Genomic DNA, 229951 nt, shown 5'->3' on the forward strand with positions numbered 1-229951 from the left:
AAATGATGCGCGTTCCAACATGCATGCCGGTGGTCGCCCTGAACCGACGGAGCTGACTGCGCGTGAAAGAGAAATCTGCGAACGGATTGGTCCGGCGCTGCGCGAACGCGGCTTCCTTTTCGTCGGCATCGATGTCATCGGCACCTTTATGACCGAGATTAACGTGACCTCTCCAACGGGTATCCGTGAAGTCAGGAAGTTCGGCGGCGCGGATGTCGCAAGCCTGCTTTGGGATGCCATCGAGAGGAAACGGGAAGCTCAGGGCTAACACTGCCGCACAGGTTTGTTCTACTACCACAACCTTATGCAACTTTAATGCAGCGTAAGCGAGAAATTGTTCGCTGCATGTTCTTGTTTTATTCATGGTGATGTGCAAGGTTGCAACCACGGCCTGAAAACACGCATGATCTGCGCAGATGAAGGTCGCAGGCATAGGGGCAGTTTTCATGGTATCGCGCGTCAATACGGTTGCGTTTCAGGGCATAGAGGGTGTGCCCGTCGAAGTTCAGGTCATGGTGGCGCCCGGTAAGGTCGGTATCCAGATGTTGAGGTGGATTAATTTATAATGTAGATGCTCTTTCTAAGGAGAGAGCATGAAACCTAAAGCATATTCTTATGTCCGCATGTCAACTGATGTTCAGCTCAAGGGCGACAGCCTACGGAGACAGACCGAAGAATCAAAACGCTACTGCGAGGAAAACGGCCTAGAACTCGTTGAGGATTTCAAACTTCAGGACATAGGTGTCTCTGCTTATCGAGGAAAGAATGTCACGCAAGGTGAGCTTGGTAGATTTCTCTCCCTTGCTGAAAACGGCATGATCCCAGAAGGATCGTTTTTAATAGTCGAATCACTTGACCGCATCAGTCGCGAAAAGCCTCAGACGGCGGTTGCGCTATTTCTTCAAATTCTGGAGTCAGGAGTAGATATTGTCACATTAACCGATCGGCGGGTATATAAGTCCGGTAGCGCCGACGTTGCTGATATACTTCTCTCGGTCGTGATCATGGCTCGCGCCTATGAAGAATCTCGGACCAAAGGTCTACGGGTCGGCGCGGCATGGGAGAACAAGCGAAATAACATCCGAGAGACGAAACTCACGCAAGTCGCACCCGCATGGCTGAGTTTATCTGAAGATCGACGAACCTTTAACGCTATCCCCGAGCGTGTCGCGGTTTTACAAGCCATTTTCAACAATGCTGACAATGGCAAAGGTTCATATCAGATTGCTCGAAAACTCAATTTAGACAAAATCCCGACATTCGCTCCGTCAAAAGGCTGGCATGAATCATATGTCTCGAAGCTTCTGACCAATCGCGCCGTGCTTGGTGAGTTTCAGCCTCACAGATATATTGAAGGTAAACGTACACCGGCGGGTGAACCAATCACGGATTATTTTCCTGCCGTTGTTTCACTAGACCAATTTGAAAGGATACAGGCTGGTCGCGCGGTCAGAAAGAATCGAGGGAGTGGTCGCAAGGGCCGTAACAACGTTAACCTCTTTTCAGGCGTGGCGACTTGCGGTTACTGCAATGGACGAATGATGATCCTAGACAAAGGCTCTGGACCAAAAGGCGGGATCTACATTCGGTGTGAAAATGCCCGCCGTGGAAATGAATGCTTGGCAGCGGCGTGGCCGTTGAAGCACCTAGAAACTGCGTTCCTCACCTTCGTTAAGGAGCTGGATCTGCCGTCGTTAATCGTCGATTCTTCGGCTAAGGCCGATAGATTGATCGCAGAAGGACGACTGGCGGCGATTTCCAACGAACTAACGAAGAAGAAAAAAATGCGAGAGAGCGCATTCGATCTTCTGTCGGATGAAAGCGTCGGTACAGACTTCGTTCGAGAGAAACTTGCTGATCTGGCAAGCGAGATCCAGCGGATCGAGAAAGAACAGGTAGAACTCAAATTTCAGACAATGCAGGAATTTGCCCGACAAGATCATAGCGACCTTAACATTCAGAAACTTGTTGAAGCGATATCAGCTGGGCCAAAAGAAAATTTGGATAGTCGGATCGGGATTGCGGATTGGATTCGTCGCAACGTTCCAAAGATGATGGTATATCCTGACGGACACGCTGGTCCCCAGCGCGAAATTGACCGGATGGCCTCAAGTTTGGATCCACATGTCGCTGATCTCCTGAACACTTCGATTTCTTTTGCAAGGCGAAATGAAGCACTAGTTGACGGCTCGCATAGGCGGTTCGTGGTGGGATTTGGGGGGCATAGGTTCCGAGCAGTCGAAGTTGACCGAAATGATCCCACCAAACAAATCGTTATGGCGTTTTCCAACGACGAAAACTGGGGAATAGAAAGGGGAGGTTAATTCCAGTTTGAGCACGCAGTGATTGATCCAAACGACTTTAACATATTATCGCATGGAGGATGGGACATATCGGTGCGTTTATAGAAAGTTGAATAAAATCGCGATTAATTTAATCGCTGAAGTTCGCTTAAATGGCGGAGAGAGTTTTTGACGCTTTGCGGATGAAAGATGCCACCTCTCGCTGATTTAACTCCCGCCTCATTGAGGTAACGCGCGATGGCTGAATAAGTCATCGAAGTCCAACCTTCTGGAAGATGGGTGTGCAGATCAACTGCCCGACGCTCAGCCTCCCTCCGATTGAGCCGCGCTAAGCATTTTCCGTGGATACCTAATTTGGTGCCTCTTCGTTTTGCTTCGGCTAAAGCGGCTTTGGTTCTTGCTGAAATTAGCCGACGCTCTTCTTGAGCTAGAGCGGCAAAAATATGGAGCTGAAATGCCGAAGCGGTTGGCATATCTGCAACGACAAACCCGACATCGCTTTCCATCATTTTGGCGATGAAGCTAACGCGTCTCGAAAATCGATCGAGTTTCGCGATCAGTATCTTCGCTCCGAATCTTCGAGCGGTTTTGATCGCTTCCGCCAAATGAACCCGGTTGTCTCGCTTTCCCGAAACCGTCTCCACAAACTCACTGACGAGTTCGTCATCAGTTTGCAAGAAGCTTGCAATCGCTTCCTTTTGCGCTGCCAATCCGAGGCCAGAATGCTGCTGCTTGGATGTCGAGACGCGGTAATAGGCGATGTATTTCATGTTGCTCCGTCAAACATAAACGTTGGTATATGTTTGACGGTCGTCTAGAAATCGATCTGGCTCAACAAGGTTGGACTATTTTTTAAAATATATTCCATGTAGAGGTGGATGTTGATGCGCCTTCGTAGCAGTATCCCAATGATTCCAGCCTTGCAGAAACATCTGACCGTGTATCACATGCTTTCGCAGTCATCGGATCGTCGCCAGACCCGCCACGACAATCGCCATTAAATTCTTGCCATTGCTCAATCAAGGTAGATACGTCGTCGGTAGAAGTCGGAGATGTCGATGGGGTGGGGCAAAAAAATCTTTTGTTCCCATCAATATGTATGTTGCCGTCAGCCATCCGATCCAAGATGAATGTTGTCTGACTTGCCTCGCCGAATTCTTGACAGTCAGCTTTGACCCTCAAACGGTTTGCATCTAATTGCGTTATTTTCGATATTACGCAGGAGTTCTCGCCCGTGGAGAAAGCTCGAAGGTCGTCATTTAACTCAAAGTCGATCATTTCCAGCTCGTTTTTTAGAAGAGCTTCGCAATCATTTTTGCTTCGGACGTATGCCCCCGCCTTTATCGGCAGTGTATTAAAATGATCGGATTGGTCACTAGACTCAACTTTGGGTAAATCTTGCCCTAGAGGTACGGCAGGGTCGGCATGCGAAGGTGAACTCTGTTTCGCAGTTGATGCGTCGGGCAATTTTTTGTTTTGAGCATCAAGAAATTTTTTCTGCACATCTAATATTTGAAAAGCCGCCAAAACGCTTGGGCAAGCACCTATGGCAATAAGCATCGGGGCTTCAGATATCGCTTTACTGCGAAGGGCGGACCGTTCACTTTTCGAAAGTTTTGATGCTTCTTCGAGTTTTGCAATTCGATTTTCTGCGAATTCCATAAGTTGTGAGGAAATTTCTCCTGACAGTTTACATGCCTTAGCTCCCTCGATGGTCGTATATGCTGAAGGCAGACTATTAAACATCTCATCCAAGGAGGCAGCCTTCAAAGCTCCAGCAAAGCATGGCGATAAGCATAGAAGAGCGACTAAGCGCAATGACATTCGGGTCGCCCCCAATTAGCTTGAAACGAGGACATCATGGCTGTTACCGAGACGAATCTTAGCGTTATGCTCCCGAGCGACCCTCGCCATCTCGACGCTAACAACGCGGCGACCGATTGGCCAAAGCGACAGCGCCGCCAATTTAAACGACTGGATGCCAAACGGGATCGTTATTATAAAGACGCACGCGATTACGCCAGCTAAGACATGACTAAAAAACAGAACCCAGCCAAATGTTAGAAGCCAAACAATATTCACTATAAATCCGATGGTTCCAGTGGCAGCCGTTCCGGCGGTTAGTCCCTTACCGTCCAATTCCCGAACGTGAACAATTTCCTTTCCAAAGGGAAAGGCGGAAAGTTTTGCGATCTCGAACGCTGATCGTGATAAGGGCAGGCCTATGATGGAAATTGCTGCAATGAGACCGCCTAAAAACCAAATACATGCAACGATGGCTCCACCGAAGCAAAACCAAATAATATTTCCAAACGCTCGCATTGAAGCCCCCAAGTGAGTGCAGGCCCTATGCCCGCTCAAGTTGGTAATAGAGCAAACGCAACTCGAAATCCACAAAATCGTAGCATCATACGATTATTTCATGATTTCCGTACTCAATGCGGGTTCCTCGAAGCAATCGCTTTCGCAAATGTCGCCTATGACTATTGCGAAGCAAATTGGGTCCAAGATCAGAGAATTCAGACGTGCGCGGGAGATGACGCAGGCTCAGCTTGCAGAGTTTTCGATGCGAACCGTAGATGGAATTTCTCAGATAGAGCGAGGTGTAAATACGCCGAGCCTTGAGACGTTGCTAGCAATTTGCTCATCCCTTGGCGTGGGTCTCTCTGATCTAATCGAAGTCGACAGTGTTTCCGATAATCGGTCAAAGCGCAGCGCACTCGTCGCGGAAGCTAACTCGATGTTGAACACCATGAGTGAAGCTGAGCTAGCTGTGGCTGTAGACCTTATGCGGGTTGTAAAGCAGCGCATGTCGCGATAGCTAGTTGCGTCTATAATTATGCGATTTTCTTGGCAATTTCGCTCTGAAAATGCTATGGAACAGCTTGTCTCAAACACATCCCCCTAAATAAAATCACCAATCCAGTTCCACTGCTCCCTGACGTTTTTACTCAGGCTCCCCCAGTGTTACCCACATCACCCCGCATCAGGCTCTTGCAAATGAGCCTTTCTATAAACACGTCCACAGGAAAGGAAATGCGATATAAAGAAACCGCTAATGCATACGCAAATTGGATTGACGAACGTATAAAGAACTTCACCGATCCAGATCGTCCCATATGGCAACCACTGGAATCTTATATGCAGTTCCATGCCTTGTTCGTCACCTTTAGCTTCGATAGCAAAAAGATTGCCGGACGTAAGTCCGAGATGAGCGATAGCTCATCTCCAATTTATAATCACAAGCTTTCACCCGAATTTCTCAATACAGACAGGTTATATAAGCGGATGTGCCGCGAGCTTCTCGGATCGAATTTCACGCGGAAGAGAGATTGCCAGCCACTCATGATCGCAGCAGCTGATGGGAATGGAACTCGGTATTGGGGAACGACAAGCGATCTGCAGAACCTCCACATCCATTCGATTTGGGTGTTCAAACCTGGACAGATCGAAAAGGCGAAAAAGAAATTCGCGACGATCGACATCCAGACGTGCGATTATGATTTCTCCGATGTGGATGTCCGCGATTTCACCAATTATATGGCCAGCGTTGGAAGGCCGAGCAAAATCGCTTCGTACACGAGCAAGTTCTTGGGTTTCAACGCGATGGACATGTTGATTGGGGAAGATTTCGTGATTTACCCAACGATCTAATATTAGATAAATCGAATAATATGAAGTTTGTATGTCTTTTTTCTTGAAACAAGATTCGGCTTTCTGATAGCCATTTTCCAGCAACCTGATCCACCAGCAAAATTCACAAAAGGTTGCTTACAGCATTCGCAAATATCATCGGCTTTCAGCCACCATACAGTTTTCACGCCCATCAGTATTAATGGGCGAACATAAAGGCTTTCTTATGCTTAAATACAGAAAGTTTACGGCGCTATACACCCTACCAGAAATGCTAAATGAAGTTATCGACTTCGCCAAGGCAAATAATATCTCCGTATTAGCCGTGCAGAAGGAAGGATTTAGATCTCATCGTCGTGATACGGAAAACAGCATCACCATGGTCACCGATCTCAGGGATGACACGTCAGTCGCTCCAGTTTGCCAAGCTGCTGCTTCACTGATGCCTAACCTGTTGGTCTTGGCTGTCGACCCGGATAGAGCGGTGGGACTGTTTACGGCCACCCCGAATGAGCAGAAGATAATACAGGAACTTCTCTGGCTTCATTATGGAAAAGCCGGACTCATTCAGCTTCTATTCTCGGCGTCTGTTTCGTTTGATGCAGGAGCCCTAGCTCCGTCGTCTCACCTAGATGTCATGGGGGTAGCGGCATGAAACTCCGTGTTATTGAGGTTTTGGATGCCGGTTATCTTCACGCCGAGCGAATTGTGCTTGCTGCAAATCGCAGATGCGAAACTGACCGCTTCTGCTTGACCACGTGCTTAGAGTTGAGAGGCAAAAGCGTAGCCTTACAGCAACCGTCGGTAATGCGGCTTCCCAAGGATTTCCTGCAGGTGGGGGATCGACTTGTCGTCTGGACCAGAAGAATGAAACCGTTCGCAGAATTCGATGAATGGGATTCGCGTACGCAACACATCAGCTGGGGCTTGAGGCGCCCGCTGTTCGAATTTGAGAATACCGGCGTTCTGGTTCAGGAAATCTTGGGTGAACCCGTGTTCCGCTCGAACTAGCTGCTGCGTTTCTGGCTACCTACCTGCTTTATTCTGGTTGGGCTTTTTGCGAAGCCCTTCCTGATTTCGCCAGAAATTTTGTCCAGTTGAGTGTCGAAATGCCTCTCTGAGCAGTGGAGGCGTACAGTAGCCAAAGCATCTAAAACCTCACTGACAGTATTACAGCTTATCGCAAATTTCCCTTGCGAAAGTTCCAAGTCTCTTCGGCCATATCGAACGGCTAGTGAAAACGAGCCGTCTTGGTTTTCTTGAAACCATCTGCCTCGTTTCGATCGTCCCGCACTGAACTCGTTCACGATCTCGATCTGCTTGTCGATCTGCATTAGCAGCCGGCGTCGTCGTTTAGTCGCCGCGTCAGCTGGTGAACGGTTCACAGCGTCAATCAAGGTCAGGTTCTCAAAAGCCATTTAACACTCCATTCTTTGCAGCCCGCTTCACTGATTAGGGAGTGAAGGACAACAGCAATGGGTCTGACCGGCTATCTCTGTTCAATGCACCAAGGGTTGTCTTTGTCTTATGCCGAACGGCATTTGAGATATACACTCTCTGTCTTCCGTTGCCTCATCGCCAAATTCTAGTGACGGTTAAATAGATTTGGCGAAAGGGTTTACTTGGTGAAAAGGTCCATTGAATTTAACTGCAACTTCAGGGCTGCACGCAACACTGATTTTAGCGCACTGAGTTATCTGGCATCTCTTTGTTGGCACGAAACGTATAACGGCGTGTTGCCAGCTTCGAGTGCAAAGAGGTTCGACGATGAGCGAGGTGGAGAAGATTATGCGCGCTGTTTGCTGCCTGTCACCCAAGTCGCAGTGGTCAAAAATGAGATCGTCGGCATGATCGCGAACACCTCTGGCATCGTGACCGGTCTTTATGTTGACCACCGGTTTCGGCGAAATCGGATCGGATCAAGTCTTCTACACAACGCTTGTTTGAAGGGCGCAGACACGCTTAGCGTTGTATCATCGAATCGCGCTGCCATCTCATTTTACGAGCGTTGTGGATGGGTTCGCTGGAAAAAGCTATCTGGCAAAGTCTGTGGAGCCGAAGTGACTGAAGAGTTAATGGTGCTCAAACACCGGAGGCAAGATAAATGGAGATGACGTCAACGGTCACAACTGTGGCAGATTTTGGCAGGCGGACTGAGAGCCGGAAGTGATTGGCGCTTATAAAAGAAGGCGCGAACTACATATGACTGAAGCAAAACTCCGCAATCGCGAGCGACAATATCCGACTCTTTGCCGAAGTCACTGATGAGAATACATCTAGTCACTTAGGATAATGTGGAAAAAAATAAGCCTCTGTAAATCACTATATTTTTTTGTCTTTGCCTCACGAATTGTGCGAGAAAGGAGAGGCAATTAGAATGGCCTGGCGCGATGCTAGCACAAGTCAAAAACAGTTTCCTCAACGGTTCGATAATGGCCCCGGTTAGAGTGAGGCGATTTGTCAACAAGGAACACTGATGGACCCTGAACAGCACCTCCCCCCGCGAAAATCCGATTACATCGTTCTCGGGTATCTGGACTATACAATTTCTAGTTTCCAGCATTACGTGAGGCTTAACCTCTCGACATCATCAGGATCACTAGTCTCAGGATTACCTGTCCAAGGCCGGGACTTTAAGGAAAACTACCCACGAGAGTTCGCTGCCATTACGGAAATTAATGCAGCATATTCGGCTGTACTATCGCCGATATTTCAGGGGCACAGACCGAAGATTGTTGGCGGCATCGCCTCTTACGGCTCTCTAAGATTTCGAGACGGTAAAATAGAGGTCAAGGCCCTTTGGCTGGCAGCGGTAGTTACAACTTACGTGGGCGTCCAAGGGTACCCAGACTTCCGAGAAGGCATCATCAAAATACACGAAGACATATCCTACGCAGTGGAGAAACTTGGCTCGGCGCTCGATCTGGGCGATACAAAATTTGTACCAAGAACTCCCGAAGACATACGTCGCGACGCAATACAGTGCCTACCCCCTCAGAATTCTCGTTTTAGGAAGTGAATAGATGGGGACGGAAGGTTGAGGGCAACCCAACAGTAGAAGCTGGCATGTCTCGGTATTGACGATCGGATACACAAGAATCAAACGAAAGAGCTGCCCATTGCCTTACACTGTCAGATACAGTTTCTTCACTCGGGTAAGCTTTCACATCGAGGCAAGTCACAAGCCTATCTCTACCGCAATTTGTTTAGTGACGCGATACATGAGGGTACGCCTGTAGTTGTTGAATAGGAGCAGTTTGGCATTATCGATCCTGCTCTGGTAACCCCCGCGGCTAAGAAGCGGAAAATTAGATTAAATTTTACGCCTGATCTCTCTTTTTAGTTGTGGCTAACTCGTGAAAATGAAAGCCAAGCCCCGAAATATTGTTGCGGGAATAAGGAGCGCGCTTTATTGCATATTCGTGATGTCTAAAAGTCGACGGGGGGGCCCGAGTGTCTGAATTAAACATACAATTGGTTTCTCAATTGCGAGCAATAAAGTCTCCAACCACAAGGAACCAGTTAAGAGGTATAATCGCTGAGAAAGGCAATAAAACTCTTAGTGAAAAAACTAACAGGTTCATTCATCAGCTAAAGTATCCAGACAACAAAGCGGCAGTGAACCTTCTCAGTTTGCTTCAACGAGAGGGGCATATTACTGTGTCTCTGCCTGTGCCGCCGTTGCCACCTACAGTTGGTGACATCGTGTTTGCAGATAATATGCCCGAGAAGGCCTTTATAAGCTATGCGGGCAAATTATTGAGTAGCTACGAAGCATTTCTTGTAGACTATATTAATTTTACTCGCCAACTAGACGAATTGGTGGAGATTGGTTCTGATAGTGAAGTGGCCAACCTGTTGTCATCAAATTTTGCAAAATTTGGTTACTCGATAAATCTTATAACGAAGATATTCAGTTTAAGATATAGAACGCGAAATTTTCCTCAGGTTGAGGCATCAATTATTGAGTTTGTTTCGCCTCTTAACAACAAGAGGCGAAGCATACTTTTTCCCGCCATTGAAGATAGCTTTGATGGATCTAGGACATACTTCGATGTAAGGCGGACTTACACGCGAATTTCTACCGGTGATCGGCTGCCGCGCCATGTCAGGCTATATCTTATGGATCTGTTTAGCCCCCTCTCCAGAAAAGAGCAGGATGTGAGTGAAACAGCGCGAGCCTACGCAGGTTATTCTGTCATTGATCTCTGCATGTACCTTCTCACAGCGGAGAGGTTAGCTCATGCATCGGAGCGTTCGTTAGAAAGCGGGCTATTCCGAACTGTGCCAAGGGTCGTGCGGGAAGCTTTTGAGCGCGCGCGTTTCCCTTCCAGCAAATTTCCTCCAATGCCAGAGGATCTCGCTGATGAGGTAAAATCTGACACTCTATTTCGGCATTCAGCAGCTCTCCTAAATTACGATGCGGCTATCGAATTTCGCTCCAAAATTGAATCGTCGCTTAGTGCGCGAATGGACGGTATATTCTCCAGCCCAGTTTCCCAGCCACCTGTAGAAATCGAGGCGACCCTCAGTGCAGTTGAAATAATACGAGGTCTAAGTCTAGTAAACATGGATAGCAATAAATCTATTGCGCCAACAGGAAGAATGGAACTTTCTGGAGTGTTCTCATACGTTGTTACAAATCTAACAGAACCGTTGGATTTAACCGGTGAGGAACTTCTGGCGGCGCTCAATGCGTGTGAAAATATTCCTTCTTTGCTAACCGCAGTAGAATTACATTCTGCATTACCAGAAAAATCTCAAGACCTACTTTATGAGCTTCTGAGAACGACAATAATATTCGATGCCGATCAGAGCTTCATCACTGACTACTCTGTGCGACAGGCGACTGAAAAAATAGTCGAAAGTGGCTACAACAAGGATGTAATGGCGTTATTAAAAGACCTATATTCAAAGGCGCCATCAGTTGGAGAATACTATTTCGGCTTCTGGGATGACAGTTTTTTAACTCAACTTTATGGTCTATACGACAGTGTGGAGGCCGTATCGGAGACCAGAGAGCGGATGCTCTACTGGTATGGTGACTACACAGACAGCGAAATCCACAGGGAGCGCGCTCGATCGTTATCTCTGGAAAATAAGCTGGTTCGCCTTAGAAATGAGATTGACGCCAACCGACTGCACGTGGATACCGCGCGTCTTCGACACTGGATGCAGGACGAAATCGCGCTTGATTTGAGATCTTTAATAACGTCTGGTGACACAAATTTGCGGGCAGACGCGAATGTTAGTGATGTTCAAGACGAAATTCTTCTTCTGAGTGACCCGGGATTACATCTCGCAAGGATCGTTTCAAAAGTCTTCCGTGAATTCTGCTCTAACAGATCGTTTGGGCTTGATTCTTACATTGGTCGTAGGATTAGACACGGCACGTTCTATGGAACTATAACCGCCGATGTACGCACAATTTTACAGAATTTTGTTTTGAAGGAGCGTGAAAACAACCCTCAGCTGGCGCGTTTCGTCGCCCAACGCTTACGCGACCTAGAAGCTGACGTTCGCCGCTTCGCGATTGAACGTCTCCAAGTGCGGTCGGAAGCGAAGCCAAAGGGACTAATTGTTCCAAGTCTTGATAATGATGCAAAGCTCAGTCATCTGAAATTAATTTACGATGATGTCGAACCTTTACTGAATGATACGACCAATGTGCCCGAGATTATGGAACTATTTCAGCAGCATTGCTGGATACTCGTTTCGCCAGACTTGAATAATGTCAGAGAGCAACTGGAGCGATACAGGACCGAAAAGTTGTTTATTGACAGCCGCGATCTCCCTCCGGCCTCGAGTAATGCCATTAGCTCGGCCCGACTGGCCATCCGCGATGCTAATGCTCTAGTCCAGCAGCGTGTTGCTCAAATTTCGAGCTGGTTTGCGCAACCGCCAGAGACCTTGCCCTCCGCCACGCTGGAGGAGCTATTTCAAATTGTGGTCGATGAGGCCAGAACGCAGGTGAGCGGCTATGACCCCGAGGTCGAAATTGATGACGAGGCACAAATACGATTGCTCGGGCATCGATACCAATATGTTTATGACGCTCTATACGTCGTAGTAAAAAACGCCGCTTTCTACGGCGTTAAAACTGGTCGATTGAAATTTTCTACGCGGAAAAGAATAGAGCGACAGCGTATGGTAGTGAGTGTTCAGATATCTAACTGCATTGTTGAAACGGATACGATGAACTCGGTTCTAGAACGTATAGAACTTGCCATGAGTAAAACGATCGACGGTGCGATGGTCACGGAAGGAAAAAGCGGGATTCCAAAATTAAGAAGTCTCGAGAAGGAACATAAAGAAATCAGCGGCGTAGGCTTTTGGGACGACGGGGAAATGCTGACTTGTGGCTTCGAATTGCTGTTGGTTTCCGCATGATTGAGGTGTTACTCGTGGAAGATGATCCCTACAAGGAAAAGGGATTACGGGAGGCCATGCTGGAGATCCTACATGAGCCTAAGACCGCTTTGGCAACATCTGTTCAGACAGCCGTGACCGCTATTCGCTTAAGAAGCTACAAACTCGTTGTTCTAGATATGGCATTGCCGAGCCATGATCGCTCGTTAGGAAACGGCAATCCTCGGCAAATGCCTTCAGGCGGACTGGAAGTTTTGCTCAATTTGAACGAAAAAAAGCGCCCCGATGCCGTGATTATCGTTACGCAATATCCGGAGATTGAAATAAATAACCAGCTCGTCCCAATCGATCAGGTTCCAATCTTTCTATCGGCATTCTTAGATGTTCAGTTGAAAGGCGTTATTTTCTACGACGAGTTTGACCCAGGTTGGAGAAAAGAATTTCAGACGATACTGCGAGGATGCTTTGCCTAACATACTGGTTATAGAAGACGATGACGAGAAGTTCGCTCAGATTTCAAAAGTGTTGGAAGAACGATTCGCTGCCCTTTTGAACATAACTCGCGAGGATTGCTTGGCGGGAGGGGTAAAAGCGATTTCGACGGGCGAGTATGATTTGATTGTTCTCGATTTGTATTTGCCTATGCTCAACAAAAGGGACGAGCCGGTAGACGTAACCGACCAGTTAGTTGATGTCCTGAGAAAATCTTCGCTTAATGTGAGATCGGAAGTGGTCGCGCTTTCGGCGCATGAGGAGGCTGTCGATTCCCGCCGTGTCGATTTTGCCGAGGCCGGGATTGTGCTTGTTCATTACTCAGAATACAGCCAGACATGGAAGGAAGTCCTGAGCGTTCTGTGTCAGCGGGTGAAGACAAGTGAAGTATGTTCATTTGTCATTGTGTGCGCTCTGCCACTCGAGAGGAAAGCATATCAGTACGCTGGAGCTGAGCTTGGAAAGCTCGTGGAGATAGGTGGGCTGGATTGCTTAAGGATAACTATTGGTTCGCACCGCGGTGTCTGCGTCATTTTGCCACGAATGGGCATCGTTGACGCGGCTGCTGTAACTGCGAGAGCGATAGAACTGTTCGATCCGAAAGTCGTTGCGATGTCGGGTATTTGTGCCGGCTTTTCAGGTAGGTCCAAAATCGGCGACGTGATATGTGTCGATCTCTGTTGGGAACATCAAGCCGGAAAGTGGAGCGGAACAACTTTCACGCTCGAAGAATATCAAGTTCCAATTGACGAGAGTATAAGGACAAAGCTCAGACAGCTGGTCGCAACGACGGATAACTTCAAAACATATCGTGAGAGCATGCCGATAGACGGCGACGTTCAAAAAGGTACGGTGCACGTCGGAGCGCTCGTCAGTGGCTCTGTTGTTGTCTCTTCTGAAAAGATGCAGCAAGTAATTGCTGATCAGCATAAGCGGCTTCTGGGATTAGATATGGAAGTCTACGGCGTTGCAAGAGCCTGCCAACTAGCCGAAGGAGCGATAAAGTTTATTGCGGTAAAAACGGTGGTCGATCTCGCAGATGAGCACAAGAATGACGGGATACAGCCCTATGGCGCAGCACTATCCGCAAAAATTGTCACGCACTTGGTTCCTATTTTGCTAGCTAAAAATTAGCGACAGGTGGCGTCGCGGCAATTTTTCAATAATCCGCCACAGCATCCAGATCGTCGGGTTGCCGGATAAGGCAGTGGCCGAAAGCCGTGAGCGCGTGCAGGCAGCACTTCATGCTTCGGGCCTGGCTCTGCCTGCCAAGAAGGTAACAGTCAATCTCGCACCCGCTGATTTACCCAAGGAAGGCTCACATTTCGATTTGCCAATTGCTCTCGGCCTCATGGCAGCACTCGGTGCCGTGCCGGGAGAGGCGTTGAGCAAGTTCGTCGTTCTGGGTGAGCTTAATCTCGACGGCACGATTGGAGCCGTTTCCGGTGCGCTTCCCGCTGCGGTCGGCGCGAATGCGCTGGGAAAAGGGTTGATCTGCCCTGCCGATAGCGGGCCGGAGGCGGCATGGGCCGGTGCCGATATCGATATTCTCGCCCCGCGCAGCCTGATTGCGCTCGCCAACCATTTCCGTGGAACGCAGCTTCTTTCGCGACCCGTACCGGCCATCCGCGCCAATCCGGCCAATCTGCCGGATCTCGCAGATATCAAGGGCCAGGAGAGCGCGAAACGCGCATTGGAAGTGGCAGCTGCCGGAGGTCACAATCTCATCATGGTCGGCCCGCCCGGCTCTGGAAAATCGATGCTGGCCTCTCGCCTGCCGTCGATCCTGCCGCCGCTTTCGGCATCCGAACTGCTGGAAGTCTCGATGGTGCATTCCATTGCCGGTCAACTTTCGGGCGGCAAGCTGTCGGATCGTCGGCCATTCCGCACGCCTCATCATTCCGCCACCATGGCTGCTCTTGTGGGCGGTGGCTTGCGTGCAAAGCCCGGAGAGGCGTCACTTGCCCATCACGGCGTTCTTTTCCTGGACGAGTTTCCGGAATTCTCGCCCCAATCGCTCGATGCGCTGCGCCAGCCGCTGGAAACGGGAGAATGCATCATTGCCCGGGCCAATCATCGGGTCAGTTATCCGGCTGAAATCCAGCTTGTCGCGGCCATGAACCCTTGCAAATGCGGTATGGCGGGGGAACCCGGGTTCACCTGCGCCAGAGGCCCGCGCTGCGTCTCGGATTATCAGGCGCGCATTTCCGGCCCGTTGATGGACCGCATCGATATCCGCATCGAAGTGCCCGCCGTCTCCGCAACCGATCTCATTCGCCCGATGGCGGCAGAGGCGAGTGTGGATGTTGCCCGCAGGGTCGCAAGGGCGCGGGAAAGACAGGAGGAACGTTATGCCGACGCAGGCTTCAAGGGCATAAGAACCAATGCCAGATGTTCGACCGCGCTGATCGAGAAATTTGCAGAACCTGACGCCGCAGGCCTCCAGCTGCTGCGCGATGCTGCCGAGAAGCTGAAATTTTCAGCGCGCGGCTACCACCGCATATTGAAGGTGGCACGCACACTGGCCGATCTCGATGAAAAATCTGTCGTCGGACGCGTCCATCTGGCGGAAGCGATTTCATATAGAATTGCAGGTGACAGGCTCGCCGCGGCGGCTTGACGATTGTGTCAGGGAGCAGGTCGCGTTTGCTCGCCCTCAATTAAACGATCACGTACATGCGGGAAATAGGAAATTAAGGCAGGCCGCGGTGAACCCCATTCCTGCGACCGTTTTAGGCGACTTCGGCACGATCAGGGGTGTGAATTAGGCTTTCATAAACTGCTTATACGTTTGGAGCGGCTCCGATTTTGTTGTCTATGCGCGACTAAGAGTGAGAGAAACTGGAGGATCAGAGAGTGGCCTTTGGCGCACTGGTTTCTGACGTGAGGCAGCACAGTCTGGCGCTGGATTTTTCTGATGGTCGATATCTGGGATATCGGCTGGTTTACAACCTGAGTGCTCCTGTTCCGAGAAAGGACCGCTGTACAGTTTCAAACATACATAGAATTTGATATAATTTCTGAAGATTTTTCTTAGCCTCCGATGGTATAAAGGCATTGATCGAGGTGGGGTCTAACAATGGTTGTGAAAATGATGTTCGCGAGCGCGGTTGCTATGGCAGCGCGCACCGTTCCGTTGATGCCGGTTTACGGCTCGAAGAACAGAGCCGGTTCTGTGGTCTCCGCAGCCGCTGCCGGGCTGGATATGCAGCCTGCACCCATCAATCCAGACTGGATCATTTCCGGTGAGCCGCAAGCCCGCATGGCCGATCATTCGCGCAGCGGCGACCGAGCGTCTTACACGGCGCTGTGGGATTGCACGGCGGGCACATTCCGCTGGTTCTTCGCCTGGGACGAGACCGTCAACATACTTGAAGGCGACGTTCATGTAACGGCGGATGATGGTTCGATACACGTGCTGCGCGCTGGTGATGTGGCTTATTTCAAGGCAGGGACATGGGCCACATGGCGCGTGGACAATTACGTCCGCAAAGTCGCCTTCCTGCGCCGCCCTTTCCCGGTACCAGTCGCGCTTGCTTACCGGGTCAAGAACAAGCTCTTTCCCGCAAAAACACCATCTTTTTGAGATTGAGTTGCCGTGCCGGATGGCGCAGGTCATGGAAAGCGAAATCGATGTCCTGAAGCGCATGCGCAGGCCAACGTGCTAAAGCGATGTCTCTTTAGAATTACGGCCCGTTCCAACCAACCCTCCCGCGAATCCGCAAGACCTTAAATCATCCGTCGCGCTAGCCGCTTCACATCGCGCAGCGATGCCAGGTTGGCTGGTCAACTTTCCGCCATAAGCGATCAGGCTCGTGCGTATCTGGGGTTTTCCTGTTGCCAGTCGCCTGTGTCCTTGCGGGAGCTACAGCGGCAGATAGTTCCCATTTTAGGGGTCGTTTCAGGCTGGGGGGCGAAATGACATTCTAACTAGCCACGTCCGCTATTGGCCGATACCGTTGAAAAAGTCGGCGTTGCTGTCGGTGCGAAGTTCTGATTCACTCCTTCTACGAATTTAAGAGGATGTGCCGATGATGGGAGAGCGGATGGTAGCGCAGGAAGCGCCGTTTTACGGGTTCAGCATGGAGCGTCACGTCCCAGCGAGCCATCTTCTGCGGTCTATCGACCGCTTCGTAGATCTGTCTGGTCTTAGGTCTCACTTGCGCCCTTTCTACAGCGAGATCGGGCGGCCCTCGATTGATCCGGAGCTGATGATCCGCATGCTGATCGTTGGTTACTGCTTCGGCATCCGTTCGGAGCGTCGACTGTGTGAGGAAGTGCATCTGAACCTCGCCTATCGCTGGTTCTGCAGGCTAGGCCTCGAAGGCGATGTCCCGGATCACTCGACTTTCTCCAAGAACCGGCATGGTCGTTTTCGGGATAGCGATCTGCTGCGCGAACTGTTCGAGACGACAGTGAGGCGCTGCATTGAAGAAGGCCTTGTCGGCGGCGAAGGCTTTGCCGTCGATGCGAGCCTGATCAAGGCGGATGCGAACAAGCAACGGTCAGTGAAAGGATCGGAAGCGGTCGACTGGAAAGCCATGGCCGAGACCCGCCGCTCGGTTCAGGAATATCTCGACACGCTGGAAGACGCGGCCTGGGGTGCAGCCAGCGAAGCAAAGCCGAAGTTCGTATCGAGGTCGGACCCAGCGGCTCAATGGACCGGAGCGATGAAAGGCCACGCCTTCTTTGCTTATGCTACCAACTATTTGATCGATTTGGACAATGCCGTCATCGTTGATGTTGAGGCAAGCCGCGCGATCCGGCAGGCGGAGGTCGGCGCGGCACGCACCATGATTGACCGTACTCAGGATAGCTTCGGTCTCTATCCGGAACGGTTGGCCGCTGACACCGCCTATGGTTCGGCAGAGATGTTAGGCTGGCTCGTCCACGAGCGCGGGATAGAGCCGCATATTCCGGTCTTCGACAAGTCCGAGCGGCGTGATGGTACATTCGAGCGTGCCGACTTTGCTTACGACCACAAGCGTGATCTCTATACCTGCCCTGGCGGCAAGGAGTTACGCTCTCGGCAGATTACCTACAAAAGCGAACGTCCACTCGTGGATGAAGATGGCATGGTACGTTATCGCGCCAGCAAACTCGACTGCGATGCCTGTGCCCTAAAACCTCGATGCTGCCCAAACACCCCGGCGCGCAAGATACCACGCTCCATCCATGAGAGCGCTCGCGACATGGCGCGCGATATCGCCAAGACCGAAGCCTATGTTACGTCGAGGCATCAGAAGAAAAAGGTAGAGATGCTTTTTGCTCACCTCAAACGCATCCTCAGACTGGATCGCCTGCGATTACGTGGACCGAACGGAGCGCGTGATGAGTTCCACCTCGCTGCCGCAGCCCAAAACCTCCGGAAACTCGCAAAACTGATCCCGTCGACAACGCCAAAACCGGCGTGAAGGGAAATACATCTCGGCATGTCCCGCCGACGAAAGCGTCGGAGCAAGATCAGTATGCGCCTTTTTCAACGGTATCTGCCAAAAGCGGTCATTGTTACTACTCTTGTCCGATAAACGGAGTCGTGCTGACGGACTCTCGGTTTCATAAATCAGCAATCTCTGTTGTTGGCCCGAAACGGTTATTTTGGATTCATCACCGCTCGCGTAAGAGGAAATGGCAAACACAAGGTCTGCCACCTCAACTAAGAACGAGAGATGTTCAAAGCGTTACGCCGACACTCGACAGGAAGCTGTCAATGCGGTGATCAACCACGCGCTTTGTTTCGGCCCAAGCAGGAACCGACTGCAGAAGGTTGTCGTGCCACGCCATAAGATTGGGAAACTCCCGAAGCGGAGGCCTCGAACGATCAATCTGAGAAAACGGACCTGCAATGTCGATATCGGCAAGCGTAAGTGTCTGGCCAACGATGAATTTGCGGCCTTCTAGGTGCTGATCAAGCACTTTCGCTGCGACACGAAGCTTGCCCTCAGCAAACTCGATGATGGTTTCATTCTTTTGCAGCCCCATGACCGTCTTGCCCACTCGCTCGTCGAACAACGCTGTTGCAAAGACGCGCCATTGCTCGCCCGACCAGAACATCCACTGAAGTACCTCAAAACGTTCTTCCGAGGTCGTTCCAACCAATGACGAATTTGCCTTATTCGCGAGATAAAGATTAATGGCGGCTGCTTCGTAGAGAATGACTTCACCGTCGACAAGAACAGGTGTCAGGCCGTGCGGATTGAAGTTTGATTTAAATTCAGCCGTCTGGCTCTCGCCTTTAAACAAATCGACCATGACGTGTTCGATTTCGATACCCATGACTTGGGCCGCCGTGGTAACCCGCCGTAAGCTACCTGATCCGGGGTCCCCATAAATTTTAATTGTCATAAATTTTTCCTTTGCCTCGAAGACCCTCAAAAGTCTTGCAAGTAAGGTTTGCCACATTCTCAAACGGAATTGAATTTCGTAAATTGGCATAGTATCAATTCCATATAGGAATATATCGCTGGAATAAGGGGAGCTGAGATGGACAAGCTCGATTCAATGCGCGCTTTTGTACGCGTCGTCGAAAGTGGAAGCTTTTCACAGGCAGCGAGAGACCTAAACTTGAGCCAGCCGACTATCAGTAAACAGCTTGCGGCACTCGAAGCACGTCTTGGAACGCAGCTCCTTTCTAGGAATTCTCGAACGCTCGCCGTCACGCTCGCTGGCCAGGAATATTATGAGGCCACGTTCCGTATCCTAGAGGATATCGATTCAGTCGAGGAAAAGGTTCTGGACAGGCAGTTGTCACCCTCGGGTCTAGTCAGGGTGACCCTCTCGCCGGCCTTTGGGAGGATGTATGTTATCCCGCGGCTCCTTGCCTTCAAGGATCGCTTTCCAGACGTGGCAGTCGAAATGGAAGTCTCGGGCCGGCACGTTGATCTTGTGGAGGAAGGAATCGATGTCGCGATCCGAATAGGTCAACTGTCAGATTCAGGCTTGGTTGCTCAACGTATCGGCGATATGCGACTGATCACCTTGGCATCAGCAAGCTATCTCGCACGGCACGGACGGCCGCAAACGCTTGACGACTTACAATCGCACCAACGTATTGGCTATGTCCACCACGGCAATGTCGTCGGTTGGGATTTTACAGCCTGCGGTCGGCAGATCACTTTAGACGGCGGGGGCGCGTTTCGTACAAACGACGCGGAACATGTCCGCGGTGCAGTCCTTTCCGGTCTGGGCATTGCCCATCACGCGAGTTGGTTGTTTACAGATGTCTTGGCCTCCGGCGAGGTTGTCCGCATTCTCAACGAACACGCGCCGCTGCCTTTACCAATTTTCGCGGTGACTGCTTCTAGGCGTCGTATGCCTTCACGGGTGCGCCAGTTCATAGAATTCTTGACCGACCTTTGTGCCGAGGAGGAGGAATTACGGATCATTAAATGAGCTGTGACCGCAATTGGCGCAAAGCCGACGAACACTTGGGTTCCAAATAAGCTAAAGCCTGTATGGAACAGCCATCGGCCCATGCGGATCAAGGCTTTCTGGCACCAAAAGCCAAGAGGGTTTAATTGCGAAAACAGCAGGGCGCCTACAGGTCATTCCGCTCTGTACCGGAACTAACCCCTCAACAAAGAAACGCTCCAAAGCGCACCCTCTCACAAAAAAGAATCGTACTCACTGCACGAAGATGCGGACGCTCGAGGCGCGGCCATCGGCGTCGATGACGGTGAGCGTGGAAAAGCCCTGGCCTTCCGGTGTCCACTCGTTGCTGCGGCGGCGGGTGAGGTCGGGGAGGGGTTTGCCATTGGCCAGCCAGCGAAACGGCGCGCGGCCACCCTGCAGTTTCAGTACAAGTGGCGAGATATCGCCGTTCTGATCCGATAGCTCAACACGCGCGCCTTCGGGCGGGTAGACGATAAGGGGTGAGGATTCTCGTTTTGAGGCGGTGAGCAGGCCGCTGGATGTGGTGGTGAAACGACGCTGGTTGGCGGGAAGGTCCGCGTAGTTCAGCCTCGCCATGCCGCTTGGTGCAGGAGCGAAGGGCGCGATGGCGACGCCGGATTTCGCAAAGGCATCGAAGAGAATGGGTGCGGCAGTGGCATAGCCTGCGATACCCGGAACGGCGCCATTATCGGCGCGTCCAACCCACACGCCAATCACGTAACGACCATCGAAACCGACGGACCAGGCATCGCGGTAGCCATAGCTGGTGCCGGTCTTGTAAGCGATACCGCGCTGCTTCATGCCGAGCGGCGGCAGAACGCCGGAGAGGATATCGGTGATGTTCCAGACAGCATTTCTAGAAAAAATCGGGTCCACATCCAGAACCTCCGGCTTGCCCCTCACGCCATCGCCCAGCCTTACCGGCTGGCCCTGATTGGCGAGGCTGGCATAGAGCTGCACGAGATCGACAAGGGAAAGCCCGGCGCCGCCAAGCGCAATTGCCAGACCCGGCGGTTCGGCCTTTGGAAGAGAGAGGTTTACGCCTGCGCGCCGGAAGCGCACCATCAGTGCAGCCGGGCTTACCGCATCCAGCAGCTTTACCGCTGGTACGTTGAGGGAAAGCTGCAGAGCCTGCCTGATGCTGACATCGCCTTGGTACTGCATATCGAAATTGCGCGGTCGATAGCCGGAGAAATCCGCAGGACGATCCTCGATGATCGTTTCCTGTGCAACGAGACCGTTCTCGATGGCAAGGCCGTAGATGAATGGCTTCAGCGTGGAACCGGGAGACCGGATCGCACGGCTCATCTCCACCCAGCCGCGCCTCGACGTATCGAGAAAATCCGGTGAGCCGACATCGGCGAGGATATCTCCGGTACTGCTATCCGCCATAACGATGGCAACCGAAACCTTTTCGCCGATCTTTGTAGCAGCGTCTCGCGCCAGTGTCTCAAGCTCACTTTGAATACTGCGTCGAAGCGTAGAGCCGATGATGTGCTGGCGAGGAAATTTCGCCCGCGCGGCTTCGGCAAGATGCGGCGCATAGGCCGGAAGCTCCAGACGCTGGGGAGGAACGGCGGCGGTTGCAGCGCGCGCGGTTTCGCCTTCCCCCACGACGCGGGAAACCGCAAGTCGCTGCAAAACACGCTCCCGCGCCTCTTTTGCCGCCTGCGGAAAACGATCAGGGCGGCGTTTTTCCGGCAGTTGGGGCAAGGATACCAGAAGGGCCGCCTGCGCCGTGTCCAACCTGCGCGGCTCCTTGCCGAACCATGCAAGGCTTGCTGCTCGCACGCCCTCGATATTGCCGCCATAGGGGGCGATGTTGAGATAAAGATCGAGAATATCTGCCTTGCTCAGCCTGCGCTCGATCTGCACTGCGCGCAGCATCTGGCGAAATTTTGCGCTGAAGGAACGGTCCGCGCGCGGCTCAATCAATCGCGCAACCTGCATGGAGAGCGTCGAGGCGCCGGAAACAATGCGGCCATTGATCAGCAATTGCCAGGCGGAGCGACCCAACGCTCGGATATCGATGCCATGATGGTCATAGAAGCGCTGATCCTCATAGGCGATCAGCATCCTGATGAATTGCGGATCGATATCGGCAGCACCTGTCTTCAGCCGCCAGCGCCCATCCGGTGTGGCGAAGGCGCGCAGCAGATTGCCGTCCGCATCTACTACTTCCTGAGAAACGAGCCGTGCCGTGTCGAGTGGCGGCGGATAGGTGCGGTCGAGATAATTCAGACCATAGATGGCGATCCCGGTCAGGCAGGCCGCCATCGTAAAGCCAAGGAAGAAGCTGCGCCAACCATTCATTGCTGCGCTGCGCGCACCTCCATGCGGCTGGTTGCGGTGCGGGCCGACAGTTGCGGACGGTACATGTCTTCCACCGTTGCCGCCGGGTTGTCATAGGTGCCGGGCGTGACAGCGCGCACGACATAGGCGAGCGCGATTTCCGAACTGTCACCGGCTGTGCGGTCAAAGGCCGCAACGAAGCGGTCGTAACGGAATTCCGTGTGGGCCGCCTCCGTTTCCGGCAGCCAATCGAAATTCGCCAGTTCCGCACTGTTGACGAGGCTCGGATTGTCGATTTCGAAACCGGCAGGCAGAAGATCGGTGACGAGAATGCGCGCCTGCCAGTCGTTTTGCGGAACGGCTTTCAGCACCACGACATAGCGCTGGTTCTGCTCCACATCGCTCACATTCACCTCCTCGCCATCCAGCGAATAATAGGTTTTCTCGATTGTGAAACCCTCGCCGCCTGCTGGCAGCGGCTTGGAAGGCGGGGCCACCGTCGTCACGACAGCGGTTACCGGATCTGTCGACGCATTGGTGATCCTGACGGGAGATTGAAGCAGCTCATCGCCGCTCATGCGCTTGGCATAGCCGCCCTGTTGCAGCGCGCCGTTCACATCCAGCCGGATATCCTTGTCCTCACCCTTCAGTGCACGGGCGGCAAGAAGCATCCACGCCTGTTCCTGCGTGCTGGTATACGGCTTGGCCTCCCAGGCTTTGGAAACAGCGCCCGCCAGTTGCGGCACGACAGCCGGAACCGGGCGGCTTTCCGCAGCAAGCGCCAGAGAGGCCGCACCATCGCGAAGCACGGACCCGTAATCGGCCCGCGCCAGCGTGACGCGTGTCGTGGCCGATGCCATGCTGAGCGATGCGCCGAAGGCGGATTTCGCACGCGCCGCATCGCCATAAAGCGAAAGTGCCGCAGCGACCTGCGCCTTTGCAAGCGGTGTCGGAAAGTCGGTCAGCGCCGTGTCGGCGTAGTAACGCAGATCGTTGATTGCGGCCTTGCGGTTGCGCGCCAGAACGTAGAGCGAATAGGCAATCTCGTTGCCGCGATCCTTGACGTTGGTGTCATAGGCAAGACCGTTTTGCAGGTTGGTCAGGGCCTGCACCATGGCGTTTTCCGGCACATCGTAGGATTGTTCGCGGGCACGCGTCAGGAAGTCGGTAATATAGGCGTCCAGCCACAAATCGCCTTCACCCGGAGACCAGAGGCCGAAACCACCGGCGCTGGATTGGAAGGACAGCACGCGGTAGATTGCATCCTGAACGCGTTTGCGAATATCGGGATCGTCAGCGCCACCGCTCTCCTTCATCAATTCTGATGCGTAAAGCAGCGGAAGCGCCCGGCTGGTGGTTTGCTCGGCGCAGCCATAGGGATATTTGTCCAGCATCATCATCAGCGCTGGAATATCGAAGGCCGGAGAGCGGGTAACGTTGACCGCAACGGAAGAGCCGACAAGCATGCTTTCCGCCAGCAGATTGCCGTCCACCGTCAGGCTGCTATTGGGCGCAATCTTGATGTTACGACGCGTCGTTACAGGCAGAACGGAAGGGCGAACGGGAATGATCACGGCCTGCTCCAGCGAAATTCCGCTTGCATTGCTGACCTTGATCGATATCTGGCTATCGCCCGGAAACTCGCCGGTCAGCGGCACGGTGAAGGATGCCTTGCCGCCCTTTTCGAGCTTGGTAACCTGTGAAAATTCGCCTTGATCGACCGTTACCGCCATGTTGCTGGTCACGTCGATCTTATAATCACCGGCTTCGCCATCCGTGTTGGCAATGTCCAGCCTGAGTTGCGAGATATCGCTAGGGCTCAGGAATTTCGGCGCGCTGGCGGTAACGACGACGGGATCGCGGATGATGACGTCGGAAACCGCGTGGCCGATGCCGGTTTTCGTCCAGGCAACAGCCATAATCCGTGCGGTGCCGTTGAACTGCGGAATATCGAAGCTGATCGTCGCCTTTCCCTGCGCATCCAGCTCCACCGGTCCGGCGAAGAATGCGACCAGCTTTTCCTTCGGCGGGCTGCCCTGAAGAGCAACCTGCCCGCCATCGCCACCGGTTCTCAAGCGCCCGGTCGCGCCGAGGGAACCATCGATGAGACGTCCGTAAAGATCGCGGATTTCGAGCCCAAGCCTGCGCTGGCCGAAATACCATTCGTCAGGTTTCGGCGGCTCATAACGGGTGAGGTTGAGAATGCCGACATCGACGGCGGCAACCGTGACATAGGCCTTTTCACCCGCGCCAGCACCAGCCACCTGCAACGGAATATCGAGCTTCTGCCGTGGAAGCGTCTGCTTTGGCAGATCCATCGAAACAGAAAGCTTGCGCTCGCCGGGGTCTACAGCAAGCCATTTCACGCCGATTGCGCGCATGGGCATGCGGCTTTCCTGCGCATCGCCGGGGCGGAACAAAGTGGCCGTTACATAAGAGCCAGCGCCCCATTCTTCCGTCACCGGAATCTCGACTTCGCCGCCCTTGTCGCCGATTTCGACATTCTGGACGGAAATAAGCTTTTCGGAGCCAGCAGCGACCATCAGCTGCCCGGCAAAACGGGAGGTGACCTGGAGCTTGGCGGTGTCGCCCACCTTGTAACTCTGCTTGTCGAGTGCAATTTCCAGCGCATCCGGCGTCTCGGTGGAGCTTGCGGTCACGAACCAGCCCGCATCGAACTCCGCGCTCGATATCGCGCCCTCGTTCTGTGGTGCTTCCACCTCCAGCCGGTATCGGCCCCAGCTCACGGGTACGGAAATCTCAGCCCCATCGGGGGTGACGGACAGCGTGCCGGTTTCCACCTGTTTTGTATGCTCTACCGGCTCGTAACGCCAGGAATTGCCCTGACGATACCATTGGTAATTGCGCTCCACCTTGATCAGTTTCCAGATGAGGCCGTTCATCGCCTGTCTGGTTCCATCCAGCGCAAGACCGATGATGTGGAAGCGTCCGATGGAGTTTTCGGCAAGATCACCGGAAAACTGCGGCTTGATGCCGATCATGCTGCTTTCGGATTTGATCGGCAATGTCAGCGAGCGCTCCACTGCCCGCCCGCCCGCTTCGCGCATACGCACGGTGATGTTGGCGGAAAGGAACTGGGTGGTGGAGGGAAGGTCACCGAGTTCTACCGGGAAGCTGGCCTTGCCGTTCTCATCCAGTGCTGGAAGCGCGTCCAGCGTCGTGCGGCTTTCCTCTTCCGTTTCTTCATCGGCAAGACCGAAGACATAGCCTTCGAAAGCAGGGTTGGTGCGCGTCGGTTTCAGCGCGATTTCGCCTTCCAGTTCAAGCCCCGCTGCCGGTGCGCCATAGAGATAGCGACCGTCCACATCGATTTGCGTATCGCCTGCCGGATCGATCTCCTTCGATGCGCTTGTCAGATCGAACTCGGTGCGGTCCGGCACGAAATCATCGACAAGGAAGGATTTCTCGCTGATCGCGCTGCCCTTCGGGTCGGTGTAGATCCGCATCGTCCAGGTGCCGCGCATGGCGTTTTCCTGAAGCGGAAGATCGATGGCATGGCCGCCAAGCGCCTTGCCATCGCTGACGAAACGGCGATCCTCGACGCCATCCGGGCGCGAGAAAATGAAGGTCAGCGGCAGGTTCTCGATGGCGTTGCCTTCGATATCCCGAGAGAGGGCGGCGGCGTGAACCGTCTCGCCCGCACGGTAAATACCGCGCTCGGTCCAGCTGAACACGTCGATTGCGCCCGGTGCCGCGCGTCCGGTCACACCGCGGTCGGAAAGATCGAAGCCGGCCCGCGTCATGTCGAGGAATACATAGTCCTTCTCGCCATTGCGGGCGGTGATGATGGCAGGCGCCTGACCAGCCGAACCGCGCATCAGGCCAGCGGAGAATGTCGCGCGGCCTTCGCCATCCGTCGTCGCTGAACCCAGTACCTCATTGTTTTTTGCCAGCAGTTGCAGCGAAACGCCTTTCAGCGGTGCTGCCGTGCTCAGCGCCCGCACGAACACGTTAAGACCATCCGTTCCGGCATAGGTGGTGATGCCGCTGTCGGAGACGAGGAACCATTGCGTTGCGCGCGAATCCCAGTTTTCCGGCGGCGTGCCGGGCGGAACGGCGGTCAGAACATAGATGCCGGGCTTGCGGTCCGGCAGAGCCTCGTCCACCGGGAAGCTGGTCACGACATCCTTGTTCAACTCACTCTGAATATCGATGCCGCCCTGCCAGACGAGTTCTCCAAGCTCCGTCTCGATCTTCTCGGCACTATAGCCGTCCATCTGGGTCAGGAACTGCGAATTCGCCAGAAGCGACGTAATGTTGCGATCCCCGACGCGGTAAAGCTTCAGATCGGCCCGTTCGATATTGACGGAGACGAGCGGAATGCCGCGCCGTGCCGTGCCGGGCAGCACGAAATTATCGCCGGTAAAGCGCACCGAGCCCGATCTATCACGCACATAGATATCCAGATCGACCTGTTTCTCCAGAGGCTCCTCCACGGAGGAAGGCAACCCGGCGCGCAGCGCGATCTTGTATCGCTGCCCATGCGTCAGGCCTTCCACGCAAATCTCGCTGCCCTTGGCTTCAAGGGCTTTGGGGGCTGCGCCATCCAGGGTGACGAAGGAGGAGTAGTCGACACCGTTCTTGACGAGCGGTTCGGAGAACTGAATGCAGGCTCGAGGCGCAACGCTGTCGGTATCGACGGTGTTGTTGGTGACGCGGAAGCCCTGGCGCGTGCGCAGGTCGTTATAAATGGTTCTGGTCGCAGGCACGTCGGACAGGGCAAGACTTGCCTTATAGGCATTCAACGCAGCGCGGTAGCTCTGGCTTTTGGCAAAGGCTTCCGCCAACCGGTTGAGAGCCTGCGTTCGCTGTGTCTGCGTCCGGCTCAGCTGATAGGCATTCAGCGCCGCTGCCGGGGCTTCGCCCAATATCTGGTAATTGTCCTTGACGCTGGCTTCGACCGAGGAAAGCTCTCTCCACAGCGCACCGTCATCGGGGGTGAGCGAAAGCGCCGCTTTATAATTTTCGACCGCTTGAGGAATGTCGGTGCCTGCCTGCTGGCGGGCGGCAGAAAGCAGCGCATCCGCACCTTGCGTCTCGTCAGCTTCAGGCAAGCCCGCCTTCAGTTTGCGTGCCTGCTGGTAAAGGCTGTCATCGACAAAGGAAAGCCGCTGCGGCGCGCCGATATCCTGTTCGTTTGCGCTCGCCACTTGCACGATCTTGCCAGCGACAGCTCCGGGGAAGGCGTTTAGCTGATTATAGTCCGATTTCAGAAAGCACCACTTCACCTTCGGATTATAGGTGAAGGCCTTGCACGCCTTGTCGTTGATGCAGATGGTCTCGCATTGCGGTTGCGAAACGTTTTGTTCGGTGCGCAGATCGAACCCGAAATAATCCCCATTCTGCGTCGTCACAACCTTCCGCGTCGCATCCTGCGCCATAAGCGGGGAAGCAGACAGCGTTGCAAGCGTGATGGCAAGTGCGTGAAAAACGGCGCGGACGGACATCGGTCTCTCCCCCAGAACGCAATGATCGGCGCGACTTTGGTCCCAATCGGGACGCTTTGTCAACGCGCAGATCAGAGCGCGTCGATAGCCGACTACGGACCTGTCACCGTTTCACCGGGGAATGGCGGAAGAATAATGTGCTTGCTCTTCGAGTACATCGCGCCAAAAAAAGACCGCCCGAATTTGGCGGTCTTTATTGAGATGAGGAGGGTCAAGCTCCGCCGTTTCTGACGCGCCGCATCACTCCGAAAGAAAACGCTCTGCCAGTCGCGCCCACATGGCAGCACCCACTGTGAGGCTGTCGTCGGCGAAGTCGTATTTGGAGCTGTGGAGGATGGCGGAGGTCATGCCGTTGCCGAGGCGCAGGAAGCTGCCGGGTTTGTGTTCGAGGAAGTAGGAGAAATCCTCGCTGCCGGGGATGAGAGGGCAGGTGGCTACCTTGTCGCTACCGATCAACTCTTCCGCTACGAGACGTGCGAAAGCCGTCTCGGCTTCCGAATTGGCGACCACCGGATAGCCGTGTTCGTATTCCAGCTCGATTGTCGCGTCATAGGCTTCCGCCATGGACTGTGCGAGCTTGGTGATGCGGCGCTGCAGAAGATCGCGAACCTTGGGCTCGAAACAGCGCACGCTGAGTGCCAGTTTTGCAAATTCCGGAATGACGTTGACCGCCTCACCCGCATGGATGGTGCCGACGGTCACGACGGCGGTCTGGGTGGGATCGATATTGCGCGAGACGACCGTCTGGAGCGAGACGACGAGGTTGCAGGCAACCACGATGGGATCGATCGTGAGGTGCGGACGCGAGGCATGGCCGCCCTTGCCCTTGACGGTGATTTTGACCGTATCGGACGACGCCATCATAGGCCCGGAGCGCGTCAAAATCGTGCCTTCCGGTGCGCCGGGGTGGTTGTGCAGGCCGAAGATCGCGTCGATCGGGAAGCGCTCGAAGAGGCCATCTTCGATCATGGCCTGCGCGCCGCTCGGCTTGCCGCCTTCTTCCGCAGGCTGGAAAATCAGGGTCACGGTGCCGTCGAAACGGCGGGTGCGGGCTAGGTATTCGGCAGCACCCAAGAGAACCGTCGTGTGCCCGTCATGGCCGCAGGCATGCATTTTGCCGGGCGTGTTGCTGGCATAAGGCAGCCCCGTCTCTTCAAGGATAGGGAGTGCATCCATATCGGCGCGGATGCCGATGCTCTTGGTTCCCGTACCGTTCTTCAACCGGGCCACGACGCCGTGACCGCCGACATTGCGGGTAACCTCATAGCCCCAGGCTTCCAGCTTTTCCGCCACATAGCGGGCGGTTTCCACTTCTTCCTGCGAAAGCTCTGGATTGGCGTGCAGATATTGGCGCGTCGCCTTCAGTTCGGCCTCCATGGGCTCGAAATCGGAAACGCGGGCATATTGATTGTCGTTCAGCATGGGGTCCACCAAGATCTTGAAAAGGACGCCAGCCTTTGAGGCTGGCGCCAAGTTGGGGAGAAAGCGTATCACTTACAGGAAGCGCGAGAGGAAAGCCTGTGTGCGCGGGTGTTGCGGGTTGCCGATGACCTCTTCCGGCTTGCCCATCTCAACGATGTGGCCTCCATCCATGAAGACCACGCGATCTGCCGCTTCTTTGGCAAAGCCGATTTCGTGGGTGACGACGATCATGGTCAGGCCCTGACGCGCGAGATCCTTCATCGTGGCGAGAACTTCGCCGACGAGTTCCGGGTCGAGCGCGGAGGTCGGCTCATCGAACAGCATGAGTTTCGGCTTGATGGCGAGCGCACGTGCGATTGCGACACGCTGCTGCTGCCCACCGGAAAGCTGACGCGGATAGGAGGCGGCCTTTTCCGACAGGCCTACCCGTTCCAGCAGGCGCATGGCATTTTCGGTTGCGTCCTTGCGGCTTTCGCCATGAACGCCGACCGGGGCTTCGATGATGTTTTGCAGCACCGTCATATGCGGGTAGAGGTTGAACTGCTGGAACACCATGCCGATCTTGCGGCGCTGGCGCGCAATGCCGTTGGAGGACAGCTTTTCCAGCCGGTTGTTCTTCACCCGGTAGCCGATCTGTTCGCCATCCACGGCAATCGATCCCTGCTGGATTGTCTCCAGATGGTTGATGCAGCGCAGGAAGGTGGATTTGCCGGAACCGGAAGGCCCGAGAATGACCACGACCTCTCCCGGCATCACATCCAGATCGATGCCCTTCAGAACTTCGAGTTGATCGAAGGATTTGTGAACGTTGCGCGCCTCGACGAGAGGCTTTGTGTTTGCAACTGCGGTCAATGGCTTGCCTCCTCTTCCAGAGCGGGCTTTGCAACAGCTGCATTGCGGCGGTCACTGCGGCCATAATAGGCCTCGATGTAATTCTGACCCACATTGAGGATGGAGGTGATGAGCAGGTACCAGATCACCGCGACCAAAAGCATCGGAATGATTTCGAATGTTCTGTTGTAGATCGACTGGACCGAATACAGCAGATCGGCCATCGCAATCACGCTGACGAGCGAGGTTGCCTTGATCATGCTGATCAGCTGGTTGCCCGTTGGCGGAACGATGGAGCGCATGGCCTGCGGAATGATGATGCGCCACAAAGCGCGCGCCTTGGTCATGCCGAAGGCTTCAGCCGTTTCCGCCTGTCCGCGGTCTACCGAAAGAAGCCCGCCGCGAATGATTTCCGCCATATAGGCCGCCTCGTTCAGCGCCAGGCCAACGATTGCAGCGGTCATCGGGGTGATGACGGAGTTGGTATCCCAGCTCGCAAGTGTCGGCCCGAAAGGGATAGCGAGCGAAATTTGCGGAAACAGGGTGGACATGTTGTACCAGAAGATCAGCTGGACCAGCAGAGGCGTGCCGCGGAAGAACCAGATGAACAGTGATGCGAAGGAACTGGCCAACCCGTCATTCGACATTCTGGCAATAGCGATGATCAGACCGAAGATGACGCCGAGGATCATGGCGACGACGGTCAGCCCAAGGCTGACGTAAAGTCCGCTGATGACGACCGGATCGAAGAAATACTGCGCAACGACCGGCCAGCCGAAGTTTTCGTTGTTGGCAACGATCCAGGCGAAGTTGACGACGACGAGCGCGATCACGACCCAAAGCACAAGTCTGCCCGTGCGGAACGGGGTGTGGGCTGTCGCCACATCCCGCAGATCGGTGCCACCCGAAGGCGGCACTTTCATGTCTACGGAGCTCGTCATTTTGGCAACTGGCCCCCAAGGTTGATGCCGGGCTGCTTGAGGATGTTGTTTTCAAGGCCCCATTTTTTCATGATGGTCGCATAGGTTCCGTTGTCCATCAGCACCTTGATGGCATCGAAAAGAACCGGACCGAGTTCCGAACCCTTCGGGACGACAGCGCCCTGATAGAGGTCGTCAAAGCCGTTCTTCTGGCCAACGCCGGTCAGTTCCAGCTGGCCATTGGCCTGGGAGACGAAATAGGTCAGCGGCGCCTGAGAGGAGAAGAAGGCATCTGCGCGCTTGGAGCGAACCGCCAGGATGGAGCTTGGCTGGTCTGTGTAGGACTGTACCTCGATTGCGCCCTTGCCATCGGTCTTGCACTTTTCGGCCTGTGCCTGGATCACGCGCTCCGCCGAGCCGCCCGCCATGACGGCGATGCGCTGGCCGCAGGATGTATCGAGCGAGGAGATGCCCTTGGGGTTGCCTTTCTGAACGGCGAAGACCACGAATTCCTGCACCCAGTCGACGAAATCATTGGCCTCTTCGCGGCTCTTGAAATCGCCCACGGGACCGAAGGCAAACTGGTAGCGACCGGAATTGACGCCCGCCAGAAGCGCTGGCAGGCCGCCGACGGTTGCGTGCTCGATCTTGATGCCCAGAACTTCGCCCAGCGCATCGGTCAGGTCGGCGCTTGCACCTTCCATCTTGGTGCCGGTCACGATTTCATAGGGAGGGAAGGAGCCGTTATTGACGGAGATCATCTTTCCTTCGGTGCGGATTTTTTCCGGCAGCCGGGCGCGAAGTTCCTCGTTCACGCTCTGCTTGGGAATGGCAGCCGTCTCGGCAAGAGCCGGTCCGGCAAGAATGAGCCCGGCGAGGGCGGCGGAAGCAATGAGTTTCGAATGCATTTTGGTATTCCCCTTTTTGTGTGCAGCGATTTGAATTGCTAAGGCCTGAATGTGATCGTCAGTTGCCCTCGGCGTGATGTGGAAACAGTTCTGCGGGCGTGAGCAGACGCGGCAGGATGCCCTGAGCATGAAGCTCGTTGGCGAAATCGGCGATCATGACTTCGTTCTCCTTGAAGCCGCTGACATTCCAGTTCGGCGGCAAATCCGCGGCACAACGGCGAAGTTCATCGATCATCCATGGCGTCGTGTCGGCGTATTTTTCGCGCTTTTCCAGCCACATGCGCTGGGAAGCGTCGATCAACTGGCTAAGCTCGTCCATCACCCACGGATTTTCGCGCACGATATGCGCCTTGAAACCAATCAGATGCATGCCCGGCACGTAGCCGACGTCGTTGAAATAGGCGACTTCCGAAGCCCGGTAATCCGGCAGGACCTGGCGGAACGGCGAGTCCTGATCGAAGAAGCCCTTCGGCATGAAGGGGGTGAATACGGCATCCAGCCCGCCATCCTTCAGCAGATCCACCATCGGGCGTTCGCCCGGTGCCGCCTCGATCCGGCCCGGACGACCGAACCCATCCAGACGGTCGGTAATGGGATGGGCTTCCGTCAGACGGCCAGCATACCACATGGCGTCTTCCACGCCCACGCCTTCGCGACGGCATGCCGCGCGGGTCCAGGTATTGCCGGAATCGCGCCAGCCGGTCACGCCGATCTTTTTGCCTGCAAGATCCGCAAGCGAGCGGATCGGGCTATCCTTGGTGGTGATGATGCAGCGATGGCGGAAGCCGCGCATGATGAAATTCGGCATGCCGATGACGCTCTCGTCGCCATCGTGGCGCATCTGCGCATAGCGGCTGAAGGAGGTTTCGGCAGCGTCATGCGCATCGTCTTCAGCAACATTGGAGATGAGTGTGCCGACGCGATCGACCTCGATCTGAAGCTTCGGAGATGAGACATCTCCCAGAACGAGCGGCGTCATATAGTCCCAGTCGCGAAGTGCGAGACGAAGTTTCAACGGCATAATTTGGTACTCGTTTATTTTTTCGATGTCTTAAGAATAAATGTACACTTAACATCGTACAAATGTTATTACGTTATTGAACATTTAAAGTGAGAAAAAAGTGGGCGACATTACCGAGGCTCGATGGCTTGCCGAAAAAATAACCAACAAGACGATCCGCGGTATTGCGCTGGAAACCAGCGCGCTGGTGAGAGCCGGTGTTCTGCCGGTCGGAACGCGGCTGCCTGCCATTCGTGATCTGGCTTACGAGCTTGGGGTCAGCCCCGCCACCATTTCCGAAGCCTGGAGCGAACTTCGCCAGCAGAAGATCGTCAGCGGTCGTGGGCGTAACGGGACTTGGGTCTGTGCGGAACGCTTCGTTGCGAAGCCGGAGCGTCTGGCAAGTGCCGGTCATTATGGCGCCAATGTTCTCGATCTTTCCATGGCGGTGCCGGATCAAACATTGCTGCCGCCGCTTGCCAAGGCGATGGTGCACGCCACCTCGGTCGGCGATCTGAACAGCTATGAGCGCAGTCGGATCGTTCCTGAACTTCGAGATGCGCTTGCTGGCGACTGGCCTTATGACGCCGAAGCCTTTCTGGCGATCAATGGCGGATATAATGGCGTCTACACCACCATCCGCGCGCTCGTGCGACCGGGATCGGTCGTTGCCGTCGAACATCCCACCGCCATGCGCCTTCTGGACATTCTCGAAGATCTCGGCGTGAAAATCGTACCCATCCTTTCGGACAGCCAAGGGCCCTTACCCGCCTCGCTGAGACAGGCCATGGCCGAGCGGCCCGCCGCCTTCCTCTTCCAGCCGCGACTGCATTCGGTCACGGGGCAAACCGTTACGCCTGAGCGGATGCAGGCGCTGGGCGATGTTCTGGCCGATGGCGATACGCTGATTATCGAAGATGACGGTATTGCGGATATTTCAGTCTCAAAGCCGGTGTCTCTCGGTGCACGCTTTCCGGATCGAACGGTACGCATTCTGTCTTTTTCGAAGACACTGGGGCCGGATCTGCGGCTGGCGGTGCTTTCCGGCTCGAAGGCTATCGTGGAGCAGATACAATCTTACCGCGCCTTCAGTGCAGGGTGGACAAGCCGGGTTTTGCAGGCTGCCGTTGCCTGGCTTATCAAGGATGAAGAAACGTCGCAGATCGTGGCAAGCGCTCGCGCAGCCTATCAGGAACGGCGCGATGCACTGGCGCGCGAACTGCTTGAGCGGGGTGTGAAGACCATGCCGGGTAGCGGCCTTTGCCTCTGGGTGCCGGTGGAGTCTGAATCTTTCGCGATGGTGACGCTGGCGGCTCGAAACATTGCCGTCGTGCCCGGCAACAAGTTTTCCGTCCTGCCCAGCGCTCATATCCGCGTGGCCACCAGCAAGCTTTCGTCCGGTCACGCGCAGGTAGCCGAGTCCATCGCACTCGCTCATCGCATCTAGCACGAGCTTGCGGCTAAAAATGAGGGCCGTCATCGTAACGGCCCTCATCAGATCAGGTTTCAGCGGCCGGTCTCTTTGCGCCATTCCTCGTAGTTCTTCTGGTGCTCTTCCTTGGTGCAGGGGTAAAGGCCGATGATTGCTTCACCCTTCTTCACCTGCTCCAGCACGAAGTCCTCGAAGCTTTCCATGCCGGCGCATTCGTCTGCGAGTTCTTCCGAAAGATGCGCGGGGATGACCATGACGCCGTCCTTGTCGCCCACAAGCACATCGCCGGGGAAGACCGCGACATCGCCGCATGCGATCGGCACGTTGATGTCGAGCGCTTCATGCAAGGTCAGGTTCGTCGGTGCGGAAGGCTTGGCGTAATAGGCGGGCATGTCGAGTGCGCCGATGCCTTCGGCATCGCGAAAGCCGCCATCGGACACGACGCCCGCAGCGCCGCGCAGCGCCAGCCGCGTGATGAGAATGGAGCCCGCGGTTGCCGCACGCGCATCCTTGCGAGCGTCCATCACCAGAACATGGCCAGGCGGGCAGGTTTCCATGGCAACCCGCTGGGGATGGTCGGCGTTGCGGAACACGGTAATCGGGTTGCGGTCTTCTCGGGCTGGAATATAGCGCAGCGTGAAAGCCTGCCCCACCATCGTTTCGGACTTCGGCGCAACCGGCACCACGCCCTGAATGAACTGGTTGCGCAGGCCGCGCTTGAAGAGAGCGGTCGCAATGGAAGCGGTGGAAATCTTCTTGTATTTCGCCCGCGTCGCGTCGCTCAGCACATAATCGGTCATCGTCTGGTCCTCTCAATAAATATCCGGTTCACCGGCAGATTTGCCGAAACCCGTTTCCAGAAAATCGAAATCGCAGCCAAGATCGGCCTGCGTGACGTGGCGGGAGAACATCCAGCCGTAACCGCGCTGGAAGCGCGGCTCAGGCGCCACCCATTCGGCCTTGCGGCGGGCCAGTTCCGCCTCATCCACCAGCATGTCGAGACTGCGGTTGGGCAGGTCCAGACGAACGATATCACCGGTCTTCAGAAGTGCCAGCGGTCCCCCGACATAGCTCTCAGGAGAAACATGCAGGACGCAGGCGCCATAGGAGGTGCCGGACATGCGGGCATCGGAAATGCGCAGCATATCGCGATGGCCCTTTTTGATCAGCGCCTTGGGAATGGGAAGCATGCCCCATTCGGGAAAGCCCGGTCCGCCCAGCGGCCCTGCATTGCGCAGCACCATGACATGATCAGGCGTAATATCGAGGTTCTCGTCATCCACGGCCTTCTTCATCTCCGGGTAACTGTCGAAGACGAGTGCCGGGCCCTGATGGACATGATATTTCGGATCGCAGGCGGCAGGCTTGATGACGGCGCCGTTGGGGCAGAGATTGCCGCGAAGCACGGCAAGCGAGCCTTCATGATAGACCGGGTTCGACAGCGGGCGAATGACATCGTCATTATAGACTTCCGCGCCTTCCAGATTTTCGCCCATCGTCTTGCCGGTTACCGTCAGGGCGGAAAGTTCGAGACGGTCTTCCATCTGCTTCATCAGCGCGCGCAGGCCGCCCGCATAATAGAAGTCTTCCATCAGATAGTCCTTGCCCGATGGCCGGACATTGGCAATCAGCGGCGTCACGCGCCCCAGCGCGTCGAGATCGTCCAGCGTGAGGTTCACGCCCGCGCGGCGCGCCATCGCGATCAGGTGCACAACGGCATTGGTGGAGCAGCCGGTTGCCATGGCGATGATCGCCGCGTTGCGACAGGCCGCATCGGTGATGATACGGTCCGGCGTCAAATCCTCCCACACCATATCCACGATGCGACGCCCGCAGGAAGCGGACATGCGCTGGTGGTTGGCATCGACGGCGGGTATCGAAGATGCACCGGGCAGCGTCAGGCCCATGGCATCGGCAATCGCCGTCATGGTGCTGGCCGTTCCCATCGTCATGCAGGTGCCTGCCGAGCGGGCGATGCCGCCCTGAACGCCGAGCCATTCCTCGTCGGAAATATTGCCTGCGCGGCGTTCATCCCAGTATTTCCAGGCATCGGAGCCGGAACCGAGGATCTTCCCCGCATAATTGCCGCGCAGCATAGGGCCAGCGGGAAGGTAGATCATCGGAATGCCCGCCGAGATCGCGCCCATGACGAGGCCGGGCGTGGTCTTGTCGCAACCGCCCATCAGCACGACGCCGTCCAGCGGGTGGGAGCGGATCATCTCTTCCGTCTCCATGGCCAGCATATTGCGGTAGAGCATCGACGTCGGCTTGGTGAAGCTCTCATCCACCGAAAGCGACGGCATCTGAACCGGGAAGCCGCCCGCCTGGCTAACGCCGCGCTTCACATCCTGAACCCGCTCCTTGAAGTGGGAGTGGCAGGTGTTCAGCTCCGACCACGTATCGAGAATACCGATGACGGGCTTGTCGCGAAAATCCTCTTCGGCATAACCAAGCTGCATCATGCGGGAGCGGTGGCCGAAGGAGCGAAGGTCATCCGGCGCAAACCATCTCGCGCTTCTAAGCGTTTCAGGTGTCTTACGTTCTGTCGTCTTAAGTTCTGTCGTCTTGTGTTCTGTCATGGGGACTGCCTCTTGGATGCCTGAAGAAAAGCTGGCGCTATTCCTTCATGCCCCATTTCTGAATGGTGTGACGCTCAATCGTCTGGAAGACGAGGTTTTCAACGATCAGGCCGATGATGATAACGGTCAACAGACCGGCAAACACAGCCGGAATATCCAGCAGGTTGCGGTTTTCGAAAATGAACCAGCCAAGGCCGCCCTGACCGGAGGAAACACCGAAGACGAGTTCTGCGGCAATGAGCGTGCGCCATGCAAAGGCCCAGCCGATCTTGAGGCCTGTCAGGATCGATGGGAAGGCGGCAGGCACGAGGATGCGCAGCACATAGGAGATGCCAGTCAGACCGTAATTTGCGCCAACCATGCGCAGCGTGCGTGAGACGCCGAGAAAGCCTGAGTGTGTATTGAGCGCCACCGCCCAGAGAACGGAGTGGATCAGCACGAAGACGAGGCTTGATGCGCCGAGCCCGAACCAGATCAGCGCCAGCGGCAGCAGCGAGATGGCCGGCAGCGGGTTGAACATCGCCGTCATGGTTTCGAGAAAATCCGTACCGATACGGGTATTGATGGCGAGAACCGTCAAGAGCGCGGCCAGCACCGTGCCGACCGCATAACCCATGAACAGGATTTTCAGCGTCGTCCAGATGCGCGATGGCAAAGTGCCATCGATAAAGCGGTCCACCAGCGTCGTCAGCGTGTCGCTCAGCGTTGGGAATAGCAGAGGATTATCGAGATAGGAGGCATAGATCTGCCAGATGATGGCAAGCGTTAGGATCAGCAGCGTCTTGCGCAACGCGCTGATGCCCCAGAGCATCTCGAATGGGCTCAGCTTCTGTTCAACGGGTTTGATATTGCTGTGAGGCTTGGTGCTCTCCACCTCGGAAGCGAGGATGATGTTCGGGGACAGCATGGCTCTACTCCTTGTGGCCGGGTTCGTTGGAGAACAGCAGATTGTGGATGTCACGCTCAAGGGCTGCGGCACTGCCATCCTCGTGGCTCACCTTGTCCACATCCACCACTTCCGCCTTCACGCGGCCCGGATGCGGAGACAGCAGCAGGATGCGGTTGGAAATCTTGATCGCTTCCGCAATCGAATGGGTAACGAAGATGACGGTGAATTTCGTGTCTTCCCAAAGCTGCAGAAGCTCGTCCTGCATCTGGCGGCGTGTCAGTGCGTCGAGAGCGGCGAAAGGCTCGTCCATCAGCAGAATATCCGGCTGCATCGCCATGCCGCGCGCAATGGCCACGCGCTGCTTCATACCGCCCGACAGCGTATGCGGATAGCTGTCCACGGCGCGCGTCAGCTTCACCTTGTCGATATAGTGCCGGGCGATTTTTTCGGCCTCGGCCTGCGGCAGCTTGCGAGCGACCAGTAGCGGGAACATCACGTTTTCCAGCACGGTCTTCCACGGCATCAGCTGGTCGAATTCCTGGAACACCATCATGCGGTCCGGGCCGGGTCGCGTGACCTGACGGCCATTGATGTGGATCGTTCCGGCAGACGGCGTCATGTAACCGCCGACGGCCTTCAACAGCGTGGACTTGCCACAGCCGGATGGACCGAGCAGCACGAAGCGGTCGGATTCACGCACGGTGAAGCTCACATCTTCCGTGGCCGTGATCAGCAGATTGGGTGTCTTGTAGCGCAGCGTCACGCGGTCAACGGAAAGAAGCGGCGTCTTCTGGGCTTCCGGCGCAAGCGGCTCGGCGGCAGCAATGCTTGCCTGCATCATGGATTTACTCCTCAAGAAAGGAAGCAGCGGCGGCACGCGCCGCTGCATGGGGCGCTTTCGCTGCGATCAATTGCCGTTGAGATAGGCGCTGTCGGGCAGGTAATAATCCGTCCATGCCTTCGGCATGCTCTTCAGCGTGCCGATCTTGTGCAGATGTTCGGCAAACTTCATCGTACCCTGCGGGTCTGTGCGCCATTCATCCATGCCCGGCTCCTTCATCATCGCCAGCAGGTCGTCGACGCTGGTCTTGTCGCCGGAAACGGTCTTGTAGGCATCGATAGCCGACTTCGGGTCCTTCTTGATGAAGGCGATTGCTTCTTCGGTCGCAGTACGCAGCGCTTTCACCAGCTTCGGATTGGCATCCGCGAAGGCCGTCGTGGTGAAGAATGTCGCCTGGGTCAGCGCACCGCCAAGAATTTCACGCGAGTCCGTTACCTTGTGCACGCCCTGCTGCTTCAGCTCCACATACTGGAAAGGCGGTGCAGAGAAGTGGTTCTTGACCTCGTGATTGGGGTTGGCAATGGCTGCCACGGCATCCGGGTGGCCAAGCTGCACGGTGTTGGGATCGAATTTCTTGACCTGATCATCACCATACATCTTCGCCGCCGCCATCTGGAGCAGAATGGCCTGAGTCGAAACGCCGACGGTCGGTACGGCGATCTTGTCAGACGGGCCGATATCCTTCAGCGATTTGATGCGCGGGTCGTTGGACACCATGATGACCGGCTGGGCAGAGCTGGTGATGATGCCCTTGACCTTGCCGCGCGTGCGATCCCAAAGCAGCAGCAGGTTGCCGGTGCCGGTGTTGACCACGTCCACATTGCCAGCAAGCAGCGCATCCGTCTGCGCGCCGCCGCCAGAGAAGGTGCGCCATTCCACCTTCACCCCTTCGATGCCCTCCTTCGCAGCTTCCTTCTCGATCAGCTTCTGCGTCTCCATGACGTGGCTTGCGAGATAAAGGATGCCGGGCTGGCGGGTGATCGAGATGTTGGTTTTTTCCTGTGCCTGGCTCGGACAGGCAAGGCCCAGCGCGATGGCGATAGCGGTCACGCCGCTGAGAAGCAGTCTCATGGATTCCTCCCGTTTGAAATGTGCGGCGCTCGTTCGCCGCCCGCTTTCACTCCCAAAGCGGATAAATGCATTGAAGCACTAAAACATCAGTGCATCAACCCCGAAGATGTGTTTTAATGTTTTCGAACCGCAACAGGGCAGGTGAGCATGAGTGGAATGATAAGGGGCGGGCAGCTGGATCGCTCGCGACAGGTGGCTCTGCAGGTGCATGAAATTCTGCGCGACAGGATACTGAAAGTGCAGCTCGTGCCCGGCACCGTCCTGTCGCGCGCATCGCTTCAACTGGAATTCGGCGTCAGCCAAACGCCTGTCCGCGATGCGCTGATGCGCCTGCAGGAAGAGGGCATGGTCGATGTCTATCCGCAATATGCGACGGTGGTGGCGAAGATCGATATCGATCACGCCCGGCAGGCCCAGTTTCTGCGGCTTTCGATAGAGCTCGAAGCCGTGCGACGCCTGACAGAGGAGGCTCCCGCCGAGACCGCAGCCGAGCTAGGAGACATTTTGGCGCGTCAAAAAGCTTTGGCGAGACCGGAGACCTACGACACCTTCGATAGTATCGACCGCGAATTCCACCGCAAGCTCTACGAAAAGACCGGCATCCTCCAGCTATGGTCAAACGTCCGGCGGCAAAGCGTGCATCTGGATCGCCTGCGCCGCCTCAACCTGCCCATGCCCGGCAAGATGCATACGGTGCTCACCGACCACGAAGCGATCGTCGCAGCAATCGCATCCGGCAAGCCGGAAGCTGCAACGGCGGCACTGAGGACGCACCTTTCCGGGACGCTGTCGATCATTGATGTGATCAGCGCGGAGTATCCTGACTATGTGGAAGGTGTTGGTCTCTGAGCGCTACCAGTTCTCCACCATGTAAGCCGGAAGCTGCTCCTCGAAAAATTTGGAGAAGGTGGCAATGCGGGGTGGCAGTGTCTGATAAGGTGGGTAATAGAGCGTCAGCCAAAGTTCCGGCGGTGCCCAGCCCTGAAATACTTGGACGAGGCGGCCTGAGCCGATATGGGCGGCGATGTGGAAGCCGGGTAAGAGGGCGACTCCTGCGCCATTTGCTGCCATGTCTGCAAGTACCTCGCCACTATTGGCGCTGAAGGCACGACCTGCGGCGATGGAAATGCTGGAGCCGCCATCCGAAAGTGTCCAGTTTTCCCGGCGGCTTTCGCCGCTATAGGCAAGGCAATCGTCGGGGTTCAGTTCGCTCGGATGCTTCATCGCCGTAAATCGGCTGCCGGGGGCGGCAACGAGGATGCGCGGCACCGCGCGTATCTTTCGCCAGATTGTGAACTTGTCGGAAGGCTGGGACGATATGCGGATGGCCAGATCGTAATCATCATCGACAATGTTCACCAGACCATCGGATAGCGAGATTTCGAAGCTCATCCTGGGATAAAGCGCGCGAAACCCGGCAAGAATAGGCGGAAGTACTGTCGTGCCCAGCCATGTCGGTGCGCTGATGCGCAATCGACCCTGATCGGCCTTATGGGCATTCTTTACATCGCGCCTTGCATTTTCCAGCGCCTCGACTGCGGGCTGGATCTGGGCCGCGAAGACTGCGCCATCCGTCGTTAGCGAAACCTGACGCGTGGTGCGCACGAAAAGCTGGATGCCGAGATCATCCTCAAGTGCTGCGATGGCGCGCGTGACGGCAGCGGGTGTCATGTCGAGTTCGCGCGCTACCTGCGCGAAATTCCGCTTCTCCGCCGCAAGCAGAAATGTCTTCAGGACCTTGTAGTCGTTCATGATGGATTATTTCGTTTTGGGCAATTTCTGACGGAATACTATTGCGAAGTGATGGCCGGATCAATTGGAGAGCGCGTCACGAAACACGCTGCGATCTTCCGATATTTCAAAGAATGGTTATTGCAGCTATCCCATTGGGCAAATATCCTTCGGTCTCAGTCATTCATCATATGGAACATTCATTGGTCTGCGATCCATCAAAGGCGCGTCAATCCGTCAAGTCCGACCGGGTTTCTCTGCGGCGGCATGCGGCGCATACCAGTCTGGAAACGTTGACGGCCCATTATGTCAAGCAGTCCTTCAAGCCGCATTCGCATGAGGAATATGTGATCGGCGTTATCGAGGCGGGCAAACACACTGTCTGGTGCAAAGGCGAATTATACAAGGTCACTGCCGGAACCGTGGTGACGATGAATCCCGGAGACGTCCATTATGGCGGCGCGGGTGACGAAACAGGCTGGAAGCAGCGCATGATTTATGTGAGCCGTGACGATATTGCGCGCTTCGTCTCGGACATCATCGATACGGACAAGATGCGTGTGCCGGAGTTTTGCCGCACATTCCACGATAACCCGGCACTGGCGAGCAGCTTCATCCGTTTGCATGACGTGCTGCATTCTTCCCCCCTTGCTCTATCCCGCGATGTCGCGCTGGATGCTTTGTTGCGTCAGGTTGTCGGCACTCTTTCGCCGTCATCGATAGAGGCAAAACCACGTCCCGACAGCGGGCGCATCGGTGATGCCATCGATTATCTTCACGCCCGGGTGGAGGAGGATGTGACGCTGGACGAGCTCTGCGGCGTTTCAGGCTTGCGCAGGCGTCAGACGATTGAAGCGTTCAAGCGAAAGACCGGCCTTCCGCCCCACGCTTACCACCTGCTGCAAAAGGTGAATGCCGTCAAAGGCATGCTGCGGAACGGCGTCTCTGCAACACAGGCTGCCGCCGAAGCGGGTTTTGCCGATCAAAGCCATATGACCCGCCACTTTGTCGGCATCGTCGGGATCACGCCCGCCGCCTATGCGCAGTCAGCCTTTATGGTCTGATGACCGCGTTTTCGTTCTATCTCCCTCGTAGCAATGTTTTCTAATTACCCCTGAAGCGTAGAGCAGGGGACTGAAAATTGGAAAGCATGAAGACGGGTGTGGCTGCATCACAAAAACAGTCGGGATTATTTCTATGGGCTGATCTCGCAGTGCTGGGCATCGCCATCGTCTGGGGCGCCAGCTATCCTGTGGCCAAGGATGCTTTGATGTTCGCGCCGGTGCTGGTGCTCATCTTCTACCGGTTTCTGATAAGCTGCCTCGTGATGGGCGCGATTGCCAGAAAGGAACTTGCGTCGACCGCATGGGGAGACATCGCCCGCGGCGCCGTTCTCGGCAGCATCCTCTTCCTCATCTTCGTTGCTGAAACCTACGGCGTCTCGCTGACATCGGCCACCAACACGGCACTGATCATCTCGCTTTGCGTCGTGTTCACGCCGATCCTGGATTATGGTCTGTCCAGAAGGCTTCCACCGTTCGGCGTCTTGGTCGGTGCGCTTGCGTCCTGTGCAGGTGTTGCGGTTCTCACTGGCGGCGCGGCGAGTTTTACATTCGGCGATCTTCTCGTGCTTGGTGCAGCGGCTTTGCGTGCCATCATGGTGGTCACGACCAAGCGTTTGATGGCGCGTCGGTCCATGTCCTCTGCCGCACTGACCACGATACAGGCCTCGACCGTCGCCTCGCTGACGCTGGTGCTTATTCTGCTTCAGGGCGGCGGAGGCTCGCTTGCTGTCAATGCCGATCTTCGCTTCTGGGGCGCCATCGCCTTCCTCTCGCTCTTCTGCACCATCGCGGCATTCTATGTTCAAAATGCCGCTGTGCGTCGCTCGAGCCCAACCCGCGTGACACTGCTGATGGGCACGGAGCCGCTATTCGGCTTTCTGCTTGCCCATATTCTTCTCTCGGAACCTCTGTCTGTTCCAACCATCTTCGGCGCGGCAATGATCATCGGCGGAACATTTCTGGGCATGACGGCCGAAAGCAAGACTGCTTGACGTGTTCGGAGCCCAAAGATGATTGGGGTTAACCTCTTAAGGACGGCTTGACGAATAGGTCCCTGTTGCGATCACGTTCATATTAGCCTTCATTTCCCCCTTTACTCGGTGCGGCAGCTTGGGTAGGCAGCGTTGATGCTACTTTAGAGGTGCGAGATAAACATGATGTCGTCGGCAGGAGAACGGACGAGATGGGCGCAGGAGATGCTCAACCGTCTTCCCACCACGGATTGCCCTGAGGCTGAAGAATGGCCTGTCGCCCTCAAGACCACGTTCGGCAGCATGGTCGCTGCTCCCCATCAGATCATCCTGTTCTGGGGGCCGGATTATATCGCGCTCTACAATGAAGCCTATGCGCCCGCTATCGGCCTGAACCACCCAAACGCCTTCGGCCGCCCGGCGCGGCTCTACTGGAGCGAGCTTTGGGACGATCTGAAGCCGCTGCTTGATCAGGTCATGAATGACGGCGAGGCCGTCTTCATCAAGGACCGACCCTTCTATGTGGAGCGGTATGGCAGGCCGGAAACGGTCACATTCGACATTTCCTACTCGGCAGTGCCGGATGAAACGGGAAAGACGGCGGGCGTCCTGTGCATCGTCAACGATACGACGGAGCGGGTGCAGGCCGAGCAGCGCCTGAAGGAAAGCGAAGCGCGCTTCCGCAACATGGCGGACCATGCACCCGTTATGATGTGGGTTGTCGATGACGGCGGCAAATGCACCTATCTCAACACCAAATGGTACGAGTTCACCGGTCAGTCGGTCGAGGAAGCGGAAGGTTTCGGCTGGCTCGATGCCACGCACCCGGACGACAAGGACGCGGCAACGAAAATCTTTCTCGATGCGCTGGCAAAGCGTGAGGCGTTCCGCCTCGAATACCGTCTTCGCAGACGTGATGGTGTCTATCGCTGGGCAATCGATGCAGCGGAGCCGCGCTTTTCATCGGAGGGCACGTTCCTCGGCTATATCGGTTCCGTCATCGATATCGACGAACGGCACGAGATGGAGCGCAAGCTGTGGGACAGTGAAAGCGGGCTGCGCGCGCTGACGAACTCCATCGACCAGATGGTGTGGTCGACGCGCCCGGATGGCTATCATGATTTTTATAACCAGCGCTGGTATGACTTCACGGGCACCGAGCCGGGCTCGACGGACGGTGTCGGCTGGAACGATATCTTCCATCCCGACGATCAGGAACGCGCCTGGACTGTCTGGCGGCATTCGCTTGCAACGGGCGAGCCCTATCACATCGAATACAGGCTGCGGCACCGTTCCGGGCGCTATCGCTGGGTGATCGGGCGCGCCAATCCCGTGCGCGATGCCAATGGGCGGATTTCCCGCTGGCACGGCACATGCACGGATGTCCACGAACTGAAAACCGCCGAAATGCAGCGCACCGCGATCCTTGGTTTCGAAGAGGAAATATCGGCGCTTCAGGCGCCCGGCGATATCGTGAAGGCTGCGGTGCGAACCGTGGGAACATTCCTCAACGTGGCGCGCGCGGGTTACGGCACGATCGACGAGGCCCGCGAAACAGTTTTCATCGAGCATGACTGGACTGCAAGCGGCGTTGTCAGCCTGCGCGGCGTGCAGCACTTCCGCGATTACGGTGCCTTCATCGACAATCTCAAACGCGGCGAAACCGTCGTCGTCAGCGATGCACATGCCGACATCCGCACGCGCGACCAGCGTGATGCGCTGGATGCGATTTCCGCGCGGGCAAATATCAGCATTCCGTTGCGTGAGCGAAGCGGTTTGGTGGCTGTGCTTTTCGTCAATCAGGCCGACGTCACTGACTGGACGGACGACCATTTGTCTTTCCTGCGCGATATGGCGACGCGGCTGCGCAACGCGGTGGAGCGCCGCCGCGCGGAAAACGAATTGTTGCAGCTGACGGAAAGTCTGGAGCAGCAGGTCATTCAGCGCACTGAGCAGCTGCGGTCTTCCGAGGAACGGCTGCGCCAGAGCCAGAAGCTGGAAACCATCGGCAAACTGACCGGCGGTGTCGCGCATGATTTCAACAATCTGCTTCAGGTCGTGGCGGGTAATCTGCAACTGCTGCAAAAGGATGTGTCCGGTAACGAACGGGCGGAGCGCCGGGTGGTGAACGCCATGGCGGGCGTGACCCGTGGTGCGAAGCTGGCAAGCCAGCTGCTGGCCTTCGGTCGCCGTCAGCCGCTCGATCCCAAAGTCATCAATGTTGGTCGCTTCCTGCGGGATATGGACGACATGCTGCGCCGCTCCATAGGTGAAGCGGTCGATATCGAAACCATCATCGGTGGTGGGCTGTGGAACTGTCTGGCCGATCCGGTGCAGGTCGAGAATGCGGTGCTCAATCTCGCCATCAACGCGCGCGACGCGATGAACGGCCATGGCAAGCTGACAATCGAGGTGGGCAATGCCTTCCTTGACGATGATTATGCTGAAAAGCACGATGAGGTGACGCCGGGCCAATACGTCATGATCTCGGTCAGCGACACCGGTTCCGGCATTCCGCCGGAATTGCTGGAACAGGTCTTCGAACCCTTCTTCTCCACCAAGGCGGAAGGCAAGGGCACGGGGCTTGGTCTTTCCATGGTCTTCGGCTTCGTCAAGCAGTCGGGCGGGCACGTCAAGATCTACTCGGAAGTGGGACATGGAACGACGGTGCGGATGTATCTGCCCCGCGCCCATGCACGGGAAGACCGAGAGATCGCCATCAATACCGGGCCCGTGGTCGGTGGGTCGGAAACCATTCTCGTTGCCGAGGATGATGACGAGGTGCGCGCAACCGTGGTCGAGACGCTGACCGATCTTGGTTACAAGGTTCTCAAAGCGCCCAATGCGGAATCGGCGCTGGTGGTCGTTGAGGCGGGGATGCCCATCGATCTTCTGTTTACCGATGTCGTAATGCCGGGCAACATGAAGAGCACGGAACTGGCCCGCAGGGCCAAGGAACGCCAGCCGGATATCGCCGTGCTCTACACATCGGGATACACCGAAAACTCCATCGTCCATGGCGGCAGGCTCGACCCCGGCGTGGAGCTTCTTTCCAAGCCCTATACGCGTGAAGCACTGGCCCGCAAGGTGCGCCACGTTCTGGCAAATCGCAGCCAGCGGCTGAACGCCATTGCGCATCCCGTATCTTCAGCTGTGCAGACGCGCCGGGACACCGACAGTTTAAAAGTCCTGCTGGTCGAAGACGATGCCCTCATTCGCATGAACACTGCAGAGATGCTGCGCGAGCTTGGGCATGTGGTGATAGAAGCCGGCTCCGGCAAAGAAGCCTTCGACCTCAGTTCCGCCGAAACCATCGATCTCCTCGTGACCGATATCGGCCTGCCGGATATTTCCGGGCGCGAACTCGCGATAGAGCTGAAGCAGAAGAAGAACGATCTTCGCATCATTCTGGCAAGCGGACACGCGGCTGAAAGCGTCGATATACCGGACGGTGTTGTGATGATTACTAAGCCCTATGGAATTCGGGATCTGGCTGCTGCGATCAAGGAAATCCTCGGACAATAAAAATGGCCGCTGGAGCACGGCTCCAGCGGCCTTCTGTAAAACACATGGATTGCCGATTAACCCGAGCCAGGGTTGACCTCATCATCCTGCTCATCCGGCAGGGAGCCGGCCCCGGGTGTTTTGCTATTATCGGTCAAGTGCTTCTTGGCGTGGGGGCCTGCAGGCGGATTGTCCGTAGAGGCCGCGTTCTTGTCGTCGCTTTCCTCAACCGCTTCGCGGGCGTTCTTGTCGCTCATGGTAAAGCCTCCTGATCTCAACATGTCGGATCGTCATGTTCTTAAACGCTGCTATCTGAGCACGGTTCCGTCAGCGGCTAAGCCAAGTGGCTGATGTCGTTGGTAAACCCGCAAATGCAGTTCTTTAGAGCCTTTCAGCGTTTCCTTGAAACACAGAAACGCTCTAAGTTCTTGTTTAACGCATTGTCCTGACGCAAAACCGCTTTGCACTTTTGCTGGAGATGCTCTGGCTGCCTCTGCGGGTCATCCGGATTTTCAACGCGCAGCCCAGTTCGCGCCGCGGCGGAACATGGTTTTCATCTGCACGACTTCGAATTCCTTGGCCTGATGGCCGAGTGCGGAATAGAAGACGCGGCCTTTGCCGTATTTGCGTTTCCATACGACAGGCATGATGACGCCATCGATCCAGTAGGCGTGGTCGCCGGTGAAGCGCGTCGTTGCCAGCACCTCGTTGGATGGGTCGACATGCATGTAATATTGCTCGGACGTGTAAGGAAAATCGCTGATCCCTTCCATCAGCGGATCGTCGGGCCGGGTAATGTTGACCTCGTAATTGATGATGTTTCCGGGATGCGCCACCCACTGTCCGCCGATCATGAACTGATACTCGACGCATTCGCGGAAGCTGTCTCCCGCGCCGCCATGGAAACCGGCAATGCCGACACCGTTTTCAACTGCGCTGGCGAGGTTCTTGATCTCTTCCTTCTCTATCTTCGACATGGTGACGATGGGTACCACGAGGCTGAGATCGTGCACGGAGGGGTCGGCGAAGGCCTCGGTGCTGTTCTCCACATAGACCTTGAAGCCGTCTTCCTCCAGCATGTCCTTGACGATGGCCGCGCATTCCTGCGGCTCGTGGCCGCTCCATCCGCCCCATACGATCAGTGCTTCTTTCATTGTCTTCCTCCTCGAAATTATCTGTCCAACCGGCCATCGGTCAGTGAGTCCGCCAGCGGAGCGGGACGCTCCGCAGTAGTCGTGATGGATATGGTCGTGCCGGTGTCGGATGCCTTCTGGAAAGCTTCCATGACTTCGAGAACATGCAGCGCCAGATCGCCATTGGCGCGATGCAGCCTGTTCGAACGGAGCGCATGGGCAAGATCGGCAACGCCGATGGACCGGTAATTTCCGTCCGTATAAGGCGAGGTCAGATCCTGCGTCTCGAACTCGCCACCTTTCTTCAGCAATTGAACCTCTCCGCCGAAATAGTTCGGATCGGGCACGATCAACGTGCCCTCGGTGCCGTAAATTTCCAGCGGCACATGCTTGTGGCCTGCAACATCGAAGCTCATGCCCATTTGCACGACAGCACCATTTGCGAATGCGAGTACGCCTGCCACATGCGTTGCTACATGAACCGGAATTTTCTCGCCATTACGAGGTTCGCTGGTGATCAGCCGTTCCTTCCGCGGAGCGATGGCAAAACCCGCGACCTTTTCCACCAGGCCGAACAGGTTGACGAGATCGGTAATGTAATAGGGCCCCATGTCCAGCATCGGACCGCCGCCGACCTCGTAATAGAAGGCGGGGTTGGGGTGCCAACGCTCGTGGCCTGGGCACATGAAGGTTGCCGTTCCGCCAACGGGAATTCCGATGACACCGCTGTCGATCAGGTTTCGCGCGGTCTGATGACCGCCGCCAAGAAAGGTATCGGGTGCCGCGCCGATGCGCAGGCCCTTAGCCTTCGCCGCATCGTAAAGCTGCTTGCCCTCGGTGAAATTGATGCCGAGCGGCTTTTCGGAATAGGTGTGTTTGCCTGCTTCCAGCGCCCTCAGGCCAACCTCCACATGCGCCTTCGGAATGGTCAGGTTGACGATGATCTCGATTGACGGGTCGGCAAGAAGCTCATCGACGCTTCGAGCTTTCAAGCCGAATTCGGCGGCCCGTGCTTGCGCCATCTCGCTATTCATATCCGCCACACCGCGAATATCGAGGATCGGGAAGGATGCCATTGCCTTCAGATAGGCGCCCGAAATATTGCCGCATCCGATGATACCGATGCCGACCTTGTCCATGTGATTTCCTCCCTCGATGCTAAACAATCGCCAAAACGAATCCTCTTGGCGAATAGTGCTATCAAGAAATCATAGGATCACAAAAAAATATCACGCATAAGATGCGTGATGTCACTGACAATTTGTATGATGTCAGTCTTCGATCTTGCGGGCTTCCGAAATCAGCATGATCGGCACACCGTCGCGGATGGGGTAGGCAAGCTTCGCCCGTTCCGAGATCAATTCATGGTGCTCCCGGTCATAAGTTAGCCGCCCCTTGGTTAGGGGGCAGACGAGGAGATCAAGGAGCTTGGGATCGACCTTGCTGAGTTTCTCATCCATGCGACGCACTCATTGCAGGATCGTTCCGCTTTCCGTTCCGCCCTGGGCGAGAACGATTTCCATGATGGCGATCAGCGCATCGGCGCGGGATTTCAGGTCCGGTGCCTCCAGCAGCGCCTGCTTTTCCGCAGGGCCGAATGGCGACATCATCGAAAGGGAATTGACCAGCACGTGATTGCTTGCGCGCTCGACGCTATCCCAATCGGCTTCCAGCTGGTTGGAATCGAGAAAGGCACGGAAGACGCGCAGCAGGTTTTCCCGGTCGATAGTTTCGTCATCATCCTCGCCGGAGAGGTCCGAAATGAAGGGTGCGTGTTTGAAGACGCGGTATGGCGTGCCGCTCGTCGCCTCCTCCAGAAGGCGGAAACGGCAGACGCCGGTCAGCGAAATGATGTACCGGCCATCGCCTGTTTCGGTAAAAGACGTGATGCGGCCTATGCAGCCGATGGGGCTCAGCGCACCGCCATCCGTGCCTGCCTCTGCGGCCTGCAAGGCAGGCTGCACCATGCCGATCAGCCGGTGGCTTGCAAGGGCGGCATCGAACATCGCCAGATAGCGCGGTTCGAATATGTTGAGGGGCAGGTGGCCTTCAGGCAGCAACAGAACGCCGGGCAGGGGGAAGACAGGAATGGCGTTCGGTAAATCGCTGGCCTTCAAATATCTCGCATTTCCGACATGCATCGGATTGATCCCTTTGTCTCATCGTTCCCGCCCCCCTTAAGATGAGGAGCGGTGCCGCAAACCGCAAGACGCATTCAGGAAAACAATATGGATGACAGCTTGCGGCGCGCCGAAACGCTGGCCGGGTCCTTGAAGCCCCAGATTTCGAAAAACTCCACCAGCTGCTTGCGCGCTGCGTCGTCCTCGAAGGTGCGATCCTTGCGCATGATCGTCAACAGCTCGTCCGCTGCCTCGTCTCGCTTGCCCTGCACGTTGTAAATCTTGGCAAGCTTCAGGCGGGACGCATGGTCGTCGGCGTTGAGTTCAAGCGCCTGCTGAAGGGCGGCGGGATCGCCAAGCTTGCAGGCTTCTTCATATTGCGCCAGCTTCTTCGAAGCGGCCTGAATGGCTGCATCCTTGGCCAGTTCTTCCGGCAGGGAAGACAGAAGCTCGCTTGCGCGCTCATATTGACCCACTGCAATCATGCATTCCGCAATGCCTGCAACAGCGGCTGCGTTTTCGGGATCGGTCTGCATGACGGCACCAAAAAGCTGGGCGGCGCTCTGGTGATCGCCTGCTTCAAGCAACTGCTTGGCTTCTGCCAGCGCGGCGTCGATTTCAGCCTGCTGATCATCGGTCGCGGGACCGGCAATCTTGTCGATGAACTCACGGATCTGGCTTTCGGGAATTGCGCCCATGAAACCGTCGACCGGCCTGCCATCGACAAAGGCAACGATTGCCGGAATGGACTGAATGCCAAGCTGGCCGGGGATCGCCGGGTGGTCATCGATGTTCAGCTTCACCAGCTTGACGCGACCGCCTGCTTCATTGACCACTTTTTCGAGCGCGGGTGTCAGCTGCTTGCAAGGGCCGCACCATGGCGCCCAGAAATCCACCAGAACCGGCTGACGGCGGGATTCGTCCATCACATCCTTGGAGAAATTTGCGGTCGTCGTGTCCTTGATATGAGAGCCCGCTTGGGGAGCGGCCTGCTGCCCGCCGCCGAAGCTGGTCGATGCAGTCATCTGCCCACCCATCGAGGCGCCGTAAGGATTGTCCGTTCCGCTCATATCAGGTCTCCAATATCATTTCGTGCAATGGCGTTGTTGATCGCAAAGATCGTGGTTTATTCGGTCACTTTCAAGATCAGAGGCTCATGTCCCGTAGCCTTCAAAAAGCGCACGAGATCGTCGCGCCCGATGGTCGTCGTCGCGTCGTTGGAAAGCGGATGGCCGTTGATCAGATCGTGCTTCATCAACTCGCTGTCGAGGACGAAGGTGACCTGATTGTCCGTATCGTTGATCGCGCCGAAAACAGTCACGGAACCGGGAACGACGCCGAGATATTCCAGCATCTTTTCCGGCTTGCCGAAGGAAACCTTGCTGGCAGCATCGATGAGCTTATGGACGGTCTTCAGGTCCACCACCGCGTTTTCCTCGACCGTCAGCACGAAATACTGATCTTTCTTGTCCTTGACGAAGAGGTTTTTGGTGTGTCCGCCGGCAATGAGATCGCGCAGGGATTCCGATTCCGCCACGGTAAAGACAGGCGCATGCCGCGTGGTATCGTGCTTGATGCCAAGGCCATCGAGAAAGCTGAAAAGATCCTCTGCCGTCTTTTGGGCGTGCTCTGTCTCGCTCATCTTTTGCCTTTGCCGAATTCTGTTCCTGCCAATCTGCATAGGCCCGCAGGCCTTTATTTGCAATCCGTCGTGGTGCATCTGCCGATCAAAAGACCAGCCTTTTCCGAGGCTTGAGCGCGGAGGGAAAAATTTCTGCATGTTTTTGTCATTTCCCTGTTGCATTTGAAAATCGGTTGAGCGATATAGCCCCCGTCGCCGCAACACGGCGCCCACGGCTCAGCGATCTACCCCGAGCCGTTGGATTTTTGAGCGGGTGTAGCTCAGGGGTAGAGCACAACCTTGCCAAGGTTGGGGTCGAGGGTTCAAATCCCTTCGCCCGCTCCAAATCTCTCAAAAACAGATTATCAGTAACAGTGCCGCAGTCCATTGTGCGAATATTCGCGTTTGCAATCAAAAGCTTAACGCGGATCAGCATTCACCTTCATGACAAAAGATATCGCGAAAGACGCAAGATTTCCTCTTGCATTTGAAAGGCGATTGAGCGATATAGCCCCCGTTGCCACTTGACGGCACCCGCGGCTCAGCGATCTACCCCGAGCCGTCGGTTTTTGAGCGGGTGTAGCTCAGGGGTAGAGCACAACCTTGCCAAGGTTGGGGTCGAGGGTTCAAATCCCTTCGCCCGCTCCAAATCTTCTCAAGATTATAGATGATGCTGAATGTGGCGCGCATTCGCGCGCGCCGTCTCAGTCTCAGTCGAGATTCGGATGTCGGTTGACAAAGCGTTCACGCTTTTCCTTCAGCGCTTCCACCTGGCCCTCAAGCGAGGCGATTTCCTCATCGATGTCTTCGACGCGCTGTTCAATGTGGGAATATTGCTCGGCCAGCAGGATTTTTGCTTCCTTGGCGCTGGAGGCATTGGGCGTATCTCCATAAAGCGGGCGGTTGGCGGTTTCCTTCAGGAAAAACGATGTCACGATGCCGACAAGGCCTGCGACCATCAGGTAGTAGGCGGGCATGTAGATATTATCGGTTGCCTCGACCAGCCACGCTGCCGCTGTCGGCGTCAAACCCGCTACGATGATCGAGATGTTGAACGCGATGGCAAGAGCGCTATAGCGAATGCGCGCGGGAAAGAGTGCGGGCAGGGTGGAAGCCATGATGCCGATCAGGCAGTTCAGCGCCACCGCAAGGATCAGCAGACCCAGAAAGATCGCAACGATGCTGCCGCTCGAAATCAGGCTGAAGGCAGGAATTGCCAGTACCATTACGGCCACGCTGCCGATCATCAGGAAGGGACGGCGCCCGATTCTGTCGCTCACGAGACCGACTGTCGGCTGAACGAAAAGCATACCGATCATCACCACGATGATGATGAGAACGCCGTGATCCTCGCTATAATCCAGCGTCTGGGAAAGATAGGTCGGCATGTAGGTAAGCAGCATGTAATAGGTGACGTTCGTCACCAGAACCATGCCGATGCAGATCAAAAGCGAGCGGCGATAATCGCTCATGATCTCCCTGAACGGCACCATCGGGCGGTTTTCTACCGTCTCCTTGTCTTCCTTCTCCATGCGCTCCAGCTGCTCGGCAAAGGCCGGGGTTTCTTCCGCCGCATGGCGAAGATAAAGGCCGATCAGGCCTAGCGGCGCAGCAAGGAAGAACGGAACGCGCCACCCCCAGTCAAGGAAGCTCGCTTCACCTAAAATGGTGCTGAGCAGCACGACAAATCCGGCACCCAGCACGAAACCGGCAATCGAGCCGAAATCCAGCCAGCTGCCCAGAAAGCCCCGCTTTCTGTCCGGCGCATATTCCGCAACGAAGATCGCAGCACCCGTATATTCGCCGCCGACAGAGAAACCCTGTGCCAGCTTGCACAGAAGAAGCAGTATCGGCGCCCAGATGCCGATGGAGGCGTAGCTCGGGATGAGGCCGATGCAGAAGGTGCTGGCGGCCATGATGATGATGGTCAGCGACAGAACCTTCTGCCGCCCGAACTTGTCCCCCATGGCACCGAAAAAGATGCCGCCCAGTGGGCGCACAAGGAAAGGCACGGAAAAGGTGGCGAGTGCCGCGACTGTCTGAACGGCAGGCGACGCATCGGGAAAGAAAACCTTGCCGACAGCATAGGCGACGAAGCCGTAAACGCCGAAATCGAACCACTCCATGGCGTTGCCGAGAGCAGCAGCGGTAATGGCCTTCTTCAGCTTAACGTTGTCGATGACGGTGATGTCGTCAATGTGCAGAGGGGCTTGGGCGCTCGTATCGGTCAAGATTTTTACTTTCTAAAAAAACTTGCTGAATTCTCGAAATTCCGGCGTGTAAATGCGCAAGGGTTTCAACAGGTTCCACCTCTCACTGTCCGCTTGGGGACAAACTTAGGAATGGTCGAAAATCTTGATGCTCACCACATCGGATAATCGAAAGGTGGCTTGGCCAAGGTCGGAGCGCGCTGGGAGAACCAAACGCGCCAGCTCAATCCAGAGCGCGCGTTTCAACAATAAACCCGGCCTCATTTCTGGATGGGGCCGGGTTCTCAGCTTTTGAAAATTTCAGAGGGCCGTTACGGCTTACTTGGTGGCTGACTTACGGAAAAACTCCATCTGCGGCTTGTTCGGGAGTTTTACCACTGTCGTTTTGTCACCGATATCGAGCACCTGCTCTGCGGAATTGTCGAATTTCGGCCATTCCGGAAGATCGCCCCCGTTGGGGTTTCCGGTTTTCACGAAATTCGCAATGTAGTTCTGCCAGAGAGCAGACAATTCCCGATCCCGATCCGAGAATTCGCGATCGAGCAGATCCAGGGTGCCGAAGACATAAGGAACCTGCGATCCATGATAAGCGCCAAGCAGGGACGCCGGTGAGTTTTCCTGGAATGACTGTCCGTCCCAGAACGGGCTCTTGCGGGTCCAGTAATAGAGATATGTCGGTGCCTTACCCTTTGCCTGATCCGCAGCCGCGTTCCAGGTGTTGACGCCGAAGTTTCCGTCACGCGTAAAGCCTACGCGCGCCGCCGTTGCGGTCGCATCGTCTTTTACGCCGTAGAGCGTGCGCATCTCCGCGACCCGATCCTGCCCCACTTCCTTGGTGGCTTCTTTGACGAATTCTTCCTCTGTCCTGTTATAGATGTTTTCGTAGAATTCGTCCTCGCTCCAACCGACGAAGTACGGCACCTGCTTCTGCTCGCCAGCAGCCCAAACGTCGTTGACTGATTTCTTGAGGAAGTAGCCATCGACCACGGGACCGGCAAAGCGGGTTTTCGTATCCGACCATAGAGAGAGCAGCACTTCGGCAGGCATCGCTCTGAGCTGGCTGATCGACTGGTCGCCGATCATCCTGGAAAATTTCCGCCCTTCATCCTCTACCGTTTTGAGAGGTTTCGTCGGTGCCGCGGCAACGCCGCCACTCTGGGCCAAGCCGCCGTCAATCAGTCCCTCGGTGAGAGGGGAGGCCATGAGGTTGTTCACGCTGATTGCACCAGCAGACTGGCCGCCCACCGTGACTTTGCCCGGATCGCCGCCAAACGAAGCGATATTCTTCTCGACCCATTTCAGTGCTGCGACCTGATCGAGAGAGCCGTAATTGCCAGAGCTGTGATTGGCAGATTCGGCGGTCAGATCGGGATGGGCGAAGTAACCGAAAATGTTGAGCCGGTAATTGATCGATACGACGATCATCCCTTTTTGAGCGAGACGTTCGCCGTTGAATTCCGGCTTCGATGCCGCGCCGGACGTATAGGCTCCACCATGGATCCAGACGAAGACCGGAAGCTTTGTGGAAGGTGATGTGTTTGCCGGTGCCCACACATTGAGGTACAGGCAATCTTCGCTCATGGGCAGATTTTTATTGCCATAAACTTCGATGCTGATCGTTCCGGGGGTCCGCAATGTCTGCATGCACATGGCTGGCTGAGCATCGGCCTTGCGAACGCCGTCCCATGCGACCACGGGCTTCGGCTCTGCCCAGCGCAGTTCACCAACAGGTGGCGCGGCATAGGGTACGCCAAGATAAGCTTTGACTTCCGCATTCTGGGCCCAGCGGCCCTCTACCTTTCCTCCCTCGATCTGCACGGGGTCTCCGGTCACACGCGCCAAAGCGGGCGTTGACGATGTTGCGATGATCGCAACGGCAATAGATGCAAGAAATTTGTCCAAGATGCTCCTCCAAGATCACGTAAGACGAGAGGAAGATGTTCTATATTTTGATATATGACAATATGATTCTTGAAGAAAATTTTGATGCCGCTCCTGGTTGTCTCATGTGATCACTCTCAAGAGCGACTTAATCTTTGTTTCTTCGAAAATATGCTAATGTCTGGTTTTGCTGCCACCAGCAGGGCAACGAACAGAATATTGCGATATAGTAATATTTAATACAAATGAAAAGAAAAGGCCGCTCCTTGTGGGGCGGCCTTCCTGCATGATGCGACGCTGTTATCGATGGTTCAGATCAGTTCATCTGGCTGACGAAACGTGTTTCGAGATAGGCTTCGACCGCTTCCGAGCCGCCTTCCGTGCCGTAGCCGGAATCCTTGATGCCGCCGAACGGTACTTCCGGGATGGCGAGGCCGTTATGGTTGATGGTCAGCATGCCCGCTTCGACGCGCTGGCCAAGGGCGTGAGCGGTCTTGACCGAGCCGGTGAAGGCGTAGGATGCGAGGCCAAACGGCAGGCGGTTTGCTTCTTCCAGACCTTCCTCCAGCGTCGAGAATCGGTTGACGATGGCAATCGGGCCGAAGGGCTCTTCATTCATGATCTTTGCGCTGGTGGGCACGTCGGTCAAAACGGTGGGCTCGAAGAAGTTGCCCTTGTTGCCGATGCGCTTGCCGCCGGTTTTCAGCGTTGCGCCGTGGGAAACGGCGTCGTGGATCAGGTCTTCCATCGCCGGAATGCGGCGCTCGTTTGCCAGAGGACCCATGGTGGTGTCGGCCTCCAGGCCGTTGCCGATCTTCAGGCTTTCGGCATATTTCACGATACCATCGACGAAACGGTCGGCGATCGTGTCCTGAATGAGGAAGCGCGTCGGTGCGACGCAGACCTGACCGGCATTGCGGAATTTTGCGCCAGCAGACACTTCGATAGCCTTGTCGAGGTCAGCATCATCGAAGACGAGTACCGGTGCGTGGCCGCCAAGTTCCATCGTGGCGCGCTTCATGTGCTTGCCAGCGAGTGCAGCCAGATGCTTGCCGACCGGCGTGGAACCGGTGAACGAAATCTTGCGGATGACCGGATGCGGAATGAGATATTCCGAAATTTCGGCAGGCACACCGTAAACGAGGTTCACCACACCGGCTGGTACACCGGCATCCACGAAAGCGCGGATGAGTTCGGCAGGCGATGCCGGCGTCTCTTCCGGCGCCTTGACGATGATGGAGCAGCCCGTTGCGACGGCGGCGGAAAGCTTGCGCACGACCTGGTTGATCGGGAAGTTCCACGGCGTGAAGGCCGCGACCGGACCAATCGGGAACTTGATGGCAAGGTTGGAAACGCCACCGAAGCGGGCCGGGATGATCTGGCCATAAGTGCGGCGGGCTTCTTCGGCAAACCAGTCGATCGTGTCGGCGCCGTTGTTGATTTCCGCCTTGGACTGGGCAATCGGCTTGCCTTGCTCACGCGTCATCAACCACGCAATATAGTCGATGCGTTCGCGAAGAAGATCGGCTGCGCGGCGCATGACCTTCGAGCGTTCGAAAGCGGGCGTATCGCGCCAGACCTTGAAGCCCTTGTCGGCCGCGGCAAGCGCCAGATCGAGGTCTTCCTTTTCTGCATGCGCGATGGAACCGATGATTTCATCCGTCGCAGGATCGGAAACGGCAATCGTCTTGCCGGAGAGCGCATCGCGCCATTCGCCGTTGATGAGAAGTTTGACGTCGGGATAGCTGTGCATGTGTGAATACCTTCGTGACTTTACCGACCGGCAGGGCGCCGATGCATGTGTTCAATCAGCAACTCGATTGCCGCGTCAAGCGGGCCTGAGCGTTTTCGGAGCAAGCCGAAAACGGTGATGAGGTCTTTATATTAAGTCCCCAGCCGCCGGATTCAACCGGGTACACCCTCGATAAGTATGATTTATTTGCAATGCACAAAGCCCGGCTCAAGGCCGGGCTCTGTGGAAATTCAAGGATCAGAAGAAAGCCTGAAGGCCTGTCTGGGCGCGGCCCAGGATCAGCGCATGAACGTCATGCGTGCCCTCGTAGGTGTTGACCGTTTCAAGATTCTGCGCGTGGCGCATGACGTGATATTCGATTTGGATGCCGTTGCCGCCATGCATGTCACGGGCCTGACGGGCGATATCCAGCGCCTTGCCGCAATTGTTGCGCTTGATGATGGAGATCATCTCAGGTGCCATCCGGTGCTCGTCAAACAGACGACCGACGCGCAGCGATGCCTGAAGGCCGAGCGCGATTTCCGTCTGCATGTCTGCAAGCTTCTTCTGGTAAAGCTGCATTCCGGCCAGCGGCTTGCCGAACTGCTTGCGATCCATGCCATATTGATGCGCGCGGAACCAGCAATCTTCGGCAGCGCCCATGACGCCCCAGGAAATGCCGTAGCGGGCGCGGTTGAGGCAGCCGAAGGGGCCTTTGAGGCCGGAGACATTCGGCAGAAGCGCATCTTCGCCCACTTCCACGCCGTCCATCACGATTTCGCCGGTGATCGATGCACGCAGCGAAAGCTTGCCACCGATCTTCGGTGCGGACAGGCCCTTCATGCCCTTTTCCAGAACGAAGCCGCGGATTTCATTGTTGTGCGCCTCGGACTTCGCCCAGACCACGAAAACATCGGCAATCGGCGCGTTGGAAATCCACATCTTGGAACCGCGCAGGCGGTAACCGCCCTCGATCTTCTCGGCGCGCGTCTTCATGCCGTTCGGATCGGAACCGGCATCCGGCTCGGTCAGGCCGAAGCAGCCGATCAGTTCGCCGGACACGAGACCCGGCAGATACTTGTCCCTCTGCTCTTCCGAGCCATAGGCATAAATGGGGTAGATGACGAGAGACGACTGCACGCTCATCATCGAGCGATAGCCACTGTCGATGCGCTCCACTTCACGGGCAACGAGGCCGTAGGCGACATAGCTTGCATCCGCCGCACCGTATTTTTCCGGCAGGGTCACGCCCAGAAGCCCTGTCTGGCCCATGAGGCGGAACAGTTCCGGCTCCGACGTCTCGGAGAGGTAAGCTTCCTGCACGCGCGGGAGAAGTTCGGATTTCGCGAAAGCGGCGGCGGCGTCGCGGATCATCCGCTCGTCGTCGTTCAGTTGGTCTTCAAGCAGAAAAGGGTCCTGCCAATTGAATGATGCACGTTCGCTCACGATCAAGTCTCCACTTTTGGTGCAGTGATTATTGGCAATCGCGCTGCGTGGGGCAAGCCATGTTTACTCATTTTGCTATTACCTATAGGAATGCGCCATGACATCTCTCAGCCGCAAACTCCTGCCCTCCACCAGCGCTCTGGCCGCCTTTGATTCGGTTGCCCGGCTTGGCAGTTTTTCGCTTGCGGCAGATGAGCTTTCGCTGACGCAAGGGGCGATCAGCAGGCAGGTCATGTCGCTGGAAGAACAGCTTGGCGTGAAACTTTTCGAGCGCGGCGCGCGCGGTGTTTCGCTGACGTCGGAAGGCCAGACTTACGCAAAAGCCATCGGCATCGCGCTTGGCGATATCCGCTCCGCCTCGCTTCAGGTCATGACCAAAACGCATGGCAACACGCTGAATCTGGCCATGTTGCCGACATTCGGCACGCGCTGGCTCCTGCCGCGCATTCCCCATTTTGTCACTGCCCATCCCGAGATCACACTGAATTTTGCCACGCGCATCGGCCAGTTCGATTTCGAAAAAGAGGGGCTGGATATGGCAATCCATATCGGCCAGCCGGATTGGCCTCAGGCAGAGAGCGTTTTCCTGATGGACGAGATGGTGGCGCCGGTGTGCAGCCCCGCCTTTCTTGAAAGCCACCCTGTTTCCAGCGCTCAGGATATTTGCAGCCTGCCGCTCCTGCACATGGCGTCCAGACCGGGCGCATGGGACCATTGGTTCAAGAGCCTCGGCATTGCGGCGCATCACGCACCTGCCATGCGTTTCGAGCAGTTTTCCAGCGTGGCGCAGGCCTGCACCGCCGGTCTCGGCGTTGCCCTGATGCCGCTTTTTCTGATCGATATCGAGCTGAAGGCGGGGCAACTGGTGCAGGCATTCGATCATCAGGTGAAGAGCCCAAGCTCCTATTACGCTGTCGCGCCGCTCTCGCGCATCAATCACGCGCCTGTCGTGCTGTTCAGGCGCTGGCTGCTGGCTGAAAGCGAAAGTTTTCGCGCGCAGGCCAGCGCTTGATTCAGCCCCTGGTTTTAAAGGGGTTTTGGCTTTCATCCGTCTTTCTGGTCATTATTTCATCCTGCATAATTTTTGACTTGCGCGGCTTTGATTTCTCATCCTAGGATCGCTGCGACAGAAGAACGGCTTTGCGGGTTTCAAGCCTGCAAGTCGCGCGCGGTGGCATTCCGGCGTCTGCCAAGATTTTGGTTTTACACGGAAAATCTCCGCATCGTCTTTGGAATATCTTCACATGCAATTGGTTTTTGATGGTCATAATGATGTGCTGCTTCGTTTGTGGCGCGGGGCCAAAATGGGCGGCGATCCTGTCAAGGAATTCGTCCGGGGAACATCCGAAGGCCATATCGATGCGCCGCGCGCCAAGGCTGGTGGATTGGCCGGTGGTATCTGCGCCATCTATATTCCCTCGGGCGATCTCATCTTGCAGGAGCCAGACGAAAACGGCCACTACGTAACGCCGCTTGCCGCCCCATTGGAACGTCAGCCTTCACTCGATATCGCACTGGAAAAGGCATCCATCGCGCTGCAGCTGGAACGGGCTGGCGGATGGAGGCTTTGCCGCTCCACCGCCGATATTCGCAAAGCCATGGAAGACGGCGTCTTTGCGGCCGTGCTGCACATGGAAGGCTGCGAGCCGATTGCCGAAGATCTGGATGCGCTGGACGTGTTTTACGCCGCGGGTCTGCGCTCGCTCGGTCCCGTCTGGAGCCGCCACAATGTTTTCGGGCATGGCGTTCCCTTCGCCTTCCCGATGTCGCCGGACACGGCGCCGGGACTGACCGATGCGGGTTTCGAGCTGGTGAAGCGCTGTAATCAGCTCGGCATTCTTGTCGATCTGGCGCATATTACCGAGAAGGGCTTCTGGGACGTTGCGAAGACGACCGATCAGCCCTTGATTGCCAGCCACTCAAATGCCCATGCCCTGACCGGCGTCGCCCGCAACCTGACCGACCGTCAAATGGATGCGATCAGGGAAACTCGTGGGCTCGTCGGGCTCAATTACGCCGTCACCATGCTGCGCCCGGATGCCCGCGACGATGCCGACACCCCGCTTTCCGACATGGTTCGCCATATCGATTACATGGTGGAGCGGATGGGGATCGACTGCGTGGCGCTCGGCTCCGACTTCGACGGCGCGACCATTCCGGCGGAAATCAGCGACGCCAGCGGCAATCAAAATCTGGTTGCCGCACTGAAATCAGCAGGATACGCTGATGAAGAACTTGCTAAAATTTGCCGGGAAAACTGGCTGCGTGTTTTGGCTCAGGCATGGCATGAGCCGAACTGAAACGAGTGATATCAACCTACTATAAAAAGGGGAGAACAATGACCAAATCGCTCAATAAAATGGCCCGCATCCTTGCCACAAGCGCTGCGCTGTCCCTGATCGCACTTTCCGCACCGCAGGCTTTTGCGGCGACGCCCGCCGATACGCTGGTCGAAGGCTTTGCCATCGATGACATTATCACGCTCGATCCCGGCGAGGCATTCGAGCTTTCCGCCGCAGAAGTTACCGGTAATACATACAGCAAGCTGGTAAACATCGATCTCAGCGATACGTCCAAGGTCGTCGGCGATCTGGCCGAAAGCTGGACGACATCGGAAGACGGTCTGACCTATACGTTCAAACTGAAGCCAAACCTCAAATTCGCTTCCGGCAATCCGGTCACGGCGGAAGACGTGGCCTTCTCCTTCGAACGCGCCGTCAAGCTCGACAAATCCCCTGCCTTCCTGCTTACCCAGTTCGGTCTCAAGGGCGACAATGTTACTGAGAAGGCGAAGGCCGCAGACGCCAATACCTTCGTACTGACCGTCGACAAGCCCTATGCGCCAAGCTTCGTGCTGAACGTTTTGACCGCAACCGTCGCATCGGTCGTGGACAAGAAGCTCGTGATGGAAAAGGCGAAGGCCGTTACGCCGAATGCCGATTATAAATATGACAGCGACTTCGGCAACGAGTTCCTGAAGACCGGTTATGCCGGTTCTGGCCCCTACAAAATCCTTGGCTGGAAGGCCAACGAAGCCGTCATCATGGAAGCCAATCCGAATTACTATGGCGAAAAGCCGAAGCTGAAGCGCGTTGTCTATCGCCACATGAAGGAAAGCTCCGGCCAGCGTCTGGCGCTTGAAAATGGCGATATCGATGTGGCGCGCAACCTGGAGCCCGGCGACATGGAGGCCGTTTCCAAGAAGGAAGGTCTCGCAGTTACCTCCGCTCCCAAGGGCACCGTTTATTACTTCAGCCTCAACCAGAAGAACGAGAACCTGAAGAAGCCGGAAGTCGTCGAAGCCTTCAAATACCTTGTCGATTACGACGCCATCGGCGCGACGCTCATCAAAGGCATTGGCGAGATTCACCAGACCTTCCTGCCCAAGGGCCAGCTCGGTGCGCTTAACGACAACCCCTACAAGCTGGATGTTGCCAAGGCCAAAGAATTGCTGGCCAAGGCCGGTCTGAAGGACGGCTTCACCGTAACCATGGATGTGCGCAACACGCAGCCGGTAACGGGCATTGCCGAAAGCGTTCAGCAGACGCTGGCGCAGGCTGGCATCAAGCTCCAGATCATTCCGGGTGATGGCAAGCAGACGCTCACCAAATACCGTGCGCGCACGCATGACATCTATATCGGCCAGTGGGGCTCGGACTATTTCGACCCGAACTCCAATGCAGAGACCTTCACGATCAACTACGACAATTCCGACGAAGGCAAGAACAAGACGCTTGCATGGCGCAATGCCTGGGATGTGCCGGAGCTGACGAAGGAAACGCAATCAGCGCTTCTGGAAAAGGACAGCGCCAAGCGCGCGAAGATCTATGAGGACCTTCAGAAGAAGGTTCTGGAAACCGGGCCGTTCGTCGTCATCTTCCAGCAGACGGAAGTTGCCGGTTATTCGGCAAAGCTCAAGGGCCTGAAGCTCGGTCCGAGCTTCGACACCAACTATGTTTACAACATCTCCAAGGAATGATCCGGCAGGATTGGTCCCTTGAGCATTGTTGAAACATCGCAAAGGCCAAGGCGCGGCAAGAGCCGCGCCAACAAGCGCCTTATGGCCGTTCTCGGCTTCATCGTTACCGTCGTCACGACCTTTCTGGGTCTGCTGGCGGTAACCTTCTTCATCGGTCGCGTCATCCCAATCGATCCCGCGCTTGCCATCGTCGGCGACCGCGCGCCTGCCCATGTGGTGGAGCGCGTGCGGGAGGAGCTGGGCCTTAACCTGCCGCTGTGGCAGCAGTTTTTTATCTATCTGAAGCAGGCGCTTTCCGGTGAGTTCGGCACTTCGGTACTGACCACCAATCCGGTGATGCAGGATATTAAACGCGTCTTCCCGGCAACCATCGAGCTTGCCACACTCGGCACCCTGATCGGCGCGATCTTTGGTATTCCTCTCGGCGTGCTCGCCGCCGTCAAGCGCGGCAGCATTGTCGACCAGATCGTGCGCGTCATCGGTCTCGTCGGTTACTCGGTGCCGATCTTCTGGCTGGGCCTTCTGGCGCTTCTGGTGTTTTACGCCAAGCTGAACTGGGTCGCCTATCCCGGTCGCATCGATATCGTCTATGAATTCACCTTCACGCCGGTTACCGGCTTTTATCTGCTGGATGCCTTGTGGCAGCGGCAATGGGATGTGCTGTGGGACCTGTTCCGTCACATCATCCTGCCCGCCGGGCTTCTCGGCTATTTTTCGCTCGCCTATATCAGCCGCATGACGCGCTCCTTCATGCTCAATGAGCTGGCGCAGGAATATGTCGTGGCGGCGCGGGCGAAAGGCCTGTCGGAACCGCGCATCATCTGGTTCCACGCGTTGCGCAATGCCGCCGTGCCGCTCTTGACCGTAATCGTGCTGTCCTATGCCGGGCTTCTCGAAGGTTCTGTCCTAACGGAGACGATCTTCTCCTGGCCGGGGCTTGGCCTCTACATCACCAATTCCCTGCAGAATGCGGATATGAATGCCGTTCTCGGTGGCACCATTGTCATTGGCGCCGTCTTCATCGGCATCAATCTCCTGTCCGATCTGCTCTACCGGACGCTCGATCCAAGGACGCGCAGCCGATGACCGATACAGTTTCCATCCTCAAACCCTATAGTCGCGAATGGCTGCTGTCCGACCGGCCGACCTCGCGCAAGCAGGCGCGGCTCGGGCGTGCCTATGTCATCTGGCGGCGCTTTTCCGAAAACCGGCTGGCGCTTGCCGGTCTCGGCATCATTCTGGCGCTCATTCTGGTCGCGATCTTTGCCGATGTGCTTGCCCCGCATTCCGCCGTTCAGGGCGATTTGCGCAACGCCCGCCTGCTGCCGCCCGGAAGCGAAGGGTATTGGCTCGGCACCGATGATCAGGGCCGCGATATTCTCTCGCGCCTCATCCACGGTTCGCGCCTCACTCTCTTCGTGGTCGTGCTGGTGGCCATCATCGCAGCACCCATCGGGCTCATCGTCGGCACGGTTTCTGGCTATGCCGGTGGCTGGATCGATGCGGTGCTGATGCGCATTACCGATATTTTCCTTGCCTTCCCGAAGCTGGTTCTGGCGCTGGCGCTGGTGGCAGCGCTCGGGCCGGGCATCGAGAATGCAGTGCTTGCCATCGCCATCACCTCATGGCCGCCTTATGCCCGCATCGCGCGCGCCGAAACCATGACCTTCCGCAATTCCGATTTCATCGCGGCGGTGAAGCTCATGGGCGCTTCGCCGTGGCGCATCGTGCTGAAACACGTCATGCCGCTCTGCCTCTCGTCGCTCATCGTGCGCGTGACGCTGGATATGGCGGGCATCATTCTCACAGCCGCCGGTCTCGGCTTTCTCGGCCTCGGCGCACAGCCGCCGTTGCCGGAGTGGGGTGCGATGATTGCCTCCGGTCGCCGTTTCATTCTCGATCAATGGTGGGTGGCCGCCATGCCGGGCGTCGCCATTCTCATCGTCAGCCTCGGCTTCAATCTGCTGGGCGATGGCCTTCGCGATGCGCTCGATCCGAAGGAGGCTGGCCAGTGACGACACCTCTTTTGACGGTCGATAATCTGCGCGTCAGCTTTCCCACCCGCACCGGGCTTGTAGAAGCGGTGCGCGGCGTTTCCTTCTCGCTCGGTAAGGAGCGGCTCGGCATCGTCGGTGAATCCGGCTCTGGCAAATCGCAGACCGGCCGCGCCATCATGGGGCTGACGCCGGGACACGCGAAGATCGAGGCGGATGCGCTGCGCTTCGGCGATATCGATCTTCTCAAAGCCTCGGCAAAGCAACGCCGCGCCATTCGCGGCAAGCGCATTGCCATGATCTTGCAGGACCCGAAATATTCCCTCAACCCGGTCATGACCATCGGTCGCCAGATCGTGGAAACGCTGAAGACTCATGAGCGTGTCGGCTCGACCGAGGCGAAGAAGCGCGCGCTCGACATGCTGGAGGCGGTGCAGATCCGCGATCCCGAACGCGTCTTCAACCTTTATCCGCATGAAGTCTCCGGCGGCATGGGCCAGCGCGTCATGATTGCCATGATGCTGGTCTGTGGCCCCGAGCTTCTGATTGCCGACGAACCGACATCGGCGCTTGATGTGACCGTGCAGCTGGAGGTGCTTGATATTCTCGACAGACTGGTGCGGGATCGCGGCATGGGGCTCATCTTCATCTCGCATGATCTGCGTCTCGTTTCCTCTTTCTGCGACCGCGTCATCGTCATGTATGCAGGCAAAGTGGTGGAGGAGCTGCCATCGGCCAACCTCCAGAATGCCCAGCATCCCTATACGAAGGGGCTGTTGAACTGCCTGCCGAAAATCGGTGAGGACAGGCATCCGCTGCCGGTTCTCGAGCGTAAGGCGGAGTGGCGCCTATGACGACTGTTCTTTCCGCCCGCGATATGGTCGTGGATTTCGAAGGCTATCTGGCGCTGGACCGCGTCAGCATCGAAGTCGCCAAGGGTGAATCTTTCGGCCTCGTCGGTGAATCCGGTTCCGGCAAATCTACGCTTTTGAGAGCCATTGCAGGCCTCAACCATTTCGATGAAGGCTCCCTCATGGTGGAGGGACGGACTTACGACCGCAAATTCCGCGACAAGTCCTTCTACCGCGATGTGCAGATGGTGTTTCAGGACCCCTATGGATCGCTTCACCCGCGCCAGACGGTGGATTCGCTGCTTCTGGAGCCGCTGGTCATCCACGGTCTGGATGACAGGGAAGGGCGCATCACCCGCGCTCTGGATGAGGTGGGTTTGGGCTCCGGCTTCCGCTTTCGTTACTCCCACCAGCTCTCCGGCGGTCAACGCCAGCGCATCGCCATTGCGCGCGCCTTGATCCTTGAGCCGAAAATCCTGCTTCTGGACGAGCCGACCTCGGCGCTCGATGCCTCCATTCAGGCGGAAATTCTCAATCTGCTCGAGCAGGCCCGTAAGGATCGCGGCCTCACCTTCCTCATGGTCAGCCACGATCTCGGCGTCATCAGCCATATGTGCGACCGTCTGGCCGTGATGAAGAGCGGGAAGATCGTCGAGACGCTGGATGTGAAGGCGCTGGAAACGCGGGATTTCGGGGCGGATTATACGCGGCAGTTGATGGTGGCGAGCGAAGGTTTTCGCCGCGATTGATTGATGGCTTTGACTTTGCCCAACCCACTGCCGTCATCCTCGGGCTTGACCCACTACTGTCCGGTTTAAATTTCAGTCCCACATCAGCACCATCTGGTTTGGGGATTTGGACGGTTGTGTGGGTGGTTTAAGGAGTTGGTCGGATCGCCTTTTGTGCATGAGGTTGAGGCGTACGAGGCGGGTGAAGGTGAGCGGTTGCGTGATGGCGCTCTGGCAGGCCTGCGCCATGCGCAGCACAAGATAGGCGATGAGGGCGACATAGGTCTGGATGCGCACGGCGTTTTCGGATGCTCCGAAGAAATGGCGTATCCTGAGGTTCTGCTTGACCCATTTAAAGAACAGTTCGATCTGCCAGCGCTGTTTGTAAAGCTCGGCAATCTCTTCGGCTGGCGCATCCAGATCGTTGGTGACGAGCCGGATGGTCCTGCCCGTGTCGATCCGCACCGCGATCTCGCGCAACGGTTCGGAAAAGGGATTGCGTCTCGAGCGCGCCATGCGTTGTGCCAACAGCCCGATCCTGTCGCACAGGATGTGATCGCTCTCGCTTGGAGGCTGTTCGGTGGCGGCCTGAAGATGCGTGTTGGTCTTCAGCCGTGTGACGAAGCGGCAGCCTGCCCGGTCCAGCGCTGCCCACCACGCGAAATCATAGTAAGCCAGATCAAAGACATAGGTCATGCCGGGTTCGATCGGCATGGCCTTTGCGGGCACGATGTCGTTGGTTCTCTGGCCTGTCATGGTCATCGCCATGGTGATGTCGCCATTCGGATCGTAGGCGACATGCAGCTTGGCGGCTCTGCGCCCGCTGACCATATCGGCCCAGCCATCGCTCATGGAGGAGAGGGCGACGCGGGTGGCGTCGAGCAGGCGCACCGCATCGCGGATATGGCGACGGGTTCTTCGGCTGGCGGCAGCCGCCATATGGGAGAACAGATCGGCAAAGACGCCCGCAGGCCTTGTGGCATTGGCATCGGCAAGGGTGGAGCGCGCCACGCCGTGGGCACCCAGATGATAAAGCTGGTTGCGGTGGCTCGACAGCCCTGCCTCGATCTCGCGCAGGCTTTGCGCGCCGGAAAGCTGGGCAAACAGAAGCGCCAGCAACTGGTCCTTCATCGAAAACCGCCGAACCCTGTGATCGCCCTTGTACTTATCCACAAGCCCTTCGAAGACCTGCCAGGGAACATGCTTCTGTATTTGATGAAAAACGCTATTCTGGTGGCGCATGACGTTGATCTCCTGTTCGTGTCCAGATCGCCGCGAAACGTCTGAAACCGAGTAGAATCAATGTCATGCGCCTTGTCCAGAAATTTAAACCGGACAGCAGTGGGCTTGACCCGAGGATGACGGCAGTGGAGTAGGTGTGGTCTACGACTCCTCCGAGAAGCGGGCTGAGAGAAGGACGAAACATGCACCTGCGCGCATTGATGTATTTCGATGAACTCGTCCGCACCAATTCCATGCGTGCAGCGGCGGAGAATCTCGGTGTCGCGCCAACGGCCATCAGCCGCCAGATCGAAAATCTGGAAGAGCATTTCGGCACGCAGCTGGTGGAACGTTCCAGCCGCGGCGTGAAGCTGACGGCGGCGGGGGGGCTTTTGGCGGCCCGCGCGGGTAAGACGTTGCGCGAGCTGAATCTCGTGCAACAGCTGATGGACGACCTGAAGGGGCTGGAGCGGGGCGAGGTCACCATATTCGCCAATGGCGCGGCGGTAAACCTGCTGGCACCCGTGCTGTCAGGCTTCAGCATCAAATATCCCAGGCTGCGTTTCAATGTGCAGATTACCAGCGCGCGGCAGGCCATCGATGCCCTCAACTCGGCTGAAGCCGATGTGGCGCTGATGCTTTTCGGCCCCAAAGTTTCGGAGGTGGAAATCCGCGCGCGCAAGGACATCGTCTATGATGTCATCCTGCCTGCCGACCATCCCTTAGCGAGTGCGAAAAGCGTTACTCTCAAGGAAATCGCAGCCTATCCTTTGGCGCTTCCCGAAAAAGGCTTCGCTGCACGGCAGGCTTTTGACGAGATTTTTGCCTCTGCCAAAGTCGCACTCGACCCGGTCTTCACCATCAGCTCGCTGGAGCTTTTGCGGGAACTGGTGCTGGATAAAGCGGCGATTACGCTTCTGCCGTCGCTCTCGGTATCGCGCGACATCCGGGCCGGGCAGATGGTGGCGGTGCCGCTTGCGGGCACGAAGGGCGTGCGCACCGAAATCCAGCTCTGCACCGCGCCGGATCGCGATCTTTCCTTTGCAGCATCCACCTTCATTTCCTTCGTGCAAGAGGTGATGAAGACGGATGGCCAAAAATAGCGGCTTGATTCTTCCACGCTGTTTCGTGTAGCGCTTTTTGCAACACGGTGAACACATAATGTTTTCACCGTCGGAACTTCTTCGCGCACACGCGGTTCTGGCCATTCAGTGGCGCCGCATCACAGGGGACAGGGATGGCAGCTTATTCGATTTCGAGGTCTTGGAGCTTTACACGCCGGGTTTTGCTTGGTGCGGCACTCGTGTTTTCGCTTGGGTCCGCTCCTGTCTTAGCTGCGCAGAAAACCAGCATCATTCTCGGTATGGGCGGCGAACCGGCGGGGCTGGACCCAACCATCTCCGCTCCGGTCTTCATCGGGCAGGTGACATGGCAGAATATTTTCGAAGGCCTCGTCACCATTGACAGGGACGGTAAAATCCAGCCGCAACTTGCCAGTCGCTGGGATGTTTCGGAGGATGGAAAAACCTATACCTTCCATCTCAGGCAGGGCGTGACCTTTCATGATGGGGAGGCATTCGATTCATCCGTTGCCAAATTTTCCCTGGATCGGGCGCGCGGAGAAAATTCCGTCAATCCGCAGAAGCGCTTCTTCTCTGCCATCGATACTATCGAGACACCTGACGCGAATACGCTTGTGCTGAAGCTGAAGCAGCCTGCCGGCAGTCTGCTCTATTGGCTGGGCTGGCCTGCTTCCGTTATCGTTGCCCCGAAGTCCGCCGAGAATAACAAGACGACGCCCATCGGCACCGGTCCGTTCAAATTCGTCAATTGGGCCAAGGGCGACAAGGTCGAACTGGCGCGCAATCCAGACTACTGGAACAAAGACATCGACGTCGCTCTGGAAAAAGCCACCTTCCGCTTCATCACCGACCCGCAGGCACAGGCCGCTGCCCTGAAGGCGGGGGATGTGGATGCATTTGCAGAGTTTGGCGCACCGGAACTGATGGGCTCCTTCGATGGCGATGCCCGTCTCGGCACCTTCATCGGCAACACGGAACTGAAGGTGGTGGCGGGTATGAACAATGCCCGCAAGCCCTTTAATGACAAGCGCGTGCGCCGGGCTCTGATGATGGCCGTAGATCGGTCCATGGTCATTGAAGGCGCATGGTCCGGTTTCGGCACGCCCATCGGCAGCCATTACACCCCAAATGATCGCGGTTATATCGATACGACCGGCGTGTTGCCTTACGATGCCGAAAAGGCAAAAGCGCTGCTCAGTGAAGCGGGCTATCCCAACGGTTTCACCTTCACCATGAAGGCGCCGCAGATGGCCTATGCCCAGCGCACATCGCAAATCCTTCAGGCCATGTTCGCCGAGATCGGCGTCACCATGAATATCGAAACGACCGAATTTCCGGCGAAATGGGTGTCCGATGTGCTGAAGGGCGCGGATTACGATATGACCATCGTGGCGCATGCAGAGCCGATGGACATCGACATCTATGCGCGTGATCCCTACTATTTCAACTATAAGAACCCGACTTTCAACGAGATCGTCCGTAACGTGGAACTGACATCCGATCCAGTCGTGCAGGATAAGCTTTATGGCGATGCGCAGAAAATTCTGGCCGAGGACGCCCCTGCGCTATTCCTCTTCGTCATGCCGAAACTTGGTGTTTGGGACAAGAAGTTGCAGGGTCTGTGGCAGAACGAGCCCATTCCTTCCAATGTTCTGACGGATGTTCACTGGGAAGACTAGACGCGTGGGTCGCCGATATCTCGCTCTTCCACCACCTCATTCCTGTGCTTGTCACAGGAATCCAGTCGGAGCGCGTCTGCGCGCCGGGATGACTTTTTTCAGCCCAAGGACTTGGACTGGCTGGATTCCTGTGACAAGCACAGGAATGAGGGAAAGTAGGGATGGCGATGCGTATCCTGCGCATGGCGGGGGGCCATATAGGCAATGATCCCCCTCATCCTAAAACGCCTCATCGGCCTCTTCCTCACACTTCTGGTCGTATCCTTCCTCATCTTCTTCGTCATGGGTCTTCTGCCGGGTGATCCGGCGGCGATCATGCTTGGCACGTCTGCGAGCCCGGATACGCTGGTGGCGCTGCAAAAACAGATGGGCCTAGATCAGCCGCTGCTGCTGCGGTATTTCAGCTGGCTGGGCGGCTTGGCCATCGGAAATATGGGCCAGTCCTATACGTATGGCGTGCCCGTCGTCGGTCTTATCCTCGAACGGCTGGCCGTAACATTGCCGCTTGCGCTGATAGCGGTTACGCTTTCGATTGTGATCGCCGTTCCGCTCGGCGTGCTTTCCGCTCATAGACGCGGTGGTACTTTCGATATGTTATCGAGTCTCTTTTCTCACGCCAGCATTGCGGTGCCCGGTTTCTGGGTTGGGCTGCTGCTGATCATCCTGTTTTCCACCACGCTCGGCTGGATGCCCGCTGGTGGTTTTCCGGGGTGGCAGGCTGGTTTCTGGTTGTCGCTGAAGTCGCTCGTGCTTCCGGCTCTCGCGCTTTCGCTTGGGCAGGCAGGCGTGCTCACGCGTGTCTGCCGCGCAGCCGTGCTGGAGGTGCTGAACGAGGATTTCGTGCGGACGGTGCGGGCAAAGGGTATCAGCGATGCGGCCGTTCTTTGGAAACATGTTCTTCCCAATGCGCTGATCCCGGTCATTACCATGATTGGCCTGCAGTTTACCTTCCTCATTGCCGGGGCAGTACTGGTTGAAAATGTTTTCAATCTGCCGGGGCTTGGCAGGCTGGCTTATCAGGCGCTGACCCAGCGGGATATCGTGGTGATGCAGGCGGTCGTGCTGTTCTCCTGCGCGCTCGTCATCGTCATGAACTTCCTTGTCGATCTCGCCTATCTCGTCATCGATCCTCGTTTGCGGGGCGAAACGCGATGAGCCCTTCGATCAAGCGCAGAATCCCGCTCACTGCAGGCGCAGTCGTTACGGGAACACTGTTTGCAATAGCGCTCCTGTCCCTTGTCTGGACCCCGGTGTCGCCGACGAAAATTCAGATACTGGCAAAGCTTAAACCGCCTTTGACGCAAGGGCTTCTCGGCACGGATCACTTCGGTCGCGATGTCCTGTCCATGTTGATGGTCGGGGCGTGGAATTCGCTTTCGACGTCGATTGTTGCCGTTGCGATAGGCGCGTCCATCGGAACTTTGCTGGGCGTGGTGGCTGCGGCGCAAAGAGGCGTTTTTGAAAGCCTGATCATGCGGCTCTGCGATATCGTCTTTGCATTGCCGCCGATCCTTTCGGCCATGATGCTCGGTGCGTTCATCGGCTCGGGCCGCTTCACCGCAATCGTCGCCATCGGCACTTTCATGGTGCCGGTTTTCGCGCGGCTGACCTGTGGTGCTGCGCGACAGATCTGGGCGCGCGATTTCGTGGCCGCTGCGGAAAGCATCGGCAGAAGCAAAGCGGGCATCACGCTCTCGCATGTCCTGCCCAACATCGCCCATCTGGTCATCGTCCAGATCAGCATCCAGCTTGGCCTCGCGATTCTCACCGAAGCGGGATTGAGCTTTCTGGGCCTTGGAATGCCGCCGCCCGCACCCACATGGGGAAGGATGTTGTGGGAATCGCAGACCTATCTCGCAACTGCCCCCTGGCTTGCCATCCTGCCAGGGTTTTCGATTGCGCTTGCGGTGCTCGGATTCAATCTGCTGGGGGATGGCCTGCGCGAGGCGCTCGATCCGCGCTCGAGACGATAGAAACGGGTTACGTTGACATTTTATCGCAAAAAATGTCAGCACTTACGGGAATTAACGTAAAGGCAGGTGCATGGCCAGGCGATCCGATAGCGGTGGGCGGTTAGACGATGCGGCGAGAGCTGGCTGGCTCTATTACGTTGCGGGCCGCACACAGGATGAGATTGCCGCGGCCATGGGAATTTCCCGCCAATCGGCACAAAGGCTTGTCTCGCTGGCAGTCGCCGAGCGCCTGATCAAGGTTCGGCTCGATCACCCCATTGCCGCGTGTCTGGAAAAAGCGCAGGCGCTGCGGCAGCGTTTTTCTCTCAAGCATGTCGAAGTGGTGCCGAGCGATCCCGCTGGCGTTTCTTCGACGGTCGGTATCGCCGAAGCGGGTGCTGCGGAAATTGAGCGATGGCTCCGCACGCCAGAGCCCATCGTACTTGCAATCGGCACGGGGCGAACGCTGAGGGCGGCTGTCGATCAGTTGCCACCAATGGAATGTCCGCAGCACCGCATCGTCTCCTTGACCGGCAATATCGGGCCGGATGGTTCGGCGGCCTATTACAACGTCATCTTTTCCATGGCGGATGCCATCAAGGCCCGGCATTTTCCCATGCCGCTGCCGGTGCTCTGCCCTTCGGCGGAAGAGCGGGAATTGCTGCATGAGCAGTCCCTTGTCCGCTCCAACCTGGCACTTGGGGCGGCGGCGAACGTTACCTTCGTCGGCGTCGGCGAATTGGGCGAAAACGCACCGCTTTGCCTCGATGGCTTCATTGCCGTGGATGAGATGAAGCGCCTGATCGCTGAGGGGGCTGCCGGAGAAATCTGCGGCTGGTTCTATGATGGCGACGGCAGGATCATGAACAATCCAATCAATGATCGGGTGGCCTCCGTGCCGGTGCCGTCACGAGAAACGTGCACAGTGATCGGCATTGCCCAAGGCAAGCGAAAATCACCCGCAATCCTTGCTGCGCTGCGAGGTGGGTTGCTGAATGGCATCATCACGGATGAGAACTCCGCCGAGTATTTGCTCGCCAATTGAGCAATAATTTGCAAATAAAATCAGTATTTTAGCTATTACTTGTGCATCGCAGCGCAGGATGATGCTTGACTTTTGATGCCCAAAAGTGAGTAATTGCCCTCGAGCAAAGCGAATGCTCATAATTTTCTTCTGGGAGGAAGATCATGACATTGAAGACACTTCTGCTGGGCGCGTGCTCGGCTCTCGCCTTTTCGGGCCTCGCTTCCGCAGAAACGCTGACCATCGCCACCGTCAACAACGGTGACATGATCCGCATGCAGGGCCTGACGAAGGAATTTACCGACAAGAACCCGGACATTCAGGTGGAATGGGTCACGCTGGAAGAAAACGTCCTGCGCGAACGCGTAACGACGGATATTGCCACCAATGGCGGCCAGTACGACATCATGACCATCGGCAACTACGAAGTTCCGATCTGGGCAAAACAGGGCTGGCTGCTGCCACTGGAAAAGCTCGGCGACAATTATGACGTTAACGACATGCTGCCGTCCATCAAGGGCGGTTTGACGGTTGACGGCAAACTCTATGCGGCACCGTTCTACGGTGAATCCGCCATGATCATGTACCGCAAGGACCTGTTTGAAAAAGCCGGTCTGAAGATGCCGGAAAACCCGACATGGGAATTCATCGGCGATGCGGCCCGCAAGATCACCGACCGCAAGGCTGACGTCAACGGCATCTGCCTGCGCGGCAAGGCGGGCTGGGGCGAGAACATGGCCTTCATCACCGCGCTGAACAACTCGTTTGGCGGTCGCTGGTTCGATGAAAACTGGAAGCCGCAGTTCGATCAGCCGGAATGGAAAAGCTCCCTCCAGTTCTACGTGGATCTGATGAAGGATGCCGGTCCGTCCGGTGCAGCTTCCAACGGCTTCAACGAAAACCTGACGCTGTTCCAGCAGGGCAAGTGCGGCATGTGGATCGATGCGACCGTTGCTGCGTCCTTCGTGTCCAACCCCAAGGATTCGACCGTTGCGGACAAGGTTGGCTACGCGCTGTTCCCGACGCATGGCGAACTGAAGAACCATGGCAACTGGCTGTGGTCTTGGAACCTTGCCATTCCGAAGAGCTCGAAAAAGGCCGATGCGGCTGAAAAGTTCATTTCCTGGGCAACCAGCAAGGACTATTCCGCACTCGTCGCTTCCAAGGAAGGCTGGGCAAACGTTCCTCCGGGCACGCGCACCTCGCTCTACAAGAACGCGGACTACGAGAAGGCAGCGCCATTCGCCAAGACGACGCTCGCGGCAATGAACGCAGCCGACATCACCAAGCCGACTGTCAAGCCCGTGCCTTACACGGGTGGTCAGTTCGTGGCGATCCCTGAGTTCCAGTCGCTCGGCACCACCGTCGGTCAGCTTTTCTCGGCGGTCGTTGCAGGCCAGTCCTCGGTTGACGATGCGCTTGCAGGCGCCCAGTCCACCGCAACGCGTGAAATGACGCGCGCCGGTTACATCAAGTAATCCTCCCGAAGACCGTCGTCCGGCAATCCGCCGGGCGGCGGCCACTTGGACAGACAGTCACCAATAAAAGAAGAACGACACCGCCTGCGGGTTCAACCGCGCGCGACATTGGGAGGGCAGCTTATGGCGACGCAAAATACCAGAAATCTGGCGCGCGTGATGATGGCGCCCTCCGTCTTCCTGCTTCTGATCTGGATGATCGTGCCGTTGGCGATGACGCTGTGGTTCTCCTTCCAGAACTACAATCTTCTGAACCCGGCCAATGTCAGCTTTGCTGGCCTGTTCAACTACAAATTCTTCTACACCGATCCGGCCTTTTTCCAGTCCATCTGGAATACGCTCGTCATCGTCGGCGGTGTTTTGCTCATCACCATCATCGGCGGCACCGCCATTGCGCTTCTCTTGGACCAGCCGATCTTCGGTCAGGGCATCGTGCGCATTCTGGTGATCTCGCCTTTCTTCGTCATGCCACCAGTCGCTGCGTTGATCTGGAAGAACATGATCATGCACCCCGGATACGGCGTGCTTGCGGACCTGAACAGGTTCTTCGGTTTTCAACCCATCGACTGGTTCTCGACGTTTCCGCTTCTGTCCATCGTCATCATCGTGGCGTGGCAGTGGCTGCCCTTTGCAACGCTGATCATTCTGACCGCCCTTCAGTCTCTGGACGGAGAGCAGAAGGAAGCAGCGGAGATGGATGGCGCGAATTTCTTCAACCGCTTCATCTATCTGACGCTGCCGCACCTTGCGCGGGCGATCACGGTCGTCATTCTCATCCAGACCATCTTCCTTCTGGGTGTCTATGCGGAAATTCTCGTCACGACGAATGGCGGACCGGGCTATGCCTCGACCAACCTGCCGTTCCTGATCTACCGCACCGCGCTTCTTGGCTATGACGTGGGTGGCGCATCGGCTGGCGGCATCATCGCCATCGTACTCGCCAACATCGTCGCCATCTTCCTGATGCGCGCCGTCGGCAAGAACCTCGATCGCTAAGGAGACGTATCATGGCTCGTAAAGTCTCTACCCGCTCAAAGATCGGCTTTTCCATCGCCGCATGGGTGGTTGCGCTCATCCTTTTCTTCCCGATCCTCTATGCCTTCCTCACCTCCATCAAGACGGAGCCGGAAGCCATTGCGGGCTTCAGCCTCTGGCCATCGGGCACGCTGGAAAACTACATCACGGTCAATACGCAGCGCGATTACTTCAAGCCCTTCATGAACTCGGTGGTCCTTTCGGTCGGCTCCACGATCCTGGCACTCATAATCGCAATTCCGGCAGCCTGGGCCATGGCGTTTTCGCCGACCAAGCGCACCAAGGACATTCTGATGTGGATGCTTTCCACCAAGATGATGCCTGCAGTTGCCGTGCTGGTGCCCATCTATCTGATGTTCCGCAATGCAGGGCTGCTCGATACGCGCATCGGCCTTATCATCATGCTGACCATGATCAACCTGCCGATCGTGGTGTGGATGCTCTACACGTATTTTCGTGAAATTCCGGGTGAAATTCTGGAAGCGGCCCGCATGGACGGGGCGTCGCTATGGAACGAGATCATTTACGTTCTGACGCCGATGGCTGTTCCCGGCATAGCGTCCACGCTTCTTCTCAACATCATTCTGGCATGGAACGAATCCTTCTGGACCATTCGTCTCACCACCACCAATGCAGCACCGCTGACGGCCTTCATCGCCTCCTTCTCGTCGCCGCAGGGCCTGTTCTGGGCAAAGCTTTCCGCAGCCTCGATGATGGCGATTGCTCCGATCCTCGTGCTTGGCTGGTTCAGTCAGAAACAACTCGTTCGCGGCCTGACCTTTGGCGCGGTGAAATAAGGAAAACAACAATGGGCAGCATTTCGCTTAAAAACGTTTCCAAGGTTTTCGGTGACGCCAAGGTCATTCCCTCCATCAATCTCGATATCGAGGATGGCGAGTTCGTCGTCTTCGTCGGCCCGTCGGGCTGCGGCAAGTCCACGCTGCTGCGCCTCATTGCAGGTCTCGAAGATGTCAGCGGCGGCCAGATCGTCATCGATGGCAAGGACGTGACCGAAAGAGCACCCGCCGAACGCGGACTTGCCATGGTGTTCCAGTCCTATGCGCTTTATCCGCATATGAGCGTGCGCAACAATATCGGCTTTCCACTGAAGATGGCAAAGATGGAGAAATCCGCCATCGACAAGAAGGTCAATGATGCTGCGGCCATCCTCAATCTGACGGATTATCTGGACCGCCGCCCGTCGCAGCTTTCCGGCGGCCAGCGCCAGCGCGTTGCCATCGGTCGCGCCATCGTGCGCGAACCCTCCGCCTTCCTGTTCGATGAGCCTTTGTCGAACCTCGATGCTGCCCTTCGCGGTACGATGCGACTTGAGATCAGCGATCTTCACAATCAGCTCAAGACCACCATGATCTACGTGACCCACGATCAGGTGGAGGCCATGACCATGGCCGACAAGATCGTAGTGCTGAACCGAGGCAATATCGAGCAGGTCGGCTCCCCGCTCGATCTTTATCGCAACCCGGCCAATCTCTTCGTTGCAGGCTTCATCGGTTCGCCGCGCATGAATTTCGTCAAGGGTGCTTATGCTTTCGGCAAACATGCCGATACGGTGGGCGTGCGCCCGGAACATCTAGTGCTTTCCAAGGAAAGCGGGCTGTGGAAGGGCAAGGTATCGGTTGCGGAACATCTCGGCTCCGACACCTTCCTGCATATCGATGTCGAGGAAATCGGCATGATCACCGCGCGTGCGGGTGGCGAGTTCGCCTGTCAGCACGGCGACACCGTCTACATCACACCGGATGAGAGCAAGGTCCACAAGTTCGACAATAAGGGCCTCGCCATCTGAGAGCAGCGCTCCGGCCATAAAGCCTTCGGCAGTGAGCCGATACGGAATGAACCCTGGGCGCAATTCCCGGCGCCCGGTTCGGTTGGAAATTATTCGAGGATTGTCTCATGACGTGCAAACTATCCCTTGCAACGCTGGCTCAAGCCAAGGCGACGGCAGCAGTTCCGTCCTATTCGCGGGACGATCTGTCCGCTGGCATCGTCCATTTCGGCGTCGGCAACTTTCACCGCGCGCATCAGGCGATCTATCTCGATGATCTCTTCAACACCGGGGCGGATCATGACTGGGCCATCATCGGTGCGGGCGTCCTGCCTTCGGACGCCGTGATGCGTGAAAAACTTGCCGATCAGGATTTTCTGACGACGGTGGTGGAGCAGGACAATAATCGTACCGGCGCTCGCGTGACCGGCCCGATGATCGATATTCTGCCGGTTGGCGATACCAAGGCCATCATCGACGCCCTGTCCGATCCAAAAATCCGCATCGTCTCGATGACGATCACGGAGGGCGGATATTTCATCGATGCATCCGGCTCGTTCAACCCGCAGCATCCTGCCATTGCCGAGGATGGCAAAAATCCGGCGTCACCGAAAACGGTTTTCGGCCTGATCGTCGCGGGTTTGCGCGCCCGCCGCGACAAGGGCTTGCAGCCCTTCACGGTCATGTCCTGCGATAATATTCCGCATAATGGCAAGGTCACCAAAAACGCGGTAGTTGGTCTCGCGGCGCTCTCCGATCCGGCTTTCGCCAACTGGATTGGTGAGAACGTGTCCTTCCCCAATTCCATGGTGGACCGGATTACGCCCGCAACGGGTGATCGTGAAAAAAGCATCGCACGCGATGATTTCGGCATCGAGGACAATTGGCCGGTCTTCTGCGAAGAGTTCAAGCAGTGGGTGATGGAGGATAAGTTCCCCGCTGGTCGCCCGGCGCTGGAAAAGGTCGGCGTGCAGTTCGTGCCAGATGTTGCGCCTTATGAGCATATGAAAATCCGCATCCTGAACGGTGGCCATGCGGCGATTGCCTATCCGGCAGCGCTGCTCGATATCCATTTCGTGCATGAGGCGATGGAGCATCCGCTGATCCGCACCTTCCTTGCGAAGCTGGAGAAGGAAGAGATCATCCCGATCATTCCGCCTGTGCCGGATACCAATCTCAACGAATATTTCGACCTGATCGAGCGCCGCTTCCTAAACCCCAAGATCGGCGACACCATTCCGCGTCTGGCGCAGGATGGCTCGAACCGCCAGCCGAAATTCATCCTGCCATCGACGGCGGATCGTCTGGCGAAGGGCGATGATATCGTTGGCCTCTCGCTAGTATCGGCCCTGTGGTGCCGCTATTTCTACGGCACGTCGGACAGCGGGAAGGAGATCGTTTTCAACGATGCCAGTGCCGAGCGCTTGCAGGCCGCGGCGATCAAGGCGAAGGACGATCCGATGGCGTTTCTGGCCTTGTCCGATATATTCGGCGAGGTTGCGAATTCCGACCTCTTCCGCAAGCGCTTCGCCCATGCTCTAAAGACGCTGTGGAGCCAAGGCACCGCTAATACGCTGCAACTCTATCTGGATAATAAACTCATCGAAAGCTGATCTTATGCCAAGCGAAACCGGCCCCCTGCTGATCTTCGACTGCGACGGTGTTCTCGTCGATAGCGAGCCGGTTTCAGTCGCCGTCCTCATCGATATGCTCGCCCATCAGGGCGTGGAAATGACCGAGGAGGAAGCCTATCAGCGCTTCCTTGGCCGCAGTATCGCCAGCATGACGGCAACGCTTTGGGAGGAATACGGTATCGAAACCGATATCGATTTTCTCGATCATATGCGCAGCGCCCTGTTCGAGCGGTTTCGGCTGGAACTGAAGGCAATCGAAGGCATGGCGGAAACGCTGGATCGTCTCGAAATGCCGCGTTGCGTCGCGTCCTCAAGTCAGCCGGAGCGCATTCGTTATTCGCTGGGACTGACCGGGCTGCTGGAAAAGTTCGAGCCGCATATTTTCAGCGCGACCATGGTCAAGAACGGCAAGCCCGCGCCCGATCTGTTCCTCCATGCGGCAAGCCGGATGGGTGTAGAACCCGCCAATTGCATCGTCATCGAAGACAGCCCGGCGGGCATTCTGGCGGCAAAAGCTGCCGGTATGTGCGTTTTCGCTTTTACAGGGGGCTCTCACGCACGCTTTCCCGCATTTCGAGAGCAGATTGCCGCTCTGGAGCCCGATCTGGTGTTTGACGCCATGCCGGATTTGGTCCAACTTGTCGGCAACCGAAAAGGCCGCGATGGCTTTGGGTTAGAGGCGGGCTAACGTGCAAGCGATGAAACGGAACCGTCTCATCCCCGCGGTCTCGCAAATGAGGGATGGGAAACTAGCTTAATGCGTCAATATCTCGTTGCGGTCGATGTCGGAACAGGCAGCGCGCGTGCTGGCGTGTTCGACCGTAACGGCATTATGCTTTCCCGCACGACGCATCCCATCATCATGCACCGGCCCAGAGAAAATCATGCCGAACATGATTCCGAGGATATCTGGAACGCGGTGTGCCTCTCCGTGCGCGGAGCCTTGGCGCAGGCTGCAATCCCGGCGCAAAGCGTGGCTGCCATCGGCTTCGATGCGACATGTTCGTTGGTGGCTCGAGGAAAATCCGGTGAGCAGGTCTCGGTATCGACCAGCGGGGAAGATCGGTTCGATACGATTGTCTGGCTGGATCATCGCGGCATTGCGGAGGCCGATTTCCTGACGGCATCCGGGCATCCTGTTCTGGATTTCGCAGGCGGATCGATTTCACCGGAAATGCAGATGCCGAAGCTGATGTGGCTGAAGAAGCATCTGCCGCAAAGCTGGGCGAGATCGGGCCATTTCTTCGATCTGGCGGATTTCCTCACTTGGAAGGCGACCGGCAGCACGGCGCGTTCCAACTGCACACTCACGGCTAAATGGAATTTTCTGGCGCATGAACAGCAGGGCTGGCGACGGGATTATCTTGAACTGGCCGGGATCAGCGACCTCTTGCAGCAGGGCTCGCTGCCGGATGTGACCGTCGAACCGGGCAAAGCCATCGCCCCCCTGTCTGAAAAAGCTGCGCAAGAGCTTGGGCTCGATACCGGATGTCAGGTGGCAGCTGGCATGATCGATGCCTATGCGGGCGCGCTTGGCGCACTTGGAGGAAGCCTCAGTGCCGACGTTGGGCGCAATGTGGCGCTGATTGCCGGGACCTCCAGCTGCCTCGTGGTGCTGACACCGCAGCAGATGCAGGGCCACAGCCTTTGGGGGCCGTACTGGCAGGCAGTGCTTTCCGGCCATTGGCTGGTCGAAGGCGGGCAGTCGGCCACGGGTGCGCTGCTCGACCATATCGTGCGGATGCATCCGGCGGGAGGGGAGCCCGATGCGGCCTTGCATGGCCGGATCGTCAAACGCGTACAGGCGCTGCGCGAAACGGAGGGCGAGGCCTTCGCCAGCCGGCTTCATGTTCTGCCGGATTTCCACGGCAACAGATCGCCGCTCGCCGATCCGCATGCCCGGGGTGTCATCAGCGGGCTGACGCTCGACACCTCATTCGATAGCCTCTGCGCGCTCTATTGGCGAACAGCCGTTTCCATCGCGCTCAGCACGCGGCATGTTCTGGAGGCGATGGAGGGATTTGGCTATGAAACCAGCACGCTTCATGTGGCGGGAGGCCACATTCACAATCCGTTGCTGATGGAGCTTTACGCCGATGTCACCGGCAGACGGGTCGTCGTGCCGAGAACCAGCGATGCAGTTCTGCTTGGCACGGCGATGAATGCTGCGTCAGCGGGGCATGTCCATAAAAGCCTCGTTGAAGCGGGCACGGCCATGTATCCGGGCTTTGAAGAGCTGGCACCGAACGTGGAACGCGCGAAAATTTATGAGCGCGATTACAAGCGCTTCCTCGCAATGTATCAACATCGCGAGGAACTTGACCAAATCTGAGCCTTGAGGCGGCTAAATCACCGGATAGAGCGACCAAAAGAACAGGTCGTGTTCCTGATCGCGGTCGCGCTGTTCTGCATCGTCCTTCGTGGTCTGCTCCCGCTTGGAAACAGTCTCGCGCTTCAGTTTCTCTTCCTGTGCCCTACGGCCCAAGCCGAAGAGATCGAAGGAAAGCATGTTGAAACCAGCAACCATTTTCATTCCTCCAGTCACCAAACTTAACGATGTGTAAAGTTTCGCGCGTTGCCATGATTTCGTCAAGATTGTCTAGGGAATTTGTATTGTACCGTTGTGGATGAAAATCGAAGTTTCATTTCAAACTGGCGGCTCTTCGTAGCGCATTATTCCATGCTGGTATTTCATTCGTCCTCGCGCATCGTCAAAACCGCTTGCCTCCCGCAACGCGATCATGGATTGTCGCCGCGCTGCGTGAACGCTTAAATTCGATGTTCAAGGAAAGACCATGCCTGCCCAATTCAATCCGCTCGTTGCGGATCTTCTTGCTCCCCCGGTGCCCTCCGTTTTTGCCTGGGCGCGTGCTTATGGAGGAGGAGGGCGCGGGCCTCTGATCGATCTTTCGCAGGCTGTCCCCGGCTATGCTCCGCATGCGGATATTATGCACTGGCTCTCTCAAGCCGCAGCCTCGACCGCCTATACGGGCTACGGCCCGATAGAAGGCGAGGCGGAGCTGCGTTCGGTTTATGCAGCACATGAGGCCGAACTTTACGGCGCAAAGTTGGCGTCTGAGAACATCCACATCACATCCGGCTGTAACCAGGCCTTCATGTGCGCCGCGATGGCCGTAGCAGGTGCGGGGGACGCGGTGGCGCTGACCAACCCGTTCTATTTCAATCAGGACACGACGCTCGAAATGCTGGGCATACGCCGCGTTCTGATCGACTGCGACCCTGCCGATGCCTTTCTTCCGAAGGTGGAAGCGGTGGAAGCTGCGCTGAAGAGCGGGGTCAAGGCTCTCGCTCTCGTCACGCCAAATAATCCGACAGGTTCCGTCTATCCGTCGGCCCTGCTCTCCGACATTTTCGCGCTGTGCCAGCGCTATGATGCATGGCTGATACTGGACGAGACCTACCGGGATTTTCTTCCGCTGGAAAACCGCCGTCCGCACGAATTGATGGGTGTGGAGGGCTGGGAGAGCAATCTCATCATGCTCTACAGCTTCTCGAAGTCCTTCTGCATTCCGGGCCATCGTCTGGGCGCGATCACGGCGGGCGCGGAAACCGTCACCCAGATCGCCAAGATCATGGACAATCTCCAGATTTGCGCAGCGCGTGCGCCGCAGGCGGCTGTTGCCAAGGCCATTCCGGCTCTCGTGGACTGGAGAGATGATAACCGGCGCGAGATTGCCGCGCGGGCCGATGCCCTGCGCAGCGTCATGACCGCGTTGCCGCAATGGAAGCTCGTTTCCGTGGGCGCTTACTTCGCCTTCGTCAAGCATCCCTTTGCAGGTGTGTCTTCCGCGCTCGTTGCGGAGCGGCTGGCAAAGGAAGCAGGCGTCGTCTGCCTGCCGGGAACTTATTTCGGCAAAGATCAGGGCGATTATCTACGTTTTGCTTTCGCCAACGCGGATGCACAGACAATCGCCAAACTTCAGGAGCGGCTCTCCAGCTTCACGCTTTAGCCGACTATAGCGCGGGCTTCGTCATGGCCTTCAGTGCATCTTCCGCTTCATAGATGGCGCAGACGATGTGATAGAAGGTACTGGCGGGTGACGGTTCATCGATCATCGGCGCATCCGCAGGCCATTTGTCGAACCACAGGCCTCTGATCGGCGTGTCGAGGAAAGGCTGAAGCGCGCGAATGGCGTTCAGCGCGGAAGAGAGATAGGTGTAACGCTCCTCACCCTCCGTCGCTGTGGCAAGCCGGATCGAGGCTTTCAGCCATTCCGTCTGGGGCCACAGGCGGGCCAACGGGTCATGCATGCTGAAATCATCCAGCAGGCTCATCACCGCCACCTTGCGGCGCGGGCATATGCCGTGCGTTTCGCCGATTTGGAAAAGCCGCTTCGCTTTCGAGATCGCGTCGAAACTGTTGCGCAGCAAGCCCCAGCGAACGAGAAGCCAGGCCCATTCGAACTGGTGACCGGGCTCCATGATCCGGCCTTTTTCGCCGGGTGCCGGGTTCCAGTCATGGTCGAAGAATTCGCGCAGGCCGCCATTGCTTCCATCAATGAATTTGGTCAGCGCAAGATCTGCGATTTCGTCGGCTAATTCTCTCCATGGCCCTTCGGGATCGACGGTCTCCCAGGCAAGCATCGCTTCGAAAAGATGCATGTGCGGGTTGGAGCAAAGCGGCTCGCGAGGTGGATTGGCTTCCTCGAAACCCTGCACAGGATGCCTGTAGGCATTCCGGAGAACGGAAAGAATGTGCAGCGCGCGCTCACGCATGTCGTTCTTCCGTTCGGGAAAGACGGCAGCGGTCTGTGCTGCGGCAAAAAGGGCGAATGCCTGATTGTACAGATCGAAGGACGGGTCGATCAGCTTGCCGGAGGCATCTGCGAGATTGCCATAGAGACCGTTTTCAAGACGATATGTCTTGTCGAACCAGCTTAGACCGTGGTCGACGGCTTTACGCCAGTTGCCCTGCCAGCCTTTCTGGCCCGCTGCGGCATAGCAATAGGCCTGACGAGGCTGGACGCGCGAGCGGCGGTTGTCTCCCAGCACAGGATTTGCATCCTGGCCCACGCGCTCATGGAAGCCACCATCCGGCTTTGCAGCGCCAACATCCCACCACAGGGGCAACGCAGCGTCATCGAGCCATCGACGCAAACCAGCAATTTCTTCCGTCAGTTGTCGTGTCGGGCTCATGGGTTGATCTGCCATCGTTCTATCCGTTTCCGTTCCTGATATAAGTTCGGTCCGTTAAGACTAGATCAACCCCAAATCCCTGCCGGATGACAAAGTTCCCAAATCCGGCGTTTCCGGGCAGCCTCATTCTACGTCAGCGACTTTTAGGATTGCTAATTTGCGGTGCTCACGTATTTCGGAAGAATGGCTTGGTCACATCTGATTCGTTCTGTGCGAAACCCTTTGGGTGGACGTGATGCGGCGGCAAGAAAGGCCTCCGCAATTGCGCTGTCTTGCGGTGCGGCACTTGCGCTTTCAGGCTGCAACACACCGGCAGGTGTGCAGCAGTCCGGTGTGCCGAAAATGCTCTCGCCGGAAGAGGCGCTGATTTTTCCGCCGCCCGGCGGCCCGGAAATCCTGACCGTCATCAACCGCAACTATTCCAACGCCGTGCAGCAGGATGTCATTCTGCGCTCCGATGCCGCAACGCCGGGGCAGAATTATCTGAAGGTTCAGCTGTACGGGCCGCAACGTCCCGAAGATGAAACGCGCGACGGATTGTCCAACAGCAGTCTGCGTGTCTCCTCCATCCAGCGTGAAATCCGAACGGCGTTTCCGGGCGTGGCAATGTCCACCTCTGCGGAATACCTGCAAAACAGCTACGGTGCCTTCTCCTATGCCTCCGGCAAGGGTTTCGGCAACGATACCTGTGTCTATGGATGGCAGCAGATACGCTCTGCGGAAAGCATGCGCCAGGGCTTCAAGAACCTGGGCCGCATCAATGTGACGCTGCGTCTTTGCCAGTCCGGCGTCACCGTGCGCGATCTGCTGACCGTCATGTATAATTACACCATTACCGGCAGCTACAAGTCGGATAACTGGAACCCCTACGGCACCGCGCAGGAGCCGGATAAGGGCATCGGGCGTTCCGGCAGCCCAATCTACCCAACGACTGCCGGCGAAGTGCCGATGCAGCCGGGAGCGCAGACGCTGGTGAAAGCGCCGCCGCCGCGTGTCGTGCGATACACGGCGCCTCGCCCGGTTGTCGTTCAACCCGCGCCGGTCGCGCCGCAGGCGGCGACATCGGCTCCAGCAACAACTCAGACACAGGCGCAGTCGAGCGTGGTTATCCCCTCGCCAACCCTTGCGCCGGGGGCAGGTACACGCCCTGCCAGCGTGGCGGCACCTGCGCGTCGCGTCGAAACGAAACAGGTTTCCATTCCCTCCCCGACATGTGTGGCGGGAGAGACGAACGGGCAAACCTGCAATTAACTGTTTTAGGTGTAACTGCTCCACATGGCGTCTCGATGATTCGAAGTGCCAGTGGCATGAGGCCAAAGGGAGCAGTTCGTTCCTGATCGACTTGATGTAAAGGTTCGCTGATGAGCAAGGCCATCACATTCATTATCTGGCTGTTCATATCGGCCTGCGTCCTTGTCATCATTACTTTGCCCGTCAGTTTGCAGACGCACCTCATCGCAACCGCGATTTCGCTTGCGCTTCTGGCCACCATCAAATCCCTCAATGGCAAGGGCGCCTGGCGGCTGATTGGCCTTGGTTTCGGCACCGCCATCGTGCTGCGCTACGTCTATTGGCGCACGACAAGCACGCTGCCGCCGGTCAATCAGCTCGAGAACTTCATTCCGGGCTTCCTCGTCTATCTCGCTGAAATGTATAGCGTGCTGATGCTGGGGCTCAGCCTCGTCATCGTGTCCATGCCGCTGCCTTCGCGCAAAGGGCGGCCCGGCTCGCCGGGCTACAGGCCAACGGTCGATATTTTCGTGCCCACCTATAACGAGGATTTCGAGTTGCTGGCCAATACGCTGGCAGCAGCCAAGAACATGGATTACCCGGAAGACAAGTTCACCGTCTGGCTTCTGGATGATGGCGGAACCGTGCAGAAGCGCAATGCGCCGAACGGGCTGGATGCGCAGGCAGCCACGCGCCGCTACAATGAATTGCAACAGCTCTGCGCCGATCTCGGCGTCAACTACCTCACGCGCGAGCGCAACGTTCACGCAAAGGCGGGCAATCTCAACAACGGTCTGGAGCATTCCACCGGCGAACTCGTCACCGTTTTCGATGCCGACCACGCGCCTGCGCGCGATTTTCTGCTGGAAACAGTGGGGTATTTCGAAGAGGACGAGCGGCTCTTCCTCGTTCAGACGCCCCACTTCTTCGTCAACCCGGACCCCATCGAACGAAACCTGCGCACATTCGAAACCATGCCGAGCGAGAACGAAATGTTCTACGGCATCATCCAGCGCGGTCTGGACAAGTGGAATGGCGCGTTTTTCTGCGGCTCTGCCGCCGTTCTTCGGCGCACCGCGCTCACCGAGACGGATGGTTTCAGCGGCGTCAGCATTACAGAAGACTGCGAAACGGCGCTTGCCCTGCATTCGCGCGGCTGGAACAGCCTTTATGTCGATAAGCCGCTGATCGCCGGTTTGCAACCGGCCACCTTCGCCAGCTTCATCGGCCAGCGAAGCCGCTGGGCGCAGGGCATGATGCAGATTCTGATCTTCCGTCAGCCGCTCTTCCGGCGCGGGCTGTCGTTCACCCAGCGGCTCTGCTACATGTCGTCGACGCTGTTCTGGCTGTTTCCGTTTCCGCGCACGATCTTTCTCTTTGCGCCGCTCTTCTACCTGTTCTTCGACCTGCAGATTTTCGTCGCCTCGGGCGGTGAGTTCCTGGCCTATACGGCTGCATATATGCTGGTGAACCTCATGATGCAGAACTTCCTCTATGGAAGTTTCCGATGGCCGTGGATTTCCGAGCTCTACGAATATGTGCAGACGGTGCATCTTCTGCCCGCCGTCGTCTCGGTTCTGTTCAATCCCAGCAAACCGACCTTCAAGGTCACGGCGAAGGATGAGTCCATCAGCGAAGCAAGGCTTTCGGAAATCAGCCGTCCCTTTTTCGTTATCTTCGCAGTGCTGATCCTTGCCATGATCTTTGCGATCTATCGTATTTACGCCGAGCCCTACAAGGCAGACGTGACGCTGGTCGTTGGCGGCTGGAACCTGCTCAACATCATCTTTGCCGGCTGCGCGCTCGGCGTGGTTTCCGAACGCGGCGAAAGATCGGCATCGAGACGCATCACCGTGAAGCGTCGGTGCGAGTTGCAGATGGATGAGGATGGGCCATGGCTACCGGCCACGGTGGAGAACGTCTCCGTCCACGGCATGCTGATCAATATTTTCGACAAGGATCTGGTTGCGATAGAGAAGGGCAAGACCGCCACCATCCGCGTTGCAACGCATAGTCCGGGCGTGCCGCCGACGATGACGATCAATGTCGTCAGAACCGTCAAGCAGCAGGGCTTCATGTCCATCGGCTGCACCTTTGCGCCGAAAGCAGCCATCGAGCACCGCCTGATTGCAGATCTGATTTTTGCCAATTCCGAGCAGTGGACGGAGTTTCAGCGGGTTCGCAGAAAGAACCCTGGCCTGATCAAGGGAACGGCGACGTTCCTGGCGATTGCTGCATTCCAGACACATCGCGGTCTTTATTATTTCGCGCGCTCCTTCAAGCGCAGCACGCCGCAGAAGGCTCCAGCAGGAGCGACGAAGTGATGAGACAGCCGCTCATTCTTGCTGCGACTTTCGCTTTGCTGGCTGCATCGGCCCTTGCCCAGACAGCACCCTTCGACATGTCGCCGGAACGTCCCGCGAGCCCTCCGCCCGCCAGGCCCATTCCGCCTGCACCTCCAGCCATACCCCAGGCTCCCGTATCTCAGCCTCCGTCCCAGCCGGTAGCGCCGCCCGCTCCCCCGCAACCGGCGGCACCGCCGCAGGCAACCCCGAGCAACCCACAACAGGCGCCCAGCATTCCTCGAGCGCAACCCGCACAGTCCATTCCGGCAGCACCTCCGCAGGCACCGGTTCAGGCCACGCCAGCGTCACCGCCTGCTGCACCCGTCAATACAGCGGACGAGCGTCGTCGCTATATCCTGCCTTTTACCGATCTCAGCCTCTCGGGTGAAATGGATCAGCGGCAGTGGACGATCTATCTGACGCCGGAGCAGGCCGAGGCCGCCACGGCGCTGAATATCGGATATCAGAACGCCATCGTCGTTGCGCCTGAAAGCTCCAGCCTGCTGGCCGCCATCAATAATGTGCCGCTGGAACGGAAGAATATTTCGTCGCCCGATACCGAAGCCAGCGCTTCGATGTCGATACCGCCGGGCACGCTTCAGGCCGGGGCCAATGTCATTACGCTTGGCGTGCAGCAGCGTCACAGAACCGATTGCACCATCGAATCTACCTATGATCTGTGGACCGATATCAACCCGGCCAGCACCTACCTGTCGCTCAATGCCGATGTCGCCAACCGCTTCAGCAATGTCGAGGATATACAGGCCACAGGCGCTGGCGGTAATGGCCTGACCTCCATCGATATCGTTGCGCCGGGCCTTGCCAACCCGGTCTTTGCTGAATCCCTGCTGCGACTTTCGCAGGCCCTTGCGCTGCGCACGCAGATGCCCAATCAGCAGATCGTCTTTCACTCGACGGTGCCTGCCGAGCGGAAGTCCGGCTCCTTGATCGTGCTTGCAGGCACGTCGCGCGAAATCGCCAGCGTTATGCGCGCGGTGCCGCCGGAAGTCCTGTCGGGACCGTATGCGGGCTTCGAAAACAATATCGTCAATGGGGTCTCCGCACTTGTCGTCGGTGGACCGACGCCGCAGGCGGTGCAGACGGCAATCGATAGTCTCCTGACATCCATCGAGCGCCCAGCCGGATCCTCGCGGGCCTCGCTTTCAACCAAGGCGTGGCATACGCCGGACGCCCCGCTCATCATGTCGGATCGTCGTATTCCATTATCGGCACTTGGCATCAAAAGCGCGGAATTTTCCGGTCGCCGTTTCCGCACCGATTTTACGGTTGGCGTTCCTGCGGATTTCTATGCTGCAGCCTATGGTGAGGCGACCCTTCTGCTGGATGCCGCCTATTCCGGCGATGTGCTGCCGGGCAGCCATATCGATATCTACGTGAACGGAAATATCGCTTCCACCGTGCCGATCACCAATCGTGGCGGCGGCATTTTCCGGCACCTGCCGATCAATGTCACGCTTCGCCACTTCGTGCCCGGCGCAAATACGGTAGCCATCGAAGCCGTGGTGCAGACGCAGGCCGATACGGCCTGCGCGCCCGGCACGACGGCCAGCCAGACACCGCGTTTTGCCCTGTTCGATACGTCCGAATTCCGCATGCCGAATTTCGCGATGATCAGCCGCGCGCCGGATCTGGCCGCGACCAACGGTGTGGCCCAGCCCTACCGTGCCGGAGAACAGCCGGTCGCCGTTTTCCTTGAGCGGGTGGATGCGGATATCCTTTCTTCAGCCGCGACCCTTCTCGGTCGTCTGGCCGTTGCCGCGGGCCATCCGATCAAGATCGATATCGTCGCGTCCCCCGCCGTCGTGGGTGAGAGAAACGCGCTCTTCGTCGGCACGCTCTCGCAGATGCCGCCAGCGCTGGTCACGCAGTTCAACATCGCGCCCGCAAGCCAGACGGCATGGAACGACCGGCAGCAGAAGGCAGCTCCCTCTGGCGAGCAGACGGATCAACTGTTCGAAGACTGGCGCCAGCGCGTGGACGGCGGCCTGTGGCAGGGGCAGATTTCATCTTTCGAAGAATGGATGCGCCGCAATTTCGATATCACCTCGGATACGCTTCGCTTCCTGCCCGGTGCCGAGCAGATTTATACGCCGCCCGGCAATGTCAATTTCATGCTGGCGCAGGGCCTCAGTCCCGGCGGTGAGGGCGTGTGGACTTTGGCAACCGCCCCCACCAGCGCCGATCTCCGTTCCGGCGTCAGCGCCATTACCGAGTTGAAGCGCTGGTCTGGCCTTTCAGGCCGCATTGCCACCTATGATGCCAGTGCGGACAAGGTTGAATCCATTGTCGCCGAACAGCAGGCTTTCTTCATCACGCGCCCCTTCTCCTTCTCGAACTGGCGTCTGATCGCGGCCAACTGGCTGTCCAGCAATACGCTGTCTTACTCGCTGGTCTTCATCGGTTTCCTGTCGCTGCTCGGACTTGCAACCTTCATTCTCCTCAGGGGAGTGGGACGCAAGCCATGACGAGATTTTCCCGACTGCTGGTGAAGACGATCTGGCTGCTTATGATGGTTCTTTCTCCGATCACAGCGAAGGCAGCTTCGCTCAACGCAGCGGATTGGGAGAGCTATCGCGCCTCATTCCTCGATCCTTCGGGCAGGATCATCGATACGGCCAACAACAATATCAGCCACAGCGAGGGGCAGGGCTACGGCATGTGGCTGGCGGTGCTGGCCGATGACGTGTCGAATTTCGAGCTGATCTGGTCTTTCACCAAAACCGAACTACTGGTGCGCGACGATGGATTGGCCGCATGGAAATGGGATCCGCAGGCCAACCCGCATGTCTCGGACATCAACAATGCGACGGATGGAGATATACTGATCGCCTACGCATTGTCGCTTGCTGCCAGGCAGTGGGGGCGTCAGGATTATGCTTCCGCAGCACAGGCAATCGCTCAGGCCGTGCTGGACAAGACGGTGATAGAGCGTGGCGGCAGAACGCTTCTGCTTCCCGGCACGACGGGCTTTGCCGAGACCGAGCGGCCAGACGGCCCCATCATCAATCAGTCCTATTACATTTTCGAGGCGTTTCCGGCGCTGAACGAACTCGTGCCATCTCCGCTCTGGGGCAGGCTGACGGCAGATGGACTGGCCGCAATCACCAACCACGCCTTCGGCGACCGGAAGCTTCCCGCCGACTGGATTTCGGTCAAAACCCGTGCAAGGCCTGCCGATGGCTTTCCGCAGGAGTTTGGATATAATTCGGTGCGCATCCCGCTCTATCTTGCCCGCGCGGGCGTCGGCACGCCGGAACTTTATGACAGGCTTTCGCGCGGCATGTCGCTCGAAACGGGAAATGTCGCGACATTCGATCTGCGCACCGGCGCTGCAAAAGATGTGCTTTCCGACCCCGGATACCGCGTCATTCCCGCACTTCTGGCCTGCGTTTCCAAGCGAACGCCCATTCCGCAGGACCTGAAAAGCTACGCGTCAACACTTTATTATCCATCTACGTTGCATCTCTTGGCTTTGTCTTTCGTAGCGCAAACGAATCAGGAGTGCCTATGAACAAGAAGCCTCTGTTGATTTCTGCCGCGGTACTGGCGCTGTGCGGCCTTGCCGCATTCCAGTGGCGTGACGCGCTGGTGGATCGCGTGGGCGAAATCCATACGGCTTCCGTTCAGGATGGTTTCGGCACAGGCGCGACGTCTAATAATCGCCAGACCAGAGGCAACGTTCAGCTTGCGCTTGGCGATGTGCCGCCTTCACCCTTCTCCACGACACCGCCTGTCACCACCTCCACGGATGTTGCCCAGGCCCCCAACCGCGCGCCTCAGGCAACGCCGCCCGCGTCCCAACCGGCAAACAGCCAGCCGCCGCCAGCGGTGGATGAAAGCGCGCTTCGTTACTTCGCAGCGCGTGGAGATACGGCCCGTTTGCAGGCGGAAATCGCGCGCCTGAAGGCGCTTTATCCCAACTGGACGCCGCCTGCCGATCCAACCGCTGTCGCGCCGACCGGCGATCCGCAGCTGGAAACCATGTGGCAGCTTTATGCCAATGGCCGGTATCCGGAAGTTCGCAAGGCCATTGCAGACCGTCAGACGGCGGAAGCGGGCTGGCAACCGCCGGACAATCTCATCGAGATGCTCAACCTTGCCGAAGCAAGGCAAAGGCTGGTGAACTCGTCCGACCTAAAGCAATATAATGCGGTCATCGACGTGGCCGCGACCAACCCCGGCTTGCTGACCTGCAGCGAGGTTGATGTGCTGTGGCGCGTGGCCGAAGCCTTTGCCCGCACCGACAAGCCGGAGCGCGCGCGCGACGCCTATAATTATGTGCTGACGAACTGCGATGGCGCGGCCGAACGTCTTGCCACCGTGCAGAAGGCGTCGACGCTGCTGCCTGTCGATATGATGGAAGCTCTGCTATCGCGTGAAAAGCCGGGTGCGGATGGTCAGCTCGAATTCGAACCGATCAAGGACGATCTGGCGCGCCAATTCGTAGCCAAGGCGGGTGAAGACCCCAAGGTGACGGTACCGCCCGCCTATCTGATGCGGCTTGAACGGGTGGCCGAAGGCAACAAGCTTGCAAGCGATGCGCTTCTGCTCGGCTGGTACAATGTGCGCCGTGAGAAGATGGATGATGCGGAAAAGTGGTTCCGTCGCGCAAGAGACGCGGAAGATTCCGCCTCTGCATCCCAAGGCCTGACTTTGGCGCTGATTGCGCGCGGCGAACCGCGCGAGGCCGAAGAGGTGATGTACAAATGGCGCTCCTCCTCTGACGATGCGCGCGCAGCCTATCTCGCGGCTGCCGCCAATCTTCTGGCGCTCGATCCGCCGGTTGCGCTGGAGCCTGAGGTTCTGCAGCGTATCGCCACCGAGACCGTGGCACAGAAGGATGCTGCAACGGCGCAGGAATTCGGCTGGTACTCGCGTGCCTTCCAGCAGCCGCAGCTGGCGCAGCAGTGGTTTTCCGCGGCTCTCCAGTGGAAGTCGGATGACGAGCCGTCCGCCTATGGTCTTGCTCTCACCTATCAGGAACTCAACAATCCTGCGGAAGTGCGCCGCCTGCAACAGCAGTGGGGCTCCACATCTCAGCGCATTCTCGATGTCGGTCGCCCGGTTTCCCAAGTCGCAGAAGCAACTCCAGCAGTACGCCAGCCAGCGCCCGGCCCGGCGCAGAGCCAGACGGTTACCTTGACTCGTCAGCCACGTGCTGCTGCGCCCCAGCCGACAGCAGTGGCCTATCAGGCGGCGGAGCAGGTTGCGGCAAGCCGACAGGTGGTAGAAGTGCGCCAGACGCAGGGTGTCCGCAAGTCCAGCCGCTGCGCAACCCATATCAACCCGGAAGCGCTAACCCCGCAAAGCGCGCTCCAGCAGGGCTGGTGCCTGATGGAGGTGAACCGCCCTGCGGAAGCACTGAAGGCGTTTTCCGCAGCCCTGAAAGGCGGGCAGGCGACGGTTCGCAGTGACGCGGCTTACGGCCAGAGCCTTGCCTATCTGCGCATGGGCCTGACGGACAATGCTGCGGTTTCCGCAACCAAATCCTCAATGGATCGCCAGAAGGCAACCGAACTTCAGGTGGCCATCCTCACTGACCGGGCGCTCGCGGCCTATCAAAGCCAGCGTTACGAAGAAACGCTCATTCTGCTCGATCAGCGTGCCCGCTTTACCGGCGAGCGTATCGATCTGATGGTCATTCGTGGCTACGCCTATCTCAACATGAAGCGTTATGCCGAGGCGATCCAGATTTTCGAGGGCGCTGCCGCAACAGGTAACGCAGATGCCATTCGCGGCCTCTCGAATGCGCGCGACGCCCGCCCGAGCCGCGGACCGCAGGGCGGTTAATTCGCGTTTCATTCGACAGTTTTCATGGAATTCATTGAAAGTTCATGTGGCGGCGGCTATGTCGGTTGCAAACCAACGGAACCGAAAGACGCCAATGCTGACGAAGAAGGGTAAATACGGCCTGAAGGCACTGATCGACCTTGCTGGACTGGGGCAGGGAGAGACGGCGTTCGTCAGCGAAATCGCAACGCGCAACAACATCCCGAAGAAGTTTCTGGACGCCATTCTGCTGGAATTGCGCAATGAAGGCATGTTGCGCTCCAAGAAGGGGCCGGGTGGCGGATATGCGCTCTCCAAGCCAGCCTCCGATATCTATATTGGTCAGGTCATTCGCGCGCTGGATGGCCCGCTTGCGCCCATTCGCTGCGCCAGCCGCACGGCCTTCGAAGCCTGCGAGGACTGTTCGAACCCGGAGGCCTGTCAGGTCAGGCGCTCCATGACGGACGTGCGCGATGCCATGGCCGCCGTTCTCGACAATATGACTCTGGAACAATTCGCCGCCAATACGTCCGATACCGCAGCTGAAAAGACGGCCTGAAACGGGTTTCAGGCCTGAGCGATCTGAACGTATCGCCCCGCATGGTAGAGCAGCGGCAGACCTGCGCCCTGCTCGACGGAAAGCACGCGCCCGATGACGATTGCATGGGTGTGCCGCTCGATCACGTCTTCCACCGCGCAATCGATGACCGCAAGCGCGCCCCGCAGGCCGGAAGCGCCGCTTTCAAGCTCGAACCAGTCGGCGCCCGAATAGCGCTCCGCGCCTTTCAAGCCGCCCACTCCAGCAAAGCGTGAGGCAACCTCTTCCTGCTCTGCCGAAAGAATATTGACGCAGAAATGATTGTAACGGGCGATGATCGGCCAGGTCGAAGACGTCTTGTTGATGTTGACGATCATCGTCGGCGGGTCCATCGAAAGCGCCGTTGCCGAGGTTACTGTTGCCCCGGTACGCTGCGCTCCGGTGCCTGCCGTCACTACACAGACACCGCCTGCAACGGTGCGCATCGCCGCTTTCAATTCACTTGCATCGAAGGAAATTTTTTCACGCTCCTCGTGAAGGTAAGTCACCGTTGCTGTCATCGTGTCACCTTTCAGCGCTTGTCCCGCCCACACTTGAAAGCGTAGCAATGTCGCCGGGCGGCCAATAGCCAAAACATTTCGTTGTTGATGATTTTTATAGAATTATCGTCGTGCAATTGGCGCGGCCACAGATCACGCTTACCGGTGTTAGCAAAAATGCCATTTTCAGCTATCCGTTGCGGAAGGAAATGCTAACCTCCACATAAATGGTGCAGCATGGCGTCAAATCGTGGAGGAGACGATGAGAATGAGCAAGGCGCAGATCGTCGGTTGGGCGCATTCCCCCTTTGGAAAATCCGCATTGGAAAACACCGAGCAGCTTATGGCATCGGTGGTCGGTCCCGCAATCGCGCATGCTGGCATTTCTGCGGAAGATATAGACGGCATCTTCGTCGGCGTGATGAATAACGGCTTTTCGAAGCAGGATTTTCAAGGCGCACTGGTTGCCATGGGGGATGAACGTCTGGCCCATACGCCCGCCGTTCGTTTCGAAAATGCCTGCGCCACCGGCTCGGCTGCGCTTTACAGCGCGATGGATTTCATTGAGGCCGGTCGTGGCCGGATCGCGCTGGTCGTCGGTGCCGAAAAGATGACGGCGCTGCCGACGGCCGATGTCGGTGATATTCTGCTGGGTGCCTGCTACCGCGCCGAAGAGGGCAATATAGACGGCGGCTTTGCCGGCCAGTTCGGGCGCATCGCGCAGGCCTATTTTCAGCGCTATGGAGATCGCTCGGAAGAGCTGGCGATGATCGCCGCCAAGAACCACGCCAACGGCGTCCACAATCCCTTTGCACATATGCGCAAGGATTTCGGCTTCGAGTTCTGCAACACCGTCTCAGACAAGAACCCCTATGTCGCCGCACCGCTGCGCCGGACCGATTGCTCCCTGATCTCTGACGGTGCAGCAGCCATCATTCTTGCGGATGAAGAAACGGCAGCGTCCCTCAACCGGGCGGTGGCGTTTCGGGCAAGAGTGCAGGCAAACGACATTCTGGCGCTCAGCCGTCGCGATCCATTGGCATTCGAGGGCGCGCGGCGTGCCTGGGCGGGTGCGCTGGAACAGGCCGAGGCCACGCTTGACGATCTGTCTTTTGTAGAAACGCACGACTGTTTCACCATTGCAGAACTCATCGAATATGAAGCCATGGGGCTGGCCAAACCCGGCGAGGGGTATCGGGTCGTTCGCGACGGGCTGACAGCAAAAAGCGGTCGCTTGCCGGTCAATCCCTCTGGCGGGCTGAAGGCGAAGGGTCATCCTATCGGAGCGACGGGCGTTTCCATGCACATTATGGCGGCCATGCAGCTTTGCCAGGACGCAGGCGAAATGCAGGTGCCGGACGCTAAGCTCGCGGGCGTTTTCAACATGGGTGGAACGGCAGTCGCCAACTACGTGTCGATCATGGAACGGGTGAAATAAGACACCTCCGGCACATCCTTTGCGGGAGGACTTTCACCGCTTCTCCAATTAATATCTGAAATAACGAGAACGGACTCGACACAGGCCGTCTCGCGCGCTATCCTGCTTAAACGTTTAATCAGGGGCGCAGAGCAGATGGCTTCGCAACGGCCAGCCGCAAACTTAAGTGCTATTGCCGCAGCGCTTGGCGTTTCGGGCGCAACCGTGTCCAATGCTCTCTCCGGCAAGGGACGCGTCTCTGCCGAGTTGACGGAAAAAATCCGCAAAAAGGCTGCTGAACTCGGTTATGTCCCAAGCTCTGCCGGTCGCGCGCTGCGCACGGGCCGCAGTGGCGTTCTCGGTCTCGTGTTGCCAGATATCGCCAATCCTCTCTTTCCGCAGATTGCGCAGGCCATCGAGCAGGCGGCAGCGGATGCCGGTTATGGCGTGCTGATTGCCGACTCTCACGGCGATGTTGCCAAGCAGACCGAAGCGATCAATCGCCTTATCGAACGCGGCGTCGAAGGCATGATCGTCGTGCCGCGCCGCGGCACCCGCATTGCCGATGTCGATTGCCCTGTCGCCGTCATCGACTCGCCATCCACGCCTGGCAACACAGTCGCGGCGGATCATTGGGGTGGTGGGCAGGCAATAGGGCGGCACTTGGCGGGTCTCGGACACGAGAAAGTCGTCATCATCGCCAAGAACCCGGATTCCAACGTGCAGAACGACCGCGTCGGCGGCATCCGCGCCGGGCTTTCCGCTTCTGCAAAAACGGAAACGCTGTGGATCGCGCCGCTGGAGCAGCGCGAGGGCGCGGGCTGCCGTCTTGGTGTTGCAGATAAGGTCGCGCAGGGCTTCACCGCCTTTGCCGCCGTTTCCGATCTGCACGCCCTTCGCGTTCTCACGGAATTGCAGCAGGAAGGCATTAGCGTTCCCGAACAGGCAAGCGTGACCGGCTTCGATGATCTGATCTGGGCACCGGTGGTCACGCCCGCCTTGACGACGATCCGTATGGATATGGCCCGGATTGCCGATACCGCCATAACCGCGCTGGTGCGGGTCATCGATGGCGAAGACCCGCCAGATCGCTCCGCCTCCGGCGGCGTGGTTGCCGATATTTCGAAAGTCGCGATGGAGCTCATCATTCGCCGCTCCACCGCTTCCAATAATCAAAAACAGAACGAAGACAAAACCTCGACAGCAGGAGAACTCACATCATGAAGAAGATCATTCTCGCATCGGGCACGGCGCTGATGCTTTCCATGGGCGTGGCGCAGGCGCAGGACAAGACGCTGACGATTTCCGTCTATGCCTTCGCGCAGGATGAGTTCAAGGAACTCGTCTACACCCCGTTCGAAGCCAAATGCGGCTGCAAGCTGGTGGTCGAAACCGGCAACAGCGTCGAGCGTCTGGCCAAGATGGAAGCCAACAAGGCCAATCCGGTTGTCGATCTTGCCATCGTTTCCATGGCCGACGCGCTCTCCGCTACCCGCAAGGATCTGATCCAGAAGATCGACGCCGCCAAGGTTCCAAACATCGAAAAGCTCTACGACATCGCCAAGGACCCGAATGGCGATGGCATGAGCGTCGGCGTCAATTTCTACGCCACCTCCATCGTTTACCGCACGGACAAGATGAAGATCGACAGCTGGGCCGATCTGCTGAAGGACGGCATCGTCGACCACGTTGCATTTCCGAACGTCACCACCAATCAGGGCCCGCCCGCGCTCTATATGCTCGGCAAGGCCATCGGTAAGGACACGCCTGATCTCGCTGGCGCCATCGAAGCCGTGGGCGAAAAGAAGGACGATATCGTCACCTTCTACGTAAAATCTTCGCAGCTTGTGCAGTTGATGCAACAGGAAGAAATCTGGGCAGCGCCGATTGGCCGCTTCTCCTGGGCACCCTTCACCAAGCTCGATCTGCCGCTGGCATGGGCAACGCCAAAGGAAGGCCAGACGGGCGGCATGAACGTTCTGGTCGTTCCGAAGGGCACCAAGAACGAAGATCTGGCGCTTCAGTTCATGGACTTCTGGCTCTCGACGGACGTTCAGAAGGCGCTGGCCGAAAAGCTGGTGGATAGCCCGACCAACAGCCAAGTGAAGGTTTCCGAGGAGGTGGCGAACAACATCACCTATGGCGATGAAACCGCGCGCAGCCTGCAACTCATCCCGTCTGCCACGACACTCGACAACCGCGACAAGTGGCTATCCGAGTGGAATGCGAAGGTTGGGCAGTAAGTACACGCGAGGCCGCGACGTCGCTCCCTTCCTCAACGTCATCCTCGGGCTTGACCCGAGGATCCACTCACGTCGAAGCTACTTCAACGTGGGCAGATGCTCGGGACAGGCCCGAGCATGACGAGCGGGTAGGTTTCGGACGGCTGACAACGCCGGTCAAAGGATAAGGTAATGTTTCAAAATCGGGCCGAAGCTCTGGCGCTTGCCTTGCCCGCTGCAATCTTTGCGGCGGCGGTGTTTCTCGTGCCGGTGTTCATTCTTCTGTCGGAAGGCTTTCGCACGCCGGATGGGTGGACGCTGCAAGCCTATACGAGCTTCTTCTCGGACCCGCTGAACCAGACGGTGTTTCTGCGCACGCTGAAACTCGGCGCAATCGTTACCGTCGTTTCGGCGGTCATCGGTTATGCGGCGGCCTTCGCCATCGTCAGCCTTCCGCCCGGCTCCAAGGGGCATATGATCAATCTGGTCATCCTGCCGCTGATGATATCGCCTGTTGCCCGTACCTATGCGTGGATCGTCATTCTGGGCCGCACCGGCATCGTCAACGAGGCGCTGAAGGCCGTTGGCCTGACGGATAGTCCCATCCGCATTCTCTTCAGTGAAACCGCCGTCTTCATCGGCCTGCTGCAACTCTTCCTGCCGCTGATGATCATTTCGCTGATCAGCGCGCTTGAAAACATGCCGCGCGATGTCGTTGCTGCATCCCGCGTTCTCGGCGCAAACTGGTTTCAGGTGTTCTGGAAGGTCATCATTCCCCTGACCAAGGAAGGCCTTGTCGTGGGCGGAACGCTGGTCTTCACCGGCTCGCTCACCGCTTACATTACGCCCGCCATTCTCGGCGGCTCCAAGGTGCTGATGCTGGAAACGCTGCTCTACCAGCAGGTTACGGTTTCCAGCAATTTCGTCGCTGCAAGCGTTATCGCCTTCATCCTGATCGTCATGAGCTTTGCCGCCAACATCCTGCTCAAGCGCATCGCAACGGCGAGGAACAATAAATGACCCGCCAACTCTTTATTCCGCTGACACTGCTACTCGTCATCGGCTTCCTCATCGGCCCGTTCCTTATCATCGTCGCCGCGTCCTTTTCGGCAGGCGATACGCTGGCCTTCCCGCCGCAGGGCTTTTCGCTGAAGTGGATCGCCAAGGTCTTTACGGTCGAAAGCTTCCGCGAGAGCTTCGCCATGTCGATGTTTCTGGCCATCGGCGGCACCTTTACGGCGCTGCTTCTCGGCATTCCTGCCGCCTACGCCATGTCGCGTTACAAGCTGCCATTTTCGGAAACCATCCGCACCGTCGTCTCGGCCCCAATCATCGTGCCCGGCATCATCGTCGGTCTGGCGTTGCTGCGATATTTCGTCGTGCCGTTCGGTGTCGGCATTACGCTTGCGCTCTTCCTTGCCCACACGGCGCTGATCCTGCCCTATGCCGTGCGCGTGGTGTCTGCCAGCCTCACCAATCTGCGCTCGGATATAGAAGAGGCAGCGGTGCTGCTCGGCTCGTCGCGGCTTGGTGCCTTCTTCCGCGTCGTGCTGCCCAATATTCGTGGCGGCATCCTGTCGGCCTTCATTCTTGGCTTCGTCACCAGTTTCAATCAGGTGCCGGTGTCGCTGTTCCTGTCGGGGCCGGGCGTTCGCACCCTGCCGATCGATATGCTCGGCTATATGGAAATCGTCTTCGATCCATCGGTCGCCGCGCTCTCCTCGCTTCTCGCTTTCCTGTCCATCGGCATCGTCTTTATGGCCGAACGTTTTCTGGGGTTCTCCCGCTATGTCTGACGCAAAATACCTGTCCCTGCAGAACCTTTCGCTGGCCTATGGCAGCACCATGGCCGTGAAAGACCTGAACCTCGATATCCGCAAGGGTGAGCTTCTCGCCCTCCTCGGTCCCTCCGGCTGCGGCAAGACCACGACGATGCGCGCTATTGCCGGGCTGATGCCGGTTGCCGGTGGGCGGATCGATCTGGATGGTGCCGATATCACCCGCGTCTCTGCCAACAAGCGCGCCGTTGGTCTGGTCTTCCAGTCCTACGCGCTTTTCCCGCACCTCACCGTGTTCGAGAACGTCGCCTTCGGCCTGCGCCTGAAAGGCATGAAGGGTACGCCGCTGGATGAGAAGGTCGCATCCGGCCTGAAATCCGTTGGCCTCTCGAATTTCGCTTCGCGTAAACCGGCAGAGCTTTCCGGTGGCCAGCAGCAGCGCGTGGCACTGGCACGCTCCATGGTCATGGACCCCAAGGTCCTTCTTCTGGATGAGCCGCTCTCCAACCTCGATGCCCGCCTGCGTCTGGAAATGCGCACCGAATTGCAGCGTGTGCAGAAGGCAACGGGCGTGACGATGATTTTCGTCACGCACGATCAGGTCGAAGCGTTGGCGCTGGCTGATCGCATAGTTGTGATGAAGAACGGCGCGATTGAGCAGATCGGTACGCCGGAAGAGATATATAATGCACCCGTCTCATCCTTCGTGGCAGACTTCGTCGGCTTCGAAAACATCTTCCGCCTCGATGGCACAGAGTTGAAGACAGACGCCGGTCGCATAACGCTTTCTGGCCAGGTTCCGAGTACGGCGGGCCTGGCATGGAGGCCGCGCATGGTAACCCTCGGTTCAGGTCCTTTTGAGGGGACCGTGCGCGGCGCGTCTTTCGCAGGCAACACGCGGGAATATCTGCTGGATAGCGCGCTCGGCCCCATCAAGGCCGAGACGGATGCAGCGCTGACGCCGCATGCAATCGGTGACAGGCTGGCCTTCGATCTTCCGGTCGAAAAGGCAGCCAGCCTTTCGGTGTTCAACTGATCATGGGCATCTGGATCGATACTGATATGGGCTTCGATGATATTGCCGCCATTCTGGTGGCAAAGTCGTCGGGCCTTGCGATAGACGGCATTTCTCTGGTCTTCGGCAATGCGCCGCTTGCGCAGGTGCAGCAGAATGCAGCCGGTGCCGCGGCAGCGTTCTCCTGGCATTTTCCCATCCATTCGGGACGCGCCTGCCCGGTGCTGGGAGAGATCGAAACGGCTCAGGTCATTCTTGGCGAAACCGGCATCCCGACGGTTGGCGCGACGCTTCCATTGGTGGAAAATCTGCCCGAAAGCAATGCGTTCGAAGCGCTCTGCCGCTGGCTTTCGGATGGCGACGCTGAAAAGCGGGTCCTCGCACTCGGCCCGCTCACCAATATTGCGGCCCTATGCCTTGCCAGACCCGATCTCGCCAGCCGCATCACCGAACTCACATGGATGGGCGGCGGCGTGACGAGCGGTAACCATACAGCTTCTGCCGAGTTCAACGCCTTTGCCGATCCAGAAGCTCTCGCCATCGTCATCGCTCATGGTCTGCCGTTGCGCATGGTGGATCTCGATCTTTGCCGCAAAGTCACGGCATCGCTTTTAGATGTCGCTCCAATTCGCAACGCCTCCGGCAAAAATGCGGCTTTGGTTGCGGATATGCTGGAAGGCTTCATCAACATCGCCACCAGCCGTGGGCGGCAAGCCATGGCGCTTTACGATCCTTGCGCCGCCGTCGCTTTGGTCGCACCTGAAAGCATCGGCTGGAAACACGCCCGTATCGATGTGGAGTTACATGGTGGCCTGACGCGCGGAAGGACTGTGGTCGAGGCACGCGCGGCCCATGCTGCCCGGTTCAACGCCCATTATGCCGACACAATCGATGCCGACCATGCCAAGAGGATCATCCTCGACGCCCTTCTGGAGGAGGCGAGCCGATGAGCGAAAACCCAATCATTATCGACCGCGATGGAATGAACGACGATGCCCTGCGCAGCCGCGCCGTTGCCGCTGCGCGCGGAGATGCGCCTTTCGACATTCTCATATCAGGCGGCACTCTGGTCGATATGGTGACGGGCGAATTGCGCAAAGCGGATATCGGTCTCGTCGGTCCCCTGATTGCAAGTGTTCATGAGGCAGGCGCACGTAGCGATGCCGCCAGGGTGCTGGATGCGACCGGCGGTTACATTACGCCGGGGCTCATCGATACGCATATGCATGTGGAAAGCTCCATGGTCACGCCTGCCGCCTATGCTGGCGCAGTCGTTGCCAAAGGCGTGACGACCGTGGTGTGGGACCCGCATGAATTTGCCAATGTCCACGGTGTGGACGGCATGTGCTGGGCCACGAGGGCCAGCCGTGGCTTGCCCTTGCGCGCCATCATGCTCGCCCCATCCTGCGTGCCTTCCGCGCCCGGTCTGGAGCAGGCGGGTGGAGATTTCGATGCGACGGCGCTGGCCGAAATTCTTTTCTGGGCAGAAGTCGGCGGCGTTGCCGAGGTCATGAACATGCGCGGCGTCATCGACCGCGATCCTCGTATGAGCGCCATTCTTCAGGAAGGCCTGCTGGCCGACAAGCTGATTTGCGGCCACGCGCGCGGCCTGGCCGGTGCCGATCTCAACGCCTTCATGGCAGCGGGCGTAAGCTCCGATCATGAACTCACCTCGGCAGACGACCTTATGGCGAAGCTACGCGCTGGTCTAACGATAGAATTGCGCGGCTCCCACGATCATCTACTGCCGGAATTCGTGGAAGCGTTGAACAGGCTTGGCCATCTGCCCCAGACGCTGACGCTTTGTACCGATGACGTGTTTCCGGACGACCTGCTGAATGGCGGCGGTTTGGATGATGTCGTGCGGCGGCTGGTGAGATACGGAATGCGCCCACAATGGGCGTTGCAGGCAGCAACCCTGAATGCCGCCGCTCGCCTTCAGCGAAACGATCTCGGTCTGATCGCCGCTGGACGTCGCGCTGATATCGTCGTCTTCGATGATCTTACGCAATTTGCCGCGCGCCATGTTCTGGCAAGCGGAACGCCGGTCGCCGAGCGTGGCAGAATGATCGTGGATGTGGCCGAAATCGACGCCGCGCCACTGAAGAATTCCATGAAGCTGCCGCTTCGCTCGCCTGAAGATTTTCGGGTGAAGAGCAAAGGCAATCGCGTGAAGCTTGCAACCATCGATAAGCCTCGTTTTACACAATGGGGCGAAATCGAAGCAGATGTCATGGATGGCTTCGTCGTGCCGCCTGAAGGTACAACGATGATTTCCGTAACGCACCGCCACGGCAAGGCTGACGCCACCACCCGAACCGGCTTCCTGACCGGATGGGGCAAATGGGAGGGCGCCTTCGCAACGACCGTCTCCCATGACAGCCACAACCTGACGGTCTTCGGCGGAAACGAACAGGATATGGCAATTACCGCCAATGCCGTTATCAAAGCCGGTGGCGGCATGGCCGTTGCATCCAACGGCAAGGTCACGGCAATCCTGCCCCTCCCGCTTTCAGGCCTCGTCTCAGACGCGCCTCTCTCGGAAGTCGCCGCCGGTTTCGAAGCCATCCGCGAGGCCGTAAGCCACATCGTGGAATGGCAACCACCCTACCTCGTCTTCAAAGCCTGCTTCGGCGCGACCCTCGCTTGCAATATCGGCCCGCATCAAACGGATATGGGTATTGCCGATGTGTTGACGGGGAAGGTGATGGAGACGCCGGTCATTGAAGTGTTAGGCTGAGGCGTAGGACCCCTACACCGTCATGCTCGGGCCTGTCCCGAGCATCTGCTACGCTTCCACCTTTTCGACGTGATTAGATTCTCGGGACAAGCCCGAGAATGACGAAAGAGGCAAGCGCTTTCCCTTCAATCCACCGCCAGTTCCTGCTCCACCAGCGTCGTCCAAAACGCCACACCAGACGCAATCGCCTCATCGTTGAAATCATAAGACGTGTTGTGGTGCAACGCGCCGTCTTTTGCCGGGCCGTTGCCGAGCCAGACGTAGCAGCCGGGGGCCTCGCCTGCGAAGAAGGCGAAGTCGTCGCCTGCGGTGGAGGGCGGGAAGGTGGTGCGGGTCTTTTCGCCGAAGACGCTTTTGGCGGCCTTCAGTGCTCGGTGCGTTGCGTCTGCGTCGTTCACGACAGGCGGGATGCGGCGGATGAATTCGTAAGTGGCTTCGATGCCGAACATGGACGCCGTACCCTTGGCGAGGCGACCGATTTCCTCTTCCAGTTGGTCGCGTACCACCGGCGTATAGGCCCGCGCCGTGCCGCCAATCTGGACGAGATCGGGGATGACGTTGAGCGCGTTCGGGTCGCCTGCCTGTATCGAGCAGGCACTGACTACGGCTGGCTGAAGCGGATCGACCACGCGTCCGACGATGCTCTGGAGCGCGCTTAAAAAGCTCCCGGTTGCCGTAATGGGGTCGCGCCCGAGATGCGGCTTTGCGCCATGGGTGCCGACGCCCTTGAAGGTCACGCGCCAGCTATCGGAAGAGGCAAGCTGCGGGCCTTCCACCACAGCCATCTCATCCGTATCGAGACCGGGCATGTTGTGCAGCCCATAGACAGCATCGCAGGGGAAAAGATCGAAGAGGCCGTCTTCCACCATCTTCCTGGCGCCGCCGCGACCTTCTTCGGCGGGCTGGAAAATGAAGTGCACGGTGCCGGAAAAGTTCCTGGATGCAGCAAGCGCGCGGGCGGCACCCAGAAGCATGGTCGTGTGGCCATCATGGCCGCAGGCATGCATCTTTCCGGCGGTTTTCGATTTGTAGGGGCGTTCCGCCAGTTCCGGCATGGCGAGTGCATCCATATCCGCGCGTAGTCCAATGCGGCGCGTGCCGTTTCCGACCTGAAGTGTGCCGACGACGCCCGTCACACCAAGCCCGCGATGCACAGCAATTCCTGCGTCTTGCAGATGGCGCGCAACGATATCGCTGGTCCGTACCTCTTCAAACCCCAGTTCCGGATGGGCATGCAGATCGCGCCGCAGTTCGGTCAGAAAAGGGAGATCGTTTGCGATCAGGCTCGAGGGTTTCATGCGAAGAATTCCTTGGATATTGCGCATGTCATGCGGGCAACCGCTTAACATGTAGATCAGGTGACTTTTCTAGTGCAAAAGCACCTGAGAATAAACGGAATCGATCATGGTTCGGAAAATAATCGAGAGCGAAAGGCCGCGGACATGAAGCCTCACGAATTCTGGCAGCACATCCATGCGCCGCAGAGCTTTCCAGCCAATGGCCCCCATGTCGATTTTTATCCGGTGACTTTGGACGATGGGCGGCAATTGCGTCTGCCAATCCGTCCGCTTGGCGATGGGCAGCATGCGCTTGCCTCGCTCATCGTTAATCAGGCCTCGTTCGAGGTGCTCGGCGTGTTGGCGGATGATCTGGCTGCGAAACTGAAAGCATTCGAACCGGAGATCATCGTCGGATTGCCGACATTGGGCCTGACGCTTGCCAGCGAAGTGGCGCGGCGTCTAGGCCATTCCCGCTATGTGCCGCTTGGGACGTCACGCAAATTCTGGTACTTCGATGAGCTTTCGGTGCCGATGTCCTCCATCACCACACAGCAGGAAAAGCGGCTCTATCTCGATCCGCGTATGCTGCCGCTTCTGGAAGGGCGGCGGGTGGTGCTGGTCGATGACGTGATGTCGAGCGGCACCTCCATCATTTCCGGGCTTTCTTTGCTTGGCGCATCCGGCATCGAGCCGGTCGCTGTCGGTGCGGCCATGCTGCAATCGGATCGGTGGCGGGAAAAGCTGGAAAGCCTAAGCCCGGAATGGCCTGCGCGGGTGCGCGCCGCATTCTCCACGCCGCTTCTGCAAAAGACTGTAGACGGCTGGGTCTGAGCGGGGAACTTCCGGCCCCTTTTTGCGATTAGAAGAGGCTGCTGCAAAGCCGCGCTCTGGTTGTTCGCGTCAAGGAGTTCCCATGCCGAGGCAGACGTTCTGGAAAGGTCATCTGAGATTGTCGCTGGTCACGGCCAAGGTGTCGCTGACGCCTGCGATTTCGCAAAGCGGCAAAATCCGTTTCCACGTCATCAATCGCGAAACGGGAAATCGCGTGGAAAGCCGTTATGTGGACAGTGTCACGCACCGGCCCGTAGCGGACAAGAACCAAGTCAAGGGCTTTCCCAAGGAAGACGGTGATTACGTTCTGCTTGAGGAAGACGAGATCGACGCCGTGGCGCTGGAAAGCACCAGAACAATCGACATTCAGACCTTCGTTCCGGCAGGCTCCATCGACTGGATCTGGTACGACCGCCCGCATTTCCTCAAGCCTGAGGACAAGATCGGTGCCGAGGCTTTCAGCGTCATTCGTGAGGCAATGAAGGCGAACAAGGTGGTTGGCATAGCAAGGCTCGTTCTGTACCGGCGCGAACATGCCGTGCTGCTGGAGCCTTCCGGCAAGGGCATCATTCTCTGGACGCTGCATTACGGCGAAGAGGTGCGCGAGGCGGTCGATACGGTCGACAGTAAGACCAAGGCAGACAAGGAACTGCATGAGGCGCTGGACCGGCAGATCGAGAAGCAGCTGACAGGCTGGAAGCCTTCGCTGGTGCAGGACACCGTGCAGAAAAAGGTCCAGAAGCTCTTGAAAACAAAGGCCAAGGAGCTGCCGAAGTCCAAGGCGAAGAAACCAGCCGCCGCCAAACAGGGCGGCAACGTCATCAATATCATGGATGCGTTGAAAAAGAGCCTTAAAGCCTAACCCGGCAGCGGCTTGGCCGAGGCGAAGAATTTGGCCCAGGGGTCTGTCTTTAGCGCTTTCAAGCGGTTTGGCGTGTTCTTGATAGTGAACTCGGCAGGCCCGGCAATATCGGAAAGCTCCGACCATTCCAGTGGCATCGAGACTGCGGCGCCAGCCCGGGCGCGGGTGGAATAGGGCGCGACCGCCGTGCTTCCGCGACCGTTGCGCAAATAATCCACGAAAATGCGGCCATTCCGTTTGGCTTTCGTGGCGACGGCCAGATATTTATCCGGCTCTGCCTTCGCCATGTCGGTTGCCAGCTTTTTGGCAAACCCCTTCACCTTCGCCCAGCTGGCCTTCGGTTCGAGAGGTGTGACGACGTGCAGGCCTTTGCCGCCGGACGTCTTGACGAATGCTGCAAGTCCCAACGCTTCGAGGCGGGACTTGAGATCGAATGCCGCCTCCACCACCGCAGGCCACGGCACATCGTCAGCGGGATCGAGATCCATGGTGATCATATCCGGCTTTTCCCAGGATTTGGTGGTGGAGCCCCATGGGTGTATTTCCAGCACGGCAGACTGCACCAATGCCATCATGCCATCGAAATCCTTGATCACCACCAGAGGTTCGCCGTGCCTGTCCTTCGGGTCCTTTATCGCGCCGATGGCCTTGTTCATGCCCCGCCACGGGTGCTTCTGAAAAAACGTCTGCCCGTCGATGCCCTCCGGGCAGCGCAGCAATGAAAGCGCGCGGTTGGTGATGTAGGGCTCGATGTGTTCCCAGACCTCGGCATAGTATTCCGCAAGATCCGCCTTGGTGATCTTTTCTTCGGGCCAGTAGAGCCTTTCAGGATGCGTAAATTTCACGCTCGTTTGCGGCTTTTCCGTTTCGGTCACGTTCTCAACCTCTTTTCGGATTTCCTCCGGGGCCTTGTCCTCGCGCAACCCCTGAAAAGAGGCGTGGCGGAGGTTGCCGTCGCCTGACCAACCGCGAAACTCCACCTGCGCCACCAGTTCCGGTTTGACGTAGTGCAGACCCCTCCGCGCGAGCGCTGTCAGCTTTTTTGAGAACGGACTTTCCTCTTGGCTGAGCGGCTTCAGCCTGTCGAAAATCTGCTCGGAAGTCTCTGCGGTAAAGCCGGTGCCGACGCGACCGACATGGCGCAGCTTGCCACCTTCATAAACACCAAGCGCAAGCGAGCCGATTGCCTGATCCGATGCCGAGGAGAGGGTGTAACCGCCAATGACGAATTCCTGGCCGCTGCTGCACTTGGATTTGATCCACTGGCCCTTGCGCCCGGAAACATATTTCGAATTCGCCACCTTGGAGATGACGCCTTCCAGCCCAAGCGTGCAGGCATGCTGAAGCACGCGGTCGCCCTCTTCCTGAAAATGAGCGCTATAGTAAAGAACGGGATCATCGGACGGAAGCAGCTTTTCCAGCAGCGCCTTGCGCTCCAGCAGCTCGGCACTCTGCAAATCGCGGCCATCCAGATAGATCAGATCGAAGGCGTAGTAGCGAAAGCGATCGCTTTTCCCGTTGCTCAAATCAGCCTGAAGAGCGGAGAAATCGGAAACGCCATTCTCTTTCTCGACAACCAGTTCGCCGTCGATGATCGCCGTCTCGACAGGTAGCCGGGTGAAGGCCTCGCGGATTGCATCGCCGAATTTCTCCGTCCAATCGAGGCCGCTGCGGGTCAGCAACACGACCTCGCCTTTCTCGATCCTCGCCTGAATGCGATAGCCATCGAACTTGATTTCGTGCAGCCAGCGGGTCCCTTCGGGGGCGTTGTTTTTCAGGGTGGCAAGAGCAGGTTTGATGAAAGACGGCATGGAGGCCTTGCGGCTTCCTTTCGGAAAATCATGCACCTGCTTTTCGGCTTTGACCGGAGGTTTGCTCTTGGCCGATGTCTCCTTCGAATTCCATGTATCCTGAGGGTTCTTCGCCACATCCTCCAGGCTTCTGCCGGTCTTTACCGAATTGGCGGCCTCCTCGATGATGTCGCTCGTATCGCTGGCTTCATCGTCATGCGCCTTGATCAGAAGCCAGTTCTCGCGCTTCTCCTCCGCCTTGCCCTTCATCCGCACCAGATGCCAGCGGCCCTTCAGCTTTTCGCCGTCAAGCTCGAATTCCAGATGGCCCTTCCGATAGGCCTTTTTCACATCGCCGATGGGAGACCATGTACCGCGATCCCAGACGATCACGGTGCCGCCGCCATATTGGCCCTTGGGAATGATGCCCTCGAAATCCGCATAGCTCAGCGGATGGTCTTCGACATGGACTGCGAGGCGCTTTTCGTTCGGGTCCAGGCTCGGTCCCTTCGTCACCGCCCAGCTTTTCAGAACGCCGTCCATCTCAAGGCGGAAATCATAATGAAGCCTTCGCGCATCATGCTTCTGTACCACGAAACTGTTGCCGGAACTGCCCGCCGCCTCACCTTTCGGCTCCGGGGTTTTGTCGAAACGGCGCTTCTGGTTGTAGGCTTGCAGACCCATCTATCAGCTCGCCTTCTTGCGCTTGGCATTGCCGGACGAGCTGGATTTGCCGGTCTTTTTTTCGGACACGCCAGCGCTTTCACGCAGCGCCTCTCGCAGATCGATTACATTGTCGCGTTTTTCCGGCGCGCGTTTCTTGATCGTCTTGCCCGCAATCTTCGCCTCTACCAGTTCGATGAGCGCGTCGTTATAGCGGTCGCTGTAACTGGCGGGATCGAATTTGCCTGCGCGCTTCTTGATGATGTGTCCTGCAAGATCCAGCATCTCATCATCGAATTCGATATCTGGAATGGTCTTGAAGGCAGCGGCCTGCGAGCGGACCTCGTAATCATAGTTCAAGGTGGTGGCGATGATCGTGTCACCATCGGGCCGGATCAGAACCATGCGGTTGCGGCGGAAGAGAATTGCTTCCGCAAGTGCCGCCACTTTTTTCTCGCGCAACGTCTGTGCCAGCAGGGAGAGTGCTTCGCGATCCTCGTCGGTCGAAGGGGAAAGGTAGTAGGGCTTGTCGAAATAGAGTTTGTCCACCTCGTCGCATTCGATGAAATTCTTGATGCGGATGACCTTGTTGCCGTCCGGCATCAGTTCCGCCAGCTCATCCCCTTCAACGATCAGGTGGTCGCCATTATCGAGCTCGTAGCCTTTGACCTGATCATCCCGCTCCACCTTGTCGCCGGTTTCGCTGTCCAGATATTGCCGCTCCACCCGGTTGCCCGTTTTGCGGTTGATGATGTTGAAGGAGATTTTCTCGGAGGATGAGATCGCAGTGTAGAGTCCTACATCACACTGAAAATCAGCGAATTTGATGCTACCTCTCCACACGGCTCTCGGTGCCATTACTCAGCTTCCTCTTGAGTTTCCTGATTTGGTTTGCTCGCGGTCTATGATGCGCTCCACCGCAACGACGTCTTCCTGCGAAAACACCGGAACGGGGTCGGATGCCATGGCTTCCAGAACATCCGGCGAAAGCCCGCCGTGGCGCGCGACCCACTCCATGGCCTCGCGCGTTTCCCGCTCTGCTTTCAGCTGCGCGTAGAGCGCGACGATCAGCCGGTCGCGTGCATCGGGTTGATGATCCTGAACATGTCTGCTTTTCGCGCTATGTGCCATTCTGCTTAAATTCGGCATCGGAGCGAAAGTTCCGCATGGGCAGCGGTCCCGCTGTTTCCAGAGGTTTCTGTCCGGCTTCGGACCGACTTTCGAAAATTTCGCATCCCTGAGGAGGAACTTTTTTCGGGAACAATCTGTAGATGTTGAAGTTACCTCCTCTCAGGAGGAGGACTGTTTATGAAAAAGAAAGCTATTTCGTTCGGCGCAACCGCTGCCGCATCGGTATTGTTTTCCACATTCGCATCGGCTCAAACCGCGCTTACCATGTGGTATCATGGCGCTGGCAATGTTGAGGAACGCAAAATCCTGACCGGGGTGATCGACGATTTCAACGCGTCTCAATCACAGTGGCGCGTCACGCTCCAGGAATTTCCTCAAAGCGCCTATAATGAATCCGTTACCGCTGCCGCACTTTCCAACAAGCTCCCGGATATTCTCGATGTGGATGGGCCGAACATGCCCAACTGGGTGTGGTCCGGTTACCTCCAGCCTTTGAAGATCGATGAAGCAAAGATCGCGAACTTCCTGCCCGGCGCTGTCGGAAAGTGGAACGATAAGCTCTATTCCGTGGGATTGTGGGATGCCGCGGTTGCGGTCTTTGCCCGCAAGTCTGTGCTGGACGAGAATGGTATCCCCATTCCCACGCTCGATAAGCCCTGGACCGGCGATGAGTTCAACGCGGCACTCGAAAAGCTGCAGGCGAGCGGCAAGTTCGAATATGCCATCGACCTCGGCATGGCCGACAAGACGGAATGGTACAGCTATGCCTTCAGCCCCTTCCTTGAAAGCTTTGGTGGCAGCCTGATCAACAAGGATGGCTACCAGACGGCAGAAGATGCGCTAAACGGCGATGATGCCGTCAAATTCGGTGAATGGTGGCAGTCACTCTTCGAAAAGAAGCTCGCCCCCGGCACCTCCCAATCCCCTGCCGATCATGAAACTGGCTTCCTTGAGGGCCGCCACGCCTTGCAATGGATGGGCAACTGGGTTGCGGTAAAGGCGTTGGAGAAATACGGAGACGATCTTCTCTTCCTGCCAGCACCGGATTTCGGCAAGGGCCCGAAGATCGATGCCGGATCGTGGCAATTCGGCGTTTCAGCTACCAGTCAGCATCCTGATGGCGCATCCGCCTTCATCGAATTCGCCATTCAGGACAAATATCTGGCGCAGTTCTCCGACGCCATCGGGCTGGTCCCCGCAACCTCTTCCGCTGCGCAGATGACGAAGAATTACAAGAAGGGTGGTCCGCTGGAAGTGTTCTTCGAACTTTCTAAACGGCAGGCAACGCTTCGCCCGGTCACACCGGCCTATGCCTTCATCTCGCCGGTCTTCGCCAAAGCGATTTCGGATATCGCCAATGGCGCGGATGTGGCGGACACGCTGGATAATGCGACGGACGAAATCGACAACAACATAGAGCGCAACGGCGGTTACAAGCCCAAGTAGGGGGAGTAGCCTATGTCTCTCTTCACGCAACAGGAAAAGCTGACCCGCAACAGCGCGGCGGGTTGGCTGATGGCCGCACCGGCAATCCTCCTCATCGGCCTGTTCCTGATCACGCCGTTCCTGCTCGGTCTCGGCTTTTCCTTCACCAACCAGCGGCTGACCTCGCCCAACCCGACGGAATTCGTGGGCACGGAGAACTACACCCGCCTTCTGGGCGTGGGTGTGCTGACACTTGAACCGGAGCGTGAAGACGATGGCAGCATCAAGCGGGATGACGATGGGGAAATTTCCTATCCGCGCATTCGCAATTTCACCCGCAACAATGCCGATTATCCGCATCTCGATGGCATGCGCGAATATAAGAATTTCGGTTGGGGCGAGAACCGGATCGTCATTCTCGCACGCGACGTGGTGTTCCTGACGTCGCTGGTCAACACGATGTCATTCGTCATCGTCGTTGCCCCGGTTCAGGCGGCGCTTGCGCTGTTTCTGGCGCTGCTCGTCAACCAGAAGATACCCGGCGTCACCATTTTCCGCGCCATCTATTTCATGCCGGTGGTGCTGTCGGTGGTGGTGGTGGCCCTGCTCTGGCGCTTCATCTATGCGGCAGATAACGGGCTTCTGAACAGTCTCCTCAGCTATATGAGTTTCGGATTGTTCCAGCCGGTGGACTGGCTGGGCCGAACCGATACGGCGCTTTGGGCCATTCTCGTCATGTCCGTCTGGCAGGGCGTCGGCTTTCATATGGTGATCTGGCTTTCCGGCCTGCAAACCATTTCTCCAAGTCTCTACGAGGCTGCGGATATTGAAGGTGCCAACCGCTGGCAGAAATTCAGCATGATTACCTGGCCGCTTTTGCGCAACACGGCGGTCCTCATCATCATAGTCATCACGATGCAAGCCTTTGCTTTGTTTGCCCAGATCGACGTGATGACCAAGGGAGGTCCGCGCGATGCAACACAGAGCGTGGTCTATCAGGCGGTGGAGCGAGGGTACAGGCAGCAGGATATTGCGGCGGGTTCCGCTATCTCGGTCATCCTGTTCCTCATGGTCCTCTCCATCTCACTGGTGCAGCGATACATCACACGGGGGAAGGCATGATGCAGGCCGGTCGTCATAAATCGCCGCTTTTCCTCGTGCTCAATTATGCGGTGATGATCGCCTTTGCGGCGGTCTTCATTCTGCCGCTGCTCTTCATGGGATTTTCCTCGCTCAAACCCAATGACCAACTGCTGCGCGACGCGACATCCATGCGGGCTTTCCTGCCAGTCGGCGATCTGTCACTGGATAATTACGCGGCAGCTTTCGCGCGCGCGCCAATCGCCACCTTCATCTTCAATTCGGTGCTCGTCACATCGGTTACGGTGTTTCTGGCACTGATCCTCGGATCGCTGGCTGCCTTTGCATTTACGTTTCTAAACTGGCGCGGCAGGGACGTGCTGTTTTCCGTCATTCTCGCCACCCTGATCATTCCATTCGAAACCATTGCGGTGCCGCTGCTTCTGGAGGTGAACAACCTTCCGTGGCTCGGCCTGAACGGTTTCACATGGGGCTGGCTCAACTCGTGGCGGGTGCAGATCATTCCATGGATTGCCGATGGGTTGACGATTTTCCTGTTCGTCCAGTATTTCAAGGATCTTCCCAAGGAATTGCTGGAGGCGGCGCGGATCGATGGCGCCGGCTGGTTCAGGATTTACGCGCAGGTCGTCATGCCGCTCAGCGGCCCGGTCATCGCAACCGCAGCCATCCTGAAATTCCTCGTCATGTACAGCCAGCAATATCTCTGGCCACTCCTTGTCACGCAGTCGGAAACCTATCGCCCGGTCATGGTGGGGCTGCAATATTTCTTCCAGCTGAACACACCTTGGGGCGAGGTGATGGCTTACCTCACCATCATCACCATTCCCGTGCTGATCTTCTATCTCTGCCTGCAACGGCTGTTCATCTCCAGCATCGCAGCGAGCGGCATCAAAGGTTAGGCCGTTTCCTGTTGGGGAAACGGCCTCGTCCACTCAAATCGCCGATGCGGTGACCGAGACAGGCAGGAACTTATAGGCCGGTGTCTTGGATTTCGGATCGTGGTGATCCAGCGGAAAGAGCGGATTGGTTTCCGGATAATAGGCCCCGCAACTGCCTTCGGGAATATTATAGGCAATGATGATGAAGCCATGCACAGCGCGGCGCGAGGCCTCGTCTATGGCGGTCACGATGTCGACTGCCATCCCATCCCGAAGGCCGAGTTTGGCGATGTCGTTGGGATTCATGAAGATGATCTTTCTCGAACCGTGAACGCCACGAAAGCGGTCGGCATAGCCGTAAATCGTGGTGTTGTACTGGTCATTGGAGCGCAGGCTCATCAGGTAAAGCGGCTTGGAGGACGACGGCTGCTCATCCACTGGAAACAGCTTTGCAGGCGTCAGGAAGTTCGCCTTGCCGGACGAAGTGACCCATTTGCGCTCGCGCGCGGGCAGCGGCCTGCTCATGCCGCCGGGCTGGAAGGCACGCGTGTTGAAGCCCCGGAAGGTCTCGGGGTAAGTGAGTTCGATGGCGTTGCGGACCATGGAGTAATCCGCCACCCATGCGTCCCAAGGTACCTTGCCCGTGGTCAGCGTCGCCTTGGCAAGCCCCGCAACAATGGCCGGTTCAGACAGCAGCATATCACTGATTGGCGCGACCTGACCCTTCGATGCATGGAAATGCGCAAGAGACGATTCCATCGTCACATGCTGCTCGCCACCCTGCTGTCGGTCCACTTCCAGACGCCCAAGACAGGGCAGAAGATAGGCGATCTCACCATGCAGGACATGGCTTCGGTTGAGCTTGGTCGCGATCTGCACCGAAAGGCGCATCTTTCTCCAGGCAGGCTCCATCGTATCGGTATCGGGAATGGCGCGCAGAAAGTTGCCCCCAAGACTGAGGAATGCCTTTGACTCGCCGCTCAAAATGGCCTGACAGGTTTCCACCGTCGAATGCCCCATCTCGCGCGGCGGCGTGAAATGATAAAGTTCGCCAAGCTTGTCGAGCGGAACGAGGTCGGGCTTTTCGGAGATGCCGACCGTCCTCTGCCCCTGCACGTTGGAATGTCCACGAACAGCACAGATATTGGCACCGGGCTTGCCGATATTGCCGCGCAAAAGCGCCAGATTGGCAATCATATGCACGTTTTCGACGCCCATGACATGCTGGGTGATGCCCATACCATAACAGATCAGAACAGCGTCGGACTCGGCATAGATTTTGGCCGCTTCCTCGAGGTCGGCGCGCTTGAGACCGGAATATCGCTCGATATCTTCCCAAGAATGCGCACGGGCCGCAGCGGCAAATTCTTCGAAGCCCTGCGTATGGTCTTCAATGAAAGTATGGTCGAGAACATGCTTGTTTTCCGCTGCCGCGATAGATGACGCGAAAGCAACGGCCGAGGCATTGTCAGGATCTTCCGGCTTCGTATCGCCCTGGTTGATCGGGCTTGGGGCGAGACCATGCAGAACATCATCCGCCTCGATCAGCGCTTTGGCGATCCCGAAAATCGCCGCAATGTCACCGCCATTGCGAAGCTGGTAGTAGCGCGACGAGATATGGGTGGAGCCGGGCGTCAGCATCTCGGTTGGAGATTGCGGGTTGACGAATTCCTCGAGGCCCCGTTCCCGAAGCGGGTTGAAGGTCACGATCTTGACGCCGCGCTTCACCGCGTCCTGCAATTCGTGCAGAAGCCGGGGGGAGGAGGTGGCAACGTTCTGGCCGATGTAGAAGATACAGTCGCAGTTCTGAAAATCCGACAGGACAGCGGTTCCGACAGAAGCGCCTATGCTTTCCGGCAGGCCGACGGATGAGCTTTCGTGGCACATGTTCGAACTGTCCGGCAGATTGTTCGTGCCATAGATGCGGGCGAAAAGCTGCCACATATAGGATGTTTCGAGCGAAGCCCTGCCGGAAACATACATCTCGACCTGTTTCGGATCGAGCGCGCGCAATTCGCGGCCAATCTCATCGAAGGCCTCTTGCCATGTCACCGGCACATATTGATCCAGCGCCGCATCCCAGCGCATCGGATGTGTCAGGCGGCCAACGGCTTCCAGATCGTGGTCGCTCCAGCTCTCCAGTTCAGTCAATGTGTGATGGGAAAAGAATTTCGGGTCCGCTGTGCGGGATGTCGTCTCCCAAACGGTCGCCTTGGCGCCATTCTCGCAGAACTCGAAGGGGTGAGGCTTGGCGGGTTTAGCCCAGGCGCAGCTGACGCACATGGCACCGCCATGCTTGTTCTGGGTCATCAGAACTTTCGGAGCACGGGTCGCGGCATTCTCGCGAACCAGATACTCCGTCACGGATTTCGCAGAGCCCCATCCTCCGGCGGGCGCATTGTAAGGTTTGACTGTCAGCTTGGTATCGTTTTCGGACCGTTTCATTTTCATCTCGTCGGGTGGGAGATCAGGAATTGGCGGGGTAGGAATTTGCCTTCAGAAGCTTGGCGAGATGAACCGTATTGACGGCCAGCATAGTGATCGCGCTCTTCACGGCCTGTGGTGTTTCCTCAAGCTCGACGAAGTTCTTGGAACCCATGGCTTCGCCCACCCAATAGGCCACGGCATTGGCCGGAATGGTAAAGCCGACATCGTTCAGCGCCTGAAAAAGCTCGGCGGAACAGTGATGCGCGCCATCTTCATTGCCCACTACGGCAACAGCGGCCACCTTGCCGTAGGATGGCATTCGGCCTCCATCATCCGTTTCACCCAAGAATGCGTCCATGCGCTCCAGTGCGCGTTTGCACACGCTGGATGGTTGCCCAAGCCAGATCGGCGTGCCGATGACCAGAATATCGGCTGCAACGACCTTTTCTCGGATCGAAGGCCAATCGTCACCCTCACCCTCGTCGGAGGAAACGCCAGGTTTGATGTTGAAATCTGCAAGATGGACTGTCTCGCTCGTGACATCATATTCAGCGAGTTCCGCAGTGATCAACTGAAGCAGAGCCGCCGTGGAAGATGGATCCTCCGCCTTGCTCGCTTTCAGAGTGCTGTTCAGACAGATTGCTTTGAGTGTCACGGTTATCCTCCCGGAGTTGGTCCATGTGCGAGGCCAACCTTGCCCAAGACGATTAGTTCCATGAATGGCGGGATGTTGAACGAGCGGTAGGTCAATGCTTTAGAGTAAATGAAACGGCATCTGGCCGGAACCAGGTGGCCATATTGCCCTTGGGCCCCTTCGCCAACAAAAGAGGATGATGGCGAAGGCCGGCACGCAGCCACAGGCGGCGGAACCTCGGGAGAATGATTTTGGTGGGGGTGAGCGGTAAACCGCTCACCTTAGCCGCGAAAATCGCCTTCATTCGTGTCCCGCTCGTCGTAATTGATGTCCCAGTCTTTTTCGGGCTTCTTTGTTCCGGGCGGCAGCTTGTTGACCGTGGCATCATCCGACTTGGTGATGACGGTGGGCTTGGCGCTGGCGACGCCATTATTGTCCGATGTCTTCTTTCCCGGTGCAAATTGCGGCTGGGCATCGCGGTGGATTTTGTCGAGATCGCTTTTCTGGCTCATGGAAACCTCCATTGGTGATGCGATCTAACCAGCCACCGCCGCCTGTGTTCCCTGCTTGCGGCTCCACTGGAACCGACGCCACCACCTGCGGTTAGGAAGCCGACTGAAAAGGAGCCTGTCTTGTCCAAGAAGCCGGAAAACGAACCCTTCATCGCCCCGTCGGCAGATGACAAACCCAAGAATATTCAGAAGGGAAAAGCGGGTCGTGGCCTCGTCATGATCATCGCGGCCTATGCCCTTGGGGCCTTTCTCATCTATCTCACGATTTTGCTGGTTGGCACCTATCGCTCCATGAGTTGACGTAGGCGGTTGATTTTGCCGAACTGAATGACGAACTTGAGGAGGTCGAATAGGGGATTGGTGGAACTGTTTTTCCACATCAGGAAAAGAACCCTGACCCTAAAACGAGCCGATTCAACGGGTTTGTATCGCGCTGATATCTGAAAACCGGAGGAACCGCCTTTGCATATGAATGTCGAAAAACGCACGCAGCAGAAGAAAGCCTACAAGATATGGGCGCCCGTTTACGACAATATCTACAAGGGTTTTCTGGACCGGGCGCAGCGTGAACTGGCGCATAGAGCAGGGCAGGGCGGTCGCGATATTCTGGAAATAGGCGTCGGAACCGGTCTCGTCCTCCCTCACTATCCGCGCGAAAGCGTCGTCACCGGCATCGATATTTCCGAGGAGATGCTGGGTAAGGCGAAGGCCAAGATGGCCCGCGGCGACCTTCCTCATGTTCGCGAATTGAAGGTGATGGATGCGTGTCATCTTCAGTTCGAAGATGGCTCCTTCGATGTGGTGACGCTTCCATTCGTCATCACGCTCGTCCCGGATACGGAGCAGCTTTTGTCCGAATGCGTCCGCGTTCTGCGTCCGGGCGGACAGATCGTCATCGTCATCGTCAGCAAAATCAGCAAGGGCGGCGGTATTTCCGGTTTTGTCGAAGATGCCGTCTCGCCCATTGCCGAACGTGTCGGCCTCAGCACCGCCTATCGGCTGGACAAGATCGAGGCCTGGATCGGCAAGCACGGCAACGGTTTCAAGCTGGTTGAAAACGAAGCAATCCCGCCTTTCGGCTTCTTCAGACTTCTACGCCTGAAACGCTCGCTCGAATAGGCGGCGTCTTTACCAGCTTTGATCGATTGCTTCTGAAGAGGGCCTTCCTTCCTCCCCTTTGTTTCATCAGAAAATCATCACTCATCCGTGTCTGTACGCTCGCGTACCGCAACGGAAGATGCCGGGATGCATTGGTTCCATATCAACGGAGGGGAATATGGAAACTCATGTCGCCACGACCACATCCGAAATCGCCGTCACCGAGGCGCAGCTTGAAGAGTTGCGTATAGGTATCGCGGATTTGAACCCGGCCTTGTCCGCTTTCGCACGGCGTTTCGTGCGAACGGAAGAAGAGGTCGATGATCTCGTTCAGGAAACCATGCTGAGAGGCCTGCGCGCCATTCACCGCTTCACGCCCGGAACGGCGTTGAAATCCTGGCTTTTCACCATCATGCGCAATACATTCTGCACCCGTTATAAGATTGCCCAGCGCGAGCGTGTCGGTCTGCCTCTCGGCGTCGAAAACACGATTTCGACACCGCCTAGCCAAGAATGGCGGCTGGAACATCAGCAGGTCATGCGCGCCATTGGCGATCTCGATGCCGATCAGAAGAAGGCGCTTCTCTTGATTGCGGATGGTACCAGCTATGCCGACGCGGCCGATCTTTGCGGTTGCCGCATCGGCACTATCAAGAGCAGGGTCAGCCGCGCGCGTGAGGCGCTAAGGCGTGACCTGTACTGATTTGAAGAACGAGCACATTATCAAGCGGCGTTTCCTTTGGAAGCGCCGCTTATTTTTGAACGAGAATACGCGATAGCGGAGATCGATTGCACCCAGCAAAGCCAGGGATTGTCCTGTCTAAACCGCAGTAGGAGTGGTCACGCCAGCCGCGACAGTTGAAGGCGGCTGTGAAAGTGAAGCGACGTGATCTGCTGAAGCTTTTGCGCATCCACGATACCGCGATCGTACATTCTCAGAACGTAGCGTGCCACTTCGGCGTGGCTGGGCCTCAAGGTTTGCCCGACCTCGGCAATGACACCCGAATAGGCTGTCTGAACGATCCGCAGGTCGTCATTAAGAAAAACGCCCGGGCTTTGATGCTGATAATAGAAAGACATTATACCTTCCGAGCAAGGAAACTCGGCCTGCGCTTGAGGAAAGGAGAATGTCTTGAAACTATAGGCGCGATGCACGCGGTGGTAAATGTTCGTAACCGTACCCCCGCGCAAGTTTTTTCTCTCGCAGCGGTGCAATAGACATTGTCGCAGGTAATAATTTCTAATTCGATTGGGTTAGTCTATCACCTTCAGCGCGTCCCGAAAGGGTACGATCTGCACCGGTGAATGCTTCTCGTCGCAGATTTCGATGTTTCTCGAAGAGATATCCTTTCCTTCCAGAACGGCCTCGCTCATCAGCGCACGGGCATCTTCGATAGCGGAATTATAGGCTTCTTCCAGCCCGGGAAGATCGCTGCCTTCCGGGTCCTCCACCCTGCCGTCCCTGGTCAATACGTTGAAATAGTATTTCGGCATTCCACCGGTCCGGCATAGGGAACCGCAGAACTTATCGGGCTGCGTGTTCGAGTTATTCATGGCGTATAACGTCGCGGACCTGGATTTAGATCGATAGTCCTCGCAGTTTCTGTTCTCTTCCGAATACCCTATATCAAGTCCTGTTTCGCGCAGAACCGCTCATGGGCTTTCTCCTTGGTCTCCAAACCTCCGGCCTCGGTGGAGGTTCCGCCTGAGCGCACAAAACGCAGCCCTGAAAATGGTGGAGGCGGAACGTTGCGTTCGACGTGCAAGTGATGCTGCTCGTTTCAACAGCGAATCAGATCCGTCATCTCTCCCAGACAACGGAATATTTGTTCATGATCAGAAGCTTGAGACTTCGAAAGTGCCTCCTATGCCTCTGAAATATCCCTAATATGTAGCGCCTACGCTAACTGTACGCCCGCGTACAAATTTAGCAGAGCCTTAAATTGATTGGATAAATGAGCGCCTTGTCCCTTTGTACGATATATGACAGTGCATTGCTCAAAGTTTTCAAGTGGTTAGTTTCCCGGATCGTTACGGTGACGATCAAGGGGAATGAAGACTTCAAATGGATACTGATCAAGGCTCCGTGCGCAATAAAATATTGAGGGCGCTGCGACCGGAGGACTTTGAAATGCTGCGCCCCCATATGCAGATCATGAAGCTTAACCTTCATCAAGTCATTGAGAAGCCTCATACCCTTATCGAACGCGTCATCTTTTTCGAGACGGGGCTTGCATCGATCATCGGCCATATTTCTGGCGGCAAGAGCATTGAAGTCGGCTTGATCGGCCGTGAAGGCATGTCGGGCTCTGCCGTTATTCTCGGCAGCGCCGAACCGGGTCATCGCACGCTGATACAGGTCGCGGGTTACGGTGTCTCCGTACCGGCCAGCGTCGTTGCGGAGGGAATGAAGACTAGCGAGAGCCTGCGTGGTGTTCTGTTGACCTATATCCACACCATGCTGGCCCAGACCGCATCCACCGTCGTTGCCAATGGCCTTTCCAAGCTCGATAAGCGTCTGGCCCGCTGGCTGCTGATGATCCATGACCGCATCGATGGCACGACGGTTGCGATGACGCACGAGTTTCTCGCCGTCGTTCTTGGCGTTCGTCGTCCCGGCGTTACGGTCGCCCTTCATATTTTGGAGGGGAAAGGTTTGATCCGCGCATCCCGTGGCCAGATCACCATCATCAATCGACAGGGGCTTGAGCAGGAAGCGGGCGGCTCTTACGGCATGGCTGAGAGCGAATATAACCGCCTTATGTCGAAGGTTCGTTCACGCCATTCGTCCGAAAATTCCCTAGCCGACAAGGTCTAAATATATATTTGTATCAAAATGACACAGATTCCTGCGTAATCACAGGAATGTGAACATTTCTCATCTTTATATTAGTTAAATCCGATATATAAATGTTTTACAAAAGACAATGCTTATATAGTATTGATAACAGCATCTTGGATGCTAATTGGGAGAAAAGCATAGTCTGCTAGGAGGAAAAATCATGACAAGACTATCGCAAATACTGCTGATGAGTGCCTGCATGGCACTTCCGATGAATGCACATGCTCTGGACGTCAGTGTCGGGGGTGTGAGCGCAAGCGTGGGCGGTAACGATAGGGGTGGACTGAGTGCAAGCGCTTCTGTGGGAGGAAGCGGTGGTATAAATGCCGGAGCGGATGTGGGTGGACGCAGCGGTGGAGGACTTGGCGCAGACGTCAATGCTTCCGTCGGTGGCAGCAATGGTATCAATGCAAATACGAGTGCAAGTGTCGGCGGCAGAAGCGGGATCAATGCGGATATCAACGCATCGGTCGGCGGAAGCCGTGGTCTTAACGCCAATGCCAATGTTGGCGTGGGCGGAACCCGCGGTGTCGGCGTCGATGTGGGCGTGGGTGTCGGCACAGGACCGACAACGGGCACACCCGGCCAGCCGGGCGTAAGCCCAACAGGTCCGGGCCGCAGCGCCATCACGGCATTCAACGACATGTCGAGAAGCGAGCAGATGCGCTTGAGAAAACGCTGTGCAGATATTCTGAACGGCGGATATGAGGCGGATCTCGTCAAGCTCTGCCGTATGATACAGACAGCTTCGCGTTAAGCGAAGGTTGGAGAGGGAGTGCCCAAAACGGCACTCCCTTTTTTTATGCCGGGTTGGACAACTCTCCCTGCACTGCCATCAACAAAGTTTCAGCCACAACACGCCTGAAAACACGTAGGCCGTCGAGAAGATCGCTGCCGCCGCCGTGTAACGCGTGATGCTCGCCATCGCCTCGCTCGTGCGCGCTGTGAAATGCTCCGCCTTCAAAGCTGTCCATGCGGCAAGAATGATTGCGAGTGTCGTGGCGATGAAAACCGTGATCAGCAGCACACGCAGCAATGAGATGCCGCCGAGGTTCGTTTCCTGCCATCCAAGCGAACATCCCGCCGCCTGCGCGCCGTAGATCAGCAAAAAACCTGCACTCCATCCGGCAAATGGAAGAAGAAGTACGATTGCCATCCCGTATTTCATCACGCTCCTCCACTCTGCAAGGCAAACAACAGGAATGGATAGCCGGCGACGATGACGGCGGTTGCGACCACGTAGCGGTTCCATAGCCCGGCAATGGCGAGATCCGACAGGCGTTGATCGACGACATAGCCGGTGCGAATCCGCCATATGGAAAAGCCGGAGAACAATGCTCCGAGAGCGATGTGGATGAAGCCATAGACATCCGCAGCATAGATTACCGCCCGCGAAGCGTGGAAATCCGCCGAATAGCCGGTAACCAGCTGGCTAAGCAGAAGAATGATCGCAACAGCGTAGAAAAAGGTGGAAGCGAAAAGAAAATGGCGATGCCTCAGCAGCCATTTCGCGGGAAGCGCACCGGCCAATGCTGCCGCAAAAGCGCACCCGTAAGCAGCCATGGTCCAGAGGGAAGGCGCGAGCGTGGAGGGGTCGATACCCTCCCAGCCCGGCGCGGAACCCCAGAGAAACAGCCCGCCGAACAGCAGCGACGTGAAGAGCGTGGCCGTCACCAGAAGCGTCAGCCGCATCGCCATAAGCGATGGTGGATCGCCGCTTTCGAAGTGCGGCGGCAGCACCAGTCCCTTTCCCGCATAGAGACCGCCGTCGGTGCGTGAGGCTGCATCGTTTGGTGTCCAGTATAGGAACAGGATGATGACGGCGAAAAGTGCGCAGAGCGCCAGAATATAGAATTTCGCCAGAAGCGCGGTGAAGAACAGCCCGGTGGCCAGCGCCGTGAAAAGCGGAAGATAGGTCTGGCGCGGCAGGATGATGATCTGCCGGGGCTCGCCACTGACGGCGCTGACGCCAAGCGTTTCCATCCAGCCGTTTCGGGTAAAGCCGAGATAGCCATCCCCCGCCGCCAGTTCGGACCCAAGCCGATCGATCTCCAGCTTGTCTGCCCGTTTGGCCACCCCCGGCAGGGAGGCGAAGTTGTAGGAAGGCGGCGGGGTGGGCATTGCCCATTCCAGCGTGCCTGCGCGCCAGGGGTTGCGCCGGAATGGTTTTCCGAAGCGGAAGACAAGGAAGAGGTCCACCGCCGCCAGCACGAAACCCATGGCCATGATGAAGCTTCCGACGGACGACATGAGGTTCAGCCATTCCCAAGGCGATCCTTCGGGATAGCTATCCATCCGTCGCGGCATGCCGAGTAACCCGGTCAGGTGCATCATGAAGAAAGTGAGGTTGAAGCCGATGAAGATCATCCAGAAAGCGGCATGGGACAGATGCTGGATCGGTTGCCGCCCGGAAATATGCGGCACCCAGTAATAGGCACCCGCCAGCATCGGAAACAGGAAGCCACCCACCAGCACATAATGCAGATGCGCCACCACGAAATGCGTATCATGCGCCTGCTGGTCGAATGGCACCATGGCCAGCATCACGCCGGTCAGGCCGCCAATGACGAACACGAAGAAGAAGCCGAAGACGTGCAGCATCGGAACGGTGAAGGACGGGCGGCCTTGGGCGAGGGTCGCCAGCCAGGCAAAGATCTGGATCGCCGTCGGCACCGCCACCAGCGCACTTGCGGCGGAAAAGAACGATAGCGCCACATGCGGAATTCCGGTCGTGTACATGTGATGCACCCACAGACCGAAAGACAGGAACGCCATGGAGAGAATGCCTGCAATGATGATCCTGTATCCCGCAAGTGTCGTGCGGGCCAGAACGGGCAGGATGGTGGACAGGACGCCCGCAGCGGGCAGGAAAATGATGTAGACTTCCGGGTGGCCGAACAGCCAGAAGAGATGCTGCCACAAAAGCGGATCGCCGCCACGGGTCGGATCGAAGAAGGGCAGGCCGAAGGCTCTTTCCGCTTCGAGAAGGATCGAGCCGAGGATCAGCGGCGGAAAGCCGATCACCATCATGCCCGCTACCACCAGCATGTACCAGGCAAAGATCGGCATTCTGTCCAGCGACATGCCAGGAGCCCGCATCTTGAGAATGGTCACGATGATTTCGATTGCCGCCGTCATCGCCGATATCTCGACGAAGGTAATGCCCAACAGCCAGAAATCCGCGTTGATACCGGGGCTGTAGGTGGAGGAACTGAGCGGCGTGTACATGAACCAGCCGCCCTGTGGCGCAACACCTGCCAGAAGCGCTGCAATCAGCATGCTGCCGCCGAAAAGGTAACACCAATAGCCATAGGCAGAGAGGCGCGGAAAAGCGAGATCGCGCGTGCCGAGCAGCTTCGGCAGAAGATAGATCGCCAGCCCTTCGAAGAAGGGAATGGCGAAGAGAAACATCATGATGGTGCCGTGCATGGTAAAAACCTGCGCGTAATCGGCAGCATCGAGAAAGCGGCTCTGCGATGTCGCGAGCTGCGTGCGGATCAGCATTCCCAGAAAGCCGCCGATCCCGAAAAACACCAGCGCAGTCAGCATAAAGCGGGCGCCGATAATGTTGTGGTTGACGGCGGCAAGGCGACGCACGCCCTTGCCCGTGCCCCATATGGCTTCCAGTTCCTTATGCAGACGAATGGGGGAAGTCTTTTGCGTCACGTGTTTTCCTGTGCGTCTGAAAGGGTCTGTAGAATGCGCTCGTAATCGGCAGGCTCATGCGCGATGACCGTGAATGTCATGGCGCTGTGGCCAACCCCGCAATATTCCGCGCAGATGCCGCCAAAGGTGCCGGGCCGGTCTGCCTTCAGGCGGATGCGGGTTTCATGGCCGGGTATCGCATCGATCTTGCCTGCAAGCCGTGGAACCCAGAAACTGTGAATCACGTCGAGGCTGGAAACGGCAATCTCCACCGTCTCACCCGCTGGTATGTGCAACACGTTGCGGCTCTCGGGATCGCTCTCAGTCTGCCCGTAGCGCATGTTCCAGTTCCACATGCTGGCTTCAACATGGATTACCTTTGCTGGCGTTTCCGCGCGCGCGCCAAACAGGGTTTCGCCCTGTATGAAAGCCGCGATCAACAGGCCAGTCAGCACCGGAATGGGCAGGACAAGCCCACCCCAGACGATCCAGCGGGAGGCGGGGATGCCGGAAAAGCGGCGGGTCATGGTGCTGGTAAAGAAAAGGCCGATGACCAGCGCGAATAAAAGAGCCGAACCCCACAGCATGATCCACCACAGATGAGCGATAGAGGCGGAGGCAGGGCCCGCCGGATCGAGCGTGGAGAGATCGCCGGAACAGCCGGTGAGGACTGCCGCGACGGGAAGGCAGGCGGCAAACTTGCGGAACCGGAACCGGCCCGTGCTGGTTGTCCCGCAAACAGGAGGGCTCTTTTGGAAACCGCGAAAAAGAAAAATCCCGTCATTTCCAAGGTCGAAGAAAAAGATGCGAGTTCGCTCGTCGCCGTCGCCGGTCATCCGTTGCATGCCATGACGGTCCATTTCCCCATCGCGCTGGTATTCGGCACGCTGGGCGCCGATATCTTCTATTGGTGGGGTGCCGATCCCTTTTGGCTGCGCGTCGGGCTTTGGACCACGGGGATTGCATTTTTCAGTGCCATTGCCGCAGGCCTCATCGGCTCCGCAGAGCTCTTTCTCGTGCCCGGTATTCGCGCGCGTGTCGCCAGCTGGGCGCACGCAGTTGCGGGCATGTCGTTGATCGCGGTGTGCGGCGCAAACTGGGGCGGGCGATATTTTCTCAGCATCGAGGTTCTTCCGCACGGCCTGCTGCTCTCGCTGATTGCTTCGGTCCTTACGGGTCTTGCTGGCTGGCACGGGGGCAAGTTGATTTTCGATCATGGCGTCGGGCTCATGGTATCTTCCAAGGACTGATGGACTGCACGATGTCCCTCAGACCTCCGGCATGGATGGGCAGTCCCGTCAGTGACCAGTCCGGCTTGGCCAGCACCACGAAGACGATCCCAAGCACCGTTGCCGCCGTTAGCACCGTCGCGCTGACGAAACGCCAGACGGGATAAACCTGTCCCTCATTGAACAGGCGGATGATCACCAGCCCGGTAAAAATATGCACCGTGACCATGACGCCGATCAGCGCCAGCTTGACGGTGAACCACAGGGTGAATGTCTGCTGGAAGAAGATCAGCGCCGTTCCGGTCAGGATGGAAATGAAGGCGGCGGGGGAAGCGACTGCAACGTAGCAGAAACGCACGAGCCGCTGCAGCGCGTAAAGCGCGTTGCGATGCTCAACATAGGCGCGCTGAACGTATAGCGCAGGCAGGCTGATCAGCGTAGCCGCCCACATGGAAATTGCGGCGATGTGCAGGAATTTCAGCAGCATCACCATCGCTGTTCTCCATCGCCCTGGGCAATGGCGACCGTCTGATAGAGGCGGGCGATTGCGACGGCCAAATAGGGCAGCAGCCCGACGGTCCACATCAACACGCCCGCCAGCTGCTGGTCCTGAAGCGGTTCCAGCCCGAAAGCCAGCGTCGTATCGAGATGAGCGGCAAAGAGCGGTGCGCGCGAAAGGGTGAGTATCGCAGCCACCATTCCCATCTGCGCCACCGTCCCGAGTGTCAGCGTGACGGCAGACATCAGCGTGGTGCGCCTGGAAAGAATGATGGCCCACAGCCAGACCGCGCTCAGCAGAAGCGTGCCCTGCATGCTCCAATAGGCAAGGTCGCCCGAAAGAGCGAAAGCGTATCCCGGAGGAACATGCCAAAGCCAGAAAATCAGGGTGTGAATGATGAAGGCGAGTTCCGGCGGCAGGCGGTTCAGCACGGAATGTTCTAGCCGCAGCGAAGACGCCAGAAGCGGCGCAAGTGCCGTCATCAGAATGAAATGGTGCGTCACCCGTGCGGAAAACAGCGCTGTCGTCAATGCGCAGAGCGGCGAGATGAAGATGAGAGTTGAGATCAGAAAGACCGCTGGCACTTTCCAAGAGAGCCAGCCATCGGCTCCTCGCATGGCGGTAAATGCCGTCAGGAAAGCGACGAGCAGAATCGCGAAAGGATCGAAATTCCACGCGCTCCATAAATCGGCGGGAAGCGGCGCCGGTCCGCAATAAGGAACTGTTTGATTTATCCCAAGAATCCGTCCCCGCTTTCGTCTTTCAGCGCAATACGCTTTTTTTGCCGAACGCGGGGCGGAGCCTGAGGTTCCGTTGGTGGGCGAGCGCTCAACGCCTTCCCGCTTCACGATTGTCGCGCATGCCCATGTTTTCCCGGAAGGTGCCTGCCGGGTGGCGCAACTCTTTTCCGGCCTTGCCGGAACTGGTGGCGTGACGGGTCATCTCTTCTTTCAGCGCCTGCAAGGCAAGGTATCTGCTTGGATAGACCTTTGTCAGCGTGCCGTTGCGCAGGATTGCCCAACCGCGTTCATGCGGCATGATTGTCGTGTTTTTTGTCATCTATTTTCCTCCCGCGCCCTAACGATGAACATTTCGTGATGTTCCGAAATGAGCATTCGTTTGTTCGGAATAAATGAAGAGGTGACTACGCGGTGCGTTTTAGCTGGCAAAGCCCCGGCTTTGGGCGTTATGACCAGTCTTGGAAAGTCACCAGAAGGCAATGATGCCATGGCAGGAGCAGAGCATGCCGGTTAACGACCGTCTCACGATAGCCGTGTTCGGCAAGAGCGACGCGGTGACGACCGAGATCGTCTCCTCATGGTCTGAAATCGCAATCGATCTGATGGGCCCTTACTCTGCGACCGATGGCAGCGGTCATGACTGGAACTTCGCGAGTGCCATCATCGATGTGCGTTACGGGCCTGAACTCATGCTGCCGCTGATGGATGAGCTTGAGGCGAAAGCCATCCCCTATATCTTCTTCGTGCCGCTCAACGCCGTTGGCAGCGAGCAGGGGCCCTTCGTGCTGTCCACGGCAAGGGAAGATATGCGCCATATTCTGGCGGCCCTTTCCGCACAGGAACGCGGCACGACGCATTGACCGGTTCTCATAATGTCTTGAAGCGCGGTTCCAGACCGCGCTTTTTCTATGCCTGATCAGTCCCCTTTTCACCAATAACAGAATTTTTATTCCAAAAATTATTCTCATGGAATTATCGCTTGATTTTCATGGCGAGTGAGCTAGGCTCAGATCGTTCATCATCCGGCGCAAGAGGAGTTGCGTGCGGGTGGCGAGGGCGACAGCGCCTGAACATTTCACGCTCCACCAAGTGGAGATGTTTTCATCGGGAGGAAGACATGAAATACGGATTCAAAGCTCTCTTGGCGGGGGCTGCGCTTCTTGGTGCGGCGGCAGGATTTGCATCTGGCGCGTTTGCGGCAGATGTGAAGCTCGTTGCGGTTACGCATGGTCAGGCCAACGACCCGTTCTGGTCCGTGGTCAAGAACGGCGTGACGGCAGCCGCCAAGGACATGAACATCACGGTGGATTACCGTGCGCCGGAAACCTTCGACATGGTGGCCATGAGCCAGCTTATCGATGCTGCAGTCAACCAGAAGCCTGCCGGTCTCATCGTTTCCATTCCTGATGCCTCGGCGCTCGGCCCGGCCATCAAGAAGGCGGTTGCCGCCGGTATTCCGGTCATCTCCATCAACTCCGGCTCAGATGTGTCCAAGGAACTCGGCGCGCTGCTCCATGTCGGTCAGGATGAGTATTCTGCTGGCAAGGCCGCAGGCGAAAAGCTGAAGGAACTGGGCGGCAAGAAGGGCATCTGCGTCAACCAGGAAGTGGGTAACGTCTCGCTCGACCTGCGCTGCAAGGGCTTTGCCGATGGTTTCGGCGGCTCCAGCACGGTTCTGCCCGTCAGCAACGATCCGACCGAAATTCGCGCCAAGGTAAAGGCGTCGCTCAGCTCCGATACCGCAATCGATACGGTCATGGCGCTGGGTGCGGGCACTGCCGGTGAACCTTCCGTCGCAGCCGTCAACGATGTCGGCAAAACCGGCAAGATCCACGTCGCCACCTTCGACCTTTCGGCTGACTTCCTGAAGGCCGTCTCCGAAGGCAAGGCAGATTTCGCCATCGATCAGCAGCAGTTCCTGCAGGGCTACCTGCCGGTCGTCTTCCTCGCCAACTATGCGAAATACGGCCTGATCCCCGGCGGCAACGTTCCTTCGGGCCCGAACCTCATCACCAAGGACAAGGCGGCGCAGGTTGTCGAACTGTCCGCAAAGGGCATCCGCTAAGCAAAAGAGTATGCCCGTTTCGATATCCTCCCCGAGACATCGGGGAGGCCATATCCGGGCACGCGCATGGGATCGATGGGAGGAAACATGGCCAGTCTCGAACAGAATAGCCCGGGGGGCGCAAAGCCACCGGCACCTGCCGTGGCAAAAGCGGATGAACGCCTGCGCAAGGTGGGCGTGATCACGCAGATGATGCGCCGCCCGGAACTTGGCGCGGTTGCCGGTCTGGTGCTGGTTCTCGTCTTCTTCTTCATGACGGCCGATCCATCGATGTTCACGCTGGCAGGCGCAATGACCATCCTTGCTCCGGCGTCCCAACTCGGTATCCTCGCCATTGCCGCGGCATTGCTGATGATCGGCGGCGAGTTCGATCTTTCCATCGGCTCCATGGTCGCCTTTGCCGGGCTGATCTTCGGCGTGCTTGTTACCAATTACGATCAGCCACTTTCTATCGCCATTCTCCTGACATTCCTGTTTTCCGGCGTCGTCGGTGCCGTCAACGGCCAGATCGTTATCCGCACGCGGTTGCCATCCTTCATCGTCACCTTGGCATTCCTCTTCATCCTGCGCGGTCTCACGCTTGTCGGGTTGAAATGGGCAACTGGCGGTTCCACGCAGCTGCGGGGCATCAGCTCGGCTGTCGAGGGTAGCCCGCTGCTGAAAATTTTCTCCGGTCAGGCATTCGAAGGTCTGTTCCTCTGGCTTGGCCATCAAGGTCTTATCGATACATTCGACAATGGCGTGCCGAAAGTAACCGGCGTACCGGTCTCCGTTGTCTGGTTCGTCCTGATTGCGCTGGTCGCCACCTGGGTCCTGCTGCGCACCAGAACCGGCAACTGGATTTTCGCCGCCGGTGGCGATCCCAATGCCGCACGCAATTCCGGTGTGCCCGTCAACCGCGTCAAGACCAGCCTTTTTGCGCTGACGGCCTGCGCAGCGGCGCTGGTGGCCATCATCACCGTACTGGACGCCGGTTCCACTGATGCCCGGCGCGGCTTCCAAAAGGAATTCGAGGCCATCATCGCAGCCGTTATCGGCGGGTGCCTGCTGACCGGAGGGTATGGCTCGGCCATCGGCGCTTTCTTCGGCGCGGTCATCTTCGGCATGGTCTCCATCGGGCTTACCTATACCCAGTTCGACTCCGACTGGTTTCAGGTCTTCCTCGGCTCCATGCTGCTGCTTGCCGTTCTCTTCAACAATTTCATCCGCCGCCGCGTAACAGGGGAGCGTTGAGCCATGGCCACAGCTGCACAAACCCCCATCATCGACGTTCGCAACATCGTCAAGCATTACGGCTCCATCATCGCGCTGAATGGCGTGTCGATGACGGTTTCGGCAGGAGAGGTGCTCTGCCTGCTGGGCGATAATGGCGCGGGCAAATCGACGCTGATCAAGATGCTGTCCGGTGCCGTTCGCCCCACCAGCGGAGAGTTTCTGGTCGATGGCCAGCCGGTGGATTTTACCGCTCCGCGCGATGCGCTGGATGCGGGCATCGCAACCGTGTTTCAGGATCTCGCGATGATCCCGCTCATGTCGGTCACGCGAAACTTCTTCATGGGGCGGGAGCCCGTGCGCGGGTTCTTCCCTTTCCGATATATCGACATGAAGCATTGCAACGAGGTGACGCGGGACGAGATGCGCAAGATCGGCATCGATATCCGCGATCCCAACCAGGCCGTCGGCACGCTTTCCGGCGGCGAGCGGCAATGCGTGGCCATTGCGCGTGCGGTTTATTTCGGCGCCAAGGTGCTGATCCTCGATGAGCCGACTTCGGCGCTGGGCGTTGCCCAGACCTCCATGGTGCTGAAATATATCAATCAGGTGCAGCAGAAGGGATTGGCAGTCATCTTCATCACGCACAATGTGCGCCATGCCTATGCGGTGGGAGACCGATTCACGGTTCTCAACCGCGGGCAGACGCTCGGCACGTTCGGGAAGTCCGAAATCTCTATGGAGGAAGTTCAAAATCTGATGGCTGGCGGCAAGGAACTACAGACGCTTTCCGCCGATCTCAATGGCACCATCTAGCCTTTCTCCCGAAATTCAATAGCTTGATACCAATGGAGTGAATGACATGATTAGGTTTGGAGTGCTCGGTGCGGGCCGTATCGGCAAGGTGCACGCAGCCACCATCGCCGCCAACCCGAAGGCGAAACTCGCCTATGTTGCCGATGCTTATCCCGCAGCCGCAGAGCAGCTTGCAGCGCAGACGGGCGCAAAGGTCGCGAGCGTGGAAGAGATCATCGCTTCAGGCGACGTGGACGCCGTGCTGATCGCAACGCCGACGCCAAGCCACGCCGATCTCATCGAAGCCGCTTCCAAGGCGGGCAAGCATATACTGTGCGAAAAGCCGGTTTCGCTTTCGGTGGATCGCATCAATCAATGCCTGCATGTGGTGGAAAAGAACAAGTCCACTCTGATGATCGGATTCAACCGCCGCTTCGATCCGAATTTCTCAACCGTCGAATCCCGCCTTCGCCGTGGCGATGTGGGAGATATCGAAATCGTCACCATCATCAGCCGCGATCCGGCCCCGCCACCTGCGGAATACGTCAAATCCTCCGGCGGCCTTTTCCGTGACATGATGATCCACGATTTCGACATGGCGCGGTTCCTCATGGGCGAGGAATTCGTCGTGGTCAACGCGCTAGGTTCGGCGCTAGTCGATAAGGCCATCGGCGTCGAGGGCGATGTGGATACGGCAGCCGTACAGATGCAAACCGCCTCGGGCCGCATCGCCGTCATCACCAACTCCCGCCGTGCAACTTACGGCTACGACCAGCGCATCGAAGTCCACGGCTCGACAGGCATGCTGTCCGCTCGCAACATCCAGAATTCCAGCGTGGAACTCTGGAATGCCAGCGGCCTTGCCGGTGACCCCGTGCAGAATTTCTTCATCGAGCGCTACGCGCAGGCTTACGCCAACGAGATCAACACCTTCATCGACGCCGTCGATACCGGGAACACCGCCCCACGCCCAAGCGGCTTCGATGGCCTCCAGGCCCAAAAACTCGCCGACGCCGCAACCCTCAGCTGGCAGACGGGGAAGCCGGTTCAGGTGGCTTGATTAGCTTCGTCTCGTGCCGCCAAACCCCCTGCCGTTTTTACTGGGCTTGACCCACTGCCGTCATCCTCGGCCTTGCGCCGAGGATCCATTGTTATCAACGAAATCAAGCGTTTGTGGATCCTCGGCTTAAGGCCGAGGATGATGCCGAGGGAGGGGAGCCGTTGAGCTGCTGCAATTGGGCAACTGTGCAGGAACGGTAGTCAACTCGACGGGATAGCAGTGGGACAGGTCCGAAGGTGACGGAGGCGGTAGAATAGCTTGGGATATGTTTAGGCACCGTCGCCCCACCCACTGCCGTCATCCTCGGCCTTGAGCCGAGGATCCATTCCCATCAACGAAATCAAGTGGTTATGGATCCTCGGGTCAAGCCCGAGGATGACGTCGAGGGAGCGGAGTCGTAGAGTTACTCCACTTGGGCAACTGTGCAGGAACGGTAGCCAATTTGACTGGACGGCAGTGGGGTAAGCCCGAGAGTGACGGAGGCGGCAGAATAGCGTGGGATATGTTTAGACTCCGTCGCCCCACCCACTGCCGTCATCCTCGGCCTTGAGCCGAGGATCCATTGTTATCAACGAAATCAAACGGTTGTGGATCCTCGGGTCAAGCCCACTACTGTCCGGTTTAAATTTCAGTCCCACATCAGCACCATCTGGTTTGGGGATTTGGACGGTTGTGTGGGTGGTTTAAGGAGTTGGTCGGATCGCCTTTTGTGCATGAGGTTGAGGCGTACGAGGGGGGTGAAGGTGAGCGGTTGCGTGATGGCGCTCTGGCAGGCCTGCGCCATGCGCAGCACAAGATAGGCGATGAGGGCGACATAGGTCTGGATGCGCACGGCGTTTTCGGATGCTCCGAAGAAATGGCGTATCCTGAGGTTCTGCTTGACCCATTTAAAGAACAGTTCGATCTGCCAGCGCTGTTTGTAAAGCTCGGCAATCTCTTCGGCTGGCGCATCCAGATCGTTGGTGACGAGCCGGATGGTCCTGCCCGTGTCGATCCGCACCGCGATCTCGCGCAACGGTTCGGAAAAGGGATTGCGTCTCGAGCGCGCCATGCGTTGTGCCAACAGCCCGATCCTGTCGCACAGGATGTGATCGCTCTCGCTTGGAGGCTGTTCGGTGGCGGCCTGAAGATGCGTGTTGGTCTTCAGCCGTGTGACGAAGCGGCAGCCTGCCCGGTCCAGCGCTGCCCACCACGCGAAATCATAGTAAGCCAGATCAAAGACATAGGTCATGCCGGGTTCGATCGGCATGGCCTTTGCGGGCACGATGTCGTTGGTTCTCTGGCCTGTCATGGTCATCGCCATGGGGATGTCGCCATTCGGATCGTAGGCGACATGCAGCTTGGCGGCTCTGCGCCCGCTGACCATATCGGCCCAGCCATCGCTCATGGAGGAGAGGGCGACGCGGGTGGCGTCGAGCAGGCGCACCGCATCGCGGATATGGCGACGGGTTCTTCGGCTGGCGGCAGCCGCCATATGGGAGAACAGATCGGCAAAGACGCCCGCAGGCCTTGTGGCATTGGCATCGGCAAGGGTGGAGCGCGCCACGCCGTGGGCACCCAGATGATAAAGCTGGTTGCGGTGGCTCGACAGCCCTGCCTCGATCTCGCGCAGGCTTTGCGCGCCGGAAAGCTGGGCAAACAGAAGCGCCAGCAACTGGTCCTTCATCGAAAACCGCCGAACCCTGTGATCGCCCTTGTACTTATCCACAAGCCCTTCGAAGACCTGCCAGGGAACATGCTTCTGTATTTGATGAAAAACGCTATTCTGGTGGCGCATGACGTTGATCTCCTGTTCGTGTCCAGATCGCCGCGAAACGTCTGAAACCGAGTAGAATCAATGTCATGCGCCTTGTCCAGAAATTTAAACCGGACAGCAGTGGGTCAAGCCCGAGGATGACGCCGAGGGAGCGGAGCTGTTGAGCTGCTCCAATTGGACAACTGTGCAGGAATGCTAGCTGACTTGACTGGACAGCAGTAGGGCGGCCCAAGGGCGACGGTGCAACCCCACTTCCGTCATACCGGGCTTGACCCGGTATCCAGCCAGACCAAGTCCTTGGTCTGAAAGACTCTTTCGCCGCGCAGACGCGCGTCGGCTGGACCCCGCATCAAGTGCGGGGTGACGGCTGGGGGAGCTGTTCTCGCCCCCAACACCTGCTCAGTTTAGACCGGACAGTAGTGGGACGAGCCCGAGGATGACGGAGGTGTGGGGCGTACAACCTCAGTATTCGGCTTTGTCAAAACTATAGCAAAGGACGACCGTCGCCAGGCCACACCCCTCAACGCTTGTCCTTATCATGCAGCACCTCCCGCGCCACGTAATCATTCAGACGCCGCAGCTTTTCAAGAGTTGGGTGTTCTGCTGGGACAGTCAATGTCTTCAGCCATGGCTTTTCCTCGGGCGGCGGCAAGATTGTGCCTTGCAGGGACTGCTCGTCACCCTGTGCATCTCGTTGCCTGCTTTTGTGCCGCAGATGGTAGAGATAAAGCGCCATCGCGCCGAGGCCGAAGATGCAGGGCATGTAGATCGCGAGGATCTTCACCCCATCCGACATGGTTCTAAATGTGTGCAGCAAATCTGCGATGACGCTGTATTCGATCATGCCCGTCTCCCGGCGCTTTCTCGTCAATATTGAACGGAAGCGACCACCGGAGGGAAAACCTCTGGTGGCCGGGGAGTTAGAAAGCCGCCTAGAAACGACCACCCTGACCTTTAGGCTTGCGCCTTGGACATGCGTCAAGGTCTCCCCAGCCATATAAAGGCGGAAGAGTTACATAGTCGCAATGGACCGCCTCAGCCACAAACCTATGGCTGAGGGGTGTCATTAACGGCCGACACTGGCCGTCCTAGGAGGGGATTTCTACGGCCCCAAGACCGGTTCGTTACTTCCGGTCTCGGTGCAACCATAACGAAAGCCGAACACCGAGGAAATGGCTATATCTCGCATATCGACGTTTCATCTCCCGGCTCACACAGGCTCAGCTGTCAGCCGCCAATTTCGCTCGTCTCAACCCAGCGTTTTTCCCTGAATGACTGCGCCATGGCGTGAACACTGCGCTCGATGCCGATGCCATCTTCAAAGCTGATGGTATTTGCCTCGTGGCCCTGCGTGGCTGCGATCAGTTCGCGGCATTCGATGACCTTCAGGTCGTTGAAGCCGAGGCCGTGGCCGGGGGCGGGGATGAAGCGGTCGTAAGGCCGGTGATGCGGCGCCGTCAGGATGGTTCTGAAACCCTGCTCCTCGGCGCGACCATCGGTCGTATAGAGCTGGAACTCGTTCATCCGCTCCTGATCGTAGAGGATCGATCCCTTGGAGCCATAGATTTGAACGGCGATGCGCCCCTTGCGGCCCCAGGCGGAGCGGTTGGCCATCAATACACCGGAGATGCCGTTTTCCAGCGTGAAGAGAACACTGGCGAGATCGTGGTTTTCCACTTCGCGCGCGCCGCCGTCCTTCAGCGGTCTCGTCGGATAGGGCTTCACCAGATCGGCAATCACCTTTCTGACATGGCCGAACAGGCTGAAGATCAGGGACAGCGGATGCACGCCGAAATCGTCCAGCGCGCCATAGCCGGAGGACGCCTCGCTCTTCCAGTTGAACAGCGCTTGCGCGTCGGCCATGAAATCTTCGTCCATCTCGACGCGGACCTGCATCACATCGCCGATCACGCCATCCTTCAGCAGCATCTTGATGTGGCGGATCACCGGGTTCTGAATGTAGTTGTAACCCATGACGGAGACGCGACCGGAGCGTCGCGCCGCGTCACGCATCTTCAGCGCATCGGCAAAGGCTGGCGCCATCGGCTTTTCGCACCACAAATGCTTGCCCGCATCCAGCCCTGCAATCGCCATTTCCGGGTGAAAGGCGTTGGGTGTGGTGACCGAGATCACGTCGATCTCTGGATCGTCCAGAAGATCGCGCCAGTTGGCGGTGGATTTGGCAAAGCCGAATTCCTGCGCCTTCTTCGCTGCAAGTTCGGAATTCACTTCCGCCAGCGTCACCAGCCGCGGTCGCGGCACATCGCCGAAAATGCTGGTGACGTTATTCCATGCGAGTGCATGGCACTTGCCCATATAGCCAGTGCCGATCAGGCCAACGCCCAGACTTTTCATGATTCCCTCCCAAGAATCGATGGATGTAATGATGCAGGATCAGGGATTGTCGCGCTTGAAAATCCAGTCGTGATCCGGGTGGTTCTGAAAGCGCCATTTGCGCATGGGACCAGCCATGACATTGAGATAATACATCTCGTAGCCATAGGGCGAGCCGCAGGGGTGGTGCCCTTTCGGCACCAGAACGACATCGCCATCGCAAACCGCCATGGTCTCATCCAGCGAGCCGTCTTCGGTGAAAACACGCTGGAAGCCGAAGCCCTGCGCCGGGTCCAGCCGGTGGTAATAGGTCTCTTCCAGATAGGTCATGTCGGGGTAATTATCCTCGTCATGCCGGTGCGGCGGATAGGAAGACCAATGGCCGGATGGCGTGAACACTTCCGTCACCAGCAGGCTGTCGGCCACATCGCGGTCTTCCATGGCAATGGGGAAGATGTAGCGCGTATTGCCGCCCCTGCCGCGCTCGGCAAGCGTAATGCCATCCGGCCCGATCACCTGTGCTTCACGGCCCGGCTTGGCGGGTGCTGTGCACACACCGATCGTGCAATCCGTCGTCGCCTTGACCGACCAGGATGAACCGGCGGGAATATAGACGCAGTGCGGCGGCTTGCGCTCGAACACGTTCATCCGGTCACCAAGTTCGCCGAAGCTCTTATCCTCTGACGAGACTTCCGCCTTACCCTCGACAAGTACCAGAATGACTTCCGTCTCGCCGGTCTTCTCATTCGCGGTTTCGCCGGGCTTCAGGTGGTATAGACCGAAGCCGACATAGCCCCAATCGGCGCTTTCCGGCGTAATGTCATGGACCTTGCCGCTTTTACCGCTCGGTTTGCGAAGCAGATTTGCCATTTTTCAGGCCTCCTTGTTTCAGCCCTTGTCCAGCCCGGCTTCTTTTGCAAAAGCGCGCAGCGATTTCAGGCCAAGGCTTTGATATTCGAACGGGTTTCGCACATCCGGGTCCTGCTCGGCCTCGATAACCAGCCAGCCGCTATAGCCATGGTCGGCAGCGATTTTCAGCACGGGCGGGAAATCGACACCGCCTTCGCTGTCACCCGGAACGGTGAAGACCCCGCGGCGCACGCCTTCGAGGAAGGACAGCTTTTCATTGCGCACCTGCTCGGCAATGGCGGGGCGCACATTCTTGGCGTGGATGTGCCCAACGCGCTGCATGTGTTTTCTGGCCACACGCTCCGGGTTGCCGCCACCGAACAGGGTGTGGCCGGTATCGAGCAGCAGTTTCGTATGCGGACCGGTGTTTTCCATCAGCCGGTCGATCTCGTCTTCGCTCTCGATGATCGTTCCCATGTGGTGGTGGTAAACCAGCGCAATGCCCTGCTCGGCGGCATGTTTTGCCAGTGCCTCCACGCCTTCGCCAAAGCTCTTCCACTCGCTGTCGGCCAGCTTCGGACGGTCGTTGACCGGCTTGGAATCCTCACCATGGATCGCGTTGGACGTCTCGCAAACGATGATGACCTTGGAGCCCATTGCCTTGAGCAGATCGAGCGCAGGCTGCATCGCGGCCTTCTCGTCTTCGATGGAGTTGGTCAGAAGGTTCAGCGAATGCCAGCCGGAAACGAAGCGCAGCTTGCGGGGCTCAAGTACTGCCTTCAACCCTTCCGGCTCCTGCGGAAACTTGTGGCCTTTTTCGATGCCATCGAAACCGATCTTGGAGGTCTCGTCCAGGCACTGGTCGAGGCTGATATGGGCGCCGAGCGAGCGGTCGTCGTCATTGCTCCAGGCAATTGGGTTGGTACCGTAAAGGATCATGATCAGCGTCTTTCCTTGAGTGCGGCTTCGTAAGCTGCACGGGCATTTTTGACTTCGGTTCGCGTCGAAACTTCCGGCACGGCAACATCCCACCAGTATCCCCCGGCATCCGGCGTAGGGTAGGGGTCCGTATCGATGACGATGACGGTTACGACCTCTGCGCTGCGTGCCGCATCGAGCGCCGTTTCCAGCTCTGCAATCGTGGAAACCTTGTGCGCATCCGCCCCCATGCTTGCGGCATGCGCGGCAAAATCGATGGCAATCGGGTTCTTCTGGTTGGTGTGGGCGTAGAGATTGTTGAACTCCGCACCGCCAGTGCCCATTTGCAGCCGGTTGATGCAGCCGTAACCGCGATTATCGGTAATGACGACGGTGATTTTCACGCCCATGGCAACGGCAGTTGCAAGCTCGGAATTCATCATCATGTAAGAGCCGTCGCCCACCATCACGATCACATCGCGCTCGGGCTCCGCCATCTTGATGCCAAGACCCCCGGCAATCTCGTAGCCCATGCAGGAAAAGCCGTATTCCATATGGTAGGAAAGCGGCAGCTTTGCCTTCCACAGCTGGTGCAGCTCGCCCGGCATGGTGCCTGCGGCGCACATCACCACCGTATTGTCGCGGGAAGCGCGCTGCACCGCGCCAATCACCTGCATATCCGTCGGCAGGCTGTTGGCCTCTTTGGGTGCAGCCGTCACCGCATCGGCCTTGGTAAACCAGTCCTGTTTCAGGCTGGCATCGGGTGCGGTGAAGCGGTGGCTGCCGAGGGCCTCTGAAAGTTTCTCAAGCCCGATCTTCGCATCCGCCGTCAAGCTGATCGCGTCATGCTTGGCGCTGTCATAGGGCTGCACATTGAGCGCCAGCAGCTTGCGCTCAGGGTTCTTGAACAGAGCCCAGGAGCCGGTGGTGAAATCCTGAAAGCGGGTGCCGATGCCAAAGACGAGATCGGCCTTCTCCGCAATCGCATTGGCGCTCGAAGCGCCTGTCACGCCTGCGGGTCCGAAATTCAGATCGTGATCCCAGGCCAGAGCCGATTTGCCCGCCTGCGTTTCGATAACAGGAATTGAGTGGCGCTCGGCAAAGGCCTTCAGCGTTTCGGTGGCACCAGAAAAATGCACGCCGCCGCCCGCGACGATGATCGGGTTTTTCGCAGCCTTTAGCGCGGCAACCGCTTCTTCGAACTCGGCTTGATCAGGCTCCGGCCTGCGCTGCCGCCAGACTTTTTTCTCGAAAAAACTCGTCGGATAATCGAAAGCTTCCGCCTGCACATCCTGACAGAAAGCCAGCGTCACAGGGCCGCAATCGGCAGGGTCGGTCATGGTGCGGAAAGCGCGGGGCAGGGCGGTCAGAAGCTGCTCGGGCCGTGTAATCCGGTCGAAATAGCGGCTGACGGGCTTGAAGCAGTCATTGGCCGAGATGGTACCATCGTTGAAATCCTCGATCTGCTGCAGCACCGGGTCAGGCCCGCGATTGGCGAAAACATCACCGGGGATCAGCAGCACGGGCAGGCGGTTGACGTGTGCGAGTGCCGCCGCCGTCACCATATTGGTAGCGCCGGGGCCGATGGAAGACGTGACCGCCATGGCACGGCGACGGCCAAGCTGCTTGGAATAAGCTATTGCCGCATGCGCCATGGATTGCTCGTTCTGGCCGCGATAGGTCGGCAGTTCTTCCCGTATGCCATAGAGCGCTTCGCCCAGACCGGCCACATTGCCATGGCCGAAAATTGCCCAGACGCCGGCAATATAGGTCTCGCCATCTTCGTTCAGCTGGGCGGCCAGATAGCGCACCAGCGCCTGTGCCGCCGTCAAACGTATCGTATTCACGCTGCCTCTCCCTTTTTGCTTTCGGCGCGCGCCTTGTCCCACACGCGACAAAGAGCATCGTAGCGTTCCGCCATATCCGCAACCGCCGCCTCATCGCTGATTTTGCCGGAAAGCCAGCCGCGTGCGGCATCGGCGAAAATCGTGCGGCCCACGGCAAATCCTTTGACGAGATCGAAGCCCGCCGCCAGCTTGAAACTTTCCTCCAGTTCGGCATGCGGCGCTTCAAGGCCCAGAACGACGATGCCGCGCACATAAGGATCGTTGCGCTTCACCGCATCGGTCGCCTGCCGCCATGCAGCTTCGCTTTTCATCGGCTCCAGCTTCCACCAGTCGGGATAGACGCCGATTTCGTAGAAACGGTCTATAATGCGCGCGGTCGTTTCGTCGTCCGTCGCGGCCACCTTGGAAGGAATGACTTCCAGTAGAAATTCCAGCCCGTTGCGCCGCGCAGCCGTGAACAGACGCGATACCGTCTCCTCTTGGCTCCGCCGCATCGCCGCATCATCATCCGGGTGATAGAAGCACAGCACCTTCACCACATGCTCGGTCGGCCATTCGCTCAAGGCACCGCAATCCGGTCCCAGCTCCGGCTCCAGCGTTAGCGGGCGCGAGCCCGGCCATTCCGCCGGACGCCCGATCCACAGGCCAGAACCCGCCGCCTGATAGAGCGCATCGCGGCCAAGCCGCCCGTCACAGAGAATACCGTATCCGGCATTGCCCTCCGCCACCTGATGCGCGGCCTTCAGGCAAAGCTCCTTGAACGCACCGATCTTTTTCTCATCCACGCCCATTTCGCTGGCAATGGCTTCCAGCTGCATGCGGTGGTCGAAGGCAAAGACCCGCATCGTGTTCCAATCGCCCTTGCGGTTGGTCGCCCAATGCACCTGTTCCAGCGCTTCATCCTTGCGCAGCGCTTTGTTGCGAATGCCGGTGCGGAAGAAATATTGCAACTCTTCCCAGCTTGGGTAAGCGGGCGTGCAGCCATGGCGTGACACGGCAAAGGCGCCGCAGGCATTGGCGTATTTCAGTGTCGTCGGCCAGTCCTCACCGCGCAGCCAGCCACGGAACAAACCGGCCATAAAGCCGTCTCCCGCGCCCAGCACGTTGAACACCTCGATTGGAAAGCCTTCACCGCTTTCCCCGTCATCCAGACTTTGCGGAATGTCGGCGGGAAAAACGACCGCACCCATAGGGCCGCGTTTGCACACAAGCGTTGCCTTGGAAACCCTGCGCACGGCGCTGAGCGCCGCCAGCGTATCGGTCGAGCCACCAGCAATGTGAAACTCCTCTTCCGTGCCGACGATCAGATCAAAGAGGTTGAGGGTTGATTGCAGTTTTTCCGTAACCTTGGCGGATTCCACGAAGCGGCTTTCGCCATCGCCGTGACCGGCAACGCCCCAAAGGTTCGGGCGGTAGTCGATATCGAGCGCCGTCTTTGCGCCGTTCTCTCGGGCAAGGCGCAGTGCTTTCAGCACCGCAGCTTCGGTGCGCGGGTGGGAAAGATGCGTTCCGGTGGCGCACACGCAGGCCGCTTCGGCAATGAAGGCAGGGTCGATGTCATCTTCACACAGCGCCATGTCGGCACAGTTTTCACGGTAGAAGATCAGGGGAAACTGGTGCTGGTCGCGAATGCCCAGAATGACGAGCGCCGTCAGGCGTTCGGCGTCGGTGCGCACGCCACGCACATCAACGCCCTCACGCACCAGCTGCTCGCGGATGAAGCGGCCCATATGCTCATCGCCCACGCGGGTAATGACGGCGCTTTTCAATCCCAGCCGCGCAGCACCTGCCGCAATGTTGGTGGGAGAGCCGCCGATATATTTGTTGAAGGAGGACATATCCTCCAGCCGTCCGCCAATCTGCGCGCCGTAAAGATCGACCGACGAACGGCCGATCGTGATGAGATCGAGTGTTTTCACGATCTTCCTCCTCCGCGCTTTCACGCAACTCCCGCTTTGGAACGACACTCCACCATCGTTCCCCCTGCGCTAGATTTGGACTATAAATTCCATTATTTCCATTTTCAACACAAATATTCAAATTTGCCGATGTGTACCAATCCCGACAGCCAGCGCAATCGCCATGCACAGCGTGGCCGAGAGAGAGCGGAACGCGCCGAAATCCACTTCGGACACCGCAAGTATGGTCGCATCATATTGCCGCAGTGGGTTGACCGCCGCATCGGTGATGGCCACCACCGGAATGTTGCGAGCGCAGCTGGAAGATACGAGGTCCATTGTTTCTGCGGAATAGGGCGCAAAGGTGATGGCCAGAACCACATCGTTCGGTCTCACCGCGCTGGCGCTCTGCAATTGTCCCACAGAGGCGTGCAGCATCGCAGGCACCTGCATTTTCTCGAAAGCATAGGCCAGATAGCTCGCCACCGGAAAGGAACGGCGCAGGCCGATAATATGGATCATCTCCGCCTTGGAAAGCACCTGTATGGCCGTCTCGAAGGCCGATGGATCAACGGTTTTCAGCAGGTTTTCCAAAGAGGCGCGGCCCGCCTCCACGAATTCCGCCAGCAGTCTGGCACCACTGTCCTCACCCTTGTCGCGCAGGTTGGTCAGGCGCGTATCGTAATCCGGCCAGCGGCCCGAATAGCTTTCCTTGAAAAGCCGCTGCATTTCCGAAAAGCCGGAAAAGCCGAGTATCTGACAGAACCGCATGAAGGCGGAAGGTTGCACGCCTGCGGCTTCCGCCATTTCGGCAACGGTAGAAACCGCAATCCGGTCGGTGTTGGCGGCAACGTAGTCGGCGCATTGCCGCAATCTCTTTGGCAGCTTGAGCGAGACTTCGACCAGCCTCTCCTCGAACTCCTTCACCGTTGCCGGTGCGGCCACGTCCTGCATGTGTTTCACTCCCCCGCGAATGAAATAGTCTTTTCTGGAATGGAATATCTATTCCAGAAAAAGGTCATGAGGGAAGCGGAATTTCTCGATCCTCCGGAGAGAGCTCATTCAAATTCGAGGATAACCTCATCCACGCCAAGGCTTTCACCCGCCTTTACAGCAACTCTGGAAACCCGCCCCTTACGCTCGGCGCGAAGAATATTTTCCATCTTCATGGCTTCCACGGTTGCCAGCGCCTGCCCGGCTTCCACCTCATCGCCCTCGTCCACGGAAATGGTGGTCACGACGCCCGGCATGGGGCAAAGCAGCATCTTCGATGTATCCGGCGGCAGCTTTTCCGGCATCAGGCGGGCAAGCTCGGCCACGCGCGGCGTGCGCACGCGCGCCACCATGTCCATGCCGCGCCAGCGCAGCCGGATGGCAGATGGAGAGAGATCGACCTTGACCGCCAGAACCTCTTCGCCCAGCCGGAAATGGCCAAGCGTGCGGCCCGGCAGCCAGTCCGTTTCGACGACAAACTTTTCGCCGCCTTCGATCTGAACCGAAGTGCCATTCTCGGCACGCTCGAGCACAAGCCTGTGCTCCAGTTTGCCAAGCTGGACAACCCAGTCCTTGCCCACGATACGGCGATGGTTGCCCACCGTGCCGGATATCTGCGCGGCCCGGTTTTGTACATGGTCATGGATAAACGCAGCTATTGCCGCCAATTTGGCCGTCGAGACCGCATCCGGTTCCACGCCAGAAAAGCCGTCCGGAAACTCCTCGGCGATGAAGCCGGTGGTCAGGTTCCCGGCCCGAAAGCGGGGATGCTGCATGACGGCAGATAGAAAAGGCAGGTTGTGCCCAATGCCTTCGACCTCAAAGCGGTCGAGCGCTTCCCCCATGGCATCGATTGCTGTTTCCCGATCATTCCCCCAGCTGCACAACTTGGCAATCATCGGGTCGTAATGCATGGAGATTTCACCGCCCTCGAACACGCCGGTATCGTTGCGGATGATCGTTCCATCGTCTCGTGCACCCTCGCCCGGCGGGCGGTAACGCGTCAGCCGTCCGATGGATGGCAGGAAGTTGCGATAGGGGTCTTCAGCGTAAAGGCGGCTCTCGATGGCCCAGCCATTCAACTTCACATCCGCCTGTCCAAAGGACAGTTTCTCCCCCGCCGCAACGCGGATCATCTGTTCCACCAGATCGATGCCGGTCACCAGTTCGGTGACGGGATGCTCCACCTGAAGCCGGGTATTCATCTCGAGGAAATAGAAATTGCGCTCGCCATCCACGATGAATTCCACCGTGCCTGCGGAAAAATAACCGACGGCCTTCGAAAGCGCGACGGCCTGTTCGCCCATGGCTTTTCGTGTCGCCTCGTCCAGAAAGGGGGAGGGCGCTTCTTCGATGACCTTCTGGTTACGGCGTTGGATGGAGCATTCCCGTTCGCCGAGATAAAGCACGTTGCCATGCTGGTCGCCCAACACCTGAATTTCGATATGACGCGGCTGGTCCACGAACTTCTCGATGAAGATGCGATCATCGCCGAAGGACGCCTTGGCTTCATTGCGGGAAGACTGGAATCCTTCGCGCGCTTCCGCGTCGTTCCAGGCAATGCGCATGCCCTTGCCGCCACCGCCAGCAGAAGCCTTGATCATCACCGGGTAGCCGATGGAGGCTGCAATCCGCACCGCCTCGTCCGCCGTCTCGATCAGCCCCATATGCCCTGGCACGGTAGAAACGCCAGCCTGTGCCGCCAGCTTCTTGGAGGTGATCTTGTCCCCCATCGCCTCGATTGCCTTCACCGGCGGGCCGATGAAGGCAACGCCCTCCTTCTCCAGCGCAGCGGCAAAGGCCGGGTTCTCCGAAAGGAAGCCATAGCCCGGATGAACAGCATCTGCGCCGGTCTGGCGAATGGCATCGAGTATCTTGTCGATCACGATATAGGACTGGCTGGAAGGTGCCGGGCCGATATGCACGGCCTCGTCAGCTTCGCGAACATGCAGCGCATTGGCATCCGCATCGGAATAGACGGCAACCGTCTTTATGCCCATCTTCCTCGCCGTGCGAATGACGCGGCAGGCAATTTCACCTCGATTGGCGATGAGTATTTTCTTGAACATGTGCGTGGTCCTCAAAGCGGGATCGTATCGTGCTTCTTCCAATGCGTCGTCACCTGCTTGCCTCGCAGCGAGGCGAAGGCGCGGGCGATGCGGCGGCGCGAAGAGTGGGGCATGATGACCTCATCAATGAAGCCGCGTTCGGCGGCGACAAAGGGGTTGGCGAAGCGCTCCTCATATTCGCGCGTTCGCTCCGCAATCCTGTCCGCATCCGAAAGTTCGGAACGGTAGAGGATTTCGGTTGCGCCCTTCGCGCCCATCACGGCAATTTCGGCCGTCGGCCATGCGTAATTGATGTCTGCGCCGATGTGTTTCGAGGCCATCACGTCGTAAGCGCCGCCATAGGCCTTGCGGGTAATCAGCGTCACCATCGGCACAGTCGCCTCGGAATAGGCAAAGAGCAGCTTTGCGCCATGCTTGATCACGCCGCCATATTCCTGCGCAACGCCGGGCAGGAAGCCCGGCACATCCACCAGCGAGAGGATTGGAATATTGAAGGCATCGCAGAAGCGCACGAAGCGCGCCGCCTTGCGTGAACTGTCTATATCCAGGCAACCTGCCAGTACCATGGGCTGATTGGCCACCACGCCAATCGTTTCCCCTTCCAGCCGCAGAAATCCGGTGATGATGTTTCTGGCAAAAGCCTCCTGCAATTCGAAGAACTCGCCTTCATCCGCAATCGCGTGGATCAGCTCCTTCATGTCGTAAGGCTTGTTGGAGCTGTCCGGGATCAGCGTATCGAGCCTCTGCTCAAGGCGGGCGGGATCGTCATGGAAAGGCCGCGTCGGCGGCTTCTGGCGGTTGTTGGCGGGGAGGAAATCGAACAGAGCGCGCACCGCTTCCAGCGCTTCGATATCATTCTCATAGGCGCCATCCGCAACGGAAGATTTCTTTGTGTGGGTTGAAGCGCCACCAAGCTCTTCCGCCGTCACGATCTCGTTCGTCACGGTCTTGACGACATCCGGCCCGGTCACGAACATGTAGGATGTATCGCGCACCATGAAGATGAAGTCCGTCATGGCGGGCGAATAGACCGCGCCGCCCGCACAAGGGCCCATGATGACCGAGATTTGCGGGATGACGCCGGACACCTCGGCATTACGGCGAAACACCTCCGCATAGCCTGCCAGCGAGGCAACGCCTTCCTGGATACGCGCACCGCCGGAATCGTTCAGCCCTATCACCGGCGCGCCAACGCGCACCGCCATATCCATGATCTTGCAGATTTTCTGTGCATGCGTTTCGGAAAGCGAACCGCCGAGAACGGTAAAATCTTGCGAGAACACGTAGACCTGACGCCCGTTGATCGTGCCCCATCCGGTCACGACACCGTCTCCGGCAATCTTCTGGCCCGCCATGCCGAAATCCACCGCGCGGTGGGTCACATACATGTCGTATTCCTCGAAGGAACCTTCATCCAGAAGAACGTCTATGCGTTCTCGCGCGGTCAGCTTGCCCTTGGCGTGCTGCGCGTCGATGCGCTTCTGCCCGCCTCCAAGACGGGCTTCGCTGCGGCGGCTTTCCAGTTCTTGAAGGACTGAACGCATAAGACCTCCCTGCTCGCATTCGGGAACAAGTCTTAGCAGACAGTCTGCATTCATCAAACGGTCAATGGTCTTACGGGGCTGAAATCAATGTAGAACTTTAGGCGCCACCCAGCGGCGCTGCGTTTCCTGCTTTTTGATGGCCAGCATTGTGGATGTCTCGATCTCGGTAGGAGAGGCCGACGCGCGGATGCGGGTCAGCGTATTGCGCGCCTTTTCGGCATATTCCATGTTCTGCCTGTCGTCGGAATGGAAATTTTGAAGCTTCTCGAAAACCGCTGCCGCTTCCGTTTTTCGGTTGGCTGCAACAAGCGCAATCCCGCATTTATACAGGGCTTCGTGGTGGAATGGCGCGCGACGGGTCACATCCTCAAACGCCGCCACAGCTCCTTGGTAATCCTGTTTCGCAAGCCGGGCTTCGCCAAGCCGCAGCAGAACGGTCAGCGGATTTTGAAGTGTGCGGCTGAGCGAGGCATAGGCCTCTTCGGCTTCATTGAAGGCGCCTTTTTCGAACATGAGATTGGCCAGACCGAATATGGCCCCGCTATGTTCCGGCGCGGCATCCAGAACTTGCCGGAAGGAAATTTCCGCCTGCGCCTTCGCGCCCCGTTTGTAGAACTTCAAAGCCTCTTCATAGACGAAGCGGATGCTGAAAGGGTGAAGCTTGCCCTGCAGGTTCTCGCCATCCCGCGTGCGAAAAAGCGTGCAGCTGATTGGCCGGTCCACCGGGCCAAACATGTATTTATACGGCTCGTTTCCACGAAGAAAATCGTAATGGGTGAAGCCCATGGCAATCGCGCGACGGATGCAATAGCCATGCAGGATCAATCCGGGGGAAGGGGTCTTCCAGTTCTCGTCGCGCCCCGTAATATAGAAGAGGATTGTACTTTTCTGTCGGTCGACAATGTTGGCAAGTGCTCCCAGCGGCTGGTTGCCGTGCCACAGCACCGGAACATCCAGATTGCCATCGGCAAAACTGTCCATCAGCATTTCCCGCGTTGCGGATATCAGCTTTTCGGTGCGCTCCTTGCCCTTGAACGGGGTCCATTTGATGCGCCAAAGGTCGAACAAAATATCCATGTCACGGTCGATTGTCTCTGCCGTCGCGAAAGTGATGCGATAGCTGTCGTCACTCTCCACCTTGCGCAGGAATCGCCTCAGCTTCTGCCGGGTCTGACTGCTCATATGCGTTTCAAGGTAATCATCGAAATTCGACGGCAGTTCCACCACCGGACAGACGCAGTTATTGATGTTGTTGGGGCTCTTCGGCGTGTTGTCTCGGAACATCACGAGCGGCCCCTGAAGCGCCCGCACCATGGCGTCCCGGCGACCGGGAGGGCCGGAGAGATAATCGAGTTTCAGATGCGTCCAGCGCTGCTCTTTCAGAAAAGCGCAGAAGCCTTCCACCGCCCTGTCCTCATATTTCGGTAGTGTGATGAAACCGGTGTAATCGGCTGCGAAATTACCCGCCATGATGATTTCATCAAAAAAGCGGCCGGTTTTCCTGTCGTGTTGCGTCACGACGCGCAGCGGGAAGAACGCGACATAGGGAGAGCCTTCTGCGCGCTCACGCAAGGCCAGAATGAACCAGCGTCCGCGTCTGGAAAGATAGGCTTTCAGCCATGTCCAGGAAAGAAAGTGCTGGGCAAAGGGATCGTCCAGAAAGACCCGATCCCAGTTCGCCCTGATCGCGTCGAAGCCCGACCATGAGTCGATGACGTCTATGTGCATGTCCCCTCCCAATACGATCTTGTTTTCTTTGGGAGAGCTCATCTTAAGCAGAAACGCTGCTCTTCATATATCCCGTTGGGGTTAGAATAGCCCATCAAATGGGGTTAGCCTCGATAGGCGACGAGAACGGCTCCGCAGGCAATCAGTATCACTCCCAGCCAGTTTGGAAGCGAAAGCCTCTCTCCCAGAAACAGAACCGCAAACACTGCGACGAAGACGACGCTGAGCTTGTCTATCGGCGCAACGCGCGCAGCATCGCCGATTTTCAACGCACGAAAATAGCAAATCCAGGAAGCCCCGGTCGCAAGGCCGGATAGGATGAGAAATAGCCAGGTTCGTGGCGTGATCGTCGCGGGGCTCTGCCAGTTGCCGGTTATATAGACCATCAGTCCGGCGGCCAGAAGAATGACGATGGTGCGGATGAAGGTGGCGAAATCGGAATTGACGTTTTCAATGCCGATTTTGGCGAAGATCGCAGTCAGCGCGGCAAAGCCCGCTGAAAGCAGTGCCCATAATTGCCAGGAAAGAAGCAGGTTTTTCATGATTGGGAACCGATGCGGGTAACGGGATGGAATATCATTACCAAGCTCCGGCTGAAAAGGAAAAGGCCCGCTTCGAACAAACGAAGCGGGCCTTGCGTGGTCTTGCTTGGGAGGAAGACCTTATTCTGCGGGCTGTGCCGCCGGGGTGGAAACGATGTCGCCCTCGATTGTCTCGCCTTTCAGCACGGCTGCCAGCTGTGCCTGGTCGAGTTCGCCTTCCCAGCGGGCAACGACTATGGTTGCAACCGCATTGCCAACGAAGTTGGTCAGCGCGCGGCATTCCGACATGAAGCGGTCGATGCCGAGGATCAGCGCCATGCCGGCAACAGGCACGGAAGGCACGACGGAGAGCGTGGCCGCCAGCGTGATGAAGCCAGCGCCGGTAATGCCTGCCGCACCCTTGGAGCTCAGCATCGCCACGAGCAGCAGCAGGATCTGTTCACCGAAGGACAGGTGAATACCCGTTGCCTGTGCGATGAAGAGAGCTGCCAGCGTCATGTAGATGTTGGTGCCGTCGAGGTTGAAGGAATAGCCGGTGGGGATGACGAGACCGACGACGGAGCGCTTGCAGCCCGCCTTTTCCATCTTGCTCATCAGGCCCGGAAGTGCGGCTTCCGAAGAAGACGTACCGAGAACCAGCAGCAGTTCTTCCTTGATGTAACGGATCAGCGAAAGGATCGAGAAGCCGTTATAGCGGCAGACCGCGCCCAGAATGACGAGCACGAAGAAGATCGACGTGAAGTAGAACGTGCCGATCAGCATGGCGAGGTTGGTAACGGACGAGATGCCGTATTTGCCGATGGTGAACGCCATGGCACCGAAAGCGCCGATCGGGGCGGCCTTCATCAGGATCGCGACCAGCTTGAAGATCGGATACATCAGCGCATGCATGAAATCGACGACAGGCTTGCCACGATCTCCGACGATGCCGAGCGAAATACCGAACAGCACGGAGAAGAACAGGACCTGAAGAATATCGCCTTCCGCAAACGCACCGACGATGGTCGTCGGAATGATGTTCATCAGGAAGCCGGTGATGGACTGCTCATGCGCCTTGGCGGCATAGGTGGCCACGGCCTTGGTATCCAGCGATGCCGGGTCGATGTTCATGCCGGCGCCCGGCTGAACGACGTTGGCGACGATCATGCCGACGACGAGCGCCAGCGTGGAGAAGGTCAGGAAGTAGATCATGGCCTTGCCCGCAACGCGGCCAACCTTCTTCATGTCGTTCATACCGGCAATGCCGGTCGCGACAGTGAGGAAGATCACAGGGGCGATGATCATCTTGACGAGACGGATGAAGCCATCACCCAGCGGCTTCAGCTGTTCGCCAAGCGCCGGGTAGAAGTGGCCAAGCGCGATACCCGCGAAAATGGCAACGATGACCTGAAAATAGAGGTGCCGATAGAACGGCAGTTTCGCGTGGCTTTCCGCCACGGCTGTACTATCAATCATGTTGGTTCCTCCTCGGTCGCAACCCTGCCCTGATGGCCTCCCGGGTTCGACGTAAACACTCTGCGCGGTCAGTGACCGTTCGAGGAAGGTAATTGCAAGCAGCGTGCCAGATTGTCGCGATTGAAGCAAGGCAATGATAATATTGAAGAAATTTTTGATTGCCGTAACGGAACCTTCAATTCCGTGTGAATATCCGCTCGCCTCTACTTGTTATTTGTGTGGAATTCCGCACAATGGCTCCAGTCTTCCAGAGCGACAACCATGACCGGTTTTATCGAGAGTTCCCGTTTCCGCTGGGCGGCATTTGCCGTCATGTGGGTCATCATCGCCATCGGCGCATTCGTCGCTGCGGATAAGCTTGGGCGCGTTCAGGCGATGAAGACGCTCCTGAGCAACGCCTCCACGGATGCTGAATTGAAGTCGGCGCTACTCAACGTGGCGCTGGAGCGCCCGCGCGTCCTGCCGCTTGTCCTCTCGCGAGACCGGGACGTGACCGAAGCGCTGCAAAATGGCGGAACTTCGGTCGAAAGGCTGGATGGAAAGCTGGAAGGCCTTATCGAAGGCACGCAGGCCTCCGTCATCTATGTCACGAATGTCGATGGCGTGACGATTGCGTCGAGCAACTGGCGCACCCCGGAAAGTTTCGTCGGCTCCAATTATGCCTTTCGTGATTACTTCCGCCGGGCCATGGAAACGGGCAGGGCGGAGCATTACGCTCTGGGCAATGTCAGCCGCAGGCCCGGCCTCTACATCTCCCGCCGGGTCGATGGCGCAGATGGCAGCCCGCTCGGCGTCGTCATTGCCAAGGTGGAGTTCAACCGGCTCGAGACCGATTGGAACATCGGCGGACGCCCCGTTTATATCGTGGATGCCAACGGCGTGGTTTTGATGACCAGTATCCCGGAATGGCGGTTCAAAACGGTTGCGCCGATCAATGATGCGCGGCGAAAGACGATTTCGGAAAGCCTGCAATTCGGCGAGGAAACGCTGTCGCCCATGCCCGTCATCACGCTCTCGCGGCCCGGGCCGCAGGTGACGCTGGTGGATGTCAACGCGCCGCCAACGCTGCGTGGCGAATATCTGCGCCTTGAATTGCCGGTAGCGACGACGGAGTGGTTCCTGCATTATCTTCAGCCGATGGAGGCCACGACGAATGCAGCCGTGCGCGAAAGTCGCATCATTGCGGCGGCCAGCCTCATGCCGCTTTTTGCTCTTTCTGCAATCTGGCTGCGCCGTCGCCAGAAGGCTGAGCAGGCGCGTGCGGCATCCGAACAGGATCGTGCGGAGCTGGAGCGCCGGGTTCAGGAGCGCACGCGCGACCTGACCATGGCGCGCGACCGGCTTCAGGCAGAAATCCTGCGTCACGAACAGACGGGCAAGGAATTGCAGAGCGTGCAGCACGAACTGGTGCAGGCCAACCGTCTTTCCATTCTGGGTCAGGTTGCCGCCGGTGTTGCGCATGAGATCAACCAGCCCGTCGCCACCATCCGCGCCTTTGCTGACAATGCCCGTACCTTCCTGAAGCGAAAGCGTGTTCCCGAGGCGGATGAGAACCTCGAAAGCATCGCCGCACTGACCGAACGCATCGGCGTCATCACCAGCGATTTGAAGATACTTGCCCGCAAGGGCCGCACTGCGGCGGAGCCCGTCAGCATTCGCCTCGTCATCGAAGGCGGCGTGGTGCTACTCCGCAGCCGCTTTTCAGGCCGCATGGATATGCTGGATATCCAGCTTCCGGACGAGACTGTGAAGGTGCTGGGCAGCCGCATCCGTCTGGAACAGATCGCCATCAACCTTCTTCAAAACGCGCTGGAAGCGGTGGAAGACAGGGATGACGGGCGCGTCGAGGTTCGCACCCGCGAAGAAGGCGAAGAGGTGGTGCTGACGGTTCGCGACAACGGGCCGGGCATTGCCGGGCATATTCACGAGCAGCTTTTCTCGCCGTTCAATACGTCCAAGGAAGGCGGCCTTGGCCTCGGCCTCGTCATTTCCAGCGATATTGCTTCCGATTACGGTGGGCGCATCGAAGTGGAAACCGGCGAGAGCGGCACCTGTTTTTCCGTTTATTTGAAGCGAGCATGAGATGACGACGAGCGGAACGATCTTTCTGGTGGATGACGACTCGCAGCTGCGCAAGGCCATGCGCCAAACGCTGGAGCTGGAGGGCATGACGGTAACGGCGTTCCCGAAGGCCGAGCTTGCGTTGGAAGCGCTGGAGCAGGATTTCGACGGTGTCATCATTACCGATGTCCGTATGCCGGGCATGGACGGTCTTCAGTTTTTCGAGCGCGTGCGCAAGATCGATGCCGATCTGCCCGTCATCCTCATCACCGGGCATGGCGATGTTCCAATGGCCGTCGCGGCACTTCAGAGCGGCGCTTACGATTTCATCGCCAAGCCATTTCCCGCTGAACGCATGGTGGAAAGCGCACGCCGTGCCTTGGAAAAGCGCAAGCTTATCATGGAAAACCGTGCGCTTCGGCGTGCAGCCGAACATGCGCAGGATGATTTGCCCCTGCTTGGCCAGACGCCCGCCATGGAACGGCTGCGCAACACGCTGCGCCACATTGCCGATACGGATGTGGATGTGCTGGTGGCGGGCGAAACCGGCAGCGGCAAGGAAGTGGTGGCGACAGCGCTACACCGCTGGAGCAAGCGCCGCTCAGCGGCAAATTTCGTTGCCCTGAATTGTGGCGCGCTGCCGGAAACCGTGATCGAAAGCGAGCTTTTCGGCCACGAGGCGGGTGCCTTCACCGGCGCGCAGAAGAAGCGCATCGGGCGCATAGAACATTCCAGCGGCGGCACGTTGTTTCTCGATGAAATCGAAAGCATGCCGCCTGCCGTGCAGGTAAAAATGCTGCGCGTGCTGGAAATGCGTGAAGTCTCGCCTGTCGGCTCCAATGAGGAGCGCCCCGTCGATATTCGCGTCGTCGCTGCCGCCAAGGTCGATCTTGGAGACCCGGAGCAGCGCAAGGATTTTCGCGAAGACCTCTATTACCGCCTGAACGTGGTGACACTCTCGATTCCGCCATTGAGAGAGCGTCGGGCGGATATTCCGCTTCTGTTTTCGCACTTCGTCAACAAGGCGTCCAGCCGGTTCGGAATGCCGGTGCCGCAGATCGGCGCAAGCATTTCCCGCCATCTCAACGATCATGACTGGCCGGGCAATGTGCGCGAACTCGGGCATTTTGCCGAGCGTGTGGTGTTGGGGCTTGAGGCCGGGCCTTCCACGGCACCCGTTTCCGTCTCCGGTCCCGCTGTCGCGGGCACGCTTGCGGAACGAATGGATCGCACCGAGGCCGATATTATTCGCGAGGCATTGGAAAAGCACGAGGGCGATGTCGCCAACACCATCGCGACACTCGGCATTGCCCGCAAGACTTTTTACGACAAGCTGCAACGCCATAATATCAGCCGCTCCGACTATGTTCCCAAGGGAGCATGAGCCGAGCGGCTGTCTGTTTCATTTCGTCTATCAGCTCGATACGCAGAAATGGCTCCGGCCATCATTGCCGATAAACGTACCGCTACGGGCATTGAAGCTGCGGTAACGCTGCGAGCAGTAATCGTACCAGGCTTCAGACCATGGCTCGAGTGTGCGGTAAGCCGGGCGGGCCTGATAAACGGGTCGAGCTTCGTAAACCGGCTGCGCGCGATAGACCGGGCGCGGTGCCGGCTGGTAGGTGCGGTAATCCGGGTCGTCATAGCTGTAGGACGGCTGGTAGGTCTGATAACGGCGCACCGGCGGATCGACGTAAACCGGCTCTTCCTCGTAGCGGGGCTGGGAAAGTGCCGAGCCAACGGCAACACCCGCAGCAAGACCAAGCACGCCGCCGATCAGGGCCGCATCGCGGTTGCGGTGACGCCATTCATCGGCGGACGCCGTGTTCAAAGGGGCAAGGACGGTTGCAGAGACTGCAAGAGCCAGAAGAGATTTTGCTGCAATCGAGGCCATGTTCGTTATCCATCAAATCGGCAGTTCGCTGCCAGTTGCTATCTGATGGTTAAGAAAATATGCGGCGATGGCTGAACGGTCGCTGAATAAATTAAGGCAAAGCGAAGGCAGAAGAAACCCGCCTTTGCGTTACTTTTTTATGCTGCGTAACGGCTAATCGCCAGATCGGCAGTCTCGATCTCCGGCCTGTTGCCGGAAACGAGATCCGCCAGCACGCGGGCCGAACCGCAGGCCATGGTCCAGCCAAGCGTGCCGTGGCCGGTGTTGAGATAAAGATTGCCGTAGCGCGTTGCGCCGATGACCGGCGTACCATCCGGCGTCATCGGGCGCAGGCCGCACCAGAATTTTGCCTGCGCCTGATCTCCCGCGCCGCCGAACAGGTCTTCGACGGAATGGGTCAGCGTCGCCTGCCGCTTGGCGGGCAGGTCCTTGTTGAAGCCCGCAATCTCCGCCATGCCGCCAACGCGGATGCGGTCGCCCAGCCGGGTAATCGCAACCTTGTGTGCTTCGTCCATCACGGTCGAAACCGGCGCCTTCGCCTCGTTAACCACAGGCACGGTGATAGAATAGCCCTTCACCGGATAGACCGGCAGGTCGATGCCAAGGTGCTTGAGGAAATGCGGCGTGTAGCTACCCAGCGCACCGATGAACACATCCGCCTCGATCAGGCCCTTCGTCGTCTCGATGGCCTTGATGCGGGTTCCCTCGGTAATCGGGCGCATGATGCCGGTGTCGTAGAGGAAGGTCACGCCCGCCTGTTCGGCCAGCTTTGCAAGCTCGGAGGTAAACATGAAGCAGTCGCCCGTCTCGTCGCCCGGCAGGCGCAAACCGCCAACGATCTTGTCCCGCGCGGAGGCAAGGCCCGGTTCGGCGGCCACGCAGCCGTCCCGGTCCAGAATCTCATAACGCACGCCACCTGCTTTGAGGACTTCCACGTCCTTGCCGATGCCATCGAACTGCTTTTGCGTGCGAAACACTTCCAGCGTGCCCTGCGTGCGCTGATCGTACTGGATGCCGGTTTCGTCGCGCAGTGCCATCAGGCAGTCGCGGCTATATTCGGCCACCCGCACCATGCGGCTCTTGTTCACATTATAGCGCGCAGCCGTGCAATTGCTCAGCATCTGCGCCATCCAGCGCCACGCCGCAGGATCGGCGGTGGGGCGGATGATGAGCGGCGCATGCTGCATAAACAGCCATTTCAGCGCCTTCATCGGAATGCCCGGTGCCGCCCAGGGGGAGGAGTAACCGGGCGAAACCTCGCCCGCATTGGCAAAGCTGGTTTCCAATGCCGCAGCGGGTTGACGGTCGATAACGGTGACGCTGTGGCCAGCCTTGGCAAGATACCAGGCGGACGTCACACCCACGACACCTGCTCCGAGAATGGTGATCTTCATGCTGGTCTCACTTGTCTGTCTTGGTGTCTTGCCCAGCGGCAATGTGTTGCCCTGGCTGAATATAGGTGCGGCGATAGCGTTGGCCGAGCCGCGTCAGGATTTCATAGGCAATCGTTCCCGCATCCTCGGCAATCGCTTCCAGCGGCTGGTTCGGGCCGATGATCTCGACCAGACTGCCATGCTTCAGCGTACCTTCCGGCAGCGCGGAAATATCAAGCGTCATGCTGTCCATCGAGACACGCCCGGCTATTGGAAGCCTGATGCCATTGTAATAGGCAGCCCCCCGGTTGCTGAGCGAACGCGGAATTCCGTCCGCGTAACCCGCAGCGATGGTCGCAAGCCGTGTTTCCCCGCTTGTCCGCAGGGAAGCGCCGTAGCCGACAAAGCTACCCGCTGGCACCGTCCGCGTCTGCACCACGGCAACGTTCAGCGCCACCACGGGCTTCATCGGATTGGGACGGGCGCTGGAGGGTGCGCCGCCATAAAGCGCAACGCCGGGGCGCATCAGGCTGTTGTGGTAATCCGCACCCAGAAAAACGCCGCCGGAATTGGCAAAGCTGACGGGCACATTGGGAAACATCTCAGCCGATTTGCGCATCACGCCAAGCTGCGATCCATTGGCCTCATGGTCCGGCTCATCGGCGCAGGCCAGATGGCTCATAATGTAGGCCAGCTCTATGCCGTTCAGCAGCGCGGGGCAGGCGTAAAGCTCTTCCAGCTCGTAAGGCGCAAGGCCAAGCCGCGACATGCCAGTATCGATCTGAAGCGCGGCAGGCAGGGTTCTTCCAAGCGTTGTCGCCTGCGCAGACCATTGCGCCACCTGCTCCAGCGAATTGAGGACAGGAACGATGTTCAGCCCAGCACAGGAGGTTTCATTGCCGGGCTGCAGTCCGTTCAGCACGAAAATCTTTGCATCCGCGCCAATGTGAAGGCGAAGCGAAATCGCTTCATCGATATGCGCCACGAAGAAATGGCGGCAGCCCGCGTCATAAAGAACAGGCGCCACGATATCTGCGCCCAGCCCATAGGCACCGGCCTTGACCACCGCGCTCGTCACGGCTGCGGGAGCCTGTGCTGCCAGCGCCAGATAATTGTCGCGCAAGGCGCTCAAATCGATTGTCAGATAGCCGCTTGCGCCGCCTTTGGCCTTCTGATGGCTGATTGTCATGTCCATCGTCGTTCCCTTTATTCTTATCCGAATAAGCTATTGCAACGATGATCGAATTTTTGCAGATTGAATGGAATTTCATGCGACTAATCGCAGGAATGCGCAATTTTATGCAACGAAACGGAATGAAATTATGTCGTCTCTGGACGCTACGGATCGCCACATCATCCGCCTGCTGCGGCTCAATGCGCGCATGAGCAATGCCAAGCTTGCCGCAGAGGTTGGTCTTTCGCCATCCGCCTGCCTGCGGCGCGTGGATATTCTGGAGCGGGAAGGCGTCATTCGCGGCTATACCGCCATCACCGGAAGTGCCGCGGGCGACGAGATGATCTCCGTCATCGTGCAGATCACACTGGACCGGCAGACGGAAGATTTTCTCAACCGCTTCGAAAACGCCGTGCGGCGTTATCCCGAGGTGCGGGAATGCTATCTGATGACCGGCGGTTCCGATTATCACCTGCGCGTCGAGGTGGAGACGGCGGGAGATTTCGAGCGGGTGCACAAGGACATATTGTCCAAGCTACCGGGCGTCTCGCGCATTCACTCCAGCTTCGCCATCAGAAACGCGCTCGCTGGCGGCAAGCTGAAGGTGGCGGAGCGAAAGCCCTGAAACTCTAAGCATTCCACCAGCGATAAAAATGGTGCACGGGGCCGCGCCCTTTGCCGATCTGGATATTGCGCCCGGCGGCCAGTGCGCCCTGGAGATATTCCTTGGCAAGGCCAATCGCATCCGGCAGAGCCAGCCCAAGTGCCAGGTGGGCGGTAATCGCTGCGGCAAGCGTGCAGCCTGTTCCGTGGTCGTTCGTGGTTTCGATGCGCGGCATGGAAAACTCCTGCACGCTCGTCCCGTCGAGAAGAAGATCGGTGCTTTCCGGCCCGCTTCCATGCCCGCCCTTGATCAGCACGGCGCGGGCTCCAAGCGCAAGAATTTGCTCGGCCTGCTTTATCGTCGCCTTGCGGTCACCAGCGATTTGGCTGCCGGTCAGTAGCGCGGCTTCGGGAAGGTTAGGCGTTGCAAGCAGCGCCTGTGGCAGCAGTTCTGCGCGCAGCGTTTCCACCGCTTCCTCTCGCAACAGCCGGTCGCCGGATGTCGCCACCATGACGGGATCGAGAACCACCGGCTGCGATTGTCCGCTAAGCCGCTCTGCAATGATGCGGATCGTATCGATGCGCGATACCATGCCGATCTTCACGGCCCTGATATCGAGATCGGAAAAGACCGCGTCCATCTGCGCTGCGATCACTTCGGCAGATACATCTTCGACTGCGGTCACGCCCTTCGTGTTCTGCGCGGTAATGGCCGTAATCACGCTCGATGCATAAACGCCGAGTGCCGAAAAGGTCTTGATATCCGCCTGTACTCCGGCGCCGCCGCCGCTGTCGGAACCGGCAATGGTCAATGCAATGGCCGTCATGCGCGCGCTCCAAGACCCTTATCTACCGCCCGGCGAAATTCCTCGGTCGCGGCAGCAATATTTTCCGCGCGGAACAGTGCGGAAATCAGCGCCACACCATCGGCTCCGGCGGCGATGATGGAAGGAACACGTTCCAGCGTGATCCCGGCAATGGCCCCAACCGGCGTGTCGGGCCGCTTGTGACTTAGAAAATCTCGCAGTTCCTTCAGCCCCTCCAGCCCGACCGGGCGGTCGGGATTGACCTTGGATGTGGTCTCGAACACGCCACCAATGCAGGCGTAATCCGCAGAGGTTTCAGCCACGCGCTCAGCATCCGCCATCGATTTCACCGTCAGGCCTATGATGGCTTCGGCACCCAAAAGCCGTCTTGCCATCTCAGTCTCTATGTCATCTGCCCCCAGATGCACGCCATCTGCGCCCGCAGCCAAAGCCACATCCACGCGGTCATTGATCACCAGTGGTACGCCGGTCCCTTTTAGAGCCTGCGCAATCAGCCTCGCCTGCTCGATCATGCGCCGGGTGGAAGCGTGCTTGTCACGGTACTGGATAATCGTCGCGCCATGGCGCGCGGCAATGGCTGCAAGCTCCGGCAGAGGCGCAATATCTGCAAGCGACGCATCAACGAGCGCGTTCAGCCGATAATCAATCTTCGTCATGTTCAATCCTTGCATGGGAGAGAATGTCGTTGCCGTTAAGGTTGAAGAGCGCATCCAGAAACGCTGCTTCGAAACTGCCCGGCCCGCGCGCATGCCGGGCTGCAATCTCAGCCGAAACGCCGGTCACGGTCAGTGCTGCGGCAGCCGCCAGCATCACGTCGTTTTCCACCGCCATGAAGGCGGCAATCACGCCACCGGAAAGGCACCCGGTTCCCGTTACTTTCGCCATAAGGGAGTGGCCGTTGACGATGCGGATTTTGCGGGTTGTATCGCTTAAACGATCCACAGCCCCTGTCTGGATACGAAGCGCCGTGCCTACATCGCCGATCACGGCCATTTCGGCAGCATTTCCACGCATGATGGATGGGTTGAGTTGCGCCAGCTCATGGGTGAAATCCAGCCGAGAAGGCGAATAATCGCAATGAACGGGGTCCACGATCCACGGCTTGCCTTCCCCATTGGCAATCGAGACCGCCATGCGGATAACCTTGCGCCGTTCAGCATCCAGCGTGCCAAGATTGATCGTCAGCGCGTCTGTCTTGCGAACAAAACTTTCGATCTCTTCTTCCGAAGAGGTCATGGAAGGAATGCCGCCCACGGCGGTAATACCGTCTGCAGTAAACTTCTGCACCACCGTATTCATCAGGCAATGAACGCGCGGACGTCGCTCCCGCACACGCGCCAGAAGATCTGCCGCCGTTTGAGCGGTGGGAAAACTCGACATGTCTCAATCGCCTCCAGACGCTGAGATCAGGGCACATTCGAGCGGAGAAAAGAAAAGCTTTGCCAGCAGCGGCGACCGTTCCGTTCCTACGCCGGCATAACCCGGATCAGGTTCAAGAGTTCGGCTCACCGCCATCTCAGCATCGTTCGATGCTCCCCTCGGAATGAGCGGAAACTGTCGCTTTTTTGCAGATGTGTCAATGCTTCACATGAAGCGTCGATTGCCTTCAGGCAGTGACGGCCTGTCCCGCCTGCTTGCGGAAGCCCGGCAGCGACCGGGCGCTTTCTTCCAGTGCATCGATCAGGTGATCGATCGTCGTGCGCGCCGGTCTGCCGAGTGCGGTGATCACGCCCCATTGGAAGGGCACGTGGAAGGAAAGCGGCAGCACGGCAAGGTCTTTTACCGGCAGCCCGCTGACGGTGATCGATTCGACCACGGCGACCCCAAGCCCGGCGCGGGCAAGCGACATGGACACATAGGTCGCGTTGCTATCGACAATGCCGTACAACTCTATGCCCTGCTCGCTGAAAGCCTGCTCGATCTGCATGCGCAACCGGTAGGGATTGGCAGGCGCGATGATGCGGCGGCGGGCAAGGTCGAGCGGGGTTATGACGTCATTCTGCGCCAGCGGATCATCCTGCCTAACGATGGCAACGCAGGGCACTTCGCCGATCCAGTGCACGTCTATACCGGGATTATCCAGCGGAAGGCTTGCAAGGCCCACATCCGCCGTGCGCGCCACCACGGCCTGAACGACATTTTCGGACGCGATGCTGCGCACATGCACCTGGTTTGGAAACAGAGGCTCTGGCAGCTTTGCGAGTGCCGTGGGCACGAGGCTTGCGGCCAGGGCTGGCACCGCCATGATTTCGATGGGCCGCGTATCGGCATCATCGATCCGCCTTGCGCTTTCGCTGATCGTGCGCAACCCGCCAAGAAAAAGCTCGGCCTGCGAGAAGAAAGCAATGCCCTGCTCGGTCGGCGCAATGCGCGGTCCGTTGCGGTGCAGAAGGGTGAAACCGATATCCTGCTCGAGGTCTTGGATGAGGCGGCTGACGACCGGCTGGGATTTGCCCAAAGCCTTTGCCGCGCCCGTCATGCTTCCGATGGATACCACCGCAACGAATGCTTCAAGCTGCCGGGTATCCAGATATTTCTCAATCATTTTCAGGCCTTGGGTGGCACGGTCTCAGTCGACCATATGTTTCGGCGGCTTCAACAAAACCTTGGAGCCTTTCCATTCGACAAGGAAACGCTCTTATCACCTGAAATGGACGTTTCAGGGGTTTTGCCCGTATGGAAGTGAAATAATTTGCCCACCCGTAGACCCAAACCGCGAGGGCCTTTCAATGTGGTAGGTGATGGCGCTTCCAGTGGCAAGCGCTATATTTTCACAACTGCGCGTTTTCCTGATCGGCCAGTTCCGGCTTCTTGCCTTCGAATAGGCGCGCGCGCGAACCGTTGAGATGCTGGCGCATCAACCGGCGGGAAAGCTCGCAATCGCGGTTCTTGATCGCCTCGTAAATGGCGGCGTGTTCGTCATAGACATGGCGAAGACCAAGCATCGAATTCTTCAGCGAAAGCCCGTGAAACTGCATGCCGACGGCAATATGATCCTTCAGCGCTTCCATGGCGGTGGAGAAATAGGTATTGCCGGAAGCCTTGGCGATTGCCAGATGAAACTGGAAATCGGCATCTTCCCGGTGCCGCTGACGGTTGGTCGCTTCTTTCAGCGAAGCCAGCGCGCGGCTGATCAGGGCAAGTTCCGCCTCGCCATAACGCTCCGCCGCGCAGGCTGCTGCTTCCGGCTCCACCGTCATGCGAAATTCGTAACAGTTCTGCAGATCGGCAATATTTTCCAGCGGGCTGAAGCCTAGCGCCTGCTTGACGCCGATGCTGCGCACGAAGCTGCCCGCACCCTGCCGCGAATAGACAAGGCCCTTGTCGCGCAGCTTTTTCAGCGCATCGCGCACAATGGGGCGGGAAACTTCGAATTCGGCGGCAAGATCGTGCTCCGTCGGCAGGCGCTCGTCATTCTTGTACGCGCCGGACTTGATGGCATGCTGAAGCCGTTCGTAAACGACGTCGCTCAAACTCTTGCGATGAGAAACCTGTTCTATCGCCCCCATGTTTTCTCAGCCTCTCCACCTGTTACAGCCTCGGCCAGCCGGACGAGTGTGTCCTCCGCTCCGAAGCCGCCTGATTTGGTAATGTAGAAGGTGCCATTCATTTCAGCAACGGGTAGGCCGGGCATTGCTTCGCCAACGAAACGCAGCAGATGAATGCCCTGCGCGTCGAAATAGGCCTCCGCCGTCGCCCCGCCGGAGAGCAGAACGGTGTCACCCTGCCGCACCATGGTTGCCAGGGAAGCGGAAAGTGCCGCCGCAGCTTGAGTTGCCGCGACTTCCGTTTCTGCGGGCACCGCCTGCAACAGCGTGATTGCCGCATTTTCCTGCCGGGTTTGACTGGAAGAAATCACCCCATTGGGTGCGGCATGATAGGCAAGGTCGGGATATCTGGCGCGAAGCTTCGACACCTGCTCCAGCGTGATCGGGTCGCGCGAACCCACCGCCATGACGACGCGGTGTGTGGGATAGGAAATTGGCTGGGCCTCCGTAGAGGCACCCCCCGCAATGGCTTTTGCCAGCGACAGCGCGCCGACCAACAGCTCATCCGGCTGAATGCCGTCAGCCACTGCCCGCATTTCCTCTGGCGTTGTCGTGTCCGGAAAACGGCATCGCGCCGCCAGCCGTCCAAGCTTCTCCGCAATCGAAATCGGGGCCGCCACCCCGAATCCTTCGATCATGCCGTTGCGCACAATGCGCCCGAATTCCGGAATGCCGGGCAGCACCACCGCGCGCTCGAATCCCAGCGCCTCGAGCTCCTCCTCAAGATTGCCTTTCAGCCGGGAATCGACCTTCTTGAACAGCCGGATGCCGGGTTTGAGTGCGGCTTTAACGGCTGCGACCCGTTGCGCTGCCTCACCCGCCGGAATTTCACGGCTTCGCGTGGTGACGGTTATGACGGCGGCATCGCTTTCGATGGCTTCCGCAATGAAGCGTTGATCGGCAACGACGGTGACTTTCTTTCCTGCAGCGGCAAAAGGCGCTGCCGTATCCAGCGCGCCCGTCAGATCATCCGCCACGATCAAAAGCCTGTCGAAATGCCTGCTCATTCCTGTTTCATTCCTTGTATCGATGTCGCGATAGGGAGGTCCCGGCTCTCGCATTGACCTCCCCTCTTGCGTCATCCTCGGGCTTGACCCGAGGATCCATCCACGTTGCGGGTGGCGAGACGTCGGTGGATGCTCGGGTCAAGCCCGAGCATGACGGCGGTGGGCGGGAGCGCCACCCGCCAAACCGCGTCCTCTCAATAAGCCGCCCGATAAACCCCCAGCACGTCCTCCACCGACATATCCCGCGGGTTATTGTTCATCAGCCGCCGGATGGCGTGGGCCTCCGTTGCCCAGTCTGAAAGGTCCGCTTCCTGCGCCTTATGCGCCGAAAGCCGCATCTCCACGCCGAGTGCCTTGCAGAAGCCATAGGCAGCATCGAGCACACCTTCCGGGTCTTTCGCGACCGCAAGACCGAGCGCTTCGAGCACTTCTGCGGTCTTCTCTGCGCGGGCAGGCACGTTGAAGGCCAGCACGTGCGGGAAGATGATGGCGTTTGCCAGGCCGTGGGGAAGGCCCAGCCGGGTTCCGAGCGGGTAGGCCAGCGCATGGCCCGCTGCCGTATTGACCGGGCCGAGGCAGATGCCGCCGTAATAGGAGGCGAGCATCATGCCCGCGCGCGCTTCGGTATCCTTGCCGTTTTCCACAGCACGGGCCAGATATTTGCCGACGAGGCGGATGCCCATGCGGGCGTAACCATCGATCAGGTCGTGGGCGTTGATGTTGGTGAAGGCTTCGACGCAATGGGCCATGGCGTCGATACCGGTTGCAGCCGTTACCGCCGGCGGAACGGACCATGTCAGTTCAGGGTCGAGAATGGCGATATCTGCCAGCAGATGCGGGCTTTCCACTGCCTTTTTCGAATGCGTTGCGCTATCGGTAATCAGCGCGCGGATACCGGCTTCGGAACCAGTACCTGCAGTCGTCGCGACCTGCGCCAGCGCGGTGCGTCTGCCAGCCACCTTGTTGGGGCCGACGACATGATCCAGAGACTGGTTGCCATCCCACAAGGCTGCAACGAGCTTGGCCACATCCAGCACCGAGCCGCCGCCGAGGCCGACGACCAGTTCGGGTTTCAGCGCCCGCGCCGTTGCCAGGGCCGCATCCAGCGCCTTGTCATCCGGCTCCGGCGGAGTGTTCGAGAAGACCTCGATATCGCCGGATAGCTTCAGCCGGTCGACGAAGCCGACCGTGTGTTCGGTGGCGATCACCAGCACGCGCTTGGTGCCTGCGGCCCATTCTCCAAGCTTGGAAGAAGCGCCCGCGCCGATTTCCAGTCGCTTCGGCTGATGCAGTGTTATTGGCCGTGCCATGGCATCCATGATCCTGCTCCTTACTGCTGTTCCAGCGCATCCATGCGCGCCCAGACGGTTTCGCGTTCCGCCTCGGATAGCTCCACCAGTGGCGGGTGCACGCGCAGCCAGCCATTATCGCCGCGACGCTTCGCCACCATGGCTTTCACGGTTGGAAGCTGCACATAGGAATTGGTCAGTTCACGCCAAGCGACGATGCGGTCCTGCGCGGCCTTCACGACATCTTCCTTGCCCGCGACGTTCCAGTTGTCGAAGACGATGCGAAGATCTGATGCAACGAGGTTGGAACTTGCGGTGATGCAGCCAGCGCCACCCACCTGCAACAGCGGCAGCAGCACCGGGTCGGCACCGGCCAGAACGCCGAAGCCGGGGAAGGCGGCAACCATGGCCTTCATATTGTCCAGATCGCCGGAGCTATCCTTGATGCCGACGACCACGCCGGGGAAATTCTTGCGCAGACGTGCAATCACATCATGCGGAATGGCGACGCCGGAAACCTGCGGAATATGGTAGAGGATGACCTTGAGGCGATTATCCTTCACCCCTTCGATCACCTTGGCATAGGCGCGGTAGATGCCCTCGGCGCTCACGCCCTTGTAATAGAAGGGCGGCAGCAGAACGACGGCGGGAACGCCTGCTTCCACCGCATGGCGAGTGAGTTCGATGGTGTCGGAAACAGCCGTCTGCGCCGTGCCGGGCAGAAGCTTTGCTGCGGGCACGCCGCCTGCAATCGCCTTTTCCAGAATGTCCATGCGCTGCTTGAGGCCGAAGGAATTGGCCTCGCCCGTCGTGCCGAGAAGCGCCACGCCATCGCAGCCCTCTTCGATCAGCGCCTTGCAATGGGCAGTGAACAGGCGGAAATCCGGCGTGCCGTCTTCCGCGATTGCTGTCGTTGCGGCGGAATAGACGCCGCTGATATCGAATGCATTAGCCATTGTTCTTCTTCTTTCCTGCAATCAGCTTGCGGGCATAGGCGATGGCCGCATTCATGTTGACGTGGTTGGCCTTGCCGGTTCCGGCAATGTCGAAGGCGGTGCCGTGATCGACCGAGGTGCGGTCGATGGGCAGGCCGACGGACACGTTGACGGCGGTGTCGAAGGCCACGAGCTTGATCGGGATATGGCCCTGATCGTGATACTGCGCGATGACGAGATCGAACCCGCCCTGATAGGCGCGGTGATATACCGTATCGGCGGAAATCGGGCCATAGACATCGATGCCCTCGGCGCGTGCTTTCGCAACGGCGGGTGCGACGAACTCATCATCCTCAGTGCCGAACAGACCGTTTTCGCCGCAATGCGGATTGATGCCCGCCACCGCAATCTTCGGCTTGTCGTAACCGATGCGTTTCAGATGATTGTTGCCAGCGCGAATGGTCGCCAGAATACGCTCCGGCCTGGCGCGGGTGATCGCATCCTTCAATGCTACGTGGGTCGAGACATGGATGACCTTGAGGCGCTCGGATGCCAGCAGCATGAAAGCGGATTTGGAGCCGGTCAACGATGTCAGCATGCCGGTGTGGCCATCATAATGGTGGCCCGCGGAATTCAGCGCTTCCTTGTTGATCGGGGCCGTGACGATGCAGCCGATCTTGCCTGCGCTCGCCGCCTTCACGGCGCTGTCGATGAAGCGGAAGGAGGCATCGCCCGAGACCGAACTGAGCTTGCCCCATGCAACCGGCGCACCTTCGATCTCGATGTCTTCGACAAGACCCGTCAGGTCGAGGTCGGAACCGAGTGCCGTCTTGGCGGCCTCAAGCTGCTTGAGGTTGCCGAAAACGCGGGTGTTGGCCCGGTCCTCGGCGCTCATTTCGGTCAGGGCCTTGATGGTGATTTCCGGGCCGACGCCAGCCGGGTCGCCCATGGTGATGCCAACGATATCGCTCATGCGTTTTCTCCGTCGATCCAGCCTTTTTCAAGCTGCACGTATTTGATGGCGCGTCGGTAATAGGTGTAGGCAAGGTGCAGCGTGCCGTCCTTGCCTTCCAGTAGCGCCGGGTAAGACATTTCCTTGTTGCGGCCATCGACCGAATTGTTCGAAAGGCAGGTGCCGGGACCGTCTTCCACGATGCGCCGCTGCGGGAAGCTCTTGCCGCCATCTGAGGAAATGCAGAGCGTTACCGGCGCGCGCGGCACGCCCCAGATCGGCGTGATGCCGCCTTCCGCATTCGGGCGATGGTCGTCTTCGCCAAGCTCGTCGTAAAGAGACTCGCGGCGCGCATCGGATGTGGCGGCGGAAACGGGGTTGCACAGCAGCGCCACGCGGCCATCGGCAAGGCGAATGGCGGCGATGGAAGAGTTGTTGTTGGGAACATCCGTTGCCTGCGGTACGGACCAGCTGCGCCCACCATCGCGGCTTTCGGTTCGATAGACGAAATCCGACTGGCGGCGGCGGAAGAAGGCGGCCATGTCCTGTCCGCCCAGGGACACGATGGTCATGTGTACGCAGCCGAAACTATCCGGCACATCGGTCACGGCCCAGGTCTTGCCTTTGTCGGTGCTGACGGCGACAGCCGCCGTATCATGCGTGCCGGTCCACTTCGCGCCGGGGCGTGGGTTGCAGAGAAAGAGCGGCAACATCCACGCGCCGTCATCGCGGCGCACGATGGTGGCCCGGATGAAGGTGCCGTTTGCTAGTCCGATATCGCGAGCAGGGCCGGATGTGATTTCACCGTTCGTCGCGGAGAGATCGTGCATCATCACGCGGCTCTCATCCTGATTGCCGGAAGGCTGCGCGGTGTGGAAAAGCAGGATGTTTCCATCCGGCTTCACATAGATCATCGGGTTCTGTTCGGAACGTTCCCCGTCATGGCTGGCAAGGTGTGCCCTCGACCATGTGTCTGCGCCATCCGCCAGCGTCGAGATGTGAATGGAAATATCGGACTTGCCTTCCAGCGTTCCACCGAACCAGGCGCAGGCCAATTCGCCGCCCGGCAGGAAGCTTAGAAACGCCGCATGATTCTGGATTTTGGGGGAGGGGAGAAAGGCTTCCTTACGTCCCTGGCCTGCCGCAAAAAGATGCCCATCCATCTTTGCAGCTATCTCGTCCGGCGTCATGAATTTCCTCCCATCGCGTGCCTTGTTGGTGGCGATAATCCGCTTGTAAACAAATGTTGTCAAGTTGGATTGATGCAAATTACCTTATGGTTCTGGCAGATGAAGTCAAAATAAAATAATGAAAACAATATATTATGAAATTAAAACGATAAGAAATTTCTGTAAAGAAGATATTAAGTTGACAAATTGATGAGGCCGGTTCAAGTTTACGTCCAGTCAATGTGAGGAGCATCGGCAGCGGTACCTCGGGCCTTGAAAGGGTGCGGGCGCTGTTCATCAGGGAGGAAGTCATGAAGGGTACAAGACTGCTCATCGGCGCGCTGCTGGCTGCGTCTGCGGTAACGCCAAGCTATGCGCAGGGCGCTGGCAAAGGCGTCACCATCGTTCTGGACGAGGAAGTGGACCTCGTGGAGCCATGCATGGCTACGCGCTCCAATATCGGTCGCATCATTCTTCAGAATGTGTCGGAAACGCTGACCGAGCTCGACGTTCGCAACAACAAAGGTCTTCAGCCGCGTCTGGCCGAGAAGTGGGAAGAATCCAAGCCCGGCACATGGCGCTTCCATCTGCGCAAGGGCGCAAAGTTCTCCGATGGCTCCGCTTTCGATGCGGGCGATGTGAAGCACTCCATCGAACGCGCCATGAGCAGCAAGCTCTCCTGCGAAACGCCGCGCTATTTCGGCGATACCAAGATTTCCGCCAATGTTGTTGATGATAACACCATCGACATTACCGCAGACCCGGCGCAGCCGATCCTGCCGCTGCTGATGACGCTCGTCACCATCGTTCCCTCGGAAACGCCGCTGGAATTCACCCGCAACCCAATCGGCACCGGCCCTTACAAGCTGACCGAATGGAAGGCTGGCCAGAACATCACGCTGGAGCGCCGCGACGATTATTGGGGCAAGGCTCCCGATGTCACCAAGGCAACCTATGTCTTCCGTGCCGATCCAGCCGTTCGTGCGGCGATGGTCAAGGCAGGCGAGGCGGATCTTGCGCCGAATATTTCCGAGCTGGATGCGACGGATGCGAAGATCGATTTCAGCTATCTGAATTCCGAAACCTTCTACATGCGCGTCGACACCTCCATCAAGCCGCTGGATGACGTGCGCGTTCGCAAGGCGCTGAACATGGCGCTGGATCGCGATGCCTTCATCGGCACGCTGCTGCCAAAGGGCGCAGTGAAGGCCGTTGCCATGGTTCCGCCCAGCACGCTTGGCTGGAACCCGGATGTAAAGCCGATGCCGTTCGATCCTGAAGGCGCAAAGAAGCTGCTCGAGGAAGCCAAGGCCGATGGCGTGCCGGTGGATACGCCAATCACCATCGTCGGACGCACCAATAACTTCCCGAATGTCGTCGAAGTTCTGGAAGCCGCCCAGCAGATGTTCGAAGCCGTCGGTTTCAAGACCAAGCTTCAGATGTATGAAGTGGCGGAATTCGAGAAGCAGTATTCCAAGCCATATCCGGAAAATCGTGGTCCGCAGCTCGTCGCTGCCCAGCACGATAACTCCCGTGGCGACCCTGTCTTCTCCATGTACTTCAAATATGACAGCAAGGGCCGTCAGTCCGGCATCGCCAACCCGGAAGTGGACAAGATGATTGCGGATGCAAGTGCTGCCACCGGCGAGCAGCGCACCAAGGACTGGCAGAAGCTCATCGCCTATCTCTACAATGACGAGGTTGCGGATGTCCTGATGTTCCACATGGTTGGTTTTGCCCGCGTCAACCCACGCATCGAGTTCAAGCCGACCATTGCCACGAACTCTTCCTTGCAGCTGTCTGAAATCAGCTTCAAGTAATCCAACCCAACGCCAATCGGAAAAGGCGGGCTCAGTTCCGCCTTTTCTCCATCACCGGAGAAAGTTCGATGGGAAAGAAGATTTACAAGCGGATCATATCGAGCCTGTTCTCGCTGGTTGCGCTTATCGTTATCGTGTTCTTCCTCTCAAGGCTCACCGGCGATCCGGCGGCTCTGTTCCTGCCGATCGACGCCAGCCAAGAGATGCTGGACAAGTTCCGCGAACTTCACGGTCTGAACGATCCGCTGATCGAGCAATTCGGTCGTTACGTCTGGGATGTGCTGCATCTGGATTTCGGTGACTCGCTGCGCAAGGCGCGTCCCGCCATCGATGTCGTGTTGGAAGCCTTTACCTGGACGCTGCAACTGGCGCTGATCACCATCTCACTCGTCACTGTCGCCGCCATCGTCATCGGTTCTCTCGCAGCTTTCCGCCCCGGCGGCCTGTTCGATCGCTTCGTGTCGCTGGTGTCGCTGATCGGCGCATCCGCGCCGGATTTCTGGATCGCCATCGTCGGCATCGTCGTCTTCTCCGTCACGCTCGGCTGGGTTCCCACATCTGGCACCGGCACCATCTGGCACTGGATTTTGCCGATTGCGGTTCTCTTCATCCGCCCCTTCGGCCTTATCCTGCAAATCGTTCGCGGCTCGATGCTCACCGCCTTCGGCTCGGCCTATGTGAAGACGGCGCGCGCCAAGGGTGTCGGCAACCGCGCCATCATCTTCGTTCACACGCTGCGCAATGCCATGCTGCCGGTCATCACCGTGATTGGCGATCAGGCCGCTGCCATGCTCAACGGTGCCGTGGTGGTGGAAACCATTTTCGGCTTCCCCGGCGTCGGCAAGCTCATGATCGATTCCATTCTCCAGCGAGATTTCAACGTCATTCTCGCGGCGATCATGGTGACTGCTATCGCCATCTTCATCATGAACCTGCTGATCGACCTTGCCTATGCGGCGCTCGATCCTCGCCTGCGGACGTGAGGCCATGACCATGACCAGTACAATTCCACAGATTGAAACCGTCGAAGCCAAAGAGCGCAGCCGCTTTGCCGTTATTCTCGGCATGTTGTGGCGGGACAAGTTCGCCTTCGTCGCCACGCTGTTTCTGATCTTTGCCGTGTTCTGCGCACTCTTCGGGCCGATGCTCCTGAACGATTCAGCAACCGCCATGAACCTGCGGGCGCGCAACATGGCGCCGTTCAGCCTTGCCAATGGCTGGATGTTCGTGCTTGGCGCAGATGCGCTGGGCCGCTCGCTTCTTGCCCGCATCGTGGTTGCGGCCCAAAACACGATGATGATTGCCGCCGGTGCCGTTGTCTGCTCGGCCATCATGGGTTCGCTTCTGGGGCTGGTAGCTGGTTACGCCTCGCAGCGCGTGTCGAACATCATCATGCGTCTGGCGGACGTCATCATGTCCTTCCCGTCGCTGCTGCTTGCCGTTATCGTCCTTTATATGCTGGCGCCGTCGGTGGGGAACATCATCATCGTTCTCGCCATCACCCGCATCCCGATCTACCTGCGCACGACGCGTGCCGAGGTGCTGGAAATCCGTCAGCGCATGTTCGTGCAGGCAGCGGAAGTCATGGGCGCATCGTCCATGCGCATCGTCTTCCGCCACATCCTGCCGATGGTCATTCCGACGCTGGTCACGATTGCAACGCTCGATTTCGCCTTCGTCATGCTGGCGGAATCCTCGCTGTCCTTCCTCGGCATCGGCATTCAGCCGCCGGAAATCACCTGGGGCCTGATGGTGGCGCAGGGCAAGCAGTACCTGACGAATGCCTGGTGGCTGGCTTTCTGGCCGGGTCTGGCAATCATTCTCACCACGCTCTCGCTCAACCTTCTGTCCAACTGGATGCGTATCGCGCTCGACCCTGTTCAGCGCTGGAGACTGGAAATCGGAGGAAAGAAGAATGGCTGATCATCTGCTGGAAGTCCGCGATCTCTCCGTCCAGTTCCACACCGCCGGCGGCATCGTCAAAGCCGTCAGGAATATCAGCTGGCATCTGGATCGCGGCGAAACGCTCGCCATCCTCGGCGAAAGCGGTTCGGGCAAATCGGTTTCGGCGTCTGCCATCATGAATCTCATCGATATGCCGCCCGGTGAAATCACCAGCGGGCAAGTGCTGTTTTCCGGCCAGAACCTGCTGACCATGAGCAATGAAGAGCGCCGCTCCATCAACGGCAAGCGCATCGCCATGATCTTTCAGGATCCGCTCAGCCATCTGAGCCCGGTCTACACGGTCGGCTGGCAGATCATCGAAGTCATGACGGTGCATGGTGTGCAGGCGGATGCGGCCCGCAAACGCGCCATAGAGCTTTTCACCCGCGTCGGCCTGCCATCGCCGGAAGCGGCCATGGACAAGTATCCGCACCAGTTCTCCGGCGGCCAGCGCCAGCGCATCATGATTGCCATGGCGCTTGCCATGAAGCCGGATATCGTCATCGCCGACGAACCGACGACCGCGCTCGACGTCACCGTTCAGGCCGAAGTTCTTAAGCTGCTGGGAGAGTTGCAGAAGGAAACCGGCATGGGCCTGCTGCTCATCACCCACGATCTGGGCGTGGTGGCGGAAATAGCGGATCGCGTGGTGGTGATGAATTCCGGCGAGATCGTCGAATACGGCACGCCGGATGAGGTTTATCACAACCCCAAGCACCCCTATACTCTGAAGCTGATTTCCGCAGCACCCGGCAAAGGCGAGATGCACCAGCCGGATGCCAAGGGCGAACCGCTGCTGCGCGTTCAAAATCTCGAAAAATCCTATGGTGCCTTCAAGGCGCTGAAGGGCGTGAATTTCGATCTGATGCCGGGCGAAACGCTTGCTATCGTCGGGGAAAGCGGCTCGGGAAAATCCACTCTCGCCAGAACCCTGCTGCGGCTGGAGCCATCCGATTCCGGTGAGGCCTTCTGGAAAGGCCGTGATCTACTGACCATGCCGCCGAAGGAACTCTACGCGCTGCGCCGCCAGATGCAGATGGTGTTTCAGGACCCGACGCAATCGCTCAACCCACGCATGTCGGTCTTCCAGCTGATCTCGGAGGCATGGGTCATCCATCCCGAAATTCTGCCCAAGGCCAAATGGCGGGCGAGGGTGGATGAGCTGCTGACGCAGGTCGGCCTCTCGCCCTCCCACGCCCAGCGCTACCCGCACCAGTTCTCCGGCGGCCAGCGCCAGCGAATTGCCATTGCCCGTGCTCTGGCGCTGGAACCGCAACTGATCGTCTGCGACGAAGCCGTCTCGGCGCTCGATGTTTCCATTCAGGCGCAGGTCATCGCACTGCTCGACAAACTTCGCCGCGAACTCGGCATCGCCTTCATCTTCATCGCGCATGATTTGCCGGTGGTGCGGGATTTCGCGGACCATGTGATGGTTATGCAGAATGGCGCGGTGGTGGAAATGGGAACGGTGCGGCAGATTTTCGAAAGCCCGGAGAAGGATTATACGCAGAGACTGTTGGCTGCGGGGCTTGATCCCGATCCGCGGGTGCAGGCGGCGAAGGTGAGGGCTTAGTCACTACATCATGGCCGTTTCACGCGTGTCGAAACCCCTCACCAAGAAAACCTAGGACTTCGCTTTGCGAAGTCGAGGTTTTCTATCCTCTCCCACAGGGGGAGAGGAAAAGACCGCGCCGCTTCGATGTCACTTAACCGTGGAAAAAGCCGTGAGGGTGCGGCTGGGTTTATCTCTCCCCCTGTGGGAGAGAAAGCAATTTCAACACCTTAAGCTTTGCTTAAGTGTTAGAAATTGCAAGTGAGGGGTTCAGCCACTTGCTGCGACTCCAGAGAAAAACCTTACTCCCCAACCATCCCCGGTATCTGGTTCACGCTAAGCATTTGCCGTATCGTCCGATCTGCCACCCGCTCCGCGCGGGCTTTCGACTCTATCGCATCCTCAGGAAACGTATAGGTCATGTAAGACAGCGAAGTCTCAAGATCGTTGTTGTTGTGACCCAGAATCGCGGCAAAATAGCTGTTCTTGGTCACGCTGGATGGTGCAAAATTGCGATAGGCGATTTCGGCGTAGAGGTGGCGCAGACCATAGGGCTTCGGGGGTTCTTCCTTCGGCCAGACATCGTCGAATTTCGCGATCATCGCATCGCGCAGGGGAAGGCGGGCGTCGGAGGAGAAATCATCCACGCTCATGCCGAGCCAGAGCTTGCCGTCGCTACTTTCGCGCAGGCGGTGATAGGCGTCGAGAACGATGCGCGACTGCTCCAGCACCGGGATTTCATAGGTCACGCCGAACTTGGTGCCTTCGCCCTGCTTGGTCTTGGCCTGTCCGTTGAACAGAACGCTCCATTTGGAGATGCCTTTTCCATAGGCCGCGGGCTTCAACTCCGCTTGGGTAAACACCTCGAAGGGGCGCCGCCCGGTCGTGCCGATGAGGCCAATGCCGATGGTGAGCGGGTCCGATGAAAGAAGATAACGGCGACAGCGGCGCATGACCTCCGAGTAGTGTTCGAAGGTGATGAGCGAGCCGTGCTTGGTGGCAATCTTCGCCAACTTGGCCCTGCGGGCCTCGTCGTAAAGCTGCGGCGTTCCGGCTGCGATACGCAGCATGGGATGCTGATCGCCAAAGGCCTCGCGGATGGCGTTGCGATATTTGGTGATGTAGGAAATGACGGTCGCCTGCGCCTTGTCGCCCATGGAGGCCATTTCCATGTCCCACAGCGCCTGCATGTCTTCCTTGGTATTGACCCCGTTCATGGCGGAAATGAATTCTGAAACGCGCAGCAGGAAACGCGGCTTGCGCCCGACCGTATTCTGCTCTGCCCGCTCGATCTTTTCCTCGATGGAGTTGGCCACCCCCTTCTGGGGATATTCGCCACGGCTGATATAGGTATCGAGCCGTTCTTTCAGCTTCTTCATGTTGCAGATGGCAAGAGGCGTGGTTTTCGGCCCGAAAGCATCTTTGAGTGCATATCGGTATTTTACAATGTAAAGTTCAAGCGTCTTGGCGGTTCTGCCATTGTCGAAGTGGAAGCGGACCTCTTCGTCCCAAAGTTGTCCGACCTTCTTCGTATCGAAGCTGCCGTCTTTCTTCTGCGTTGATTTGATCTTCTCAACGAAGTCCGCAATGCGATCGACCAGGATCGGCGTTTTTGTTTTTCTTCTTTCGACGGCGGACATCGATTTCTCCCTAAATCTATCTTGGGATAGAAAATCTATACTTGAGACGCAAGCAATAAAAAATCAAAAATGTGGTATCAGAAGGCCTCAGGCAAAGGGTTCAACCGGGGATTTCGCCGGTCTGGTGAACCAGTTCGCGCCGCTGGCGCTCATATAAATATGATCTTCGAGGCGAATCCCGAATTTCTGCGGGTAAACCAGCATCGGCTCGTTGGAGAAACACATTCCTTCCCGTAGGGGCAGATCGTTACCGCGCACGATATAAGGATGTTCGTGGATTTCCAGTCCGAGGCCATGGCCCGCGCGGTGCGGTAGTCCGGGAAGATCGTAATCCGGCCCCAACCCATGCTGCGCAAACACGGCACGCGCGGCATCGTCCAGACTGCCGCAGGGGGCACCCAACTGTGCTGCATCGAAAACCGCCTGCTGCGCCTGCCGCTCGATTGCCCAAGCGCGGGCAAATTCTGCGTTCGGCTCATCCAGAACATAGGTGCGGGTAAGGTCGGAATGATAGCCATCGATCCGCGTGCCGGTATCGACGAGAATGACGTCGCCTGCCTGCAAGGTCTGGTCGCCATCCGCCCCATGCGGCAGCGATGTGGCCAGCCCGAAGGACACGATGCAGAAAGAGGAGCCGCCTTCGCCACCGAGATCGCGATGCTGCTGGTCGATGAAGCGCACCACCTCGGACGCCTGCACACCGGGCTTCATCATGGCATGAGCGCGCTTCTGGACTTCCAGCGTCAGGTTCATCGCATATTGAATGATGGCGATTTCGGCTGCGGATTTCTGGATTCTGAGGCTACGGATGAGCGGGCCGCCATCGACAAGCCGCTCCTGTCCAAGCTTTGCAGCAAGGCTGTGATAGATGAACAGCGGCAGGGATTCATCCAGCGCAATGGAGCCGCTCCGTCCGACAAGCGAGGAGACGAGTGCTGCCGGGCTCTGCTCTTCCTGCCACAGATGCACCTCGCCCTCGATATGCGGAAGCGTATCGACACGGCTCTTTTCAAAGCCGGGCACGATGTAATGCAGCGCAGAGGGCGTGATCAAGGCGCCCAGCAGGCGCTCGCTTTGATGCCAGACGAGCCCGGTGAAATAGCGCAGGCTTTCCGTGGAGCCGAGCAGCACGGCGGCAATGTTTTGTTCCCGCATCCGGTCGCGCAGACGCGTGATCCGCTCCTCGCGTTCCGCACTGGAGATCGGGGCTGGTTTATTGCCGATATGCATGTCGAATACCTTCATTCGCTTCTCGGAGAGAAGCAATACAAAGGTGCGAGGTTGTATTCAATATGTCGACAGCAAATGTAGCCGCTCATTTTTGAAGGCGTTTTTTCAACGAGGCAACGATACGCTTGGTTAGCGCTTCATAATCCTCATCGAAATGGTGTCCGCCATCGATGCCGATAAGCTCCACACCCTTGTCCTTGAGCGCGGGGCACGCGGATTCGTCATCATCCGTGCCGTAGACACAATGAACGATCTTGGGATCGATCGTGGCGAGATCCTTGACGGGATCTTCCGCGCCATCGGAGGAGACACCGAGCCAGCCGCTGACGGAAATTTCGTAGGAAACTTCATGCGAGAGCGAAAGCAGGCTCATCTGCACGACGCGGCTCTTGTCCTTGTCGGCAAGCTTGTTGAAGGTCGCCGGAATGATATCGGCACCGAAGGAATAGCCGATCAGAATGACGTTCTTGACCTTCCATTCCTTGCGATAAGTATCGATGATGCGGGAAAGATCGTCCGCCACATCCTGCGGCTTCTTCTCGGACCAGAAGTAGCGCAGCGAATCGACGCCGACGACCGGCACGCCATCCTGCTGCAGAAAACCGCCGACATCCTTGTCCAGATCGCGCCAGCCGCCGTCGCCGGAATAGATGATAGCCATCGTGTCCATGGTCGGCTTTGCTTCCAGCACCGTCAGCGGCAGACCAAGCGGATTGTCAGTGTTGTGTTCGGCATCGATACGGTCCTGCAAAACCTGCGTAAGAGCAACGATCGGGTCATCCTTGACCTCGGCAACGTCGATATCAGGGTGCGATTCCAGCAGCTTGTTGACGTGATCGCGGCCTTTCTGGTCCGCTTTCGGCGTGAACAGCACATCGACCGGCGCTGGCAGCGGCCCGTCCGTCAGGCCATAGACCGTGCGGTCTCCGTCCTTGTCCTTGGTCGCGGGCGTGCAGAGAACCTTGTTCAGCGGAACACCTGCAACCGGATCGACGGCCACCGCCTCGCCAATCGTTGCGGCAGGGCTCTGCGCAATCATGGCCAGAGCAAGCGTGCCACCGTCGCCGATACCGGCAATGATCGGCAGGCTGTAATTGGAAACCCCGGCCTTGCGCTGGATTTCCTGCGCCAGCTGCTCGATATCCGAGATCATGTAGATGCATTCGTCATCATCGGCCTCGAGCGCCTTGATATAGGCTGGAAAATCGATGCCGACGACGGCAGCGCCTTTTTCCAGAAGCGCATCTGCTTCTTTCTTCTCCTCGTCACCCCAACCATTGCCGTCCGATACCAGAAACACGGTAGAGGTAATATCGCCATCCGGAAGAAGGATGTGATCGGCGGGTATCATGCCGGTCTGATACTGGTTCGCGTCCTGCGCGGAAGCGTGAAAGGGCGCAAGCAGCGCTGCGGCAAGCAGCGCCGCTTTCAGATTTTTCAGACCTGTCATTTCCCGATGACTCCTCTCACGCCGCCGCTGATGAGAACGGTGGCGTCCATCAATGCCAATGCCGCACTCGTGCCGTTCGAAACGGCAACATAACGTGGCTCCCATTTGGGATGGAATTTGGACTTGAAGGCCCGCAATCCCTTAAAATTATAGAAGCGCTCGCCATGTTCGAACAAAGTGCCGCCAATACGGTCCCATACCGGGGCCGCATCGCGCTTGGACATGCCCGAAAGCGGGGCCATGCCCAGATTGAAGTAGGAGTAACCCTGTTCCCGCATATATTCAATAATACTTACGAACAGGAAGTCCATCGAGCCGCGCGGCGCATCCGGCGCAAAGCGCATCAGGTCCACGGTCACTTCCTGCTTGGTTTCCGTCACCATGAGGTTGGCAAAGGCTGTGATCTTGCCATCCTTGTAGAGCACGGCAACAGGCTGGGAGAGGATATAGCTCCGTTCGAAAGCGCCCAGAGAGAAGGTCTTTTCGCGGGTATTATGGTGTTCCAGCCAGGCATCGGAGACGCTTTTCAGCTCGTCATAAATGGCTGGAACGCCGTCCCTGTCGATAACGGCAAAGCTTAGGCCATCGCGAGCGCCGCGGCTGAGAGACTGGCGCAGATTGGCAAGCTTGCCGCCCTTCAGCTCGAACCGCGTGAGGTCGATCATGGCCAGTTCGCCCAGCTTGAAGGCGCGCAAGCCCGCATCGGTGCAGTAAGGCAGAACGGTGGACGATATCTGGTAGAACACCGCACGACCGCCGGAGGCACGCGCACTTTCCACGAACTGCCACACCAGATCGGCAAATTCCCTCTCGTCACCCACGGGATCTGCCAGCGCAATCCATGAACGCCCGCGAATGCCATACATGATGAAGGCGTTGCCGTTTTCGGAGAACATGATGTGCTTGTCGCCCATGCGCACGAGGTTGGCGTCGGCGCCATCCTGCTTGGCAACAATGGCGGTTGCCCTGTCGATTTGCTCCGGCTGAATCTCATCCGGTCGATAGATGACAGGGCGCAACAGGCTGAAGATCGCAACCGTGGAAGAGGCGAGAACGAGGCCCAGAAGGGCGCGAAGACCGCGCGGCGCTTCCTCGGAAAACTCGAACTGCCACCACAGCGTCTGGCTGTAATCGGTATCGCGGTAAACGAAGAGCAGAATGGTTGCGGCACCGGCCACGATGACGGCCATGGCGGCAAGCCATGTGGGGCCAAGCGCCTGACGCAGCAGCGAAGCATGGCGGTTGAATGCGCGCACGTTGAAGAACAGCGCGACGATGAAGATGCCGAGGAAGATCGCTTCGAAAACGGCGATTGCCTTGATGAGCGACAGGAACAGCCCGCCAATCGCGGCCACCAGCGCTACCCACCATGCGCCGTCCAGACGCTGGCTCAAGCCGCGCGATGCGACCACGAGAACGAGGCCGAGAATGCTGGAGAGAAAATGCGCAGCTTCGATGATCGGCAGCGGCACGAAGTTGGAGAGGAAATCGAGATTGCTGTTGGGCGTCGGCGTCACGCTCGAAAAGATCAGCATGGTGCCGAGGATCAGCGCGAAGGCGGAGAGCAGCGAGGGCGCCAGCCGCCCGGCCAGATAACCGATATCCGCCATCACCGGCTTTGCCGCGAACTGCTTCATTTCCGTGATCAGCATCAGGATGATCGCAACGAGAAGCGGCAGCACATGGTAGATCATGCGGTAGAGAACGAGACCGCCCAGCAGCTGATCGAGGCTGATGGCATTGCCGAGACCGGCCACCATCACCGTTTCGAAAACGCCAAGACCGGCAGGAACATGGCTGAGAACGCCGAGACCTACGGCAGTGGCATAAATCGCAAAGAAGCTCGGCCAGCCGACATTGGTTTCCGGCAAAAGCACGTAGAGCACCGAAGCGGATGCCGCGATATCCAGCGCCGACACCAGAAACTGGCGCGACGAGGTGCGGCTATCGGGAAGCCGCAGTTTCAGCCGCTTGATCTGGATGACCCGGCCATGGCGACCGAGATACATCAGCGTTGCCAGAACGCAGATGACGATAAGCGCGAAGCCTCTCAACCACCAGGCATCGATGCCGATGATGCTTGCCACGCGTGGCGCAACGACCAGCGTCGAAAGCGCGCTAACGGCAAGCAGGCCGAGACCGAAAGACAGCGTGACGAAAGCAATGACACGGGCAACATCGGTTGGCGTGAAACCGAGGCGGGAATAGGCGCGAAAGCGGATCGCGCCGCCGCTCAGCGGCCCGAATCCCGCCGTGTTGCCCACGGCATAGGCAATGAAGGCGGTGGCGATGACGGACGGCGTGCGAACCTTCTTGCCGATATATTCGATGGCGTTCGCATCGTAGCAGATAAGCGCAGCGAAACTCAGCGCCGTAAACAGCACCGCCAGGAAGGCCGATTTCCAGCTGGTATCGGCAAGTGCGAGAACGATATCGTCATAGCGCACCTCCGCCGTCAGGCGGTAAATCGTAAACGTCATCATGACGAAAACGGCGGTGACGGCAATCGATGTCAGATGAGGCCTGTAACGCTCGAAAAACCCGCTAAGGCCGGATTCGGCCTCTTCAATCGGTGCCACGTCGTTCTTTTCAGTCATGTAATGTTCCACGAACCAGATCGCACTTTGCGAACCATAGGATTATGACAGTAATTCGTTGTGTTTTCACAAATGCGAAAACTCAATTGTCTAATGCAAAAAAATTGAAATGCGTTGCCGCTCTGTACAGACAAAGAATGAAGGGCGCGTTTAAGCGCCCCAGGTCTTCTCCAGAACACGGATCCAGTTGCCGTGGCAAATCTTCTCAAGGGCGTCCTGATCGAAGCCCGCTTTGCGCATTTCTTCCACCAGAAGCTGGAGATCGCCCGCATCCTTCATGGCCGCCGGAATGGTCGTGCCGTCGAAATCGGAGCCCAGCGCCACATGGTCGATACCGATGCGGTTGGCGATGTACTCCACATGCCGAACCAGTTCGGAAATGTCGGTATCCGGGTTCTTGATGCCATCCTGCCGCAGGAAGAGAACGCCGAAATTGATGCCGACCAGGCCGCCGGTATCACGAATGGCATCCAGCTGACGGTCTGTCAGGTTGCGGCTGTGGTTGCACAGCGCATGCGCGTTGGAGTGGGAGGCGACCAGCGGCGCATCGGAAAGGCGCGATATGTCCCAAAATCCCTGCTCGTTCATATGCGAAAGATCGACCATGATCTTCAACTCGTTGCAGACCTTGATCAGCCGCTTGCCCGCCTCCGTCAGCCCGGGGCCGATATCCGGCGTGGAAGGAAAGCGGAAGGGAACGCCATAGGCAAAGATATTCGGGCGGCTCCAGACGGGGCCGAGTGTGCGCAGGCCCGCCTGATGCAGAACATAGAGCGCATCGAGATCGGCATCGAAGGCTTCGACGCCCTCGATATGGAAAACGGAGGCGAATGCACCCTTTGCCATCGCATTGCGAATATCGGCGGCACTGCGGCAAACCTTCAGCCCACCATTCGACTGCGCTTCGATGCGAAACAGCAGGCTTGCCATGCCAAGCGTGGCGCTGAGCGCCGTCTGCTGGGTGGGCGCGAGAAAATCTCCATTGGCATCGGTGCCGCGCGGCGAGGGTACGTATATCGCACAAAGGCCGCCCGCCAGACCTCCCTTACGTGCCTTCGGCAGATCGATGTGACCGACATTTTCGCCTTCGAGAAAGAGTTTCTCCGGGCTTTGGTGGCCGGAAAGCTTGAGGCGAAGCAGAACGTCATTATGCCCATCGAACACTGGAATTAAGGCTTGGTCGGTCATCGTATCGCTTTCAACTGATATTCATGCGGTCTTTGCTTTAGAACGCCCTTGTTAACTGAAAACCTGTTCCGGCAGAACATTTCCAGTTAACAAGAGAAGGCTCTATCCCCCAGATAGGTGCAAATGCAATGCAAGAATAGGTGTCCGCCATTTTGGCAGGGCAAATAGGAAGAGAATGACATGCCGATGACCATCGATTGGGCCGCCGCCTCGCAAGTCGCAGAAGGCTTCGTTTCCAACTGGACGGGCAGCGAACCGGGCGGCGCAGTGATCGGCTTCGATGCGTCCGGCATTCGCTTCTCCCATTCAGGCGGCGTCGAGAGCCTGTCCACATTCACGCCCTTCTCGGCAAAAAGCGTCGTGCGTTATGCCTCCGTCACCAAGCATGTCTTCTGCGCCATAGTACTGGCCAATGCGGATGTGATCGGTCTCGATGACCCACTCGGCATGCATCTGGAAGAGCTGCAATCTCCCCTGCGAGACGTCACCGTCGGTCAGGCGCTGGACATGAGCAGCGGTCTGCCGGATGTGCGTGAATGCCTGTCGCTGCTGGGCCTCTCCGTCTACACCGAGACGAAGGCCGGCCCGCTGCTGGACTATGTGTCACGTATGGATCGCCTGAATTTTCCCGCAGGAACCGAGGTTTCCTATTCCAATACGGGGTACCGCCTCGTCGAGGCGGCGCTGGAGCGCAAAGGGCTCCGCTTCGACGATTTCGTGCAACAAAGTATCGCTGGTCCGCTCGATATCTTCCTCAAGGCGCCCGATGTCTGGAACGACCCCGTGCGCGGTCTGGCGCCGGGATACTGGAAATCCGAAAGCGGCTGGCAGCTTTCCGCTGCTGGCCTGCACATCTCGGCTTCAGGCAGTTTAGCGGGCAGCGCCGAAGCACTGGCTTTCTGGCTGCAATGCCTGCTGAAAGGCGAGCAGGATTTCGAAGGCGTGCTGGAAAATATGTCCGCACCGCGCCCGCTTGCCGATGGCAGAATGAGCGAATACGGGCTCGGCCTGCGCTGGTCGTATCTTGAGGACCGCCGCTTCATCGGCCATGGTGGCTCCCATCCCGGCTACAAAACCTATTTTCTGCTAGACCCGGAAAACGGCACCGGTTTCGTCGTCGTCTCCAATCGTGAAGACACCAATGGCTTCAAGATCGCTCTCGAAAGCATGGCGGCGCTCACCGGCCTTACCCTGCCAAAACCGTCCGCAGCCTTGCCGGATGGGCTTTACGTCACTGAAACCGGTCCATGGTGGCTGGAAATCAAGGGCAGCTCCTGCATCTTTCTCGATGCGGAAGACACGCTTTATGAGGATGCCGATGGCTGGCTCTCCTCACGCTCCGCCTCTTCCCCCATGCACTTGCGGATGGACGGCAAAGCAATCATCGGCGAGGCAGGCCACGCCCCCCGCCGCTTTCTTCCAGCCGTGCCCCATCAGGACATTCCCGAAACGCTATCCGGCCGCTGGCGCTCGCCCGAAGGCGCGGAATTCGAGATCGCGGACGGCGCACTCACCATGGGCACCGGCCCCATCCGCCACACAATGCCCCTCAGCGCACTCGGCAACGGTCGCTACCTCTTCACCCTGCATGACGGCCCCTGGACGAAACGCATCTGCCTCAACCTGCTCTCGAAAGACCGGCTGGAACTGGTTTCCAGCCGCGCAAGAATGATCGAGTATCGGCGGGCTTAAAAGAAGAACCCGCCGAAATGACAATCAGATCGCCGTGCCTTTCGCATTCTCGAGGTAAAGCTCGCGCAGTCGGCTCACCAGCGGGCCGGGCTTGCCGTCGCCGACGGGCTTGCCATCGATCTTCGTGACCGAGACCACGAAATTGGAGGCGCTGGTAAGCGCGGCTTCCTTGGCTTCCAGTGCTTCCTGAAGGGTAAAGGCGCGTTCCTCCAGTGTCAGGCCCGCTTCCTTTACCAGTTGAAGTGCCGCGTGGCGGGTGCAGCCGGGCAACGTCTTGTTGCTGTTTGCGCGTGTCACCAGCTTGCCGTCACCGGTGATGATGTAGGCCGTGGAGGACGCACCCTCGGTCACCAAACCGTCTTCGATCATCCATGCCTCATCGCAGCCATGCTCCTTGGCAATGCGCTTGGCCAGAACCTGCGGCAGCAGGCAGACAGACTTGATATCGCGGCGTTCCCAGCGCTGGTCCGGCACGGATTTCACCGCAATCCCCGTCTGCTCCACCGCGCCGCCCAGCAGCTTCTTCGCCTGCGTAAACATGACGAGTGTTGGCTGAAGATCGGCGGAAAACAGGAAGTTGCGGTCTTCCGCGCCACGCGTAACCTGAAGATAGATCATGCCTTCGGTAAGATCGTTCTCGGCAATGAGACGGCGCTCAGCCTCCACGATTTGCTGCGTCGTCACCGGCAAGCGAATGCCAATTTCGCCGACGCTGCGCTCCAGCCGCGCCATGTGCAGATCGCTATCGATCAGCTTTCCATCGATAACCGATGTCACTTCGTAAATGCCGTCGCCGAACAGAAAGCCGCGGTCGAAAACCGAAATGCGGGCTTCGGCCTCCGGCAGAAATTCGCCATTGATATAAACGGTGCGGGCGGCTTGGGACATGGTGCTTCCTTTGAATGTCAGGCTTTGGACAGCGCTTTCAGCGCGTCGAGGGATATGGCGGAAAACTGCGATGCTCTGCCCTTCGCCGCGTCGAAACCAGTCATATCGGTTGCCGCGCAAAGAGAATTGAGAATCGCTTCCTCCGTCGCTTCTATCGCAGCTTCGAACAGGGGCGAAATCATGTCGTTGGAAAGTTCGGGATAGGCGTGCAGCTTCTTTCGCCTCTGCGGCGTGCGCCGCACCTCTTCGGCGGTTGAAAAAGCCAGCGCATAATCACCGGAACCATTGCTCAGAGCCGCCCCGGTGCGTGCCAGTCCGCCAAAGGCACGCGCTGCTAATCGCTTGAGATTGCGCGAAGAAAGCGGCGCATCGGTCGCAATGATGATGACGATGGAGCCATCCTTGTCGAGATGGTCGGGACTCTGATACGGCTTGCCGCACACCAGAAGATGGCCGCCATAGTTGGATTGAACCAGCACGCCGAGCGTATAATCCGCTCCCGCAATCTGAATGATACGCGAACTGGTACCAATCCCACCCTTCATGCCGAAGGCTACAGTGCCAGTGCCAGCACCGACACATCCTTCTTCGACCGCGCCACCCTTCGCCGCAGCCAACGCTACGCCGATCTCATCGATGCTCGGGCGGCCTGCACGAATATCGTTCAACCGGGAATCATTCGTCTCGCCCACCACAGCGTTCAGAGAAACGACTTTCTCATTGCCGGAGTAGCCAAGCGTATACCGATTGATCGCCTCAATCGCCCGTCCTGTCGCCAGCGTATTGGTAAGCAAGACCGGCGTCTCGATCTCCCCCAATTCCTCGATCTGCGTCGCACCTGCGAACTTGCCAAACCCGTTATAAACAGCCAGCGCCGCAGGCACCTTATCCTGAAACAGATTGCCCCCATGAGCAAAAATCGCAGTCGCACCGGTGCGGATCGTATCTCCCTCCACCACGGTCGAGTGGCCAACGCTAACATTCGCAACATCGGTGATTGCGTTCAATGGACCTGTCGGGAAATGTCCGGGAACAAAACCGAGATCGCGCAATCTTGGACGGGAGGAAGTTGGCATTTCAGGTCACTCGGTATTTTTTGAATCGCAAAGATAATCAGTATCGGACCATCTGCTTCAGGACGCGTTGACCTCCCGAATGTTGACATAGGAACATACAAGTGGCATATAAACTCTAGGTTTAACTAGGATTTCATCTCATGCTCGGCCCTGATCCTATCGTATTGTGACTGAAATGAAGCATAACGCTGTTCCAGCGTTTCCTTTTCAGCTTTTGGAAGGCCGAAAGCCCTGTTTTTCCGTTTAAGCTTATAGTTCTTGTATCGCTTCTCCATGGTCTTGAGAAGATTCTCGCCGGTCAGCTTTGCTTCTTCCGCGTGATCATAAAGGCTACGGATGATGCCTTCCTTACCTTCCAGCGATATATTGGTGAAACTTTTGAGATAGATGCCATCTATCTTGGACGTTATTTTGTCCATAACCCCATAAAAATAGACGACGTCTCCGACATATTCACTTCCTGTGGCGGAGATGGAATCTATGTTTTTCATGTAGATATGCGTGTGACGCGCGTCGGTGATATGAGGCGTGAATTCCGGGTTCTCTCTAACCCGCTCCCGGAACGTTTCGTAAGATATGGGTGAAGCGAGAAAGATTGACATATCGGTCGTGTTAAAATCTATCTCAGCATAGAGCGAGCGTACAAACTTCTCCTTTTCTTTAGCTTTCTTCCGGAAGCCCGCAAAAATCGCGATAAATTGGCCGAGAATCCATATCGTAAATGCTGTGGAGGCTGCTACGAGCGAGCCCAGAAGTTGAGGACTGATAGATAAATCAGGCACTTCAGCCATCAAATTTCTTTCTTAAATAATGATATCGCAATAATTTTGTCTCGTCCCGCCGAACGTAACGCAGGAAAATTGGCGTCCACGAGAGGATTCGAACCTCCGACCCCAGGATTCATACCACTTCGGCTTTCGCCGCCGTCCCGTCCTTAAACGGGCGCGTTCGTGGTCTGGACTGTCCCTTCACCATGGGCCGAAGCCTTTAGGTGCTGCCCATCCAGTCTCTACACCTTCAACGGATTTCTCCGAAGCTTGGCTCGGGATTGGCATGTTGCAAGTGCAACGAAGCGTTCCCCGACTTTGAGCAGATCGATCGCGTCGTTTCCGGGCGCGACCCCCAATTTCATTTAGGAATCCTGTGCTCTATCCTGCTGAGCTACGTGGACACACGCCTGCGCTTGTAACAAAGCGATCCTTAAGGATCAACCGCGTTATGCGCAGGCGGTGGGTAATCTGCCAAGATTTCGGTGTCAGTTGCCCAGGCGCTGCTCCACCAGCTTTACCCAATAGGAAATGCCGTAGCTTATGGCTTCGTCGTTGAAGTCGTAGCTTGGGTTATGCAGCCCCGCGCTATCGCCATTGCCGAGGAAGATGAAGGCGCCGGGGCGTTCGTTTAGCATGTAGGAGAAATCTTCGCCTGCCATGGATGGATCGACATCCGGATCCACGTTGTTTTCGCCCACCACCTCGCGTGCGATGCGGATGGCGTGGTCGGTTTCCGTGGCGTGGTTGACGGTGACGGGACAGTAGCGTTCGTAGACGGCCTCTGCCTCCGCGCCATTGGCAAGCGCTATGCCTTCCGCCATCTGCTTGATCCGCGCTTCGGCCATATCGCGCACATCTTCGTCCAGCGTGCGGACGGTACCGGCGATCACGGCTTCGTTGGGAATGATATTGTGGCTGGAACCCGCCTGGAAGCGGGTGACGGAGACGACGACGGAGCGGATCGGGTCGGCATTGCGGGATGCGATCATCTGCAGATTGCTGACTATCTGCGCGCCGATGGTGATGGGGTCCACCGTGCGGTGCGGCTGCGCCGCATGGCCGCCGTGACCCTTCACGGTGATGGAAAACTTGTCCGGTGCCGCCATGATGCCGCCCTTGCGGATGGCGAAGGCACCGAGTGGGATGCCCGGCATATTGTGCATGCCGTAAACTTCATCCACGCCGAAACGGTCCATCAGCCCGTCCTGAACCATGGCGAGCGCGCCCGCGCCGCCTTCTTCGGCAGGCTGGAAGATGACGGCGACGGAACCATCGAAATTGCGCGTTTCGCTGAGATATTTCGCAGCGCCCAGAAGCATGGCGGTGTGCCCGTCATGGCCGCAGGCATGCATCTTGCCGGGCGTTTTCGAGGCCCATGGCTTGCCGGTTTCTTCCACGATTGGCAACGCGTCCATATCGGCGCGCAGGCCGATTGTGCGGCCATCGCGGTTGCGGCCATGAATGACGCCCACAACGCCGGTGCGGCCGATGCCGGTCACGATCTCGTCTACGCCGAAGGATTTCAGCTTTTCGGCAACGAAGGCTGCCGTGTCGTGCACCTCGTAGAGAATTTCCGGATTTTCATGAAGGTGCCGCCGCCATTCGCTGACTTCCTGTTGCAATTCGGCGGCTCTGTTCAAGATCGGCATTCTGTAATTCCTGACTTCCAACGGCAGTGTGATTGATCGTGCTAAGGCGCGGTGGATATTGCGCCGCATAATTGACGCAATCAATGTACTTTGCCATTGCTAGGACATATATGGTGAATATTGCAAAATCCCGAAAAAGACGGGAATTCGAGGATAGCCCTTGCAAGACGAACGCAGAACCCACCGTGCCGCCGGGCGGCTCGTTAAAACCGTTGCCGCTCTTACAGCCGGCGTTCTGGCCATGACATCTTTCGCTCACGCCAACCCCAAGATGGTGGTGGACGTGAAGACAGGCAAGGTCATTGCCCATCAGGAAGCCTTCCGCAAATGGTATCCGGCCTCTCTCACCAAGCTGATGACGGCCTATATCGCTTTCAGCGCAATGAAATCCGGCAAGCTCAGCCCGGATACGGAAGTCATCGTCAGCAAGCGCGCGGCAGACCAGCCTGCCAGCAAGATGTATTTCAAGCCGGGCTCCAAGCTGACGCTGGATAGCGCGCTGAAGCTGCTCTTGGTCAAATCCGCCAATGACGTTGCCGTTGCCATTGCCGAAACCATTGGCGGCACGCAGGAAAATTTCGTGGCGCAGATGAACGCGCAGGCGGCGCGTCTCGGCATGTCGTCCACCCATTACGTGAACCCCAATGGCCTGCCGGGTGCGGGACAGTACACCACGGCGCGTGATCTCGCCGTGCTGGCCGTCATCATCAAGCGCGAATTCCCGGATTATGCCGGTTACTTTTCGCTGGAAGGCGTTACCACCGGCAAGAAAAACTATGCGAATTACAATATGCTGGTTGGTCGTTTCGAAGGGGCCGATGGCATGAAAACCGGCTTTATCTGTGCCTCCGGCTTCAATCAGGTTTCCTCCGCCAAGCGCGATGGAAGACAGGTCGTTTCCGTGGTTCTGGGTTCTGATAGCCTTGCCGGACGCACCGATGAATCCGCCGAACTTCTCCAGATGGGCCTGACATCGCCTGCCGGTCAGGGTGTATCGCTTGCTTCGCTGGCACCCTATGGCGATACGCAGACCGTCAACGATATCAGCAAGGATATCTGCAACCCGAAAGCCGCAAAGGTGCGCAGCGAAGGCCGCGATGAGGCTGGCCGCATGATCATCAAGTCGCCTTACGTGCGCGAAATGACCCGCCCGCCGGTCTATTCCTATGCGGGGCTTATTCCCGGCACGGAAACCATTGCTGCGGCGGTGGAGACCAAGGGCAAGGGCGCGAGCCAGGCGGCCAACGTGCCGATCCCGATTCCGCGCCCAGCCTTCTGATCAAGCTGTCAGGTAAGAATGCGCCGGGCGGCTTCAGGAAATTACGACTTCCGCCCGGCATTTTTGCTGCTATAAGCAGTGGCAGAACGTAATAATATAACCATGCAAGGTGCCCCCATGGCATTCGAACGGATACCGGTTTCCATTCTCACGGGATTTCTGGGCGCCGGAAAATCGACGCTGCTCAACAGGCTTCTGAAAGATCCGGCAATGTCGGATGCGGCGATCATCATCAACGAGTTCGGTGATGTCAGCATAGATCATCTGCTGGTGGAACGCTCTGGCGATGGCATCATCGAACTGGCGGAAGGCTGCCTGTGCTGCACCGTGCGCGGCGAGCTTGTGGATACGCTTGCGGAACTGATGGATGGCATCCAGACCGGGCGGTTGAAGCCGGTCAAGCGCGTCGTCATCGAAACGACGGGTCTTGCCGACCCGGCACCCGTGATGCAGTCGATCATGGGCAACCCAGTCATCGCGCAGAATTTCGCTCTCAATGGCATGATTACGGTGGTGGATGCGGTGAATGGCGCATCGACGCTCGATCATCACGAGGAAGCGGTAAAGCAGGTCGCAGTCGCGGATCGACTCGTGCTGACGAAGCGCAAGCTTGCGCAGCCGGATGCGGTGTCGTCGCTCGTCGCGCGCCTTTCCGCGCTGAACCCGCGCGCCTCTATCGAAGATGGCGACCGGGAGGACTGGAAAGCCACGGACCTGCTGGATAATGGCCTTTATGATTTTTCCAGCAAGACAGCGGATGTGAGCCGCTGGCCTGGCGAGGAAGCCGCTCACGACGGGCATGATCATCATGAACACGGCCACCATCATGACCATTCTCACGATCACCACCACCACCACCACCACGATGTGAACCGCCACAACGCCTCGATCCGCTCCTTCTCCATTCTGCATGATCGGCCAATCGATCCGCTGGCAATCGAAATGTTCGTGGATTTGCTGCGCTCCGCGCATGGTGAGAAGCTGCTTCGCATGAAGGCCATCGTCGCCCTTTCGGACAATCCCGAAAGGCCGCTTGTGCTGCATGGCGTGCAATCGATCTTCCACCCGCCACAGCGTCTTGCCGCCTGGCCGGATCCGGCGGACAAGCGCACGCGCATGGTGCTGATCACCAAGGATTTGCCGGAAGCTTTCGTGAAAGATCTCTTTTCCGCCTTCACCGGCACCGCTGGCATAGACAGGCCGGACAGCCAGGCGATGATGGACAATCCGCTGGCCGTTCCCGGTATGCGTTTCTAAAAACGACGCCTGTAAATGAAGTGGACGGCCGCTCTTTAAAACGACCGTCCGTTTTCGCATTTATTTCTTCTGGTCCAGCGAGTGGCGTCCGAAGTCCGGCGCATCCACATCCTGTCCCGCCTGCACGATGGAGCGGCGGATGGCGCGGGTGCGGGAGAAAAGCTCGAACAGCTTGTCGCCTTCTCCCCAGCGAATAGCGCGTTGCAGCGATGCCAGATCTTCCGAGAAGCGCGCCAGCATTTCAAGGATCGCATCCTTGTTGTGCAGGCACACATCCCGCCACATGGTGGGATCGGACGCGGCAAGGCGGGTAAAATCGCGGAAACCCGAAGCGGAATATTTGATCACTTCCGATTCCGTCACCGTTTCCAGATCATCCGCCGTACCGACAATGTTGTACGCGATGATGTGCGGCAGGTGAGATACGATGGCCAGCACCTTGTCGTGATGCTCCGCATCCATCTCATCCACGCGTGAGCCGAGCGCGACCCAGAAGCCTTTCAGGCGCTCCAGCGCAGCCGCATCCGTGCCCGGCAACGGCGTGAAAATGCACCAGCGATCCCGAAACAGCCCGGCAAAGCCGGAATCGGGGCCGGATTTTTCCGTTCCCGCCAGCGGGTGGCCGGGAATGAAATGCACATTCTGCGGCATATGCGGTGCCATCTGCGCAATGACGGATGCCTTGGTCGAGCCGACATCGGTCACGATAGCGCCCGCTTTCAGATGCGGTGCAATCTGCTGCGTCACAGCTTCGGATGCACCGACGGGAACCGAAACGATGACGAGATCGGCGTCCTTGACCGCATCGGCCGCCGAGATGGCGTAGGAGGTGCCGAGCGCCAGCTCTTCGGCGCGTTTCAGCGTCTCTTCGCTGCGGGTGGAAATCACCACCTCGCGGGCAATACCGAGTTCCTTGATATCCCGCGCGATGGACGAGCCGATCAGGCCGATGCCGATCAGCGTTATCCGTTCAAACATGAAACCCGCCATCACGCCTTACCCATGAACTCTTTGAGAGATGCGATGACGCCGAGGTTGGCCTCTTCCGAGCCCACCGTCATGCGCAGCGAATTGGCAAAGCCATACCCACGAACCGCACGCAGAATATAGCCGCGACGGCTTAGGAATTCGTCGGCATCGGCTGCGCGCTTGCCATCCACATCGGGGAAGTGGATGAGAACGAAGTTCGTCACCGATGGCGTGACGGTCAGGCCGAGTTCGGTAAAGGCAGCCGTCAATTTGTCGGACCATAGAAGATTATGGGTAACGGCCTGCTGCATGAAGGCCTGATCGCGGATTGCGGCAGCACCGGCAGCAATGGCAGGCGCGTTCATGTTGAACGGGCCACGCACTCGGTTCAGCGCATCGATGATGGCAGCCGGGCCATACATCCAGCCGACGCGAAGCGCAGCCAGACCATAGACCTTGGAAAAGGTGCGCGTCATCACGACATTGGCGTTGCCGGAAACCAGTTCCAGCCCGGCCTCATAATCGTTCTTGCGCACATATTCCGCATAGGCCGCATCCAGAACGAGAATGACATTTTTCGGCAAACCGGCCTGAAGACGGCGGATTTCGGCCACCGGAACATAGGTTCCCGTCGGGTTACCGGGATTGGCAATGAACACCATCTTCGTCTTTTCCGTCACGGCAGCGAGGATGGCATCCACATCCACCGTGCAATCCGTCTCCTTCACGGTAACAGGTATAGCACCGGCACCCATGATCTGGATCTTGTAGACGAGGAAGCCGTGCTCGGTAATGATCGCCTCATCGCCCGCACCCAGATAGACGTGGCAGAGCAGACCCAGCAGCTCATCCGAGCCATTGCCGCAGATGATGTTGGAAATATTCAGCCCATGCACATCGGCAATCGCCTGGCGCAGCGCCACGGCCTGTCCGTCGGGGTAGATTTCCAGATTGGCTGCTGCGGCCTTGAAAGCTTCAATCGCCTTAGGGCTCGCACCAAGCGGCGTCTCGTTGGAGGAGAGCTTATAAACCTTCGCGACACCGTCCACATGCTCCTTGCCCGGAACATAAGCGGCGATATCCAGGATGCCTGGACGCGGAACAGGTTGGTTAAGCTCTGCACTCATTTTTATCGACCTTCGGAAAAGCGCCGGGAAATCCGGCCTGACAATGCCGAAGGCATTAGACTGGAAGAGGCTGTTTGTCGAGTATCAGCGCTTCTTTTGCTGGTCCAGTTTCGTGCGCGTGCTCGGCACGCCCTGCGGCGCAAGCACCGGAACGAAGACACGGCGGGACGCGCGCTGCGTGACCGGCAGCCCCTGATAAAGCCGCTTTTGCGCCTCCACCACAATCACGCCGGAAAAGACCGGCCAGAGCCTGCGGCCAACGGTCTCAATGTAACGCCGAAACTTCAACACGGAACGCACCTTCGAAGGCGGAAAAAACAAGGCTTCGGCAGAAGCGCCGGGGGTAAAATTCGTCTCGCGCAACAGCGCGGTCAGCTGGCTGCGCGAATAGGGGCGGCCCGAGCCGAAGGGCGTATGTTCCATCCGCGCCCACACGCCGCGGCGGTTCGGCACCACGATGACCAGCCGCCCGCCCGGTGCCAGAACCCGCCACAATTCCTTAAGCGCCTCGCGAGGGTTTTCCACGAATTCCAGCGAATGCACCATCAGCACACGGTCGATTGAGGAATCCGGCAGCGGCAGCTCCTCATCGAAAACGAGCGCGGTGGAAGAAAGCTCGCCCGCTGGCCAGTTCACGGCTCCCTGTCCCGCTGGCATGAAGGCGAAAGTACGTTCCGTATCGTGGCGAAAACGGTCCAGAAAAGGCACGGCATAACCCAGCCCCACCAGCCGCTCATCCGGCAGCGGCGGCCACAGCGTCGAAAGCGCCATGGTGATGGCCTGTTCGGCGGAACGGCCCAGCGGAGAGTGATAAAATTCGCGCAGATCGACGATATCGGTGTTCATGGATGGAATGTAGCAGCCCCCGGTTGGACTTCAAGCGACAGTGGCCTAAATAGAAGAGAGAGGCAGTTTTGATTGCATGATCATGGAGGGAAGAATGAAGCCGTTGGAAATCGAGGTCTTTCAGTGCCGGAGCGATAATTTCGGCGTGCTTCTGCACGACAGCGAAAGCGGCGCGACCGTCTCCATCGATGCGCCGGAAGAAGCACCCATTCTCGAAGCGCTGAACCGGCGCGGCTGGACGCTCTCCGATATCTTCACCACCCATCACCATCAGGATCATGTCGACGCCAATCTGGCGCTGAAGGAACGCTTCCACTGCGAAATCCGCGGCCCCCACGATGAGGCTATCGCTATCCCCGGTCTCGACAAATCCGCAGCCGATGGCGACGAGTTCGAATGGGCCGGACGCCGCGTGCAGGTTATTTCCACGCCGGGCCATACCGCAGGCCATATCTGCTACTACCTGCCGGATGACGGCCTGCTCTTTGCAGCCGATACGCTGTTTGCCATGGGCTGCGGCAGGCTGTTCGAGCGTCCGGCTGCGGATATGTGGCATTCGTTCCAGAAACTCATGGCACTGCCGGACGAAACGAAAGTCTATTTCGGCCACGAATACACGGTGGCGAACGCCCGCTTCGCAATCACGGTCGATCCCGAAAACGGCGTTCTCAAGAACCGCGTCGCCGATGTGGAATCTCTGCGCAAAGATGGCCGCTTCACCATTCCGACGACCATCGGCCTTGAGAAGCAGACCAATCCCTACATGCGGGTGGCAGACGCCAGCATCCGCGCCCATCTTGGCCTTGAAACCGCGACCGATGCAGAGGTCTTTGCCGAAATCAGAACGCGCAAGGATAATTTCTGATGGCCGGTGAGCAAACCGCCTCAGACCTCATCGCCGCCCTCAATCTCGAACCACACCCGGAAGGCGGTTTCTACCGCCAGACCTTCCGCGACAAAAATGGCGGCGAGCGCGGCCACTCTACCGCGATCTATTACCTGCTCGAAAAGGGCCAGCGCTCCCATTGGCACAAGGTCACGGATGCGGTGGAAACCTGGCACTATTACGCCGGAGCCCCACTCGCACTTCATCTTTCCGAAGATGGCAAAAACATCTCCACCACAACACTCGGCCCCTCCATATTGGATGGCGAGCGCCCTCAGGCTATCGTCCCTGCCAATTGCTGGCAGGCCGCAGAAAGCCTTGGCGAATTCACCTTGGTAGGCTGCACGGTAGCACCGGGCTTCGTCTTTGAAAGTTTCGTGATGGCCGAACCCGGCTGGCAGCCGGGGCGAGGGGCCTAGTCACACACTTGTCTAAACCATAAACGCTCCATCCAGATAGCTGGAGCGTTTATGCACTTGGCTCTCCGCGCTTACCAGCAGCAGAAACCACCATCCACCAACAGATCGACACCCGTCACGAAGCTTGCAGCATCGGAAAGCAGGAAGATTGCCGGGCCGACCATTTCATCCACATTGGCCATACGCTGCATCGGCGTCTGTTCTTCGAAGAGCTTGGTCTGGTGCACCATTTCGGGGCGCGTATTCATCGGCGTTGCGGTGTAGCCGGGGGAGATGGTGTTGACGCGCAGGCCCTTGCCGACCCACTCCATCGCCATGGATTTGGACATGTGGATCACGCCCGCCTTGGACGCATTGTAGTGGCACTGCATCAGCCCGCGATTGACGATGACACCGGACATGGAGGCGATGTTGACGATTGAGCCGCGGCCGTGTTTCAGCATGGCCTGCGCTTCCGCCTGGCAGGAGAGGAAAACGCCCTTCAGGTTGATATCCATCATCGTCTGGAACTGGCTTTCCTCCATTTCCTCCGCAGGATTGGCGTTGGCGATACCGGCAGCATTCACCGCGAGCGACAGCGCGCCGAGATCGGCCTCGGTCTTAGCCACGGCATCTGCCAACGCCTGCTTGCTCGTCACGTCAGCCGCGATCTGAACCGACTTGCGGCCAGCCCTGGCGATGAAATCCGCCGTCTGGGCCAGACCGTCATCGGTGCGACGGTCGAGCAGCGCGACGTCGGCGCCAGCCTGCGCCAGACCCATGGCGATGCGCTGGCCGATGCCGGAACCGGCACCGGTGACGAGCGCGACCTGACCGGAAAGATCGAAGAGCTTTGGCGCGTTGAGCGTGATGGTGGACATAAAGATTTCCTTTTTCAGATTGTCGCCAGTTCCATGACCGAAACATCGTTGGCTTCGTCACGGTTGAGAATACCGGCCTGATTTCCTTGGGCGAGAACGAGGATGCGGCTGGAAACGCCAAGCACTTCCTCCAGATCGGAGCTGACGACGATGACCGCCACGCCCTGTTTCGCCAGATCGACGATAATGTCGTAAATGCCTGCGCGCGCGCCGACATCGATGCCGCGTGTCGGCTCGTCCAGCACGACGACGCGCGGGTTGCGCGCCAGCCATTTGGCGATGACAACCTTCTGCTGGTTGCCGCCGGAAAGGTCCGAAGCAGGCTGCTCACCCTTGCCCTTCACACCGAATTTGGAGATTGCGGCATTGGCGAAGCGGCGCTTTATGCCGGGTGTTACCCAGCCTGTGCCCAGCAGATCGAGATTGGCATAGATGATGTTCTCGCCAATTTCATGCTCCACCACCAGCCCCTGAAGCTTGCGATCTTCCGGCACCATGACGATGCCCTGATCGATGGCGTCCGATGGTGCCTTCAGTTTGAGCGGCTTGCCATCAAGCAGGATTTCTCCCTGCGAAATCGCATCGGCACCGGCGATTGCCCGCACCAATTCCGTTCGGCCCGCGCCGATCAACCCGGCAATACCGAGAATTTCGCCAGCGCGCACATCGAAGCTGACATTGCGAAACGCATTGTTCGCGCCCGTCAGCCCTTTGACCTCGAGCACGACCTTATCCTGCGCTTCCGGCAGCGTCGGGAACATGCGCTCCAGCGAACGGCCCACCATGCTTTCCACGACGGTTCGCACAGGCGTTGCGCTATCGGCGAACTCATTGACGCGCACGCCATCACGCAAAACCACGATGCGGTCGGTGATCTGGCGAATTTCTTCCATGCGGTGGGAAATGTAGATGATGCCGACGCCTTCGGCGCGCAGCTTGCGAACCTGCTCGAACAGCGCCTGCGTTTCCGCGCCGCCAAGTGCTGCCGTCGGTTCATCCAGAATAAGCAGCTTGGCATTCAGCGTCAGCGCTTTGGCAATCTCGATAAGCTGCTGATTTGCCGTGGATAGCCCTGCCACCTTTCGGCTTGCGGGAATATGAAGGTTCAGGCGCGACAACTGCTCCTGCGCGCGCCGCACCATTTCTGCCCGGTCGACCTTGCCGTTCTTCATCAACCAGCGTCCGATGAACACGTTTTCGGCAATCGACAATTCCGGCAGAAGCTTCAGTTCCTGATGGATCAGCACCACGCCCTTGTCGATGGCCTCACGAGGGGAGGCGGGCGCATAAGGCTGGCCGAGCCATGTCATCGTTCCCTGCGAAGGCTCGCGCGAACCGGCAATGATGCCAGACAGGGTGGATTTGCCCGCGCCGTTTTCACCCAAAAGCGCCACGACCTCGCCCGCATAGACGTCGAGATCGACATTCTTCAAAACCTCGAGCGGACCATAGCGCTTGCTGATGCCACGGAGCGAAAGAACCGGCTCACGCATGACGGGGAACCTCCCAAAACTTCCAATCAAGAGAACCGGACTGCCCCAAGGGTGTCGACGGTTCGAAAAATAGGGTGCCGCCAAGGAAGCGGCACCCGTTGAGCAATCAGGGATGGTTGGCGATGAAGCCTTCAACATTGTCCTTGGTGGTCAGCGTTGCGTCCAGAAGCTGAACCGGCGGAACCTTCTCGCCACCGACGAGCTTCACGGCCATCTCAACGGCGGTGCGGCCCATCTTCTGGGTCTGCTGGGTTGCCGTCACGTCGAACACGCCGTTCTTAAGCGCTTCGAGAGCTGCCGTGTCACCGTCGAAGCCGCCGACAGCGATCTTCTGAGACGGGTTTGCGACCTTGATGGCCTGTGCCGCGCCAAGCGCAAGTCCGTCAGCCTGTGCAAAGACGATGGAGACATCCGGGTTTGCCTGGAGCATGTTCTGCATGATCTGGAAGCCTTCGTCCTGGCTCCACATGTTGGACCACTGCTCGGCGACGATCTTCACATCCGGGTTTGCCTTGACGGATTCCATGCAGCCCTTGGTGCGGTCCACTTCAGGCGTCGTGCCCTTCTGGCCGTGGATGATGACCATTTTGCCCTTACCGCCAGCTTCCTTGATGATGTAATCGCAAACCGATTTGGCGGATGCGACGGAATCGGTGGCTATGAACGTGTCGCCCGGCGCGCCATCGGCGTTGCGGTCGATGTTGATCACTGGAACTTTCGCGGCCTTGGCAAGCTTGACCGGAACGGTCGCGGCGGCGGCACCGGCTGGAATGTAGATCAGCGCGTCGATGTTCTGGGTCAGCAGGTCCTGGATCTGGTTGACCTGCGTCGGGCCATCGCCCTTGGCGTCCACGGTCACGACCGTAATGCCGCGCGTCTTGGCTTCGGCTTCCACGGACTGCTTGATCTGGTTGAAGAAGTTGGCCTGAAGGTTGGCGACTGCAAGGCCGATCTTCTTGACTTCGGCGGCGTTGGCAGAGTTGAGCGAGAGAGCGAGTGCGGCGGATGCCAGCAGAATGCGAGACAGTTTCATGTTATTTTCCTCCGGTTGGTTATGGCTTCGGGAGACGGTGCCTCCTCCCCTCCGCCGTTTATCCCCTCCCTCCTTGAGAGGGAGATGGTCTGTCTGGGCGGAACGCATCCGCCGGAACTTGGACGTCAGCCTCTTCTGCGGCGCAGCGTTTCCGCACCCACGGCAAGCACGATGACCACGCCGATGATCACCTGCTGCAGGAAGGGGGAGACATTGAGAAGGTTGAGGCCGTTGCGAAGCACGCCGATGATGAGAACGCCGATCAGCGTACCGCCAATGCCGCCAGCGCCACCCGAAAGGGATGTGCCGCCGATGACGACAGCCGCGATCGTGTCCAACTCATAACCGAAGCCGCTGGATGGCTGCACGGAGTCGAGACGGGCTGCGAGAACGATACCGGCAAGACCGGCCAGAATCGCGCAGATGACATAAACGCCGATGGTAACCAGCGGCACGTTGATGCCCGCAAGGCGCGCCACTTCCGCATTGCCGCCCACCGCATAGACCGTGCGGCCTTCGGCGCGATAGCGCAGGAATGCCCAGGAAATGACGACGACAACCAGCATCAGAAGCACGGTGGCCGTCAGCACGCCGAAATGCCGGTCGATGGCCAGCATCATGAACCAGTCTGGAAAACCGACGATCTGCTGGCCGTCGGTGATCATGTTGGCAATGCCGCGCGCAACCGACATCATCGCCAGTGTGGCAATGAAGGCAGGTACGCGAAACGCCGTCACCAGAATGCCGACGACGAGACCGCAGACGCCGGATGCCAGAAGCGCCAGCACGATTGCAGCACCCATCGGCATCCCGGCAACATTCGCCGTCCAGCCCATGATCATCATGGACAGCGCCAGCACGGAGCCGACGGAAAGATCGATACCGCCGAGCAGGATCACGAAGGTCATGCCCACGGCCATGATGCCGAGAACGGTGATCTGATCGAGAATATTGAGACCATTGCGCAGCGACAGGAAGTTATCGCTGGCGAAAGAGAGAAACACACACAGCAGAAGCAGACCCACGAGAGGCCCTGTCGCACCGCTCAGCCAGGCGAGCGGACTTCTGGTTTGGACGGTCGCGTCCTTGCGCTCCAACACAGTCATGGCTCCTCCCATAAATTATACACCAGAACTTTTAAACCGATTAGAATAAATATTCACTCTCGGTGTAAAATGCATAAGGCAGATTTAATGTGCTTGTCAATAGCGTCCTTTTCGCCCGCTCTGCCTTGGCGAAAAACCCATAGATTACCTTTTCCGGCTTGACACGCCGTCCTCATCTGCAATTATATATGCAATCGCATAATTATTCACGCATGTATCTTGATGAGGATTTCATGGAGCCCAAAGAATTAGAGCGCATTGCGCGCCAGATCCGCCTGCGCGACGTGCAAGCCGTTTTCGAAGCAGGTGCGGGTCATGTGGGCGGCGAAATGTCTGCCATCGACGTTATGACGGCGCTGTATTTCCGCGTCCTGCGCATCTGGCCGGATGATCCGAAGAACCCGGCACGAGACCGCTTCGTGCTGTCCAAGGGTCATACGGCCTGCGCGCTTTACGTGACGCTCGCCAAGCGCGGTTTCATTCCGGAAGAAGAGATTTCCACCTTCCTCCAGCCCAATTCGCGCCTCAACGGCCACCCCAACTGTAACAAGGTTCCAGGCGTGGAGACCAACACCGGCCCACTTGGTCACGGGCTTCCGGTTGCGGTCGGCATGGCGAAGGCCGCCAAGCTTTCCGGTGCGGATTACCATACCTATGTCATGACCGGCGATGGCGAGATGCAGGAAGGCTCAAACTGGGAGGCCATCATGGCCGCCGCGCAGTTCGGCCTCGATAATCTCACGCTCATCATCGACCATAACCGCTTCCAGCAGGGTGCGGCGCTTTCGGATACCAACGACATCGCCCCGCTTCGCCCGAAGCTGGAAGCTTTCGGCTGGGATGTGACCGAAATCAACGGCAACGAAATGGCGGAAGTCGTTCCGGCGCTCGAACATCGCAGCAACCGTCCGCACTGCATCGTGGCGCATACCAATAAGGGCCACGGCATTTCCTTCATGCAGGACAAGGTGGACTGGCACCACAAGGTTCCGAGCAAGGAACAGTATGACATTGCCGTCAAAGAACTTTCGGAGGCACTATAATGAACGCGCCCGTATCCGCCCCCAAACTTTATGACTGCCGCGATGCCTTTGCCGAAACCATCGAAGCGCTGGCGGCGAACGATCAGCGCGTCGTGGCCGTCTGCAACGACTCGGTCGGCTCCTCCAAGCTCGGCGGCTTCAAGTCGAAATTCCCGGAACGCCTCGTCAATGTCGGCATTGCCGAACAGAACATGGTGGGCGTTGGCGCCGGTCTTGCCAATGGCGGCCAGTTGCCATTCGTCTGCGGCGCATCCTGCTTTTTGACGGGTCGCGCGCTGGAGCAGATCAAGGCCGATCTTGCCTATTCCAACGCAAATGTGAAGCTCGTCGGCATTTCGTCCGGCATGGCTTACGGCGAACTTGGACCAACGCATCACTCCATCGAAGACTTCGCCTGGACCCGCGTGTTGCCGAACCTGCCGGTCATTGCCCCTTGCGACCGCATCGAAACCGCGGCTGCGGTAAAATGGGCGGCGGAATATGCCGGTCCATGCTTCCTGCGCCTCTCGCGCGTCGGCGTGCCGGATCTTCTGCCGGAAGGCCATGTCTTCGAAGTCGGCAAGGCCAATCTCCTGCGCGATGGCTCCGATCTGACGCTTATTGCCAATGGCACGCTGACCCACCGCATGGTGAAGGCTGCCGATATTCTGGCAACGCGCGGCATCAAGGCGCGTGTGCTGAACATGGCAACCGTTCGCCCCATCGATGAGACGGCAATCGTGGCCGCGGCAAACGAAACCGGCGCGATCCTGACGGCGGAAGAGCATTCGATCTACGGCGGCCTCGGTTCCGCCATTGCCGAAGTGGTCGTCGAGCACGCCCCGGTTCCGATGAAGCGCCTCGGCGTTCCCGGCGTCTTTGCCCATACCGGCTCTGCCGAATGGCTGCTGGATGAATTCGGCATGGCACCGAACGCCATCGCGGATGCTGCCGAAGCGCTGATCAAGAGAAAATAAGTCTCCTCCCAGCCGCTCATGTCTCCCCCGGGAGATATGGGCGGCACCCTCTTCATTATATTATGCGTGGCACTTCTATTTGCCTGAAAATCCCGGCTAGGATCGCGCATCATCAATGTCTGCCGGGAAGAGAGCATAGCGATGCGCGCCATTCTGTCCGTCGATCAGGGTACGACAAATTCCAAGGCCATTCTGGTTTCGGAAACGGGGGCCATTCTCGCCAGAGGCTCATCACCCGTCGGCATCGCCTATCCGCGGCCCGGCTGGGTGGAACAGGAACCAACCCGCATTTGGGCATCCGTCTGCGAAGCCATCGAGGCCTGCCTCAAGGCAGCACCCGGTGATGTCTCGGTGGAGGCCATCGCCATCTCCAACCAGCGCGAATCCGTCACCATTTGGGATGCTGAAACCGGCGAGCCGCTCGGACCTGTCCTGAGCTGGCAATGCCGCCGCACGGCAAACGAATGCGCCGACCTTATCGGGGAAGGTCATTCCGAACGCGTCATGGCGCTCACAGGTCTGCCCATCGACCCCATGTTTCCCGGCGCAAAAATGCGCTGGCTGCTGGATCGCGCTCCTAAGGGCAGAAAAGTGCGGCTCGGCACCATCGATAGCTGGCTGATCCACTGCTTCACGGGTGGTCAAGTCCATGCCTGCGATGCATCCAACGCGGCCCGCAGCCAGGCGCTCGATCTCAATCGGCAGGTCTGGAGTGAAGAGCTTTGCGAATTGTTCGGCATTGATATCGATGCCCTGCCGGAAGTCCGCGATAGCAGCGGCGATTTTGGCGTCACGAAAAACGTCCCCGGCATCAAGGATGGCACGCCGATCCTCGCGGCCATCGGCGATAGCCACGCGGCCCTTTTCGGCCACGGCGCCTTCAATCCCGGCGATGGCAAGGTAACCTTCGGCACCGGCTCCTCGGTCATGACCACGCTGCCGCATTTCATCGCCCCTCAACAGGGCATCACGACCACCGTCGCATGGCGGCTTGGCGGCAAGCCGACCTTTGCCTTCGAAGGCAATATTCTCGTCTCAGCCTCTTCGTTGCCGTGGATGGTGGAAATCCTTGGACTACCGGATGTGGCAGCACTGGTGGAACTGGCCTCCACCGCCGCACCCGGCGGCCCCGGTTTCGTGCCCGCCTTTGTCGGCCTCGGCGCGCCCTATTGGGATTCGGACAGCCGCGCGCTGTTCTCCCAGATCAACTTCTCCACCACGCGCGCCCAGATGGCCCGCGCCGTGACCGATTCCATTGCCTTTCAGGTGCATGACGTCTTCGCCGCCATGGGCGCGCAATCACCGACCGGCTTCGGACGTCTGTTCGTGGATGGTGGCCCGAGCCAGAACCGTTTCCTGATGCAATGCGTGGCTGACATGCTGGATCATCCCGTCATCCAGCGCGATGCGCCGGAAGCTTCGGCCTTGGGTGCTGCCTATCTCGCCGGACTTGCACTTGGCATGTGGCCCGATCTTGAAACGGTCGCCAGTCTTAACGCTAACGGCACGCAGATCGCGCCTGCAACATCCGATAAAAATGAGAAGCTCGCGACATGGAAGGATTCAATTGCGCGCTCGACCTTGAAAATCCCGTCCGCTATGAGTGAATAAAAATTCAGGCGCATCGGCCCAAAAATCGGAATCGATTGTGGAAAGAACGATGCGCACTCTAAGGATTTAGAGCGTCCTGAGCGCGTCCTTCGGACGCACGGCGCTCTAGGAGGGGCTTATGGGTAGGATCAACGAACTTCGCCTGATCTCGCGTGTCGCGCAGATGTATTATAGCGAGCACAAGCGCCAGGCTGAAATTGCAGAGCACCTGCATCTGTCGCAGGCAACAGTGTCGCGGATGCTGAAGCGGGCGGAGGCCGAAGGCATCGTTCGCACCAGCATCATCCCGCCCGTTGGCACCTTCAACGATCTGGAAACCCAGCTGCGTGAGCGCTTCGATCTTCCCGAAGCCATCGTGGTGGATTGCAGCGAGGATCGCGATGGCGCGATCATGGCACGCATCGGCGAGGCTGCGGCCCATTTCCTCGAAGTGACGCTGTCGCAAAACGAAATCATCGGCGTGTCCAGCTGGAGCCAGACCATTTTCAAGATGGTGGAGAACATCCATCCGCTGAAGGGCGCGAAAGCGAAATACATCGTGCAGACGCTTGGCGGCATGGGCGATCCATCCGTGCAGACGCATGCCACGCAGATCACGACGCGGCTTGCGCGGCTGACGGAAGCGGAGCCCAAGCTTCTTGCCGTGCCCGGCGTCGCCACCTCCCGGGAAGCGAAGCTGCTCATGCTGTCCGATCCATTCGTGCGCGAAACGATCGATCTTTTCGGCTCCATCACGCTCGCCGTCGTCGGCGTCGGTGCTGTCGAACCGTCAGAGCTTCTCGCCCGCTCCGGCAACATCTTTTCCGCCAAGGAACTTGCCGATCTCGCGCAGGCGGGTGCCGTCGGCGATATTTCGCTGCGCTTCTTCGACGGGCAAGGCCGTCCGGTCAAAACACCGCTCGATGACCGGGTCATCGGCCTGCCGCTCGAAAACCTCTCCAATGTCGACCGCGTGATTGCGCTGGCCGGTGGGGCCAAAAAGACGGAAGCCATTGCAGGCGCTCTCAGAACCGGTGTGATCGACGTTTTGGTCACCGATAAATTCACCGCCGAACGTCTGGTCGGCTCATAGCAAATTCCAGAATTCCATGAGGAGGAGACATGAAACGCTTCGAAGGTCAGTCCGTATTCGTCAGCGGCGGCAATAAGGGCATCGGTTACGGCATCGCCCGCCGCTTTGCCGAAGAAGGCGCGAAGGTCGCCATCGCTGCAGTCGAGAAAGACACGGCAGATATAGCGGCAAAGCTCGCAGAAGAAACCGGTGCTCAAACTTTTGGCGTGACGCTGGATGTACGAGACGCCGCAGCGGTTCGCGACGCTTATGAGGCTGCGGAAGCCGCCATCGGCGCACTCTCCGTCTCGGTTCAGAACGCAGGCGTCATCACCATCTCCAAGGTCGAGGAATTGAGCGAAGACCAGTGGGACCTCAATATGGAGGTCAACACCAAAGGCGCATTTCTCTGCTGCCAGGAAGCCATCCGCCGCTTCCGCCAGAGCGGAACCAAGGGCCGCCTCATCAATACGGCGTCCGGTCAGGCGCGGCAGGGCTTCATTTATACCCCGCATTATGCCGCCTCTAAATTCGGCGTCATCGGCCTCACGCAAAGCCTTGCCAAGGAGCTGGCACCGGAGGGCATCACTGTCAACGCCATCTGCCCCGGCATCATCCACACCGAAATGTGGGACTATAATGACCGCGTCTGGGGCAAGATGCTGGGTGAATACAAGCCCGGCGAGCTTATGGCCGAATGGGTGCGCAACATTCCCATGCGCCGCGCTGGCACCCCTGCGGAAGTCGCCGCCCTCGTCGCCTTCCTCGCCTCGGAAGACGCCGCCTACATTACCGGCCAGACCATCAATGTCGATGGCGGCCTGATCATGTCTTGAGCGAAGTCAGCCCTTCGCACTCTTGAGTTCATCCTGCATGACGGCTTCCACATTCGCGGCGACCTTTTCCAGAAGGGCGTCGCGAATGCCCATGGCCTGCAGGTGCTGGACGGTGTTGAATACGTAATCGACATTGGGGCCGGAGCTTCCCGTGGCATTGCGCACGATCACGGCGGCATCGCCAACACCGAGACCGCCCACATATTGCCGGTGCAACGGATCGGCCACATAGGTCAGCGCATTCTGCCGCCTGCCATCGGCAAGCGACACCATCACCACCCGCTCTTTGTAAACATTCGTCACGAGCTCGCGTTCGCGCAGATACTCCATCACCGGATCGCGGTTGGAACCTGCCACGCGAAATGCCACGCCAAGGCATGAGCCGCCGCGCTCCAGACCCAGCACGAGGCCGGGATTTTCATCCGTGCCGCGATAGTGATTCGAGCGGATGCAAAGCGCCCGTCTGTAACCATGCAAACGCGCCCTGTGGCGCTCCTCATAGGGAAAGCCCGGGTTCCACATCAGGGAGCCGTAGCCAAAGACCCAAAAATCGTCCATATCGCAAGCCAAATCAAAATCATCAGTGTCCCACCATTGGAGATCATCATGGCAGCGTCAAGCCAATCCCGAACTGGCAGAAAAATCTTGTTTCTCGGTGTGGGGATCGTCCTTGTCATCGCCATCTACACGGCGGGCTGGTTTTATGCGGCGCAGCGGCTTCAGGAAACCGTCATCAAGGCCATCGCGCCGGGCGGCACCGCCAGCGTCAAGGGTGAATGCACCGACATGGCCTTTCGCGGATATCCCTTCCGCATCGGCCTATTCTGCTCCAAGGTCAATGTTGAAGACGCGAAGAACGGCATGACCGCATCCTTCGGCGCCCTGCGCTCCGCCGCTCAGGTCTATGCGCCGGGACATATTGTCTGGGAGCTCGATTCGCCTGCGCAAATCCAAACCTCGCACGGCCTCACCGTTTCCGCCGAATGGGCGGATATGCAATCCAGCCTCGTGACGAAGCTGAAAGGTATCGACCGCACCTCGCTCGTCATTGAAGGGCTGAAGGCCAATGCCGTGTCTTCCGTCACCTCGCAGACCATCGATTTCGATGCCGCCAAGACGGAAATTCATCTGCGCCAGAACGGTGCCGATCTCGATGGCGCGATCACGCTTGAAGATGCGTCCACCGTCATTCAGGGCTGGCCGCAGCTTCTGCCGCGCCTCAATGCCATTGCAGATGTGACGCTTGCGGGCAAGGCCGGGATGATCGACGGCAGCGACCGGACAGGCCTTTACGGCGCAAGTGGCGAGCTTCGCCGCGTGATGCTGGACATTGGCGATGGCCGCACCATGCGCATCAGCGGCCCCTTCGCCTTTGACGATCAGGGGCTGCTTTCCGGCCAGTTCAAGCTCGAAATCGAAAAGCTGGGCGATTGGGCGAACAATGCCAAGCAGGCCTTCCCGCAGCTTCAATCCACCATCGATACCGCCCGCAAGCTCCTCGGCGCGCTGGCAGGCGGTGGGGATCGTGCATCGGTTGATCTCGTGGTGGACCGCGGCCGCGCCACGGTCAGCGGCTTTATCCCGCTTGGAAAAATTCCGCCGATCTGAGCCGCGTCTAGCAGTGCACGCCCGCCGGTGTAAGCTGGCGGGCAAATTGGCTTCCAGCGCTCACTCGCCGCGCGGATAGCGCTGGTTTTCCTCCAGCACGTTCAGATCCATGTGGTTGCGCATATAGCGCTCCGAAGCCTTTTGCAGCGGCTGGTAATCCCAAGGGTAATATTGCCCGTTGCGCAGCGCCTTGTAGACCACCCATCGCCGTGCCTGGCTTTCGCGCACGGCAGCGTCGAAACTCGATAGATTCCAGCGGTGATCCACCTGCGCCTTCAGCGCGACAAGGACTTCACCATACTGCGGATCATCGGCCAGATTGATCAGTTCGTTCGGGTCACTCGCCAGATCGAACAGCATCGGCGGATCGGCCTCGCAGATTGTCAGCTTGTACTGCCCGTCGCGGATGGCGACCAGCGGTGCGATGGAGCCTTCGGCGGCATATTCCATTGGAACCGGCTCTCTAGTCCCGGTTCCACATGCAAGTCCGCTCAGGTCCTCACCATCCGTCCATTGCTTCAGCGATGCGATATCTATCCCTGCCAGGGCGCAGAGCGTCGGCGTCACGTCCAGCGTGGAAACCGGTCGGTCGATGCGGCCAGCCGCCCAACCGGGTGCGGAAATCATCAGCGGTACACGCGCTGAACCTTCGAAAAAGCACATCTTAAACCAGAGCCCGCGCTCGCCGAGCATATCGCCATGGTCGGAGAGGAAGAGTACGATCGTGTCTTCCTCCATCCGCGTGCGCTTCAGAACATCGAGAATCTCGCCGATCTTGTCATCCACATAAGAGATGTTGGCGAAATAACCGCGCCGCGCCCGGCGGATATGCTCCGCCGTGATATCGAAATTTTCATGATCGCAGGCTTCCAGCAGGCGCCGGGAATGCGGGTCCATCTCATCGAAGGGCAGGGCGCTGATCTCCGGGTCAAGCGCTGGGCAATCCTCGTACAAATCCCAATATTTGCGTCGCGCCACGTAAGGATCATGCGGGTGCGTAAAGCTTACCGTCAGGCACCATGGCCGGTCATCGAGGCGGCGTGACAGATCGTAGAGCTTGCGGGTGGCGTGATAGGCAACCTCGTCGTCATATTCCATCTGGTTGGTGATTTCGGCAGTGCCTGCACCCGTTACCGAGCCCAGATTGTGGTACCACCAATCGATCCGCTCACCCGGTTTCGTGTAATCCGGCGTCCAGCCGAAATCTGCCGGATAGATATCCGTCGTCAGACGCTCCTCGAAGCCGTGCAACTGGTCCGGGCCGACGAAATGCATCTTGCCCGATAACGCCGTGTGGTATCCGGCCGACCGCAGATGATGCGCGTAGGTGGGGATATCGGACGCAAATTCTGCGGCGTTGTCGTAAACGCGGGTGCGGCTTGGCAACTGCCCGGACATGAAGGAGGCGCGCGCCGGAGCGCAGAGCGGGCTTGCAGTATAGGTGTTGGCAAAGCGGACCGAGCGCTGCGCCAGCGCTTTGAGATGCGGTGCGTGGAGAAAATCCGCCGGTCCATCCGGGCAAAACGTGCCGTTGAACTGGTCGACCATGAGGATGAGAATATTCGGGCGCGTCACGCCGGTCTCCCTGTCAAAACATCGCGCTCCCCAAAAGCGGGGAGCACGATGCTGTATCGTTTGATGTGAAATTGGTCTGGGATCAGAGACCGAGTGCGGCCTTGACGGCGGCATCTGCGGGCTTGCCGTCCAGCGTGGTGACGCCGTTCAGCCAGCCATCCAGAACCTTCGGATTTTCCTTCAGCCATGTTCCGGCAGCAGCCTTGGCATCCTGACCGTCGAGGATGGCGCCCATCAGCTGATTTTCCATGCTGATGTCGAACTTGATGTTCTTGAACAGCTTGGCCGCATTCGGGCATTGCTCCGGCCAGCCGGTGCGGGCCAGCGTATAGACCTCCGCACCGCCGAAATTCGGGCCGAAATAGGCATCGCCGCCCGCGAGATATTCGATCTTGAATTTCTCGTTCATCGGATGCGGAGCCCAGGCGAGGAAGACGATGGGCTTCTTGCTTTTTTCTGCGCGTTCCACCTGAGAGAGCATCGCCTGCTCGCCTGATTCGACAACTTCCCAATCCTTCAGGCCGAAGTCATTGGCGGCAATCATTTTCTGGATGTTCTGGTTTGCCGGTGCGCCGGGCTCGATGCCGTAAATCTTGTTGTCGAATTCGGATGCATGCTTCTGCAGGTCCGCCAGATTCTTGATGCCCATATCGGCGACATAGGTCGGAACGGCGAGCGTAAACTTCGCGCCTTCGAGGTTCTTGCCGAGAACTTCCACGGCCTTGGCGGAGTTCAGATCATCCACGAAAGCCTTCTGCGCGGGCATCCAGTTGCCAAGGAAGACGTCGATCTCGCCATTCTTCATCGACTGGTAGCCGATGGGCACGGAGAGCGTCTTGACGTCTGGCGTGTACCCCAAAGCCTCGAGAACGAAGGATGCCGTTCCGTTGGTGGCGGTGATGTCCGTCCAGCCCGGATCGCTGAGGCGAATGGTCTTGCAGGCGCTGGCATCATCGGCGGCGAGGGCCGGAGTAGCGATTGAAGCGGCAGACAGGAGAAGCCCTGCAGACAGCTGAAGCAGTCGGGAAATATATGTCATGATCGTCCTCCTGTTTGAGCGTCATTCCTAACAAGGATAAGCTCAAACAGGAAGGAGCGAGATCAAGTTTTACGCCGAGCGCGCCGGAGGCATTGGCTTCAGCGTGTTCATCAAGGCGCCGTAAGGCAGCAGCATGAACAGGCCGACCGTTATCTTGACCGAAAGATCACCCAGCGCCCAGGAAACCCAGCGCGGCGCTTCCATGGAGAAGATGCCGAGAACGGGTGCGGTCTCGATGGCGAAAGCATCGTTCGGGCCGATGAAGGCGAAGCTTGCGGCAAAGGCGATGGAGAAGAACAGGGCCGTATCCAGAACCGAGCCGATCATAGAGCCAGCCAGCGGCGCCTGCCACCAGCTCTGGCGACGAAGACGGTTGAAGACCGAAATATCGAGCAGCTGGCCGACGAGATAGGCCGTGCCGGATGCGACGGCGATACGCGGGATCGATGTCCAGAAGGACAGGGTGACACCGACGACGAAACCGGCCAGCACCACGCGGCGCGCGATGGAGGGGCCGAACTGCCGGTTGGTGAGGTCCGTGACCAGAAAGGCGATCGGATAGGTAAACGCTCCCCAGGTCAGCAAATCACCGAGATTGATGCCGAACAGTGTGCCGGAAAGCGGGTATTGAACGAGAATGTTCGAGGCAACGACGACGAGGGTCATCAGAGCGACGTAGATGAATGTCTGGCGCAGGTAAGGCATTTTTTTATCCTGGGTGATGCCACCAGTTGGAGCGAACATAGCAGGGAGCAGACGCCTTTCGGACGGTCACGATCCCATGCGCGGAAGAGCGGGATTATGCTTACACTTGAAAGCGGAGCAAACCCGAAACACACAAAAGGCTTGAGCGGCAGAGCCAGTCAAGCCTTTTGCAGAATATCGACGTGCTGGAAGCGGCGATTAAGCGGCTTCAGCAGTCTTCTTTGCGATCTGGCGACGCAGCAGACGAGCGCGCATCGAGAGATCGTTTTCGGCAGACTTCAGAAGGAAGGCATCGAGGCCGCCACGATGTTCGACGGAGCGCAGAGCGGCTGCGGAAACGCGCAGACGGAAACGCTGGCCGAGAGCATCGGAAATCAAGGTAACCTGGCAAAGGTTCGGGAGGAACCGGCGCTTGGTCTTGTTGTTGGCGTGGCTGACGTTGTTGCCCGTCTGGACGCCCTTGCCGGTCAATTCGCATACACGGGACATGGGTACACCTATTCGTTGTCATGTATCGCCATCAGTCTGCTCTCCGGCAAAAACCGGTTCGCAATCCAACAGCCGATGATTGGAAAGTTGCGGTTCTATAGTCAGACCCGCCGCCGCAGTCAAGCCGCCCGCACTTTTTTGTGCGCAATTTCACCCGTTTTACACGGGCTTCCGCTTTTTTATTGCCACAAGTCAGCGTATATCATCGCCAAAACGGGCGTCTTTGGAGCGCCTGCCGAGGTGATATCCCGATGATCGTCAGTGCATCAAGACTTTTTGCCGTCGCCGCCTTCACGCTGGCCAGCGTCTCGCCGTCATTTTCGGCAGAATCACGCCATGACAGCGAATATTCCATCGCGCTTGGCGTTCTGCCGATTGCGCGGGCCAGTTTCTCGACGAAAATGGACGGCACGGCCTACTCCATTTCCGGCTCCTTCAGCTCTGCGGGACTTGCCAGCGTGTTGAAGGATATTTCCGGCCGCACCACGGTTTCCGGCGCAAAACGCGGCAACCGCATGCAGGCAAACGAATATTCACTGGTCTATAAGGACGGCAAGCGCACACGCACCTATGATGTGCAGTACCGCAACGGCAACGTCACCTCCACCACCGTCGATCCCGCGCCGAAATCCAAGCCGGACAATTGGGTGGACGTGAAGGACCGCGACCTGCGCTCGGTGCTGGACCCCATCTCCGGCCTGATCTTCCCCGTCGGCGGCCGCATTTGCCCCAGCCGCCTGCCAATCTATGACGGCGAATCGCGGCTCGACCTGGTGCTGAGCTCCGGCGGAACCAAACCTTTCAAGACACAAGGCTTCTCTGGCGATGCCGTCGTCTGCAACATGCGCTACGTGCCAAAATCCGGCTTCCGCAAGGGGCGTAAGGATATCGAGTATCTGAAATCCATTTCCATGGAAATCTGGTTCGCCAAGGCCAATAATATGGAAGTCTACGCGCCGGTCTATGCGCGCATCCCGACGAAGGTGGGGCAGGTTTATATTACGGCGACGAAGTATGGTGGGTGAGGGTGTTTGGGGAAGCGACGGCAGTGGCTTGACCCCTCTCTTGCAATTTCTAACACTTGAGCGACGCTCGAGATGTTGAAATTGCTTTCTCTCCCACCCCTTCGGCGGGCTCAGGATGATGGGGGAGAGATAACCTGCCGCACCCTTGCGGCGTTTTCTTTTTGATGGCGTTGAAACGGTGCCGCCTTTTCCTCTCCCCTTGTGGGAGAGGATAGAAAACCTCGACCTTCGCAAAGCGAAGTCGTAGGTTTTCTTGGTGAGGGGTGCCCTCGCTCAGCTAATGTCAAAAATCCCGGTCAGCTTTCAACCCAAGCTTCGCCGTTCACGCGGCAGCACCTGCCCGTGGCTTGAACTTCTTCATTCTTGTCCATCGCTTCACCGTTGAGGGCGAGGCCATGGCATTTCGGACGGGGCACTGAAAGCTGCCTCGTTGGGTAGTTTGGTATGTGGCACCTCTCAGCGCCCCGTTCGGCTCTTTAGGCCAAACAGCAATCCTCTTGCCACGGCTGGCAGAACCCGGATGACAAGGGTGATAAACCTTGCCGGAGAACCGGTCGGACTTGATCAAGGTCCAACCCTTCCCATCCGGGTGCGATGATGGTTGCCCGCCATCGCCCTGCCAGTTCGGCTGCACCTGCCTTCGAAGGATACGACGCCCGATCTGGCGAGCGCCGCCTTGCCTTCGATCCGTTGCTCGCCAAGCCCCACCTGCCCGTCACGGCGAGGCAGCGCCTTGCGATCCGTCCATTCACCTTTCGGGGTGAACGGGGCAGATGCAGCGTCTTCCTGTGTACCGCCTGACTTTCGCCTCTCATCCTTTTGGCCGCGTTCGGCCAGAAGGACGATCAGCTGTCGGTACACCCGGCGACAGTTGATTCTGTCGGGCATCGGGAGGGTCATGCCAGCCGGTCCGCAACCGGCATTTCCCTCCTCCCGTTGCCGCCGGGGGGATTGCTGCTCGACCCTGAGGATGGAGAGGCCGCGTAACCTCTTCACCCCCAGCACCGACCCCGCCTCGCCGCAACGCCTTGCGGTGTATCCGAGGGCGGGATGAGGGGGAGTGTAAGGGCGGTTTTGGGTGTGGGGAAAAATGTTGAGGAATTTTTTTAAAAAAATTCGCCGTGCTCGGGCTTGTCTCACTGCTGTCCGGTTTGAACTGAGTGGGTAGTTTGGGGCGAGAACAGCTCCATCACCCGTCACCCCGGCCCTGAGCCGGGGTCCAGCAGACGCGCGTCTGCGCGTCAAAAAGTCTTTCAGACCAAGGACTTGGTCTGGCTGGATCCCGGATCAAGTCCGGGATGACGGAGGTGGGGAGTGTCGTTGCCGCATTCACAGCCAGCGTTGCACTGGCGAGTCCGAGTCCGAGTTCGTGCAGAGTGCAAAAAACCAAATGCAATCAATACCCTATGCCAAATCTATAAATCTCAAACGGACAGCAGTGGGCTTGTCCCGGGCATTTGCGAGGTTGCGGGTGTTTCGGCGTGCGTGGATTCTCGGGTCAAGCCCGAGGATGACGGAGGGTGGGGGAAGCGGACGCCCCTCACCAAGAAAACCTAGGACTTCGCTTTGCGAAGTCGAGGTTTTCTATCCTCTCCCACCCCTTCGACAAGCTCAGGGGGAGAGGAAAAACGCGCCGCACCGTTTCTACTCCATCTCGGCGTTCGAGATTCAGTAAAAGCGGTGCCTCGGGTTACCTCTCCACCCTGAGCCTGTCGAAGGGGTGGGGAGGAAGAAAAATCATGATCTTAGCGCAAGCTAAGTCATAGATTTTTCAGGTGAGGGGTGACGCGACGAATGCCGAGGACTTGAAACCCGGGCACCTCACTCAATCCTCAAGCCACCTGCTTACGCTCTTCAGCTTCGCGGGCGGTGATGTAGTCTACCAGGTCCTTGATCGTTACCAGCAGCAGGCCGTGGCGGTCGGCGAAGGTTTCGAGGTCGGGGAGGCGGGCCATGGTGCCGTCGTCGTTGGCGACTTCGCAGATGGTGCCGGAGGGGGCTTTGCCGGCGAGGCGGCAGAGATCGACTGCGGCTTCCGTGTGGCCGGTGCGGCCCAGTACGCCCTTGGGATTGGCGCGCAGGGGGAAGATGTGGCCGGGGCGGGCGAAGTCGTCCGGCTTCGTGCCTTTGGTCACCAGCGCCTGCACGGTTTTAGCGCGATCATGGGCGGAAATGCCCGTTGTGGTGCCGGGGATGTAGTCCACGGAAACGGTGAAGGCCGTCTTGTGGAATTCGGTGTTGCGCGGAACCATCAAGGGAAGTTCCAGCTCGTCCAGTCGCTCGCCTTCCATGGCAACGCAGATGAGGCCGCGGGCGTGGTTCATCATGAATGCGATCTGGCCGGGGGTGATCGTTTCGGAGGCGGCGATGATATCGCCTTCATTCTCACGATCCTCGTCATCCACCACGATGACCATTTCACCGCGTGAGATTGCCGCAATCGCGTCTTCAATTTTCGAAATCGTCATGTCTTGCCTTTCAAGGGTTATGCCGTTTCCGGCACTTTCGCGTTTTGCTAAACGCCAAATTTCCCTTGGGCGAACAATGCAACAGAGCCCCGCTGGGTGCGGGTCTTCGTTACCTTGCTCTCTTCCATCCGGACTATACCGTCGGCTCCGGCATCTCACCGGATCTGCTGACCTTCCGGCAGAACCGGAAGCGCTCGCGGGCTCCGGGACAAGTCCCGATACCGCCGGTGGGGAATTGCACCCCGCCCTGAGAACAGAAGCGACAATAAGTCACGCAGGGCAGGTTTATCAAGAGACAAATATTGCGCGCGACGGAAGTTGGGTGAAAGCGCAGATTAAAACCGGGCGGAAAGCGGGATTGTTCTTCCACCGCACCCCGGCAAGCAAAACGCCGCGGTTTTGAGCCGCGGCGTTTGTTGTTGAAGCCCTGAATAGTCAGGATGCGTGGGGCGCGGGCGAAGCGGGGGCGGCTTCGTCCTTGTCCTCATCCGTGACCGGGCGTTTCGTCCGCATCAGCTTCAGCACGAAGACGAAGAAGGCGGGGACGAAGAAGACGGCGAGGATTGTCGCCGAAATCATGCCGCCGAGAACGCCGGTACCGATGGCGTTCTGGCTGGCGGCGCTGGGGCCGGTGGCGATGGCCAGCGGCACGACGCCGAGGGTGAAGGCGAGCGAGGTCATGATGATCGGGCGGAAGCGGACGCGGGCTGCTTCCACGGCGGATTCGAGCAGGGATTTGCCTTCGGCATAATAATCCTTGGCGAATTCCACGATCAGGATGGCGTTCTTGGCCGAAAGACCGATGATCGCGATCAGGCCCACCTTGAAGTAGATGTCGTTGGGCATTCCCATCACTGTCACCGCGATAACGGAGCCAATGACGCCAAGCGGGACCACGAGCATGACGGCAAGCGGAATGGACCAGCTTTCGTAAAGACCCGCGAGAAGCAGGAAGACGAAGAGAATGCTGAGGCCGAAGAGGAAGGGCGCCTGCGAGCCCGACTTGATTTCTTCGAGCGCCTGTCCAGTCCATTCGTAACCGATACCTGCCGGCAGTTCGGAGGCGATGCGTTCCATTTCGGTAATCGCCGCGCCGGTGGAATTGCCGGGTGCCGGAGCACCGGCGATACGGATCGTCGGATAGCCGTTATAGCCGACCACCTGCGGGGAACCCTTCTGCCATTGCGCAATGGCAAAGGAGCTCAACGGCACCATGCCGCCGCTGGAGTTGCGCACGTTCAGTTTCAGCAAATCCTCGACCTGAAGACGGTCCCGATCCTGCGCCTGCACGATGACGCGCTGCATGCGGCCGGAATTCGGGAAGTCGTTGATATAGGACGAACCGAGATTGGCGGTGATGGTGTTGTTGATATCCGCGAAAGTAACACCGAAGGTATTGGCCTTTTCGCGGTCGATGACCAGCAGGACCTGAGCCGCATCGGGCAGGCCTTCGATGCGCATGCCGGTGAGGATCGGGCTTTGGCCCGCCTTCTGCATCAGCTCGGCTGCGGCGGCGGACAGGGCGGCCTGGCCGATGCCGTTACGATCCTGAAGGCGGAAGGAGAAGCCGCCGGAGGTGCCGAAGCCTTCGATGGGCGGAGGCGACAGCGCGAATGTCGTGGCGTCCTTGAGCCCGAAGAGCTGCATGTTGGCGCGGTTGGCGACATCCTGAGCGGAGTTGCCCGCGCCGCGTTCGCTCCAGTCCTTCAGGGTGACGAAGGCAAGTGCGGCATTTGCGCCGTTGCCGGAGAAGCTGAAGCCCTGGATCGCGACGATATCCTTGACCGCAGGTTCTGCGGAGAAGATTTTTTCGATCTGCTTGACCGAGGCAATCGTGCGGTTGGCGCTGGCCTCTGGCGGGCCCTGAATATCCACGATCAGGAAGCCCTGATCTTCATCCGGCACGAAGGCGCTTGGAAGGCTGATGAAGAGGTAGCCGAGACCGGCGAGAAGCGCGAGATAGACCACCATCATGCGGCCCGCACGGCGGGCAGCGCCCATGGCGGTCTTGGTGTAGCCATCCGTCAGGCCATCGAACTTGCGATTGAACCAGCCGCCAATGCCGCGCTTCTCATGATGACCCTTGGGGATGGGCTTGAGGAAGGTGGCGCAAAGCGCCGGGGTAAGCGACAGGGCGAGGAAGGCCGAGAACAGGATCGACACGACCATGGTCAGGCTGAACTGGCGGTAAATGATGCCGGTAGAGCCGGGGAAGAAGGCCATGGGAATGAACACGCAGGCAAGAACCAGCGTGATGCCCAGAATGGCGCCGGTAATCTGGCGCATGGCCTTCTGCGTGGCGGCTTTCGGAGAAAGCCCTTCCTCGGCCATGATGCGTTCGACGTTTTCCACCACGACGATGGCGTCATCCACGAGGATACCGATGGCGAGCACCATGGCGAACATGGTCAGCACGTTGATGGAGAAGCCTGTCGCATACATGATGGCGCAGGTGCCGAGCAGCGCCACCGGCACGACGAGCGTGGGAATGACCGTGTAGCGGAAGTTCTGCAGGAAGACGAACATCACCACGAAAACGAGGATGATGGCTTCGACCAGCGTGTGCAGCACCTTTTCGATGGAGGCCGAGACGAAGGGGCTGGTGTCATAAGGTACGGAATAGGCGACGCCGGAGGGGAAGAAGCGTGACAGTTCTTCCAGCTTTGCCGTGACGGCTGTCGAGGTGGCGACGGCGTTGCCCGTGGACGAGAGCTGAATACCGACGGCGGCACTCGGCTGTCCGTTCAGGCGGCTGGAGAAGTTGTAGGTTTCGGCACCGAGCTCGATGCGCGCCACATCCTTCAGGCGCACGGAACTGCCATCCGGGTTGGCGCGAAGGACGATGTTGCCGAACTCTTCGGTATCCGTCAGCTGTCCCTTGACGAGGACGGTGGCGGTCAAATCCTGCGAGATCGGATTGGGCGCAGCGCCGATCTGGCCTGCGGCGACCTGTGCGTTCTGCGCGGTGATCGCGCTGTTGATGTCAGCTGCGGTGAGGTTGAGGCCGACGAGCTTGTCGGCATCGATCCAGACGCGCATGGCGCGCTGAGCCGAGAAGAGCTGCGCACGCCCGACACCTTCGATACGGCGCAGTTCGCCAAGGACGTTGCGGTTGAGGTAATCGCCAAGGGCGACCTCATCCATGGTTCCGTCCGTGGAGGTGAGTGTGATGAACATCAGGAAGCCCGAGGCCGCTTCTTCCACCGTTACGCCCTGAGAGGCGACGGCGGAGGGGAGGCGTGCTTCGACGCGGCGGATGGCGTTTTGCACATCCACCGAGGCCTGATTGATGTTCGTGCCCGCCTGGAAGGTGGCGTTGATCGAGACCTGGCCCGACGTATCCGAGGTGGATTCGAAGTACATGAGGCCTTCGACGCCGTTCAACTCGTCTTCGATGAGGCGGGTGACGCCCTGATAGATTTCTTGCGGCGAAGCGCCGGGATAGCTGGTCGAAATCGTCAGCTGCGGCGGTGCCACTTTCGGATACTGCGCAATCGGCAGGAAAGGAATGGCGATGACGCCCGCAATGGAGATGAACAGCGCGAAAACCCAGGCAAGGATCGGCCGTTTGATGAATAGCTGTGCCATGAGTTGACCTTACTGCTTCGGCGCGTCTGCTGGGGCCTCGGCGGCCTTTTCGGGCTGCCATGGCTCAGCTTTGATCTTGCCGCCGGGCTGAACTTTCTGGGCGCCGTCCACGATGATCTTCTCACCGGCGGTCAGACCCTTTTCCACGACCCATTCCGTTTCCACGGCCTGACCGAGTTCCAGCGGGCGGGCTTCCGCCGTGCCGTCGTCCTTGGCGATATAGACCATCGGGCGGCCTTCCGCGTTGCGGATGACGGCGCGCTGAGGAATGGTGATGGCGTTCTGGCGCACGGCCTGCTCGATCCTCACGCGGACATACATGCCGGGCAGAAGATTGCGCCCGGCGTTGGGAAATTCCGCACGAAGCGTGACCTGGCCGGTGGTGGAATCGACGCTTGCGCTGGCAAAGAGCAGACGACCGGCATCCGAATAGACGGTACCGTCATCGAAGACGAGGCGGACGCTGGCCTGATCCGGCGCGGGGCTTGCGAGCTTGCCGTCTTCCACGGCGCGCTTCAGCGCCAGCATGTCCTGCGCCGACTGGGTGAAATCGGCATAGATGGGGTCGATCTGCTGGATCAGGGCAAGGTTCTGCGTGCCATCTGCGGTTACGAGCGCGCCTTCCGTAACCAGTGCCGCACCGATGATGCCGGTGATGGGGGCGCGGACCTCGGTGTAATCGAGATTGATCTTCGCCTCATCGAGTGCCGCCTGCTGAAGCGCCACATCGGCATCCGCCTGCGCCAGATTGACGGCGGCGGTATCGTAATCGATGCCGGTGGAGACATTGCGCTCGCGAAGATTTTTCTGGCGTTCCAGCTGCTGGCGGGCATTGGCCTGCGTGGCCTGGGCGCGCTGAAGGGCGGCCTGCGCGCTTTCCACACGGACCTTGAAGAGCTTCGGATCGATGCGATAGAGAACATCGTCCTTCTGAACCAGCGTTCCCTGCTCGAAGACGCGTTCCAGCAGAATGCCGGAAACACGGGCGCGCACTTCGGCAACGCGGGTGGCCGCGACGCGGCCCGGAAGTTCGTTGACGACAGGGACCGAACGCGCCTTCAATTCCAGAACGCCGACAGCGGGCGGCGGCATTTGCGGGCCTCCCTCCTGCGCGTGCAGGGATGTTCCAGACAGCATGATCATGCCGCCAAGGAACAGGCTTGCGAGCCGTGGCAGAGCTTTTCTGCTAAGCATTTTTATAGTCCTCGTCCTATCGCCAATGCGATTGTCATTTTTCGTCGGATAAAGAAGTGTAGATGTCTCTGATGCCATCGAGGACGGCGTGTCGCTCGCCCTGTTCCCAATGGTAGAAATTGAAAAATTCAGTGCAGTAGAAGCCCGTCAGCGCCAGATAGGCGACGAGTGCCGCCCGGGGCCGGGCACCGGCCTTCATGTCCGTGATGTCGCGCTCGGTCCATTCGCGCATGCGCTGGCGCACATTTTCATCGCTGGACACGGCGGCTGCAATGGCAAGGCAGACGGCGCGGTCCACATCGTCCGGCACTTCTTCGGCCACGCTGACGCGCCCGAACAATTGCGGGTGCGGCGTATCGGCATGCGATTGAACCGCCTGCTCGATGCGCTCTTCTTCCGCGCAGATGTGCCGCTCGATGAGTGCTTCCAGAAGGCCGTTCTTGGACTTGTGATCGTAAACCACGCGCGATTTGCTGACGCCCGCTTCCTGCGCCACCGCGTCGATGGACAGGCCAGCCGCACCCTCGCGCAACACAACGCGTTCGGCGGCATCGAGAATATCATCGGTACGGATCTTGCGGGTTCTGGCCATCTGGCTTTCCTTTTCGAAAATTTAAGTACGAACGTTCGTTTTTAAAATCAAGCAAATTTTGTTATCTGCTAAAACTTCAGCATGCTTATTGATGGATATGCTAATTTACGTGGCTATTCAGCCTGTTCACATGCATATCGGCGCGACGGATGCCGCGCCGGTCAACAGATGGACTGTCATGATCACAGACAAGTGACGTGGATCAAAGCGTCTGTGCAGCATTGATGGAGGACACGAAACGGCGCGTGCGTTCCTGCTCCGGCGCGCGGAAAATCGCCTCCGACGTGCCTGTTTCCACCACTTTCCCGGCTTCCAGAAAAACCACCAGATTGGCGATGCGAGAGGCAAGGCGAAGATCATGCGTGGCCATGACCATGGTCGTGCCCTCACGCGCCAGCTGGCCGAGAACCTCTACCACTTCCGCCGACAGTTCCGGGTCCAGAGCCGAGGTGGGCTCATCGCACAAAAGCACCTGCGGGGAGGGCGCAAGCGCACGGGCAATCGCCACGCGCTGCTGCTGACCGCCGGACAGATTGGCCGGCCAAGCATCTGCCTTATGCGCCATGCCGACTTTCGTCAGCAGTTCCATGGCGCGCTCACGCGCTTTGGCCAGCGGCCATTTCTGCACGACGAGCAGGCCTTCCATGACGTTCTCGATGGCCGTTCTGTGAGGAAAAAGTTGAAAATTCTGGAAGACCATGCCGGTCTGGCGGCGGATTTTCTGGATATCCTGCCACGCGACTTTCTGGCCGGAGCGGAAGGAAACCGCGTCTCCGCCAATCTGCACCGTGCCTTCTGTCGGGATTTCCAGCAGGTTGATACAGCGCAACAGCGTGCTCTTGCCACCACCGGATGGGCCGACGAGCGCGGTGACGCTGCCTTCCGGGAAATTCAGCGAGATGTCCTTGAGGATGACGGCATCGCCGAAGCGTTTTTCGATGTTGGACAGTTCGATCATCGGTTGCTCTCCAGCATGCCGCCATAGCGGGCGAAGCGCACTTCAAGGCGTGCCTGAAGTGTGGATAGAACGGTGCTGAGCGCCAGATAGATCAAAGCGGCCTCGATATAGAGGATCAACGGTTCGTATGTGGTGGCGACGATGCGCTGGGCCGACTGGAACAGCTCCGGTACGGTGATGGCTGCTGCGAGCGACGTATCTTTGACCAGCGAAATAAAGGTGTTGGACAGAGGCGGCACGGCCACGCGGCCTGCCTGCGGAAGAATGGTGCGCTGCATGGCCTGACGCCAGCTCATGCCCGTGGAGAAAGCCGCTTCCCACTGGCCTTTGGGTACGGAGGAAATGGCGGCACGAATGATTTCCGACGTATAGGCACCCACATTCAGCGTAAAGCCGATGAGGGCGGCGGGGAAGGCATCCAGCAGAATGCCGATGCTTGGCAACCCATAAAAGATGACGAAAAGCTGGACCAGAAGCGGTGTTCCGCGAATGACCCAGACATAGAAACGGGCAATCAGCGAGACCGGCTTTGGCGCAAAAAGCCGCGCGACTGCCGTCGCCAGCCCAAGCGCAAGGCCGAAGACGAAAGACAGCAGTGTCAGCGGGATCGTGAATTTCACACCTGCCCACAAAAGGGTGGGCAGCGAATCCATCATCAATTGAAGCCAATGCGGCACGAAGGAGCCCTCAAAACAAAAAGGAAGTCCGGCAGTTTTGCCGGACCCCTGTACTAATGGCGGATTTTAGTTCGATAGAACAGATGCAAGGCATCTGTTACTTGGAAACATCCTGACCGAAATAGGTGTCGGAGATTTTCTTGTAGGTGCCATCGGCCTTGATGTCTTCCAGCGCCTTGTTGATTGCCGCAACCAGATCGTCATCGCCCTTGCGAACGATGATGCCCGAATAATCCGCATCCGGCTTTTCAGCCACGATCTTGACCGGGGCCTGCGGCTGCTTCTTCTTGAAATCGAGGAAGGAGAGGCTGTCATTGACGGTGGCATCTGCGCGACCGGTCAGAACGAGCTGGATGGACTGGTCGAAGCCATCCGTGCCAACGAGTTCAGCGCCGGCTTCGGTGGCAAGCTTGCCGAAGTTGCTTGTGAGCGACTGCGCGGACTTCTTGCCCTTCAGGTCTTCAAAACCCTTGATGTCGGTGTTCTTCTCACTGACGATCAGCACGGCCTTGGAGGCAATGTAGGGCTCGGAAAACGCATATTTCTGCTTGCGCGCCTCGGTGATGCCCACCTGATTGATGACGGCATCATAGCGCTTGGAATCGAGACCGGCGATCAGACCATCCCATTTGCCTTCGATGAATTCGGCCTTCACGCCAAGCTTCTGCGCAATGGCCTGGCCGATTTCCACATCGAAACCGACGAGCTTGTTGCTGGCATCATGAAAGGTGAAGGGGGCATAGGTGCCCTCGGTGCCGATTTTGATGACGCCTGCGGACTTGATCTGATCCAGATTTTCGCCAGCAAACGAAGGAGCGATCATGACGGCATGCAACGCGACGGTGGTTGCGATTGTCTTGAACCAGCCCATTGGTATTCCTTTCCCTGTGTTCGGATAGCTTCTCATCTCACAAAGCCTGCGCCATTTAACGGCAAAAAGATGCAAAAAGATGCGGAGAAAGAGAATATTTTGCTCATATTAGCTTAAGTTAATGGGCGCCCTTCAAAACGATAGGCCAAGCGGCATATAAGCGATAACTATTTCCTATCGGGACAATCAGTAAATCCAACTTAAAACTATCACATCCATTCGCTAAGACTCTTGGCAGAGGGAGCGGAGTGCCATGTGATTTCTCAAGCCTTTTGCGAGGTTTTTATCGTGGTACCATGCCGGGCCGATATGCCTGGCAATCAAGCTTCCCCGGACTTGGTAGACGAGAAGCAAAGCAGGAGAAAATCATGGACAATCCCAATGTAAGCGAAGGCAAGTGTCCCGTCGCGCATTCCTCCCCGCGCGGTAGATCCAATCGCGATTGGTGGCCCGAACAGCTGGATATCCAGAAACTTCACCAGCATTCCAGCCTTTCCGACCCGATGGGCAAGGATTTCGACTACGCAGAGGCGTTCCAGTCGCTGGACCTGCAGGCCGTGAAGAACGATCTTCACGCGCTGATGACGGACTCGCAGGACTGGTGGCCAGCGGACTTCGGCCACTATGGCGGTCTCTTCATCCGCATGGCCTGGCACAGCGCCGGCACCTACCGCATTACCGATGGTCGCGGCGGTGCAGGCATGGGCCAGCAGCGTTTCGCGCCGCTCAACAGCTGGCCGGACAACGCCAACCTCGACAAGGCCCGCCGCCTTTTGTGGCCGATCAAGCAGAAATACGGCAATAAGATTTCCTGGGCCGACCTGATGATCCTGACGGGCAACGTCGCTCTCGAATCCATGGGCTTCAAGACCTTCGGTTTTGCCGGTGGCCGCGCCGATGTGTGGGAGCCGGAAGAGCTTTACTGGGGCCCGGAAGGCACATGGCTGGGCGACGAACGCTATAGCGGAGAACGCCAGCTTTCCGAGCCGCTGGGCGCGGTTCAGATGGGTCTGATCTACGTCAACCCGGAAGGTCCGAATGGCAACCCGGACCCGATTGCAAGCGCCCGCGATATTCGCGAGACTTTCGCCCGCATGGCGATGAACGACGAAGAAACCGTTGCCCTTATTGCCGGTGGCCACACCTTCGGCAAGACGCATGGTGCAGGCGATCCATCGCTGATCGGTGTCGAGCCGGAAGGCGGCGATGTCGAGGATCAGGGTCTTGGTTGGAAGAGCAAGTTCGGCACCGGCGTTGGCGTTGATGCCATTACCGGCGGCCCGGAAGTGACCTGGACGCAGACGCCGACCCAGTGGAGCAACTTCTTCTTCGAAAACCTGTTCGGTTTCGAATGGGAACTGACCACCAGCCCGGCCGGTGCCAAGCAGTGGGTGGCGAAGAACGCCGATGCATCCATTCCAGATGCCTTCGACCCTTCGAAAAAGAAGCTGCCGACCATGCTGACGTCGGACCTCGCGCTGCGTTTCGACCCGGAATATGAGAAGATTTCGCGTCGCTTCCTTGAAAACCCGGATCAGTTTGCCGATGCTTTCGCCCGCGCATGGTTCAAGCTGACCCACCGCGACATGGGCCCGAAGGTGCTTTACCTCGGAGAGGAAGTGCCGTCGGAAGACCTAATCTGGCAGGACGTCATTCCGGCTGTCGAACACCCCGTGATCGATGATCAGGATATTGCCGAACTGAAGGCGAAGGTGCTGGCAACCGGCCTTTCCGTTCAGGAACTGGTATCCACGGCATGGGCATCCGCATCCTCCTTCCGCGGTTCCGACAAGCGCGGCGGCGCCAATGGTGCTCGCATTCGCCTGGAGCCGCAGAAGAACTGGGAAGCCAACCAGCCGGAACAGCTTGCCAAGGTTCTTGGCGTTCTGGAAGGCGTTCAGCGTGACTTCAACGCGGCCCAGCCGGCCGGCAAGCAGGTTTCGCTGGCCGATCTCATCGTGCTGGCCGGTGCCGCAGGTGTGGAAAAGGCCGCCAAGGCTGGTGGTCAGGATATCGTCGTGCCGTTCACGCCGGGTCGCGCGGATGCCTCGCAGGAGCAGACGGATGCCGCGTCCTTCGCAGCACTTGAGCCACGCGCGGATGCCTTCCGCAACTACGTCAACGACAAGCGCCATCAGTTCATGAAGGCGGAAGAAGCGCTGGTCGACCGCGCCCATCTGCTGACGCTGACGGGGCCGGAAATGACGGCACTTCTGGGTGGCCTGCGCGTACTCAATGTCGGCAAGCCGCAGCATGGCGTCTTCACCGCCCGCCCGGAAGTTCTGACGAACGACTTCTTCGTCAACCTGCTGGACATGGGCACCCAATGGGCACCCGTTGCCGGTGAGAAGGGCGTTTATGAAGGCCGCGACCGCAAGACGAACGAAGCGAAATGGACCGGCACCCGCGTCGATCTCATCTTCGGTTCGCACTCCCAGCTGCGCGCCTTTGCTGAGGTCTATGCCTCTGCCGACGCCAAGGGCAAGTTCGTGAAGGACTTCGTTTCCGCCTGGAACAAGGTGATGAACGCGGACCGTTTCGACCTCGTCTGATCGCAGTCTATAATTTTAAATCGGGAAAGGGCGCAGCGCAGGCTGCGCCCTTTTCAATTGGACGGCCTTTTTCCCATGGTTGCGCGAAGAGTTTGTTCCGAGCCCATCAAAAGATATATTTTGGAACAGCCTTTCCCCGCTGTTGTTCGACCTTCGCAACGACAATAACGCTTGGAGGAAAGCAGATGAAAAAGATTCTCGTTGGAACAGTCTTCGCATTGAGCTTCGCATCGCTCGCAATGGCACAGGGCGCAGGTAGTGGCTCTGGCGGTTCGGGCACTGGCGGCGCTGGCACTGGTTCCAGTTCGGATGGCACGGGAACCGGCGGCACATCCGGCACCGGCACCGGAACCACCGGTTCCGGCACGACAACCACGCCGGGCGCAAATGGCACCGGCACGAACGGCACGACAGGTACGGGTTCGCAAACCCCAAACGGCAGCACCAACAACACCGACTGCGCCCCCGGTTCGCCCGGTAGCCAGGGCACGACATCCAGCGGCAATTCGAGCGGGAATTGCCCGGCGAATTGACGGGTTTCGTCATATGCAGAACGGAGCGCAGGCTGTGCCTGCGCTCTTTTTATGTGGGGCCGCGATCCATTATGGTTGAAGGTAGAAGCGAGTGCCGCGTCGCCGCCGTTTCAGTTTCCCGATGGTCATGTTCATGACCACATGCTGATTGACCATCAATCGACAGGGCTTTATCCAATCGATTGAAGACATGAACGCAATGCGCATAAGTGGAATCGATATTGAACCGTAAGCATGCTGAGATTGAAGGTATCGTCCACCTTATCCATCAGAAAAATAAGTCTCTTCTCGATCTGATCGGCAAGGAGCCGCCGGTAGACTATTTCACGCAGGCAGTGGCTTTGATCCGACAGGATCACGCGTCTGAGGCAGCGGCGTTCGCTATTCACGAACATAAGAAAAATTCTCTCAGTTTCATGCCAAATGCCTGGCGTCGCGAGCTGGAGCTGCATCGTCACTCCTGGGACGGGTGCGAACGGTGGTGGGCCGGGTTTCCGCTTATCGCATGGATAGAATTGCGCCCGGTAACAGCCAGCCGCAAGGCGCATCTGAGAATAATTGCAGAGGTTGGGCCGCTTCATGATTACTCGTTTCGGAAATCCCTTATCGAAACGATCCGGCAGGGTGGACAAGAACAGCGTCTACAGCGCATTAAGTTCCCCGCTGGGGCAACGGATCAAACATGTCGTTACTCCCGGTTTTTCCACGGGAACTCTATCGAAATAGAGTTGAGTTCGGGGGAACTTCTGGCTCGGGATATCAAGAATTTGATCAATAGTTTCGGCCCCGAGATCGATCTGGTCGCGGCGTCCATCCGTAAACTTTAACGATCCATCTGCATTGGAATTTAACCAGAAAATTAACATTTCGTTTACCAATTGCAGGGCATGAAAGCATCATGATGCCCTTCTGAGTTGCGTGCGTCGCATCCTGAATTGGCAGCCTGCGAGCGAATTTTGCTCAAGGCAACGGTCCCGTGATGATTACGGGCACCCACCGTGGTTAACCGTGAAATGTCTCATCATCGCTGGCTTATTTCGTCTGCCCGTTACACGGCGCAGGGGAATGGCGTTTTGTCTTCACGGAGTGACCATGACAAGCATTCTCACAAATCTCTCCAGCATGTCTGCTTTGCAGACCATGCGCTCGCTCACGTCCAGTCTTCAGCAGACGCAGGATCAGGTAAGCTCTGGCCTGCGCGTCGCACGTGCTTCTGACGATGTGACTTACTGGTCTATCTCGACCACGATGCGCTCCGACAACAAGGCGAATGCGAGTGCGGCGGACGCCATGGGCGTGGGGCAGGCGAAGGCCGACGTCGCTTATGAGGGAACGAGTTCGATCATCGATATTCTGTCGGAGTTCAAGGCGAAGCTTGTGACAGCCAAGGACCCCAGCATGGATGCCGCCAAGATCCAGGGTGAGCTTTCGCAATTGAACAGGCAGGCCGAGCAAATCGTCCAGTCTTCGACATTCAATGGCGTCAACTGGCTCAAGACCGATGCGGCAGCTCATATTCGTGACGTGGACGTGCTGGACGAAACCGTCGTCTCGGCTTTCATTCGCAATTCCTCCGACAGCGTTGGGGTCAAGCTTGCGCCGATAGATTTACGCACAACATCCATGCTCAATACGGGAGGCGGCGGAATTCTTCAGAAGGATACGCTGGACTATTACATGCCCGTCGGCGGCATGTATTCGGACACGTATCGGCATGAAGGCCACGAGGACCATCTTTTCATTGGGCCTCAAACCTTTGCTGCGGGCGATTTTCTGACCTTCGATCTGGTTGTCGACAGAAGCTCGGTATCGGCAGGTGATACCTTTGCGATAACAATCGACAAGAGCGTGATCGATACCGCCCTCGGCACGACGGATGGCGTGATCAAAAATGCATCCGATATAAGGAAGGTATTCACGCAGGCATTTCAGGACGCCGGTGCAAGCCCTTATGCCGATATGTATCGGTCCTATCTAACGGATTCGCGACGATACGAAATCCAGTCGCTGGAAACGACATCGCACGAAGGTTCGAGTATCTACATCGAAAACATTGCGACATCGCCAGCATCCACAGAGATGCAGCTTGGTCTGACGAGTTCGTCTTTGATCAATCATGATAACATGCTTGAATCGACGGCGATGTACTTTTCGGCTCCGTTCAAAGTCATGCTCGATGCGACAATCTCCTTCGATCTGAGCATCGATAATGCGCCTGTCACTACCTATACGATAGACCGTTCCGCCGTGGATGCAGCCCTGGGAACGAGCGACGGCATCATTACGAGCGCGGATGACCTTAAGGCCGTGATAGAGCATGTCGCTTCCGGTTCGGGGCTGGATATCAGCGTATCCGGCAACAAGCTTTCCTTCTTCCCCGACCAGGCGGACTATCCGGGTTACGGCAACAAGGCGGCGGATTTTTATATGAGCGCTCTGCGCCCCAACCCGCCTTTCACCCTCCGCTTCGATCTTGCGGAAGTCGATATCACCTCCGGGCAGTTTACCGTCGATGAATATCTGGAAGGCGTGGAGCACATGCTGAGCGATGCGAGAGACAGCGCCAGCACCATCGGCTCTCTCCAGCAACGTCTCACGCGGCAGCTCGATTTCACCCAGAAGATGGGCGACGTGATGGACCAGAGCGTCAGCCGGTTGGTTGACACGGACATGGAAGAGGCGTCCGCCCGGCTATCTGCGCTTCAGACACAGCAGCAGCTTGCCGTCCAGAGTTTGCAGATCGCAAATACCAGTTCAAACACCATTCTGACGTTGTTCTCGTAACTCGGCTCTTTTGCTCGAGAGGGTGGTGAAGGTGGTCTGTCGACCAGCCTTCACCCATCAATTGCCCAGCAGTTCCCGCAGGCTCTCCACGATCAGCGCGTGATCCTGAACATCGGGAAGGCCGCTGACGGCGACGGAGCCTACCAGCGTGCCTTCTCGCAATATCAGCGGAAAGCCGCCGCCGCTTGCGACGTAGTCGGCGACTGGAAGACCGAACTTGGCGTTGAAATCGTAACCCTTGGCTTCTGCCTCAAGCCTGACCCGGAGAGAACTGCGATGGAAGCGATGGACGACGGCGCATTTGCGTCTGGTCCAGCCGAAATTATCGATGGTCGCTCCAGGCAGAAGCGTTGCAAACACCACATCATTGGCATGCCGGATTTCGATGCCGACAGGGTGGTGTTGCTCGGCGGCTTTCTGCCGGATCAGGCTTCCCAGCTTCCAGGCAAAATCATAGTGAAATGTCGGGATATGCAGTGCTGTCTCTTCTGCTTTTACCGTCTCGATGGTGGGCGTCATGGGGTGCCTTATCTTCCTTGCGCGTTACTTCTTCGCAGCCATTATGGCCGTTTGGACATTGTCTGCAAACTTACCAAGCGCGCCTTTCTGGTTGCGGTAGTCGATCCCCTGAACCACGCTGACGGTCATATTTTCGACCGCGATACATTGAACGGTAAAGACACCGCGCCCTTCCTTGCCGCCGCTGACGAGAACCAGCTGTCCCGGAAAACTCTGAACATTCGCATCAAGGCCTACCTTCGCAGCGGCCTTTTCCACCACCGCGCCGCAGGTTTCGATATCGAGCGCGGCTTCTGGTGTTCGCTCGACATGGTAGGTGAGATTGAAGTCCTTGCTTTGCGCAGAGACGGAAAGCGCGAATCCCAACAGCGATGCCGTCGCTGAGAGTGCCAGTGTCAAAGCTTTGCTCATAAGTGTTCCTCCCCAACACGGAGTTTCGACCAATCGAAGCGTTTTTATTTCTGGTTGTCGATGATCTGGCAAGCCATGGTTGCCACAGGATCGGTTGGTCGATTGTCATCAACCATACCGAGGCACGGAACAAAATAAATTCTCTGGAAGTTACAGGATATATAAAATCTGTTTGGTGCGACGTGAACACAAATCCTTCATCCTACTCAGCCATCCCGCTTTCATCAGACGATCTCGAGGAGATCGACCGATTTCTCGATGCCTGGTGCGAAGAAAACGGTGTCGATAAAAATGATGGAAGAGCGCAGGAAGTGGCTTCTGCGCTGATCGACTGGTATTCGACAAGCCCGAGCTATCGTCAGAAATCCAAGCTGGAACACGCGCCGCATTTGCCTGCCTCGGACCGGATTTCCACGCTTCTCGACCAGTTGAAATAATGCATTTTCTGAGAACGCACATATTTGCCACCGTCGTAGATGTGGCGAAAAAGGCAGGGGGTTAGCCTGCCTTTCCAAAGTCGGTTCAAGATCAGTGCTGATGCTCAGGCATCTCTTTGAGCTGATCCTTCGTCCACGACGTCACGGCGTGAACGTCGCCATCTTCATCGCGCATGAAATCCAGATCAGAGATGGAGACGGCGACCGGCTTTGCGCCAATTCCCAAGAAGCCGCCGACATCGATAATCACCGTGCTGTTGGTGCCGATACCATGGACATGGTCAACCTTGCCGACCTTGTGGTCGTCAGCTCCGTATACCGTCGCTCCTCCGAGTACCGATGGTCTCAGTTCATCAGCGGTGAGGCGGATATGATTGCTATGATCCATGATTTTTCTCCTGTTGTTAGGACAAGGAGAACTCACGGAATCCACTCGCGTTCCAAGACCATTCAATTTCTGGCGATGCTCGCGAAACATTTTTCTCAGAAAAGCTATGTCGCGTGGCAAGGCGACAGTGTTCGTGGCTCATCACGCTGCAGGCGACATCTTGAACGTAAAGCAGGTCTCGTTCCCACTCGAGCAAACGTCAATTCGTCCACCATGCGCCTGCGCAATCTGCGAGGCGATGTAGAGACCAAGGCCTAGACCCTGTACGCCGGGTCGGTCTTCTCCGCGCTTGAATGGCAGGAAGAGTTTCGCGATCATTTCCGGTGGGATCGGTCTTCCGCCGTTCCTGACGGCGATCTCCAGTATGCCGTTGTTCAGCATGGCCTCGACCTGGATCGGCAACAAGGCATCGCCGTGCATGACGGCATTGGACAGCAGGTTGGATATCATTTGCGCGATCCGAGGCGCATCAACCGAGACTCGTTCCTGAAGGTTGAGGGTGACAGAAATGTCGCGGTCCGGGTGCGCTACCCTCACTTCCTCGACGACATGCGCCAGGGTTTCGGCAAGATCGCAATCGGCTAATGCAAGGGCGATGCCGCCGCCCATTCGGGCTCTGGCAAGGTCCATCACATTGTCCACCAGCCCCGCCATTCGGGAAATGCTCGCTTTCATGAGATTGAGAACGAGAGGGCTCCGTTCGCTCCAGCCTTCCTTGATGAGACGGTTCGTTCCGGCATTGAGGGCAGCGAGCGGGTTGCGGAGATCGTGCCCGAGAACGGCAATGAACTGCTCCCGCAGTTCGGAAAGCTCGCGCTCATGCTGAAGAGAGGTCTGTGCGGCCTCGAGGCGTTCGAATGCGTCGAGATGGTGCGCGATCAGTTCGGCGAAGAGCTTGAACGTGCCGATCACCTGTGGATTGTTGACATTCGCGGGATTGGCATCGATTGCACATAGCGTGCCCCAGAAAGAGCCGTTCTTTAGAATGATCGGCATGGAGATGTAGCCGCGCAGACCGTAGATACGTGGGGTATGATGATCGCAATATTTGGCGTCCGCTACCGCGTCATCGAACACGACGATCTGCCGGTGATCGCGGATTTCGTTGCAAAGCGTGCTTTCGACCGGCAGCTCGTCCCCCGGCTTCAGGCCAAAGCCCACATGGTCGAGCACGCTGCAAGTGATCCATCTTGTTTCGGTGACGCGTGCGATGGCTGCGAACCCCATGCCTGTCAATCGGAGAACGACGTCCAGCATGGTTGGAACCGCGGCGATGCTGGCAATGACATCGATATCGCGTCGAAATTCATCCGCCGA

200 protein-coding genes, 2 tRNA genes, 2 pseudogenes and 2 riboswitches (2 of these 206 only partly in view) are annotated in these 229951 nt (G+C 57.9%); of the genes and pseudogenes, 97 read left to right on the forward strand and 107 right to left on the reverse strand.

What is annotated here, in order from left to right:
* From gshB to CFBP5473_RS19215, 3 genes and pseudogenes are all read left to right on the forward strand, one after another.
* Window positions 1-268, forward strand: the 3' end of a protein-coding gene (gshB, locus tag CFBP5473_RS19210) for a glutathione synthase (protein ID WP_027674709.1). 689 nt of this gene lie to the left of the window's left edge; the window shows 268 of its 957 coding nt (coding positions 690-957); its start codon lies beyond the left edge, outside the window; the stop codon is at window positions 266-268.
* A gap of 178 nt (window positions 269-446) precedes the next feature.
* A pseudogene (locus CFBP5473_RS25725) lies at window positions 447-548 on the forward strand (ATP-binding protein); the annotation flags it as partial.
* A gap of 45 nt (window positions 549-593) precedes the next feature.
* On the forward strand, window positions 594-2324 hold the full coding sequence (locus CFBP5473_RS19215) for a recombinase family protein (protein WP_027674708.1): 1731 nt from the start codon (window positions 594-596) through the stop codon (window positions 2322-2324).
* Between the two features lie 104 nt (window positions 2325-2428).
* On the opposite strand, the gene CFBP5473_RS19220 is transcribed toward CFBP5473_RS19215, so the two are convergent.
* The 3 genes from CFBP5473_RS19220 to CFBP5473_RS19230 form a co-directional block, all read right to left on the reverse strand.
* Entirely contained in the window at window positions 2429-3073 is a 645-nt protein-coding gene (locus CFBP5473_RS19220) for a recombinase family protein (RefSeq protein ID WP_027674707.1), read from the reverse strand.
* An 82-nt stretch (window positions 3074-3155) separates the two neighbouring features.
* Window positions 3156-4058 carry a hypothetical protein gene (locus tag CFBP5473_RS19225; protein ID WP_136954401.1) on the reverse strand — a complete coding sequence of 301 codons (903 nt, stop codon included), beginning with the start codon at window positions 4056-4058 and terminating at the stop codon, window positions 3156-3158.
* Window positions 4059-4142: 84 nt separating this feature from the next.
* Window positions 4143-4625 (reverse strand): YccF domain-containing protein, encoded by a 483-nt coding sequence (locus CFBP5473_RS19230; RefSeq protein ID WP_037170845.1) that lies wholly within the window; start codon window positions 4623-4625, stop codon window positions 4143-4145.
* A 157-nt stretch (window positions 4626-4782) separates the two neighbouring features.
* Here CFBP5473_RS19230 and CFBP5473_RS25730 point away from each other — a divergent pair, with 157 nt between their 5' ends.
* The 4 genes from CFBP5473_RS25730 to CFBP5473_RS19250 all read left to right on the forward strand — a co-directional run bounded on the left by CFBP5473_RS25730 (window position 4783) and on the right by CFBP5473_RS19250 (window position 6947).
* Window positions 4783-5124: a helix-turn-helix domain-containing protein gene (locus CFBP5473_RS25730; RefSeq protein ID WP_420359739.1), complete on the forward strand. Its 342-nt coding sequence runs from the start codon at window positions 4783-4785 to the stop codon at window positions 5122-5124.
* 215 nt (window positions 5125-5339) lie between these two features.
* Entirely contained in the window at window positions 5340-5957 is a 618-nt protein-coding gene (locus CFBP5473_RS19240) for a hypothetical protein (protein WP_027674705.1), read from the forward strand.
* Between the two features lie 181 nt (window positions 5958-6138).
* Window positions 6139-6591 (forward strand): hypothetical protein, encoded by a 453-nt coding sequence (locus CFBP5473_RS19245; RefSeq protein WP_037170844.1) that lies wholly within the window; start codon window positions 6139-6141, stop codon window positions 6589-6591.
* Entirely contained in the window at window positions 6588-6947 is a 360-nt protein-coding gene (locus tag CFBP5473_RS19250) for a hypothetical protein (RefSeq protein WP_136954403.1), read from the forward strand. Before CFBP5473_RS19245 ends, CFBP5473_RS19250 begins: the two co-directional genes overlap by 4 nt.
* On the opposite strand, the gene CFBP5473_RS19255 is transcribed toward CFBP5473_RS19250, so the two are convergent.
* Window positions 6944-7354, reverse strand: coding sequence for a hypothetical protein (locus CFBP5473_RS19255; RefSeq protein ID WP_051441219.1), 411 nt, complete (start codon window positions 7352-7354; stop codon window positions 6944-6946). The genes CFBP5473_RS19250 and CFBP5473_RS19255 overlap by 4 nt on opposite strands.
* Window positions 7355-7669: 315 nt before the next feature.
* Between CFBP5473_RS19255 and CFBP5473_RS25735 the strand changes: the two genes are divergently transcribed.
* The 8 genes and pseudogenes from CFBP5473_RS25735 to CFBP5473_RS19295 all read left to right on the forward strand — a co-directional run bounded on the left by CFBP5473_RS25735 (window position 7670) and on the right by CFBP5473_RS19295 (window position 18211).
* On the forward strand, window positions 7670-8050 hold the full coding sequence (locus tag CFBP5473_RS25735) for a GNAT family N-acetyltransferase (RefSeq protein WP_420359740.1): 381 nt from the start codon (window positions 7670-7672) through the stop codon (window positions 8048-8050).
* A gap of 362 nt (window positions 8051-8412) precedes the next feature.
* Window positions 8413-8955: a hypothetical protein gene (locus tag CFBP5473_RS19265; RefSeq protein ID WP_027674702.1), complete on the forward strand. Its 543-nt coding sequence runs from the start codon at window positions 8413-8415 to the stop codon at window positions 8953-8955.
* Window positions 8956-9389: 434 nt separating this feature from the next.
* Window positions 9390-12326: a hypothetical protein gene (locus CFBP5473_RS19270; protein WP_136954405.1), complete on the forward strand. Its 2937-nt coding sequence runs from the start codon at window positions 9390-9392 to the stop codon at window positions 12324-12326.
* 14 nt (window positions 12327-12340) lie between these two features.
* Complete coding sequence (locus CFBP5473_RS19275; RefSeq protein ID WP_169696903.1) at window positions 12341-12778, forward strand: hypothetical protein; 438 nt, start codon at window positions 12341-12343, stop codon at window positions 12776-12778.
* Window positions 12771-13931, forward strand: coding sequence for a phosphorylase family protein (locus tag CFBP5473_RS19280; RefSeq protein WP_027674699.1), 1161 nt, complete (start codon window positions 12771-12773; stop codon window positions 13929-13931). The genes CFBP5473_RS19275 and CFBP5473_RS19280 overlap by 8 nt, the downstream gene beginning before the upstream one ends.
* Before the next feature lie 43 nt (window positions 13932-13974).
* A pseudogene (locus tag CFBP5473_RS19285) lies at window positions 13975-15417 on the forward strand (YifB family Mg chelatase-like AAA ATPase); the annotation flags it as partial.
* 459 nt (window positions 15418-15876) lie between these two features.
* Window positions 15877-16383 (forward strand): cupin domain-containing protein, encoded by a 507-nt coding sequence (locus tag CFBP5473_RS19290; protein ID WP_027674697.1) that lies wholly within the window; start codon window positions 15877-15879, stop codon window positions 16381-16383.
* A 445-nt stretch (window positions 16384-16828) separates the two neighbouring features.
* A complete protein-coding gene (locus CFBP5473_RS19295; RefSeq protein ID WP_027674696.1) occupies window positions 16829-18211 on the forward strand; it encodes an IS1182 family transposase in 1383 nt (460 codons plus the stop codon).
* A 259-nt stretch (window positions 18212-18470) separates the two neighbouring features.
* On the opposite strand, the gene CFBP5473_RS19300 is transcribed toward CFBP5473_RS19295, so the two are convergent.
* A complete protein-coding gene (locus CFBP5473_RS19300) occupies window positions 18471-19232 on the reverse strand; it encodes a glutathione S-transferase family protein (protein WP_234881857.1) in 762 nt (253 codons plus the stop codon).
* Window positions 19233-19280: 48 nt separating this feature from the next.
* Between CFBP5473_RS19300 and CFBP5473_RS19305 the strand changes: the two genes are divergently transcribed.
* Complete coding sequence (locus tag CFBP5473_RS19305; RefSeq protein WP_027674694.1) at window positions 19281-20189, forward strand: LysR family transcriptional regulator; 909 nt, start codon at window positions 19281-19283, stop codon at window positions 20187-20189.
* Window positions 20190-20420: 231 nt separating this feature from the next.
* On the opposite strand, the gene pbpC is transcribed toward CFBP5473_RS19305, so the two are convergent.
* From pbpC to CFBP5473_RS19340, 7 genes are all read right to left on the reverse strand, one after another.
* The gene (pbpC, locus tag CFBP5473_RS19310; protein ID WP_027674693.1) at window positions 20421-22502 is read right to left on the reverse strand and encodes a penicillin-binding protein 1C; all 2082 of its coding nucleotides are present in this window, start codon (window positions 22500-22502) and stop codon (window positions 20421-20423) included.
* Complete coding sequence (locus tag CFBP5473_RS19315) at window positions 22499-27949, reverse strand: alpha-2-macroglobulin family protein (RefSeq protein WP_027674692.1); 5451 nt, start codon at window positions 27947-27949, stop codon at window positions 22499-22501. Before CFBP5473_RS19315 ends, pbpC begins: the two co-directional genes overlap by 4 nt.
* 240 nt (window positions 27950-28189) lie before the next feature.
* Complete coding sequence (locus tag CFBP5473_RS19320; RefSeq protein ID WP_027674690.1) at window positions 28190-29371, reverse strand: M20 aminoacylase family protein; 1182 nt, start codon at window positions 29369-29371, stop codon at window positions 28190-28192.
* A gap of 72 nt (window positions 29372-29443) precedes the next feature.
* Window positions 29444-30223: an amino acid ABC transporter ATP-binding protein gene (locus tag CFBP5473_RS19325; protein WP_027674689.1), complete on the reverse strand. Its 780-nt coding sequence runs from the start codon at window positions 30221-30223 to the stop codon at window positions 29444-29446.
* Window positions 30220-31143, reverse strand: a complete 924-nt coding sequence (locus tag CFBP5473_RS19330; RefSeq protein WP_027674688.1) for an amino acid ABC transporter permease — start codon at window positions 31141-31143, stop codon at window positions 30220-30222. The genes CFBP5473_RS19325 and CFBP5473_RS19330 overlap by 4 nt, the downstream gene beginning before the upstream one ends.
* Complete coding sequence (locus tag CFBP5473_RS19335) at window positions 31140-32030, reverse strand: ABC transporter substrate-binding protein (protein ID WP_027674687.1); 891 nt, start codon at window positions 32028-32030, stop codon at window positions 31140-31142. Before CFBP5473_RS19335 ends, CFBP5473_RS19330 begins: the two co-directional genes overlap by 4 nt.
* A gap of 58 nt (window positions 32031-32088) precedes the next feature.
* Window positions 32089-33051 carry an ABC transporter substrate-binding protein gene (locus tag CFBP5473_RS19340; protein WP_027674686.1) on the reverse strand — a complete coding sequence of 321 codons (963 nt, stop codon included), beginning with the start codon at window positions 33049-33051 and terminating at the stop codon, window positions 32089-32091.
* A 100-nt stretch (window positions 33052-33151) separates the two neighbouring features.
* Between CFBP5473_RS19340 and CFBP5473_RS19345 the strand changes: the two genes are divergently transcribed.
* Window positions 33152-34477: an aminotransferase-like domain-containing protein gene (locus tag CFBP5473_RS19345; protein WP_027674685.1), complete on the forward strand. Its 1326-nt coding sequence runs from the start codon at window positions 33152-33154 to the stop codon at window positions 34475-34477.
* Window positions 34478-34536: 59 nt separating this feature from the next.
* Here the strand turns inward: CFBP5473_RS19345 and CFBP5473_RS19350 are convergent, their stop codons facing one another.
* The 5 genes from CFBP5473_RS19350 to CFBP5473_RS19370 form a co-directional block, all read right to left on the reverse strand.
* Window positions 34537-35262, reverse strand: a complete 726-nt coding sequence (locus CFBP5473_RS19350) for a ribonuclease activity regulator RraA (protein ID WP_027674684.1) — start codon at window positions 35260-35262, stop codon at window positions 34537-34539.
* 12 nt (window positions 35263-35274) lie between these two features.
* Window positions 35275-37041, reverse strand: a complete 1767-nt coding sequence (gene araD / locus CFBP5473_RS19355) for an L-arabinonate dehydratase (protein ID WP_027674683.1) — start codon at window positions 37039-37041, stop codon at window positions 35275-35277.
* Window positions 37042-37078: 37 nt separating this feature from the next.
* Window positions 37079-37948, reverse strand: coding sequence for an ABC transporter permease (locus tag CFBP5473_RS19360; protein ID WP_027674682.1), 870 nt, complete (start codon window positions 37946-37948; stop codon window positions 37079-37081).
* A gap of 4 nt (window positions 37949-37952) precedes the next feature.
* Window positions 37953-38771: an ABC transporter ATP-binding protein gene (locus CFBP5473_RS19365; RefSeq protein ID WP_027674681.1), complete on the reverse strand. Its 819-nt coding sequence runs from the start codon at window positions 38769-38771 to the stop codon at window positions 37953-37955.
* A 66-nt stretch (window positions 38772-38837) separates the two neighbouring features.
* Window positions 38838-39842: an ABC transporter substrate-binding protein gene (locus CFBP5473_RS19370; protein WP_027674680.1), complete on the reverse strand. Its 1005-nt coding sequence runs from the start codon at window positions 39840-39842 to the stop codon at window positions 38838-38840.
* 147 nt (window positions 39843-39989) lie between these two features.
* Between CFBP5473_RS19370 and CFBP5473_RS19375 the strand changes: the two genes are divergently transcribed.
* Window positions 39990-40691, forward strand: coding sequence for a GntR family transcriptional regulator (locus CFBP5473_RS19375; protein ID WP_027674679.1), 702 nt, complete (start codon window positions 39990-39992; stop codon window positions 40689-40691).
* A gap of 3 nt (window positions 40692-40694) precedes the next feature.
* Here the strand turns inward: CFBP5473_RS19375 and CFBP5473_RS19380 are convergent, their stop codons facing one another.
* On the reverse strand, window positions 40695-41594 hold the full coding sequence (locus CFBP5473_RS19380) for a LysR family transcriptional regulator (RefSeq protein ID WP_027674678.1): 900 nt from the start codon (window positions 41592-41594) through the stop codon (window positions 40695-40697).
* A 170-nt stretch (window positions 41595-41764) separates the two neighbouring features.
* Here CFBP5473_RS19380 and CFBP5473_RS19385 point away from each other — a divergent pair, with 170 nt between their 5' ends.
* The 3 genes from CFBP5473_RS19385 to CFBP5473_RS19395 all read left to right on the forward strand — a co-directional run bounded on the left by CFBP5473_RS19385 (window position 41765) and on the right by CFBP5473_RS19395 (window position 47133).
* Entirely contained in the window at window positions 41765-42637 is an 873-nt protein-coding gene (locus CFBP5473_RS19385) for an AraC family transcriptional regulator (protein WP_051441217.1), read from the forward strand.
* Between the two features lie 86 nt (window positions 42638-42723).
* On the forward strand, window positions 42724-43629 hold the full coding sequence (locus CFBP5473_RS19390; RefSeq protein WP_051441216.1) for a DMT family transporter: 906 nt from the start codon (window positions 42724-42726) through the stop codon (window positions 43627-43629).
* 162 nt (window positions 43630-43791) lie between these two features.
* On the forward strand, window positions 43792-47133 hold the full coding sequence (locus tag CFBP5473_RS19395; protein ID WP_084631544.1) for a PAS domain S-box protein: 3342 nt from the start codon (window positions 43792-43794) through the stop codon (window positions 47131-47133).
* A gap of 56 nt (window positions 47134-47189) precedes the next feature.
* On the opposite strand, the gene CFBP5473_RS19400 is transcribed toward CFBP5473_RS19395, so the two are convergent.
* The 7 genes from CFBP5473_RS19400 to CFBP5473_RS19430 form a co-directional block, all read right to left on the reverse strand.
* Window positions 47190-47369, reverse strand: a complete 180-nt coding sequence (locus tag CFBP5473_RS19400) for a hypothetical protein (protein ID WP_027674676.1) — start codon at window positions 47367-47369, stop codon at window positions 47190-47192.
* A 255-nt stretch (window positions 47370-47624) separates the two neighbouring features.
* The gene (locus CFBP5473_RS19405) at window positions 47625-48266 is read right to left on the reverse strand and encodes a ThuA domain-containing protein (RefSeq protein ID WP_027674675.1); all 642 of its coding nucleotides are present in this window, start codon (window positions 48264-48266) and stop codon (window positions 47625-47627) included.
* Between the two features lie 17 nt (window positions 48267-48283).
* Complete coding sequence (locus CFBP5473_RS19410) at window positions 48284-49384, reverse strand: Gfo/Idh/MocA family protein (RefSeq protein WP_027674674.1); 1101 nt, start codon at window positions 49382-49384, stop codon at window positions 48284-48286.
* Between the two features lie 132 nt (window positions 49385-49516).
* Window positions 49517-49705 (reverse strand): Trm112 family protein, encoded by a 189-nt coding sequence (locus tag CFBP5473_RS19415; RefSeq protein WP_027674673.1) that lies wholly within the window; start codon window positions 49703-49705, stop codon window positions 49517-49519.
* A 9-nt stretch (window positions 49706-49714) separates the two neighbouring features.
* Window positions 49715-50386 carry an LON peptidase substrate-binding domain-containing protein gene (locus CFBP5473_RS19420; protein ID WP_027674672.1) on the reverse strand — a complete coding sequence of 224 codons (672 nt, stop codon included), beginning with the start codon at window positions 50384-50386 and terminating at the stop codon, window positions 49715-49717.
* Between the two features lie 74 nt (window positions 50387-50460).
* The gene (gene trxA, locus CFBP5473_RS19425) at window positions 50461-51435 is read right to left on the reverse strand and encodes a thioredoxin (RefSeq protein WP_027674671.1); all 975 of its coding nucleotides are present in this window, start codon (window positions 51433-51435) and stop codon (window positions 50461-50463) included.
* Between the two features lie 56 nt (window positions 51436-51491).
* The gene (locus CFBP5473_RS19430; RefSeq protein ID WP_027674670.1) at window positions 51492-52007 is read right to left on the reverse strand and encodes a prolyl-tRNA synthetase associated domain-containing protein; all 516 of its coding nucleotides are present in this window, start codon (window positions 52005-52007) and stop codon (window positions 51492-51494) included.
* Window positions 52008-52256: 249 nt separating this feature from the next.
* Here CFBP5473_RS19430 and CFBP5473_RS19435 point away from each other — a divergent pair.
* Window positions 52257-52331, forward strand: a tRNA-Gly gene (locus tag CFBP5473_RS19435).
* Window positions 52332-52559: 228 nt separating this feature from the next.
* Window positions 52560-52634, forward strand: a tRNA-Gly gene (locus CFBP5473_RS19440).
* A gap of 62 nt (window positions 52635-52696) precedes the next feature.
* Here CFBP5473_RS19440 and proP read toward each other — a convergent pair.
* The 4 genes from proP to CFBP5473_RS19460 all read right to left on the reverse strand — a co-directional run bounded on the left by proP (window position 52697) and on the right by CFBP5473_RS19460 (window position 59255).
* Entirely contained in the window at window positions 52697-54217 is a 1521-nt protein-coding gene (gene proP, locus CFBP5473_RS19445; RefSeq protein ID WP_037170842.1) for a glycine betaine/L-proline transporter ProP, read from the reverse strand.
* A 297-nt stretch (window positions 54218-54514) separates the two neighbouring features.
* Window positions 54515-56098 (reverse strand): carboxylesterase/lipase family protein, encoded by a 1584-nt coding sequence (locus CFBP5473_RS19450; RefSeq protein WP_051441214.1) that lies wholly within the window; start codon window positions 56096-56098, stop codon window positions 54515-54517.
* A 295-nt stretch (window positions 56099-56393) separates the two neighbouring features.
* On the reverse strand, window positions 56394-57830 hold the full coding sequence (locus CFBP5473_RS19455; protein WP_027674667.1) for an NAD-dependent succinate-semialdehyde dehydrogenase: 1437 nt from the start codon (window positions 57828-57830) through the stop codon (window positions 56394-56396).
* 237 nt (window positions 57831-58067) lie between these two features.
* Window positions 58068-59255 carry an acyl-CoA dehydrogenase gene (locus tag CFBP5473_RS19460; protein WP_027674666.1) on the reverse strand — a complete coding sequence of 396 codons (1188 nt, stop codon included), beginning with the start codon at window positions 59253-59255 and terminating at the stop codon, window positions 58068-58070.
* Window positions 59256-59352: 97 nt separating this feature from the next.
* Here CFBP5473_RS19460 and CFBP5473_RS19465 point away from each other — a divergent pair, with 97 nt between their 5' ends.
* The 7 genes from CFBP5473_RS19465 to CFBP5473_RS19495 all read left to right on the forward strand — a co-directional run bounded on the left by CFBP5473_RS19465 (window position 59353) and on the right by CFBP5473_RS19495 (window position 66828).
* Window positions 59353-60267 (forward strand): LysR family transcriptional regulator, encoded by a 915-nt coding sequence (locus CFBP5473_RS19465; protein WP_027674665.1) that lies wholly within the window; start codon window positions 59353-59355, stop codon window positions 60265-60267.
* Window positions 60268-60499: 232 nt separating this feature from the next.
* Window positions 60500-61555, forward strand: coding sequence for a dipeptidase (locus CFBP5473_RS19470; protein ID WP_027674664.1), 1056 nt, complete (start codon window positions 60500-60502; stop codon window positions 61553-61555).
* A 38-nt stretch (window positions 61556-61593) separates the two neighbouring features.
* Entirely contained in the window at window positions 61594-63234 is a 1641-nt protein-coding gene (locus CFBP5473_RS19475) for an ABC transporter substrate-binding protein (protein ID WP_027674663.1), read from the forward strand.
* An 18-nt stretch (window positions 63235-63252) separates the two neighbouring features.
* Window positions 63253-64320, forward strand: a complete 1068-nt coding sequence (locus tag CFBP5473_RS19480) for an ABC transporter permease (protein ID WP_027674662.1) — start codon at window positions 63253-63255, stop codon at window positions 64318-64320.
* On the forward strand, window positions 64317-65249 hold the full coding sequence (gene nikC / locus CFBP5473_RS19485; RefSeq protein WP_051441213.1) for a nickel transporter permease: 933 nt from the start codon (window positions 64317-64319) through the stop codon (window positions 65247-65249). The genes CFBP5473_RS19480 and nikC overlap by 4 nt, the downstream gene beginning before the upstream one ends.
* Complete coding sequence (locus tag CFBP5473_RS19490) at window positions 65246-66082, forward strand: ABC transporter ATP-binding protein (RefSeq protein ID WP_027674660.1); 837 nt, start codon at window positions 65246-65248, stop codon at window positions 66080-66082. The genes nikC and CFBP5473_RS19490 overlap by 4 nt, the downstream gene beginning before the upstream one ends.
* Window positions 66079-66828, forward strand: a complete 750-nt coding sequence (locus tag CFBP5473_RS19495; RefSeq protein WP_027674659.1) for an ABC transporter ATP-binding protein — start codon at window positions 66079-66081, stop codon at window positions 66826-66828. The genes CFBP5473_RS19490 and CFBP5473_RS19495 overlap by 4 nt, the downstream gene beginning before the upstream one ends.
* A gap of 72 nt (window positions 66829-66900) precedes the next feature.
* Here the strand turns inward: CFBP5473_RS19495 and CFBP5473_RS19500 are convergent, their stop codons facing one another.
* Window positions 66901-68049 carry an IS4 family transposase gene (locus tag CFBP5473_RS19500; protein ID WP_136954345.1) on the reverse strand — a complete coding sequence of 383 codons (1149 nt, stop codon included), beginning with the start codon at window positions 68047-68049 and terminating at the stop codon, window positions 66901-66903.
* Between the two features lie 182 nt (window positions 68050-68231).
* Here CFBP5473_RS19500 and CFBP5473_RS19505 point away from each other — a divergent pair, with 182 nt between their 5' ends.
* From CFBP5473_RS19505 to CFBP5473_RS19565, 12 genes are all read left to right on the forward strand, one after another.
* Window positions 68232-69131 carry a LysR family transcriptional regulator gene (locus CFBP5473_RS19505; protein ID WP_027676317.1) on the forward strand — a complete coding sequence of 300 codons (900 nt, stop codon included), beginning with the start codon at window positions 68232-68234 and terminating at the stop codon, window positions 69129-69131.
* Between the two features lie 134 nt (window positions 69132-69265).
* On the forward strand, window positions 69266-70789 hold the full coding sequence (locus CFBP5473_RS19510; protein WP_027676318.1) for an ABC transporter substrate-binding protein: 1524 nt from the start codon (window positions 69266-69268) through the stop codon (window positions 70787-70789).
* A 204-nt stretch (window positions 70790-70993) separates the two neighbouring features.
* Complete coding sequence (locus CFBP5473_RS19520) at window positions 70994-71944, forward strand: ABC transporter permease (RefSeq protein ID WP_027676319.1); 951 nt, start codon at window positions 70994-70996, stop codon at window positions 71942-71944.
* Window positions 71941-72762, forward strand: coding sequence for an ABC transporter permease (locus tag CFBP5473_RS19525; protein WP_027676320.1), 822 nt, complete (start codon window positions 71941-71943; stop codon window positions 72760-72762). The genes CFBP5473_RS19520 and CFBP5473_RS19525 overlap by 4 nt, the downstream gene beginning before the upstream one ends.
* Before the next feature lie 70 nt (window positions 72763-72832).
* Window positions 72833-73786, forward strand: a complete 954-nt coding sequence (locus CFBP5473_RS19530) for a sugar-binding transcriptional regulator (RefSeq protein WP_027676321.1) — start codon at window positions 72833-72835, stop codon at window positions 73784-73786.
* A 143-nt stretch (window positions 73787-73929) separates the two neighbouring features.
* Entirely contained in the window at window positions 73930-75243 is a 1314-nt protein-coding gene (locus tag CFBP5473_RS19535) for an ABC transporter substrate-binding protein (RefSeq protein ID WP_027676322.1), read from the forward strand.
* Between the two features lie 123 nt (window positions 75244-75366).
* Window positions 75367-76239, forward strand: a complete 873-nt coding sequence (locus CFBP5473_RS19540; protein ID WP_027676323.1) for a carbohydrate ABC transporter permease — start codon at window positions 75367-75369, stop codon at window positions 76237-76239.
* Window positions 76240-76250: 11 nt separating this feature from the next.
* Window positions 76251-77075: a carbohydrate ABC transporter permease gene (locus tag CFBP5473_RS19545; protein ID WP_027676324.1), complete on the forward strand. Its 825-nt coding sequence runs from the start codon at window positions 76251-76253 to the stop codon at window positions 77073-77075.
* Between the two features lie 11 nt (window positions 77076-77086).
* Window positions 77087-78085: an ABC transporter ATP-binding protein gene (locus tag CFBP5473_RS19550; protein ID WP_027676325.1), complete on the forward strand. Its 999-nt coding sequence runs from the start codon at window positions 77087-77089 to the stop codon at window positions 78083-78085.
* Between the two features lie 107 nt (window positions 78086-78192).
* Window positions 78193-79677 carry a mannitol dehydrogenase family protein gene (locus CFBP5473_RS19555; RefSeq protein WP_027676326.1) on the forward strand — a complete coding sequence of 495 codons (1485 nt, stop codon included), beginning with the start codon at window positions 78193-78195 and terminating at the stop codon, window positions 79675-79677.
* A gap of 4 nt (window positions 79678-79681) precedes the next feature.
* The gene (locus tag CFBP5473_RS19560) at window positions 79682-80386 is read left to right on the forward strand and encodes an HAD family hydrolase (protein WP_027676327.1); all 705 of its coding nucleotides are present in this window, start codon (window positions 79682-79684) and stop codon (window positions 80384-80386) included.
* 69 nt (window positions 80387-80455) lie between these two features.
* Window positions 80456-82030 (forward strand): FGGY-family carbohydrate kinase, encoded by a 1575-nt coding sequence (locus CFBP5473_RS19565; RefSeq protein WP_027676328.1) that lies wholly within the window; start codon window positions 80456-80458, stop codon window positions 82028-82030.
* Window positions 82031-82042: 12 nt separating this feature from the next.
* Here the strand turns inward: CFBP5473_RS19565 and CFBP5473_RS19570 are convergent, their stop codons facing one another.
* Window positions 82043-82225, reverse strand: coding sequence for a hypothetical protein (locus tag CFBP5473_RS19570; RefSeq protein WP_234881858.1), 183 nt, complete (start codon window positions 82223-82225; stop codon window positions 82043-82045).
* A 268-nt stretch (window positions 82226-82493) separates the two neighbouring features.
* Here CFBP5473_RS19570 and CFBP5473_RS19575 point away from each other — a divergent pair, with 268 nt between their 5' ends.
* Complete coding sequence (locus CFBP5473_RS19575) at window positions 82494-83669, forward strand: aminotransferase (RefSeq protein WP_027676330.1); 1176 nt, start codon at window positions 82494-82496, stop codon at window positions 83667-83669.
* A gap of 4 nt (window positions 83670-83673) precedes the next feature.
* On the opposite strand, the gene CFBP5473_RS19580 is transcribed toward CFBP5473_RS19575, so the two are convergent.
* On the reverse strand, window positions 83674-84870 hold the full coding sequence (locus CFBP5473_RS19580) for an AGE family epimerase/isomerase (RefSeq protein WP_037171368.1): 1197 nt from the start codon (window positions 84868-84870) through the stop codon (window positions 83674-83676).
* 207 nt (window positions 84871-85077) lie between these two features.
* Here CFBP5473_RS19580 and bcsN point away from each other — a divergent pair, with 207 nt between their 5' ends.
* The 6 genes from bcsN (at window position 85078) to CFBP5473_RS19610 (ending at window position 94779) form a co-directional block, all read left to right on the forward strand.
* Complete coding sequence (gene bcsN / locus CFBP5473_RS19585; RefSeq protein WP_234881859.1) at window positions 85078-86106, forward strand: cellulose biosynthesis protein BcsN; 1029 nt, start codon at window positions 85078-85080, stop codon at window positions 86104-86106.
* Between the two features lie 110 nt (window positions 86107-86216).
* Complete coding sequence (gene bcsA / locus CFBP5473_RS19590) at window positions 86217-88409, forward strand: UDP-forming cellulose synthase catalytic subunit (RefSeq protein ID WP_027676333.1); 2193 nt, start codon at window positions 86217-86219, stop codon at window positions 88407-88409.
* Window positions 88409-90916: a cellulose biosynthesis cyclic di-GMP-binding regulatory protein BcsB gene (locus tag CFBP5473_RS19595; protein WP_051441344.1), complete on the forward strand. Its 2508-nt coding sequence runs from the start codon at window positions 88409-88411 to the stop codon at window positions 90914-90916. Before bcsA ends, CFBP5473_RS19595 begins: the two co-directional genes overlap by 1 nt.
* Complete coding sequence (locus CFBP5473_RS19600) at window positions 90913-91962, forward strand: family 8 glycosyl hydrolase (RefSeq protein WP_037171370.1); 1050 nt, start codon at window positions 90913-90915, stop codon at window positions 91960-91962. Before CFBP5473_RS19595 ends, CFBP5473_RS19600 begins: the two co-directional genes overlap by 4 nt.
* Entirely contained in the window at window positions 91959-94241 is a 2283-nt protein-coding gene (locus CFBP5473_RS19605; RefSeq protein WP_037171372.1) for a tetratricopeptide repeat protein, read from the forward strand. The genes CFBP5473_RS19600 and CFBP5473_RS19605 overlap by 4 nt, the downstream gene beginning before the upstream one ends.
* Window positions 94242-94335: 94 nt before the next feature.
* Complete coding sequence (locus CFBP5473_RS19610) at window positions 94336-94779, forward strand: RrF2 family transcriptional regulator (RefSeq protein WP_027676337.1); 444 nt, start codon at window positions 94336-94338, stop codon at window positions 94777-94779.
* An 8-nt stretch (window positions 94780-94787) separates the two neighbouring features.
* On the opposite strand, the gene CFBP5473_RS19615 is transcribed toward CFBP5473_RS19610, so the two are convergent.
* The gene (locus tag CFBP5473_RS19615) at window positions 94788-95318 is read right to left on the reverse strand and encodes a flavin reductase family protein (RefSeq protein ID WP_027676338.1); all 531 of its coding nucleotides are present in this window, start codon (window positions 95316-95318) and stop codon (window positions 94788-94790) included.
* Between the two features lie 247 nt (window positions 95319-95565).
* Between CFBP5473_RS19615 and CFBP5473_RS19620 the strand changes: the two genes are divergently transcribed.
* From CFBP5473_RS19620 to CFBP5473_RS19655, 8 genes are all read left to right on the forward strand, one after another.
* Window positions 95566-96735, forward strand: coding sequence for an acetyl-CoA acetyltransferase (locus CFBP5473_RS19620; protein ID WP_027676339.1), 1170 nt, complete (start codon window positions 95566-95568; stop codon window positions 96733-96735).
* 135 nt (window positions 96736-96870) lie between these two features.
* Window positions 96871-97938, forward strand: coding sequence for a LacI family DNA-binding transcriptional regulator (locus CFBP5473_RS19625; protein WP_027676340.1), 1068 nt, complete (start codon window positions 96871-96873; stop codon window positions 97936-97938).
* Window positions 97935-98957 carry an ABC transporter substrate-binding protein gene (locus tag CFBP5473_RS19630; RefSeq protein ID WP_027676341.1) on the forward strand — a complete coding sequence of 341 codons (1023 nt, stop codon included), beginning with the start codon at window positions 97935-97937 and terminating at the stop codon, window positions 98955-98957. Before CFBP5473_RS19625 ends, CFBP5473_RS19630 begins: the two co-directional genes overlap by 4 nt.
* 171 nt (window positions 98958-99128) lie before the next feature.
* Window positions 99129-99956 carry an ABC transporter permease gene (locus tag CFBP5473_RS19635; protein ID WP_027676342.1) on the forward strand — a complete coding sequence of 276 codons (828 nt, stop codon included), beginning with the start codon at window positions 99129-99131 and terminating at the stop codon, window positions 99954-99956.
* Complete coding sequence (locus CFBP5473_RS19640; RefSeq protein ID WP_027676343.1) at window positions 99953-100732, forward strand: ABC transporter permease; 780 nt, start codon at window positions 99953-99955, stop codon at window positions 100730-100732. The genes CFBP5473_RS19635 and CFBP5473_RS19640 overlap by 4 nt, the downstream gene beginning before the upstream one ends.
* Window positions 100725-101750, forward strand: a complete 1026-nt coding sequence (locus CFBP5473_RS19645; RefSeq protein WP_027676344.1) for an ABC transporter ATP-binding protein — start codon at window positions 100725-100727, stop codon at window positions 101748-101750. The genes CFBP5473_RS19640 and CFBP5473_RS19645 overlap by 8 nt, the downstream gene beginning before the upstream one ends.
* Window positions 101751-101752: 2 nt before the next feature.
* Window positions 101753-102679 (forward strand): nucleoside hydrolase, encoded by a 927-nt coding sequence (locus CFBP5473_RS19650; RefSeq protein WP_027676345.1) that lies wholly within the window; start codon window positions 101753-101755, stop codon window positions 102677-102679.
* The gene (locus tag CFBP5473_RS19655) at window positions 102676-104469 is read left to right on the forward strand and encodes an adenine deaminase (RefSeq protein WP_027676346.1); all 1794 of its coding nucleotides are present in this window, start codon (window positions 102676-102678) and stop codon (window positions 104467-104469) included. Before CFBP5473_RS19650 ends, CFBP5473_RS19655 begins: the two co-directional genes overlap by 4 nt.
* A 125-nt stretch (window positions 104470-104594) precedes the next feature.
* Here the strand turns inward: CFBP5473_RS19655 and CFBP5473_RS19660 are convergent, their stop codons facing one another.
* Window positions 104595-105767, reverse strand: coding sequence for a M20 aminoacylase family protein (locus CFBP5473_RS19660; RefSeq protein ID WP_027676347.1), 1173 nt, complete (start codon window positions 105765-105767; stop codon window positions 104595-104597).
* A 144-nt stretch (window positions 105768-105911) separates the two neighbouring features.
* On the opposite strand from CFBP5473_RS19660, the gene CFBP5473_RS19665 reads away from it, so the two are divergent.
* Both CFBP5473_RS19665 and ku (CFBP5473_RS19670) read left to right on the forward strand, forming a co-directional pair.
* On the forward strand, window positions 105912-106580 hold the full coding sequence (locus tag CFBP5473_RS19665) for a phosphoribosyltransferase (RefSeq protein WP_037171374.1): 669 nt from the start codon (window positions 105912-105914) through the stop codon (window positions 106578-106580).
* An 82-nt stretch (window positions 106581-106662) separates the two neighbouring features.
* Window positions 106663-107442 (forward strand): non-homologous end joining protein Ku, encoded by a 780-nt coding sequence (ku, locus tag CFBP5473_RS19670; RefSeq protein WP_027676348.1) that lies wholly within the window; start codon window positions 106663-106665, stop codon window positions 107440-107442.
* Here ku (CFBP5473_RS19670) and ligD read toward each other — a convergent pair.
* Genes ligD through CFBP5473_RS19685 form a run of 3 tightly spaced genes read right to left on the reverse strand, consistent with a single transcriptional unit; the run spans window position 107439 to window position 111026 of the window.
* Window positions 107439-109916: a DNA ligase D gene (gene ligD / locus CFBP5473_RS19675; protein ID WP_027676349.1), complete on the reverse strand. Its 2478-nt coding sequence runs from the start codon at window positions 109914-109916 to the stop codon at window positions 107439-107441. The two genes, ku (CFBP5473_RS19670) and ligD, sit on opposite strands and share 4 nt — an antisense overlap.
* Before the next feature lie 3 nt (window positions 109917-109919).
* Entirely contained in the window at window positions 109920-110753 is an 834-nt protein-coding gene (ku, locus tag CFBP5473_RS19680) for a non-homologous end joining protein Ku (protein ID WP_027676350.1), read from the reverse strand.
* 3 nt (window positions 110754-110756) lie between these two features.
* Window positions 110757-111026: a hypothetical protein gene (locus tag CFBP5473_RS19685; RefSeq protein WP_027676351.1), complete on the reverse strand. Its 270-nt coding sequence runs from the start codon at window positions 111024-111026 to the stop codon at window positions 110757-110759.
* 177 nt (window positions 111027-111203) lie between these two features.
* On the opposite strand from CFBP5473_RS19685, the gene CFBP5473_RS19690 reads away from it, so the two are divergent.
* The 3 genes from CFBP5473_RS19690 to CFBP5473_RS19700 are packed head-to-tail and all read left to right on the forward strand — an operon-like array spanning window position 111204 to window position 114451.
* Complete coding sequence (locus tag CFBP5473_RS19690; protein ID WP_027676352.1) at window positions 111204-112472, forward strand: sugar ABC transporter substrate-binding protein; 1269 nt, start codon at window positions 111204-111206, stop codon at window positions 112470-112472.
* A gap of 12 nt (window positions 112473-112484) precedes the next feature.
* On the forward strand, window positions 112485-113573 hold the full coding sequence (locus CFBP5473_RS19695; RefSeq protein WP_027676353.1) for a carbohydrate ABC transporter permease: 1089 nt from the start codon (window positions 112485-112487) through the stop codon (window positions 113571-113573).
* Window positions 113570-114451: a carbohydrate ABC transporter permease gene (locus CFBP5473_RS19700; RefSeq protein WP_027676354.1), complete on the forward strand. Its 882-nt coding sequence runs from the start codon at window positions 113570-113572 to the stop codon at window positions 114449-114451. Before CFBP5473_RS19695 ends, CFBP5473_RS19700 begins: the two co-directional genes overlap by 4 nt.
* Before the next feature lie 33 nt (window positions 114452-114484).
* Here the strand turns inward: CFBP5473_RS19700 and CFBP5473_RS19705 are convergent, their stop codons facing one another.
* From CFBP5473_RS19705 to CFBP5473_RS19715, 3 genes are all read right to left on the reverse strand, one after another.
* Complete coding sequence (locus CFBP5473_RS19705; RefSeq protein ID WP_051441345.1) at window positions 114485-116875, reverse strand: FdhF/YdeP family oxidoreductase; 2391 nt, start codon at window positions 116873-116875, stop codon at window positions 114485-114487.
* 22 nt (window positions 116876-116897) lie between these two features.
* The gene (locus CFBP5473_RS19710) at window positions 116898-117512 is read right to left on the reverse strand and encodes a flavodoxin family protein (protein WP_027676356.1); all 615 of its coding nucleotides are present in this window, start codon (window positions 117510-117512) and stop codon (window positions 116898-116900) included.
* A gap of 260 nt (window positions 117513-117772) precedes the next feature.
* Window positions 117773-118003 carry a hypothetical protein gene (locus CFBP5473_RS19715; protein ID WP_027676357.1) on the reverse strand — a complete coding sequence of 77 codons (231 nt, stop codon included), beginning with the start codon at window positions 118001-118003 and terminating at the stop codon, window positions 117773-117775.
* 120 nt (window positions 118004-118123) lie between these two features.
* Between CFBP5473_RS19715 and CFBP5473_RS19720 the strand changes: the two genes are divergently transcribed.
* The 3 genes from CFBP5473_RS19720 to CFBP5473_RS19730 all read left to right on the forward strand — a co-directional run bounded on the left by CFBP5473_RS19720 (window position 118124) and on the right by CFBP5473_RS19730 (window position 119804).
* Window positions 118124-118303, forward strand: a complete 180-nt coding sequence (locus CFBP5473_RS19720) for a hypothetical protein (RefSeq protein ID WP_027676358.1) — start codon at window positions 118124-118126, stop codon at window positions 118301-118303.
* A gap of 168 nt (window positions 118304-118471) precedes the next feature.
* Window positions 118472-119122 (forward strand): class I SAM-dependent methyltransferase, encoded by a 651-nt coding sequence (locus CFBP5473_RS19725; RefSeq protein WP_027676359.1) that lies wholly within the window; start codon window positions 118472-118474, stop codon window positions 119120-119122.
* 157 nt (window positions 119123-119279) lie between these two features.
* Complete coding sequence (locus CFBP5473_RS19730; RefSeq protein WP_037171380.1) at window positions 119280-119804, forward strand: sigma-70 family RNA polymerase sigma factor; 525 nt, start codon at window positions 119280-119282, stop codon at window positions 119802-119804.
* A gap of 137 nt (window positions 119805-119941) precedes the next feature.
* Here CFBP5473_RS19730 and CFBP5473_RS19735 read toward each other — a convergent pair whose 3' ends face one another.
* Together CFBP5473_RS19735 and CFBP5473_RS19740 are read right to left on the reverse strand one after the other, a co-directional pair.
* Window positions 119942-120181: a hypothetical protein gene (locus CFBP5473_RS19735; protein ID WP_027676361.1), complete on the reverse strand. Its 240-nt coding sequence runs from the start codon at window positions 120179-120181 to the stop codon at window positions 119942-119944.
* Window positions 120182-120355: 174 nt separating this feature from the next.
* Window positions 120356-120595, reverse strand: coding sequence for a DUF6894 family protein (locus CFBP5473_RS19740; RefSeq protein WP_027676362.1), 240 nt, complete (start codon window positions 120593-120595; stop codon window positions 120356-120358).
* Between the two features lie 571 nt (window positions 120596-121166).
* On the opposite strand from CFBP5473_RS19740, the gene CFBP5473_RS19745 reads away from it, so the two are divergent.
* Both CFBP5473_RS19745 and CFBP5473_RS19750 read left to right on the forward strand, forming a co-directional pair.
* Window positions 121167-121919 (forward strand): Crp/Fnr family transcriptional regulator, encoded by a 753-nt coding sequence (locus CFBP5473_RS19745; protein ID WP_037171383.1) that lies wholly within the window; start codon window positions 121167-121169, stop codon window positions 121917-121919.
* A gap of 184 nt (window positions 121920-122103) precedes the next feature.
* The gene (locus CFBP5473_RS19750) at window positions 122104-122700 is read left to right on the forward strand and encodes a hypothetical protein (protein WP_027676363.1); all 597 of its coding nucleotides are present in this window, start codon (window positions 122104-122106) and stop codon (window positions 122698-122700) included.
* A gap of 78 nt (window positions 122701-122778) precedes the next feature.
* Here CFBP5473_RS19750 and CFBP5473_RS19755 read toward each other — a convergent pair whose 3' ends face one another.
* From CFBP5473_RS19755 to coxB, 3 genes are read right to left on the reverse strand one after another with little or no spacing between them, the layout of a single operon-like run.
* Complete coding sequence (locus tag CFBP5473_RS19755; RefSeq protein WP_210239303.1) at window positions 122779-123099, reverse strand: hypothetical protein; 321 nt, start codon at window positions 123097-123099, stop codon at window positions 122779-122781.
* A gap of 11 nt (window positions 123100-123110) precedes the next feature.
* Entirely contained in the window at window positions 123111-125609 is a 2499-nt protein-coding gene (gene ctaD, locus CFBP5473_RS19760; RefSeq protein WP_027676365.1) for a cytochrome c oxidase subunit I, read from the reverse strand.
* Window positions 125606-126448, reverse strand: a complete 843-nt coding sequence (gene coxB / locus CFBP5473_RS19765; protein WP_337678396.1) for a cytochrome c oxidase subunit II — start codon at window positions 126446-126448, stop codon at window positions 125606-125608. The genes ctaD and coxB overlap by 4 nt, the downstream gene beginning before the upstream one ends.
* Between coxB and CFBP5473_RS19770 the strand changes: the two genes are divergently transcribed.
* Complete coding sequence (locus tag CFBP5473_RS19770; RefSeq protein WP_027676366.1) at window positions 126341-126838, forward strand: DUF2231 domain-containing protein; 498 nt, start codon at window positions 126341-126343, stop codon at window positions 126836-126838. The two genes, coxB and CFBP5473_RS19770, sit on opposite strands and share 108 nt — an antisense overlap.
* Here the strand turns inward: CFBP5473_RS19770 and CFBP5473_RS19775 are convergent.
* The 3 genes from CFBP5473_RS19775 to CFBP5473_RS19785 all read right to left on the reverse strand — a co-directional run bounded on the left by CFBP5473_RS19775 (window position 126816) and on the right by CFBP5473_RS19785 (window position 128375).
* Window positions 126816-127310 (reverse strand): CopD family protein, encoded by a 495-nt coding sequence (locus CFBP5473_RS19775; RefSeq protein ID WP_027676367.1) that lies wholly within the window; start codon window positions 127308-127310, stop codon window positions 126816-126818. The genes CFBP5473_RS19770 and CFBP5473_RS19775 overlap by 23 nt on opposite strands.
* A complete protein-coding gene (locus tag CFBP5473_RS19780) occupies window positions 127304-127933 on the reverse strand; it encodes a cytochrome c oxidase assembly protein (protein WP_234881861.1) in 630 nt (209 codons plus the stop codon). The genes CFBP5473_RS19775 and CFBP5473_RS19780 overlap by 7 nt, the downstream gene beginning before the upstream one ends.
* Window positions 127934-128144: 211 nt before the next feature.
* The gene (locus CFBP5473_RS19785) at window positions 128145-128375 is read right to left on the reverse strand and encodes a hypothetical protein (protein ID WP_027676369.1); all 231 of its coding nucleotides are present in this window, start codon (window positions 128373-128375) and stop codon (window positions 128145-128147) included.
* 184 nt (window positions 128376-128559) lie between these two features.
* Here CFBP5473_RS19785 and CFBP5473_RS19790 point away from each other — a divergent pair, with 184 nt between their 5' ends.
* The 5 genes from CFBP5473_RS19790 (at window position 128560) to iolG (ending at window position 133188) form a co-directional block, all read left to right on the forward strand.
* The gene (locus CFBP5473_RS19790; RefSeq protein WP_027676370.1) at window positions 128560-128916 is read left to right on the forward strand and encodes a response regulator; all 357 of its coding nucleotides are present in this window, start codon (window positions 128560-128562) and stop codon (window positions 128914-128916) included.
* Window positions 128917-129173: 257 nt separating this feature from the next.
* A complete protein-coding gene (locus tag CFBP5473_RS19795) occupies window positions 129174-130121 on the forward strand; it encodes a sugar ABC transporter substrate-binding protein (protein ID WP_027676371.1) in 948 nt (315 codons plus the stop codon).
* Between the two features lie 87 nt (window positions 130122-130208).
* Window positions 130209-131354 carry an ABC transporter permease gene (locus tag CFBP5473_RS19800; RefSeq protein WP_027676372.1) on the forward strand — a complete coding sequence of 382 codons (1146 nt, stop codon included), beginning with the start codon at window positions 130209-130211 and terminating at the stop codon, window positions 131352-131354.
* Window positions 131355-131357: 3 nt separating this feature from the next.
* The gene (locus CFBP5473_RS19805) at window positions 131358-132149 is read left to right on the forward strand and encodes an ATP-binding cassette domain-containing protein (protein ID WP_027676373.1); all 792 of its coding nucleotides are present in this window, start codon (window positions 131358-131360) and stop codon (window positions 132147-132149) included.
* 46 nt (window positions 132150-132195) lie between these two features.
* Window positions 132196-133188: an inositol 2-dehydrogenase gene (gene iolG / locus CFBP5473_RS19810; protein ID WP_027676374.1), complete on the forward strand. Its 993-nt coding sequence runs from the start codon at window positions 132196-132198 to the stop codon at window positions 133186-133188.
* A 628-nt stretch (window positions 133189-133816) separates the two neighbouring features.
* Here iolG and CFBP5473_RS19815 read toward each other — a convergent pair.
* From CFBP5473_RS19815 to CFBP5473_RS19875, 13 genes are all read right to left on the reverse strand, one after another.
* Entirely contained in the window at window positions 133817-134965 is a 1149-nt protein-coding gene (locus CFBP5473_RS19815; RefSeq protein ID WP_136954313.1) for an IS4 family transposase, read from the reverse strand.
* A gap of 499 nt (window positions 134966-135464) precedes the next feature.
* Window positions 135465-135788, reverse strand: coding sequence for a hypothetical protein (locus CFBP5473_RS19820; RefSeq protein ID WP_136954406.1), 324 nt, complete (start codon window positions 135786-135788; stop codon window positions 135465-135467).
* Between the two features lie 383 nt (window positions 135789-136171).
* Window positions 136172-137299: a Gfo/Idh/MocA family protein gene (locus CFBP5473_RS19825; protein ID WP_027675231.1), complete on the reverse strand. Its 1128-nt coding sequence runs from the start codon at window positions 137297-137299 to the stop codon at window positions 136172-136174.
* A 39-nt stretch (window positions 137300-137338) separates the two neighbouring features.
* Window positions 137339-138148: a 5-deoxy-glucuronate isomerase gene (gene iolB, locus CFBP5473_RS19830; RefSeq protein ID WP_027675230.1), complete on the reverse strand. Its 810-nt coding sequence runs from the start codon at window positions 138146-138148 to the stop codon at window positions 137339-137341.
* 18 nt (window positions 138149-138166) lie between these two features.
* On the reverse strand, window positions 138167-139066 hold the full coding sequence (gene iolE, locus CFBP5473_RS19835) for a myo-inosose-2 dehydratase (RefSeq protein ID WP_027675229.1): 900 nt from the start codon (window positions 139064-139066) through the stop codon (window positions 138167-138169).
* A gap of 2 nt (window positions 139067-139068) precedes the next feature.
* On the reverse strand, window positions 139069-140892 hold the full coding sequence (gene iolD / locus CFBP5473_RS19840) for a 3D-(3,5/4)-trihydroxycyclohexane-1,2-dione acylhydrolase (decyclizing) (RefSeq protein WP_027675228.1): 1824 nt from the start codon (window positions 140890-140892) through the stop codon (window positions 139069-139071).
* Window positions 140889-142814 (reverse strand): bifunctional 5-dehydro-2-deoxygluconokinase/5-dehydro-2-deoxyphosphogluconate aldolase, encoded by a 1926-nt coding sequence (locus CFBP5473_RS19845; protein ID WP_027675227.1) that lies wholly within the window; start codon window positions 142812-142814, stop codon window positions 140889-140891. Before CFBP5473_RS19845 ends, iolD begins: the two co-directional genes overlap by 4 nt.
* Before the next feature lie 114 nt (window positions 142815-142928).
* Entirely contained in the window at window positions 142929-143744 is an 816-nt protein-coding gene (locus CFBP5473_RS19850; RefSeq protein WP_027675226.1) for a MurR/RpiR family transcriptional regulator, read from the reverse strand.
* 104 nt (window positions 143745-143848) lie between these two features.
* Window positions 143849-145852 (reverse strand): acetyl-CoA carboxylase biotin carboxylase subunit, encoded by a 2004-nt coding sequence (locus tag CFBP5473_RS19855; protein ID WP_027675225.1) that lies wholly within the window; start codon window positions 145850-145852, stop codon window positions 143849-143851.
* Between the two features lie 11 nt (window positions 145853-145863).
* On the reverse strand, window positions 145864-147396 hold the full coding sequence (locus tag CFBP5473_RS19860; protein WP_027675224.1) for an acyl-CoA carboxylase subunit beta: 1533 nt from the start codon (window positions 147394-147396) through the stop codon (window positions 145864-145866).
* Window positions 147397-147480: 84 nt separating this feature from the next.
* The gene (locus tag CFBP5473_RS19865) at window positions 147481-149124 is read right to left on the reverse strand and encodes a GNAT family N-acetyltransferase (protein ID WP_027675223.1); all 1644 of its coding nucleotides are present in this window, start codon (window positions 149122-149124) and stop codon (window positions 147481-147483) included.
* A gap of 104 nt (window positions 149125-149228) precedes the next feature.
* Window positions 149229-149666 (reverse strand): EamA family transporter, encoded by a 438-nt coding sequence (locus CFBP5473_RS19870; protein ID WP_027675222.1) that lies wholly within the window; start codon window positions 149664-149666, stop codon window positions 149229-149231.
* 120 nt (window positions 149667-149786) lie between these two features.
* Window positions 149787-151121 carry a dicarboxylate/amino acid:cation symporter gene (locus tag CFBP5473_RS19875; protein ID WP_027675221.1) on the reverse strand — a complete coding sequence of 445 codons (1335 nt, stop codon included), beginning with the start codon at window positions 151119-151121 and terminating at the stop codon, window positions 149787-149789.
* 261 nt (window positions 151122-151382) lie between these two features.
* Between CFBP5473_RS19875 and CFBP5473_RS19880 the strand changes: the two genes are divergently transcribed.
* Both CFBP5473_RS19880 and CFBP5473_RS19885 read left to right on the forward strand, forming a co-directional pair.
* Window positions 151383-153203, forward strand: a complete 1821-nt coding sequence (locus CFBP5473_RS19880; RefSeq protein ID WP_027675220.1) for a sensor histidine kinase — start codon at window positions 151383-151385, stop codon at window positions 153201-153203.
* Between the two features lies 1 nt (window position 153204).
* The gene (locus CFBP5473_RS19885; RefSeq protein WP_027675219.1) at window positions 153205-154566 is read left to right on the forward strand and encodes a sigma-54-dependent transcriptional regulator; all 1362 of its coding nucleotides are present in this window, start codon (window positions 153205-153207) and stop codon (window positions 154564-154566) included.
* 30 nt (window positions 154567-154596) lie between these two features.
* Here CFBP5473_RS19885 and CFBP5473_RS19890 read toward each other — a convergent pair whose 3' ends face one another.
* The 3 genes from CFBP5473_RS19890 to alr form a co-directional block, all read right to left on the reverse strand.
* Complete coding sequence (locus CFBP5473_RS19890) at window positions 154597-155076, reverse strand: BA14K family protein (RefSeq protein WP_027675218.1); 480 nt, start codon at window positions 155074-155076, stop codon at window positions 154597-154599.
* Window positions 155077-155213: 137 nt separating this feature from the next.
* Window positions 155214-156470: a D-amino acid dehydrogenase gene (locus tag CFBP5473_RS19895; protein WP_027675217.1), complete on the reverse strand. Its 1257-nt coding sequence runs from the start codon at window positions 156468-156470 to the stop codon at window positions 155214-155216.
* 7 nt (window positions 156471-156477) lie between these two features.
* Window positions 156478-157644: an alanine racemase gene (gene alr / locus CFBP5473_RS19900; protein ID WP_051441259.1), complete on the reverse strand. Its 1167-nt coding sequence runs from the start codon at window positions 157642-157644 to the stop codon at window positions 156478-156480.
* Between the two features lie 127 nt (window positions 157645-157771).
* Between alr and CFBP5473_RS19905 the strand changes: the two genes are divergently transcribed.
* The gene (locus tag CFBP5473_RS19905) at window positions 157772-158248 is read left to right on the forward strand and encodes an Lrp/AsnC family transcriptional regulator (RefSeq protein ID WP_027675216.1); all 477 of its coding nucleotides are present in this window, start codon (window positions 157772-157774) and stop codon (window positions 158246-158248) included.
* A gap of 4 nt (window positions 158249-158252) precedes the next feature.
* Here CFBP5473_RS19905 and thiD read toward each other — a convergent pair whose 3' ends face one another.
* From thiD to CFBP5473_RS19955, 10 genes are all read right to left on the reverse strand, one after another.
* A complete protein-coding gene (gene thiD / locus CFBP5473_RS19910; RefSeq protein ID WP_027675215.1) occupies window positions 158253-159053 on the reverse strand; it encodes a bifunctional hydroxymethylpyrimidine kinase/phosphomethylpyrimidine kinase in 801 nt (266 codons plus the stop codon).
* Window positions 159050-159709 (reverse strand): thiamine phosphate synthase, encoded by a 660-nt coding sequence (thiE, locus tag CFBP5473_RS19915; RefSeq protein ID WP_027675214.1) that lies wholly within the window; start codon window positions 159707-159709, stop codon window positions 159050-159052. Before thiE ends, thiD begins: the two co-directional genes overlap by 4 nt.
* Complete coding sequence (locus CFBP5473_RS19920) at window positions 159696-160433, reverse strand: hydroxyethylthiazole kinase (RefSeq protein ID WP_027675213.1); 738 nt, start codon at window positions 160431-160433, stop codon at window positions 159696-159698. The genes thiE and CFBP5473_RS19920 overlap by 14 nt, the downstream gene beginning before the upstream one ends.
* A 66-nt stretch (window positions 160434-160499) precedes the next feature.
* A riboswitch (TPP riboswitch) is annotated at window positions 160500-160602 on the reverse strand.
* Between the two features lie 57 nt (window positions 160603-160659).
* Window positions 160660-161598: a LysR family transcriptional regulator gene (locus CFBP5473_RS19925; protein WP_037170934.1), complete on the reverse strand. Its 939-nt coding sequence runs from the start codon at window positions 161596-161598 to the stop codon at window positions 160660-160662.
* Between the two features lie 226 nt (window positions 161599-161824).
* Window positions 161825-162562 carry a FadR/GntR family transcriptional regulator gene (locus tag CFBP5473_RS19930; protein ID WP_051441258.1) on the reverse strand — a complete coding sequence of 246 codons (738 nt, stop codon included), beginning with the start codon at window positions 162560-162562 and terminating at the stop codon, window positions 161825-161827.
* The gene (locus tag CFBP5473_RS19935) at window positions 162550-163608 is read right to left on the reverse strand and encodes a four-carbon acid sugar kinase family protein (RefSeq protein WP_027675212.1); all 1059 of its coding nucleotides are present in this window, start codon (window positions 163606-163608) and stop codon (window positions 162550-162552) included. The genes CFBP5473_RS19930 and CFBP5473_RS19935 overlap by 13 nt, the downstream gene beginning before the upstream one ends.
* A 194-nt stretch (window positions 163609-163802) precedes the next feature.
* Window positions 163803-164927 (reverse strand): iron-containing alcohol dehydrogenase, encoded by a 1125-nt coding sequence (locus CFBP5473_RS19940; protein WP_027675211.1) that lies wholly within the window; start codon window positions 164925-164927, stop codon window positions 163803-163805.
* Between the two features lie 11 nt (window positions 164928-164938).
* On the reverse strand, window positions 164939-165853 hold the full coding sequence (locus tag CFBP5473_RS19945) for a dihydrodipicolinate synthase family protein (RefSeq protein WP_027675210.1): 915 nt from the start codon (window positions 165851-165853) through the stop codon (window positions 164939-164941).
* Window positions 165846-166805, reverse strand: coding sequence for a 4-hydroxythreonine-4-phosphate dehydrogenase PdxA (gene pdxA, locus CFBP5473_RS19950; protein WP_027675209.1), 960 nt, complete (start codon window positions 166803-166805; stop codon window positions 165846-165848). Before pdxA ends, CFBP5473_RS19945 begins: the two co-directional genes overlap by 8 nt.
* Window positions 166802-167974, reverse strand: coding sequence for a sialidase family protein (locus tag CFBP5473_RS19955; protein ID WP_027675208.1), 1173 nt, complete (start codon window positions 167972-167974; stop codon window positions 166802-166804). The genes pdxA and CFBP5473_RS19955 overlap by 4 nt, the downstream gene beginning before the upstream one ends.
* A gap of 290 nt (window positions 167975-168264) precedes the next feature.
* Between CFBP5473_RS19955 and CFBP5473_RS19960 the strand changes: the two genes are divergently transcribed.
* From CFBP5473_RS19960 to CFBP5473_RS19975, 4 genes are all read left to right on the forward strand, one after another.
* On the forward strand, window positions 168265-169773 hold the full coding sequence (locus CFBP5473_RS19960) for an ABC transporter substrate-binding protein (RefSeq protein ID WP_027675207.1): 1509 nt from the start codon (window positions 168265-168267) through the stop codon (window positions 169771-169773).
* A 68-nt stretch (window positions 169774-169841) separates the two neighbouring features.
* On the forward strand, window positions 169842-170756 hold the full coding sequence (locus tag CFBP5473_RS19965; RefSeq protein ID WP_027675206.1) for an ABC transporter permease: 915 nt from the start codon (window positions 169842-169844) through the stop codon (window positions 170754-170756).
* A gap of 4 nt (window positions 170757-170760) precedes the next feature.
* Window positions 170761-171696: an ABC transporter permease gene (locus tag CFBP5473_RS19970; RefSeq protein ID WP_027675205.1), complete on the forward strand. Its 936-nt coding sequence runs from the start codon at window positions 170761-170763 to the stop codon at window positions 171694-171696.
* Complete coding sequence (locus CFBP5473_RS19975) at window positions 171689-173290, forward strand: ABC transporter ATP-binding protein (RefSeq protein WP_027675204.1); 1602 nt, start codon at window positions 171689-171691, stop codon at window positions 173288-173290. The genes CFBP5473_RS19970 and CFBP5473_RS19975 overlap by 8 nt, the downstream gene beginning before the upstream one ends.
* 281 nt (window positions 173291-173571) lie before the next feature.
* On the opposite strand, the gene telA is transcribed toward CFBP5473_RS19975, so the two are convergent.
* The 5 genes from telA to CFBP5473_RS20000 form a co-directional block, all read right to left on the reverse strand.
* The gene (gene telA, locus CFBP5473_RS19980) at window positions 173572-174909 is read right to left on the reverse strand and encodes a telomere resolvase TelA (RefSeq protein WP_027675203.1); all 1338 of its coding nucleotides are present in this window, start codon (window positions 174907-174909) and stop codon (window positions 173572-173574) included.
* 87 nt (window positions 174910-174996) lie between these two features.
* Window positions 174997-176154, reverse strand: a complete 1158-nt coding sequence (locus tag CFBP5473_RS19985; protein WP_413228974.1) for a M24 family metallopeptidase — start codon at window positions 176152-176154, stop codon at window positions 174997-174999.
* Between the two features lie 70 nt (window positions 176155-176224).
* On the reverse strand, window positions 176225-177589 hold the full coding sequence (locus tag CFBP5473_RS19990) for a virulence factor family protein (protein ID WP_037170931.1): 1365 nt from the start codon (window positions 177587-177589) through the stop codon (window positions 176225-176227).
* Window positions 177586-180186 (reverse strand): bifunctional lysylphosphatidylglycerol flippase/synthetase MprF, encoded by a 2601-nt coding sequence (gene mprF, locus CFBP5473_RS19995; RefSeq protein WP_027675200.1) that lies wholly within the window; start codon window positions 180184-180186, stop codon window positions 177586-177588. The genes CFBP5473_RS19990 and mprF overlap by 4 nt, the downstream gene beginning before the upstream one ends.
* A gap of 150 nt (window positions 180187-180336) precedes the next feature.
* Complete coding sequence (locus CFBP5473_RS20000) at window positions 180337-181374, reverse strand: dipeptidase (protein WP_027675199.1); 1038 nt, start codon at window positions 181372-181374, stop codon at window positions 180337-180339.
* A gap of 180 nt (window positions 181375-181554) precedes the next feature.
* On the opposite strand from CFBP5473_RS20000, the gene CFBP5473_RS20005 reads away from it, so the two are divergent.
* A complete protein-coding gene (locus tag CFBP5473_RS20005) occupies window positions 181555-183066 on the forward strand; it encodes a serine hydrolase domain-containing protein (protein WP_027675198.1) in 1512 nt (503 codons plus the stop codon).
* A gap of 24 nt (window positions 183067-183090) precedes the next feature.
* Here CFBP5473_RS20005 and CFBP5473_RS20010 read toward each other — a convergent pair whose 3' ends face one another.
* The 4 genes from CFBP5473_RS20010 to CFBP5473_RS20025 all read right to left on the reverse strand — a co-directional run bounded on the left by CFBP5473_RS20010 (window position 183091) and on the right by CFBP5473_RS20025 (window position 187449).
* Entirely contained in the window at window positions 183091-183954 is an 864-nt protein-coding gene (locus CFBP5473_RS20010; protein ID WP_027675197.1) for a D-amino-acid transaminase, read from the reverse strand.
* 17 nt (window positions 183955-183971) lie between these two features.
* Window positions 183972-185030 (reverse strand): P1 family peptidase, encoded by a 1059-nt coding sequence (locus CFBP5473_RS20015; RefSeq protein ID WP_027675196.1) that lies wholly within the window; start codon window positions 185028-185030, stop codon window positions 183972-183974.
* Between the two features lie 125 nt (window positions 185031-185155).
* Window positions 185156-185821 carry a hypothetical protein gene (locus CFBP5473_RS20020; protein ID WP_027675195.1) on the reverse strand — a complete coding sequence of 222 codons (666 nt, stop codon included), beginning with the start codon at window positions 185819-185821 and terminating at the stop codon, window positions 185156-185158.
* A 464-nt stretch (window positions 185822-186285) separates the two neighbouring features.
* A complete protein-coding gene (locus CFBP5473_RS20025; RefSeq protein WP_027675194.1) occupies window positions 186286-187449 on the reverse strand; it encodes a M20 aminoacylase family protein in 1164 nt (387 codons plus the stop codon).
* 241 nt (window positions 187450-187690) lie between these two features.
* Between CFBP5473_RS20025 and CFBP5473_RS20030 the strand changes: the two genes are divergently transcribed.
* Together CFBP5473_RS20030 and CFBP5473_RS20035 are read left to right on the forward strand one after the other, a co-directional pair.
* Window positions 187691-188728 (forward strand): D-alanyl-D-alanine carboxypeptidase family protein, encoded by a 1038-nt coding sequence (locus CFBP5473_RS20030; RefSeq protein ID WP_084631633.1) that lies wholly within the window; start codon window positions 187691-187693, stop codon window positions 188726-188728.
* 117 nt (window positions 188729-188845) lie between these two features.
* A complete protein-coding gene (locus tag CFBP5473_RS20035) occupies window positions 188846-189985 on the forward strand; it encodes a CobW family GTP-binding protein (protein WP_027675192.1) in 1140 nt (379 codons plus the stop codon).
* Between the two features lie 60 nt (window positions 189986-190045).
* On the opposite strand, the gene CFBP5473_RS20040 is transcribed toward CFBP5473_RS20035, so the two are convergent.
* The 3 genes from CFBP5473_RS20040 to CFBP5473_RS20050 all read right to left on the reverse strand — a co-directional run bounded on the left by CFBP5473_RS20040 (window position 190046) and on the right by CFBP5473_RS20050 (window position 192927).
* Window positions 190046-190975, reverse strand: a complete 930-nt coding sequence (locus CFBP5473_RS20040; RefSeq protein WP_027675191.1) for a prephenate/arogenate dehydrogenase family protein — start codon at window positions 190973-190975, stop codon at window positions 190046-190048.
* On the reverse strand, window positions 190975-192081 hold the full coding sequence (gene hisC / locus CFBP5473_RS20045; RefSeq protein ID WP_027675190.1) for a histidinol-phosphate transaminase: 1107 nt from the start codon (window positions 192079-192081) through the stop codon (window positions 190975-190977). Before hisC ends, CFBP5473_RS20040 begins: the two co-directional genes overlap by 1 nt.
* Before the next feature lie 84 nt (window positions 192082-192165).
* Window positions 192166-192927: a class I SAM-dependent methyltransferase gene (locus CFBP5473_RS20050; protein ID WP_027675189.1), complete on the reverse strand. Its 762-nt coding sequence runs from the start codon at window positions 192925-192927 to the stop codon at window positions 192166-192168.
* 94 nt (window positions 192928-193021) lie between these two features.
* Between CFBP5473_RS20050 and gloB the strand changes: the two genes are divergently transcribed.
* On the forward strand, window positions 193022-193792 hold the full coding sequence (gene gloB / locus CFBP5473_RS20055) for a hydroxyacylglutathione hydrolase (protein WP_027675188.1): 771 nt from the start codon (window positions 193022-193024) through the stop codon (window positions 193790-193792).
* On the forward strand, window positions 193792-194232 hold the full coding sequence (locus CFBP5473_RS20060; RefSeq protein WP_027675187.1) for a cupin domain-containing protein: 441 nt from the start codon (window positions 193792-193794) through the stop codon (window positions 194230-194232). Before gloB ends, CFBP5473_RS20060 begins: the two co-directional genes overlap by 1 nt.
* A gap of 71 nt (window positions 194233-194303) precedes the next feature.
* Here the strand turns inward: CFBP5473_RS20060 and CFBP5473_RS20065 are convergent, their stop codons facing one another.
* The 4 genes from CFBP5473_RS20065 to CFBP5473_RS20080 all read right to left on the reverse strand — a co-directional run bounded on the left by CFBP5473_RS20065 (window position 194304) and on the right by CFBP5473_RS20080 (window position 198724).
* Window positions 194304-195092: an SDR family oxidoreductase gene (locus CFBP5473_RS20065; RefSeq protein ID WP_027675186.1), complete on the reverse strand. Its 789-nt coding sequence runs from the start codon at window positions 195090-195092 to the stop codon at window positions 194304-194306.
* Between the two features lie 14 nt (window positions 195093-195106).
* Window positions 195107-196585, reverse strand: a complete 1479-nt coding sequence (locus tag CFBP5473_RS20070) for a sugar ABC transporter ATP-binding protein (protein WP_027675185.1) — start codon at window positions 196583-196585, stop codon at window positions 195107-195109.
* A 106-nt stretch (window positions 196586-196691) separates the two neighbouring features.
* Window positions 196692-197618, reverse strand: a complete 927-nt coding sequence (locus CFBP5473_RS20075) for a sugar ABC transporter substrate-binding protein (protein WP_027675184.1) — start codon at window positions 197616-197618, stop codon at window positions 196692-196694.
* 125 nt (window positions 197619-197743) lie between these two features.
* The gene (locus tag CFBP5473_RS20080; RefSeq protein ID WP_027675183.1) at window positions 197744-198724 is read right to left on the reverse strand and encodes an ABC transporter permease; all 981 of its coding nucleotides are present in this window, start codon (window positions 198722-198724) and stop codon (window positions 197744-197746) included.
* Between the two features lie 233 nt (window positions 198725-198957).
* Between CFBP5473_RS20080 and CFBP5473_RS20085 the strand changes: the two genes are divergently transcribed.
* The 5 genes from CFBP5473_RS20085 (at window position 198958) to CFBP5473_RS20105 (ending at window position 204221) form a co-directional block, all read left to right on the forward strand.
* Entirely contained in the window at window positions 198958-199767 is an 810-nt protein-coding gene (locus CFBP5473_RS20085; RefSeq protein ID WP_027675182.1) for a transketolase, read from the forward strand.
* On the forward strand, window positions 199767-200723 hold the full coding sequence (locus tag CFBP5473_RS20090) for a transketolase family protein (RefSeq protein ID WP_027675181.1): 957 nt from the start codon (window positions 199767-199769) through the stop codon (window positions 200721-200723). Before CFBP5473_RS20085 ends, CFBP5473_RS20090 begins: the two co-directional genes overlap by 1 nt.
* A 141-nt stretch (window positions 200724-200864) precedes the next feature.
* A complete protein-coding gene (locus tag CFBP5473_RS20095) occupies window positions 200865-202334 on the forward strand; it encodes an FGGY family carbohydrate kinase (RefSeq protein WP_027675180.1) in 1470 nt (489 codons plus the stop codon).
* A gap of 118 nt (window positions 202335-202452) precedes the next feature.
* Window positions 202453-203406 carry a sugar-binding transcriptional regulator gene (locus tag CFBP5473_RS20100; RefSeq protein WP_027675179.1) on the forward strand — a complete coding sequence of 318 codons (954 nt, stop codon included), beginning with the start codon at window positions 202453-202455 and terminating at the stop codon, window positions 203404-203406.
* 29 nt (window positions 203407-203435) lie between these two features.
* Complete coding sequence (locus tag CFBP5473_RS20105) at window positions 203436-204221, forward strand: SDR family oxidoreductase (protein WP_027675178.1); 786 nt, start codon at window positions 203436-203438, stop codon at window positions 204219-204221.
* A gap of 6 nt (window positions 204222-204227) precedes the next feature.
* Here the strand turns inward: CFBP5473_RS20105 and CFBP5473_RS20110 are convergent, their stop codons facing one another.
* Window positions 204228-204779 carry a gamma-glutamylcyclotransferase gene (locus tag CFBP5473_RS20110; protein WP_037170930.1) on the reverse strand — a complete coding sequence of 184 codons (552 nt, stop codon included), beginning with the start codon at window positions 204777-204779 and terminating at the stop codon, window positions 204228-204230.
* Window positions 204780-204827: 48 nt separating this feature from the next.
* On the opposite strand from CFBP5473_RS20110, the gene CFBP5473_RS20115 reads away from it, so the two are divergent.
* Complete coding sequence (locus CFBP5473_RS20115) at window positions 204828-205829, forward strand: DUF2125 domain-containing protein (protein ID WP_027675176.1); 1002 nt, start codon at window positions 204828-204830, stop codon at window positions 205827-205829.
* A 60-nt stretch (window positions 205830-205889) separates the two neighbouring features.
* Here the strand turns inward: CFBP5473_RS20115 and betC are convergent, their stop codons facing one another.
* The 4 genes from betC to rpmB all read right to left on the reverse strand — a co-directional run bounded on the left by betC (window position 205890) and on the right by rpmB (window position 209637).
* Complete coding sequence (betC, locus tag CFBP5473_RS20120) at window positions 205890-207404, reverse strand: choline-sulfatase (RefSeq protein WP_027675175.1); 1515 nt, start codon at window positions 207402-207404, stop codon at window positions 205890-205892.
* An 82-nt stretch (window positions 207405-207486) separates the two neighbouring features.
* Window positions 207487-208443: a choline ABC transporter substrate-binding protein gene (locus CFBP5473_RS20125; RefSeq protein ID WP_027675174.1), complete on the reverse strand. Its 957-nt coding sequence runs from the start codon at window positions 208441-208443 to the stop codon at window positions 207487-207489.
* Window positions 208444-208512: 69 nt separating this feature from the next.
* Window positions 208513-209148 (reverse strand): queuosine precursor transporter, encoded by a 636-nt coding sequence (locus CFBP5473_RS20130; RefSeq protein ID WP_027675173.1) that lies wholly within the window; start codon window positions 209146-209148, stop codon window positions 208513-208515.
* Between the two features lie 198 nt (window positions 209149-209346).
* Window positions 209347-209637 (reverse strand): 50S ribosomal protein L28, encoded by a 291-nt coding sequence (rpmB, locus tag CFBP5473_RS20135; RefSeq protein WP_027675172.1) that lies wholly within the window; start codon window positions 209635-209637, stop codon window positions 209347-209349.
* 251 nt (window positions 209638-209888) lie between these two features.
* Here rpmB and CFBP5473_RS20140 point away from each other — a divergent pair, with 251 nt between their 5' ends.
* Window positions 209889-210662, forward strand: coding sequence for a DUF3108 domain-containing protein (locus CFBP5473_RS20140; RefSeq protein ID WP_027675171.1), 774 nt, complete (start codon window positions 209889-209891; stop codon window positions 210660-210662).
* 564 nt (window positions 210663-211226) lie between these two features.
* Here the strand turns inward: CFBP5473_RS20140 and CFBP5473_RS20145 are convergent.
* The 8 genes from CFBP5473_RS20145 to CFBP5473_RS20180 all read right to left on the reverse strand — a co-directional run bounded on the left by CFBP5473_RS20145 (window position 211227) and on the right by CFBP5473_RS20180 (window position 221010).
* Window positions 211227-211550, reverse strand: a complete 324-nt coding sequence (locus tag CFBP5473_RS20145; protein ID WP_136954407.1) for a hypothetical protein — start codon at window positions 211548-211550, stop codon at window positions 211227-211229.
* Between the two features lie 944 nt (window positions 211551-212494).
* On the reverse strand, window positions 212495-213130 hold the full coding sequence (gene ribB, locus CFBP5473_RS20150) for a 3,4-dihydroxy-2-butanone-4-phosphate synthase (RefSeq protein ID WP_027675169.1): 636 nt from the start codon (window positions 213128-213130) through the stop codon (window positions 212495-212497).
* Between the two features lie 112 nt (window positions 213131-213242).
* Window positions 213243-213389, reverse strand: a riboswitch (FMN riboswitch).
* 176 nt (window positions 213390-213565) lie between these two features.
* Window positions 213566-216718 carry an efflux RND transporter permease subunit gene (locus CFBP5473_RS20155; RefSeq protein WP_027675168.1) on the reverse strand — a complete coding sequence of 1051 codons (3153 nt, stop codon included), beginning with the start codon at window positions 216716-216718 and terminating at the stop codon, window positions 213566-213568.
* A gap of 9 nt (window positions 216719-216727) precedes the next feature.
* Window positions 216728-217912 carry an efflux RND transporter periplasmic adaptor subunit gene (locus CFBP5473_RS20160; protein ID WP_084631628.1) on the reverse strand — a complete coding sequence of 395 codons (1185 nt, stop codon included), beginning with the start codon at window positions 217910-217912 and terminating at the stop codon, window positions 216728-216730.
* Between the two features lie 34 nt (window positions 217913-217946).
* Entirely contained in the window at window positions 217947-218504 is a 558-nt protein-coding gene (locus CFBP5473_RS20165; protein ID WP_027675166.1) for a TetR/AcrR family transcriptional regulator, read from the reverse strand.
* A gap of 202 nt (window positions 218505-218706) precedes the next feature.
* A complete protein-coding gene (locus tag CFBP5473_RS20170) occupies window positions 218707-219462 on the reverse strand; it encodes an amino acid ABC transporter ATP-binding protein (RefSeq protein WP_027675165.1) in 756 nt (251 codons plus the stop codon).
* On the reverse strand, window positions 219459-220139 hold the full coding sequence (locus CFBP5473_RS20175) for an amino acid ABC transporter permease (protein ID WP_027675164.1): 681 nt from the start codon (window positions 220137-220139) through the stop codon (window positions 219459-219461). The genes CFBP5473_RS20170 and CFBP5473_RS20175 overlap by 4 nt, the downstream gene beginning before the upstream one ends.
* Window positions 220140-220236: 97 nt before the next feature.
* Complete coding sequence (locus tag CFBP5473_RS20180; protein ID WP_027675163.1) at window positions 220237-221010, reverse strand: amino acid ABC transporter substrate-binding protein; 774 nt, start codon at window positions 221008-221010, stop codon at window positions 220237-220239.
* Between the two features lie 368 nt (window positions 221011-221378).
* Here CFBP5473_RS20180 and katG point away from each other — a divergent pair, with 368 nt between their 5' ends.
* From katG to CFBP5473_RS20200, 4 genes are all read left to right on the forward strand, one after another.
* Entirely contained in the window at window positions 221379-223562 is a 2184-nt protein-coding gene (gene katG, locus CFBP5473_RS20185; RefSeq protein ID WP_027675162.1) for a catalase/peroxidase HPI, read from the forward strand.
* Window positions 223563-223747: 185 nt separating this feature from the next.
* Window positions 223748-224095 (forward strand): hypothetical protein, encoded by a 348-nt coding sequence (locus CFBP5473_RS20190; RefSeq protein ID WP_027675161.1) that lies wholly within the window; start codon window positions 223748-223750, stop codon window positions 224093-224095.
* Window positions 224096-224316: 221 nt separating this feature from the next.
* Entirely contained in the window at window positions 224317-224922 is a 606-nt protein-coding gene (locus CFBP5473_RS20195) for a hypothetical protein (protein WP_027675160.1), read from the forward strand.
* A gap of 265 nt (window positions 224923-225187) precedes the next feature.
* Window positions 225188-226879 carry a flagellin N-terminal helical domain-containing protein gene (locus CFBP5473_RS20200; protein ID WP_027675159.1) on the forward strand — a complete coding sequence of 564 codons (1692 nt, stop codon included), beginning with the start codon at window positions 225188-225190 and terminating at the stop codon, window positions 226877-226879.
* A 57-nt stretch (window positions 226880-226936) separates the two neighbouring features.
* Here the strand turns inward: CFBP5473_RS20200 and CFBP5473_RS20205 are convergent, their stop codons facing one another.
* Complete coding sequence (locus tag CFBP5473_RS20205; protein ID WP_027675158.1) at window positions 226937-227398, reverse strand: heme-degrading domain-containing protein; 462 nt, start codon at window positions 227396-227398, stop codon at window positions 226937-226939.
* A 24-nt stretch (window positions 227399-227422) separates the two neighbouring features.
* Entirely contained in the window at window positions 227423-227809 is a 387-nt protein-coding gene (locus tag CFBP5473_RS20210) for a DUF6180 family protein (RefSeq protein ID WP_027675157.1), read from the reverse strand.
* 182 nt (window positions 227810-227991) lie between these two features.
* On the opposite strand from CFBP5473_RS20210, the gene CFBP5473_RS20215 reads away from it, so the two are divergent.
* On the forward strand, window positions 227992-228246 hold the full coding sequence (locus tag CFBP5473_RS20215; protein ID WP_136954408.1) for a hypothetical protein: 255 nt from the start codon (window positions 227992-227994) through the stop codon (window positions 228244-228246).
* Window positions 228247-228337: 91 nt separating this feature from the next.
* On the opposite strand, the gene CFBP5473_RS20220 is transcribed toward CFBP5473_RS20215, so the two are convergent.
* Window positions 228338-228634, reverse strand: a complete 297-nt coding sequence (locus CFBP5473_RS20220; RefSeq protein WP_027675156.1) for a PRC-barrel domain-containing protein — start codon at window positions 228632-228634, stop codon at window positions 228338-228340.
* A gap of 141 nt (window positions 228635-228775) precedes the next feature.
* Window positions 228776-229951, reverse strand: the 3' portion of a protein-coding gene (locus tag CFBP5473_RS20225; RefSeq protein WP_027675155.1) for a GAF domain-containing sensor histidine kinase. 540 nt of this gene lie beyond the right edge of the window; only the last 1176 of its 1716 coding nucleotides appear in the window; the start codon falls outside the window, past its right edge; its stop codon occupies window positions 228776-228778.

The sequence above is a fragment of the Agrobacterium larrymoorei genome (genome assembly GCF_005145045.1).
GTDB classification, from domain to species: domain Bacteria; phylum Pseudomonadota; class Alphaproteobacteria; order Rhizobiales; family Rhizobiaceae; genus Agrobacterium; species Agrobacterium larrymoorei.

Excerpts from the sequence above, each read along its gene's own strand:
- CFBP5473_RS19895 (WP_027675217.1), bottom strand. The coding sequence starts at position 156,470 with ATGAAGATCACCATTCTCGGAGCAGGTGTCGTGGGTGTGACGTCCGCC.
- CFBP5473_RS19600 (WP_037171370.1), top strand. The coding sequence starts at position 90,913 with ATGACGAGATTTTCCCGACTGCTGGTGAAGACGATCTGGCTGCTTATG.
- CFBP5473_RS19615 (WP_027676338.1), bottom strand. The coding sequence starts at position 95,318 with ATGACAGCAACGGTGACTTACCTTCACGAGGAGCGTGAAAAAATTTCC.
- CFBP5473_RS19545 (WP_027676324.1), top strand. The coding sequence starts at position 76,251 with ATGGCTCGTAAAGTCTCTACCCGCTCAAAGATCGGCTTTTCCATCGCC.
- CFBP5473_RS19500 (WP_136954345.1), bottom strand. The coding sequence starts at position 68,049 with ATGCGCCACCAGAATAGCGTTTTTCATCAAATACAGAAGCATGTTCCC.
- trxA (WP_027674671.1), bottom strand. The coding sequence starts at position 51,435 with ATGAGCGGAACGGACAATCCTTACGGCGCCTCGATGGGTGGGCAGATG.
- CFBP5473_RS19755 (WP_210239303.1), bottom strand. The coding sequence starts at position 123,099 with ATGGCAATCGTACTTCTTCTTCCATTTGCCGGATGGAGTGCAGGTTTT.
- iolB (WP_027675230.1), bottom strand. The coding sequence starts at position 138,148 with ATGGCAAATCTGCTTCGCAAACCGAGCGGTAAAAGCGGCAAGGTCCAT.
- alr (WP_051441259.1), bottom strand. The coding sequence starts at position 157,644 with ATGGACATGACAATCAGCCATCAGAAGGCCAAAGGCGGCGCAAGCGGC.
- CFBP5473_RS19850 (WP_027675226.1), bottom strand. The coding sequence starts at position 143,744 with ATGCAGGACGTGGCCGCACCGGCAACGGTGAAGGAGTTCGAGGAGAGG.
- telA (WP_027675203.1), bottom strand. The coding sequence starts at position 174,909 with ATGTCCGCCGTCGAAAGAAGAAAAACAAAAACGCCGATCCTGGTCGAT.
- CFBP5473_RS19875 (WP_027675221.1), bottom strand. The coding sequence starts at position 151,121 with ATGATTGATAGTACAGCCGTGGCGGAAAGCCACGCGAAACTGCCGTTC.
- CFBP5473_RS19255 (WP_051441219.1), bottom strand. The coding sequence starts at position 7,354 with ATGGCTTTTGAGAACCTGACCTTGATTGACGCTGTGAACCGTTCACCA.
- CFBP5473_RS19575 (WP_027676330.1), top strand. The coding sequence starts at position 82,494 with ATGCCTGCCCAATTCAATCCGCTCGTTGCGGATCTTCTTGCTCCCCCG.
- CFBP5473_RS19330 (WP_027674688.1), bottom strand. The coding sequence starts at position 31,143 with ATGACGAGCTCCGTAGACATGAAAGTGCCGCCTTCGGGTGGCACCGAT.
- CFBP5473_RS19595 (WP_051441344.1), top strand. The coding sequence starts at position 88,409 with ATGAGACAGCCGCTCATTCTTGCTGCGACTTTCGCTTTGCTGGCTGCA.
- CFBP5473_RS19825 (WP_027675231.1), bottom strand. The coding sequence starts at position 137,299 with ATGAAAAGTCTGGGCGTTGGCCTGATCGGCACTGGCTATATGGGCAAG.
- CFBP5473_RS19735 (WP_027676361.1), bottom strand. The coding sequence starts at position 120,181 with ATGTCTTTCTATTATCAGCATCAAAGCCCGGGCGTTTTTCTTAATGAC.
- CFBP5473_RS20025 (WP_027675194.1), bottom strand. The coding sequence starts at position 187,449 with ATGCCGATCTTGAACAGAGCCGCCGAATTGCAACAGGAAGTCAGCGAA.
- CFBP5473_RS19985 (WP_413228974.1), bottom strand. The coding sequence starts at position 176,154 with ATGAAGGTATTCGACATGCATATCGGCAATAAACCAGCCCCGATCTCC.
- CFBP5473_RS19400 (WP_027674676.1), bottom strand. The coding sequence starts at position 47,369 with ATGAGCGACAAGAACGCCCGCGAAGCGGTTGAGGAAAGCGACGACAAG.
- iolG (WP_027676374.1), top strand. The coding sequence starts at position 132,196 with ATGATTAGGTTTGGAGTGCTCGGTGCGGGCCGTATCGGCAAGGTGCAC.
- CFBP5473_RS19935 (WP_027675212.1), bottom strand. The coding sequence starts at position 163,608 with ATGAGCAGGCATTTCGACAGGCTTTTGATCGTGGCGGATGATCTGACG.
- CFBP5473_RS19230 (WP_037170845.1), bottom strand. The coding sequence starts at position 4,625 with ATGCGAGCGTTTGGAAATATTATTTGGTTTTGCTTCGGTGGAGCCATC.
- CFBP5473_RS19625 (WP_027676340.1), top strand. The coding sequence starts at position 96,871 with ATGGCTTCGCAACGGCCAGCCGCAAACTTAAGTGCTATTGCCGCAGCG.
- CFBP5473_RS19370 (WP_027674680.1), bottom strand. The coding sequence starts at position 39,842 with ATGAGACTGCTTCTCAGCGGCGTGACCGCTATCGCCATCGCGCTGGGC.
- CFBP5473_RS20145 (WP_136954407.1), bottom strand. The coding sequence starts at position 211,550 with ATGCCCGACAGAATCAACTGTCGCCGGGTGTACCGACAGCTGATCGTC.
- CFBP5473_RS19350 (WP_027674684.1), bottom strand. The coding sequence starts at position 35,262 with ATGACCGATTATGTGCTGAGCGACGCGACGCGGGCGAAATACAAGAAG.
- CFBP5473_RS19360 (WP_027674682.1), bottom strand. The coding sequence starts at position 37,948 with ATGCTGTCCCCGAACATCATCCTCGCTTCCGAGGTGGAGAGCACCAAG.
- CFBP5473_RS19635 (WP_027676342.1), top strand. The coding sequence starts at position 99,129 with ATGTTTCAAAATCGGGCCGAAGCTCTGGCGCTTGCCTTGCCCGCTGCA.
- CFBP5473_RS19305 (WP_027674694.1), top strand. The coding sequence starts at position 19,281 with ATGGACAAGCTCGATTCAATGCGCGCTTTTGTACGCGTCGTCGAAAGT.
- CFBP5473_RS19730 (WP_037171380.1), top strand. The coding sequence starts at position 119,280 with ATGGAAACTCATGTCGCCACGACCACATCCGAAATCGCCGTCACCGAG.
- CFBP5473_RS19785 (WP_027676369.1), bottom strand. The coding sequence starts at position 128,375 with ATGACAAAAAACACGACAATCATGCCGCATGAACGCGGTTGGGCAATC.
- CFBP5473_RS20060 (WP_027675187.1), top strand. The coding sequence starts at position 193,792 with ATGGCCGGTGAGCAAACCGCCTCAGACCTCATCGCCGCCCTCAATCTC.
- CFBP5473_RS19725 (WP_027676359.1), top strand. The coding sequence starts at position 118,472 with ATGAATGTCGAAAAACGCACGCAGCAGAAGAAAGCCTACAAGATATGG.
- CFBP5473_RS19340 (WP_027674686.1), bottom strand. The coding sequence starts at position 33,051 with ATGCCGTTGAAACTTCGTCTCGCACTTCGCGACTGGGACTATATGACG.
- CFBP5473_RS19930 (WP_051441258.1), bottom strand. The coding sequence starts at position 162,562 with ATGGGGGCGATAGAACAGGTTTCTCATCGCAAGAGTTTGAGCGACGTC.
- CFBP5473_RS19415 (WP_027674673.1), bottom strand. The coding sequence starts at position 49,705 with ATGGATGAGAAACTCAGCAAGGTCGATCCCAAGCTCCTTGATCTCCTC.
- CFBP5473_RS20190 (WP_027675161.1), top strand. The coding sequence starts at position 223,748 with ATGAAAAAGATTCTCGTTGGAACAGTCTTCGCATTGAGCTTCGCATCG.
- CFBP5473_RS19385 (WP_051441217.1), top strand. The coding sequence starts at position 41,765 with ATGGAACATTCATTGGTCTGCGATCCATCAAAGGCGCGTCAATCCGTC.
- gloB (WP_027675188.1), top strand. The coding sequence starts at position 193,022 with ATGAAGCCGTTGGAAATCGAGGTCTTTCAGTGCCGGAGCGATAATTTC.
- CFBP5473_RS19320 (WP_027674690.1), bottom strand. The coding sequence starts at position 29,371 with ATGCTGAACGACAATCAATATGCCCGCGTTTCCGATTTCGAGCCCATG.
- CFBP5473_RS19465 (WP_027674665.1), top strand. The coding sequence starts at position 59,353 with ATGACATCTCTCAGCCGCAAACTCCTGCCCTCCACCAGCGCTCTGGCC.
- CFBP5473_RS20035 (WP_027675192.1), top strand. The coding sequence starts at position 188,846 with ATGGCATTCGAACGGATACCGGTTTCCATTCTCACGGGATTTCTGGGC.
- CFBP5473_RS19365 (WP_027674681.1), bottom strand. The coding sequence starts at position 38,771 with ATGATGCAGGCAAGCATTGCTGCCGCCGAGCCGCTTGCGCCGGAAGCC.
- CFBP5473_RS20080 (WP_027675183.1), bottom strand. The coding sequence starts at position 198,724 with ATGACTGTGTTGGAGCGCAAGGACGCGACCGTCCAAACCAGAAGTCCG.
- CFBP5473_RS19430 (WP_027674670.1), bottom strand. The coding sequence starts at position 52,007 with ATGAGCGAGACAGAGCACGCCCAAAAGACGGCAGAGGATCTTTTCAGC.
- CFBP5473_RS20220 (WP_027675156.1), bottom strand. The coding sequence starts at position 228,634 with ATGGATCATAGCAATCATATCCGCCTCACCGCTGATGAACTGAGACCA.
- CFBP5473_RS19535 (WP_027676322.1), top strand. The coding sequence starts at position 73,930 with ATGACATTGAAGACACTTCTGCTGGGCGCGTGCTCGGCTCTCGCCTTT.
- CFBP5473_RS20065 (WP_027675186.1), bottom strand. The coding sequence starts at position 195,092 with ATGTCCACCATCACGCTCAACGCGCCAAAGCTCTTCGATCTTTCCGGT.
- CFBP5473_RS19505 (WP_027676317.1), top strand. The coding sequence starts at position 68,232 with ATGCACCTGCGCGCATTGATGTATTTCGATGAACTCGTCCGCACCAAT.
- ku (WP_027676348.1), top strand. The coding sequence starts at position 106,663 with ATGCCGAGGCAGACGTTCTGGAAAGGTCATCTGAGATTGTCGCTGGTC.
- CFBP5473_RS19405 (WP_027674675.1), bottom strand. The coding sequence starts at position 48,266 with ATGAAAGAAGCACTGATCGTATGGGGCGGATGGAGCGGCCACGAGCCG.
- CFBP5473_RS25730 (WP_420359739.1), top strand. The coding sequence starts at position 4,783 with ATGACTATTGCGAAGCAAATTGGGTCCAAGATCAGAGAATTCAGACGT.
- CFBP5473_RS19555 (WP_027676326.1), top strand. The coding sequence starts at position 78,193 with ATGACGTGCAAACTATCCCTTGCAACGCTGGCTCAAGCCAAGGCGACG.
- CFBP5473_RS19375 (WP_027674679.1), top strand. The coding sequence starts at position 39,990 with ATGAGTGGAATGATAAGGGGCGGGCAGCTGGATCGCTCGCGACAGGTG.
- CFBP5473_RS19295 (WP_027674696.1), top strand. The coding sequence starts at position 16,829 with ATGATGGGAGAGCGGATGGTAGCGCAGGAAGCGCCGTTTTACGGGTTC.
- CFBP5473_RS19580 (WP_037171368.1), bottom strand. The coding sequence starts at position 84,870 with ATGGCAGATCAACCCATGAGCCCGACACGACAACTGACGGAAGAAATT.
- CFBP5473_RS19650 (WP_027676345.1), top strand. The coding sequence starts at position 101,753 with ATGGGCATCTGGATCGATACTGATATGGGCTTCGATGATATTGCCGCC.
- CFBP5473_RS19800 (WP_027676372.1), top strand. The coding sequence starts at position 130,209 with ATGGCCAGTCTCGAACAGAATAGCCCGGGGGGCGCAAAGCCACCGGCA.
- CFBP5473_RS20105 (WP_027675178.1), top strand. The coding sequence starts at position 203,436 with ATGAAACGCTTCGAAGGTCAGTCCGTATTCGTCAGCGGCGGCAATAAG.
- CFBP5473_RS20000 (WP_027675199.1), bottom strand. The coding sequence starts at position 181,374 with ATGACCGACCAAGCCTTAATTCCAGTGTTCGATGGGCATAATGACGTT.
- CFBP5473_RS19885 (WP_027675219.1), top strand. The coding sequence starts at position 153,205 with ATGACGACGAGCGGAACGATCTTTCTGGTGGATGACGACTCGCAGCTG.
- mprF (WP_027675200.1), bottom strand. The coding sequence starts at position 180,186 with ATGACTGAAAAGAACGACGTGGCACCGATTGAAGAGGCCGAATCCGGC.
- coxB (WP_337678396.1), bottom strand. The coding sequence starts at position 126,448 with ATGGACCGTCATGGCATGCAACGGATGACCGGCGACGGCGACGAGCGA.
- CFBP5473_RS19820 (WP_136954406.1), bottom strand. The coding sequence starts at position 135,788 with ATGATCGAATACAGCGTCATCGCAGATTTGCTGCACACATTTAGAACC.
- CFBP5473_RS19335 (WP_027674687.1), bottom strand. The coding sequence starts at position 32,030 with ATGCATTCGAAACTCATTGCTTCCGCCGCCCTCGCCGGGCTCATTCTT.
- CFBP5473_RS19455 (WP_027674667.1), bottom strand. The coding sequence starts at position 57,830 with ATGCACAGCTATCCCGACGTCAAACTTCTCATCAACGGCGAATGGCGC.
- CFBP5473_RS19775 (WP_027676367.1), bottom strand. The coding sequence starts at position 127,310 with ATGGTGATGCTGCTGAAATTCCTGCACATCGCCGCAATTTCCATGTGG.
- CFBP5473_RS20140 (WP_027675171.1), top strand. The coding sequence starts at position 209,889 with ATGATCGTCAGTGCATCAAGACTTTTTGCCGTCGCCGCCTTCACGCTG.
- CFBP5473_RS20180 (WP_027675163.1), bottom strand. The coding sequence starts at position 221,010 with ATGGGCTGGTTCAAGACAATCGCAACCACCGTCGCGTTGCATGCCGTC.
- CFBP5473_RS19610 (WP_027676337.1), top strand. The coding sequence starts at position 94,336 with ATGCTGACGAAGAAGGGTAAATACGGCCTGAAGGCACTGATCGACCTT.
- hisC (WP_027675190.1), bottom strand. The coding sequence starts at position 192,081 with ATGAGTGCAGAGCTTAACCAACCTGTTCCGCGTCCAGGCATCCTGGAT.
- CFBP5473_RS20205 (WP_027675158.1), bottom strand. The coding sequence starts at position 227,398 with ATGACGCCCACCATCGAGACGGTAAAAGCAGAAGAGACAGCACTGCAT.
- CFBP5473_RS20085 (WP_027675182.1), top strand. The coding sequence starts at position 198,958 with ATGGAGCCCAAAGAATTAGAGCGCATTGCGCGCCAGATCCGCCTGCGC.
- CFBP5473_RS20165 (WP_027675166.1), bottom strand. The coding sequence starts at position 218,504 with ATGGCCAGAACCCGCAAGATCCGTACCGATGATATTCTCGATGCCGCC.
- CFBP5473_RS19470 (WP_027674664.1), top strand. The coding sequence starts at position 60,500 with ATGCAATTGGTTTTTGATGGTCATAATGATGTGCTGCTTCGTTTGTGG.
- iolE (WP_027675229.1), bottom strand. The coding sequence starts at position 139,066 with ATGATCCTTTACGGTACCAACCCAATTGCCTGGAGCAATGACGACGAC.
- CFBP5473_RS20110 (WP_037170930.1), bottom strand. The coding sequence starts at position 204,779 with ATGGACGATTTTTGGGTCTTTGGCTACGGCTCCCTGATGTGGAACCCG.
- CFBP5473_RS20070 (WP_027675185.1), bottom strand. The coding sequence starts at position 196,585 with ATGCGTGAGCCGGTTCTTTCGCTCCGTGGCATCAGCAAGCGCTATGGT.
- CFBP5473_RS19890 (WP_027675218.1), bottom strand. The coding sequence starts at position 155,076 with ATGGCCTCGATTGCAGCAAAATCTCTTCTGGCTCTTGCAGTCTCTGCA.
- CFBP5473_RS19805 (WP_027676373.1), top strand. The coding sequence starts at position 131,358 with ATGGCCACAGCTGCACAAACCCCCATCATCGACGTTCGCAACATCGTC.
- CFBP5473_RS19790 (WP_027676370.1), top strand. The coding sequence starts at position 128,560 with ATGCCGGTTAACGACCGTCTCACGATAGCCGTGTTCGGCAAGAGCGAC.
- CFBP5473_RS19665 (WP_037171374.1), top strand. The coding sequence starts at position 105,912 with ATGAAGCCTCACGAATTCTGGCAGCACATCCATGCGCCGCAGAGCTTT.
- CFBP5473_RS20100 (WP_027675179.1), top strand. The coding sequence starts at position 202,453 with ATGGGTAGGATCAACGAACTTCGCCTGATCTCGCGTGTCGCGCAGATG.
- CFBP5473_RS19715 (WP_027676357.1), bottom strand. The coding sequence starts at position 118,003 with ATGAGCCAGAAAAGCGATCTCGACAAAATCCACCGCGATGCCCAGCCG.
- CFBP5473_RS19815 (WP_136954313.1), bottom strand. The coding sequence starts at position 134,965 with ATGCGCCACCAGAATAGCGTTTTTCATCAAATACAGAAGCATGTTCCC.
- CFBP5473_RS19620 (WP_027676339.1), top strand. The coding sequence starts at position 95,566 with ATGAGCAAGGCGCAGATCGTCGGTTGGGCGCATTCCCCCTTTGGAAAA.
- CFBP5473_RS19865 (WP_027675223.1), bottom strand. The coding sequence starts at position 149,124 with ATGCACATAGACGTCATCGACTCATGGTCGGGCTTCGACGCGATCAGG.
- CFBP5473_RS19780 (WP_234881861.1), bottom strand. The coding sequence starts at position 127,933 with ATGCGAGGAGCCGATGGCTGGCTCTCTTGGAAAGTGCCAGCGGTCTTT.
- CFBP5473_RS19905 (WP_027675216.1), top strand. The coding sequence starts at position 157,772 with ATGTCGTCTCTGGACGCTACGGATCGCCACATCATCCGCCTGCTGCGG.
- CFBP5473_RS19955 (WP_027675208.1), bottom strand. The coding sequence starts at position 167,974 with ATGACGCCGGACGAGATAGCTGCAAAGATGGATGGGCATCTTTTTGCG.
- CFBP5473_RS20210 (WP_027675157.1), bottom strand. The coding sequence starts at position 227,809 with ATGAGCAAAGCTTTGACACTGGCACTCTCAGCGACGGCATCGCTGTTG.
- CFBP5473_RS19700 (WP_027676354.1), top strand. The coding sequence starts at position 113,570 with ATGATGCAGGCCGGTCGTCATAAATCGCCGCTTTTCCTCGTGCTCAAT.
- CFBP5473_RS19570 (WP_234881858.1), bottom strand. The coding sequence starts at position 82,225 with ATGGTTGCTGGTTTCAACATGCTTTCCTTCGATCTCTTCGGCTTGGGC.
- CFBP5473_RS19550 (WP_027676325.1), top strand. The coding sequence starts at position 77,087 with ATGGGCAGCATTTCGCTTAAAAACGTTTCCAAGGTTTTCGGTGACGCC.
- CFBP5473_RS19960 (WP_027675207.1), top strand. The coding sequence starts at position 168,265 with ATGAAGGGTACAAGACTGCTCATCGGCGCGCTGCTGGCTGCGTCTGCG.
- CFBP5473_RS19530 (WP_027676321.1), top strand. The coding sequence starts at position 72,833 with ATGGCCAGGCGATCCGATAGCGGTGGGCGGTTAGACGATGCGGCGAGA.
- araD (WP_027674683.1), bottom strand. The coding sequence starts at position 37,041 with ATGACAGAACACAAGACGACAGAACTTAAGACGACAGAACGTAAGACA.
- CFBP5473_RS19315 (WP_027674692.1), bottom strand. The coding sequence starts at position 27,949 with ATGTCCGTCCGCGCCGTTTTTCACGCACTTGCCATCACGCTTGCAACG.
- CFBP5473_RS19645 (WP_027676344.1), top strand. The coding sequence starts at position 100,725 with ATGTCTGACGCAAAATACCTGTCCCTGCAGAACCTTTCGCTGGCCTAT.
- CFBP5473_RS20020 (WP_027675195.1), bottom strand. The coding sequence starts at position 185,821 with ATGGCTGAAGTGCCTGATTTATCTATCAGTCCTCAACTTCTGGGCTCG.
- ribB (WP_027675169.1), bottom strand. The coding sequence starts at position 213,130 with ATGACGATTTCGAAAATTGAAGACGCGATTGCGGCAATCTCACGCGGT.
- CFBP5473_RS20170 (WP_027675165.1), bottom strand. The coding sequence starts at position 219,462 with ATGATCGAACTGTCCAACATCGAAAAACGCTTCGGCGATGCCGTCATC.
- CFBP5473_RS20005 (WP_027675198.1), top strand. The coding sequence starts at position 181,555 with ATGCCGATGACCATCGATTGGGCCGCCGCCTCGCAAGTCGCAGAAGGC.
- rpmB (WP_027675172.1), bottom strand. The coding sequence starts at position 209,637 with ATGTCCCGTGTATGCGAATTGACCGGCAAGGGCGTCCAGACGGGCAAC.
- CFBP5473_RS19655 (WP_027676346.1), top strand. The coding sequence starts at position 102,676 with ATGAGCGAAAACCCAATCATTATCGACCGCGATGGAATGAACGACGAT.
- CFBP5473_RS19740 (WP_027676362.1), bottom strand. The coding sequence starts at position 120,595 with ATGCCGAAATACTATTTCAACGTATTGACCAGGGACGGCAGGGTGGAG.
- ku (WP_027676350.1), bottom strand. The coding sequence starts at position 110,753 with ATGGCACCGAGAGCCGTGTGGAGAGGTAGCATCAAATTCGCTGATTTT.
- CFBP5473_RS20015 (WP_027675196.1), bottom strand. The coding sequence starts at position 185,030 with ATGCCAACTTCCTCCCGTCCAAGATTGCGCGATCTCGGTTTTGTTCCC.
- CFBP5473_RS19990 (WP_037170931.1), bottom strand. The coding sequence starts at position 177,589 with ATGACAGGTCTGAAAAATCTGAAAGCGGCGCTGCTTGCCGCAGCGCTG.
- katG (WP_027675162.1), top strand. The coding sequence starts at position 221,379 with ATGGACAATCCCAATGTAAGCGAAGGCAAGTGTCCCGTCGCGCATTCC.
- CFBP5473_RS19745 (WP_037171383.1), top strand. The coding sequence starts at position 121,167 with ATGGATACTGATCAAGGCTCCGTGCGCAATAAAATATTGAGGGCGCTG.
- CFBP5473_RS20095 (WP_027675180.1), top strand. The coding sequence starts at position 200,865 with ATGCGCGCCATTCTGTCCGTCGATCAGGGTACGACAAATTCCAAGGCC.
- CFBP5473_RS19920 (WP_027675213.1), bottom strand. The coding sequence starts at position 160,433 with ATGTCGAGTTTTCCCACCGCTCAAACGGCGGCAGATCTTCTGGCGCGT.
- CFBP5473_RS19495 (WP_027674659.1), top strand. The coding sequence starts at position 66,079 with ATGACGACTGTTCTTTCCGCCCGCGATATGGTCGTGGATTTCGAAGGC.
- CFBP5473_RS19860 (WP_027675224.1), bottom strand. The coding sequence starts at position 147,396 with ATGCGTTCAGTCCTTCAAGAACTGGAAAGCCGCCGCAGCGAAGCCCGT.
- CFBP5473_RS19660 (WP_027676347.1), bottom strand. The coding sequence starts at position 105,767 with ATGAAACCCTCGAGCCTGATCGCAAACGATCTCCCTTTTCTGACCGAA.
- CFBP5473_RS19245 (WP_037170844.1), top strand. The coding sequence starts at position 6,139 with ATGGGCGAACATAAAGGCTTTCTTATGCTTAAATACAGAAAGTTTACG.
- CFBP5473_RS19975 (WP_027675204.1), top strand. The coding sequence starts at position 171,689 with ATGGCTGATCATCTGCTGGAAGTCCGCGATCTCTCCGTCCAGTTCCAC.
- CFBP5473_RS19300 (WP_234881857.1), bottom strand. The coding sequence starts at position 19,232 with ATGCCAATTTACGAAATTCAATTCCGTTTGAGAATGTGGCAAACCTTA.
- CFBP5473_RS20130 (WP_027675173.1), bottom strand. The coding sequence starts at position 209,148 with ATGCCTTACCTGCGCCAGACATTCATCTACGTCGCTCTGATGACCCTC.
- CFBP5473_RS20075 (WP_027675184.1), bottom strand. The coding sequence starts at position 197,618 with ATGAAACTGTCTCGCATTCTGCTGGCATCCGCCGCACTCGCTCTCTCG.
- CFBP5473_RS19750 (WP_027676363.1), top strand. The coding sequence starts at position 122,104 with ATGACAAGACTATCGCAAATACTGCTGATGAGTGCCTGCATGGCACTT.
- CFBP5473_RS20200 (WP_027675159.1), top strand. The coding sequence starts at position 225,188 with ATGACAAGCATTCTCACAAATCTCTCCAGCATGTCTGCTTTGCAGACC.
- pbpC (WP_027674693.1), bottom strand. The coding sequence starts at position 22,502 with ATGAATGGTTGGCGCAGCTTCTTCCTTGGCTTTACGATGGCGGCCTGC.
- CFBP5473_RS20040 (WP_027675191.1), bottom strand. The coding sequence starts at position 190,975 with ATGGCGGGTTTCATGTTTGAACGGATAACGCTGATCGGCATCGGCCTG.
- CFBP5473_RS19640 (WP_027676343.1), top strand. The coding sequence starts at position 99,953 with ATGACCCGCCAACTCTTTATTCCGCTGACACTGCTACTCGTCATCGGC.
- CFBP5473_RS19970 (WP_027675205.1), top strand. The coding sequence starts at position 170,761 with ATGACCATGACCAGTACAATTCCACAGATTGAAACCGTCGAAGCCAAA.
- CFBP5473_RS19940 (WP_027675211.1), bottom strand. The coding sequence starts at position 164,927 with ATGGATGCCATGGCACGGCCAATAACACTGCATCAGCCGAAGCGACTG.
- CFBP5473_RS19240 (WP_027674705.1), top strand. The coding sequence starts at position 5,340 with ATGCGATATAAAGAAACCGCTAATGCATACGCAAATTGGATTGACGAA.
- CFBP5473_RS19265 (WP_027674702.1), top strand. The coding sequence starts at position 8,413 with ATGGACCCTGAACAGCACCTCCCCCCGCGAAAATCCGATTACATCGTT.
- CFBP5473_RS19605 (WP_037171372.1), top strand. The coding sequence starts at position 91,959 with ATGAACAAGAAGCCTCTGTTGATTTCTGCCGCGGTACTGGCGCTGTGC.
- thiE (WP_027675214.1), bottom strand. The coding sequence starts at position 159,709 with ATGACGAAGATTGATTATCGGCTGAACGCGCTCGTTGATGCGTCGCTT.
- CFBP5473_RS20160 (WP_084631628.1), bottom strand. The coding sequence starts at position 217,912 with ATGCTTAGCAGAAAAGCTCTGCCACGGCTCGCAAGCCTGTTCCTTGGC.
- CFBP5473_RS20010 (WP_027675197.1), bottom strand. The coding sequence starts at position 183,954 with ATGTCCCAAGCCGCCCGCACCGTTTATATCAATGGCGAATTTCTGCCG.
- CFBP5473_RS19565 (WP_027676328.1), top strand. The coding sequence starts at position 80,456 with ATGCGTCAATATCTCGTTGCGGTCGATGTCGGAACAGGCAGCGCGCGT.
- CFBP5473_RS19560 (WP_027676327.1), top strand. The coding sequence starts at position 79,682 with ATGCCAAGCGAAACCGGCCCCCTGCTGATCTTCGACTGCGACGGTGTT.
- CFBP5473_RS19795 (WP_027676371.1), top strand. The coding sequence starts at position 129,174 with ATGAAATACGGATTCAAAGCTCTCTTGGCGGGGGCTGCGCTTCTTGGT.
- CFBP5473_RS19855 (WP_027675225.1), bottom strand. The coding sequence starts at position 145,852 with ATGTTCAAGAAAATACTCATCGCCAATCGAGGTGAAATTGCCTGCCGC.
- CFBP5473_RS19290 (WP_027674697.1), top strand. The coding sequence starts at position 15,877 with ATGGTTGTGAAAATGATGTTCGCGAGCGCGGTTGCTATGGCAGCGCGC.
- CFBP5473_RS19520 (WP_027676319.1), top strand. The coding sequence starts at position 70,994 with ATGATCCCCCTCATCCTAAAACGCCTCATCGGCCTCTTCCTCACACTT.
- CFBP5473_RS19250 (WP_136954403.1), top strand. The coding sequence starts at position 6,588 with ATGAAACTCCGTGTTATTGAGGTTTTGGATGCCGGTTATCTTCACGCC.
- CFBP5473_RS19410 (WP_027674674.1), bottom strand. The coding sequence starts at position 49,384 with ATGGACAAGGTCGGCATCGGTATCATCGGATGCGGCAATATTTCGGGC.
- nikC (WP_051441213.1), top strand. The coding sequence starts at position 64,317 with ATGACCGATACAGTTTCCATCCTCAAACCCTATAGTCGCGAATGGCTG.
- CFBP5473_RS19510 (WP_027676318.1), top strand. The coding sequence starts at position 69,266 with ATGGCAGCTTATTCGATTTCGAGGTCTTGGAGCTTTACACGCCGGGTT.
- CFBP5473_RS19630 (WP_027676341.1), top strand. The coding sequence starts at position 97,935 with ATGAAGAAGATCATTCTCGCATCGGGCACGGCGCTGATGCTTTCCATG.
- thiD (WP_027675215.1), bottom strand. The coding sequence starts at position 159,053 with ATGACGGCCATTGCATTGACCATTGCCGGTTCCGACAGCGGCGGCGGC.
- CFBP5473_RS19705 (WP_051441345.1), bottom strand. The coding sequence starts at position 116,875 with ATGAAACGGTCCGAAAACGATACCAAGCTGACAGTCAAACCTTACAAT.
- CFBP5473_RS20050 (WP_027675189.1), bottom strand. The coding sequence starts at position 192,927 with ATGAACACCGATATCGTCGATCTGCGCGAATTTTATCACTCTCCGCTG.
- CFBP5473_RS20155 (WP_027675168.1), bottom strand. The coding sequence starts at position 216,718 with ATGGCACAGCTATTCATCAAACGGCCGATCCTTGCCTGGGTTTTCGCG.
- CFBP5473_RS19420 (WP_027674672.1), bottom strand. The coding sequence starts at position 50,386 with ATGCATGTCGGAAATGCGAGATATTTGAAGGCCAGCGATTTACCGAAC.
- CFBP5473_RS19395 (WP_084631544.1), top strand. The coding sequence starts at position 43,792 with ATGATGTCGTCGGCAGGAGAACGGACGAGATGGGCGCAGGAGATGCTC.
- ligD (WP_027676349.1), bottom strand. The coding sequence starts at position 109,916 with ATGGGTCTGCAAGCCTACAACCAGAAGCGCCGTTTCGACAAAACCCCG.
- CFBP5473_RS20030 (WP_084631633.1), top strand. The coding sequence starts at position 187,691 with ATGACATCTTTCGCTCACGCCAACCCCAAGATGGTGGTGGACGTGAAG.
- CFBP5473_RS19695 (WP_027676353.1), top strand. The coding sequence starts at position 112,485 with ATGTCTCTCTTCACGCAACAGGAAAAGCTGACCCGCAACAGCGCGGCG.
- CFBP5473_RS19475 (WP_027674663.1), top strand. The coding sequence starts at position 61,594 with ATGACCAAATCGCTCAATAAAATGGCCCGCATCCTTGCCACAAGCGCT.
- bcsA (WP_027676333.1), top strand. The coding sequence starts at position 86,217 with ATGAGCAAGGCCATCACATTCATTATCTGGCTGTTCATATCGGCCTGC.
- CFBP5473_RS19390 (WP_051441216.1), top strand. The coding sequence starts at position 42,724 with ATGAAGACGGGTGTGGCTGCATCACAAAAACAGTCGGGATTATTTCTA.
- CFBP5473_RS20115 (WP_027675176.1), top strand. The coding sequence starts at position 204,828 with ATGGCAGCGTCAAGCCAATCCCGAACTGGCAGAAAAATCTTGTTTCTC.
- pdxA (WP_027675209.1), bottom strand. The coding sequence starts at position 166,805 with ATGAGCGATATCGTTGGCATCACCATGGGCGACCCGGCTGGCGTCGGC.
- CFBP5473_RS19945 (WP_027675210.1), bottom strand. The coding sequence starts at position 165,853 with ATGGCTAATGCATTCGATATCAGCGGCGTCTATTCCGCCGCAACGACA.
- CFBP5473_RS20090 (WP_027675181.1), top strand. The coding sequence starts at position 199,767 with ATGAACGCGCCCGTATCCGCCCCCAAACTTTATGACTGCCGCGATGCC.
- CFBP5473_RS19925 (WP_037170934.1), bottom strand. The coding sequence starts at position 161,598 with ATGATTGAGAAATATCTGGATACCCGGCAGCTTGAAGCATTCGTTGCG.
- CFBP5473_RS19965 (WP_027675206.1), top strand. The coding sequence starts at position 169,842 with ATGGGAAAGAAGATTTACAAGCGGATCATATCGAGCCTGTTCTCGCTG.
- CFBP5473_RS19525 (WP_027676320.1), top strand. The coding sequence starts at position 71,941 with ATGAGCCCTTCGATCAAGCGCAGAATCCCGCTCACTGCAGGCGCAGTC.
- CFBP5473_RS19540 (WP_027676323.1), top strand. The coding sequence starts at position 75,367 with ATGGCGACGCAAAATACCAGAAATCTGGCGCGCGTGATGATGGCGCCC.
- CFBP5473_RS19220 (WP_027674707.1), bottom strand. The coding sequence starts at position 3,073 with ATGAAATACATCGCCTATTACCGCGTCTCGACATCCAAGCAGCAGCAT.
- CFBP5473_RS19215 (WP_027674708.1), top strand. The coding sequence starts at position 594 with ATGAAACCTAAAGCATATTCTTATGTCCGCATGTCAACTGATGTTCAG.
- CFBP5473_RS19690 (WP_027676352.1), top strand. The coding sequence starts at position 111,204 with ATGAAAAAGAAAGCTATTTCGTTCGGCGCAACCGCTGCCGCATCGGTA.
- CFBP5473_RS19870 (WP_027675222.1), bottom strand. The coding sequence starts at position 149,666 with ATGAAAAACCTGCTTCTTTCCTGGCAATTATGGGCACTGCTTTCAGCG.
- CFBP5473_RS20125 (WP_027675174.1), bottom strand. The coding sequence starts at position 208,443 with ATGACATATATTTCCCGACTGCTTCAGCTGTCTGCAGGGCTTCTCCTG.
- CFBP5473_RS19685 (WP_027676351.1), bottom strand. The coding sequence starts at position 111,026 with ATGGCACATAGCGCGAAAAGCAGACATGTTCAGGATCATCAACCCGAT.
- CFBP5473_RS19880 (WP_027675220.1), top strand. The coding sequence starts at position 151,383 with ATGACCGGTTTTATCGAGAGTTCCCGTTTCCGCTGGGCGGCATTTGCC.
- CFBP5473_RS19380 (WP_027674678.1), bottom strand. The coding sequence starts at position 41,594 with ATGAACGACTACAAGGTCCTGAAGACATTTCTGCTTGCGGCGGAGAAG.